Below are 222719 nucleotides of genomic sequence, written 5' to 3' on the forward strand. Positions count from 1 at the left end.
CTGGCGTCCATGAACCCGCGCTGCACCTGGATGGTCAGCGTGGCGCCGGCCGGCAGGGCGTCGACCTGGCAGTCGTAGCGGCGCGTGCCCAGCAGGAAGCCGAGCTTGACCGGCGCGCCGGCCAGCCGGGCCTGGCAGCCGGCCCAGGCGCCGATGGCCTGCGCCATCAGTTCCAGGCCGAGCCACGGCGGCAGCGAACCGTCGGGCAGCGAGTAGGGGCCCGGGCGGATCACGGCGCGCGCCCGCAGGCTGTCGGCGTCGTGGGCCAGCACCTCGTCGATCAGGATCATGTCGCCGGCGTGAGGCAGCAGGCTGGCGATGGGCCAGGTCGTCATGCCGCCGCTCCCAGGACCAGGCAGGTGTTGTTGCCGCCGAAGGCGAATGAGTTGCTCATCGCCAGGCGCCGGCGGCCTGGGGCGTAGCAATGTCCGGTGGTGCTGAAATCCAGCCGCGGCAGCGCCGGGTCGGGCTGGCCGTCCCAGACATGCGGCGGCAGCCGGCCCGCGGCATTGGCGGGCGACAGGGTGATCCAGGCCAGCGCCGCTTCCAGCGCCCCGGCCGCGCCCAGCGCATGGCCCGTCAGCGGTTTGGTGGAGGCGCACGGCACGCCCTGGGGAAACAGCGTGTGCACGGCCAGGCTTTCCATCGCGTCGTTGTGGGCGGTGCCGGTGCCGTGCAGGTTGATCCAGCCGATGTCGGCGGGCGCCACTCCGGCGGCGTCCAGGGCGGCGCGCATGGCGCGCAGCGCGCCGGCGCCGCCGGGCTCCGGCGCCGACATGTGCCAGGCGTCGGAACTGGCGCCGCCGCCCAGCAGGGCCACGGCGTCGTCGGCGGCGGCTTCGCGCTGCATCAGAAACAGCGCGCCGGCCTCGCCAATGTTGATGCCGCGGCGGTTGGCCGAAAACGGCAGGCACAGCGCCTCGTCCACCGCGTCGAGACTGGCGAAGCCGTTGATGGTCAGCCGGCACAGGGTGTCGGCGCCGCCGCAGACCACCGCGTCGCACAGGCCCAGGGCCAGCAGCCGGCGCGCCGACAGCAGCGCGCGGGCGCTGGAGGTGCAGGCGGTGGACAGGGTGTAGGCGGGGCCGGTCGCGCCCAGCCAGTCGGCCAGGAATGCGGCCGGGGACGACAGCGCCTGGCGGCGGTAGTCGTAGTCGCGCGGCCACGCGCCATTGGCCGCCAGGGCCTGGAATGCCGGCGCATTGTCGTTCACGCCCGAAGTGCTGGTGCCCACGATCACCGCCACGCGATGGGCGCCGTGCCGCGCGACCGCGTCGCGCAGGCGCGCCTCGATCTGTAGGGCGGCGGCCAGCAGCAGCTGGTTGTTGCGGCTGTGGTGATGCGCGGGCAGCGTGTCGGCGATGCGTGGCAGCGGCCCGTCCACGCCACCCAGCGTGAGCGCGCGGTCGGCCAGCCAGCCGGCCTGGCGGCGCATGCCGCGGGTGTCGCCGGCGAACGCGGCGCGGGCCACGGCCTCGATGCCTGACCCGAGCGCGCAGACTACCCCAGGCGGACTCAGCCAGGTGGTCGTCATGGCCGCTCTCCGAGCGGCGCCACCCGCCATACGGTGCCGTCACCGGACTCGATCTCGAGCGTGCCGGCCGCGGCGTCTCGCGGCCAGCGGACGCGCCACCGCGGTTCGCCCTGGCGCAGCAGTTCGCGTTGCGGGCTACCGTCGGCGGCGGCCGTGGCGCGCCAGGCGCCGGCGCCATAGGCCGTGTCCAGGTCGTCCAGGGGCGTCCAGGCGAACACCAGCGCGGCGAACAGGTCGCGCGCCTGGCCGTTGGGGCGCAGGAAGCCATCATTGCGCCAGCGGCCGTGTTCCAGTATCTGCCGTGCCTGCGGTATGCCCAGGGGGTCGAACAACGACCAGCGCGTGGCGGCGGCTTCGCGCTGCACCACCAGCAGTGTGTCCTGCGCGGGCTGGCCGGGGCGCGACTGGGCCACGTGCAACTGGCGCGGCAACGCGAACGCGGGCGCCGCTGAGGGCGTCGGCGGCGCCCCGGCGCAGCCGGCCAGCAGGAAGGCCAGCGCCAACGCGGCGCGCGAGATCCCGAAGGCGGGCGGAAGGGAAAGGCGGGCAGGAATCATGGCAGGGTTGGCCGACCATGGGGCGGCGCGCACGCGGCGCCGTGGTCCGGCAAGCGCGGGCGCTGGCAAAGGGGGCGCGGTCGGCGTGCCCAGTGTACCCGCCGCGGACCAGGCTGCGCGGGTCCCGGGGCGCAGGCCGGCAGCCGGTGCGCCGGCTTCACGTCGCGTCCCCGGCGCCGGATCCGCGCCGCGGCTGCACCCAGGGCGCCCACAGCAGCGAGAATCCCACGCCCAACGCCACCGCCAGGCCGAAATTGGCGATCGCCGGCGTCCGGCTCACGGCCAGCAGCCCGAACGACAGCAGGGTAGTGAGGGCGCCCAGCATGATGCCGACCAGGCTGGCGGCCGCGCCGGCGACGCGCTCGAACATGAAAATGGCGTAGTCCACCCCGATCGCCGACACCAGCAGCAGGCCGAACAGGCTGAAGAGCGTCAGCGGCTGGCCCAGATAACCCAGCGCCGCCAGGCTGCAGGCGGTGGCGGCCAGCGGCACCGCCAGGATGCGCCAGGCGGCCGCGCGTCCAAGCGTCAGGCACAGCAGCGCCGCCGCCACCAGGTACGAGAGCAATTTGAGTTCGGCGGCCTCGACGCGGGTGGCGCTGAACATGCGGTTCAATTCGCCGCTGCGGTCCACCAGCGTGACGCCGGGCGCGGCCTGTGCGATGGCCGTGAGCGCGGCGGCATCGCGCAGGCCCAGCAGGGTGATCATGCCAGCCACTTCGCCGTCATGCCGGCCCAGCCAGAGCGTGCGCCAGCGTTCGCCGATCTGGCCTTGCAGCGCGCTTTCGAGCGGGATGGGCGGCAGCGCCGCCAGCGCGCGCAGTTCCTGTCGCAAGGCCGCTTCCGGCACGCCGATATCGGTCAGCGCGCGCCAGGCCTGGGGCCGGTCCGCCAGGTTCCCCAGCGCATCGGCGAAAGCCTGCTGGTCGGCCTGCGGCGCCACCCGCTGGCTCAAGGCGGTGTAGGCCCGCAGCCCGCCGGCGGCGACCAGCGCATCCAGCGCCTGGCTGACCCGCGCCTGCCGCCGCAGCAGTTCGTCGGCGTCCGGCGCGCGCACCAGGAAGAACTGGCTGGTCGGCACGAAGCCGGTGATTTCGCCGATCTGGCGCGCCTGTTGCAGCAGCGGCGCGGGCAGGCTCAGCCATTGGCGCAGGTCGTCGCGGATGTCCAGGCGGCCGATGCCGCCGGCGGTGACCGCGGCCAGCAGCAGTGCGCCGATCCACAGCACGGCGCGGCGCCCGGCCAGGCGGGTCCGCGCGCGCAGCGCGGCCTGCGCGAAACGCAGCAGCGGCGGCCAGGGACGGGGCTCGAAGCGCGCCAGCCACGCGGGCAGCTGGCACACCGTGCAGGCATAGGCGCCGAGCAGGCCGGCGGCGGAGAACACCGAGGTCTGGGTCAGCGCCGGAAACGGCGTGAAGGCCAGCGCGACATAGCCGACCAGGCTGGCCGCCAGGCTGATGGTCAGGCCCGGCAGCACCCGCCGCAAGGCCGGCCAGGCGCGCCAGTCGGGCATGCCGTAGCTCTTGCCCAGCCAGTGCATCGGGAAGTCGACGGCAACGCCGATCAGGCTGGCGCCGATCACCAGCGTCAGCGCGTGGATGGAACCGAACACCGCGACGCAGGCGACCGTGCCGGCCAGCAGGCCGACCGCCACCGGGACCAGCGCCAGCAGGGCCAGCCAGCGGCGCAACGCCAACAGCAATACCAGCACGATGCCGGCCATGGCGATGGCGCCGATCCAGCCACTTTCGGCGGCGGCCTGGGCGCGGCCGGCGGCGGCATAGAGCGGGCCGCCGGCCACCAGCAGGTCGGCGCCGGCCAGGGCCTGGCGATCCTGCGCGATCTGCGCTGCGATGCGGCCGGGATCGGCGCCGTCGAAGGCGTCGTCCCGGGTGCTGGCGCGCACCAGGACCCAGGCGCGGCCGCCGCTTTCGGCCTGCAACGTACCCGTGGCCACATCGTATTGCACCGCGCCGCCGGGACGCAGCGCCTGTTCGGCGCGCCGCGCCAGGCCGAACAGATCCTGGTCGACCGATACCGCGCTGGAGGCGGCGAACGGGTCGACCAGTTCGCGCGCGCGCTGGCGCGCGTAACCGGCCGGGTCGGCCAGCAGTTGTTCGCGTTGCGCCGGCGGCAGCAGCGCCAGGCGATTGGCCAGCAGGCGCGCCCGCAGATCGGGCAGGTCGACGTCGATGTCCACTTGCACGGTCGCGAACAGGCCGCTGCCCTGCCAGCGTTGCGCCAATTGGCGCGCGGCCGCGGCGCTGTCGCCGCCGTCGCGGGCCGCCACCAGCGCGAGCAGTTCACGGCTGAGCGGCTGCTGGACGCGCGCTTCGGCCAGTTCGCGGGTGGCGTCGGACGGGGCCCGCGGCACCAGTTCCATCAGGTTGGCCGATACCGGCCAGCCGTGGCGGCACTGCCAGGCGCCCAGGGCCAGCACCAGCAGCAGCCCCAGCTTGAACAGCCGTGGCAGCCAGCGTTCAATCGGCGAAGGCACGCTGTTCCTCTGGCGTCAGGGCGTCGACGGCGGACGCGTCGACCATCTGCAGCACGCTGCGGTCGCCTTGGACTTCGCGCAGTTCGATGCGGTCGACCAGCTTGCCGCCGTTGATCTGGATGTTCTCGAAGATCTGCCGCAGCAGCGCCGAACGCGGCAGCAGCACCAGTTGCCAGGCGTCGGCGCCGCCCGTCAGCGTCAGGTCGAAGTTCTCGCGCAGGCCGCGGGTGTCGCCGGCCAGCACCGCCAGGAACAGTCGGTTCTCACGGCCGGCGCCGGCATGCTGCGGCAGCGCCTGCCAGGCGCCGTCGGGGCCGCGGCGCGCGATGCCGTCGGCGCTGATGCGCAGGTCCTGGGCGATCGGGCTGCGCAGCAGCCACAGCAGGCCGCGGCCGGCGGCCAGGGTGAAATCGCCGCGGCTGGTCAGGGGTTGCGGCAGCGAGCGCAGGAATTTCTGCTGCACGAAATGGCCGCGCACCACCGGGGTGGCGCGCAATTGCCGTTGCAGGTCGTCGAGATCGAAAGCCCGCGCGCTCCAGGGCAGGACGGCCAGCGCCAGGCAGATAAGCAGGCGTTTCATGCAGGCAACTCCAGCGCGTTGCGGACGGGGTGGTCACGCATCGTCTTTCCAGAAGGGATAGAAATTGAACCATTGCAGCGGCGTCTGGCGGCACTGCGCGCCGAGGCGATCGGCATAGCGCTGGGCCCAGCGGGCGATCTCGGCCTGGCGCGTGGCGCGGGTCCATTCGACGGCGTCTGCCAGGCGCTCCATCGACATGCGGTGGCGCGCGCCATGGCGGGTGCAGAACAGCAGGTTCACGGGGCAACGCAGCAGCCCGGCCAGCAGCCAGGGGCCCTGCGGCAGCAAGGCGGCATCGCCCAGCAGTTCGACCTGGGCGCTGCGATCGCCCTTGAGCGGCACGCGGTCGCCGGCGATTGCCAGCCATTCGCCGCGTTCCAGGCGTTGAGCCAGGTCGAGCATGACGCCGGCATCCAGTTCGCTGACCTGGATCATGCGCAGGCCGCCGCCGGCTTCTTCCAGCAGCCGGCCGAAGTTCACCGCGTGCCGCGTATGCACCAGCACGTTCAAATGGAGCCGGCCGGACTGCTCGGCCAGCGCGCGGCAGACCTCGATGTTGCCCAGGTGCGAACCCACCAGGATCTGGCCGCGGCCGGCGCCCATCTGCGCCTGCAGGCCGTCTGGGTCGTCGATGTCCAGGTCCGCCAGGGTGATTCTGCCTTGCCACACGTCGAGCTTGTCGAGCAGCGCCTGCGCGAAGGCCAGGTACTGGCGGTAGACCGGGAAGGGCGTGGGCAGCGGCGCGGCCAGCGCGCCACCGCGCGCCAGGCGCCGCTGGTAGGCGCCGATGGCGCGCCGGGCGCGCGGTCCGAAGACATAGAAATACAGCACCACCAGCCATATCACCGGCGCCACCGCGCGCCGGCCGATGCGGCGCGCGGCCCACGCGGTCAGGCGCAGCAGGGCGGGGCTGCCCCGTTCGCGTTGACCGGCCCAGTGCGGATCGGCCGCCGTCATGGACGCGGTCCCGCGGTCAGGCGGCGCAGCAGCAACGCCGGCGATCGCGCCAGCATGCCGAAGAACAGGCGCGCGTGCATGCGGCTGATCAGCAGGTTGTCGCGCAGCGCCTTGAAGTGCGAAACGCCGCCAACCGGGTAGACGACTCGCGTGGGCAGCCAGGTCATGGGCACGCCGCGCCAGTGCAGGCGCACCAGGATGGCGATGTCGAAGTCCATGCGGCGTCCCACCTGCGCGCCGTCGATCACCCGCAGCACGGATTCGAGCGGGTAGATGCGAAAGCCGCACATGGCGTCCGGGATGTCGAGCGACAGGGTATTGATCCAGACCCAGACGCGGGTCAGCCAACGGCCGTACAACCGGCTGCGGGGGACGTCGCTGCCATAGCGCGGCGCGCCGCAGATGACGGCCGCGGGCCGCGCCCGCGCCGCCTCGGCGAAGGCAGGCACATCGTCCAGCGCATGCTGGCCGTCGGCGTCGACCTGCAGCGCGTGGGTATAGCCCAGGCGCCGCGCCGCGCGCAGCCCATCCTGCACTGCCGCGCCCTTGCCGCCGTTGCGCGCGCGCCGCAGCAGGTGCGTGCCTGGCAGGGTCGCCAGCGCATCGAGCACGGCGGCGCAGTCGGGGGCCGACCCGTCGTCCACCAGCACGCACGGCAATCCATGCGCCGCCAGTTGCGCGTGCACCGCCGCCACGGTGGCGCCATGGTCGTAGACCGGGATCACCGCGCACAGCCTATGCGGCGCCATGGCGGTCTCCGTGCAGCACGCGGCCCGACGAGCAGGGCTGGTCGCCCAATGTGTAGGTGAAGTACAGCTTTTGCTTGCCGGCGTCCCAGCGCAGGGTGAGTTCGGCCGTGTCGCCGGGCCGCAGCAGGCGCTGGAACTTGAGCGCCTCCATGCCGGCAAAGCGCAAGGCCGGCCGCAGGTCGCGCTGCGCCAGCGCCATGGCCCAGCCGATCTGGACCACGCCCGGCACCACCGGCGCGCCGGGGAAGTGGCCGCTGAAGTGCGCCAGGTCATAAGGAACATCGATACGGTAGCGACATTCGCCGGGCCCGTCGGCCGGCAGCGGCGCGGCCGCCGGTTGGCGCGGGCGCGGGCCGGCCGCGGCCTCGAAATCGGATTGGGTCAGCTTGCCCTGGCTGTTGTACGGCAACTGGCGCAACAGCCGCCAGCCGCGCGGAATGGCCAGCGATTCGAAACCCGTGGCGAGGTGGCGGCGCAGGGCGTCCACCAGCGCGCGCCGGCCCTGGTTGCGCAGGATGTGCAGGCCCGCCGCGCTCAGCGCCACCAGCGCCGTCAGGCGCGGATTGCCCGCGACCTGGCCCACGCGCGCCTCGGTCACCCAGGCATGGCGGGCCAGCGCCTGTTCGAGCATGGGCAGGGCGACGCGCTTTTCCTCGATCTTGACGATGCGGTCCAGCCGGCCCAGCAGCTGGAAACCGCCTTCGACCATCTCCGCGGCGTCGGCGGTCAGGGTGTCGGCGGCGTCGATCCATGGCGACGCCGCGCGCAACGCGCCGCGCGGGTCCAGGCCGACTTCGACGCCGGCCAGGGGCTGCCACGGGTCCGCGCCGCAGCGCCAGGCGATCGATCCGGTTTCGGAACTGCCGTAGATGTCGATGGGGCGCTGGCCCAGTTGGCGGCCGATGTGTTCGGCCACCTCCGGCGGCAGGACCCCGCCCGCGCAGTACAGGCGGACCAGCCGGCCACGCAGGCGCGATCCGTCGAGCCGCTCGCCCAGCCGGCGCAGCAACGCCGGGCTGGCGATCCAGGTGAAAGTGGCATGGCGCAGGCTGGCCTGTTGCAGTTCTTCGGGATAGAGCCTTTGCGGGCGGTCGATGGGGCGGCCGGCGCACAGCGGCCACAGTACGCGATAGGGCAGGCCGTACATGTGCTGCGCCGACACGCTGCCGAGTACCGGGCCGCCGTCGTCGGGCCACTGTTGCCGCAGCGCCTCGACCTCGCGCATGAGCTGGTCCCAGCTCTTGCCGACGGGCTTGGGCGCGCCGCTGGAGCCGGACGTCCACAACACCAGCCGCTGCGCCGGATCGAGGACTGCGGGCGGCAGGGCCGGCGCGTGCTGCAATTGCTCCAGGCGCCATGCCTGGCACGCCGAAGGCAGCGCCGCGGCGTCGCTCAACCAGATGTCGGCATCGAGCGCGGCGCAGGTGTCCGGCCGCACGTCGGCTGGCAGCACGGCGGTGATGCCGGCCCGCCCGCAGGCGAACAGGGCGATGGCGAGCGCGACGGCATCTTCGAACCAGAGCGCGGCGCGCCGCGCGCCGCGCGCCTGCAAGGCGCCGGCCACGGCCAGGCATTGCGCGGCGAATTCCCGCCGCGACAGCGCCGGCTCGTCCGCGACCCGCGCGTCGCCGGCGGGCGCGGCCTGCGGCAGCAGCAGGTGTGTGAGCGCGGTCCAGGCCACGGTTCAGGCCGCCTTGGCCGCGGCGGGGCGCAGCAGCCATTCCGCGCCCATCAACAGGCCCATCAGCACGTAGCTGATGGCGCCGTTGTAGGCGGTCCACCAGCTCCATGGGCCCCAGGCGGCGAGCATCGCCGCGACCGTGCCGTTGATGGCGAAAAAGCCGCACCAGACCCGCGTGACCGCGCGCGTGTAGCGCACCCCGGCGGGGGGCAGGTCGGGGTGGCGCAGGCGCGCCAGGCGTTCGACCACGGGGCGCCCGCGATGCAGGCTGGCGCCAAAGAGGACCAGCAGCATGCCGTTGACCATGACCGGATACCAGCGCAGCCAGTCCGGCGAATTGGTCGCCGCCAGCACCACGCAGAACGCGACCGCGGCCAGCGGCAGCAGGCGCCCGCCCGGTTCGCCGCCGCGTCCGGCCGCCAGGCCTCGCGCCAGCCACAGCAGGGCCAACGGCAGCGCCAGCCAGGCCGCGCTGACCCGCCCCAGCGTCGCATACACGACGAAGGGATAGGCCAGGCCCGCCACGGCCAGCACGCACGCCACCCCGCGTTTCATGCGTCGGCGTCCTGTTGCTGCTTCTGGTACATGGCCTGCACCACGTCGTCAACGGTACGGACGCTGCGAAAATCGTTGGCGTCGAGCTTGCGGCCGGTCTTGCGGCGCACCTGGTCGATCAGGTCGATGGCGTCGATGCTGTCGATCTGGAGGTCGGTGTACAGGTTGGCCTGCGGTGTGATGCGTTCGAGCTCGACCTCGAACAACTCGTTGAGCGTATCGCGCAGCGTGTTGTAGATTTCCTCGCGGGTCTGCATAGTCAATTCCATTGCCTCAGTTGCGGCGCTGCGCCGCGACGAATTCGGCCAGGTTGGCGATGCTGGCGAAGTGCTCGCGCATATTGCGCGTTTCGGGGTCGATGCTGATGCCGTAGCGCTTTTGCAGCGCCAATCCCAGTTCCAGCGCGTCCACCGAGTCCAGGCCCAGTCCGTCGCCGAACAGGTTGGCCTCGCGATCGATGTCGTCGGGGCCGATATCCTCCAGCCCCAGCGATTCGATGACGAGCGTCTTGAGCTCAGTTTCCAGTTGATTCATCCCGTTCGGGCTCCACTTGCGGCGCTTGTTGCGCGTGTTCGTTGTCGGGCCCGGCGGCGGGCCCAGGGGAGCCGGCCGCCGCGGCGGGGCGCGTCAGCTCGGCTTCGAAATAGGCATGTAGATAATCGTTCATCCTGCGTCCTGCGATCGGCAGTGGATGCGCATCGGACCAGGTGGCCGGATCGAGGTCCTCGCCCACCTGGATGGTGTATCGCATGCGGCAGGGCGGGATGCGATACCACGGTTCGCCCTTGGTCAGGCTGCGCGGATTCATGCGGATCACCACCGGCGTCACCACGCGCGCGCCGCGCAGCGCGATGGCGCAGGCGCCGCGATGAAAGCGCGGCAGGCTGTCGGGCGGGGTGCGGGTGCCTTCCGGGAATACGATCAGGGTCTCGCCGGCGCGCAGCACGGCGGCGGCGCGGTCGAACATGTCGAAGCTCTCGTCGTTGGTGATATAGCCGGCGCTGCGGATGGGGCCGCGCATGAACGGATTGCGCGCCAGGCCGTGCTTGACGATGCAATTGGCGTTGCCGACGTGCCCCACCAGGAACACCACGTCCAGCAGGGACGGGTGGTTGGCCAGGATCATCTGGCCGGGACGGCCCAGGCGCTCGGCGCCCTTGAATTCGACCGTCAGGATGCCGACCCGCACCATGAAGCGGATGAAGCAGCGGAAGGTGCCGTTGAGCGCCCGGCGCGCGCGGCGCTGGCGATCGGCGGCGCTGCCGGGAATCAGCCGTTGCGGCGGAAACACCAGCAGCCGCAGCAGCAATCCGCCCACGCCGAACAACGTAAAGGCCATGCCGGTGGCGAACAGGCGCCACAGCCAGAAATCCTGGCGCGCTTGGGGGGGGGCGGGCGTCATGCCGAGCGGGTCCAGAGCCAGTGGCGGCCGCGGTTGGCGTGCAGCCAGCGCGGCGTGCGCAGCGCCAGGTGGCGCAGCAGGTTCAGCGCGTTGGGCCAGCCGGGCGCCGCGCTGTCCGCGGCCGTGCCGTCCGGGCGGGAGGCCGGGTCGGCGCTGTTTTCGAGCCGCCAGTCGCACCCCGCGCGCAGGCGAAAGGCCGCCGCGTAGGAAAAGGGCACGTCATCGATCCATGGCGAATAGGGCGCTGGCGGGCGTTCTTCGGCCAGCACCACCAGCACGTTGTCGTGGCCTTCGGCCAGCAGCAGGCCGGCCTCCAGGAACGCGAGTTCCAGCCCGTCTTCCTCGGCCGACAGCGCGACCGACTCGTCGGTTTCGCGGCGTATGATGGACCACTGTCCGGCGATGGCGTTGTGCACCGACAGGCCGAATGCGGTGGGCGACAACGGCTCGCCGGCCGCCAGCGCCTGCAGCAGGCCGAAACTGCGGGTGGTCTCGCCGTGCCGCGATGCGAATACCAGCGGCATGGGCGGCTGGCCGGCGGCCACCGGCCAGGCGCACTCGAATACCGCGCGCGCCATCGGGCTGAGCCGGCGGCGCTGCATCGGCGGCAGGAATTCGAGGCGCGGCGGGCTGGGTTCACCAACGGGACAATAAGGATGTTCAGCCCAGTGCAGCCAGCTGCCCGCGTCTTGCATACCCGATGTCCAACCCTGCCATTGCGCGATGGAGAAGGTCAACATAGCGCGCGATCTTACACCGATCGCAAACCCTGAAATTATTCAAAAACGTCACTAAAAAACTTAATTTGTCCCTTATTTTTGTTTTTCCTGATCGACGTGCAGCCCGACCGCATTGACGCCAGCCGGCTCTCCCTTTCCTTGTGGTGGGCCGACGAAGGCGCGGCCGGCGCGTATCGGACCCAGGCCCTGTCGCCCGAGGATGCCGCGCGCGCCGCGGCCATACGCTCGCCCAAGGCAACCCGCGACTGGCGGGTCAGCCGCGCATTGCTGCAGTGCGTGCGGGAGGCGATGCCGGCGCCGCATACGCTGTCGCTCAGCCACAGCGGCGGCCGCGCCCTGTGCGCGCGGGCGCCGGCGGACTGGGCCGTGGGGGTCGACCTGGAACGGATGCGGCCGCGCGCCACGGCCGCCCTGGCCGACTGGATCTGCGACGAGCCCGAACGGGCCTGGTTGCGGCAGGCGGATGGCGCCGTCCGGCTCGAGCGCTTCTACCTGATGTGGACCCTCAAGGAAGCCTTTGTGAAAGCGGCCGGCCTGGATTTTCCGGCGGACATGGCAGCTGCCGGCCTGGCGCCGGACGCGTCGGGGCAGGTGGAGCTGCGTCCCCCGCCCGGCCACTGGAACGCGGCGGCCTGGCGTCTTGGCGCAGACTGGATGGCGGCGGCCGTGTGGCGCGCCGACAGCGGCGGGGCGGCGCGCATCGAGTGGCGCGCGGCGCTCTCCTGCGCTTGGCCCGAACGGCGCGAATTGGGCCGCTGGGCGGGGCGCGGCGCTTGAGCGCACGGGCGGATTTTGTGCGCCGCACTTAAACATGTATTATTAATGCATGTTTAAAAAAGGGTGGCTTCGGCGCCATCCGCAGCGCAAGGAGCAGTCGATGTTGAGCCCGCAAATCCGCGTCCTGGTCAAAGCCACGGCCCCGGTCCTGAAAACCCATGGCGTGGCGCTGACCCGCCATTTCTATGCCCGCATGTTCCAGCACAATCCGGAACTCAAGCACGTCTTCAACCAGGGCCACCAGGCGGGCGGCGAGCAGCAGCAGGCGCTGGCCGGCGCGGTCGCGGCCTACGCCGAGCACATCGACGATCCCTCGGTGCTGGCGCCGGTGGTGACGCGCATCGTCCACAAGCATGTCAGCCTGGGCATCCGGCCCGAACACTACCCGATCGTGGGCAAGCACCTGCTGGCGTCGATCCGCGAGGTGCTGGGCGAGGCCGCCACCGATGAGCTGGTCGACGCCTGGGCCGCCGCTTATGGACAGCTGGCCGACATGTTGATCGCCGAAGAGGCGCGCCTGTATGTGGACTCGGCCACCAAGCCGGGTGGCTGGACCGGCTGGCGCGCCTTTCGCGTGGTCGGCAAGCAGCCCGAAAGCGCCGAGATCACCTCGTTCTACCTGGCGCCCGCCGACGGCGGCGAGGTCCCGGCGTATCGCCCCGGCCAATATGTGTCGGTGCGGGTCTACGTGCCCGAACTGGGCCTGATGCAGCCGCGCCAGTACAGCCTGTCGGACGCGCCCGGCCAGGGCCGGCTGCGGATTTCCGTCAAGCGCGAGGCGGGCGGCGCGCAGAACCCGGCCGGGCGCGTGTCCAACGCGCTGCACGACCATCTGCAGGAAGGCGGGGTGCTGGACGTGGCGCCGCCGCAGGGCGATTTCCACCTGCGCGAGGACAGTGACGCGCCCGTGGTGCTGCTCAGCGGCGGAGTGGGGCTGACCCCCATGGTTTCCATCCTGAACCACCTGGTGGCAACCGACGATCCCCGCCAGATCCGCTTCGTGCACGGCTGTCGCAACAACGCGGTGCACGCCATGAAAGACCACGTCAACACCATCGCCGCGAGCCGCGGCAACGTGCGCAAGGCGGTGTTCTACGAGGAGGTCGGCAGCGGCGACCGCAAGGGCCGCGATTACGACCACAGCGGCCGCGTCGACCTGAACGCCATCCGCGACGAGGCCATCGTGCCGGGCGCCGACTACTACCTGTGTGGTCCGTCGGGCTTCATGCGGGCGCAGCGCGAAACGCTGCTGGCGCTGGGCGTGGCGCCCGAGCGGATCCACGCCGAGGCCTTCGGCAGCGGCGGCGCGCCGGCCTGACCGGTGTATCCTGGCGGCCATGCAACTGACCCGATTCACCGACTTCGGCCTGCGGGTACTGATGTACCTGACGCAGTGCCGCGACCGGCCCGCGGCGGTCACCATCCCGGAGATCGCCGCGCGCTTCGACCTGTCGCGCAACCACCTGGTCAAGGTGGTGCACTTCATGTCGCAGCGCGGCTGGGTCAGCACCGCGCGTGGCAAGGGCGGCGGGCTGGCGCTGGCGCGCCCGGCCGGTGATTACCGCCTGGGCGACCTGGTGCGTGAACTGGAGCAGCAGGGGCCGCTGATCGACTGCCGCGAACCGCCCTGTGCGCTGGACGGCGCCTGCCGCCTGTCGGGCGTGCTGGCGCAGACCCTGCAGGCGTTCTACGAGGCGCTCAACGGCTATTCCCTGGCCGACCTGGTGCGCGATCCGACCGCCGCCGCCATCATCAAGCTGCACCGCGCCGCCTGACGGCCGCGCCGACTGCGGCGCCGGCCGGCGTAGCCCGGCCGTGACGCCAGCCTCCGAGGGTCGGGGCCATGACGCCGGACCATGAGGGCGGGTTATGGGTGCTGGGCCTTTGGTGATTTGCGATCATCCGTCCCCCGCCTCAGAATAAGACCGTTGCCATTTTCTTATTTGGATGCAGGGTATGCGCGTTTGCGTAATCGGTGCCGGAGTCGTGGGCGTCACCTCCGCGTACTTCCTGGCGCGCCAGGGCCATGACGTCGTGCTGGTCGACAGCCACGCCCATCCGGCCGAGGTGTCCAGCTACGCCAATGGCGGCCAGCTCAGCTACAGCTATGTCGCGCCGCTGGCCGGGCCGGGCGTGCTGCCCAGCGTGCCAGGCTGGCTGCTGCGCGAGGATTCGCCGCTGCGCTTCCGGCCGCGGCTCGATCCCCACCAATGGCGCTGGTGCCTGAGTTTCGCGCTGGCCTGCCGCGCATCGGTGGCGCGCGAGTCCACCGCGCAATTGCAGGCGCTGTCGTTCCTCAGCCGCGATGCCATGCATGCGTTGCTGGAGCAGGAAAACCTGGAATTCGGCCATCTCAGGAACGGCAAGCTGATCGCCTACCGCAGCCCGGCCTTGCTGGACAAGGCGCGCGCGCTGGTGGCGTACCAGGCCGCCCACGGCGCCGAACAACAGGTGCTGGACGCCGCCCAGACGCTGGCGCGCGAGCCGGCGCTTGCCGGCATGGGCGCCAGCCTGGCCGGCGCCATCTACACCCCCAGCGAAGAGGCGGGTGACTGCCGCCAGTTCACGCAGGCGCTGTTCGAGCGGCTGCGCGGCCTGTCCAACGTGCAGTGCGCCATGTCCAACCCCGTCGCCGGCCTGCAACGTGAAGGCCGCCGCATCGTCGCCGTGCGCACGCAAGAGGGCGATATCGGCGCCGACGCCGTGGTGCTGGCCACCGGCATCGGCACGCGCGCGCTGCTGCGGCCGCTGGGACACGACGTGCCGCTCTATCCGCTCAAGGGCTACAGTCTGACCGTGCCGCTGGCCGATGACGATGCCGTGGCGCCGCGCATCAGCGTCACCGACTACGAACGCCGCATCGTCTACGCGCGGGTTGGCGGCGTGTTGCGCATTGCCGCCATGGTGGACATCGGCAGCGAAGGCGCGCAGATCGATCCGGCCCGCATCGCGCTGCTCAAGCGCCAGGTGCGCGAGGCCTTTCCGGCACTGGACCTGGAGCAGGCCATTCCCTGGGCCGGACTGCGCCCGGCCACGCCCACCGGCAAGCCGCTGATCGGGCCCAGCCCGGCGGCCGACAACCTGTGGCTCAATATCGGCCAGGGCGCGCTGGGATTCACGCTGGCCTGCGGCAGCGCCGCGCTCCTGACCGCGCAGATGGACGGCCTGGAGGCGCCGCTGGACGCGCTGCCCTTCCGGCCCTGATCGCGGGCTGTCCCTTTTGCGATAGTCGCTGCCTGTTCATCGGCAGACGGGCGCTTCACCGCTCAATAGGATATCGGCCATCCGCCCCCGCGCCCCGCGCGCGGGCGGTGGCCGATTCCCATTTCCGCGAGTGACCCCATCATGTCCTACCTGTTTCCATTGTTCGCCATTCTGTTCTGGGCGGGCAATGTCATCGTTTCCAAGATGGCGGCCAGCGCCATCTCGCCCACCGCCATCACGTTCTACCGCCTGATCCTGGCGCTGGCGATCATGGGGCTGTTCACGGCCGTGCCGGTGTGGCGCAACCGCAAGACCATCCTGCGCCACTGGCCCAAGCTGGCGCTGTATGGCGCCCTGTCGTCGGCGGTGTTCCAGGCGCTGTCGTACCGCGCCGCCGAAACCACCACCGCCACCAACATGGCCATCCTGACCGCGCTGATCCCGCTGCTCAGCATGCTGCTGAGCGTGGTCATCCTGCGCGATCCGCTGACCCTGGGCATGGCGGCCGGCGGCGCGCTGTCGTTCCTGGGCCTGCTGTATCTGGTGGGGCAGGGCGACATGCTGAGCGTCTTCCAGCATGGCATCCACGTCGGCGACGGCCTGATGCTGATGGCGGCCTTCTCCTACGCGCTCTATGGCGTGCTGCTGCGCCACTGGAAGGTGCCGGTGCCGGCCTGGCAATCGACCTTCGTGCAGTCGATCTTCGCGCTGCTGTACATGCTGCCGTTGTACCTGCGGGTGCCGGCCGCGCAGGCGGCGCTGGACATGAAGACGATTCCGCTGATCCTGTACGCCGGCATTTTTTCGTCGGTGCTGCTGTCGTTCCTGTGGATCGAGGGCGTGCATCGCCTGGGGCCGAACCGCTGCAGCATCTTCATCAACCTGTTGCCGCTGTTCACCGCGCTGGCCGCGTTCGTGCTGCTGCGCGAGCAGCTGCGTTCGTATCACCTGCTGGGCGGCGCCGTGACACTGGCGGGCGTGCTGTTGGCGCAGACGGTGCAGCGGCCGCTGTTCGGCCATGGCCGCGCGGCCGCGCAGGCCTGCGGCAAGGCGTGACGGGCGCCGGCGCGGTTCACTCCCGTTCAAGACGGGGCGGGGGCGGCGCCGCATAGTGGCTCTCTTTGACCGGAGAGCCCATGAGCCTTTTCCAGAAAACCGCCATTGCGCTGGCGCGCAGTCCGGGCGCGGGCCGCGCCATGCGCGCCCTGGCCACGCGCAGCGCGCTGGCGCGCCGCTTCGTCGGCGGCGCGGATATCGCCGAGGCGGTGCGCACCGCCACCCGGCTGCGCGAGGTCCACGGCATCCGCGCGTCGCTGTTCTACCTGGGCGAGTACGTGGCGGACCCCGAGGCCATCGAGCACAACACGCGGCAGGCGATGCAGGCCTGCGCCGCGCTGGGCGGCGCGGGGCTGGACGTGCATGTCTCGATCGACCCTACCGCCATCGGCTACATGCGCGACGATGCGCTGGGGCGCGAGAATGCCCGGCGCATCGCGGCGGCGGCGCGCCAGGCCGCGGGCGGCGGGCGTGACTGGGTGGTGCTGGACATGGAGGATTCGGGCCTGCGCGAGCGCACCTGCGCGCTGCACGCCGAACTGCTGCGGGCCGGGCTGCCGGCCGGCCTGACGCTGCAGGCGCGCCGCCGCCGCACCCTGGCCGACCTGGCCCAGGTCGTCGGCCAGCGCACCTCGTTGCGGCTGGTCAAGGGGGCGTTCCCGGAACGCGCGCTGGATCACGCGGGCCGGGCCCGTATCGACCAGGCCTACCTGGACGCGGCCACCCTCATGCTGACGCCGCGGGCGCGCGACGCCGGCTTCCTGCCGGTGTTCGGCACCCATGACGACCGCCTGGCCGGTGCCGTGATGGCGCTGGCGCGCGAGCAGGGTTGGGCCCCCGATGAGTTCGAGTTCGAGATGCTTTACGGCGTGCGGCCCGATTGGCAGCTGGCGCTGCGGCGCCTGGGCTACGCGGTCAGGGTGTACCTGCCGTTCGGGGCCGACTGGTGGCCCTACGCAGTCCGCCGCGTGGGCGAAAATCCACGCAATGCCTGGTTGCTGGCGCGCTCGCTGGCCGCGGACGGCGAGTATTTCGGGTAGCCTGTCGCATTGGCCGGGCGTGCCGAGGCGGCACCCCGAGCGTTCCGGACGGGCGGTTTTTCCATGGCGGTTTCCCAACATATCTGGCATTGCGGCGCGGAGCTGCCCGGCGACGTGCTGATCGCCGACCTGCGCGCCTACCGGTACGACGCGCATTTCCACGACGCCTGGTCGATCGGCGCGATCGCGCGCGGGCGCTGCGCCTTCACGGTGCACGGCCGTCCGTTCGAGGCGGGAGAGGGTGATCTGGTGGTGATCGCCCCGGGTCAGGTGCACACCGGCGGCACCTCGGCCGGCCTGCTCGCCTACCGCATGGCATATATCGAGCCGGCCTGGTTCCAGCAGCATGCGCTGGCCCTGCGCGAGGACGGACTGGGCCTGCCAGGGCCGGTCATCGGCGACGCGGCCTTGTGCGCGCAATGGCTGGCGGCGCTGGCCCCCGACGACACCGATGACGCGGTGCGCCGCGCCCAGTTGTCGGCGGCCCTGTTCCGGCTGCTGGCGGCGCATGGCGCGCCGGCGGGCGGGGCGGCCGAAGCAGCCGATGATGCCGGGCCGATGCCGGCCCGCTCGAGCGGCTCCGATCCCGCGGCCCCGCCGGCCCGGGCCGTTGCCGACGTCTGCGAGCTGTTGCTGCAGCGCATGCGCGCCGATCCCGCCTGCGCGCCTGATCTTGAGGCGCTGGCGCGGGCGGATGGCCGCCATCGCAGCACGCTGGTCAAGCAGTTCGCGCGCCGCTATGGCCTGCCGCCGCAGGCGTGGCTGCGCAACTGGCGGGTGGCGCGCGCCCGTGCGCTGCTGCGCGGCGGCCTGCCTCTGGCCGAGGCGGCGCTGGCCGTGGGCTTTGCCGATCAGGCCCACCTGACGCGGGTATTCAAGCAGGTGTATGGCAGCCCGCCCGGCGTGCTGCGCCGGTCCGCGGCCCGCAAGCGGGCGCAATGACATTCCTGTGGATCATGTAATGGGCGATGAATGATCGGTTGAATCGGCCGATATGGCAGGATTTAATCGACTTATGCGGTGGCTGTTCGCGCCATGTTGATTGATCGGGAGGAATGTGAAATGGATTCGCAACGCATCGCGCTGCGCGCTGCGGACGGGGTGGCGCTGGGGGGGTATGCATGGCGGCACGCCGCTCCCGATCCGGCCGGTCCGCGGCCCGTGGTGGTCATCAACGCCGCCACGTCGGTGCGCTGCCGCTACTACGCGCGTTTCGCGGCCTACCTGCACCAGCACGGCTTCGACGTGCTGACCTACGACTACCGTGGCATCGGCGAATCGCGTCCCGCGTCCCTGCGCGGTTTCCAGGCATCGTGGATGGACTGGGGAGAAAAGGACTTCGAGGCGGTGCTGGGTTATGTGCGCAGCCATTTCCCCGGCCAGCCGGTGGACGTGGTGGCGCACAGCATCGGCGGTTTCGTCACCGGCCTGGCGCCCTCGGCGCGCGGGCTGCGCCGCATTTTCACCATGGGCGCCCAATACGCCTACTGGCGCGACTACGCCGCCGGGCAGCGCCTGCGCATGCTGGCCAAATGGCATGTCGTGATGCCGCTGCTGGCGGCGTGCCTGGGTTATTTTCCGGGGCGCCGGCTGGGGTGGCTGGAAGACACGCCGCGCGGCGTGGTGCGCGACTGGAGCTTCATGGGCCCGCGCTTCGAGGGGCGGGGCGGGCCGGATCACCGCGTGGCCGCCATGGCGGCGGTGACGGCGCCGATCCTGGCGCTCAGCGTCACCGATGACGAATTCGGCACCGAGGCCGCCGTCGGCCGGCTGCTGGCGTACTTCACCGGCAGCGCCCGCACCCATCTGCGCCTGGCGCCGGCTGCGCTGGGATTGGACGGGATCGGCCACTTCGCTTTTTTCCACGAGCGTTTTCGCGACACGCTGTGGCCGATCGCGCTGGGCTGGCTCAGTCGCGGCGAGCATCGTCTGGCGGGGGCGACGCCCATACGTTGTGACTGCGTGGCGTCTCTAGCCGATAGTCCGAGTATTTCCGCGTGAAGAACTCGGCGCCCAGCGTCTCGGCCGCCCGCAGCGGGTTGCGCGGATCCGCCGCGATTTCGCCGCGGCTGTTGCCGGCGCCATGGACCACGCCGACGAAATCGGCGTGGGTGTAGCGGGCGAATTCCTGCACCTGGTGCACCACGCCCAGGATCGCGCCGGGATAGGTTTCTTCGGAGGCCACGGCCAGGGCCAGCCGCTTGCCGGCCATGCGGGCCTTGACCGCCTCGGGCTCGGGGCCGCTGCCGGCGTAATGCGTGAACGAGCGATCGAAGAACGCCTTGGTCTGCGCCGACATGCCGTACCAGTAGAGCGGGGTGCAGAACAGCACGCCGTCGGCGGGCAGGAAGTGTTTCAGGAACAGCTCGGCGTAGCGGTCGTCCGGCGCCGAGGCATGGCGCAGGTCCGGCAGGAAGCCTTTGATGTAGTCGTCCAGGAACAGCAGGCTGGCGTTGCTGCCGGCGGCCTGCGCGCCGCGTTGCGCCGCGGCGCCGAGCGCGGCGCTGTTGCCGTCGCGGCGAGGGCTGCCGGCCAGGATCAGCAGGCGCTTGGATTGATGATATGAATTCATGTCTGGATGCCTCGATGGGTGGAACATGTGGAACAAACAAAGGAAAATTTACGCACCAATAGGCATCGGGACAAACGATGATTTCTTGGCTAAGATGAGTTCAATTCATCTGGATGGCCTGCCATGTTCGCCTCCCTGCCGGTTACCGCCTTGCGCGCCTTCGAGGCTGCCGCGCGCTTGCGCAGCTTCAAGGCGGCCGCGGCCGAACTGTCGGTGACGCCGACCGCCGTTTCGCACCAGATCAAGGCACTGGAGCGCCACGCCGGCGTGGCGCTGTTCGATCGCGTGCCGCAGGGCGTGCGCCTGACCGACGCCGGCGCCCGGCTGTTCGCCAGCGCGCACGGCGCCTTGCTCGACATCGCCCAGACGCTGGACGCGTTGCGGCCGGCCAGCGCGGCCGGGGCCCTGACCCTGTCCACCACCCATTCCTTCGCGGCGCTGTGGCTGGTGCCGCGGCTCGGCCGCTTCTACCAGGCGTATCCGCAGTACCAGTTGCGCCTGCAGGCGCAGGCCGAGACGATCGACCTGTTGCAGGACGCCAGCGTCGACGTGGCGATCCGCTACAGCCGCCAGCGCTATCCCCTGCTGCACGCGGCGTGTACGCTGCAGGAGCGGTTCGGGGTCTACGGCGCGCCCGCGGTGGTGGCGCAGGCGCGGCGGGCGCGCCCCGCGCTGGTGACCGTGCGCTGGCGCGATTCGGCGCTGTATGACGAGGGCTGGCTGCAGTGGTGCGAGGCGGCCGGGCTGCCGGCCTGGCGCAAACCGGCGGCGCTGCACGCCTATGCGGAAGAGCACTACGCGTTGCAGGCGGCCATCGCGGGGCAGGGACTGGTGCTGGCCAGTTCGGTCATGGTTTCGGATAGTGTCGCGGCCGGCACGCTGGTGCCGCTGCGTTCCGAGGTCAGCGTGGCCGGCGCGGCCTACACCGCGCTGTGCGCGCCGGGGCGCGAGCGCCATCCGCCGGTCAAGGCGTTCCTGGCGTGGCTGCGGCAGGAATTCAAGGACTAGCGGCGGCGTTGGTCGATGCGTGCCGGTCGACGCGCATTCACGGCCGTGCCGGTCGCGGCAACAGCGGCAAGATTGCCAGCATGGCGCCGCCGGCGGCCAGCCAGGCCAGCGGCCAGGACGCGGCCGCCACCAGCCGCGGCAGCGCCAGCGGCGTCAGGAACAATCCCAGGTAGCCGCAGGTGTTGGCCAGCCCCAGCGCGGTGCCGGCGCGGGCGGCGCCGGCCAGCGTGACCAGTTCGGTGTAGGCCACGCCGTGCCAGGCCGAGGCGCAGATGCCGGCGGCGGCCAGCAGCACCGGCACGGCCAGCAGCGCCGCGCGGTTGCCGGGGACCGCGCCCTGGAGCCAGGCCGCGGCCGCCAGCGCCACGAACAACACACAGCCCAGCCACACGCAGCCGCGCAGGTAGGCGCGGCGATTGCCGTGGCGGTCGGTCCAGCGGCCGCCGGCGATGCGCGCCACCATGGCGCCCAGTTGCACCGCCACCATCACGGCGGTCAGCGTGGCGATGCCGGCGCCGCTGAAGTCATGCAGGAATACGGTGGCGAACGTCAGCACCGCGAATTGCGGGCAGCAGAGCAGGCCGATCGCCACCGCCGCGCGCCATACCCTGGCGTCGCGCAGGGGGCTCGACGCGGCGGCGATCGGCGTGGGGGTGGCGGCTCGCGAGGGCGGGGAGGTTGTCGGGGTGTTGCCGCCGGCGTGGGAGGCTGCGGTGTAGCCGGCCGCCGTGGCGGGGTGCGCCCGATCCGGCTCGCGCAGCCATCCCAGCGTCAGCAGCGCGGCGCCCGCACACAGGCCGGCCAGCAGGCCGAAGACCGCGCCGAAACCGGCCCGCGACGCCAGCCAGGGCAGCACCAGCGCGCCCAGTCCGCCGCCCAGCGGCACGGCGGTCTGGCGGATGCTCATCGCCAGGCCGCGCTCGCCTTCGTCGAACCACGCCATCACCGCGCGACCGCTGGCGCCGTTGACGCTGCCGCCCATCACGCCCACCAGCAGCAGGCCGAGCGCCAGCAGCCACAAGGCGGGCGCGACGCCGTGGGCCGGCGCGGCGAACAGACTCATCCAGGCCAGCGCCGCGGCCGTCGCGCCCAGGCCGCCCAGCAGCACCGGCCGGTCGCCCCAGCGGTCGGCCAGCAGGCCCCAGGGCAGCTCGAACAACGCCACGCCCAGGCCGAGCACGCCGAGCGCCAGGCCCAGGGCGTCGTTGTCCAGTTGATAGTCCGCGCGCAGGAAGACGGCGGTGGCGGGCAGGCCGGCCGCCGCTGCGGAGAAGGCAGCATTGGCGGCCACCCCCACCGCCAGCACCTTCCAGCGGTGGGTGGGGCGCGCGGCAGGGGTTGGGGCGGAAAGCACGGAGGCGGGCAGGGACATGACGGTTCCAGATGGGATTGACGCGGCAAAGTCTGCGCCCGTAACATCATTCTGAAAATCGGGAAATTTTTAACTAAAGATTTTGAAAAACGGGATGATCAGGCCTGTCACCTTTGACCTGGACGTGCTGCGCAGCTTCGTCGCGGGGGTGGAGCTGGGCAGCTTCGGCCGCGCGGCCGACCGCCTCGGGCGCTCGACTTCGGCCGTCAGCGCGCAGTTGAAAAAACTCGAGGAACAGGCCGGCGTGCCGCTGCTGCGCAAGGCCGGTCGCGGCCTGGCGCTGACCGACGCGGGCGAGACCATGCTGGCGTACGCGCGCCGGCTGCTGGATCTGAACGATCAGGCTTCGGTGGCGGTGCGCGGCACGCGCCTGCAGGGGCGGGTGCGCCTGGGTCTGCAGGAGGATTTCGGCGAGATCCTGCTGCCGCGCGTGCTGGGCCAGTTCGCCCGCGCCCATCCGCAGGTGCGGATCGAAGCGCGGGTGGCGCGCAATGCCGAGCTGCTCGAACGCGTGGCGGCGGGCGAACTGGACCTGGCGCTGGCCTGGGACCATGACGCGGCGCGGCCGCATGGCCAGCGGCTGGCTGAACTGCCGCTGTGCTGGATCGGTCCGGCCGCGACGGGCCCGGTGCGCGATGCCGACGGCGCCTGGCCGCTGGTGGCGTTTGAGGCGCCCTGCCTGTTCCGCAGCCGCGCCACCGATGCCCTGGACCGCGCCGGCATCGCCTGGACCTCGGCTTTCATCAGCCCCAGCCTGGCGGGCCTGTGGGCGGCGGTCAGCGCGGGGCTGGGGCTGATGGTGCGCACGCCGCTGGGGCTGCCCGCCGGGTTGCGGGTGATGGCGCCGGGCGAGCAGGGCCTGCCGTCGTTGCCGCCGTTGTCGTTGTCGCTGTATCACGCGCAAGGCCGGCCCGGCCCGGTGGCCGCGGCCCTGGCCGATATCGTGCGGCGCTGCGTGCGCGACAGCGTCGCGGCGCTGCCGGCCGTGCCGGGCCTGCCGGCGCGCGTCCCTTCCGAGGAGGCCGAGCGCCTTGAACCGATTCCATGAAATGACTGTCTTCCTGGCGGTGGCCGAGGCCCAGAGCTTCGCCGCCGCCGCGCGCCGGCTGGCGATGTCGGCGCCGAGCGTGACGCGCAGCGTCGCGGCGCTGGAGCGCCGGCTGGGCACGCTGCTGCTGGTGCGCACCACCCGCAGCCTGCGCCTGACCGAAGCCGGCCAGCGCTACGCGGCCGACTGCCGCGCCATTCTTGAAGCCGTGGAGCAGGCCGACGACGCCGCCGCCGGGGCGATGGCGGCGCCGCGCGGATCGCTGCACATCACCGCGCCGGCGCGCTTCGGTGAACTGCACGTGATGCCGGCGGTGCTGGGCTACCTGCGCCAGCACCGCGAGGTGTCGGTGAACGCCCTGCTGGTGGACCGCGTGGTGAATCTGCTGGACGAGGGCGTGGACGTGGCGGTGCGCATCGGCGCCTTGCCCGACTCGACTCTGACGGCGGTGCCGGTGGGGCAGGTGCGGCGGGTGGTGTGCGCCTCGCCAGAGTTTCTGCAACGCTACGGCACGCCCGACAGCCCCGACGCGCTGGCGCGCTTTTGCACCATCACGGCGGCGATGGAAGGGCGCGGCGCGCAATGGCGTTTCCTGCAGGATGGGCAGCCGCGGCGCCTGCCGCTGGCATCGCAGTTGACGGTGACCTCGTTCCAGGCCGCGGTGGCGGCGGCCTGCGAGGGCTGGGGGCTGACCCAGGTGGTGTCCTACCAGGTGGCGCGCGACCTGGCCAGCGGCGCTTTGCAGGTGGTGCTGCGCGACTACGAAATGGCGCCGCTGCCGGTGCACGTGGTGTATCCGGAAGGGCGCAAGAGTTCGGCCAAGGTGCGCAGCTTCGTCGACTTCTGCGTCGACGCGCTGCGCCGCGACCTGGCGGCCCTGCCGGCTTGATCCTTTCACTGGCGGCAATGGTGTCTTGCGCGCCGTGGCCGTTCCCCGGCGGGCGCGGGCGGTTCAAGATGGAGGCCTGTTTCCTCTATCCGAGATACCCCATGTCCGCCGCTCCCCTGACGTTCTACAGTTTTCCCCTGTCCGGCCATTCGCACCGCGTGGCCCTGATGCTGTCGCTGCTCGATGTGCCGCACCGCAATGTCGAAGTCGATCTGCGCAGCGGCGCGCAGAAGCGGCCCGAGTTCCTGGCGCTGAACGCGTTCGGCCAGGTCCCGGTGATCGACGACAACGGCGTGGTGGTGGCCGATTCCACCGCGATCCTGGTGTACCTCTGCAAGCGCTACAACGGCCAGGCCTGGCTGCCCGAGGACGCGGTGGGCGCGGCGGCGGTGCAGCGCTGGCTGTCGGCCGCCTCCGGCCCGCTGGCGGCCGGCCCGGCCGCGGCGCGGCTGGTGACGGTGTTCGGCGCCCCGTATGACGTGCCGGCCACGCTGGCGCGCGCGCATGCCTTGCTGGCGGTGATGGAGCGGGAGCTTGCGGCCACCGGCTACCTGGCCGGCGCCGCGCCGACGCTGGCCGACGTGGCCTGCTACACCTACGTGGCGCATGCGCCGGAAGGCAACGTGTCGCTGGCGGATTATCCGCGGGTGCGCGACTGGCTGGCGCGGATCGAGGCGCTGCCGCGCTTCGTGCCGATGGTGGCGTCTCCCGTGGGATTGCGGGCGGCGTGAACGCAAGCGCCCGCGCGCAAGGAGCCTGACATGAATACGACCACGACGAGTCCGCTTGGCGCCGCGCCGGCCGGCGGTTCGACGGCTGCCGCGACGGCGACCGGCCAGCCGGCCGCGGCCGCGCCCGCGATGCCCTGGCACGCGGGCGAACTGCGGTTGCAGGCGCATATCGGCATGGCCGAGCGCATGGCGCAGGTGGGCGCGAAAGTGATCCGGCCGTACATGCCGGACCAGCACCGCGCCTTCTTCGCGCAACTGCCGTTCCTGGTGGCCGGCGCGGTCGACGGCCAGGGCGATCCCTGGGCCGGCGTGCTGGAGGGCGAGCCGGGCTTCGCCGTGTCGCCGGACCCGCAGACCCTGCAGGTGGCCGCGCTGCCGGATGCCGATGATCCGCTGCGCGCCGGCCTGGGGCCGGACCAGCCGGTGGGCCTGCTGGGCATCGAACTGCACACGCGCCGCCGCAACCGCATGAACGGCCGCATCACCGCGTGGGACGGCAGGCGTTTCGCGGTCACGGTGGCCGAGTCGTTCGGCAACTGCCCGCAGTACATCCAGGCGCGTGATTTCCATTTCTCGCGCTCGCCGTCCCTGCGTTTTCCGGGGGCGGCGCGCGAGCGGACCGGTCTGGCCGACGCCGACCGGGCGCTGATCGCGCGCGCCGACACGCTGTTCGTGGCGACCTATGCCGATACCGACGAGGCCGGCCGCCGGATCGACGTCTCGCACCGTGGCGGCATGCCGGGGTTCGTGCGCGTCGACGGCGACACGCTGACGATCCCGGATTTCTCCGGCAACCGCTTTTTCAATACGCTGGGCAACATGGTGCTCAATCCGCGCGCCGGGCTGCTGTTCATCGATTTCGAGCGCGGCGACGTGCTGCAGGTGTCGGGGCGCGCCGAGGTGATCCTGGACAGTCCGGAGATCGCCACCTTCGCGGGGGCCGAGCGGTTGTGGCGCGTCCACGTGCGGCGGGTGCGGGCCAGGCGGGGCGCGCTGGCGCTGCGGTGGCGCTTTGGCGGCTATTCGCCGACCGCGCTGGCCACGGGGCAGTGGCCGCAGGCCGCCACGGCCTGAGCGGCCAATGGCAGGGGGCGTGCGGCAGGGTCAGGCGCGGTCGGCGCCGACCTTGCGCACCACGGTGTCGTCCGGCGCCAGCACGCGGCCGTCCTGGGCGCGGATCTCCAGGCGCTGTACCGGCTGGCCGCGCTTGCGGTCGATGAGCGTGGAGTGCGGCTCGGCGGGGCCGTAGTAATGGTCTTGGCCCCATTGGCGCAGGCCGACGATGACGGGAAACAGCGCCTGGCCTTTTTCCGTCAGTACGTATTCCTGGTAGGCGCTGCCGTCGGACGCCGGCACGGCCGCCAGGATGTCGTGCGCGACCAGGGTGCGCAGGCGGTCGCTGAGGATGTTCTTGGCCACGCCGAGGCTTTTCTGGAATTCGCCGAAGCGGCGCACGCCGTCGAAGGCGTCGCGCACGATCAATAGCGACCACCAGTCGCCGATGGCGTCCAGCGCGCGCGCCACCGGGCAGGCGGCGCCTTCGAGACTGGTGCGTTTGACCATGTCGTCCTGACCTTTGCCGCGCATCGCGGCGGGGAGATATGTCGAATGTTTGGTTGCATTATAAAACCTCAGGGTCTAGCATTCTGGTTTTGTAATGAAACCACTTGAGGCCGTCATGCCAGACCAGACCGATCCTGCCCCTGCTGCTCCGCCATCTCCTTCATCTCCTTCATCGCCGGCATCCCCGGCGTCCAACGAACCCACAGCATCCGCTGCATTCGCGGCCTCTGCGGGATCCAGGGCATCCGCGGCATCCACGGCATCTGCCGCATCTGCGCCCGCCACGCCATCCGTCGATCGCCTGCCCGCCGCCCTGGTGCTGCTGCTGGCCGTGGCCTGCGCCTTGAGCGTGGCCAACGTCTACTACGCGCAACCGCTACTGGACGCCATGGGCCGCGAGTTCCGCCTGGACGAGGGCGCGGTGGGCATCGTCGTCACCGCGACGCAACTGGGCTGCGCGCTGGCGCTGGTGCTGGTGGTGCCGCTGGGCGACCTGCTCGACCGGCGCCGCCTGATGCTGGCGCAGTTGGGGCTGCTGGTGCTGGCGCTGGCCGCGGTGGCGCTGGCGTCCGCCGCGCCGTGGCTGCTGGCCGGGATGCTGGCGCTGGGCCTGCTCGGCACCGCCATGACGCAGGGCCTGCTGGCGCTGTCGGCGGCGCTGGCCGCGCCGGGCGAACGCGGGCGGGTGGTGGGCGCGGTGCAGGGGGGCGTGGTGATCGGCCTGCTGCTGGCGCGGACCCTGGCGGGCGCGGTGGCCGACCTGTGGGGATGGCGCGCGGTCTACCTGGTGTCCGCCGGCCTGGCCGCGTTGCTGGCGCTGGCGCTGGCCCGCTGGCTGCCGCGCCGCGCCTTGCCGACCGCGGGACTGGGCTACGGCGCGCTGCTGCGCTCGATGTTCACGCTGCTGGCGCACGAGCGGGTGCTGCGGGTGCGCGGCATGATCGCGCTGTTGATGTTCGCCGTCTTCAGCGCGTTCTGGACGGCGCTGGTGCTGCCGCTGAGCGCGCCGCCGTATTCACTGACGCACACCGCGGTGGGCGCGTTCGGGCTGGTGGGCGTGGCCGGGGTGCTGGTGGCGGCGCGGGCGGGGCGGCTGGCCGATCGCGGCCATGCGCAACTGACCACCGGCGCGGGCCTGGCGCTGCTGTGCCTGGCGTGGGTGCCGATCGCCTTCCTGGACCGCAGCCTGTGGGCGCTGGCGCTGGGCGTGCTGGTGCTGGACATCGCGGCGCAGGCGCTCCACGTGACCAACCAGGCCATTATCTTTTCCATCAGCGCGCAGGCGCACAGCCGGCTGGTCGGCGGCTACATGATGTTTTATGCGGTGGGCAGCGGACTCGGGTCGATCGCCTCGACCTTCGTCTATGCGCGCGCGGGCTGGCTGGGCGTGTGCGCGCTGGGCCTGGGACTGAGCCTGGCGGCAACGCTGTTCTGGGCGCTGACGCTGCCGCGCAAGGCGGCGCCGGCGCCGGACTGCGCGGTTGCGCGGCGGGCGTGAGGCCACGCCGGCGCGTTCCGCTCAGTGATGTTCGAGCGTATGGGCGATGGCCGCCACCTGCCGCGCGAACGCCGGATCGGCGCGGTCGCGCGGCCGCGGCAGGTCGATGTCGTAGTGGCCCGCGATGTTGGCCGGGCGGCCGCCCAGCACCACCACCTTGTCGGCCAGGAACACCGCTTCCTCGATGTCGTGGGTGACGAACAGCACCGCCGCGCCGGAGGCCTGCCACACGCGGATCAGCTCCTGCTGCAGGTTGCGGCGGGTGATGGCGTCGACCGCGCTGAAGGGTTCGTCCATCAGCAGCAGGTCGGGCTTGACGGCCAGGGCGCGGGCGATGCCGACGCGCTGCGCCTGGCCGCCGGACAACTGGTGCGGCCAGCGGCGGCCGTAGTCGCCCAGGCCGGTCAATTGCAGCGCGGCGTCGATGCGCTGCTGCCGTTCCTGCCGATCCAGGCCCAGGCCTTCGAGGCCGTAGCCGACGTTGCCGCCGACCGTGCGCCACGGCATCAGGCGGCTGTCCTGGAACACCACGGCGCGGCTGCGGCGGCCGGGGCGCGCGGGCGCCTGGAAGCGGACCTCGCCGCCGGCGGGATCGGCCAGGCCGGCCGCCGCGCGCAGCAGCGTGGATTTGCCCACGCCCGAACCGCCCACCACGGCCACGAAGCTGCCCGCCTCGATCGCCAGCGACAGGCCCTGGATCACGGGCGCGTCGGCGCCCGGATGCCGGTACGAGAGTTTCGAGAATTCGATCACGGACGCCATTGCAGCACCTTGCTTTCGACCGCCGAGAACGCCAGGTCGCAGAGCGTGTAGACCAGCGAGATGATCAGCATGTAGACCACCACCGCGTCGTAGGCGCCGACGCCGGCGGCGGCGTTCATTTCCTGGCCCATGCCCGGCACGCCCAGCAGTTCGGCCGCGATCAGCGTCATCCAGGCCTGGCCGATGCCGGTGCGCACGCCCGACAGCGCGCCGGGCGCGATGGCCGGCAGCGTCACGCCCAGCGCGCGCGCCACGTAGCCGCCGTGGCCGAAGGCGCGCGCCAGTTCGTAGTAGCGCGGATCGACGTTGCGCACCGCGCTGTAGGTGGCGAAGTAGTTGACCCAGAACACGCCGATGGCGATGACGAAGGCGGCGCCGGCATGGCTGACCTTGAACCAGGCGATGGCGAACACCACCCAGGCCAGCGGCGGGATCGGCCGCAGGATGCGCGCCAGATAGGCTTGCGCCAGGTCGAAGCGCGGCAGCGTGGCGGCCGCCAGGCCGACGGCAAAACCCAGCGCGGTGCCGGCGGCCAGGCCCCAGAAGTAATGCACGAGGCTCGAGCCGATGGCCGGCAGCAGGCGGCCCGATTGCCATTCCTGGACCAGCGTGGCGGGCAGCGCGAATGGGTCGGGCAGGGTGCCCGGGGGCGCCCATTGCCAGATCAACGCGGCCTTCCAGATGGCGATGAAGATGGCCAGCCCGCCGATGCCGTACGCCGCCCGGCGCGCGGCGGCGAACCAGGGCGGCGTGCCCTTGCGCGCGCGCGGCGCGGGGGCGGCCAGGGCCGGGGCGGTCTGGCTCATGGTTTCTTGGCCTTGTCGTAGAAACGGGTGTCGAACAGCTGCCTGACGTCGACCTTGGCGGCCTCGACCGTGCCCAGGCTGGCCTGGAAGGTCTGCAGCTCGGCGGTGGCGTCGACGATGGCGTGCGGGTCGGCCACGAACTGGTCATGCGAATTGCGAATGGCCTTTTCCACCAGCGCGCGGTCCAGACGGCCGCCGCCGACGTATTTCTGCACGTGCGCCGCGGCGCGCGCCGGGTCATCGCGCAGCAGGGCGGTGGCGGCCAGTTGGGCGTCGACCAGTTGCTGCACGGCCTCGGGGTGCTCGGCGATCAGCTTGTCGCGCACCAGCAGCACGGCGCCGGGCTGGTTCGGGAATAGTTGCGAGCCGCGCGCCACCACGCGCGATTCGGGGGCGCGGGTCAGCACGGTGGTGACGGTGGGTTCGAGGATGGCGGCGCCGTCGATGGCGCCGGTCAGCAGCGATTGCTGGATTTGCGCCTCGCCCTGGTAGATCAGGTCCAGGCTGGCCGGGTCCGCCTTCAGGCGGTTGCGTAGCCAGTATTGCAGCGCGGCCTCGGGCACGGCGCCCTTGGGGTAGCTGGCGATGACGGGTTTCCTGCCCTTGTCCTTGGCAAAGCGGGCGAACGCCGTGGCCGGATCGCCCGAGGCGAAATACGGCGCCAGCGCGCCCAGCGCGACCACGTTGACCTGCTCGACGATGTTGGAAGCCACCACCTTGATGCCGGCGCCCTTGGCGCTGGCCACCAGCGCCGGGCCGATGCCGACGTAGGCGATGTCCAGTTGCCCGGCCAGCAGCGCCTGGGTCAGCGCCGGACCGCTCTGGAACGACACCAGCTTGGGGGCCGGCGCGCCCTTGGCCTGCAAGGTGCCTTCTTCCAGCGCCACGAACAATTGCGCGTCCGGCAGGATCGGCAGGTAGCCGATTTCGAGCGCGGGCGGCGCGGCGTGGACGGGGGCGAAGGATGTCGCGGCGGCGACGAGCGCGGCGGTGAACAGCTTGCGGAGCATGAGGGAAATGTCCTGAACGACGGCGCCTTGGTGCGGCTGGCGGCTTGCCCGCGGGGCCGGGTTTCCCGGATCCGCTTAATAATTTTAGATATGTTTATGTCTTTTCATTATTCTTTCTGGTTATATGCTTAACGGGGGCCGTGCTCCATGGAAAAAGACCGCCGTGGCGGTCTTTCAGAAAGGAAGCCGGGGTCGCCGTCGCGGCGACCGGCGCGGCTTCAGGGCTGCACGGCATACTCGATCGAGCCGGCCACCACCGCCGCCAGCCCCGGCGCCTGGGTCAGCCTGTGCAGCGCGTAGGTCTGGGCCGTGGCGATCTTGGCCTGGTGGAAGGCCGGGTCTTCGTCCAGGTGGTCCAGCGACGCGAGCAGCGCGCGCGCCATCTGCCAGCCGGCCAGCACCGTGCCGGCCAGCAGCAGGTAGGGCACGCCCGAGCCGAACACCGCGTTGGGATGCGCGGCGGCGTTGGCCACCACAAAGTCGACCGTGTTGGCCAGCGCCAGGCGGCCCTGGCGCAGCGGCGTCAGCACCAGGCGCGCGGCCGGCTCGCTGCGCGCCTGCAGCGCTTCCTCGGTCTTGCGGATTTCCTCGATCAGCGCCTGCGCCACCGCGCCGCCGTCGCGCAGCGTCTTGCGGCCGACCAGGTCGTTGGCCTGGATCGCGGTGGTGCCTTCGTAGATGGTGAGGATGCGGGCGTCGCGGTAGTACTGGGCGGCGCCGGTTTCCTCGATGAAGCCCATGCCGCCGTGCACCTGCACGCCCAGGCTGGCGACGTCGATGGAGGCTTCGGTGCACCAGCCCTTGACGATCGGCACCAGGAATTCCTGCACCGCCAGGTGGCGGGCGCGCGCCGCCGGATCGGCGCTGGCGTGCGCCAGGTCGGCGTGGCCGGCGGTGTAGTAGGCCAGCGCGCGGCCGGCCTCGGTCAGGGCGCGCATGGTGCCCAGCATGCGGCGCACGTCCGGGTGCTGAATGATGGGCACGGCCTCGCGCGAGGAGCCGTCCACCGGGCGGCTCTGCACGCGTTCGGCGGCGTAGGCCAGCGCGTGCTGGTAGGCGCGGTCGGCCACCGCGATGCCCTGCACGCCGACGGCGAAGCGGGCCGCGTTCATCATGATGAACATCGCGTCCAGGCCGCGGTTTTCCTGGCCCACCAGGTAGCCGATGGCGCCGCCCGCGTCGCCGAACTGCAGCGTGGCGGTGGGGCTGGCCTTGATGCCCAGCTTGTGCTCGATCGACACGCAGGTAACGTCGTTGCGCGCGCCCAGCGAGCCGTCGTCGTTGACCAGGAACTTGGGCACCAGGAACAGCGAGATGCCCTTGACGCCCTCGGGCGCATCGGGCAGGCGCGCCAGCACCAGGTGGATGATGTTCTCGGCCAGGTCGTGCTCGCCGTAGGTGATGAAGATCTTGGTGCCCGAGATGCGGTAGGTGCCGTCGCCGACCGGCTGCGCGCGGCTGCGCAGCAGCGCCAGGTCGGAGCCGGCCTGCGGCTCGGTCAGGTTCATGGTGCCGGTCCACTGGCCCGACAGCATCGGGCCAATGAAGCGTTCGCGCAGTTCGGGCGAACCGGCCGTCAGCAGCGCCTCGACGGCGCCGTTGGTCAGCAGCGGACACAGGGCGAACGACAGGTTGGCGGCGTTGAGCATTTCGGAGCAGGGCGCGCCCAGGAGGCCGGGCAGGCCCTGGCCGCCGTATTCGGCCGGATGCGTCATGCCCTGCCAGCCGGCCTCGGCGTACTGGCGGAAGGCCTGCTTGAAGCCGGGCGAGGTGGTGACGGCGCCATCGCGCCAGGCGCTGGGCTCGCGGTCGGCGGGATGGTTCAACGGCGCCAGCACGTCGGCGGCGAAGGTGGCGGCTTCCTCCAGCACGGCCTGGGCGGTGTCGGGCGTGGCTTCGGCAAACTGCGGCAACGCGGCCACCTGCGGCAGGCCGGCCAGGTGGTTCAGCACGAACAGCATGTCTTTCACGGGGGCTTGGTACGTCATGGCGTCGGAGCTCCGAGGTCTGGATGAGAGGGAATCAGGTGGCGTCGATGGCGCGGGTGGAACCCACCGCGGCGCGCAGTTCGAATTTCTGGATCTTGCCGGTCGAGGTCTTGGGCAGTTCGCCGAAGCGCACCGCGCGCGGCACCTTGAAGCCGGGCAGCAGCAGCTTGCAGTGGGCGATGATCTCTTCGGCGGTGGCGCTGTGGCCGGGCTTGAGTTCGACGAAGGCGCAGGGCGTCTCGCCCCATTTCGGGTCAGGCATGGCCACCACCGCCACGGCGGCCACGGCCGGATGGCGGTAGAGGGCATCCTCGACCTCGATGCTGGAGATGTTCTCGCCGCCCGAGATGATGATGTCCTTGCTGCGGTCCTTGATGCGGATGTAGCCGTCGGGCGTCATCACGCCCAGGTCGCCGGTGTGGAACCAGCCGCCGCCGAAGGCTTCCTCGGTGGCGCGCTCGTTCTTCAGGTAGCCCTTCATGCAGATGTTGCCGCGGAACATGATTTCGCCCACGGTCTGCTCGTCGGCCGGCACTTCTTCCATGGTGTCGGGGTTGCGCACCGAGACGCCGGCCTGCAGGTGGTAGCGCACGCCCTGGCGCGCGGTCAGCAGGGCGCGCTGTTCGTCTTCCAGGTCGTTCCAGGCGTCCTGCGGGGCGCACACGGCGGCCGGGCCGTAGACCTCGGTCAGGCCATAGACGTGGGTCAGCTCGAAGCCGATTTCCTTCATCTTGGCGATCACCGCCGGCGCGGGCGCGGCGCCGGCCACCATGGTGCGCACGGTATGGGTGATGCCGGCGCGCAGCTCGGCCGGGGCGTTGGCCAGCGCGCTCTGCACGATGGGCGCACCGCAGTAGTGGGTGACGCCCTCGGCGCGGATCAGGTCGAACACGGTCTTGGGGTCGAACTTGCGCAGGCAGACGTTGACGCCGGCGCGCGCCGCCACGGTCCAGGCGAAGCACCAGCCGTTGCAGTGGAACAGCGGCAGCGTCCACAGGTAGACCGGGTGCTTGGGCATGTCCCATTCGAGGATGTTGCTGACGGCGTTCAGGTACGCGCCGCGGTAGTGGTAGACCACGCCCTTGGGATCGCCGGTGGTGCCCGAGGTGTAGTTCAGCGCGATCGCGTCCCATTCGTCGGCCGGCGGGCGCCAGTCGAAGGTGGCGGGGGCGGCGGCCAGGAAGGCCTCGTAGTCGGTGGCGCCGGGCAGGGTGGCCGGGACGCCGTCCAGGTCGTGCACCGAGATCACTTTCAGGTGCGGGAATTCGGCGCGGGCGCGTTGCGCGACCTCGGCGTATTCGGTGTCGACGATCAGCGCGCGGGCCTCGCCGTGGCCCAGCATGAACAGCACGCTGGGCGTGTCCAGGCGGGTGTTGAGGGTGTTGAGCACGGCGCCCAGCATCGGCACGCCGAAGTGCGCCTCGACCATGGCGGGGATGTTCGGCAGCATCACCGCCACCGTGTCGCCGCGCTGGATGCCGGCGGCGGCCAGCGCGCCGGCCAGGCGTTGCGCGCGTTCGTAGGTCTGGGCCCAGGTGCGGCGCACGGCGCCGTGCACCACGGCCAGGCGGTTGCCATAGACCTGCGCGGCGCGGGCGATGAAGTCGACCGGGGTCAGGGGCTCGTAGTTGGCGTCACGGCGTGCCAGGCCGTGGTCGAACATGCTGCTCATGCTTGTCTCCTGTGGGGCGCGGGGACGCCCGGATATGCTTTTATGCGGGAAACTTGATCTGGATCGCCGGGGTTGATCTGTAGCCGGAATCCCGCTGCTTGCCAGGGGGCACCAACCTTCACAGGAGCCTCGCATGAGTGCCAAAATGAGCGACTATCAAGGCGCGAAGCGCAGTCGTGGCGGGACCACGGCGAGCATTCGCAACGTAGAGAGGCGCTCATTTTGGCGCTCACCCTACGGGCAGGCAGGTAATCGGCCGCCAGGCGTCGTTGCGCTCACCTTGCGTGGCAAAGCCACGCGGCGGCGACCACGCCTAGCCTGGCGGCCGATTACCTGCCTGTGCGAGGCTCCTGTGAAGGTTGGTGCCCCCTAGCTTATCGGCCGCCGGAAAATGGTGTCTGTCGCCTGCATGACAGACCTTTTTCCAGGCGCCCAACCCGCAGTTTTACACGGTTCTTTCCATGTCCGACGTTTCAAACGATGTTTCCCGGACCGAGCTGGCCGCGCTGTTGCGCGGCTGCGCCTGGTTCACCGCGCTGGACGCGCCGCACCAGGATTTGGTGCTGGCCACGGCGCGCGCCGAACACGTGGCCAGCGGCGCCTGGATCGCGCGCCGCAACGCGCCGTCGGATTACTGGCTGGGGGTGCACAGCGGCCTGCTCAAGCTGGCGATCTACAACGAGTCGGGACGCAGCTGCACGTTCTCGGGAGTGCCGCCGGGCGGCTGGTTCGGCGAGGGCAGCGTCATCAAGCGAGAACTGCGCAAGTACGACGTGGTGGCGATCCAGCCGTCGCTGGTGCTGCTGGTGCCGGCCGCCACCTTTCATGCGCTGCTGGCCGCCAGCCTGCCGTTCTCGCATTTCGTCATCGGCCAGTTGAACGACCGCATGGGCGAGTTCATCGCCTCGATCCAGAACCATCGCCTGCTGGACGCCGATGCGCGCGTGGCGCAGTCGCTGGCGCAGCTGTTCAACCCGCAGCTGTATCCGTCCACCGACCTGACGCTGGCGATTTCACAGGAAGAATTGGGCTACCTGACGGGCCTGTCGCGCCAGCGCGTCAACCAGGCCTTGCAGACGCTGGCGGACCAGGGCGTGCTGGCGCTGTCGTACAACCAGATCAAGGTGCTGGCGCTGGATCGCCTGCGCCAGTACGGACTGGACCAGCTCTGAACGCGCGCGCGCCTCAGGCCGCGGCGCGCGGCGGCGTAGGCGCGTTCAGGGCGCGATCCAGGGCCGCGCGCGCCAGGATGCGGGTGGAGTCCAGCGTCGGCAGCGCGCAGTTGGCGTCGTCCAGCACCAGCGGCAATTCGGTGCAGCCCAGCACCACCGCGTCGCAACCGGCGTCGCGCAGCCGCGCCACCACGCCTTGCAGCAAGGCCACCGATTCGGGCTTGAAGACGCCGTAGACCAGTTCGTCCATGATGACGCGCGCCAGCAGGTCGCGGTCGTCAGGCGCCGGGCGCACGTAGTCCAGCCCGCGCTCCCGCAGCTTCTCGGGATAGACCGCGCTGTCGACCAGCCAGCGCGTCCCGAGGATGCCGATGCGGCGCAGGCCGCGCGCGGCCGCCACGGCGGCGACTTCCTCGGCGATGTGCAGCCAGGGCAGGGGCGACCCCGGCAGCACGTGGTCCAGCGCCTGGTGGATGGTGTTGTCGGGGCAGACCAGGAAATCCGCGCCGGCGCGCGCCAACCGGTTCGCGGAGGTCAGCGTCAGCGCGCCCACGCCGGCCAGGTCATTGCGTTCCAGGCACGCCACGTAGTCCGCCAGCGACAGGCTGTGCAACGACACCTCGGGGTGCGCGTGCGGCCCCAGGCGTTGGGCGCCCTCGGCGCAGATCGTGCGGTAGCAGAGCGCGGCGCCTTCCGCCGAGCAGGCGACGATGCCGATGTGCAGGGGCGGACGGGCGGGCATGCGGACTCCGTGGCGGCCGGGTCAGGCGGCGGGTTTGGACAAGGCCCGCGCATGGCGGGCGATCTGGCGGAATTGTTCGGCCATGGCGTCCTGCTGCGCTTGCGGCAGTTGCGACAGGAACAATTCGTCGATGGCCGGGCCGTAGACCTTCCACATCTTGCGCCGCAGCGCCAGGCCGTCCGGCGTGATGCGGGCATAGGTGGCGCGGCGGTCCTCGTCGGAACGGAAGCGCTCGACCAGTCCGGCGGCCTCGATGCGGTCCATCAGGCGCGTCAGGTTGTAGCGCGCGATGACCATGCGCTCGGCCACCTCGAACATGCGCGCGGTGCCTTGCGGCGCGCGCTCCAGCGCCCACAGCGCGTCATACCACGCCAGCGGCGGTAAGCCGGCGGCGGACAGTCGTTTCTCGATCTCTTCCACCACCAGCGCATGCGCGGTCAGGAAGAGGCTCCACGCGTCGGGCTTGCCCGTGGCCATGCGGTCGCTTCCTTTTGTCTAGAGATTTCGCAGCCCGGATTGTAGAGGCCCGGACCGCCGCTGGCAGGGTGGAAATCACCGCATGCCGGTTCTTTATACCCTGCCAGGTTCGGGTAGAAAGCACCGGCCCTGTTTCAAGTTGCTGATTTTCCTGTTTTTTTCCCTGGCACGAATTTCGCATGGGAGGGCATACCCCACAACGCAACACAGGAGGGTGTTCCCATCATGGGCCCGTATCGAAGGTTATGGTTCACGTTGATCGCCGTGTTGGCGGTCACGTTCGCATTGCTCGGCTTCTATGGCGGTGAAGTCTACCGACAGGCGCCGCCCATTCCAGAGGAGGTCGCCAGCGCCGACGGCACGAGCCTGTTCGGCCGCGACGACATTCTCGATGGCCAGACCGCCTGGCAGTCCATCGGCGGCATGCAGCTGGGCTCGATCTGGGGCCATGGCGCCTACCAGGCGCCCGACTGGACCGCCGATTGGCTGCACCGCGAGCTGATGGCCTGGCTCGATCTGGCGGCGCGCGATGCGCACGGCCGCGACTACGGCCAGCTCGACGCGCCGGCCCAGGCCGCGCTGCGCGAGCAGCTCAAGGCCGAGTACCGCGCCAACCGCGCGGACGCGGCCGGCGGCAAGCTCACGCTCAGCCCGCGCCGGGCGCAGGCCGTGGCGCAGACCGAGGCCTACTACGACCAGTTGTTCTCGGACGCGCCGGCGCTGCATCGCAGCCGCGAAAACTACGCCATGAAGGAGAACACCCTGCCGGACGCCAACCGTCGCCGGCAGATGACGCACTTCTTCTTCTGGACCGCCTGGGCCGCCGCCACCGAGCGCGAGGGCACCTCGGTCACCTACACCAACAACTGGCCGCACGAACCGCTGATCGGCAACCACCCCAGCAGTGAAAACGTGATGTGGTCGATCATCAGCGTGGTGGTGCTGCTGGCCGGCATCGGCCTGCTGATCTGGGCCTGGGCCTTCCTGCGCGGCAAGGAAGAGGACGAGCCGCCGGCCCCCGCGCGCGACCCGCTCACCACCTTCGCGCTCACGCCTTCGCAGCGGGCGCTGGGCAAATACCTGTTTCTGGTGGTGGCGCTGTTCGGCTTTCAGGTGCTGCTGGGCGGCTTCACCGCGCACTACACGGTCGAGGGGCAGAAGTTCTATGGCATCGACCTGTCGCAGTGGTTCCCTTATTCGCTGGTGCGCACCTGGCACATCCAGAGCGCGTTGTTCTGGATCGCCACCGGCTTCCTGGCCGCTGGCCTGTTCCTGGCGCCGCTGATCAATGGCGGGCGCGATCCGAAGTACCAGAAGGCCGGGGTCGACATCCTGTTCTGGGCGCTGGTGCTGGTGGTGGTCGGTTCGTTCGCCGGCAACTACCTGGCGATCGCGCAGATCATGCCGCCGGACCTGAATTTCTGGCTGGGCCACCAGGGTTATGAATACGTCGACCTGGGCCGCCTGTGGCAGATCGGCAAGTTCGCCGGCATCTGCTTCTGGCTGGTGCTGATGCTGCGCGGCATCGTGCCGGCGCTGCGCACGCCGGGCGGCGACAAGAACCTGCTGGCGCTGCTGACCGCGTCGGTCGGCGCCATCGGCCTGTTCTACGGCGCCGGCTTCTTCTACGGCGAGCGCACCCACCTGACCGTGATGGAGTACTGGCGCTGGTGGATCGTGCACCTGTGGGTCGAAGGCTTCTTCGAAGTGTTCGCCACCACCGCGCTGGCCTTCATCTTCTCGACGCTGGGCCTGGTGTCGCGCCGCATGGCCACCACCGCCAGCCTGGCCTCGGCCTCGCTGTTCATGCTGGGCGGCATTCCCGGCACCTTCCACCACCTGTACTTCGCCGGCACCACCACGCCGGTGATGGCGGTGGGCGCCAGCTTCTCGGCGCTGGAAGTGGTGCCGCTGATCGTGCTGGGCCACGAAGCCTGGGAGAACTGGCGCCTGAAGACGCGCGCGCCGTGGATGGAAAACCTGAAGTGGCCGCTGATGTGCTTCGTGGCGGTGGCCTTCTGGAACATGCTGGGCGCGGGCGTGTTCGGCTTCATGATCAACCCGCCGGTGTCGCTGTACTACATCCAGGGCCTGAACACCACGCCGGTGCACGCGCACGCCGCGCTGTTCGGGGTCTACGGCTTCCTGGCGCTGGGCTTCACGCTGCTGGTGCTGCGCTACATCCGGCCGCAGTACGCGCTCAGCCCTGGCCTGATGAAGCTGGCCTTCTGGGGCCTGAACCTGGGCCTGGCGCTGATGATCTTCACCAGCCTGCTGCCGATCGGCCTGATCCAGTTCCATGCCAGCGTCAGCGAAGGCATGTGGTACGCGCGCAGCGAGGCCTTCATGCAGCAGGACATCCTCAAGACCCTGCGCTGGGGCCGCACCTTCGGCGACGTGGTGTTCCTGCTGGGGGCGCTGGCGATGGTGGTGCAGGTCATCCTGGGCCTGCTCAGCGGCAAACCCGCCGCGGCCGAGCCGGTGCTGCGGGCCGAGCCCGCGCGCCGCTAGCTTGCGGGTCCGGCGTGGATGCGCGCGGCAGGCGCATCCACGGGGCGGCGGCCTGCTGTTTGCGCCCGGTCCATTGCGCTCATTGCGCCAGCGCAAAGAGGACCAGGCCGGGCGGCGTTCCAATGACAGCGGATCCCGGGGCATCGTGACCCCGGGCGCAACCGGAGCGCCATCCATGCGCCGCCCGCTGGCCGCTGTCTTCCTGGTCCTGTTGACCGCCTGCGGGCCCGCCGAGCGGGCCCGTTCCCTTTCCCCCGACGTGTCGCGGCTGCCGCCGGGGCAGGTAGCCTACCTGCCGCCGGGCGAGACGCTGCGCAACGGCTATCCGGTGTCGCCGGCGCCGCTGCGCGCGGAGCTGGCGCGCGGCGTCGTCATCATGACGCGCCAGGTCAGCCAGGCCGAGTATGCGGCCTGTGTCCGCGCCGGCGCCTGCAAGCCGCTGGATCCCGGCTTCCGGGACCTGGACGCGCCGGACCTGCCCGCGATCGGCCTGAGCTGGAGCGACGCCTCGGCCTACGCCGCCTGGCTGTCGGACCGCAGCGGGCAGCGCTGGCGCCTGCCGACGTATGCCGAATGGGTCTATGCGGCCGGCGACGCCTACCGCGAGGAAACGCCGCTGCCCGCCTCGGACGCCGATCCGGCGCAGCGCTGGCTGGCCGAGTACGACGCGCAGACCCGGCGCGGCCAGGAAGCCACCGAGGTGCGCCCGTTCGGCGCCTATGGCACCAATGCCACCGGGCTGATGGACATGGCGGGCAGCGTGTGGGAATGGACCGATGACTGCTACACGCGGCGCATCCTGGCGCTCACGCAGGGGGGCGAGGCGGGGACAGCCGGCCCTGACGACGGCGCCGACCGCAACTGCGGCATCCGCGTCGCGGCGGGGCGGCACATCGCCTATCTGCCCGACTTCATCCGCGACCCCAAGGGCGGCGCCTGCTCGGTCGGCGTGCCGCCGGCCAACCTGGGGCTGAGGCTGGTGCGGGAGGACAACCCGACCTGAGGCGGCAGGGCATGAAACATGAAGGAGAATACTGCCGCCGGGCGTGTCGAGACCAGGCGCCGACGGGGCCCTGAGATAGACCTACAACTGGCGAAATCTACCCGAAGCGCGCCACGGTACTTCCAGCGCGGAAGCTTCCACCGCATTGGCTTGGTCGACGATTCTTGGCCACCACAAAATGAACTGGGCCGTTTTTTCCCAATATGGCTTGGACGCCCACGATGGCTGCAGCACAAAGACGGACAGTCCGAACTGGCGAATCGCCCGACGCTCCGCGCCATTCTGCTTGCGAAATGCATCGCAGGAAATGACGCACCAGTTCTTTTCTCGACCCAGCGGTTCAAGCCATGCAAGGTCTTGCGTGTTGGCGGGGAATCGTTCGCGCAGTTGGACAACTTTCTCCAACGCCGTGCTTGTAAATCGACGTCTGCTCGCGGCGCCCATCGTGGCGGCCCAGGCGGGCGGCAGATTGTTGTCAAACAGGAAATTCAATGGGTTCTCTGCTTCAGGCTGGATTCGAACCGGACAGCAGCGCGTACAAATCTATGCGGAACATCGTAGATCGCCGAGGTGGACGCGATGGCGTTTTCGTTTTCGCCTTCCGCAAGATATGAGGCGTAGAGAATGTCAGTGGGCGTGCCCGTGTCTTCGATGATGGGACTGCCGAATTGTCTCGATGGATCAAGGACAATGCGTTCGCGTTTCAACGTTGGATACCACTTTGTCGCCTGGGCGCCGTTGTACTCGATGCCCGCATACAGCGACGGTGTGATGATGTCGCGAAAGACGTTCTGACGGTTCTTCAAATCGACAAGAGAGGTTCCTTCGCTTTCCGCCTGCTTCAACGCTTCGCCAAAAATCGTCTTGCCGTCTGTCTTGAACTGCAGGTTTGTGAATGGGTATGCCACGCCGTAGATGGATCGAGCGCTTTCCAGGCATTTCCGTATGACGATCAGCGGAATTCCGTGCTGGATAAAGGCTCGGACGAATCTGACTTCCAGAAGGTCCTGAAAGCCGATGATCGGTTCCTCGTGTTCGGATACATCCACCTGCGTTTGCCAAAGCGGTGGAGAAAACGCCCGCAGGTCTCCCCCATCGGGGCCTTTCTTGGGGAAATGATACCCAAATAGCCAACGGTTCAAGTCGCGCGGCTTGGCTTGCACCAGTTTGCCGGCTTCCCGCAGAGAATAGATTCCAGTGCCGTTGTACATGGTGATAGTGCGGTAGATCTGGAATTCAGTTTAGCACCCGATGAACGGGCCGCGACGACGCTATTTGCGACGCTAGGCTGGTTTTCTCACCATCGCCAGTTGCCTCGATCGGGCGTCGCGAAATACGGATTGGGGCGGGGAAAAACAGGGGCGATCTGCAGCCACGGCTACTGCCTGTCAGCGATAAAATGCGTCGCCTGGCCCGGGCGGCCCGTCGATACAGGATGTGCAGCCCGCACAGGTCGGCGCCGCCGCGTGCGCGCCCACCCGCGCCAGCGCGGCGGGCGAGCGCAGCACGATGCGCTTGCGGCCGCTGTCGACGATGCCGCGCTGTTTCCAGCCGCTGAGCAGGCGGCTGACGGTGTGCAGGGTGGTGCCGGTCATTTCGGCGATGTCCTGGCGCGTGATGGGAAAGGCGATGCCGATGCCGTCGGCCGTGGGTTCGCCGGCGCTGTCCACCAGCCGCAGGATGGCGCGGGCCACGCGCTGCTCGACCTCGTCGTTGGACAGTTCCTGGATGCGCAGGTGCGCGTCCTGCAGCCGCCGGCCCATGGTCTGCAGGGCCTGCGCGGCCAGCTGCGGGTGGTGATTGGTGAAATGCTCCCAGAGCGCATCGGGCCAGGCCAGGCAGACGCTTTCCTGCACCGCCAGCACGGTGGCGGGATAACGCGGCTGGCGCATGGCGCACGCCAGGCCGAAAAGATCGCCGGGATTGACGTAGCGCACCACCACCTGGCCGCCTTCGGGCGTGACCTGCGCCACTTTCAGGCAGCCGCTGAGCAGCACGAAGAAATGCGCGGCGCTGGCGCCCTGGTGGTAGACCACGGCGCCAACTTCGAGCCGGCAGGGCTGCGCGCCGCGCAGCGCGGATTCCAGCTGCGCATCGGACAAGGGCTTGAAGAGATCCAGATTGCGCAGCAGGGCATGACAAAGGGGCGACGGCATCACGGGCTCCTGGCATGGGGGGATTGCGCTTTCATGGTGGCACCGCCACCCGGCCGAGGCAATGCGCGCGCGGCGCCAGGCTGACGCCGAGTTTGCGCTACAGCAAAGAACGGGAAGGGCATGCGCCATTCAATAGGGTTGCCGACCTACACGGCAGTTGAAAACCCGATAAGGAGCTGGACATGAACGCATTACGGCCCACTTTGCTGGCGGCGGCGCTGGCTTTTACGATGGCCGCCGGGACCGCCTGGGCGCAGGACGCCGACAAGCTGCCCCATACCAAGGTCACGCTGGTCGCTCCGCCCCAGGTGCATCCGCACGAGCAGGCGACCAAGTCGGGCCCCCAGGTCGTCGAATTCACCATGACCATCGAGGAAAAGAAGATGGTGATCGACGACAAGGGCACGACGCTGCAGGCCATGACGTTCAACGGCTCCATGCCCGGCCCCACGCTGGTGGTGCACGAGGGCGACTACGTCCAGCTGACGCTGGTCAACCCGGCCACCAACGCCATGCCGCACAACGTCGACTTCCACGGCGCCACCGGCGCGCTGGGCGGCGCCAAGCTCACCAACGTCAACCCTGGCGAGCAGGCCACGCTGCGCTTCAAGGCCGACCGCAGCGGCACCTTCGTCTACCACTGCGCGCCCGAAGGCATGGTGCCCTGGCACGTGGTGTCGGGCATGAGCGGCACGCTGATGGTGCTGCCGCGCGACGGCCTGAAGGACCCCGAGGGCAAGCCGCTGCGCTATGACCGCGCCTACACCATCGGCGAGTTCGACCTGTACATCCCCAAGGGCCCGGACGGCAAGTACAAGGACTACGCCACGCTGGCCGAAAGCTATGGCGACACGGTGCAGGTGATGCGCACGCTGACGCCGTCGCACATCGTCTTCAATGGCAAGGTCGGCGCGCTGACCGGCGCCAACGCGCTCACCGCCAAGGTCGGCGAGACCGTGCTGCTGATCCACTCGCAGGCCAATCGCGACACCCGCCCGCACCTGATCGGCGGCCATGGCGACTGGGTCTGGGAGACCGGCAAGTTCGCCAACCCGCCGCAGCGCGACCTGGAAACCTGGTTCATCCGCGGCGGGTCGGCCGGCGCCGCGCTCTACACCTTCAAGCAGCCTGGCGTGTATGCCTACCTGAACCACAACCTGATCGAGGCCTTCGAACTGGGCGCGGCCGGCCACATCAAGGTCGAGGGCAAGTGGAACGACGACCTGATGAAGCAGATCAAGGCGCCCGCGCCGATTCCGCGCTGACCAGGAGCCCGCCATGTCCCTCGCAATCAGATTGGCACTGGCGGCCGGCCTGGCCGTGGGCGGGCTCGCCCATGCCGCGGCCGACGCGCCGGCGCAGCTCGACCCGGCCGGTGAAAAGCTGTACCGCTCGGCCTGTGTGGTATGCCACGCCAGCGGCGTGGCCAACGCGCCCAAGCTGGGCGACAAGCAGGCCTGGGCGCCGTTCCTGGCGCAGGGCGCCGACGCGCTGCTGGCCACGGTGCTCAAGGGCAAGGGCGCCATGCCGCCGCGCGGCGGCACCGCCGCCGACGAGGCCACGCTGCGCGCCGCCGTGGCGTACATGATGGACGCCGCGCGCTAGGCGCGGACAGGAGCTCGGCCGGGATGGCCGGGCCGCTTCCTTCCTTCTTCGCCGTTGTCCCGCCCGCAGGTTGGCGCGGCCGCCTCCACGGTTCCCGCCGTCGGTCCTGGTCCCGTGGGCGTCGTCCATGCGTGCAAATAGTTGCACTTGCAATTGTTCAAAAACCTCCATACGATTGCAATTGCACATTATGCAAATGCAATTCACGATGTGAAACGATGGCGCCGACCTTTCGTGTCCGGGCGCCGCTTGCGCACCACAAGGAGGATGCCCATGGAACCCGAGATCGACTGCGTCGACATCGACCCCGAAGAAACCAGCGAGTGGCTGGACGCGATGCAGGCTGTGCTGGCGCACGAAGGCCTGCCGCGCACGCATTACCTGCTGGACCGCCTGATCGACCAGGACCGCGCCCGCAGCGGCGGCTATGCCGCGGCCGGCGTCACGCCCTACGTCAACACGATCGGCCTGCCGGTCCAGGCGCCGTTCCCCGGCGACACCCGCATCGAGGCGCGGCTGGACGCCTATCTGCGCTGGAACGCCATGGCCATGGTGCTGCGCGCCGGCAAGCATTCCGGCGTGGGCGGGCACATCGCCACCTATGCCTCGGCCACCACCCTGTACGAAACCGGCTACCGCCATTTCTTCCGCGCCGCCACGCCGGACTACCTGGGCGACATGCTCTACATCCAGGGCCATTCGGCGCCCGGCATCTACGCCCGCGCCTACCTGGAAGGGCGCCTGTCCGAAGCGGAGCTGGACCGCTTCCGCCGCGAGATCGGCGGCGGCGGGCTGGCGTCGTATCCGCATCCGCGCACCATGCCCGGCTTCTGGCAGTTCCCGACCGTGTCGATGGGCCTGGGCCCGCTGATGGCGGCCTATCAGGCGCGCTACATGCGCTACCTGGAAGACCGCGGCCTGATCGCGGCGCAGGACCGGCGCGTGTGGGGCTTCCTGGGCGACGGCGAGCAGGACCAGCCCGAGACGCTGGCGGCAGTCGCCATGGCCGGCCGCGAAAAGCTCGACAACCTGATCTTCGTGGTCAACTGCAACCTGCAGCGCCTGGACGGCCCGGTGCGCGGCAACGCCAAGATCATCCAGGAACTGGAAAGCGTCTATCGCGGCGCCGGCTGGAACGTCATCAAGGTGATCTGGGGCGGCGGCTGGGACGCGCTGCTGGCGCAGGACCACGACGGCCGCCTGCGGCGCCGCATGATGGAATGCGTGGACGGCGAATACCAGGTGTTCAAGGCGCGCGGCGGCGCCTACGTGCGCGAACATTTCTTCGGCGCCGACCCGGTGCTGCTCGAGCGCGTGGCGCACCTGAGCGACGACGAGATCGGCGCGCTCAACCGCGGCGGCCACGACCCGGTCAAGATGCACGCGGCCTACGCCGCGGCGCTGGCGCATCGCGGCCAGCCCACGGTGATCCTGGCCAAGACCGTCAAGGGCTACGGCATGGGCGCGGCCGGCGAAGCCGCCAACACCAACCACCAGCAGAAGAAGATGGCCGACCCGGCGGTGCGCGCGTACCGCGATCGCTTCGACCTGCCGGTGCCGGACGAGCGCCTGGCGGACATTCCGTACCTCAAGCCGGAACCCGGCAGCCCGGAACAGGCCTACCTGGAAGCCGCCACCCGGCGCGCCGGCGGCCACCTGCCGCTGCGTCCGGCCGGCCCGGGCCCGCAGGCCACGCCCGCGCTGGAAGCCTTCGCCGCGCACCTGAAGGGCAGCGACGGCCGCGAATTCTCCACCACCATGGCGTTCGTGCGCATCCTGGCGCAGTTGCTCAAGGATCCGCAGATCGGCGCGCGCGTGGTGCCCATCGTGCCCGATGAATCGCGCACCTTCGGTATGGACGGCATGTTCCGCCAGGTCGGCATCTACTCGCACGTGGGCCAGCTGTACACGCCGCAGGACGCCGACCAGCTCAGCGTCTACCGCGAGGATCGGCGCGGCCAGATCCTGCAGGAAGGCATCAACGAATCGGGCGCCATGGCTTCATGGATCGCCGCCGCCACCGCCTACAGCACCCATGGCGTGGCCACGATCCCGTTCTACATCTTCTATTCGATGTTCGGTTTCCAGCGCGTGGGCGACCTGGCCTGGGCGGCGGGCGACATCCGCGCGCGCGGCTTCCTGCTGGGCGCGACTTCGGGCCGCACCACGCTGGAAGGCGAGGGCCTGCAGCATGACGACGGCCACAGCCACGTGCTGGCCTCGGTGATCCCGTCGTGCATCGCCTACGACCCGGCCTACGCTTACGAGATCGCGGTGATCGTGCAGGACGGCATGCGCCGCATGTACCAGGAGCAGGAAGACGTCTTCTACTACCTGACGTTGATCAACGAGAAGACCGCCCACCCGCCGATGCCGGAAGGCGCCGAGGCCGGCATCCTGAAGGGCATGTACCGCCTGCGCGAGGGCGCGCCGGGCGAGGTCCGCGCGCAACTGCTGGGCAGCGGCGCCATCCTGGGCGAGACCCTGGCCGCCGCCGACTTGCTGCAACAGGACTTCGGCGTGGCGGCCGACGTCTGGAGCGTCACCAGCTATTCCGAGCTGCGCCGCGACGGCCAGGAGACCGAGCGCTGGAACCGCCTGCATCCGCTGGACGCGGCGCGCCAGGGGTTCGTCGAAACGCGCCTGGCCGACACCTCGGGGCCGGTGATCGCGGCCACCGACTACATGAAGACGGTGGCCGAGCAGATCCGTCCTTTCGTGGGGCGCCGCTACGTGACGCTGGGCACCGATGGCTTCGGCCGTTCGGATACGCGCCAGGCGCTGCGGGCGTTCTTTGAAGTGGACCGGCACCACATCGTGCTGGCCACGCTCAAGGCGCTGGCCGACGACGGCGTGCTGCCGGCGGAGCGGGCGGCCGAGGCGATCCGGCGCTACGGGCTGGATCCGGAGGCGGTGTCGGCGGCCTTGCCGTAGGGCGCGCGGGCGGCCGGGCCGCGACGCCGGCATCCTGTCACCGGGTCCCGTCGGCGCGGTGACGGGCCGCTGGTCCGGATCCGCGCCGGATCTCCGACGCTGTGACCGGGCCGGGGCTGGGGGCATGGCGGCCGACGTGGCCGCACTGGTGCAAAATAGCGCTTCTCCCGACAGTGAAATGCGTCCCGGCAGCGGGACGGCGAAGGAAACACCATGGCATTCGATTTCGACCTGTTTGTGATCGGCGCGGGCTCCGGCGGCGTGCGCGCGGCCCGCTTCGCGGCCGGTTTCGGCGCCCGCGTGGCGGTGGCCGAAAGCCGCTACCTGGGCGGCACCTGCGTCAACGTGGGCTGCGTGCCCAAGAAGCTGCTGGTCTACGGCGCCCACTACAGCGAAGACTTCGAACAGGCCCACGGCTTCGGCTGGAGCGCCGGCCAGCCCAGCTTCGACTGGCCCACGCTGATCGCCAACAAGAATCGCGAGATCGAGCGTCTTAACGGCATTTACCGCAACTTGCTGGTCAATAGCGGCGTGACGCTGCTGGAAGCCCACGCCCGCATCAAGGACCCGCACACCGTCGAGGTCGACGGCAAGTCCTATACCGCCGCCAATATCCTGGTGGCCACCGGCGGCTGGCCGCAGGTGCCGGACATCCCCGGCAAGGAACACGCCATCACCTCGAACGAGGCCTTCTTCCTGAAGACGCTGCCGCGCCGGGTGCTGGTGGTGGGCGGCGGCTACATCGCGGTCGAGTTCGCCTCGATCTTCAACGGCATGGGCGCGCAGACCACCCAGGTCTACCGCGGTCCGCTGTTCCTGCGCGGCTTCGACCAGGCGGTGCGCGAGCACCTGCGCGACGAACTCGCCAAGAAGGGCATCGACCTGAAGTTCAACGCCGAGGTGGCGCGCATCGACAAGCGCGCCGACGGCACCCTGGCCGCCACGCTCAAGGACGGCGGCGTGATCGAGGCCGATTGCGTGTTCTACGCCACCGGCCGCCGCCCGATGCTGGACAACCTCGGCCTGGAGAACACCGGCGTCAAGCTCGACGACAAGGGCTTCATCGCGGTGGACGACGAATACCGCACCAGCGATCCCTCGATCCTGGCCATCGGCGACGTCATTGGCCGCGTGCCGTTGACGCCGGTGGCGCTGGCCGAGGGCATGGCGGTGGCGCGCCGCCTGTTCCGCCCGGAGGAATACCGCAAGGTCGACTACAAGCTGATCCCCACCGCCGTGTTCAGCCTGCCCAACATCGGCACCGTCGGCATGACCACCGAAGAGGCGCGCGCGGCCGGCCATCCGATCAAGCTGTTCGAAAGCCGCTTCCGTCCCATGAAGCTGACGCTGACCGAATCGCAGGAAAAGACCCTGATGAAGCTGATCGTCGACGCCGACACCGACAAGGTGCTGGGCGTGCACATGGTCGGCCCCGACGCCGGCGAAATCGTGCAGGGCATCGCCATCGCGCTCAAGGCAGGCGCCACCAAGCGCGTGTTCGACGACACCATCGGCATCCACCCCACCGCGGCCGAGGAATTCGTGACGCTGCGCACGCCGGTCGCGAATTGACGCCGTTGCCGGTCCCCGGAGCCGGCATTCTTTGACGGCCGGCACGGCCGCGCCGGCTACAGCCGCTCGATCATCGCGCGCGCCGCCGCCGGCGCGCGCTCCTTGGCGCCATTGATGAAGAAGGCGAAGACGTCGCGCGGGCGAGCCGCGCCCGACGGCTTGCGCGTGCCCACCCGTGGCAGGTCGTCCGGATCGGCGCCGCGCGCCCAGGTGCGCAGGCGGTCGGCCCAGGCGTCCAGCACCTTGGGCGCATAGCCGGCCTTGAAGGCGGTGCTGGCGCGCATCAGCCGCGCATAGATGAAATCGCCGGTGGCATCGGCTAGCGAGGGGTAGTCTTCGCTGTCGGTGTAGACCGTGGCCACGGCGTGGCGGCGCGCCAGGGCCAGGTATTCTTCGCAGGCGAAGCTGGCGTGGCGCACGTCCATCACATGGCGCAGCGGCAGCCCGTCGACCGCGTCCGGCAACAGCGCCAGGAAGGCGCCGAAGTCGTCGGCGTTGAACACCTTGGTGGGCGCGAACTGCCACACGATCGGCCCCAGCTTGGGGCCCAGCTCGGCGATGCCGCCGTGCACGAAGCGATGCACCGATTCCCCGGCGCCGGCCAGTTCGCGTCGGTTGGTGGCATAGCGCGAGGCCTTGAGCGAGAACACGAAATCATCTGGCGTCTCGTCGCGCCACTTGGCGAAGGTGGCCGGCTTCTGGCTGCTGTAGTAGGTGCCGTTGACCTCGATGGCGGTGAGCTGGCGGCTGGCGTATTCGAGTTCGCGCGCGTGCGGCAGGTCGTCGGGGTAGAAGGCGCCGCGCCAGGGCGCGTAGGTCCAGCCGCCCACGCCGACGCGGATGGCGCCGGCACGGCCGGCGGCGGGCGTGGCGGGTGATGATCGTGGTGGCATGCGTGGATCCTCCCGGGGCTTGCGGCCTTAGGGCCTGTTCACACTAAAAGGAGCCTCGCACAGGCCGGTAATCGGGCGCCAGGCTAGGCGCGGTCGCCGCCGCGTGGCTGTGCCACGCAAGGTGAGCGCAACGACGCCTGGCGCCCGATTACCGGCCTGCCCGAAGGGTGAGTACCCAAATGAGCGCCTCTCAGCGTTGCGAATGCTCGCCGGGGACCTGCCACGACTGCGCTTCGCGCCTTGATAGTCACTCATTTGGGTACTCATGCGAGGCTCCTTTTAGTGTGAGCAGGCCCTAGCCGATCACTGTATACCTCGCGGCCGCCGCGGCCCATCCGGCGACATTTAATCGCCGCCGGTGTGTTGTTTCCAGGCCGCCACGCCACGCGAAAAAATCCGCTGTTCCGATACAGATTTCAGATAACGTGGCTGTTCATCTTCCCACTACTGACCGGCCCGCGCCGGCGCATCATGCCTGACATCGCCAATCTCCTGACGTTCGCCCTGGTCGCCCTGGGCATGGTGCTCACGCCCGGGCCCAACATGATCTACCTGGTGTCCCGCTCGATTTCGCAGGGGCCCAAGGCGGGGCTGATCTCGTTGTCCGGCGTGGCGGTGGGCTTCATCTTCTACGTACTGTGCGCGGCATTCGGCCTGACGGTGCTGCTGATGTCGGTGCCGTACGCCTACGACGCGCTGCGCTTCGGCGGCGCGCTCTATCTGCTGTACCTGGCCTGGCAGGCGGTGCGCCCGGGCGGGCGTTCGCCGTTCCAGGTGCGCGAGCTGCCGGCCAGCAGCCCGCGCACGCTGTTCACGATGGGGCTTTTGACCAACCTGCTCAATCCCAAGATCGCCGTGCTGTACGTGTCGCTGCTGCCGCAGTTCATCCAGCCCGACCATGGCAGCGTGTTCACCCAGTCGATCGCGCTGGGATTGACGCAGGTTGCCATCAGCCTGTCGGTCAACGCCGTCATCGCGATCATGGCGGGTTCGATCGCCGGCTTCCTGGCCGGCCGGCCGCTGTGGATCGCGGTCCAGCGCTGGCTGATGGGCACGGTGCTGGCCGGCCTGGCGCTGCGCATGGCGCTCGATTCGCGCCGCTGAGATTCAGCGTTTCAGTGGCGCAGCGCCGCCGCCAGCTTGCCCAATTGCCTGACCAGCGCCGGGTAGCGGTCGGCGCTGGTGTTGCCGTAGCCGATCACCAGGCCGTTGTCCTGCGGCTGCGGCGTGATGGCGAAAGTCGACAGCGCGTTCGGATTCATGCCCAGCCGGCGCGCCTGCTCGACGACGGCGCGGTCGGGCACATCGGGCGGCAGCCGCACCGTCAGGTGCAGGCCGCTGTGGCCGCCCAGCACTTCATGGTCGATGCCCAGGTGTTGCGCCAGCGCCTCGCGCAGGGCCGCCTGGCGCTCGCGGTACAGCCGCCGCATGCGGCCCAGGTGACGCGAGAACTGGCCGTTTTCGATGAAGGCGGCCATCGTCAGCTGTTCCAGCCGGTGCCCGCCGCGCAGCATTTCCACGATCGAAGGCATGGCCGGCCCGGCGATCGCCTGCGGCAGCACCAGGAAGCCCAGCCGCAGCGCCGGGAACATGGTCTTGCTGAACGTGCCCACGTACAGCACCGGCGCGTCGGGCAGCAGGCCCTGCATCGCGGCGATCGGCTCGCCCTGGTGGCGGAATTCGCTGTCGTAGTCGTCCTCGATGATCCAGGCGCCGGCGCGGCGCGCCCGTTCCAGCAGGTCGAGCCGGCGCGCCAGCGACAGCACGGCGCCGGTCGGGTACTGGTGCGTGGGCGTGGCCTGGATCAGGCGCGGCGGCCGGGTGCGCCAGTCGTCCTCGCTGATGGCCAGGCCGTCGGCGTCGACCCGCATCGCCACCACGTTCAGGTCGCCCGCGTGGAACGCCGACTTCGCGCCGCGGTAGCCGGGTTCCTCCAGCCAGGCGGTGTCGCCGGGATTGGTCAGCAGTTGCACGCACAGTGCCAGCGCGCCCTGGGCGCCTTCCGTGATGACGATGCGCGAGGCATCGCAATTGACCCCGCGCGACACCCGCAGGTACTGGGCGATGGCTTCGCGCAGCGCGGGTTCGCCTACCGGCGGGCCGTAGCCCAGCGTGGCGGCGGGCGCCGCCTGCAGCGCCCGGTCCTGGGCCCGGCGCCACGCGCTGATGGGAAACTGGGTCAGCGCGGGGGTGCCGGGCGTGAGCGGCAGCGAGCCATCGTTGGGGGCGCGCGTCGCGATGATGCGCGACAGGCGGGCGGCGGTGCGAAAGACGGGCGCCTCGGGCCGGGGCGCCTGTCCCGCGGCCGGCCCGGGGGCCGGTCTGGCCGCCTGCTCGGCGGCGCGCCGGGTGGCCTGTTTCGCCGCGCTGGCGGCGGCGGCCGACAGCGGCGCCACGCGCGTGCCCTGGCGGTCGGCGATGACGTAGCCTTCGGCGGTCAACTGTTCGTAGGCGATCAGCACGGTGTTGCGCGAGATGCGCAGTTCGTCGGCCAGCACGCGCGAGGCCGGCAGCTTGCCGCCCGCCGGCAACTGGCCCGCCAGGATGGCCTGCTTGAGCCGCTGGATCAGCTGGCGCTGGCGCGGCAGGGCGCCCGGGCCGCGCGCCAGCGGGCTGGAGAGCAGGGCGGCAGGTTCTGTCATGGCTCTATTAAATTTACGGACCGTGGTGCTTTTTATCATGCCACGGTTTGGCTATCGTGAGAGCGTGCCAGGGTCCGCCGTGACGGAAATTCCCCTGGCGGGCGTCCGCCATTGGCGGCGGCGTTCCCCCAACCTGGAGAGGCCTCGCAGCATGCAACCGCGCGTCAATGCATATCAACAACCCATCGGCCCCGACCTGTCCGGCTGGACGCCGCGCCCGCGTCCGCCGGTGGCGCCGGCGCAGGGCCGCTACTGCCGCCTGGAGCCACTGTCAGCCGAACGCCACGCGGCGGACCTGTACGCCGCCTTCAGCCAGGCGCCCGATGGCCGCGACTGGACCTACATGAGCGTCGGCCCCTTCGCCGACGCGGCCGCCTACCGCCAGTTCGCCGAGCAGGCGCAGGCCCATGCCGCCAGCGATCCCATGCACCATGCGGTCATCGACCCGGCCAGCGGCCGCGCGATCGGCTCGTTGTCGCTGATGCGCATCGACCCCGCCAACGGCGTCATCGAGGTCGGTTTCGTGGCGTTCTCGCCGCTGCTCAAGCGCACCCGCATCGCCACCGAGGCGCAGTTCCTGCTGATGCGCCGCGCCTTCGACGAGCTGGGCTACCGTCGCTATGAATGGAAGTGCGACAGCCTGAACGCGCCGTCGCGCGCCGCCGCGGCCCGCCTGGGCTTCCAGTTCGAAGGCATCTTCCGCCAGGCCACCGTCTACAAGGGCCGCAGCCGCGACACCGCCTGGTTCTCGATCATCGACAGCGAATGGCCGGCCCTGCGCGCGGCCTACGAGAGCTGGCTGAGCCCCGACAATTTCGACGCCGAGGGCAACCAGCGCCAGGGCCTGGCGGAGCTGATCGCTCGGGAAAAGGCCGCGTGCGCCTGATCCCGGTTGCGTTGGCGCTGTTCTGGGGCCTGAACTGGCCGGCGGTCAAGATCGTGTTGTCGATCTGCCCGCCGTTCACCCTGCGCCTGCTGGGGCTGGGCAGCGGCGCCTTGCTGCTGCTGGCGCTGGCGCGCATGAAAAGGCTGGCGCTCCTGCCGCCGCGCGCCTCGTGGCCGGGCATCGTGGTCGGCGGCATCCTGGCCGTCGCGGTGTTCAACCTGGCGGTGGCCTGGGCCCAGCTCAGCACCAGCACGTCGCGCGCCGCCGTGCTCACGTTCACCATGCCGATGATGTCGGCATTGCTGGCCTGGGCGGTGCTGGGCGAACGGCTGGACCGCCGCCGCGGCCTGGCCTTGCTGCTGGGCGCCGCCGGCGTGGCGGTGCTGGCCTGGCCGGTGCTGCGCGCCATCTTTGCCGATCATGACCTGGCCGCCGCGCGCGGCCTGGTGTTCCCGCTCACCGCCGCCTTCGGGTGGGCCGCCGGCACGGTCTACCTGAAGCGCTGGCCGGTGATGGGGCATCGCATCGTGGTGACGGCCTGGCAGCTGGCGGTGGGCGCGGCCTGCGCGCTGGGCGGCGTGCTGCTGGCGGGCGAAGCCTTTCCGACGCAGGGCTGGAGCCCGCGCGTGGCGGGCGCGCTGGCGTTCCACATCGTGCTGGGCACGGCCGTGGCGTACTGGCTGTGGTTCGTGCTGAGCGAACGGGTCAGCGCGACGGTAGCGGCCTTGACCACGTTGATGGTGCCGGTGGTCGGGGTGCTGGGCGCGATGGCGCTGGTGGGGGACCGCCCCGATGCCGCCGACTGGTGGGGCTTCGCGCTGGTGCTGGCGGGCGCGGCGTTGATCGTGTTGAACCTGGGCGGCGGGCGCCGGGCCTGAGGGCCGGCGCATCGATCCGCGCTTCGGCCCGGGCATGCCCCGGACCACAACCGGCGCACCGGCCGGCGTGCCAGCCCGCGCGCCGATCCGCGCAATTCAGGCGCGCTTGCCGCGCCGCAGCTTCTCGCGCAGCAGACCGGCGCCGCTCACCAGCGAGATGCCGGCCAGCACCATCAGCGCGCCGACGACGAAGGCGCCGTCCAGCGGCTCGTCCAGGATCAGCACGCCGAACGACACCCCGAACAGCGGCGTCATGAACGACAGGATCGACAGGCGCGAGGCCAGGTAGCGCCGCAGCAGCCAGAACCACGCCAGGTAGCTCGACAGCGCCACCACCACCGACTGGAACGCCACGCTCAGCATGGCCGCAGGCGTGTAGCGGATGCCGGCGTTGCCGGTGGCCGCCGCATAGACCAGCAGCACCAGCGCGGCGATCGCCATCTGGTAAAACAGGGTCTTGGAAGGCGCCGCTTCCGACAGCGCGGTGCGGCGGATCGCGACCGTGGTGGCGCCCCACAGCAGCCCGCCCAGCAGCCCGAGCGCGTCGCCCAGCAGCATGTTGCTGGCGGCGTTGGCCGCTTGCGGCTGGCCGTTGCCCAGGAAGGCCACGGCGATGCCGCCAAAGGCCACCGCCACGCCCAGCCATTGCAGCGGCGCCATGCGTTCCTCGGGCACGCGCCAATGCAGGCCCAGCGCCGTGAAGATCGGCGCGGTGTACAGGAACACCGACATGTGCGAGGCGGTGGTGTAGACCAGTCCCTGCGCGATCGCCAGGAACTCGAAGCCGAACAGCAGGCCCACCAGCACGCCGGCGCCCAGCGTGCCGTCGCGCAGCGCGCGCGAACCTTCGGCGCGCCACACCACCGCGCCCAGCACCAGCGCGGCGAAGGCCGAGCGCAGGCCGACCTGCATGATGGGCGAGATGTCGGCCGCCACCAGCTTGATGGCGATCTGCTGGAAACCCCAGCACACGCACAACAGCAGCATCACGCTGGTGGCCAGCGTGTCCAACGCCCGGCGGGACGGGGCCATGGCGGCGGCGACGGCGCTCATGGCAGTTCGGCCGGGTAGCTGTCCAGCGCCAGGCCGATCTGCTGGCGCAGATCCCATTCGGCCAGGCTGGCCTGCACCGGGCCGAAGAAGGCGCCGTCACGGGTCACGAACATGGCCGGCAGGTGGAAGACCTCGTAGCGTTCCACCAGGCCGCCGTTCTCGCCGGCGTCGACCCAGCACACCCGCTGCACCGGCAGGTCCAGCTTGGGCAGTTGTTCGCGCGCGATGCGGCAGGTGCCGCAGGTGCGGCTGTGGAACACCAGCAGCGTGAGGCCGGGCGTGTCCAGCAGGTAGCGGTCGGCGGTGCTGTCGTTCAGTTCTATCTGTTCCATGGCGGCATCAGGGTGGGGTTATCGGGACAGCCGGCGATCCAGTTCCAGCACGGTCTGGTACAGCACGCGGGTGCCGTCCAGCAGCTGCGCTGGCTCGATCCATTCCTCGGGGCAATGGCTGCGCCCGTTCAGGCAGGGGATGAAGATCATGCCGATGGGGCCGGTGGGCGCCATGTAGACGGCGTCGTGGCCGGCGCCGCTGGGCAGCCGCATGCTGGCGTAGCCGAGCTGGTCGGCGGCGGCCTGCACCGCGTCCATCACCAGCGGCGTGCAGTCGGTGGGCTGGGCCCGGCTCAGTTGCACGAAGCCGGCGGTCAGGCGCAGCGCCTTCAGGTCGGCGGCCACGCCGGCCATCAGCGTTTCGGGGAAGGCGTCCAGCACGGCGTTGCTGTCGCTGCGCATTTCCAGCGTCAGCTCGACGCGGCCGGGCACGGCGTTGGCCGCGTTGGGCGTCATGGCGAGCTTGCCGACGGTGGCGACCACGTAATGCGGCTTGCCGCTGGCGGCGCTGGCCTGGCGGCTGGCGGCGTCGATGATGCGGGCCGCGCCCACCAGGGCGTCGCGGCGGATGTCCATGGGCGTGGTGCCGGCGTGATCGGGCTGGCCTTCGACCGTGATCAGCACGCGGCGGATGCCGACGATGTTGGTGACCACGCCGATCGGCAACTGGCGGCTTTCCAGCACCGGGCCTTGCTCGATGTGCAGTTCGACGAAGGCGGCGGTGCCGTCCGGGCCGCGCAGGGGCGCGGCCAGCGCGTTGGGGTCGCCGCCGATGCGGGCGATGCCTTGCGCCAGCGTCTCGCCGTCGGCGTTGCGCGCGGCCAGCATGTCGGCGCTGAGCTGGCCGCTCAGGGCGCGGCTGCCGACGCAGGAGATGCCGTAGTCGCTGGGTTCTTCCGACAGGAAGTCGATGACCTCGAACGGGTGCTCCAGTTCGATGCCGTGTTCCTGCATGGTGTGGGCGACCTCGATGCCGGCCAGCACGCCGATGATGCCGTCGAAGCGGCCGCCGCTCATGACGGTGTCGCAGTGCGAGCCGGTGGCGATGGGCTGGCGGTGCGCGTTGCGGCCGGCGCGGGCGCCGATGAGGTTGCCGCCGGCGTCCAGGCGGGTGGCCAAACCCGCGGCCTCGAATTCACCGCGCAGCCACTCGCGCGCTTCGAGGAACAGCGGCGAAAAGGCGCGCCGGGTCCAAGGCTGGTCGGGCAGGGTATAGCGTGACAGGGTCTCGACGCGCTGCCAGAGGCGCGCGGCGTTCAGAGGGGGAAAAACGGGTGAGGCGGTGGGCATGGAGGTTCCAGGAATTGCATCGGCGATTATGGCATGTGGGACACGCGCCGCCCCACCAATCCCAGCGAGGCGCGCCGGGCCCAGCGCTGCATCATCAGCACCGCCACCACCGCCAGCCCGATGGCCAGTCCACTCCAGATGCCGACCCCGCGCCAGCCGGCCTGGAAGGCCAGCCAGGCGCCGCACGGCAGGCCCACGCCCCAATAGCCGATCGCCGCGTAGATCATCGGCACGCGGGTGTCGTGCAGGCCGCGCAGCATGCCGGCGCCCAGCACCTGCGCGCCATCGACGATCTGGAACACCGCCGCCACCGCCAGGTAGCTGACCGCGAAGGCCAGCACCTTGGCGTTGGCTGGATCGTGCACGTCCATGAACACCGACACCAGCGCGTACGGCACGGTCACCATCAGGGCCGCGGCGATCACCATCGAGCCGATGCCCAGGCCGAATGCGCTCCAGCCGGCGCGCGTCACGCCGACGCCGTCGCCCGCGCCCTGGGCATAGCCGACCCGCACCGTGGCCGCCTGCGCCACGCCGTAGGGGATCATGAAGGTCACGCTGGCGATCTGGATGGCGATGGCGTGCGCCGCCAGCTCGGCCTCGCCCAGCCAGCCGATGAGGAAGGCGGCGGCGTTGAAGATGGTGACTTCGAACGCGGTCGCCACGGCGATCGGCAGGCCTAGCTTCCAGAACGCCCGCAAGCGCTGCCAGTCGGGTTGGAGCAGGCCGCTGAACAGCCGGTAACGGCGAAAGCGCCGGTCGCGCAGCACCACGATCACCATGCCCACGAACAGCGACAGGCTGGCCAGCGCGCTGGCCACGCCGGCGCCGATCAGGCCCAGGGCCGGCGCGCCCAGGTTGCCGAACACCAGCACCCAGTTGCCGAAGACATTAAAGAGGATCGCGCCCACCGCCACGATGAAGGCCCAGCGCGGCTGCTGCAGCGCGGCCACGAATGAGCGCAGCACCAGGAAGCCCAGGAACGGCGGCATCGCCCACAGCAGCGCCCGCAGGTACTGGCCCGCCGGCGCGGCCAGCTCGGGCGGCTGGCGCAACAGCAGCAGGATGTGCTCGCCGAACCACAGCGCCAGGCAGCCCGGCACCGAGATCAGCACCGCGCTCCAGAAGCCCTGGCGCACCGTGCGGCGCACCTCGCGCACCGAATTGCGGCGCGCGCCCTCGGCATGCGCGGCCATGGGCGCGGTGGCGCTGACCAGGCCCAGCGCGAAGAACGCGATCGCCGAATACAGGTTGGCGCCCAGCGCGCTGGCCGCCAGCGGCTGCGAGCCCAGGTGGCCGATGAACATCACGTCCGTCACTGTCATCGCGATCTGCGCCAGGTTGGTCAGCACCAGCGGCAGGCTGAGCAGCAGGGTGGCGGTGATTTCACGTTTCCAGGCGGCGCGGCGAAGGGCGGGCATGCGGCTTCTCTTGTGGACGAAGCCCGCATCTTAAACGTCGTTCGGGGTTAACCCGGATATTTCCCCTGGTCCGCGCGGGACATCGCGTTGACGCGTTCACGCGCGGGGCTCATGCCGCGCTTCAGGGCGCGCGCCAGGCCGGCGGGCGCTTTTCCAGGAAGGCGCTCACGCCTTCGCGCGCTTCCTCGGAGGCGCGCGCCGCGGCGATGCGCTCGACCGAATCGGCCACCAGCGCATCATCCAGCGGCTGGCCGGCGAAATCCCGCACCAGCCGTTTGCTGGCCTGCACCGCCCGCGGGCCGTTGTCGCACAGCGCGCGGCAGACGGCGTCGGCCTCGTCCTGCAACCGCGCCAGCGGCACGACGCCGTGCAGCAGGCCCATGCGGTATGCGGCGGCGGCGTCGAAGCGTTCGGCCGTCAGGAAGTAGCGGTTGGCCGCGCGTTCGCCCATGGCGCGGATCACGTACGGGCTGATGGTGGCCGGCAGCAGGCCCAGGCGGGTTTCCGACAGGCAGAACTGCGCGTGATCGGCGGCGATGGCGACGTCGCAGGCCGCCACCAGGCCCATCCCGCCCGCGTAGGCGTCGCCGTTGACCGCCGCCACCACGGGCTTGGCGCAGGACCAGATGGCGCGCAGCATCCGCGCCAGGCGGCCGGCGTCGGCGCGATTGTCGGCGTCGCTCAGCGTGGCCATCTTGCGCATCCAGTTCAGGTCGCCGCCCGCGCAGAATGCCTTGCCCGCGCCGGTCAGCAGCAGCACCCGCACGGCCGGATCGTCCGCCGCCTCGCGCACGGCCGTGGTCAGCGCCGCGATCAGCGCGTCGTCGAAGGCGTTGCGCATGTCCGGGCGGTTCAGCGTCAGGCGGGCGATGGGGCCGTCGCGGTCCACCAGCAGCGGGGGCGGGGTGCTCATGCGGGTCTCCAGATTATTGATTGGTGCTCAATTAATAACCTGATACTGCGTATTGTTTCCATAGGGTAATACGCGAGTAATGCGTGTTTTTGGGTCAAATATTGAGTTATCCTCAAAAAAAATGACAACGGAGCGAGACATGCACCATCCCCCCGACGGCGCCGCCGCGACGGCGCGCTACGCGTCGGTCTTCCGGCCGGGCCTGTTCGACGGCAAGACCGTCATGGTCACCGGCGGCGGCAGCGGCCTGGGGCGCTGCACCGCGCACGAGCTGGCCTCGCTGGGCGCGCGCCTGGCGCTGGTGGGCCGCAAGCCGGAAAAGCTGGAGGCCGCGCGCGATGAACTGGCGCGCATCTATCCCGAGGCCGCCGACCGCATCACGCTGCACGCCTGCGACATCCGCGGCGAGACCGGCGTGCGCGGCGCGGTGGCCGACGCGCTGGCCGCGCATGGCGCCATCGACGGCCTGTTCAATTGCGCCGGCGGCCAGTTCCCCGCGCCGCTGGAGCAGATCAGCTTCAACGGCTGGAACGCGGTGGTGCAGAACAACCTGCACGGCACCTTCCTGATGGCGCGCGAGGTCTACACCCAGCACATGCGCCAGCACGGCGGCACCATCGTCAACATGCTGGCCGACATCTGGGGCGGCATGCCCGGCATGGGACACTCCGGCGCGGCCCGCGCCGGCGTCTGGAACCTGACCGAAACGGCGGCCTGCGAATGGGCCCATGCCGGCGTGCGCGTGAACGCGGTGGCGCCCGGCTGGATCGCCTCAAGCGGCATGGACAGCTACGACGAGGACTACCGGGCGGTATTGCGCGGGCTGGCCGCCAAGGTGCCGTTGCAGCGCTTCGGCACCGAAGCCGAACTGGCGGCGGCGGTGGTGTTCCTGCTGTCGCCGGCGGCGGCCTTCATCAACGGCAGTGTCATCCGCGTGGATGGCGGCGTGCCCAACGCGCGTCACTCCTGGACCCTGCCGCCGGCCGCGCGCGGCGAGACCTACGACGGCTTTCCTCAGTACGCGCCGCCGTCCTTGTTCTCGGCGGACTGAAGCCGATGCAGGGCGTCTTGCACCTCGCCCCGGAATTGCGCCAGCGCCAGCGCGTCGCGGCGCGGCGGCTGCAACGCCTGCCACAGGAAGTCGACCAACTGGTCGGCGGTGGCCGCCACGTCGACCCGCGTGCCGCGCAGGATGGCGTCCCACAGCACGTGTTCCATCGGGCCATAGATTGCCGATCGCAACAGGCGCAGCGGCATGTCCTGGCGCACGTGGCCGTCTGCCTGGCCCTGCGCCAGGATGCGCATCAACGGCGCGGTGTAGCGCCGCTGCAGGCCGGCGTAGATTTCGCCGAAATCGTCATTGCGGGCGCGGCCCTCGGACAGGATGAAGGCGCACAGCCCGGTGCCCTCGGCCAGCAGGTGGCGCAGGTGCGCATGCACCAGGTAATGCAGCTGGGCCCGCGCGCCCTGCACGTGCGGCAGGTAGTCCTCGACCTTGGCGATGATCTCGTCGTACCAGTCGCTGATGACGCGCACGCACAGCTCGCGCTTGCCGCCGAAGTAGGTGAACACCGTGCCTTCGGACACGCCCAGCCGCTGCGCGATCTCGGTGGTGGTGGCGGCCTGGAAGCCGGCCTCGGAGAACACCTGCCGCGCCACCCGCAGGATGTCCCGTATCCGTTGCTCGGACTTGGCGCTGGCCGGCGGGCGGCGCATCGGGACGGCGGCGGTTTTTTCCATGGGTACGGCGAGGCGATGGGAAGTGGCCAGGGCTTACTATCATACCGACCAAAATAGCGACCAAAACAGCGGCCAGGACCGCGACCAAAAGAACAACGACACGGAGACCGATTCATCATGCTGTCCAGAACCGAAACCTACGTGCAGTTGGCGTCCTCCTTCCAATGGCGGGTGCCGGCGGCCTATAACATCGGCGTGGATGCCTGCGACAAGTGGGCCGACGGCAGCGGCCGCCTGGCGCTGATCCACGAGAAAAGCGACGGCAGCCAGACGCGCTACAGCTTCGACCAGATCAAGGCGCGCGCCAACCAGATGGCCAATGCGCTGCGGCGCCAGGGCGTGCGGCGCGGCGACCGGGTGGCGGTGTACCTGCCGCAGGCGCCCGAGACCGCCGTGACCCACATCGCCGTCTACAAGATGGGCGCGGTGGCGGTGCCGCTGTTCACCTTGTTCGGCGTCGACGCGATCCAGTACCGGCTGGCCGACAGCGGCGCCGCCGCCCTCATCACCGACGCCGAGGGTTGCCGCCGCCTGCAGGAGATCCGCGCGACGCTGCCGGCCCTGAAGACGGTCTATTGCATCGACGGCCCGGGCGAGGGCGGGGCGCTGCCGCTGCACGCCTCGCTGGACGCCGAATCCGAGCAGTTCGAAGCCGCGCCCACCGCGGCCGACGATCCGGCCGTCATCATCTATACGTCGGGCACCACCGGCAAGCCCAAGGGCGCGCTGCACGCCCATCGCGTGCTGCTGGGCCACCTGCCGGGCGTGGAGATGTCGCACGAATTCTTCCCCGAGCGCGCCACGCTGATGTGGACGCCGGCCGACTGGGCCTGGATCGGCGGCCTGCTGGACGTGCTGCTGCCGGCCTGGCACCACGGCGTGCCGGTGCTGGCGCGGCGCTTCGAGAAATTCGACGGCGCCGCGGCCTTCGACCTGATGGCGCGCCATGGCGTCACGCACACCTTCCTGCCGCCCACCGCGCTCAAGATGATGCGCGGCGTGGCCAATCCGCCGGCGCCGAATGCGCTGGCGCTGCGCTCGGTGGCCAGCGGCGGCGAATCGCTCGGCGCCGAACTGATCGACTGGGGCCGCCGCGTGCTGGGCGTGACCATCAACGAGTTCTACGGCCAGACTGAATGCAACATGCTGGTGTCGTCGTGCTCATCCCTGTTCGAGCCGCGCATCGGCAGCATCGGCCGCGCCGCGCCCGGACACCGGGTCGCCATCGTGGACGAGCAGGGCGCCGAAATGGCCGATGGCCAGGAAGGCAATATCGGCGTATTGCGGCCCGATCCGGTGATGTTCCTGGGCTACTGGAACAACCCGCAGGCCACCGCCGAGAAATTCGCCGGCGATTACCTGCTGACCGGCGACATGGGCGTGCGCGACGCCGACGGCTTCATCCGCTTCGTCGGCCGCAACGACGACGTCATCACCAGCGCCGGCTACCGCATCGGCCCCGGCCCCATCGAAGACTGCCTGCTCGGCCACCCCGCGGTGCGCATGGCGGCCGTGGTGGGCGTGCCCGACGCCGAGCGCACCGAGGTGGTGATGGCCTACGTGGTGCTGCACGACGGCGTGGCCGGCGACGAGGCGCTGGTCAAGGCGTTGCAAGCGCACGTGCGCACCCGGCTCGCGGCCCACGAGTACCCGCGCCGCATCCGCTTTGTAACCAGTTTGCCGACCACGGCCACCGGCAAGATCATCCGCCGCTCGCTGCGCGACGGCAGCCACGCATGAGGGCGGCGGACGCGACAAGCGCCAATGAAACAGTGACAAACCCGGTGACAAACTCGTCCGTTTGGTCGGGTTGACGGCCTGCCCGGCGCTGCAAGTATGATGGCGCAAACATGTATACGGCCCCAGTCAAACGGGGCCGTATCGCCATTAGCCTTAGTATGGAGATAACCCTAATGAATAAGCCCTTGGACGGGGGCCTGGCGGCCTTGAACGTACCCGCGTACGTCAAGCACCGCGGCCTGATCGACTGGGTCGCCAGCGTGGTGGCGCTGGCCAAGCCGGATCGCGTCGAGTGGTGCGACGGTTCGCAGGAAGAATACGACCGCCTGTGCGAACAGATGGTCCAGGCCGGCACCATGCGCCGCCTCAACCCGGCCAAGCGGCCCAATTCATTCCTGGCCTGTTCGGACCCGTCCGATGTGGCGCGCGTCGAGGACCGCACCTTCATCTGCTCCGACCGCGCCGAGGACGCCGGCCCGACCAACAACTGGGCCGACCCGGCCGAGATGCGCGCGACCTTGAACGGCCTGTTCGACGGCGCCATGCGCGGCCGCACGCTGTACGTGGTGCCGTTCTCGATGGGCCCGCTGGGTTCGGACATCGCCCACATCGGCGTCGAACTGTCCGACAGCCCCTACGTCGTGGTCAACATGCGCATCATGACGCGCATGGGCAAGCAGGTCTACGACGTGCTCGGCGCCGACGGCGACTTCGTTCCCTGCGTGCATTCGGTCGGCAAGCCCCTGGCCGCCGGCGAGGCCGACGTGGCCTGGCCCTGCAACGCCACCAAGTACATCGTGCATTTTCCCAAGAGCCGCGAGATCTGGAGTTTCGGCTCGGGCTACGGCGGCAACGCGCTGCTGGGCAAGAAGTGCTTCGCGCTGCGCATCGCCTCCACCATGGGCCGTGACCAGGGCTGGCTGGCCGAACACATGCTGATCCTGGGCGTGACCTCGCCCAAGGGCCGCAAGTACCACGTCGCCGCCGCCTTCCCGTCGGCCTGCGGCAAGACCAACTTCGCCATGCTGATCCCGCCGCAGGGCATGGACGGCTGGAAGGTCACCACCATCGGCGACGATATCGCCTGGATCAAGCCGGGCGCCGACGGCCGCCTGCACGCCATCAACCCCGAGGCCGGCTATTTCGGCGTGGCCCCGGGCACCAGCGAGCAGACCAACTTCAACGCCATGGCCACGCTCAAGGCCAATGTCATCTTCACCAACGTCGCCCTGACCGATGACGGCGACGTCTGGTGGGAAGGCATGACCGACACGCCGCCCGCGCACCTGATCGACTGGCAGGGCCAGGACTGGACGCCCGCCATCGCCCGCGAGACTGGCCGCAAGGCCGCCCACCCCAACGCGCGCTTCACCGCTCCGGCGGCGCAGTGTCCGTCGATCGACCCCGAATGGGAAAACCCGCAGGGCGTGGTGATCGACGCCTTCATCTTCGGCGGCCGCCGCTCCACCACCGTGCCGCTGGTGACCGAGGCGCGCAACTGGGTCGAAGGCGTCTACATGGCCGCCACCATGGGCTCGGAAACCACCGCCGCCGCCGTCGGCCAGCAGGGCGTGGTGCGGCGCGATCCGTTCGCCATGCTGCCGTTCTGCGGCTACAACATGAGCGACTACTTCACGCACTGGCTCAAGCTCGGCAAGCAGCTCGAAGCCGCCGGCGCCACGCTGCCGCGCATCTACTGCGTCAACTGGTTCCGCAAGGGCCCGGACGGCAAATTCGTCTGGCCCGGCTTCGGCGAGAACATGCGCGTGCTGCGCTGGATGCTGGGCCGCATCGACGGCCAGGCCGGCGGCGTGGACCAGGTGTTCGGCATCTCGCCCAGCTACCAGGACATCGACTGGACCGGCCTGGAATTCAGCCCCGACAAGTTCGAACAGGTCATGTCGGTCGACGACGGCGCCTGGCGCGACGAACTGGCGTTGCACGACGAACTGTTCGGCCAGCTGGCCCAGGGCCTGCCCGAAGACCTGCCCGCCACCAAGGCCAGGATCGAAGGGCGCCTGGCCGCCTGAGGCCGGGCAGACCAAGCCGGCCGAGCTTCAGTTGGCCGCGCCTAGGCCGGCCGCGCCCGATCCCAAACCCGCGCACGGTGACGTGCGCGGGTTTTTTTACGGCACAATCGTCCCATGAAACTCGACGCCGAAGACCTCGCCAAGATCACCACGCTGACGCTGGCCCACTACGAAGAAAGCGCCCAGTCCTTCGAGGAAGGCACGCGCGATCACGACGTCAGCCAGAACATCGCCGCGCTGCTGCGCCACATCGAGGGCGAGCCGCCCTGCGACATCCTCGACCTGGGCTGCGGCCCCGGCCGCGATCTCAAGACCTTCACCGCCCTCGGCCACCGCGCCGTCGGCCTGGACGGCACCCCCAGCTTCGTCGCCATGGCCCGCGCCGCCAGCGGCTGCGAGGTCTGGCACCAGGACTTCCTGCGCCTGCACCTGCCCGCCGCCCGCTTCGACGGCATCTTCGCCAACGCCGTCCTGTTCCACGTTCCCACGCAGGAACTGCCCCGCGTCCTGCGTGACCTGCGCGCCGCCCTCAAACCCCGCGGCGTCCTGTTCAGCTCCAACCCCCGCGGCGGCAACCAGGAAGGCTGGAACCGCGGCCGCTACGGCGCCTACCACGACCTGGATGGCTGGCGCACCCTGCTGCAAGCGGCAGGCTTCGAAGAACTCGAACACTACTACCGCCCCGACGGCCTGCCGCGGGAACAACAACCATGGCTCGCCAGCGTGTGGAGAAGGGTGGACTGACCGCACGACGCGATACACGCGTCACCTTCCGTGCCCCGCATCTGTGAAATGGTCAACATCTCCATACCTCCCACCCCGTTGCGGAAGATGGATATGCATCGATCACCGGCGCGCAGCGCATTCGTCCCCCTCAAACGCCTGGACGCCAAACTTGGCCGCCCGCGCGGCCAAGTTGGCAGCCCTGAAAGTTCCATTCCCTGCACACGGGTCCAGCAGCGCGACAGACCGAGAGACTCGTAGTCCCTCGGGCAGGCGGCCTCCCGGGCGGGCAACCTCGATGCGCCCGACGGAAACCGAAGGCAGCCGCCGCAGGCGGCAACAAGGTTGAGGATGGGGCAGTCCGGAGCGAAGGCTCCGGACCGCAATCGTGGGCGCCCGCCCGGGAGGCCGCCTGCCCGAGGGGCGACCTACGAAGCACCTCCTCCCAAAGCCACAACTCCCCCGCCCGCATACATACGAAGCACAAACCGGATACCCACCGCAGCCACCGGCCATCCCCCCCTGACGGGCATCAAGCCACCCCACAATACCCGCACTCCCCGGATACCCGCCGCCAAATCCGGCTACCGCCCCGCCAGCGCCCGCCCGCAACATCCGCCTCACGATCTCAGCAACCCAAGAGGCAAACAAAATGAAGGGACTGGCCGATAAAACCGCCATCGTCACCGGCGGCGCCACGCTGATCGGCGCCGGCGTCGTCGCCGCGCTGCGCGCCGGGGGCGTGCGCGTCGCCATCTTCGACATCGACGCCGAAGGCGCCGCCCGCGTCGCCGCCAGCGACCCCGACGGCATCCGCGCCTGGCCGCTCGACATCACCGACGACACCCAGCTGGCCCGCGCCGTCGCCGAGGTCGCCGCCCACTTCGGCCGCATCGACTACCTGGTCAACCTTGCCGCCACCTACCTCGACGACGGCGCCGCCTCCGGCCGCGCCGACTGGCTGCGCGCCCTGGACATCAACGTCGTCAGCGCCGTCATGGCGGCCCGCGCCGTGCATCCGCACCTGGTGGCCGCGGGCGGCGGCGCCATCGTCAACTTCACCAGCATCTCGTCGCGCGTGGCGCAGACCGGCCGCTGGCTCTACCCGGTCTCCAAGGCCGCGCTGCTGCAGGTCACCCGCAGCCTGGCGATGGACTATGCCGGCGACCGCATCCGCGTCAATTCTGTGTCGCCCGGCTGGACCTGGTCGCGCGTCATGGACGAACTGACCCACGGCGACCGCGCCAAGACCGACCGCGTCGCGGCCGACTTCCACCTGCTGGGCCGCGCCGGGGATCCGGCCGAAGTGGCCGAGGTGGTCGCCTTCCTGCTGTCGGACCACGCCAGCTTCGTCACCGGCGCCGACTACGCCGTGGACGGCGGCTATTCCGCCATGGGGCCCGAGCAGGCCCGTCCCGCCATCCCGCGCCTGGCCGAATAAGCCCGGTCTTGCCGCATCCCGGCCCGCCGCGCATCCGGCGGCCGCGCACACCAAACAGGAGAACCATCATGCGTCGAATCGCAATCGTCGGGGGAGGGCAGGCCGGCCTGCCGTTGGCACTGGGCCTGCTGGACAAGGGCTATGAGGTGACCGTGGTCACCAACCGCGAGCCGGACGACATCCGCCGCGGCAAGGTCATGTCCAGCCAATGCATGTTCGATGCCTCGCTGCGGATCGAGCGCGACCTGGGGCTGAACCAGTGGGAGGCCGCGTGTCCGCCGGTCGAGGGCATCGGCCTGGCCGTGCCGCATCCCGAGCGCCCCGGCCACAAGCTGATCGACTGGGCCGCGCGGCTGGACCGCCCGGCGCAGGCGGTGGACCAGCGCATCAAGATGCCGGCCTGGATGGAATTGTTCGCCGCCCGCGGCGGCCGCCTGCTGATCCAGGATGGCGGCGTGGCCGAACTGGAGCTGCTGGCCGCCTCGCACGACCTGGTGCTGCTGGCCGCCGGCAAGGGCGAGGTGGTCAAGCTGTTCGAACGCGACGCGGCGCGCTCGCGCTTCGACAAGCCGCAGCGCGCGCTGGCGCTGACGTATGTGCACGGCATGCGCCCGGCGCCGGTGTTCTCGCGGGTCGCCTTCAACCTGATTCCCGGCGTCGGCGAATACTTCGTGTTCCCCGCGCTGACTCACAGCGGTCCCTGCGAAATCATGGTGTTCGAAGGCGTGCTGGGCGGCCCGATGGACTGCTGGCGCGACATCAGGACGCCGCAGGATCACCTGGCCAGGAGCCTGGACATCCTGCGCACCTTCCTGCCCTGGGAGGCCGAGCGCTGCGCCACCGTGGAGTTGACCGATGCCAACGGCATCCTGGCCGGCAGCTTCGCGCCCACCGTGCGCAAGCCGGTCATGACGCTGCCATCCGGCCGCCTGGTGCTGGGCCTGGGCGACGCCGTGGTCACCAACGACCCCATCACCGGCCAGGGCTCGAACAACGCCACCAAGGCCTGCGCCGTCTACCTGGAGGCGATCCTGGCGCGTGGCGACCAGGCCTTCACCGCCGACTGGATGCGGCAGACCTTCGAGCGCTTCTGGGACTACGCCAGCGCCGTGGTCGACTGGACCAACTCGATGCTGCTGCCGCCGCCGCCGCACCTGCTGCGGCTGCTGCAGGCCGCCGGCGACGCGCCCGCGCTGGCCAGCGCCGTCGCCAATGGCTTCAACCATCCGCCCAACTTCTTCCCGTGGTGGACCGACGCCACGGCCTGCGATGCCTTCATCGCCGACAAATCCACCCGGGCGGCGGCGTGATGGCGGCCCTGGACTGGGGCAGCACCGACCTGCACCCCAAGGTCCTGCGCGGCGTGCTGGGCAGCTATCCGACGGGCGTGGCCATCGTCGCCACGCGCTGTCCGGACGGCCGCAAGGTCGGGCTGACCATCAACTCCTTCGCCTCGCTGTCGCTCGATCCGCCGCTGGTGCTGTGGAGCCTGGTGAACCGCTCGCCCAACCTGGCGGCGTTCCGCGACTGCGACCACTTCACCATCAGCGTGCTGGCCTGTGGACAAGAGGCGCTGGCGCGCCGCTTCGCCGACCCGGCCGTGCCGGACAAGTTCGAGGGCGCCGAACTGCACGAGGTGCCCGAGGGCGTGCCCGCCATCGCCGGCGCGGTGGCCACGCTGGTCTGCGCCAACGACCAGCAGAGCCCGGCCGGCGACCACCTGCTGCTGTTCGGCCGGGTGCTGCGCGTGGCCACCGCGCCGGCGATGGCGGCCACGCCGCTGGTGTTCCACGCGGGGCGCTTCACCGCGCTGACGTAGCGCGCGCCGCCACGTCGGCCCGCGCCGGCATGGGGCGCATGCGCCATCGCTTCATCAACCTTCCCGGTCCGCGTGGCCGGCCGGAGCCTGTGATGCCTGTTTCATCGACGTCCGACGCCCAGATCATCGTGGTGGGCAGCGGCATGAATTCGCTGGTGTGCGCGGCGCTGCTGGGGCAGCGCGGCAAATCGGTGCTGGTGCTGGAGCGCAACGACCGCCTGGGCGGCTGCATCCGCACCGAGGAGCTGTTTCCCGGCTACCGCCACGACGTGCTGTCCAGCTGGTATCCGCTGTTCGTCGGCAGTCCCGCCTACGCCGCCCTCAAGCCGGCGTTGCAGACCGCCGGCCTGGAATTCGCCCAGTGCGACTACAGCACCGGCCTGGTGCTGCCCGACGGCAGCGGCATCGCGCTCAGGCAGGACATCGCGGACAGCGCGCGGCGCCTGGACGCCTGGGCGCCCGGCGACGGCCAGGCCTTCGGCGCCATGGCGCAACGCCTGTTCGGCGAAGACGCCGCGCTGACCTTCGGCCTGCTGGGGCAGAACCCGTACGGCGCCGGCATGCTCAAGCTGCTGTTCGGCGAGTGGCGCCGGCGCGGCCTGGATGGCCTGATGGCGTTCGCCGCCGATTCGCTGGAGAGCTTTCGCCGCTGGTCCGACCGTGAACTGCAGTCCGACGCCGTGCGCGCGTTGGTCGCGCCGTGGGTGCTGCACACCGGCCTGGGACCCGACGACGCCTGTTCGGCGCTGATCGGCAAGCTGACCTTCGCCGCGGTGGTGGCCGGCGGCATGCCGGTGGTCAAAGGCGGCAGCCAGGGCGTGGTGGACGCCCTGGCCAAGGTCATCGAACAGCACGGCGGCCGGTTGCGGACCGGCGCCGCCGTCGAACGCATCCTGACGCATGGCGAAGGCCGCCGCCGGCGCGCCGTCGGCGTCGTGGCCGCCGGCCGCGAGTACCGCGCCCGCGAAGCCGTGGTCTGCAATGTCACGCCCGGCCAGCTGTACGGCCAGCTGCTGCCCGACGCGCCCGAGCCGGTGCGGCGCCGCGCCGCCGGCTACCGCCACGGCCGCGGCGGCATGCAGATCCATTTCGCGCTCGACGCGCCGCCCGACTGGCGCACGCCGGAACTGCGCCAGGTGCCGCTGGTACACCTGACCGAAAGCATGGAGCAGGTCTGCGCCTCGGTCACAGAGGCCAACAACGGCCTGTTGCCGGCGCGGCCGACGCTGGCCATCGGCCAGCCGGTCGCCGTCGATCCGTCGCGCGCGCCGGCCGGCGGCTGGATCCTGTGGGTACAGATGCAGGAGCTGCCGGCGCGCGTCAAGGGCGATGCCGCCGGCCTGATCGACACGCCCGCCGACGGCCGCTGGACCGAGACCTTGCGCGAAGCCGTGGCCGACCGCGTGCAGGCGCGCCTGGAGCCGGTCATGCCCGGGCTGGCGCAACGCATCGTCGGCCGCCGCAGCTACTCGCCGGCCGACCTGGAGGCGTTGAACTGCAACCTGGTGGGCGGCGATCCCTACGCGGGCGTCTGTTCGCCCGACCAGTTCTTCTGGCTGCGCCCCTTCGCCGGCAGCCAGCGCGCGCGCGGCCACCGCACGCCGCTGCGCAACCTTTTCCACATCGGCGCCGCCACCCATCCGGGCCCCGGACTGGGCGGCGGCTCCGGCTATCTCGTCGCGCAACATCTCGCGCCCCGCGGGGGCAGGAGCGGAACATGAAGAGACACCTGACACGCCGGCTGGCTTGCGCCGCGGCATTGGCGCTGGCCGGCGGCGTGGCGCAAGCCACCGAAGGCGGCGGCCTGGGCATCTATCCGGACGGCCTGGAGAACTTCATGTCGGGCGCGCTGCCGCCGCCTGGCGTGCATATGCTGGTCTACGTCGGCGGCGCCCGCTACGACAAGCTGCGCGGCAACGACGGCGAACGCCTGCCGGTGCCGGACTTCAAGGTCGACGTCAACGTGCTGGCCCCGCGCCTGATCTGGGTCACGCCGCAGCAGGTGCTGGGCGGCCAGCTGGCCTTCCATGCCATCGCGCCGCTGCTGGACGTGACCTTCAAGGCCGGCGGCCAGCGCTACCGCAGCACCGGCCTGGGCGACATGACGCTGGGCGTGGCGCTGGGCTATCACCTGTCCGAATCGCTGCACTACGTGGTCGGCCTGGACATGTACGCGCCCACCGGCGAATACGATCGCAAGGACCCATCCAGCCTGGGCAAGAACTACTGGACCGCCCAGCCGGTCTTCGCGCTCAGCCGCATCAGCCCGGACGGCTTCAATGCCGATCTGAAGCTGATGTACGACTTCAACTTCCGCAACTCGGCCACCGACACCCGTTCCGGCCAGGCCATCCACGCCGACTACGCCTTCGGCTGGGGCGTGGGCAAGGGCTGGGTGTTGGGCGTGGGCGGCCACGCCTTCCAGCAGGTCACCGACGACAGCGGCCCCAACAGCGCCGCCGGCCGCGCCCGCGCCATCGGCATCGGTCCCTCGGTGCGCTACATGAACGACCGCGGCTGGCTGTTCACCGCCAAGTGGCAGCAGGAATTCCAGGTCAAGAACCGGCCGGAAGGCGCGCAGCTTTACGTCAAGCTGGCCATTCCGTTCTAGCGGGGGCATGCAGCGCCTGGTCCAAAGGCGGTGGCCTCGCCGGCACGGCAGGAGGAAGGGGGCTGGCAAGGCGGGGCGCAAACCGCCTGTCGCCGCGAATGGGCTAGACTCAAGGCTCCTTTTCGTTTCAAGTTGCCATCCATGATTGTCAAAGCCTTGCGTGCCGGTTTGGGCCAGCTGATTGTGCTGGGCGATGCGCTTACGCGGCCCCGCCCGCAGCAACGCTCGGCGCAAGGCCAGGCCGCCGTCGATAGGGAGGCGGCCGCGCTGTCGCTCTACCAATTCCATGCCTGCCCGTTCTGCGTCAAGACGCGGCGCGCCATCCATCGTTTGAACGTGCCGGTTGCGCTGCGCGATGCCAAGGGGGATCCCCAGGCCCGCGCCGAATTGCAGGTCGGCGGCGGCAAGGTCAAGGTGCCTTGCCTGCGCATCGAGGAAGCGGGAGGCACACGCTGGATGTACGAATCCAGCGACATCATCGCCTACCTTGAACAACGCTACGCGAACGTGGCCTGACGGAGCCGCGCCATTGGCACGCGCCGCCCGCCTTGCCTTGCTGACCGTCTGCGCGGCCGTCGCGCTGGCGGGCTGCGATTCGTCGCCGCCGCCGCCGCCCGCCGGGTCCAGGTTCACGGCCGAAACCCTGGCCACCCAGGAAACGCCACCCGAACTCCAGTTCAGGGGCGAGCTGGCGGGCAAGCCCATCCACCTGCTCATGCATGAATGCAAGGTTTACAAGGTGGACTCGGCAGAGGGCGGCAATGTCGCCTGGACGTTGGTGCTGGAGGGCGATTTCTCCCTGTTGCCCACGCGCTGCGTGCGCCAGGAACTGACCGCGGGCAAGGGCTTCGTGAAGGCGTTCATTGGCCGCCAGGCGTTCGGCGCTGGCGGCTGCTGCACTGGCATCCCGGAATACCGCTCGACCGACGGGCTGACCTGGAAGCCGCGCTGATGCGCGCGGCGCAAGGCAGGGGGGCCGTGTGCGATGGACCATCGCCACGGCAGCCTGAACGGCAGGCCCCGCCCGTCTTGTCGACGTTGCCGCTTCAACCGTGCCGGCGCACGCTCTGGCTGGGGCTTTCGCCGTAGCGCGCCTTGTAGCTGGCGCTGAAGCGCCCCAGGTGGGCAAAACCCCAGCGCAGCGCCACGCCGGCGACGTTCTGGCATTCGCCGGACACCAGCTCGGCGCGCGCCCGCTCCATGCGCAGGTCGCGCAGATAGTGCATGGGGCTGATTCCCAGGAATTCCTTGAAGCCGGCATACAGGCTGCGCACGCTGACTCCCGCGATGCGCGCCAGCTGCTCGGCGCTGACCGGCTCGTGCGCATGCGCCTGCAGGTAATCCTGCACGCAGCGCACGTGGCGCGGCAGCACCGCGCCGCGGCGGCCCGCCGGGGTGGCGCTGTAGTTGTGGGGCAGGGTGGACAACAGCGTCGCCGCCACCAGCTGTTCCATCTGGTGCACGATCAGCTTGTGCTCGGCCAGGTCGGCGTGCTGCGAGGAACAGTCCAGCAAATACGCCATCAGGCAGCGCCAGGCCGGACACTCGCGCCAGCGGAACCCCAGCTGGAAGCGCAACGGCCGCTCCAGGGTACAGCCCAGGTGGCCCACCAGCGTGCGCTCCAGCAGCGAGCGGCCCACGCGCAGCATGAACTGGTCGTTGTCGTCGGCCCAGTGCATCGCCAGGTCGTCGTCCGGGCTGACCACCGAGGCCACGTCCGGCGTCGAATCCACCCGCTGCGGCCCGCTTTCGATCAGGGCGGTGCCCGCCAGCGGCATCTGCACCAGAAAGAAGTCCTCCAGCGGTCCCGGCCGGATCTCGACGTGCGCCCCGTAGCGCAGCCGGTTCAGCGACACCTCGCCCAGCGGCTGGTGGTGCATGCGCGCGTTCAGGCGCTGCGTCGAACCCACCACCCCCAGGTGGTGGGGCCGCATCACCCGGCCCACCATGGCGCGCGCCTCGTCCAGGTCGCCCGAGGCGAACAGCTGGTGCGCGGGCGTCGCCAGGATGGTGTCGGCGCGCCAGCCGGCGGCGCCGGCCATTCCCGCTCCCGCCGAGCGGGGCTCGGCGGGGTGCCATGATGCCTCGGCATCGGACTGCGTCATGTTCAGCATGGCCGGGATTCCTTGCTCTGTCCTGATGTCCGGCGGGCAGCGGCCACCGGTTCCCCTGGCGGCCGCACGGGTGCGGCGCGCCTTTATGATGGTCCTCATAGTAAAGCGCCGGGCCGGTGGCGGGACTGCTGGAAAACCCGTCCCGCCGGCGGCGGAACTATCCATTTTTCGCCGCGCCTGTCCGGGGACTGCGAAAAATCGTCATCGGCGCCGATGGGCGATGCTGCGCTTAGAGAATGGCCCGCGGCTCCTTGTCGGCGATCGGTGATCAGCGTGTCCACCTCGGTCGCAAGATTTCAGCGGACGAGCGAGAAGCGGCTACGTCCCGCATTTTTATTCCAGGTTCGAGATAGATTTCCGTGAGCGGGGTCCATCAGCGCCAGGCATTGCGCTTGCTGCTCCCGCGGGCCAGGCGCATGGGGCGCCTCGCTCGGGAGAATTGCATGAAAGTGAATCTGAAACCGTTACGTGACCAGGTCATCGTGATCACGGGCGCCGGCAGCGGCATCGGCGCCGTGACCGCGCGCATGGCGGCCGCCAAGGGGGCCAGGGTGGTGCTGGCGGGCCGCCAGGAGGCGGCGCTGGAACAGGTGGCGCGGGACATTACGCAGGAAGGCGGCGCCGCCGCCACCGTGGTGGCCGACGTTGGCGTGCAGGAAGATCATGAGCGCATCCTCGCGCTTGCCGTGGAGCGGTTCGGACGCGTGGACACCTGGGTGAACAACGCCGGTGTGTCGATCTACGGCACGCTGGAGCAGGTGCCGATCGAAGACCAACGCAAGTTGTTCGACACCGACTACTGGGGCGTGGTGTATGGCTCGCTGGCCGCCGTGCGGCACATGAAGGCCACCGGCGGCGCGATCATCAATCTGGGCAGCGAAGTGTCCGATCGCGCGGTTCCGCTGCAGGGCGCCTATTCGGCGGCAAAGCATGCGGTCAAGGGCTACACCGACGCCTTGCGCATGGAGCTGCGGCAACTGGGCGCGCCGATTTCGGTCACCCTGATCAAACCGGCCTCGATCGCCACCAAGTTCACCGAACACGCGCGCAACTACATGGACGCCCAGCCGGACCTGCCTCCGCCCATCTATGCGCCCGAGCTGGTGGCCGAGGCCATCCTGCATGCCGCGCAGACGCCGGTGCGTGACCTTTTCGTGGGCGGCGCCGCCAGGGCGATTTCGGCCTTTGGCCAGAACATGCCGGGGCTGGCGGACCGCATGGCGGGTTGGCTGTTTCGCCACCAGCGAGGTCCGCGGACCTACGAGGAAATGGGGCAGGATTCGCTGTACGACGCCGGCGGAGAACATGCGGCGGTGCGGCGCCCCGGACGCAGGTTCAGCGCGTATTCCTGCACCGCGATGCATCCGCAGGCGACGACGCTGGCCGTGCTGGCGCTGGCGGGCGGCGCGCTGGCATGCGTGCTGCGCGGCCGCCGCTGATCCGCTACTTATCCAGCCACGGCGCTTCCTTCCAGAGCGCCTGGAACTCCGCTTCGCCGGCCGCCAGTTCCTTGGCGTACTCCGGGGGCGGCAGATAGCGCAGCGGCGCGAACATGTCCCTGGCCTTGGCCTGGAACTCCGGATCGTCCACCGTGCGCTTCACGGCGGAGACGAGCTTGGCGCGCACATCGTCGGGCAGGCCCTTGGGCGCGGCCAAGCCGCGCAGCGATGCCAGCTCGAAATCGAAGCCCTGTTCCTTGAAGGTGGGCACGTCCGGCAGCGCCGCCGACCGCGTCTTGCCCATCTGGCCCAGCATGCGCAGCGGCGTTCCGCCTTTCTGGTATTGCAGCGCTTCGCCCACGTTGATGGCGCCGATCGTGATCTCGCCGCTCGCCAGCGCGCCGCGTACCTCCCCGGCGCCCTTGTAGGGGATGTGGCTGAGCTTGCCGCCGGACACCCGCTCGAAGCGCAGCATGGCCAGGTGGTCATCGGAGCCCGTGCCCGTGGTGCCTACCGTCACCTTGCCCGGGTTCTTCTTGGCGTAGGCGGACAGGTCGGCCAGCGTCTTGATCGGGTTGTCGTTCAGCACCGAGAATGCGCCGGGATCGTCGATCAGGTTGCCCAGCAGATCGAAGCTGCGCCAGGTGAAACTGGTCTTGCGCTCGATGGGGATCGTCAACAGGTTCGGCGTGTTGATGAAGCCGATGGTGTAGCCGTCGGGCTGGGCCCGGGCCAGCTCCGAGAATCCAATCGCGCCGCCCGCGCCTGGGCGGTTCAGCACGACGATGCGGGCATCGCCGCCCAGGTATTTCTGCAGATAGGGCGCCATCATGCGGGCCACCAGGTCGGTGCCTCCGCCCGGCCCGTACGACACGATCAGGTTGATCGGGTGTTCGGGATAGCCGGCCGCTTGCGCGCCGCCGGTCAACAGGGCGGCGCCCGCCAGCAGGGCCGCAAGGGCGCGCCGCGTCCAGCGTTTGTCTTGTCTTTGCATGAGTTGTCTCCTTGGTATTTTGGCGGGGTCCGGCCTGCGCCACGCCTTGCGGCGCGGGCGGCGGCCCCGCCGCATTGTTATGTCAGGTTTGCGATGCGTTTGGCCGCCAGCGGCCAGGCCTGCGGATTGATGAGTTGTGGTGGGCGTTCGCCACGCAGCATCGCGGCGAGCTGCGTGGCCGATGAACGGGCGACGTTGCGCCGGGCTTCGTGCGTGACGCCGGCGGTATGGAAGGTGGCGACGACGTTGGACAGGCCCAGCAGCGGCGCGCCGCGCTCGGGCGGCTCCTGGTCCCAGACGTCCAGCCCCGCGCCGCGCAGATGCCCCGCGCGCAGCGCGTCGTGCAGCGCCGCTTCGTCATGGATGCCGCCGCGCGCCGTCGTGATGAACACCGCTCCGCCTTTCATGGCCGCGAAGGCCTTTGCGCCGAACAGGCCGCGCGTGGAGGCGTCCAACGGGCAATGCAGCGACACCACGTCGGACCGCGCCAGCAGTTCGTCCAGCGACACCGGTTCCGCGCCGCGGCTGCGGATGACGTCGGCGGACAGCAGCGGATCGTGCGCGATCACGCGCAGGCCGAAGCCGCGCGCGATGCGGGCGACACAGGTGCCGATCTTGCCGATGCCGACCAGGCCGAGGACGCGGCCATGGATTTCGTGGCCCATCAGATCTTCGCGCGTGAAGCCGGCATCGTGGCGCAGGCGATGGTGGGATTCCACCACCCGCCGCTGCACGGCCAGCAGCAACGCGTACGTGTGCTCGGCCACCGACTCCGCGTTGCCTCCCGCCTGGTTGACCACGGCGATGCCCGCCGCGGTGCAGGCCGCCACGTCGATGGTGTCGTAGCCCGCGCCGCCGGACGAAACACATACCAGGTCCGGGCATTGCGCGATCAGTTCGGCATTGACGAACCATTGCCGCGGCAGTTCGTCCTTGGCCGCGGAAACGTGATACGCATGGGCCGACTTCAGGCCGGCCAGCGTGCGGGCATCGTCGCCCCTTGCCGGCAGCACCGACAGCGAGATGCCGGGCGTGCCGCCGATGATCTCGTCGAACACCGGATCGAGCCAGAGGTCCAGGCGGCAGAGCCGGGCGGGTTTGGAATGTGCCGCCACGCTCACAGCACGCCTCGCGCCGTGAGCGTGGCGTCGACCCAGGCGCGGTCCAGCGTTCCGCGCGCGATGTCCTCCAGCACGCGGGCTTCCGCTGCGGCGATCGCGCGCACGCGCGCCGCGATGGCGGGCGCTTCGTCGGCGCGGATTGCCAGCAGTCCGTCGGCATCGCCCACCAGCAGGTCGCCCGGCAGCACCACCATGCCGTCGATCGCTACCGGCACGTTGATGGCGCCCGGGCCGTCCTTGTAGGGTCCGCGATGGGCGACGCCGCGCGCGTAGACGGGAAAGTCGCCGGTGCCGATCGTCTCGCTGTCGCGGATGGCGCCGTCGATCACGAAGCCCGCCAGCCCGCGCCTGGCGGCCCATCCCGCCATGATCTCGCCGATGATGGCGTTGCTCATGTCGCCGCCCGCATCGACCACGATCACATCCCCCGGCTCGGCGGAATCTATCGCCTTGTGAACCATCAGGTTGTCGCCGGGCCGCGTGCGCACGGTGTAGGCGCGGCCCAGGATGCGGCGGGTGCGATGCATCGGGCGCAAGGCCGAGGTTCCGGTCGCGCGGCTCATCGCATCGCTGATGTTGGCGACCGCCAATGCTTCATATGCCGCGAGTGTCTCGCGGCTGGGGCCGGCAGGACATTCCTGCAGCGTGAATCCGAACTCCGACATGGCGTCTTGTCTCCTTGGATGATTGTCCGAGGCGACTCTACGCCGGGCTCACGGCGGTTTAAAGCGAATAATTTGATGTCGAAAACAACGCTTTTTGGAAAGCGTTGCGAAGGGGCGTACGCGCAGGGGGGCTAGATCATCCCGGCGGGCGCGTGGAAATCCAGGCACGCCTGCGCGTGCGAGCGCAGGCTCTCCAGCATGGGCCGCGTATCGTCGCGGCGCCATTGGAAGGTGTAGGCCAGGGGCGGCAATGGCGGAAAGCGCGGCAGCCGCCGCAGGTCGCCGCGCTGGATGAGAACCTGGGCCCAGGCGGCGGGCAGGAAACCCAGCCCCAGTCCCTGCCGCAGCATGGCGGCAATGCCGGGCCAGCTGTTGCAGCATTGATTGCGGCCCGGCGATACGCGCTGCTCGGTCAGCCAGTCGTCGAGAATACGGATTGCCCCCGAGCTTTGCGGCAGGGTGATGAGCGTCAGGCCAGGCAGGTCGGCCACTTCGAGCGAGGCCGCATCGGGCACGGCCCTGGCCGACACCACCCATTCGAAATGGGCGCTGCCGATCACGCGCGAGGCCAGCGAAGATCGGGACGAGGGCCCCGCGATCACCCCGAAGTCGAGCTCGCCTTCCTCCAGCCCGCGCTCGACCAGTTCGCCCACGCCCACGAAGGGCTCGACCAGGAGGTTGGGGTGCGCCTGCTGGATGACTTCGATCAGCCCGGCCATCCACGTCATGGCGGTCAGCTCGCCGGCGCCGAAGCGGCAACGGCCGGAGTAGCTGAGGTTGTTGCTGGCTTGCTGCATGAACTGGTCCGCATTGCGCAGCAGGTCCTTGGCATGGGGCACCAGTTGCTCGCCAAGCGCGGTCAGGGTCGCGCTACGGGCGCTGCGGCTGAACAGCGCGGCGCCGATTGAGGATTCCAGCTCGCCGATCCGCTTGGACAACGACGACACCGAGATATTCAGCCGATTCGCGGCGATGGCAAAGTTCTTGCAGGTGGCGGCCCAGTAAAAGGCCTCGAGTTGCTTGAGCGTCATGGGGGCGGAGGATCGGGCCGGCGGCGAGCCGATTGAGGGCGACGAAAAGTGTAATAAAGGTCTTCAATAAAGTCACTTTATTCAACTCTCGGCCCGGCCTATAGTCTTTCGCCGTCAAGACCCTTGCACGGCGGATCGGCCGCCGAGCGTCGCCAGGAATCCCATCATGTCAGATCCGCTGCGCCGCATGCTCAGCCTGCACGACTTCGAAACCGCTGCCCGGCGGATACTGCCCAAGCCCCTGTATGCCTATGTGTCGGGCGCGGTGGAAGACGGACAGTCCGAACGCGGCAATCGGCAGGCCTACGACGATTACGGGTTCCGGCCCAAGGTGCTGGTGGACGTGTCCCGCCGCAGCACGCGCTGCACGGTGCTGGGCCGCGAGTACGCGGCGCCCGTTGGCGTGGCGCCCATGGGCATTGCCGCGCTGACCAGCTATCGCGGGGACGTCATGCTGGCCCGCGCCGCGGCCGAGGCGGGCGTGCCCTGCATCATGAGCGGATCTTCGCTGATCCGCCTGGAAACCGTAATGGAGGCGGCGCCCGGGACCTGGTTCCAGGCCTACCTTCCCGGCGACGGCGCGCAGATCGCCGCGCTGATCGATCGCGTCGCCGCAGCCGGGGTGGACACGCTGGTGCTGACCGTCGATACGCCGGTCGCCGCCAACCGCGAGAACAACGTGCGGGCGGGCTTTTCCACGCCGCTGCGGCCCAGCGTCGGCCTGGCCTGGCAGGGCGTCACGCACCCCAGCTGGTTGATCGGCACCTTTCTGCGCACGCTGGCCCGCCACGGCATGCCGCACTTCGAAAACAACTATGCGACGCGCGGCGCGCCCATCCTGTCCGGGAATGTGCTGCGAGACTTTTCCGATCGCGGCCATCTGAACTGGCAACACGTGGCCGCCATACGCAAGACCTGGAAGGGCAGGATGGTCCTGAAGGGCATTCTGCACCCGGACGACGCGCGGGCCGCGCGCGCGCACGGCATGGACGCGGTCATCGTGTCCAACCATGGCGGCCGGCAGCTCGATGGCAGCGTTTCTCCCTTGCATGCCTTGCCCGCCATCGTGGACGCCGCGGGCGGCATGGACGTCATGCTCGACAGCGGCGTGCGGCGAGGCACGGACGCGCTGAAAGCGATGGCGCTTGGCGCGCGCTGCGTGTTCGTGGGCCGTCCGTTCAACTACGCGGCGACGGTGGCCGGCCAGCGCGGCGTGGCCCATGCCATCGCGCTGATCGTCGAAGAGATCCGGCGCAACATGGGTCTGCTCGGTATCGTCGACCTGCGAGAGGTGAACCAGAGCCTGTTGCAACGCAGCCGGTAGTCGCGTCCCGTCAGAACCGCTTCTCCAACATCAGGCTGACTTCGGTCCGGTCCCGCGCATACATGGGCAAATTGCTGGCGATCTTGAGGTAACTGAGGTTCAGCTTCGGTTCCAGCCCGGCGATCTTGAAGTCCGGCGACCAGACCGAGGCGTCCACGCGCAATTCGCGATCGCGGCGCCGCTGGTTCAGGAACAGGGCGTAGGGCGACTCATACGCCTGCCGGCCGTAGCGCGCGCTCAGGCGCGCGCCGAGCATCCGGCCGAAGGTCTTGACCACGCCCAATTGCGCCCACGGGAAGCGATAGGTGTACTCGCCCGCCGCCACCGCTTCGCGCTGCAGGCCGACGCTGCCGTAGGCCAGCAGCGCCGGCGAGAGCACGCGGATAGCCGTCAGCGACAGCACGTCCAGGTGGCCGTCGTAGGCGGCATAGGCGCGGTCGTCATAGCCGCGCTTGAGCCATAACCAGGCGCCCATCAATTGCCAGTCGGGCGCTGGCCGCCAACCGTATTCCAGGCTCATGCCGTGGTTGTGGCTGTACCGCCGGCCACCCATCCAGCTTCGGCCCGCCTGCGGCGTCGCGGCGAACCAGCGCGTGGCATCCTGCCACTTGTAGCCGCCGCGCAGGGTCATGGTACGGTCGCTGTAGTCCCGCTGCACGCGGTAGGCGGTGCCGTCGATATCCGCGCCCAGCGTGTAGTAGTGATGCCCGCCGAGATTGCGTTCGACATTGGCGCTGCCGCTGTACTTCAAACCCCAATCCGATTTGGGCAGCGCATCGCGGCTCTTGGCGAACGGCGCCCACACCGGCCCCCGCCGCGTTGCGATCGGCAGGTACAGCATCGGGTCGCGATTGGCCGAATTGACGTTGTTGCTGTAGACGGCGCCCGCGCCCAGGCGGAAATTCCAGCGGCGCTGCTGGGCCAGCGCCTGCCGGTACTGCATCACGCTGCGCTGCGCCGCCGGCTCCAGCGATCCCAGGCGCAGGTCCGCCAGTTCGGCGTCGGACTGCGCGAATTGGCGGTCCTCCATCAGCATGGCGGCCAGTTCCAGCCGCACGTAGCCCAGGTCGGGATGCTGCGCGATCAACTGGCGGTAAAGCGCGATGGCCTCGGCCAGGCGCCCATCGCGGCGCAGCAGCGCGCCATGCACATAGTCGCGCAGGATCGGATCGACGCCGGTCATCCAGGGATAAAAGCGCATCACGCGCCGCAAGGTGTTCCAGTCCTCCTGCAGCATGGCCTGGTTGAGGATGCGTTCGGTCAGCTTGAGGTTGCGGGCCAGGTCCTGGTCCGTCAGTTCGACCGGCGGGTTCGCGGGTTGGGCGGGGTGGCGGTGCGTGATGGCCGGCGTGGGGCGAGGCGGGGGCGGCAGCGGCGGGGTGTCCGGTTCCAGCGGGCGGACGGGGGCGGGCAGGGCGGCGGGGAGCGGCGCGGCCGGTTGGGCCTGGAGCGCGGGCGGCAGGCTCAGGACGAACAGCGCAAGGATGAGCGCGGCGGAACGCTCGGAGCGGCGTGAAGGGCGGGGCGGCACGGGTCTCCCGGATGCGGTAGTGGATAGGCAAAAGGACTGCAAGGGAGAACCCCTTGCAGTCCGTGATGGGCGAGGCCGGTGGTCAGGGATGTCTAATATTCAAATAGAAGTACAAGTGAGATTGATGTCTATTAAATAAAAATCCCTGCCCCGGCTTTGCCACGGCGTTTACTGCTTGGCGCCGATGACGGCTACGCCGCCGATGCGCTCCGGCAGGCCGGTGATGGTGCCGGCGATTTCCGCGCCGTTGGGGCCGAACAGGGTCAGGCTGTATTCCGGCGTAGCTTCCGGTCCCATAATTTCTTTCCATGCGTCGAAGTTGCTGACGTCGTTTGCCGTAATCGTTACGTCTCCAGCGAAGACCAGACCGTTGCTGGTCGTGGCTAACGCCGCTGGATCCAGCTTGCCGTTAGTGATATCGAAGACGATATTCTTGCCGTTCGAGGAAATCCTGGCCGGAATCTTGATTTCGTTCAGCGAGAACGATCCTTCGCCCGTGGCCGCGCTCGGCCCGGTCACCGTGACCTGATAGTCGAACATGCCGCGCGGGAAGTTGGAGAACGTCACCCCGGCGTAGTTGTACGTGCCGTTCACCAGCGTGCCCGGCGCGGTCTGGTCGCCGATGATGTGCTTGACGAAGTGGCGGCCCTCGGTGCCCCGCGCCAGGTTGACCGTCGCCGCCGAATAGTTCTGGCGGTAGATGCGGTAGACCACCGGCGTCTTGACGCCAGCGGCCGAGGAATTGTCGTTCGAGGTCAGGCTCAGGTCGTCGTTGTGGCCCGTGCCGCCGGGGCCGTTCTTGCCGTACAGGGTGAAGGCTTGCAGGGCGTTCAGGTCGAACACGCTGGCGATGGCGGCGCTGGCCTGGGTCGGCGTGGCCACGGCGGTGGACGGGCCATAGGTCTGGCCGTTGTAGTTGAACGAACCCTGGTAGACCACGCTTGCCTGTTCGTCCAGGTTGCTGGGCTGGTTCAGGTCCAGTTGGTTCCATCCGGCGGAGGCGGTGCCGGCAAAGCCGGCCATCAGCAGGGCGGCGGAAAGCTTGGTGAGTCTGTACATGATGGTTTCCTTGAAAAGGAGAGTAGGAAATCCCAGTGATGACCGAGGGGGAACCAGGGTTGGTCCTGGGGGATGTGAATTCACTGGCCGATGGCGTTTCCGGAACATTCAAGGAAATCCGGTCGAGTCAGTGTCCACACTACGAGGACACGCGACGGCCCTCGAAAGTGCAAAGATTGGCCCGAAAAATTTGTATCTGTTGGGTTTGCCTTGCAGGCGGGAAGGAGCGTTTCGATCACTCACAAGCGGTAGCTCAAGGTCAGCAGCGCATTGCGCGGCGCGCCTGAGTTAAGAGACCGTTCATGCTGGTAATAAACCTTGTCGAACACATTGTTGACGTTCAACTGCAGGGCAAATCGTTGGTCGATCTGGTAACGCGCCATCAGGTCCACCAGGTAATAGGCATCCTGCTTCATCATCCAGTCCTGCTTGCGTTGCTGCACGTCCATGGGAATCCACGCGGACTGCGTGCTGCTCTGCCAGCGCACGCCCGCGCCCAGGGTCAGGCGCTTGAGGCGGTAGGTGGTGAACAGCTTGAAGGACTTCTCCGGCGCGCGATAACTGCCGGTCAGGTCGTCCACGGCGGAAAACAGGATTTCGCCGTCGAAGGGCGGCAGGATCTGCTTTTGCTTCACGTAACCCAGGGCGATGTTCCAGTCCTTCGTCAGGGCGCCGGTGACGTTGAACTCCCAGCCATAGACGCGCCAACCCTTGTTGTTGGTGGTCGGCGCGTTCGGATCGTAGCTTTGGTTGGGGAAGTCCTTTTGCGTCATGCGGAAGTACGAGGCCGCGACATTGAGCCGCTCGTCGAAGAACGCGCCCTTGACGCCGCCTTCCTCGGTGATCGAGCGCACCGGGGGCAGGTAGGCCCCGGTCTGGGCGCTGGTGCCGCCATTTTCACCGTTGTATTCGGGGTCGCGCACGTAGGACGTGGCGTAGCTGTAGTAGGCGTTCATCTGCGGCGTCAGTTCGACGATCAGGCCGCCATAGGGCAGGAATTTCGGGCGCAGCACGGGGTTGGTCAGCGGCCGCGCGAAATTCCAGCCCGGGCCGCAATCGTCGACGAGGCAGTCGGTCTCGACATCGTCCGACATGACATCCTTGGCCCAGCGGCCGCCCAGGATCAGGTGCAGGCGCTTCATGGGGCGCAAATGGCTGCTGAAGTAGTATCCGGTCTGCCGATACGTGGTGAGGTATCGCTCACGGGCGTGGTACATATCGTTGTGGCCGTCCCAGTCCCACGTTTCGGGGGGGCGGGAGGTAAAGCTGTCGATCGGAATGGCGCCCAGCGATATCCGCTTTAGTGGGGTGCCTCTTGGGGGGATGCAGAGCCGATTCCGGAAGCCACACGAATTGAAGGCGAGTGCCGGGGATTGCGCCGTCCCGCTACTGGCATAACCGCCATATCTCATGTGATGCGTGTTGTACGCATTGGCGCCCACGACGAATTCCTGTGTCCGGCCCAGCACCTCGATACGGCCTTTCAGGTGGACGTCCACGGCGTTGACGATGTTCTCTTCGTTGTCGCGCTTCGCCACGTAACTGGCGAACCCGCCCGGCGCGTAGTCGGCGAAGCCCGCCTGCGGCATGTAGTACGCGCCGCCCATTTCCCCGTACAGAATATCGTCTTTGTTGCTGGCATGGTTGTAGCTTGCCTTGAAGGACCAATCGTCGTTGAAATCATGATCCCAGGTCAGGAACAGATTGGTGTAGGTGCGATGGGTGCGCGACCAAGGGGTGGCATTGTTGAAGCTGCGCGCAACGCCGGTGGTCGGGAATATGATGCCGCCGCTGCCTCGCGGCTGGTCGCGCAGAAATTCGGGTAGATATTCCGGCGGTCTGTTGATGTACACCTCCGAAAACCGCGTCACGCCATGCGGCGAGGCCCCCTCCAGCTTGAAGTCGAATTGCGTCACCCCCGCGCTGATGCGATTGTTGTCGGTCACGTCCAGATCCCCGATCAGCGAGACCGCCGTGCGGTCGCTCTTGACCCGCTCGACCCAGTGATCGCCCTTCTGCATGGCCGCCGCGATCCGCATGCGGAAGCGGTCGTTGATCGGGGTGGAAAAATCCAGCTCGGCGCGGCGATTGTTCCAGCTGCCGTATTTCAGGTTCGCCGACAGGTGGCGGTCCAGGTAGGGGTGCTTGCGCACGAAGTTCAGGCTGGCCGAGGCGTCGCCTTCGCCGCCGGTCAGGCTGGTGGAGCCGCGCAGGATATCGATGCGCTCGTACAGGAAGGAGTCCTGCAGGCCCATGTTGCCATCCGCCCGGCCCGACAGGATGTAGCTGCTGGCCATGACGCCGTCCATCTGCACCGACGTCACCGGAAACGTGCGCGAAAAGATCGGCTGGTTCCCGGCTCCCGCCACCCCGGCGGTGATCAGCGTGATGCCCGGTGTCTGGTCCAGCACTTCGCCCACCGTCAACAACCCCTGATCCTGGATCTGCTGCGCCGTGAACGTCGTGATGCTCTGCGGCGTCTCCTTCGGCGCCAGGTCGAGCTTGGTGGCGCTGGAGGTGCTGCTGACGGTATAGCCGCGGTTGGGCGCGTCGCCTTCACGGTAGCCGCTGACGGTGACGGCGTTCAGCTGGGTCACGCCCGCCGCGTCCGCGGCGGCCGCCGCTTGCGGCAGGCCGCGCAACATGTAGCGGCCCGGTGCGCTCGCCACTGCTTCGAAGCCGCTGCCTTGCAGGATGCGGCGAAAACCCGTCTCCACGTCAAAGCTGCCGCGCAGCCCGGCGGATTCCTTGCCCGCCAGCAGGGAGGCGTCGAACGACAGGCTGACGTCGGCCGCCTGCGCATATTGGTTCAGCACGGTGCTCAGCGGCCCGGCCGGGATATCCACCCGCAAGGTGCTGGCGGTCAGGGCGGGCGGTGTTTGCGCATGGCTGGCGCGCAGCGGCGTGAATGCGGCCAACAGGGCCAGCAGCGTGACATTCAGCGTGAACTGGCGCGCGCGGGGCGAGGCGTGACGCGGCAGGCGGCGAGGCTGGGCGGAGGGTGATGCGAGGCGGGTAGCGGACATGGCGATGCAGCGATGGAAGGATTGAACACGCGGCGCGTCCAGACGCGGCACCGGTTCGGTTCGCGTTCATGGCGGGCGCCATCGCTACGAAGACACGCGAGACCATGCAAAAGTGCAAACGCGATTGAAAAAAATACTTATGTGATTGAATTCGCGGCTGGAGACCGACCACGCGGGCACGGTCTGCCGCCCGGCGCCGCCCTGGGCGCGGCTACGCCGCGGGGCGCGCCATGACCGTCACCCAGTAGCGCGTATGCCGTCGCGTCTGTACGGGGAAGCTGTCCGAGATTGCCGCCAGCGCTTCGTCGGTGTCCCGCAACGAGAAGACGCCGGAGACCCTCAGGCCGGCGACGGCGGGATCGCATCGCAGGACGCCGGGCCGATAGCGCGCCAGTTCGGCGATGACCTCGCCCAGCGGCCGGTCGACCACCGCGAGCCGGCCATGCACCCACGCCGCGGCGTCGGCGGCCGCGACGCCCACCGGGCCGGCGCCGTTGCCGTCGAATGACACCGCCTGGTTGGCGTGCAGCAGCACGGCGGGCCGATACGCCGCCGGTGACGCAGCCGCGCGGCCCGGCAGGACCGTGGCGGTTTGATCCAGCACCTCGACCCGCGTGGCGAGGTCATGCAGGCGCACGGTGAAGCGGGCCTCCTCGGGCAGGATGTCGCCGTGCGGCGTGCTGACGATGAACGGACGCCGCGTCACCCGCCCGGCCTGGTCCGGATGCGCCTGCACCAGGATTTCGCCGGCGCGCAGCACGACCCGCCGCCACTCGTCGTTGAACTCCAGCGTCACGCGGGTGGCCGTATTGAGATAGAGCTGGGAGCCATCTTCCAGTTGCAGCCGGCGCCGTTGGCCGGTGGCGGTATGCCATGCGTCCGCGTCCCGGGCACGGACCACGCCGTAGGCGCTGCCCGCCAACAGGCCCATGCCGGTCAGCGACAGCAGGCTGCGGCGCAGCAGTTGGCGGCGCGCGGGCCGGGCCAGCACGCAGGCGGCGACGTTGCCGGGCACGCGGCTGAAGGCATGACGCACCGATTGCAGCCGATCCCAGGCCTGGCGATGCGTGGCGCTGGCATCGAGCCAGGCCTGCCAGGCCAGGCGGTCGCGCGCTGTGGCGTCCTCGGCCATCAGGCAGGCGAACCAGCGCGCCGCCTCGTGTACGGCCCGTTGCTCGGCGGACGTCGGGGGGAGGACTTCGGCCATGCCGTCAATCGCGCATCAGAAGGCGGCCAGGCAGCAGTGCGCCATGGCCTGGGCGATGTAGTTCTTGACCGTGCGCAGCGAGACGTCCAGGCGCGCGGCGATCTCGGCGTAGGGCAGCCCCTGGAATTGCGACAGCACGAGGGCCTGTCTTACCTTCGGATTGAGGCCGTCGAGCATGCGGTCGAACTCGAACAGCGCTTCGCGCACCAGCGCCTGCGTTTCGGCGGAGGGAACCTGCTGCGGGGGCAGGGTGGCCAGTACTTCGAGATAGGCGATTTCGAGTGCCTGCCGGCGGTAGAAATTGGCGACCAGCCGTCCGGCCACGGCGGTCAGGTAGGCGCGGGGCTCGCGCAGGGAAGTGGGGCCGGGGTGTAAAGGCGGGGCGGCGCACAGGACGCGGACGAAGGTGTCCTGGAGCAGGTCGTCGGCGTCCTCGGCGCGGCGGACCTTGCCGCGAATCCAGTTGCGCAGCCAGCCACGATGCTCGCGGTATAGGCCACCGACCTGGCAGGCGGTGGTGGCGAGGCACTTTTTCATGGGGAAACGGCGCGATGGGAGTGCGAATGGAAAGCGTTTTGTTTTTATAGTCGATGGGCAAGGAGAGTCCGGCCGGATTGGCGGGGAAGGGCAGGAAATCGGGCTTGTCTGAGGGGGAAGGGGGCGGGATGGAATCCGTCCATGGGGGCGCTGGCCACGCTGTCCGGCCGAGCGCCAAGGGGAAGGTTCGCGCATAAGCCTTGTATGTTTTTTCAAGGCGATGGGGTGGGCATGTCTTACTGCAATGTATGGATTTAATGAGGGTTATGCAGGCTATAAAAGCCGTACAATTCAGTAATGTGTATGGAGCTTGGCGGTAAGATCTTGATTGTCCATGGGACTTGTGGCGCTCGCTTGTCCCACTCCCGCTTGCAGCTGCTGACGTAGCGTTTTGAGGAAATGATGAATTTTTGGGTCCCTGTAATCTTCGGTACGTTCAAGGTCCTCGTGTTGGGCACGGGCATGTTCCTGGCCATCAAGTCCCATCGCGATGGGGAAAAAAAGGACAAGGAGAAGATGGCGAAGGAGAAAGAGAAGGAGATGAAGGCAACGTAGGGGGGGGGGGCTCGTTGCTATTGCGAGGCTTCATATTCCAGTTGTGTGCATGAGCGCTCGCACGCCTCGCGGTTTCGGTTTGGCTGTGTCGGAGCGATGGCCGGCAGTCAGCGCACTGCGGGCGTTGCGGCTGTCGTGCGGCAATGCCAGTGAAGGACCGCTTTGCGCAAGGCGGCTCGGCCAAGGATGGCAATGGGTCGCCGCTGAATCCTATGCCCGTATGACCGAGGTGAGCGTCGACAGCGCTTCGACGTGTCGGACACCCCGCTGCGCGGATCGACCACGCTGGAGGCTTACATTCGGGACCTGGTGGCCCCGCTCTAAATGTCGGCGACATCGCGCAGCCGTACGCCGGAGAAGTTGGCCGCGCGCAATGCATCGAACATGGCGCGGTCGCAGATGGGAGGCGCTCCCATGCGATCCTGGCGGAAGATATGGGCAGCTCCCACAACATCCTGTTTGAACACCAAGCTGGCCCCGCCGACGAGGCTGTAAAGTTTCTCGTTCTCGCCGGTCTGATAATTGTGGTCGAGCTTGATCCTCACGCGAGAAGAGGCTTCATCCAGGGCATCGAGTCTGCGCAGCACATTGCCCAGATAGTACGGAGGGGCGGGGCTGCCGTCGGCAAGGCTGAAGTCGCATGCCACAAATGCAAACGCCTCGGCGTCCAACTGCTCAAACAGTTGCTTCAACGGCTCCGACACAATCCATATGCCAGCGAGCTCTTCCAGATCGCGTGGCATTGCGCCCTTCGCCGGTACATGAACCAGGTGGGGACGCTCCGGATACTTGCCTGGTATTCCATCAGGACGCGAGACGACATTCATCCCCGGATCGATCAGCTTCACTTCGTTGGCGATTTCTATGCCGGGAACCCTGCCGTTTTCCAAGACGCTGGCGTCGATCAGGAAAAATTCGCCCTTATGGGATGCGGCTTCGGCTGAAACTTCAATGGCGCTGGGTTCGGTCACGGTGGCTTCCATCACGGATGCGGGGGCGGAACGGGAATGCAGTTGAGCCGATCCTAGCCGGGCTTTGGCGCGGCCACAAGCTCGGCCGCGCGCGGCGTTTTTGCTCGCATGTTGGCGTGCGCCTCGTGGAACAGATTCCTATGTCGTTGATTGCAAGAAAGGTTTTGTGCCGCTGCCGCGCCGTTCGGTGGTCGAGCGCAGTTTCGGTTGAGCAATCGCTTCAGGCGTTTGACGCTGGACTACGAATGCTTGCCGGAAGCGGACGGCTACCAAGGTTCGCTTCCGGCCAATAGCGGTCCCTGCGGGGTTAGAAGCATACAGCTAACGTTGAAGCTGAGCCGCGAGCGGCAACTTGTCGACGCGCGTCGGCTCGAGCGACTGTTTCGTCGTTTCTGCCCTTGCTTCGGTAGGCTGTTTAGTGGGTTCAAAGCAGCGGGGCGGGGGGGCGACACATTTCTCGGGCGGCCCGGGATGATGAGGTCTAAGGTTGGCATAACTGTCGGCCAGCGCAGGCAAAGTCCGTTGACCATGCGATTGGTGGATCAAAGTCTTGATTAGTACTGACCTCGTATGTTGCGATCTCAGAGACAGGCTCAATCCAGATGCCCCACACTGATAGCACTCTGCTTGAAGTTCCCGCCGCTGCATGCGCTTTCCAGAACTCAGGCAGTTCGACACGAGAGGCGCGCTCCGCCTCCGAGATAACTGCGGGGACCACAGCCCAGATCGAAGGAAATTGCTGACAGGCCGACTCGAGGGCAGTGACTCGTTGTGCCGGGCCGCCAACAGCACCCATACGAGGGTTCGCCCGATTTGATACTCAAGGTAGTTGGAGTACGTCCCGAGTGGCGACCTTGGCGTAGATCGGGCAATGACATAAGGCACCTAACGCAATGAAGACAGGCTTTCTGCTCCCTCCGGAAATCAGTCGGGTACGAGCCACACACCGGCATTCCACTATAGCTGTTATATTCAGATAAAAATAATCACACATTCTAATATTGATGGCGCATTGTGTTGAAGGCACGCAGATGAAGAATATGCAGGGAATGAAGAAAACGACGGCGATGATTGCCCTGGCTGCCCTGGTCTCGGGGTGTGCACCCAGTAGCCCATATCTGCCGAAAGAATATGATCCGACGGCAAGCGCCCGGTTGCGGGTTTACTTTGGGCCTCCGACCAGAATTACCCTGAACCACAACTGCATCGATAGATCGCGCTCATACAGCTTCGAAGCCAACGATCCCTTGGTACGCGGAATCAGCAATACGGTGATAGGCATGCCCATGCCCAATATCGACGAAAAGTACTATTCCGAGTACGTCGTTACGGCCGGGATTCCGATCGCCATACATTCGCGGGGCGGCGGGTGGAGCGCTCCGAATTCGATAGGTATGTCCATGTACAGCACGGAATTCGGCCAGTCGATTACCGCAGTGCTTGAACCTGGAAAGGACTATGAGACGCTCTATCAGCATCCTAATACGGTCTTGCGCGAGCTTGTCGTGGAGGATGGTGTAGTGCGCACGAAGCCCGTGGCCGTCAAGAAGTCCGAGGTGTGCAAAGTCGACAGGACGCCGCTCCCGAAGAGTGGAAACTCCTGACTCTACCGGGAAAGTATGTTGATCTCCGCCTCCCGAGCGCCTGTTTTGTCAATCCGGTATTTGGCGACTGTCGATGTTCATGGAAGTTGGGAACACCCACTTCTTGGAAATCAATGGCTTGGAAACTCTTGGCTCATTGAAATTGGAAGTGTTTGATTCACTCAAAGTTGAGAATTCGCCCCTCGGGAGGAACTTAACTTAATCGCTCGCGCAACCGAAGAAGTCAATGCAAATCGAAATCAAGCGTCCTCTTGAGTTCTTTCTTGAAGTTCTGGAGACAGATGATCATGTGCCTTCTATGCGGGTTCAGATACGTATCGTTGTTGCTCAGTTCTTGCATACGTACCGCTACGAAGGATCTTGTTGGATCGAATGCAAGGAGTGGGACAGCTTTGTGCGGTCTTTGTCGGTGCCAACCATAGAAGGTGCAGTCCTTCATAGTATGAGTGAGGAGTTCAAGTTCTTGATTCACCAAAGCAACGGGCGTTCATCTATCAATTTGGATCTTGCAAAATCAGATGTTGGGACAAATCGGCAGGTGAAACTCTCATTTGAGGCCGCGCTTGACGACGATGCGTTTTCAAATATCAGAGATGAATTTGTCAACTTCCCGATTTGGTGGGATCCCTCCAGGTGAGCACGGAGCGAAATTCTGCTTTGGGTCGGAGGCTGCCTGTCGTCAACGACTGGTTGCGGCCACAATCAGTCATTCCATCACTGTTTAAGAACGACGAGTTTTCTCTCTATCGTTTAAATCTATTTAGGTATCTCGAAGCTCATGTACGACATCAAGCAGTTGGTAGCACTCGAGAACGAATTGCGCCAAACTATTCGCTCCAAGTTCGTAGACTTTTTTGCTGCCCACGACTACACCACAGACAGCAAGTCCGTAATCTCGAGGTCCGTCAGCTCTTTGTCCGACGTGGCGGCTTTGCACTACGGCACTGGTCTGTACGTCATTATGTCTGACTATCAGTCTGAAAAAAATAAGTGCCGCCTCATCGTTGATGGTCTAAAGGCAATCTACCGAGGCCACAGCTACAGAGTAAAGGGGCGCATAAAGAGCCATCTGTTCAATGACCACTACCGCAGCAATCTGCCCGCTGGAGGCGTTCGTTACGACGTTTGCATGAAGCTTGATGATAAGAACGGCATCAATGTTTCTGATCAGCCGTACAGCAACTACCGTTGGTGCGTTGTGGTTTACAAGATGAAGGGAAGTTCAAAGATGATTCGAGAGCAGGCGGAGCACGCCTTCGATGAGGTATTCGGCCGCCCACTCGGATCAAAAGAGGCTGGGCAAGCAGACACCTAACCTTTCCATCGAGAGGATGTTAATAGTCTGGCTACCTGCTTTGGGGCAAGATCTGCCAGACCGCGTAGTCTCCTAGCGGGCTGTCAGCCTTACGCTATTTCATGATATTCACCTATGTTGAACCTAGACTCTAATCGCACAGAATTGCTATTCAATGCGTACATTGATGAATTCCACGTTGTTGACAAGGACACGATGTTCAATGAGTTATCCAAAGGCACGTTTACAGAATTTCATAGAAAAAAAGCGAGTGTGTATTTTCTTGCCAAAACACGTCGGGTGACTTTTTTTCCAAAAACATTCGTTATTGAGGCGGATTTTTGTTTGAGTGGGAAAATAAAAATAGGAAATCGTGTCGAGGAGGTGCGTTTTAATGTTGCAAAGATGCTCTTCGAGGCGAGCGGTGTCAAGACGCACTTTTCTTCTTGGGAACATTGGGCAACGGAAGTAATGTCGGAATGGGAAGTAAAGAACGCTCAAAATATGTCGGCGAGCCAGTTGTATCGAACGTTCAGCGCAATTGACCTTGAACTCTCCAGCGAAGCCTACTTGTACATTGATTGCAAGCTTTTGCAAGGCGTTAAAGGCGGCGATCTGAAGGCCCGCACTGTAGTAAATCCTATTCAGCTTGCTCATATGTTTGATTGGGGTGTGTTCGACGACATCGAGATCCTGTATGTCGGCAAGAGCAAGGATAGCGTTCTCAATCGGACTATGAATCACAACAAATGGGGGGCCATTACAAGCGCGGTAAAACAAGACGAGATGGTGCTCGTATATTTCATGAACATCGCACACAGTCCAATGGCGAAGTTTTCACCTTTCCCGCTATTGAGAGTGGTCGGTGCGATAGAAGATGACGAACTCGACCGAGATGCGGTAAGCGTGATTACAGAGGCCGCGCTGATCAAGCACTTCTTTAAAGAGAAGGGATTCAACGAACAAGTAGTAACTCAGCCGATTGAAGAGGTGGCTAAGATAAAAGAGATGCTGGTTGACCGTGGTTACACTGGAGTGCTCGTGGCGTTACAACTTGAGGGGCCTCTCGGCGTGCTTGGTACAGACGCCACTGGCTATCATAACCACCATGTTGCTAGCTACATGCTGCAGCAACTGTAGTGCTGCCAGCAAAGGTCGAGTCAGGTCAACATAGCGTTCGCCGCGGCACCTATTGGATACTAGAGCGACCTTCTTAATGCGCTGGGCACAGATTAAATCTTGTGGATACGCGTGAGGCTGGTCTTCACGGTTGAGCGGGACACGGCAGGGTAAGTTATTGAAATGATTTCCACGGCATGATTTAAAGTGGTTGACTGTCCATTAGCACTATGAGACGGCCCTTGCTCTCCCGCTCGGCCGGATGACTCTAATGGGTCGTAACGAGCCCCTCGCGCTCCCAGCCGATCAAAGCAAAAAGCCGCGTTTCCCCAACAGGAAACGCGGCTCCATTCAGGACCGGCGCGTCGACGCCGGTCCCATCCTTCAATGCATCTGCCCGTACTTGCCGGCGTTGAAGTCCTGGATCGCCTCGACGATCTCCGCTTGGGAGTTCATCACGAACGGCCCGTACCCCACCACCGGCTCGTCGATCGGCTCGCCGCTCAGCACCAGGAACACGGCGTCGTTGTTGGCTTCGACCGTGATCTCGTCGCCGTCCTGCGAGAACAGCGTCAGCTGCGCGTCGCGCGCCACGGCTTCGCCGTTGACCAGCACCGTGCCGCGCAGCATCACCAGCATGCTGTTGCGGCCCGCCGGGATCGCGAAGGTCGTGGCCTTGCCCGCGGACAGGCGCACGTCCCACACGTCGATCGGCGTGAAGGTGCGCGCCGGGCCGGTCTGGCCGCCATAGCTGCCGGCGATGACGCGCAGCGAGCCGGCATCGTCGGGCAACGACACGACCGGGATATCCGCGTTCAGCAGGCTCTGGTAGCCGGCCGGGGCCTTCTTGTCCTTGGCCGGCAGGTTGACCCACAGCTGCACCATCTCCAGCTCGCCGCCCTTGCGGGTGAACGCGGGGGAGTGGAACTCTTCATGCAGGATGCCCGAGGCGGCCGTCATCCACTGGACGTCGCCGGGCCCGATGACGCCGCCGTTGCCGGTGGAGTCACGGTGCTCGACCTCGCCGCTGTAGACGATGGTCACGGTTTCGAAGCCGCGGTGCGGATGCTGGCCGACGCCGCGCGGTTGCGTGGCCGGCGTGAATTGCGCCGGGCCGGCGTAGTCCAGGAGCAGGAACGGGCTGACGTTCTTGCCCTTGTCGTTGTACGAGAACATCGAGCGCACCGGAAAGCCGTCGCCCACCCAGTGGGGACGGGGACTGGCATGCACACCCAGAATCTTCTTCATGATCGTCATTCCTGTTGCGCGGCCCCTGCGGGGCCGTTCGTCATACCTATCAAGATAAGGGCGGGACGGCGGTTGCGGTAGTCCCCGCCATTGATAAGCACCGTTCCAGCAATAGGACGCTGACGGCCCCAAGGCGGGCCAGCGTTGCCAGTGCAGCGAGGGCGGGGGGGAGGAATTCCGGGCTTGGCGCGGTGCCGGCGGCCGGCGCGACCCGCGACGAAGGGCCTGTAAACCCGGGTATTCTTGCGCCATGCAACGACAAGCCGACACAGCCGTGGCTGACCGATCTCCCCAAGTCCAGGGCTTCGCCCCGGTGGCCGCCGCCGACGCCCGCATCCTGGTGCTGGGCTCCATGCCCGGCGTGGCGTCGCTGCGGCAGGCACGCTACTACGCCCACCCGCGCAACGCCTTCTGGCCCATCGCGGCCCAGGTGCTCGGCTTCGATCCCGCCGCCGATTACGCGCGGCGCCTGCAAGCGCTGCGATCCGCCGGCGTCGCGCTCTGGGACGTGCTGCGGGCCTGCGAACGGCCGGGCAGCCTGGATGCGGACATCCGTGTCGACACCCTGGTGCCCAACGACTTCGCGGCGTTCCTTGGGGCCCATCCACGCCTGGTGCGGGTCTGCTTCAACGGCGCCAAGGCGGCCAGCCTCTACCGCCGCCATGTGCTGCCGCGCCTGCCGCAGCGGCCGTTGCAATATGTCGACCTGCCATCCACCAGCCCGGCCCACGCGGCCGCATCGTTCGAGAAGAAACTGGCCGCCTGGCGCGAGGCGTTGACGATGCCGGCCTGAGCCTGCGCGTTGGGGCGTTGGCGGCGCGGGTGCCGCGACATGCGGCCGGAGGCGAAGCGCGGAAAGCGGAATGTGAAAAGCGGAATACGAGCGGGGCTTGGCCGTGCGCGAGGCGGCCGGTCAGTCCCGCCGGCCGCGACCTTCAGCGCCTACGATCGGGGGGGGCTGGCGGGAAGGCGGCGCCTGCGGCGCCGGACGCCGCAAGACCGGCCGCCCGGCGGGCCTGCGCCAGGCTGGCCTGGAGCTGCTCGTGGACGGGACCGTCGGGGTCGACCAGGGGCAGCAGGCGCTCCCAGTCGTCAATGGCCTGCTGGAAGTCGCCCCGGAAAAATGCGCTGGTGCCGGCCAGGGCCAGGCCTTTCACGTCGTCGGGCGCGAGCGTCAGCAGCAGGGCGATCAGGCGGTCGGGTTCGCCGGAAAAATCGCCGTCCGCCGCCGTGGCCAGGAGGTCGGCCCACTCCGCCAATACGCCGGGATCTTCCGGCGCCCGGTCGCCGATGCGCGCCCAGGTTGCCGCGCCGTCGGCGAAATCTCCCAGCGTTGCGTAGGTGTGGGCCAATGTCGTCCAGGCCGCGGCGTCGTCCGGATGGGCTTGCAGGTGTTGGATCAAGCCGGCCAGCCGGTCGGCCATGGGATCGTTGGCGTCGTGGCTGGCGCTGGCGGGGATCGCCGCGTCCAGGCTGGCGTCCGCCGGCGCCAGGGCCGACGGCGTGCCAAGCACGGCATACAGGCCGACGCTGATCGCGCCCAGTCCCAGGGCCACGGCCAGGGCCCAGCGCGGCGCGGGCCGGGTATCCAGGGGATCCGGCGCTGCGCAGCCTTCGCGCAGGGCGCGCCGCTCGATCTCCGCGAGCGCCTGGGCATACTGGTCCGGGGCGATGCGCCCGCAGGCCTGGTCGGCCTGCAATTGCGCCAGTTGTTCGCGCAATACCGCCAGGGATGCCTGCGCCTGGGGCGGGCCGTCGCGGCGGCCGGTGGCCCCCGGCGCCAGCAGAGGCGGCAGCACGAACAGCAGGGCGACGGCGATCATGCCGGCCGCGAGGAGCCAGAACAGGGTCACGGGGCGCGCTCCCCGCCGGCAGCGGACGGACCGGCGTCTTCCGAGAGGTCGGCCAGCAGGGCCCGGGCCGCTTGCGCTTGCGGCGCAGGCAGAGGTGGCTCCGGCGTGCGGGCATGGCGTCGCAAGCGCCACAGCAGGCCGCCCATGGCGCCGGCAAGCAGCACGCCGGGCCCGATCCAGAGCAGCGCGGTGCGGGTTTTCAGCGGGGGGCGATAGAGCACGTAGTCGCCATACCGCGACACCAGGAACTGGCGCACCTGGGTATCGTCCTGGCCCGCCTGGAACAGGCGGCGCACTTCGTCGCGCAGGTCGCGTGCCAGCGGCGCGCGCGAGTCCGCCAGCGATTCGTTCTGGCACACCAGGCAGCGCAGGTCGCGCGTGAAGGCCTGGACGTGCGCTTCCAGGGCCGGGTCGGGCGCGGCGGCGGGCGCCTCGCCGGCCGTGGCGCGGGCCGCGATGGCCAGCGCCAGCGCGACGCCGCCGCAGGCCGCGCGCAAGCCGGCGGCCAAGGCGGCGCGCCGGGGCGCGGGGCGGGGCGCGCGGAGGATATCAGGGTTCATTCAGCGCCTCCCGCGCCCGGGGGATCAGGATGTTGTCGAGCACGTCCTGCGTGACCGGCCCGACATGCTTGTAGCGGATCACGCCTTGGGCGTCGATGAGAAAGGTCTCGGGCACGCCGTACACGCCATAGTCGATGCCGAGTTTGCCGCCGGGGTCGACCACCGTGGCGGTGTAGGGGTCGCCCAGGCGCGCCAGCCATTCGCGGGCGGCGCTGTCTTCGTCCTTGTAGTCCAGCCCGACGATGGCGATGCGGCTTTCGCGGGCGGCGCGCAGCAGCACGGGGTGTTCGGCGCGGCAGGCGACGCACCAGCTGGCCCAGACGTTGAGCAGCCAGACCTGGCCGCGCATGTCGTCCAGCCCGAACTGGCGTCCGGGCGCGTCCAGCCGCGCCAGCGTGAAAGGCGGCGCGGGCCGACGCAGCAAGGGCGAGGGCAGCTCGCGTGGGTCCAGCCCCAGGCCAATGGCGAGCAGGGCCGTCAGGCCGATGAACAACAGCAGGGGCAGGAGGGATCGGAGTTTCATGGCTGTTCGCTGTGCGGTCGCCGGGTGTGTTGCGGGGGCGCGGCGTCGCGCCGCGACGCCTGCTTGCGATAACGGCGGTCGCCGGCGGCGGCCAGGCCTCCCAGCATCATCAACGCGCAGCCGGCCCAGATCCAGCTGATGAACGGTTTGTGGAACAGGTTCACGATCCAGCTGCCGTCGGGCAGGCCTTCGCCCAGGGCGGTGTAGAGGTCGCGCAAGGGGCCGACGTCAATGGCCGACTGCGTCATCGGCATTGCCTGCGCCACGTAGCGGCGGGTCTCGGGTCGCAGCGTGGCGACGTGCTTGCCGCCGCGCGCGACATCGAGGGTGGCGCGCGCGGCGATCCAGTTGGGACCGGCGACCTGCTCCACGCCGCCGAAGGTGAAGGTGTACCCGGCCAGGCGGGCGGTCTGGCCGGGCAGCATGCGCACGTCCAGTTGCGACTGGAAGCTGTTGACCATGGTGACGCCGATGATGAACACGCCCAGGCCGAGATGGGCCAGCCACATGCCCCACCAGCTTCCGGGAATGCCGCGCAGGCGGGTGGCGATGCCGGCCCGGCCGCCGCGCAGGCGCTCGCCCAGCAATTGCAGGCTGCCCAGCACGATCCAGGCCGCCAGCGACAGGCCCAGGCAGGTGCGCCAGGTGAAGTGTCCGAGCCCGTAGCCCAGCGCCGGGCCCAGCAACACGCTGGCGAGCGTGGCCGGCCGCAGGCGGCGCGCCAGCCGTTGCCAGGTGTCGGCCTTCCAGCGCGCCAGGGCGCCGGGCACCAGCAGGATGAGCACTGGCGTCATCAACGGCACGAAGGTGGTGTCGAAGTAGGGCGGGCCGACCGAAATCTTGCCGAGGCCCAGGGCGTCGAGCAACAACGGATACAGGGTGCCGAGCAGGACCGCCGCGCAGGCCACCGACAGCAGCGCGTTGTTGGCTAGCAAGGCGGCGTCGCGCGACACGAGCTCGAAGCGGCCGCCACCCTGCAGCCGCGGCGCGCGCCAGGCGTACAGCAGCAGCGATGCGCCGACCACCGCCGCCAGCAGGCACAGGATGAACAGGCCGCGCGCCGGGTCGGTGGCGAAGGCATGTACCGAGGTGACGACGCCGGACCGCACCAGGAACGTGCCCAGCAGCGACAGCGAGAAGGTGCCGATCGCCAGCAGCACGGTCCAGCCGCGGAACGCGCCGCGCTTTTCCGTCACGGCCAGCGAATGGATCAGCGCGGTGCCCAGCAGCCACGGCATGAACGAGGCGTTCTCGACCGGATCCCAGAACCACCAGCCGCCCCAGCCCAGCTCGTAATAGGCCCAGCTCGATCCCACCGCGATGCCGGCGGTCAGCAGGACCCACGCGGCCACGGTCCAGGGCCGCGACCAGCGCGCCCAGGCGGCGTCCAGGCGCCCCGCCATCAGGGCCGCGATGGCGAAGGCGAAGGCGATGCTGAAGCCCACGTAGCCCAGGTACAGCAAGGGCGGGTGGATGATCATGCCGGGGTCCTGCAACAGCGGGTTGAGGTCGCGGCCTTCCGGCGCCGCTGGCAACAGGCGGGAAAAGGGGTTGGAGGTCAGCAGCGTGAAGGCGGTGAATCCCGCGCTGACCGCGCCCAGCACGCCCAGGACCCGCGCCGTGAAGGCCTCCGGCAGCCCGCGGCTCCAGCGCGTCACCGCCGCCGTCCAGAGCGACAGCGAGACGATCCACAGCAGCATGGAGCCCTCGTGGTTGCCCCAGACCGCGGTGATGCGGTAGATCAGCGGCGTGCGGGTGTGGCTGTTGTCCGCCACCAGCCGCACGGAGAAATCATTGGCGATGAACAGCAGGTGCAGGCAGGCGTATGACAACAGCACGAACAGCAGTTGCCCGCGCGCGGCAGCGCGGCCGACCGCCATCAGCGCCGCGCGGCCGCGCCAGGCGCCATACAGCGGCACGATGGCCTGCGCCAGCGCCAGCGCGAAGCCGAGCATCAGGGAAAAGTGGCCGACCTCGGCGATCATGGCTGTACCGTCCTGCCGGCATCGTGGGCGCGCTCGATGGCTTCGCGCGCTTCGATCGGCGTGTAGTTCTCGTCATGGCGGGCCAGCACGCTGGTGGCGGTGAACACGCCGTCGGCGTCCAGCGTGCCCTGGGCCACCACGCCCGTGCCTTCGCGGAACAGGTCGGGCAGGGCGCCGCGATACACCACGGGCACCTCGTGGGCGGTGTCGGTGACGATGAAGCGCACGCCCAGGCCGTCGGCCTCGCGTTGCAGCGAGCCGGCCAGCACCATGCCGCCGACGCGGAACAGCCGCTGTCGCGGCGCCTCGCCGCGCGCGATTTCGCTGGGCGTGTGGAAGAACACCAGGTTCTGGCGCATGGCCGTCAGAATCAGGGCGGCCGCCGCGCTCAACAGCGCGACCGCGCAGAGCAGCAGGAGCAGGCGCCGGCGGCGGGGTGTCGTCATGCCGGTTCCGCGTCCCGCCGTTGCCGCCTGGACGCCGGGCGACTGGCGCGATCGAGCGCGGCCAGGCGTCGCAGCGCGCGGCGGCGCCGCCGCGCCAGCGACGCGCATTCGGCCAGCACCAGCAGGGCCAGCGCGCCATAGCTGCCCCAGACGTAGCCGGCGCGCCCGCCCATGTGCCAGAACGCGGCCCAGGATTCCCAGTGCATCATGCCGGCTCCTTGCGCGTTGCGGCCTCGCGGCGCGCCAGGTCGCGCACCCAGCCGGCCGGCCATTCCCGTTCCAGCACCATGACGCGCGCGCGCGCCAGCGCGACGGCGGCGGTGTAGGCCCACGCGGCCAGCGCCATCAACAGCATGGCGGCCAGCATGGTCGCCGCCATGGACGGCGCGCGCGTCAGGCTGACCGAAGCGCCCTGGTGCAGCGTGCTCCACCATGACACCGAGAAATAGATGATGGGGACGTTGATGGCGCCCACCAGCGCCACCAGCGCCCCGGCGCGGTCGCCGCGATGGGGATCGACGGTCAGGGCGGTCAGAGCCAGGTAGCCCAGGTACAGGAACCCCAGGATCAGTTGCGAGGTGAGCCGCGCGTCCCAGACCCACCAGGCGCCCCAGGTGGGCCGGCCCCACAGCGCGCCGCTCCAGAGCGCGACGAAGCAGAACAGCGCGCCGGTGGGAGCCAGCGCGCGCGCCATGATGAACGACAGGCGGGTGCGCAGGACCAGGCCGAGCGCGGACCAGAACGCCATCAGAAGATAGATGAACAGCGACATCCACGCGGCCGCGACGTGGATGAAAATGATGCGGTAGACCTCGCCCTGCGTGGCGTCGGTGGGCGCGACGAAAAAGCCGATCGCCAGGGCGCAGGCGCCAAGCACGATCGCGAGTCCGGCGCACCAGGGAACCAGCCTGCCCGCCAGCGGATAGAAGGCTTGCGGCGCGGCGAACCGCAGCAGGCGGGTGGCGTGGCGGGCGGGGGGAGTGGGCATGGAAGGCATCTTCATTCTTCGACGGCGAAGCGCAGCGCCAGGACACAGGCGGGCGGGGCCAGCGCCAGCGCCGCCAGCAGCGCGCCGCCAAGCAGCAGGAACGCGGTCGTGGGCGGCTGGCCCGTGGCGCAGGCGGACACGGAGCCCGCGCCGAAGATCAGCACCGGCACGAACCAGGGCAGCAGCAACAGGGCCTGCAGCACGCCGCCGCCGCGCATCCCGAGGGCCAGCGCGGCGCCGATCGCGCCGACCAGGGCCAGTACCGGCGTTCCCAGCGCGAAAGATAGCGACAGGGTCAGGCGCGAACACTGACCCAGGTCAAACAGCAGGCCCATGAGGGGCGCCACGGCCACCAAAGGCAGACCGGTTCCGATCCAGTGCGCCGTGATCTTGGCCAGCACCCAGAGCGTGGCGGCGCCCGGCGAAAGCAGCAGTTGTTCGAGCGTGCCGTCGGCGTGGTCCTGCGCGAACAGTCGATGCTGCGACAGCAGCGTGGCGAGCAGCGCGGCGACCCATAGAACGCCGGGTCCGAGCGCGCGCAGCAAGGACGCATCGGCGCCCACGCCCAGCGGGAACAGGCAGGCGACCAACACGAAGAAAAGCAGCGAGACAATGGCGTCGGCCCGGCCGCGGCCAAGCAGCAGCAGGTCGCGCCGCAGGACGGCGAAGAAGAGGCTGTCCTGCCACGTCATGGCGTGTGCGGGCCAAGGTCGAGGGTGCGCACCGGCCGGTCGAAGGCAACCTCCTGGTGCGTGGTCAGCAGGACGCGTCCGCCGTTGTCGCAATGGCTTGCCAGCGTCCGTGTCAGCGCCGCCACCGTGGCCGCGTCGAGCAGGTTGAAGGGTTCGTCCAGGATCCACAGCGGCCGCGCCGGGCGCAGCGACAGCCGCGCCAGCATCACGCGGCGCCGCTGGCCGCGCGACAGCACACGCGCCGGCAGGTCCAGCAGCGCCGCCAGGTCCATCCGGCAGAGGGCGTCGCGACAGGCTGCCGTGCTGACGGCATCGGCCTGGGCCTGGCACAGGAAGCGCAGGTTCTCGAGGGGGGTGAGGGAATCGGCGAGGGCGTCGGCATGGCCCAGGTAGAGCAGGTGCTGGCGGTAGGCCGGCCCCAGGCGGTGGATGTCGGCCCCGCGCCAGCACACCGTGCCGGCGTCGGCGCGCGCCAGGCCGCACAGGATGCGCAGCAGGCTGGTCTTGCCATGGCCGTTGGGCGCGGTCACGCGCAGCAATTGCCCGGCGCGCAGCTGGAACGACACGTCTTCGAACAGCAGACGGGTTCCTTTCGAACAGGTGAGCCCTTCCGCTTCAAGCATGGCCGGCGCCCATCCAGATACTCATGACAACAATCCCCACTGCATCAAGGGCGGCGCGAAGCCGATAACGGGATGGGATATTAATGAATCCAGGCCGCGGTTTTGAGTGGCCGTGGCGCATTTGGATTTATGTCGGACGCGTTTACCGTTGGCTGCATCATGGCGCCGATCGCCACGCGACCGTATGCGTTTTCGACCGCTGGCGGGCCGTGGCTTCAGATCGGTCTGAGTAATGGGCGCGATGGCGCGTGCGACCTGCGGCGCTTGACGGAGATCAACATGCGGGGGGCGGCCGCGCGTCGATCATGAAAAGGCATCGAACCGCCAACGGCCCTCGCGGGGACCGCCGGCCTTGCTTGTGCCGCGGCGCGGTTCGACGTAGTAGCCGTTCATATCCAAATAGTTGTACTCCGTGAAAAGCAAACCCAAGCACAGCAGCAATGGTGGTGGGGCCGAGTGGGCAAAGTTCCTGTCGCTGGCCTTTGTAGCGTGTCCCGTCGTGGCGTTTCTGATGATCTGCGTGTACGGATTCATCGTCTGGTTCGGTCAAATCCTGTTCTGGGGGCCGCCGACATGAATGCGCCGTCCGAGAAAAACGCAGCCTGAGCCACCGACATGAAAAATCCCTTCAAGATCGCCAAATCCATCATCCAATGGATGGGCGCGCTGTTGCTGCGCCCCGCCACCCGCATCGGCCTGGGCGTGCTGGTCATCGGCGGGTTCCTGGGCGGCGTCACGTTCCTGGCGCTGTTCAACACCGGCATGAACGCCACCAACACCGAGGCGTTCTGTATTTCCTGCCACTCGATGCGCGACACCGTGCTGCCGGAACTGCAGCAGAGCGTGCATTGGAAAAACCGTTCGGGCGTGCGCGCCCACTGTCCGGACTGCCACGTGCCGCATGACTTCACCTCGAAGGTCGCGCGCAAGATGCAGGCCTCGCGCGAAGTGCTGGGACACCTGATGGGCACGATCGGCACGCCCGAGAAATTCCAGGAACACCGCATCGTGCTGGCCACGCGCGAGTGGGCCCGCTTCAAGGCCAACAATTCCAAGGAATGCCGCAACTGCCACGATTACGCCAGCATGGATTTCGACAAGATGCGGGTGACCTCGCAGACCACCATGCACGGCGCGGCCGAGCGCAATGCCAGTTGCGTCGACTGCCACAAGGGCATCGCGCACCGATTGCCCGAGGTCAAGTCACAGGGCAACCCGGCGCTGGCGGCGCTCACGGCCGACGCGCGCGGCGCGGCCATCGACGCCGGCCGCGAGTACTACAGCGTCATGCCGCAGCCGATCTACGCGGACGAGGGCCTGGACCGCGAGATCGGCGCCATCGAGATCGCCACCGGCGTGAAGGTGCTGCAGAAGAAAAAGGACGCGGTGCAGGTCGAATTGCAACTCTGGAGGAAGAACAAGGGTTACGCCCGGGTGCTGTACGGCCAGTTCGGCCTGAACATCACCAGCGCCGTGCTGAGCCAGGAGGTGTCGCGCGACGACGGCGTGGTCCATGTCATCGAAAGCCGGATCGACGATGTGACCGGCCTGCAATGGCAGAAGATCGCCGCCACGGTCTGGCTGCGCGGCGGCGGCCTGGTGGCTGACGTCGCGCCGATCTGGACGGCGGCCAGGAAGAGCTATTCGCAGAGCTGCAGCGTCTGCCACCGCCAGCCGAACGAGGCCTCGCACGACGCCAACCAATGGCCCGGGCTGTTCGGCGGCATGGTCGGCTTCACCAACATGGACGACCAGACCGCCAAGCTGGTCCTGAAATACCTGCAACTGCATTCCTCCGATTTTGCTGCAAAGGACAGTGTGGCCGCGGCCCACTGAGAAAGACATGAAACTCTCCCGTCGTCGTTTCCTGGGTGGTGTCGCCGCCTCGCTGGGCTCCATGGTGGTGCCGCCGCTGTTGCGCAATGGCCGCGTGCTGCGCGCCGCCACGCTTGGCGATGAGGATGCCGGCCCGGGCCGCTGGCGGTTCTCCGGCGCGCACTGGGGCGCATTCCGCGCCCGGGTCGTGGCCGGCCGCGTCGTGGAAATCAAGCCTTTCGAGTTCGACAAGCATCCGACGCCGATCCTCGATGGCACGCTGGACGTGCTCTACAGCGCCTCGCGGGTGCGCTATCCGATGGTGCGGCTCGACTGGTATCGCAAGCGCGGCGCCGCGGGCCAGGCGCTGCGCGGCGACAACCGCTTCATCCGGGTCGGCTGGGACGAGGCGCTGGACCTGGTCTACGACGAGCTCGAGCGGGTGCAGCGCGACCATGGCCCCTGGGCGCTGCATGTGGGCAACGTCGGCTGGCGCTCGGTGGGGCTGATGCACAGCTGCGGCAACCACATGCTGCGCGCCATGGGCATGCACGGCTATAGCGTCGGCACCGCGGGCGACTACTCGACCGGGGCCGGCCAGACCATCCTGCCCTACGTGCTGGGTTCGACCGAGGTGTATTCGCAGGGCACGTCGTGGGACATCATCCTCAAGGAAACGCGGGTGCTGGTGTTCTGGGCCAGCGATCCGATCAAGAACCTGCAGGTCGGCTGGAACACCGAAACGCACGAGGCCTATGCCTATTTCGAGCAGCTCAGGCAGAAGGTCGCGAAGCGTGAAATCACGGTGATCTGCGTCGATCCGGTGAAAAGCAAGACGCGCAACTACCTGGACTGCGAGCACCAGTACGTCAATCCGCTGACCGACGTGGCCTTCATGCTGGGCATTGCCCACACCTTGTGGAAAGAGAACCTGTACGATGCCAAGTTCCTCGAGACCTATGCGGTCGGCTTCGACGAGTTCATCGCCTACGTCGAGGGCAAGACCGAGGACAAGATCGAACGCACCCCGGAATGGGCCGCGTCGATCTGCGGCGTGCCGGCGCAGCGCATCCGCGAGCTGGCGCGCCTGATGGCGGCCAATCGCACGCAGCTGATGTTCGGTTGGGCGATCCAGCGCCAGCAGCATGGCGAGCAGCCTTACTGGATGGGCGCGATCCTGGCCGCGATGCTGGGCCAGATCGGCCTGCCCGGGGGCGGCATCAGTTATTCGCACCACTACAGTTCGGTGGGCGTGTCGGCCTCGGGCGCGTCGATGCCGGGCGCGTTTCCGCTGAACCTGGATACCGGCCGCAAACCCCGGCACGAGAACGACGACTACCAGGGGTACAGCGCCGTCGTGCCGGTGTCGCGGGTGATCGACGCCTTGCTGGAACCGGGCAAGGAAATCAACTTCAATGGCCACAAGGTCAAGCTGCCGCCGTACAAGGTGGCGATCTTCTCGGGCTGCAACCAGTGGCACCGGCAACAGGACCGCAATCGCATGAAGCGCGCGTACCAGAAGCTGGAAACGGTGGTGGCCATCGACTACAACTGGACCGCCACCTGCCGCTTCGCCGATATCGTGCTGCCGGCCTGCACCCCCTACGAGCGCAATGACATCGACGCTTACGGTTCCTATTCGAACCGCGGCGTGATCGCCATGCACAAACTGGTCGATCCGCTGTACCACTCGCGCTCGGACTTCGATATCTGGACGGACTTCTGCAAGCGCATGGGACGCGACGTGGAATACACGCGCAACATGAACGAGATGCAGTGGGTCGAGTCGCTGTACGAGGATTGCCGCAAGGAAAATGCCGGCAAGGGCTTCGACATGCCGCCGTTCGCGCAATTCTGGGAGCAGGGCTACGTGCTGTTCCCGGAGGGCAAACCGTGGGTGCGCCACGCCGATTTCCGCGAAGACCCCGAGGTCAACGCGCTGGGCACGCCGTCGGGGTTCATCGAGATCTACAGCCGCAAGATCGCCGGCTTTGGCTACCGCGATTGCAAAGGGCATCCGGTCTGGATGGAAAAGGCCGAACGCTCCCACAACGGTCCGCGATCGGACAAATTCCCGCTCTGGCTGCAGTCGGCGCATCCGGATACCCGCCTGCATTCACAAACCTGCGAATCGCCCTCGCGGCGCGCCACCTACACCATCCAGGGGCGCGAACCGGTCTACCTCAATCCCGACGATGCCCGTCAGCGCGGCATCAAGCATGGCGACCTGGTGCGGGTGTTCAACGACCGTGGGCAATTGCTGGCCGGCGCGTCGCTTTCGGCCAACTTCCCCCCCGGGGTGGTGCGCATCCAGGAGGGCGCCTGGTATGGGCCGACCGGGCCGGAGATCGGCGCGCTGGACACCTATGGCGATCCCAACACGCTGACGCTGGACGTCGGCACCTCCGAGCTGGCGCAGGGGCCAAGCCCCAACACCTGCCTGGTGGAAATCGAACCGTACAAGGGCGTGGCGCCACCGGTGACCGCGTTCGGCGGCCCGACCGAGGTGGATATCGATGGCAAGGCGCTGGCCCGGCATTGAGGCCTCGGCCGGCGCGGAACGCCGGCCGGTGTGGATCCTGTGATTTCATGGAGCATGCGTTGAACCTTGCATTATCCGACCCGGACTGGGGCGCGGCCTGCCAGCTGCGTTCGCAGCTGTATGGGTGGTTTTCCACCGTTTTTGCCAGGGAAATGGAACCCGCCGCCATGGCCTTGTGCCAGGGCGGCGGGGCCGATCATTTGCTGGTGGTGTTCAAGGCGCTTGGGCTTGGCCGGCAGGCCGATGCCGTGGCCGCCGTGTTCAAGGCATGGGCGGGGCACCCCGACGCGCCGTTGGAAAACGCGGCCGACTTCGCCGCGCTGTTCCTGCTGGAGGGGCGGGCGGCGCCCATTCCCTACGCCTCGCATTACCTGGAGGAAGGTGGGCAGCTGTACGGCGAGCCGGCGCGGCTGATGCGCGCGTTCCTGGAGTCCAGCCAGTTGCGGCTGGATGCGCAGTTCAAGGAGCCCGAAGACCACATTGCCGTCATCCTGGCGGCGCTGGCGCGCTGGAGCCGGGAGGGCGGGCGGGCGAATGACGTCGCCGCCTGCGCGGGGGAGCAGGCGGCCTATCTGGACGCCGCGCTGATGCCCTGGGTCGCGCACTGGCAGGCCCTGGTGGACGGCGTGGACACCCTGGCCTTCCGCTTCTATCCGGCGGTCGCGGGGCTGCTGGTCGCGTTTCTTCACCTGGATCGGGAGTATCTGCGGTCTTTCGAGGCAGGTGGGTAAGAAAGGTCTTAAATAAACCCGTCCCCTATTGATCGGCATCAACTCTCTATATAACTAAAAGCGATAAGTTAATGGCACAACGACATAATTCGCGGAGAAGTCTGTGCCTCACCCCCCACCCGAAGTCCCCCTCCCGGGCAAACGCGGTTTCCTGAAGAACCTGCTCGGCCTGAGCGCCGCGGCGACCATCATCCCCATCCGTGCCGAAGCCGGCACCGGCATCAACCAGCAACCTCCCCGTCGTCCCGGCATTCCCGGCAAGCGCTACGGCATGTTGGTCGACCTGCGCAAATGCATCGGCTGCCAGTCCTGTACGGTCAGCTGTTCGCTGGAAAATCTGCCGCCCGTCGGCCAGTTCCGCACCACCGTCCTGCAATACGAAGTCCAGCCCGACAACGGCAGCCCCTGCGCCATGGTGATGCTGCCGCGCCTGTGCAACCACTGCGACAACCCGCCCTGCGTGCCCGTCTGCCCGGTGCAGGCCACCTTCCAGCGCGAGGACGGCATCGTGCTGGTCGACAACGAGCGCTGCGTCGGCTGCGGCTATTGCGTGCAGGCCTGTCCGTACGACGCCCGTTTCATCAATCACGACACCCAGACCGCCGACAAGTGCACCTTCTGCGAGCACCGGCTCGAAGCCGGCCTGCTGCCGGCCTGTGTCGAAAGCTGCGTGGGCGGCGCGCGCATCATCGGCGACCTGAACGACCCCGACAGCGCGATCTCGCGGCTGATGGCCGAGCATCGCGCCGACATCAAGGTGCTCAAGCCCGAGATGAAGACCGATCCCCACGTCTATTACATCGGCCTGCCCGATGCCTTCGTGCACCACATCGACGGCCAGGCCGGCGTGCGCCTGGCCGGCGGCCATTGAGAAGGGGAGCCTCATGCAGATCACCGAATTGTTGACCCCGGTCTACGACGCCGCCTGGCTGCCCTGGGCGGTGCAGTATTTCTTTCTTATCGGCATCGCCGCCACCGCCGCGCTGACGGCCGCCGGCGCCGCCTTTGGCGAGGCGGGATCGCCGGCCCGCCGGTTGCTGCCGGCCGCCGTGACCGTGCTGCTGGTGTGCGCCATTGCCGCGCCGGTCTCGCTGCTGGCCGACCTGCACCAGCCGGGCCGCTTCTGGCACTTCTATACCCGGCTCACGCCGTGGTCGTGGATGTGGCTGGGGGCGCTGCTGCTGCCGGTCTTCACCGGGCTGGCCGTGCTGTTCTGCGCCGCCTGGTGGTGGGGGCGCATGGTCTGGGTGCGCCTGCTGGCGCTGGCGTTGGCGCTGTCGGCCGTGTCGATCCTGGTCTACACCGGGGCCGAGGTCATGGTGCTGCGCGCCCGTCCGCTGTGGCACACGCCGTTCCTGCCGCTGAACTTCGCGCTGACCGCCTGGCTGGGCGCGCTGGGGGCGATGTTCCTGGTGGGGCGCTGGCTGCCCGGTGGCATGGCGGCCTTGCCCGTCGAGCTGCTGCGCCGCCTCGGCGTGACGTCGGTGGTGATGATGGCCATCGGCGCGGGCGCCTGGATCCTGCTGGGACTGCTGGGCGTGGATGCCTCGTTCGACGCGGCGTTGCGGCTGTTCGGCGAGTTCCCCGTGTGGCGCGCCAGCCTGGCCGGCGCCGTGGCCACCGCGTTCTGCATGATCGCGCTGCTGCAGCGCGCGCCGCGCACCCTGGCGGCGCCGTTGCCGTCGGCCGCGCTGGCGCTGACCATGCTGGCGGCTGCGTGGATCTTCCGCTGGGTCGTGTTCATGAGCGTGCAGGGCGTGCCCAAGTACGGCGCCGGCCTGTACCTGTACGACATGCCCTGGGGCAGCGACGGCCTGCTCGGCATGATCGGCGTGCTGGGCCTGTGCGTCGCGCTGGTGGCCGCCGTGACCTATGCGCTGGAACTGTTCCCGGCCCGCACCCGCGGCCTGGCGGCCTGATGCCGCCGGCCCGACAAGAATTCGCATCGAGATGACCATGGACAAGCCTCACCAAGACGATATCCCCGCCCATGCCGACGGGCCCGATCAACCCGACAACGCCGCGCGCCGCAAGCTGATCGCGCGCGGCGGCGTGGTCGCCGGCGGCATGGCCGCCTTCGCGGCCGGCTACGGCGAGACCGTCGCCAAGGCCGTCAAGGGCCTGGCGCAGGGCACCGCCGGCGTGCCCACCGCGCATGCGGTGCGCGGCAATTCGCTGACGCCGGAATTCCGCATCGACCCGGTCACGGGCCTGCTGTCGACCCAGCCGGGCCAGACCGTCAGCCCCTCCAGCTGCCTGGGCTGCTGGACGCAGTGCGGCGTGCGGCTGCGCGTCGATACCAAGGCCAACCGCATCCTGCGGGTGGCCGGCAACCCGTATCACCCGCTGGCCACCACGCGCCCGGCCGCGATGGACGCGCCGGTGCGCGAGACCTACGCGCAACTGGGCGGCGACAACGGCCTGGAAGGCCGCGCCACGTCCTGTGCGCGCGGTTCGGCCATGCTGGAGCAGATGCACAGCCCGTACCGCGTGCTCCAGCCGCTCAAGCGCGTCGGCGGCCGCGGCGAAGGCAAGTGGCAGACGATTTCCTTCGAGCAGTTGGTGCAGGAGGTGTGCGAAGGCGGCGACCTGTTCGGCGAGGGCCACGTCGATGGCCTGCGCGCCATCTTCGACCGCGACACGCCGCTGGATCCGGCCAATCCGGAGTACGGCGCCAAGGTCAACCAGTTCCTGTTCACCGATGCCTCCAACGAAGGCCGCACGCCGCTCATCCAGCGCTTTGCCGGCCAGTCGTTCGGCACCGTCAATTTCAGCAACCACGGTTCCTATTGCGGGCAGAGCTTCCGCGTCGGCGCGGGCGCGGCGCTGGGCGACCTGAAGGGCATGCCGCACGGCAAGCCGGATTGGGACAACGCCCGCTTCGGCCTGTTCATCGGCGCGGCGCCGGCGCAGGCCGGCAACCCGTTCCAGCGCCAGGCGCGCCAGCTGGCCGAGGCCCGCACCCGGCCCGAGGAGGCCGGCTTCACCTATGTGGTGGTGTCGCCGATGCTGCCCGCGTCCTCCAGCCTGTCGGCCGGCTCGGGCAATGAATGGGTTCCGGTCAATCCGGCCAGCGACCTGGCGCTGGCGATGGGCCTGATCCGCTGGATCCTGGACCACGAGCGCTTCGACGCGCGCGCGCTGGCGCAGCCCGGCCCGGCGGCCATGAAGGCGGCGGGCGAGGCGGCATGGACCAACGCCACGCACCTGGTGATCGCCGAGCCCGGCCATCCGCGCCAGGGCAGTTTCCTGCGCGGCGCCGACCTGGGCTGGGCCAAGCCGGCCGATGCCGGTGAAAAGTGGGAGGACGTGTACGTGGTGCGCCTGGAGGACGGCACGCTGGCGCCGCATACCGGCGCCATGCCTGCCACGCTGTTCGTGGACGAGGCGGTGGCGGCGCCGGGCCTGGCGGGCGCGCCGGCCGCGCTGCGCGTGTGCAGCGCGCTGTCGCTGCTGCGCCAGGAGGCGCATCGCAAGTCGCTGGACGAATACGCCGCCCTGTGCGGCGTGCCGGCGGCCAAGATCGCCGAACTGGCCGAGCGCTTCACCAGCCACGGCAAGCGCGCCGTGGCGGATGCGCATGGCGGCACCATGAGCGGGGCGGGCTTCTACACCGCCTACGCCATCGCCATGCTCAACACGCTGGTGGGCAACCTCAACGTCGAGGGTGGCCTGGTGCTGGACGCCGGCCCGTTCCCGCCCTACGGCGCCGGGCCGCGCTACAACATCGCGGGCTTCGTCAACCGCGCCACGCCCAAGGGCGTGGCCCTGTCGCGCAACCGCTTTCCGTACGAGAAGTCGAGCGAGTTCAAGCGCAAGCAGGCCGCCGGCCAGCCGGTCTATCCGGCCGCCGCACCCTGGTATCCGGCCACGGGCGGCCTGAGCTCCGAGATGCTGGCGTCGGCGCTGGCGGGCTATCCGTATCGCGCCAAGGTCTGGTTCAATCACATGAGCAACCCGATCTACGGCATTGCCGGGTTCAGGAACGTGCTGCTGGACAAGCTGAAGGACCCGAAGATCCTGCCGCTGGCGGTGTCGATCAATCCGTTCATCAACGAGACCAACGCGCTGGCCGACTACATCGTTCCCGACACCGTCACCTACGAAAGCTGGGGCGTGTCGGCGCCGTGGGCCGACGTGGTGGCCAAGGCGTCGACGGTGCGCTGGCCGGCGGTCGAACCCCGCGTGGCGCGCACCGCCGACGGCGCCCCGGTGTGCCTGGAGTCGTTCCTGATCGCCTGCGCCAAGCGCATCGGCATGCCGGGCTTCGGCGCCAACGCCATCGCCGATGCGGACGGCAACCGCTATCCGCTGGACACGGCCGAGGATTTCTTCCTGCGCGGCATCGCCAACATCGCCTTCGGCGCCGGGCGGCCGGTGCCCGAGGCCAGCGACGACGATCTTGAGCTGACCGGCGTGGCGCGCTACCGCGATGCGCTGCAAGGCAAGCTCAAGCCCGAGGAGTGGCGCCGCGTGGCCATGGTGATGAGCCGCGGCGGACGTTTCGATCGCGTGCGCGACGCCTGGACCGATGCCGGCCAGACCCGCCAGGCCTGGGCCAAGCCCTTGCAGGTGTGGAGCGAGGAATTGGCCGGGTTCCGCCATGCCATGACGGGCGAGCGCTACAGCGGCTGCCCCACCTGGTATCCGGCGCGGCTGGCCGACGGACGCGACGTGCGCCAGCAGTATCCGCGGGCGGACTGGCCGTTCCTGTTGAGTTCGTTCAAGTCCAACCTGATGAGTTCGATGTCGATCGGCGTGGACCGGCTGCGCCAGGTGCATCCGCACAATCCGGTGTCGATCAATCGGCAGGACGGCGAGCGGCTGGGCCTGCGCAACGGCGATCGGGTGCGCATCGTCACGCCGGGCGGCGCGGTGACCGGCCTGGCGCTGCTGCGCGACGGCATCCAGCCGGGCGCGGTCGGCATCGAGCACGGCTATGGCCACACCGAACTGGGCGCGCGCGCCCACCTGGTCGATGGCAAGCCGATGCCGCACGATCCGGCGCTGGCGGCGGGCGTGAACCTGAACGACCTGGGCTTCGGCGACGCGACGCGCGGCGATCATGCCAACGTCTGGATCGACTGGGTCTCGGGCGCGGCGGTGCGGCAAGGGTTGCCGGCGCGCATCGAGCGGGCCTGAGGCCGCGCGGTGATGCCGGGACGACGCCGCCGCTGGCGGCGGCGAGCGGCCCCGGCGCGCTAGCGCAGCACGGTGTCGGCCACCAGTTCCAGCCCGCCGGCCGGCACGTCGGTTGCCACCGGCGTGCCGCCCAGGTCGCCGGGCTGCGGCATCGCCGTGCCCGAGCGGCTGACGCGGATCTCGACGCGCACGCGGCCGGCGCTGGACAGCAGCGCCTGCGGCGACATGGCATTGCTGTCGTCGAGCGTGAAGGCGCGCGGCAGATCGGCGGCGCGCAGCCGCAACACGGCCAGTGGCATGCGCGACCCCGAGGCGGGGCGCGCCAGGATGAAGACGGTGTCGGTCGCTTGCACCTGGGCCATCAAGGCGGGCGCGATGCGCGCCTGGCCGCTGACGCTGCCCGGGGCGGCGGCCAGGCTCGCGGGCGGCTTGACGGCGGACGTTTGAGGAGGCGAGGACTGCGCGGCTGCCATTGCCGCTGCCTGGGTTTGGGCTGGCATCTGGCCGGGCATCCGGCCTGGCGTCGCAGGCGGCGCGCCGCTTGCCGATGCGACCGCGCGCGCCTGCGCGATATTGGATTCGATCTGGCGCGCGGCTTCGGAGTCCGGCGGCAGCAGCGCCTGCAGGCGTTGCCAGTATTCCAGCGCCTGGGCGGCGTCGCCACGGCGCAGGGCCATCATGCCGGCCAGCGCCAGGGCCTTGGGCTGGTCCGGATTGGCGGCCAGCGCCTGCGCCACCGCCGCGATCGAGGCGGCGTCCGGCGCGCCCTGGTTGGCCGATAGCAGCGCGTCCGCCAGGTCGGCCAGCACCTGCGGCTGCGCCGGGACCAGCCGCAGCACTTCGCGATAGGCGGCGGCCGCGTCGCCGTAGCGGCCCAGCGTTTCGTAGGAGCGCGCCAGCGTGTACCAGCCGTCGGCGTCGTCGGGCGTGGCGCGCAGGCGCTGGGCCAGCGCGTTGATGGCCAGCGCCATGGTGTCGCCGTCGTCGCCGGCATGGGGTTCGGCGGTGACGGCCGTGGCGGCGCTGGCGGCGGCGCGCGGGTTGCCCAGGTGGTTGTAGAGCAGGGCCGCCGCCAGCGGCAGCGCCAGGCTCAGCAGGCAGGCGGCGGCGATGCCGGCGCGTTGGCCGCCGACCGCCGCGCGGCCGGGGTGGCGTTGGGCCAGGTCCTGCAGCAGGTCGCGTTGCAGTTCCTCGTCGGCGCGCATGGCCGCATCGGCGCTCAGGGCGCCGTCGCGCTGGTCGCGCCGCAATTGTTCGCGCTGCGCCAGATAGAAGGCGCGCAGGCCGCTGTCGGCCGCGTCGTCGCGCGTCGGTGGCGGGCGCCGCAACAGCGGCGGCACCAGGCACAGCAGGGTGGCCAGGAGCAAGCCCAGCACGGCAAGCCAGAGCGGCGTCATGATCCGGTATCCAGGTAGCGGGCCGCGCGGGCGCGTTCATCGGCGGTCAGCGGCGCGCGGCTGCGGGGCCGTCGCGCCACGGTGCGCCACAGCACCGCGAAGCCCAGCGCCAGCAGCGCGAACGGGCCCAGCCACAGCAGCCAGGTGATCGGCTTGAAGGGCGGCTCGTAGCGCACGAAATCGCCGTAGCGGTCTTCGAAGAAACGCATGATCTGGGCGTCGCTGCGGCCTTCGGCCAGCTGGCTGCGGATCAGGTTGCGCATGTCGTGCGCCAGCGGCGCGTTGGATTCGGCCAGCGACTGGTTCTGGCACACCAGGCAGCGCAGGCCGTGCGCCAGTCGTTCGGCGCGTTGCTCCAGCGCGGGTGGCAGCGGGGGAAACGGCGGCTGGGCCTGGACCGGCGCGGCCAGCCACGCCGCCAACCACAGCGCCAGCAAGGGCGCGGCCAACCAGCGCAACGGGCGGCGGCCAGGGCGTCCTGCGGCCCGGCCGCCGGTCTTGCCGGGAGATCGAGGCGGGCGCCAGGCGCCAGCGCGAGGGGTTGGCCGCTGCCTCATTGCAGCGCCTCGATCATCGGTTGCAACCGCGTGCGCCAGATCTCCGGCGTGATCAGGCCCAGTTGCCGGTAGCGGATACGGCCGGCGCCATCGATGACGAAGGTCTCGGGCACGCCGTACACACCGTATTCGATGCCGACGCGGCCGTCGACGTCGCTGGCGGAGGCCTGGTACGGATTGCCATGGCGTGCCAGCCAGGCACGCGCGTCTTCCGGCTTGTCCTTGTAGTTCAGGCCGTACAGCGGCACGCCGTGGCGCTGCGCAACTTCCCGCAGCACCGGCAATTCCTCGCGGCACGGCGCGCACCACGAGGCCCACACGTTCAGCAGCCAGACCTTGCCGCGCATCGATTGCACCTCCAGCCGCTCGCCCGGCGCCTGCAGCAGCGGCAGGCCGATGGCGGGAGCGGGCTTGTCGATCATGGCCGAGGGCACGGCGCGCGGATCGCGCGACAGGCCCATGGCCAGGAAGACGGCCATGGCCAGGAAGACGGCGAGCGGCACCAGGTAGCGCAGCATGTCAGTAGCCCTCGCGCGAGGCGGCCGGCATGGCGCCGGCGCGGGGATGGGGCGCGCGCACCGTTTCCTGGCGGTAGCGCCTGTCGCCCGCCGCCAGCAGGCCGCCGAGCGCCATCAGCAGGCAGCCCGACCAGATCCACGCCATGAACGGCTTGACCTGGATGCGCACCGTCCAGGCCGTGGCGCCGGCCGGTTCGCCCAGCGCCACGAACAGGTCGCGGGAGAAACCGCTGTCGATCGCGGCCTGGCTCAGCGGCATGTCCTGCACCGTGTAGTGGCGCTTTTCCGGGTACAGCGTGGTCACGGGCTGGCCGTCGGCGCGGGTGACGCGGAACTCGGCGCGCTGCGCGCTGTAGTTGGGGCCGCTGGCGGGCGCCAGCGCGGTGAAGGTGAAGCGGTAGCCGCCAGCCTCCTGCTCGGCGCCCAGCTCCAGCCGCAGTTCCTGCTTGACCTCGTAGCCGTTGGCCAGGGTGGCGCCGGCGATGAAGACGCCGATGCCGGCGTGGGCCAGCAGCATGCCGTACCAGGCGCGCGGCTGGCGCGCCAGCCGCCGCGGCCAGTGGCCGTCGCCGTCGGTCAGGCGCTGCCAGGCGTGCGCCGCCGCGCTGGCGACCGACCAGGCCGCCAGCCACAGGCCCAGGACCACCAGCGGCGAGCCCAGCCGCGCCGGGCCGGGCATGGCCAGCGGCAGCAGCACCGCCGTGGCCACGCTGACCGCGAACGCGATGCCCAGGCGCCGGCCCAGCTCGGGCACCTTGGCCTGCTTCCAGCGCGCCACCGGGCCGACGCCCATCAGGAAGATGGCCGGCGTCATCAGCGGCACGAACACGGCCTCGAAGTAGGGCGGGCCGATCGAGATCTTGCCCCAGTCCAGCACGTCCAGCACCACTGGATACAGCGTGCCCAGCAGCACCGAGGCGGCCGCCACGGTCAGCACCACGTTGTTGGCCAGCAGCAGCGATTCGCGCGACAGCAGGGCGAAACCGCCGCCCAGGCCGACCTTGGGCGCGCGCCAGGCGTACAGCGCGAGCGAGCCGCCGACCACCAGGGTCATGAAACCCAGGATGTACAGGCCGCGGCCCGGATCGACCGCGAAGGCGTGCACCGAGGTCAGCACGCCGGAGCGCACCAGGAAGGTACCCAGCAGGCTGAGCGAGAACGCGCAGATGGCCAGCAGCACCGTCCAGCTGCGGAAGGCGCCGCGCCGCTCGGTGACGATGAGCGAATGGATCAGCGCGGTGCCCGCCAGCCACGGCATGAAGGAGGCGTTCTCGACCGGGTCCCAGAACCACCAGCCGCCCCAGCCCAGCACGTAGTAGGCCCAGGCGCTGCCGAGCAGGATGCCGATGGTCAGGAAGGTCCAGGCCGCCAGCGTCCACGGCCGCACCCAGCGCGCCCACAGGGCGTCCAGCTCGCCCGACAGCAGCGCCGCGATGGCGAAGGCGAACGCCACCGAGAAGCCGACATAGCCCATGTACAGCATGGGCGGGTGCACGATCATGCCCGGGTCCTGCAGCAGCGGGTTGAGATCACGGCCGGCCATGGCCGGCGGCATCAGGCGTTCGAAGGGATTGGACAGGAACAGCAGGAACAGCAGGAAGCCGGCGCTGATCCAGCCCATCACCGCCAGCACCCGGGCGACGAAGGCCGGCGGCAGGCGCGCGCTGCGCAGCGCCACCGCCAGGGTCCAGGCGCTGAGCAGGTACAGCCACAGCAGCAGCGAGCCTTCGTGGCCGCCCCAGACAGCAGCGAAGCGGTAGGCGGCGGGCAGGTCGGCGTGCGAGTTGGCCGCCACGTACAGCACCGAATAGTCGTTTTGCAGGAACGACCAGGCCAGGCAGCCCATGGCCACGGTGGCCAGGCCGAACTGCGCCACGGCCGCCGGCCTCGCCACCGCCATGCCCGGCCGCCAGGCCGTGGCGGCGCCGACCAGCGGCAGCGTGCCTTGCACCAGCGCCGCCAGCAGCGCCAGGATCAGGCTGAAAAGGCCGATCTCCGGGATCATCGCGCGTCCGCCCGCGCCGTGTTGCTGGTGGCGCCAGCGGCGGCCCGCTTGAGCGCGTCGGCGGCCTCGGGCGGCATGTAGTTCTCGTCGTGCTTGGCCAGCACCTCCGAGGCATAGAACACGCCGTCGGCGTCGAGCTTGCCTGCGGCCACCACGCCCTTGCCCTCGCGGAACAGGTCGGGCAGCAGGCCCTGGTAGGTGACGGGAACCGCGTGCGCGGTGTCGGTGACGATGAAGCGCAGCCGCAGGCCATCGCGTTGAACCGAGCCTTCCTGCACCAGGCCGCCGACGCGGAAACTGCCGCTGGCGGGCGCCTCGCGCGCCGCCACCTGGGTCGGCGTGAAGAAGAACACCAGGTTCGATTGCAGCGCATTGAGCACCAGCGCGACGGCCGCGGCCAGCAGGCCCAGGCCGCCCAGCAGCGCCAGCACGCGGCGCCGGCGCGGGCTCATCGGCCGTCCCCGGCGCGCAGGCGGGCGGCGCGGCGGCGCGCCCGCGCCCGGCGCCACAGTGTGCCGGCTTCCCAGGCGATCAGGGCGAGTGTGACGCCGTAGGCGCCCAGCAGGTAGGGGCCATGGCCCTGCAACGAGAACAGCGCGTCCCAGCTCATCGGCGCTCCCGGGGCGGTTCGGCCGAGGCCGGCTCGCGTTCGGCGATGATGCCGCGCACCCGCGCCAGCGACGCGGCCGCGCTGTACAGCCAGAACGCCGCCACCATCAGCAGCATGGCCGCCAGCATGACGCGGGCCATGCTGGGGGCGGTGGTCAGGTTGATCGAGGCGCCCTGGTGCAGCGTGCTCCACCAGCGCACCGAGAAATAGATGATGGGCACGTTGACCACGCCGGCCAGCAGCAGGATGGCGCCGCCGCGGTCGCCGCGGCGCGGATCGTCGCTGGCCGCCTGCAGCGCCATGAAGCCCAGGTACAGGAACAGCAGGATCAGTTCCGAGGTCAGGCGCGCGTCCCACACCCACCAGGCGCCCCAGGTCGGCTTGCCCCACAGCGCGCCGGTCCACAGCGTCAGGAACGTGAACAGGGCGCCGGTGGGCGCCAGCGCCCGCATCATCATGAACGACAGCCGCGTCTGCAGGATCAGGCCGAGCGCGGCGTACAGCGCCATCACCAGGTACAGGAACATCGACATCCAGGCCGCCGCCACGTGGATGAAGAGGATGCGGTAGACCTCGCCCTGCTGGCTGTCGACCGGGGCCTTGACCAGGCCCACGTAGAGGCCGGCGGCGGCGAACAGCGCCGCGGCCAGCGCCAGCCACGGGATCAGCCTGCCGGCCAGAGGATAGAAGCGCTGCGGCGCGGCGTAGCGCAGCCAGCCGGGACGCGCGGGCGGGGTCGGCAGCAGGGTGAGATGCGGGGGCAAATGCATGATGGCCGGTCCTCAGTCCAACGCCACGCGCAGCGCGGCCGAGGCGCTCCACGGGCACAGCAGCAGCGCCAGGCACAGGCCGGCGCCCAGCAACGACAATTGCGGGCCGGCGCCCAGGCCGGCGTGGACGGCCGCCACCGCGCCGCTGCCGAAGATCAGCACCGGCACGTACAGCGGCAGCACCAGCAGCGGCAGCAGCGCGCCGCCGCGCAGGCCCAGCGTCAGCGCCGCGCCCAGCCCGCCGACCAGCGCCAGCGTCGGCGTGCCCAGCAGCAGCGACAACGCCAGCACGCCGATGGCGCCCGGCGTCAGGCCGAACTGCAGCGCCAGCACCGGGCTGGCCAGGATCAGCGGCAGGCAGCTGCTGAACCAGTGCGCGGCCAGCTTGGTGGCCACCAGCACGGGCAGGGGGTGCGGCGACACCAGCAGCTGCTCCAGCGCGCCGTTGTCGTAGTCCTGGGCGAAGGGGCGTTGCAGCGTCAGCAGGATGCCGAGCAGGGCGCAGACCCACAGCACGCCCGGGCCGATGGCCGCCAGCAGCGCCGGGTCGGGGCCGATGGCCAGCGGGAACAGCGAACCCGCCACCACGAAGAACAGCGTCGCGCCCAGCGTTTCCGCCGGCCGCCTCCAGGCCAGCCGCAGTTCACGGCGCGCCAACTGCCACAGCGTTGCCAGCATCGGCGTAGTCGTCCATGTCCAGGGTTTGCGTGTCGGCCAAGGCCAGGTCCGGGGGGCGGTGCGAGGCCACCACGGCCAGGCCGCCGCCGGCCAGGTGCGCGGCCAGCGCCTGGTCCAGCAGCGCGAGGCTGGCGGCGTCCAGCCCCGCGTCGGGCTCGTCCAGCAGCCACAGCGGCTTGCGCGCCAGCACCGTGGCGGCCAGCGCCAGCCGTCGGCCCTGGCCTTGCGACAGGCGCGCCGCCGGCTGGTCGGCGCAGGCCTGCAGGCGCCAGGCGCGCAGCGCCGGGCCGGCGTCGACCGCGGGCGCGCCGGCGATCGCCAGCGCATAGCGCAGGTTGTCGGCCGCGCTCAGTTCGCCGCACAGCCCGTTGCCGTGCGACAGGAATGCCATCTGCGCATAGTAGGCGGCCGGATCGCGGCGGATGTCGCGGCCGCGCCATTGCACGCCGCCCGCCAGCGGCCGCAGCAGGCCGGCCAGCATGCGCAACAGGCTGGTCTTGCCGCTGCCGTTGGCGCCGCGCACCCGCAGCAGCTGGCCGGGAGCCAGCGCCAGGTCGATGGGGGCCGCCGCGCCGCGCCGGCCGACCAGGCCGAACGCGCGCAGGCCGGCGTCCGCCGCGGCGTTGGCGCTGTCCGTCCCGGCGCCGGCCAGGGCGGCGAAGGGTGGATCAGCGGGCCGCATGCGGGCTTTCCGTTCCGTTCAGGCCGGGCACCGACGACAGTTCGCCGGGCGGAATGTTGGGCAACTTGTGGGCGATGCCCTTGTGGCAGTCGATGCAGGTCTTGCTCTTGTCGGCCAGGTAGGTCGAATGCATGTTCTGGGCGCGCACGCTCTGGCGCGTGAAATCCATGTAGTCGTAGTTGTGGCAGTTGCGGCATTCCAGCGAATCGTTGGCCTTGAAGCGGGCCCATTCGTGCCTGGCCAGCTCCAGCCGCTTGTCGACGAATTTCTCGCGCGTGTCGATGGTGCCGAAGATCTTGCCCCAGACCTCCTTGGACGCTTGCATCTTGCGGGCGATCTTGTCGGTCCAGTTGTGCGGCACGTGGCAGTCGGAACACAGGGCGCGCACGCCCGAGCGGTTGGTGAAGTGGATGGTGCCCTTGAGTTCGGCGTAGACGTTGTCGCGCATCTCGTGGCAGCCGGTGCAGAACTTCTCGGTGTTGGTGAATTCCATGGCGGTGTTGAAGGCGCCCCAGAACAGGATGCCGCCGATGAAGCCGCCCACCGTCAGGAAACCCAGGCTGAAGTGCACGCTGGGCCGGCGGATGATGTTCCAGTAGCGCTTGATGAGTTTGACCATGGCGGTTCCCCGTGCCTTACTTCTTGTCGGACGCCGGGGCGGTCAGGCGCTTGAGGATCACGTCGATGTCCTGGTAGGTGTTGGACACCAGCGGTTTGGCCTCGGCCTGCGGCACGTGGCACTGCACGCAGAAGTAGCGCCGCGGCGACACCTCGGCCAGCACGTTGCTGTCGCGATCCATGTAGTGGGTCACGCTCAGCGGCGGCGCCTGGGTCTCCTCGGTGTTGACGCGGGCGTGGCAGGCCAGGCAGCGGTTGAAGTTCTTGTCGATCTGGTAGCCGTCGATGCTGTGCGGGATGGTGGGCGGTTGCATCGAATAGGTGCGCATCCGCTTGATGTCCTTGTTCTCGATCGGGCTGATCAGCGGCGGGTCGGTCTCGTCGGCGATGGGCGTGGGGCCGCGCATCGGGTCCTGTACCTCGAACGGCGGCGCGGCCCAGGCCGCGATGCTACAGGCTGCGCACAATACGAAAGCGAGGGCGCGTCGATTCATGGCTGTCTCCGGTGCGTCAGACCTTGACGATCTTGACCGCGCACTTCTTGAAGTCGGTCTGGAACGAGATCGGGTCGGTGGCGTCCAGCGTGACCTTGTTGATCAGCTGGCCGGCATCGAACCACGGCACGAACACCAGGCCGCGCGGCGGCTTGTCGCGCCCGCGCGTTTCCAGCCGGGTGCGCATCTTGCCGCGCCGCGAGATGATCTCGACCTCGACCCCGCGCCGCAGGCCCATGGCCTGCGCGTCGTCCGGGTGCATGAAACAGACCGCGTTGGGAAAGGCCCGGTACAGCTCGGGCACCCGCCGCGTCATCGAGCCGGAGTGCCAGTGTTCCAGCACCCGTCCGGTCGACAGCCAGAACGGATATTCCTTGTCCGGCGATTCGGGGGGCGGCTCGTAGGGCAGGGCATAGATGATGGCGCGGCCGTCCGGGTTGCCGTAGAACTCGAAGCCGGCGCCCGGCTTGACGTACGGATCGCTGCCCTCGCGGTAGCGCCACAGCGTTTCCTTGCCCTTGACCACCGGCCAGCGCAATCCGCGCACCTCGTGGTAGGTGTCGAAGGGCGCCAGGTCGTGGCCGTGGCCGCGGCCGAATTCGGCATATTCCTCGAACAGCCCCTTCTGCGCATAGAAGCCGAAGGCATCGGCCTCCTGGTTGGCGTAGTCCTTGTCGCGCTCGGTGTTGGGATAGCGGTTGACCTTGCCGTTGGCGAACAGCACGTCGAACAGGGTCTTGTCGCGGTATTCGGGTTTCTTGGCCAGCAGGTCGGCCGGCCAGACTTCCTCGACCTTGAAGCGCTTGGAAAACTCCATCAGCTGCCACAGGTCGGAACGCGCCTGGCCCGGCGCGTTGACCAACTGGTGCCAGAACTGCGTGCGGCGCTCGGCGTTGCCGTAGGCGCCTTCCTTCTCCACCCACATGGCGGCCGGCAGGATCAGGTCGGCCGAGATGGTGGTGACGGTCGGGTAGGCGTCGGACACGACGATGAAGTTGTCCGGATTGCGGTAGCCCGGCAGCCCCTCGTTCATCAGGTTGGCGGCCGCCTGCATGTTGTTGTTGACCATCACCCAGTAGGCGTTGATCTTGCCGTCTTTCAGCATGCGGTTCTGCAGCACCGCGTGCGCCCCGACCTTCTCCGGGATGGTGCCGGCCGGCAACTGCCAGATTTCCTCGGCGTGGGCGCGGTGCTTGGGATTGGTCACCACCAGGTCGGCCGGCAGCCGATGCGAGAACGTGCCAACCTCGCGCGCCGTGCCACAGGCCGAGGGCTGGCCGGTCAGCGAGAACGGACTGTTGCCCGGCGTCGAGATCTTGCCGGTCAGCAGGTGGATGTTGTAGACCATGTTGTTGGCCCACACCCCGCGCGTGTGCTGGTTAAAGCCCATGGTCCAGAACGACGTCACCCGCAGCTTGGGGTCGGCGTACATTTCGGCCAGGTCCTGCAGCGACTTCTTCGGCACGCCCGTCAGCTTGGCGGTGTAGTCCAGGTCGTAGCGCGACACGAACTTGGCGAACTCGTCGAACGTCATCGGCTTGGAGCCGCCGGCGTCGTTGGCGTTCTTGGCCGCCTTCTGCAGCGGATGGTCGGGCCGCAGCCCGTAGCCGATATCGGTATTGCCCTCGCGGAACACCGTGTGCTTGTCGACGAACTCGCGGTTCACGCGCTTGGTCTGGATGATGTGGTTGGCGATGTAGTTCAGGATCGCCAGGTCGGTCTGCGGCGTGAAGGTCAGTGTCAGGTCGGCCAGCTCGTAGGAGCGGTGCTCGAAGGTCGACAGCACCGCCACCTTGGTCTTGGGCGCCGACAGCCGCCGGTCGGTGACGCGGGTCCACAGGATCGGATGCATCTCCGCCATGTTCGAGCCCCACAGGACGAACACGTCGGCGTTCTCGATATCGTCATAACAGCCCATCGGCTCGTCGGCGCCGAAGGTCCGCATGAACCCCACCGCCGCCGACGCCATGCAGTGGCGCGCGTTCGGGTCCAGGTTGTTGGAGCGGAACCCCGCCTTCATCAGCTTGAGCGCGGCATAGCCTTCCCACACCGTCCACTGGCCCGAGCCGAACATGCCGACGGCCTCCGGCCCCTTGTCCTTGAGCACGCGCTTGAACTGCTCGGCCATCACGTCGAAGGCCTGGTCCCACGACACCGGCGCGAACTCGCCATCCTTGGCGTACTTGCCGTCCTTCATGCGCAGCAGCGGCTGCGTCAGCCGGTCGTTGCCGTACATGATCTTGGACAGGAAATAGCCCTTGACGCAGTTCAGCCCCTTGTTGACCTCGGCATTGAAGTCGCCATGCGTGGCCACCACCTGGTTGTCCTTGACCGCGACGTTCACGCCGCAACCGGTCCCGCAGAACCTACAGGGCGCCTTGGACCACTTGAGCTTGGCCGCCTCCGACTCGGTCACGATGTTCTGCGTGTAGCCCACCACCGGAATCCCCGCCACCGTGGCGGCCGCGGCGGCGGCGGACTGCTTGATGAAATCCCTACGGGCCATTGCCATCGTCGATCTCCTCGTTCATCGCGGCCAGCGTGTCGGCGTGCTGGTACACCAGCGCCGACGCCAGCACGCCATCCAGTCGCTGGATCTGCGAGATCCGCGCCATCATGTCGTCAGTGGAGGGGGCTTCCAGCGTCACCACCAGCTTGCCCGTCTCGGACGCGCCATGGATCTCGGCGCCCGCGATCGCGAGCACCGCAAGGCGCACCTCGTCCAGCCGCCGCGGCGTGGCATGCACGACCAGGCTGGCGATATGCAATTCGGGGGAAGCCGGCGCGGCGGCCGGGGAAGGATGCGCGGACATGGGGTCGGTTCCGTCGGTACGCATCAGCTGCCCGGCGGACCGGCAAACAACTGATAGAACCAAACCATGAAACCGTAGCCCGCGACGATGATCACCGTAAGAACGGGGGCCATGACCGCCGTCAGGAACAGAAAACTTCGCAGTTCCTGCGGCTTCGTGTAGCCATCAGACTCGTTTGACACACACCACCTCACCAGACAGTCGGGGTATTGCGTTTAACGTGCGGATGTCGAAGTTTTTAGCAGATGCGTTTCAGACGCGTCAATGTTGCACCACAGCGCAATAATTCGCGGTGGCATTATGTGCTGATATATATAACGAGAGGAACAGCGCACTCCCCACTCATCCCCACTCAATAAGCGACTGAACGCGAACCCAGCCCCCGGGACCCGCGACCGCGAACGGATCGCGTATGTCCATGCAGGCCGCGCAGGGCGGCCCAAGCAAGATGTCCATGGCCAGCAATCAAATACAGGCCGTATCAATCAACCGCTAACCAATCGCCCCATAGATCCGCCGCGCCTCGGCGGCATCCGCCACCGGCCGCCCCAAAGCAATCGCCCCTTCCACCGCCTGCCGCACCAACTCGCCATTTCCCGAAGCCACCGAACCATCCCGCAGCTTCAGATTATTCTCGAACCCCACTCGCATATGCCCCCCGAACGCCGCTGCCGTCGTCACGCAGGCATTCTCCTGCGCCCCGAACGCGCACACCGCCCACGGCAGCGAATGATCGTAGGCCGCCAGGAACGGCAGCAGGTCATAGGCCGACGACGTCTGTCCCACGCTGTAGCGCCCCAGCACGAACAGCACCGACCACGCGCCCGGCGGCACCAGCCCCCGCGCGCGCAGCGACAGCCAGCGCCGCACATCGCCCTCGTCGTACAGAATGATCTGCGTCATGATGCGCCGCTCTGCCACCCAGGCCAGGAACGCCGCAAGCTCGTCTTCCGGAATCTCCGGCACGGCGATCTCGCGCAGGCCGATCGACACCGCTTCCGGCTGCAGCTCGCGCACCAGCGCCATCTGCTCGGCCGCCTTGTACACGCCGGCCGCCTCGCTCGTCACCTGCACCAGCAGCTCGTCGCCGACCGCGCGGCGCACGGCCGCCAGCGCATCGCGGTAGGCCTGCGCGTCCAGCAGATGGCTGCCGTCCGGCTTGCGCACGTGCATGTGCATCATTGCCGCGCCCGCATCCAGGCAGGCGCGGGCTTCCTGCGCCAGGGCCTCGGCCGTCAGCGGCACCGCCGGATGGTCGGCGGCCTTCTTGTAGGCGCCGTTGGGCGCCACCGTCACGATGACGGGCAACTCGGCCAGGGCGGGGCGGGGGAACTGGACGGCGCTCACGGCTGGATCTCCGGCAGTTCCGGCGCAATCAGGTCCAGGCCCGCGCGCAGCAGCCGGTCATAGCGCGCGCGCTCGGCGGCGATGGTCTCCGGCGTCCAGGCATAGAAGCCTTCGCCCGCCTTCATACCGTGGCGGCCGTCGGCGGCGCGCTCGGTCAGGCAGCGCGCCGGATGGTCGTCATTGCAGAACGTCGGGTACATGGTCGCGCCCGCCGCCGCGTGCACGTCGATGCCGGCGTGGTCGCGCTGCATCACCGGGCCGGCCGCCAGGAAGCGGAAACCGAAACCGAAGCGCACCGCCGCGTCCACGTCCTCGGGCGAGGCGATGCCGCGGTCGATCAGGTTGAAGGCCTCGCGCGACAACGCATGCTGCAGGCGATTGGCGAGAAAACCGGGCAGGTCCTGGCGCACCTTGACCGGCACGCTGCCGCAGCGGCGCATGAAGGCGATCAGCGCGTCGGCGCGGGCCTCGTCGCTGGTCTCGGCCATCACCACCTCGACCAGCGGCACCAGGTGCGCCGGCATGAAGAAGTGCAGGCCCAGCATGCGCTCGCGCGTGGCCAGGCCCTGGCCGATGGCGCTGATCGGGAAACTGGAACTGTTGCTCGCCAGGATGGCGTCGGGCCGCGCCCGGCGCACCAGCTCGGCGAACAGCGCCTGCTTGATGTCCAGCCGCTCCGGCACGCATTCGATCACCAGGTCGACGCTGGCCCAGTCCACCTGGTCCAGGCTGGCCGCCGTGGCCAGTTGCGCCACCTGGGCCTCGCGGCCGATGGTCTTGAGGTTCTCCGCCACCCGCGCCGGCAATGCGGCCGCGCGCGCCGCGTCCGGCTCGATCACCGTCGTGCGGCAGGCGGCGCGCGTCAGCACCACCGCCACGTCGGCGCCCATGGTGCCGCCGCCCACCACCACCGCATGCGCCGCGCCCGGATTGGGCAGGGCCTTCGCGTCCGTCTGCATGGTTTGCTCCTTGTTCTGAACCCGCTGTTGCATCTCTCGTCTGTGCCCGCGCTTGTGTCGGCGCGCATGACTGTATTGGGCGCCGAGTGTAGAGAAGCTTGTTTGATTGATGAATCAGATTTTTTGGATAGAATAATCGATAAATCGGATCAATGAGCCAGGCGCAGGACGGCATGCAGATCAATCTTTCGATGCGCGACATCGACACCACCCTGGTGCTGGGTCGCACCCTCAACTTCCGCCAGGCGGCGGCGCAGTTGCACCTGTCGCAGTCGGCCCTGTCCACGCAGATCCAGCGCATCGAGGAGGCGCTGGGCGTGCGGCTGTTCGACCGCACCACCCGCACCGTGCGGCTGACGGCGGCGGGCGAGGTCTTCATGCAGCAGGCCGCCGCCCTGCAGGTGGCCTTCCGCGACGCCATTGCCGCGGTCAGCGGCATCGCCAGCGCCGAGCACGGCCAGGTGTCGGTGGCGGCGCTGCCGTCGCTGGCCGCGCGCCTGTTGCCGCGGGTGTTGATGGCCTACCGCCAGGCGCATCCGCAGGTGGCGCTGAAGGTGCGCGACACGCTGTCGGGGCCGGCCTTCGACCTGGTGCGCGCCGGCGACGTGGACTTCGCGCTGACCGCCGCCGATCCGCAGCACGCCGACCTGCATTACCAGCCGCTGATGTCCGACAGCTTCCTGCTGCTGATCCCCGAGGCGCATCCGCTGGCGCGATCCAGGGGGCCACTGCGCTGGGCCGACACGGCCGGCGCGGCGCACGTGTCGATGGTGCATCCGAGCAGCGTGCGCCAGTACACCGAATGGGCCTTCCTGCAGAACCGCATCCGCTTCACGCCGGCCTTCGAGGCCGAACACCTGACCACCATCGTGGCGATGGTGGAGTGCGGTTTCGGGGTGGCGGCATTGCCGGAAATCGCGGCCGGCGCGGTGGCGCAGAACGGCATCGTGCAGCGGCCGCTGACCGGCCCCGTGGCCGAACGCTCGATCGGGCTGGTGACGGCGCGCAACCGCAGCCTGCCGCCGGCGGCCGCGGCGCTGGTGGCGATGCTGCGGCAGTATCTGGCTGAAGAGGCGCGTTGAGGTCGCGGCGGGGGCGGCCTCAGGCGCCGCGGCGCGCCTGTTCCGACGCGAGGTAGGCGTCGCGCGAGGGCAGCAGGTGCTCGCGGCACAGCGTCATCAGCGCGGCGCGGTCGCCGTCGCGCAGGGCGTGGATCATGGCCCAGTGTTCCTGGCGGGCGCGTTCGCGGTAATTGGCGGCCGCCAGCGAACCGAAGCGGATCGGATGGGTGCGGCGCGCGTATTCCTCGATGGCCTGGCCCAGCACCGCGTTGTCCAGCAGCCCGAACAACTCGCGGTGAAAGCGCTGGTTGCTGCGGAACACGCGGCGCGCGTCGCCATCGGCCACGGCGGCGTCGTGCTCGCGCTGCACCGCCGTCAACGCCGCCAGCCGCGCGGGCGGCACCGGCAGCGGCATCAGGCTGGCGGCGTGCACCTCCAGCACCTCACGCAGCGCGTACAGCTCCATCACCTCGCGCGCCGAGAAGGCCCGCACCACCGCGCCGACGTTGCGCTTGCGCTCGACCACGCCCAGCAGTTCCAACTCCACCAGCACCTGGCGCACCGCGTGGCGCTTCATGTCGAAGCGCGCCATCAGCTCGTCCTCGGTCAGCCGCTCGCGCGGATGCAGCCGGCCGAAGACGATGTCTTCCTCCAGCGCGGCGACCGCCGCCGCCAGGGCGTCGGGCGCTTGCGGTTCGTGGGCGGCGGGAGTGATGGCGTTCATGGGCAAGGGGGAAAGGCGTTATTGCTTGGGCACGGTGTCGCGCGTGGCGCTGGCGCGCAGGAAGTCGAAGTCCACGCCCTGGTCGGCCTGGGTCACGGTCTGCAGGAACAGCTTGCGGTAGCCGCGCTCGGCGGCGGGGCGCTCGACCGGGCTGGCGGCCATGCGGCGCGCCAGCTCGGCATCGTCGACCAGCAGGGCGATTTCGCGCCGCGCCACCGACAGGCGGATCCGGTCGCCATTTTGCACGTAGGCGAGCGGGCCGCCAATCGCGGCCTCGGGCGTGACGTGCAGCACGATGGTGCCGGCCGCCGTGCCGCTCATGCGGCCGTCGGAAATGCGCACCATGTCCTTGACGCCGGCGCGCGCCAGCTTCTTGGGGATCGGCATGTAGCCGGCCTCGGGCATGCCGGGCGCGCCGGTGGGGCCGATGCGCTTGAGCACCAGCACGTCGTCGGCGGTCACGTCCAGCGCCTCGTCGTCGATGCGGCGGGCCATGTCCTCGGCGTCCTCGAACACCACCGCGCGGCCTTCGTGCTCCATCAGCTTGGGATTGGCGGCCGACTGCTTGATGATGGCGCCGCCGGGCGCCAGGTTGCCGCGCAGCACGGCCAGGCCGCCCACCGGATAGATGGGCGCGGCGACGCTGCGGATCACGTCCTGCTTGAACGGCGCGGGGGCGTCGTCCAGTTCCTCGCCCAGGGTGCGGCCCGAGACGGTCAGCGCGTCCAGGTGCAGCAGCGGGCGCAGTTCGCGCAGCAGCGCCAGCATGCCGCCGGCGTGGTGGAAGTCTTCCATGTAGTGCTGGCCGGAGGGCTTGAGGTCCACCAGCACGGGCGTCTCGCGGCTCATGCGGTCGAGCCCGGCCAGGTCGATATTGATGCCCAGGCGGCCGGCGATGGCGGTCAGGTGCACGATGCCGTTGGTCGAGCCGCCGATGGCCAGCAGCACGCGCAGCGCGTTCTCGATGGACTTGCCGGTGATGATGCGGTCGGGCGTCAGGCGCGTGGCCGCCATGGCGACGGCGGAGGCGCCGGTGCGCTCGGCCACGCGCACGCGGTCGGCGGTGACGGCCGGGGCGGAGGCGCCGCCGGACACCATCATGCCCATCGCCTCGGTCAGGCAGGCCATGGTGCTGGCGGTGCCCATCACCGAACAGGTGCCGACGCTGGCCACCAACTGGTTGTTGACGTCGGCGATCTCGGGCGCGTCGATCTCCTCGGCGCGGTAGCGGCCCCAGTAGCGGCGGCAGTCGGTGCAGGCGCCGACGCGTTCGCCGCGGTGCGAGCCGGTCAGCATCGAGCCGGTCACCAGCTGGATCGCGGGCACGCCGGCGGACGAGGCGCCCATCAACTGCGCCGGCACCGTCTTGTCGCAACCGCCGATCAGCACCACCGCGTCCATCGGCTGGGCGCGGATCATTTCCTCGGTGTCCATCGACATCAGGTTGCGCAGGTACATGCTGGTGGGCTGCGAGAAGCTCTCGTGCACCGAGATGGTGGGGAAGTCCATCGGCAGGCCGCCGGCCAGCATCACGCCGCGCTTGACCGCCTCGATCAGTTGCGGCGCGTTGCCGTGGCAGGGGTTGTAGCTGCTGCCGGTGTTGACGATGCCGATGATGGGACGCGCCAGCGCGTCGTCGGACAGGCCGGCGCCCTTGATGAAGGCCTTGCGCAGGAACAGCGAAAAGCCGGTGTCGCCGTAGTTGGTGAGCCCGCGCGCCACGCCGGTGCTGCGCGCGCCGTCGCTGTCGAAGGGGCCCTGGGCGGGCTTGCCGCCCTTGGTGTCGTCCGTCATTTTGCTTCCCGATAATATTATTGATAATCCAGGGCGAAGATCATATACAGCCTGCGAAACGCCCGGCAAGCGCTTTTGCGATAAATATTTATTGATCTCTAAATAAGATCAGTCGATAGAAAAATTCTGATTCATCAATCAAGATTGGCCTCCTACACTGGCGCGGTTGACGAGCCGGGCGTCCGTTCCATTCCTATACCCATCCCGGCAGGAGACCTACATGTCAGACCTGCGTCTGCGGCCCCGCCGCGCCTTGCTGCTTTCCCTGTTGGCCTTGTGTACCGGCGTGGCGACGCCGGCCCTGGCCGCCGACGCCTATCCCGACAAGCCCATCCGCCTGATCGTGCCGTACCCGCCCGGGGGCGCCACCGACGTGATCGGCCGCGTGCTGGCGCAGGAACTGACCGGCGCGCTGGGCCAGTCGGTGATCGTCGAAAACCGCGCCGGAGCCGCCGGCAACATCGGCGCCGACCAGGTTGCCAAGGCCCAGCCCGACGGCTACACGCTGCTGATGGGCGCGCTCACCAGCCATTCGATCAACGCGGCGCTGTACCGCGGCCGCGTCACCTACGACGTGGAAAAGAGCTTCGCGCCGGTGTCCATCGTCGGCACCGTGCCGCTGGTGTTCGTGGTCAACCCCTCGGTGCAGGCCAATGACCTGAAGCAGTTGATCGCGCTGGCCAAGTCGCGCCCGGGCTACGTCACCATGGCGTCGGCCGGCAACGGTTCGCCGCAGCACCTGGCCGGCGAGATGTTCAAGCGCACCGCGGGCGTGGACATCCTGCACGTGCCGTACAAGGGCAGCGGCCCGGCCATGACCGACCTGATGGGCGGCCAGGTGCTCAGCATGATCGAGACCGTGCCGGCCTCGCAGGCCAGCATCAAGGCCGGCAAGCTGCGCGCGCTGGCGGTGACTTCGGCGCAACGCGTCGAGGCGCTGCCGGACGTGCCGACCGCGGCCGAGGCCGGCCTGCCGGGCTTCGAGGTCAGCTCCATGTTCGGCATCGTCGCGCCGGCCGGCACGCCGGCGCCGGTGATCGACCGCCTGAACGGCGAGCTCAAGAAGATCCTGGCCAAGCCGGCGGTCAAGGCTTCGCTGCTGAACCAGGGCGCCATTGCCGAATGGACCAGCCCGGCCGATGCCGGCGCCCGCGTGTCGGCCGAGTTGGCGCGCTGGACCAAGGTGATCGACGAGGCCGGGGTCAAGCCCGAATAAGGCCTTGCGGGCGGGGGACGCGGCGGCACCGGCGCCTCCCCCGCGTTGCTTCATTTGCGCCACATGCGGGAAATGGTCACAAATTTCCGGCGTTATTGTTTGCATGGCGGATGCCGGGCTGCGCAATGGTCCTGAAGTTGGCTTGCTTCCCGTGAATCGTCCATAGCGCCAAGTGCGATGATGACGCTACAGTTGCCTGGGATGGTGAAATAATCTGCAATACAGCCCAAACGCCGTTCGCACGGGTGGTTGACCCCGAACTGGCTAGGCCGTATGTTTCTCGCAGGCCTTCCTAGGACGGCGGGGACACCAATGACTGAGACTCAGGACGAAAAATCGATCCTGTACCTGCATTTCGGTACACCGAGCCCCTATTGGAGGCTGGCGGCGGATAGCGACGCGATCGAACTATCCGCGGTCAAGGGCGCCACCAACATCGCGATGGCGCTCAAGCCCGAGCAGGCGCAGGCCATCCGCGCCCTGACCGGCATCACCGCCAGCCTGCGCATCGACATCGTCCTGTACGGCGATCCGATACAGCTGCGGCTGGTCGGCCGCAAGATAAATCCCAACGAATGGGCCGGCACGGCCTCGGCGCACAGCGACACCGACTCGGTGGCGCGCGACCTGGTCGAAGGCCTGTCGTTCGCCGAGACGGTGGTGTCCGAGGCCAACTCGGTCATCGTCATCGTCGACCAGCACGGGCGCGTGCAGCGCTTCAACAAGGTCAGCGAGGAATACACCGGCAAGCGCGAGCAGGACATCGTCGGGCGCAGCGTGTTCGACATGTTCATGACGCGCGAGGAGGCCGCCGCCTCGCGCCGCAACATCGCCGAGTTCTACAAGCGCGGGCAGTCCTATGAGGTCGAGCGCCTGATCAACACGGTCAAGGGCCCGCGCCTGTTCCTGTTCCGCAACAAGTTCGTCACCAGCGGCAGCGGCGAAAAGCGCGTCTACCTGATCTGCTCGGGCACCGACATCACCGAGGAGCGCCAGGCGCAGGAACGCCTGCGGGTGCTGGCCAACACCGACGTGCTGACCAACCTGCCCAACCGCCACGCCATCACCACCCGCCTGAAAGCGGCGTTGGCCGAAGGCGAGGGCGCGCGCGGGGGCGTGCTGTTCCTGGACCTGGACAACTTCAAGCGCATCAACGACCACTACGGCCACGGCTTCGGCGACCGCCTGCTCAAGTCGGTGTCGGTGGCCATTTCCAGTTGCCTGTCGCCCGGCCAGACGCTGGCGCGACTGGGCGGCGACGAATTCCTGGTGCTGCAGGAAAACGCCGAGGCGTGGCAGCTGGAGGCCACCGCCGGCCGCATCATCGAACGCCTGCGCGAGCCGTTCCGCCAGGAATTGATCGAGGTCTACACCAGCTGCTCCATCGGCATCGCCATGTATCCCGAGCATGGCGACGACCTGGACAGCGTGGTGCGCAGCGCCGATATCGCCATGTACGTGGCCAAGGAGGCCGGGCGCCACACCTATCGGGTGTTCCAGCCCGAAATGGACCGCCGCAACGCCGACTACGTCTGGCTTGACACCAACCTGCGCAAGGCCCTGGCCGAAGGCCACCTGATGCTGTACTACCAGCCCAAGCTGGCCGGGCGCGGCGGCGAGGTCGACGGGGTCGAGGCGCTGCTGCGCTGGCGCTCGCCCGAACGCGGCATGATCTGTCCCAGCGTCTTCATTCCCTACGCGGAAGAGTCCGGCCTGATCTCGCAGCTGGGCGTGTGGGTGATGCGCGAGGCCGCGCGCCAGGCCGCGGCATGGAAGCGCGACGGGCTGGACCTGCGTGTCGCGATCAACATGTCGGCGCGGCAGCTGGACGACAAGGGCGTGGTCAGCGAATTCATGCGCGCGGTCAACGATGCCGGCCTGGACCCCTGCCTGCTGGACATCGAGCTGACCGAGAGCTGCCTGATCGAGGACGAGGTCGCGGCGATCGAGCTGATGAAGCAGTTCCGCCAGCTGGGCGCGCGCGTCCACCTGGACGACTTCGGCACCGGCTATTCGTCGCTGTCGCAGCTGGCCCGCATTCCGCTGGACGCGATCAAGCTGGACGCCAGCTTCGTGCGCGGCGTCAACGAGAACCCGGTGTCGCAGGCGCTGGCGCGGGCCATCGTGGCGGTGGCCCGCACGCTCGAACTCCAGGTGATCGCCGAGGGCGTCGAGACCCAGGAGGAAACCGCCTTCCTGGACACGCTGGGGGTGGACGCCAAGCAGGGCTACCTGTACGCCAAGCCCATGCCGGCGGCCGAGCTGACCACCTGGCTGGCGCAGCGGCGCCGGCTGCATCTGATCGCCTGACGCGGCCGGCGCGCGCCAGTCTCAATGCATGGTCGCGTCGATCAGGCCATCGGGACCCGCGGGCGAGCGCCGGTTCTGCGCCATCACCAGCCGTTCCATGTAGGCGCGGTCCTTCGGATCGATCGAGAAGGCGGCGTCGACCCAGTCCTCGGTGATATCCATCAGTTCCGAGCGCGTCAGCTGCAGCACCCGCTGGCGCGCCCGCAGCATGGCGCGCATGCCGTTCAGCTTGGGCCGCATCACGTCGATGAAGGTGCGGGTGGCCTTGTAGGCGTCGCCCGGCTCGAACAGCACGTCCACCAGGCCGCGCGCCTGGAACCATTCGGCGGTGTGCGATTCGCCGCTGCCGATCAATTCCTCGGCCAGCTTCATGCCCGAGCGCCGCGCCACCAGCGAATAGCCGCCCATGCCCGGGAACAGGTTGAAGGCCATTTCGGGAAAGCCCATGCGGGCGTTGTTCTGCGCCAGCACGAAGTGGTGCGCCAGCGCCGCCTCGAAGCCGCCGCCCAGCGCCGTGCCTTCGATCATGGCCAGCGACACCGCGCCGGTGTCGAAGCCGCGGGTGGCCGCATGCACGCAATCGACGCAGGCGCGGGCGTAGGCGCGCAGCGCCTCGCGGCGGCCGGTGCGGATGGCTTCGGCGAAGAAGTTGAGGTCGCCGCCGACGTTGTAGATCTGCGGCACCAGCGAGCCCGTGACCCAGAAGTCGATGGGCAGGCCGGAGTCCTTGGCGGCGCGCGCCAGGGTCATGATTTCGTCGATCAGTTCATGGTTAAAGCAGGGGCGCGGCTGGGCGCGCAGCATCATCCACATGACACGTCGTCCTTCCTCATAGAACGCGGAGACTTGCTTCAAATTGCCTGCGGCGGTAAAGGGATGGCAGTCCGGATGAATGAGTTGATTCATTTGCTTTCGTCCAATCGATCAAGGTGAGTCGGAGTACTGCCGGGCCAGCCTAATACAGGTGTCGCCCCGTCCCCCTCATGCAAACCTCGTCCGGCCGGCTAGAGTTTTCCGTAGTGCAAACATCGGAGTGATTGTTTGAAAAACATTGCGTCCGGGGCCGCGATGTCATGCGGCTGGATGACCCGAGACTCGTCGGCATGGATGAGGACCGTCGCAGATTCGCGAGCGTTGCAAGGCGCGCGCACGACGCCGTCGGCTCATGCGAATGGAGGGCGGGGGATGGCGCGGCGCGAACGGCGCGGGGCTGGCGCGCGGGTGTCGTTGCGACACCGCAACAGCCAAAGCAAGGGTTTGTAAATGATAAAATTCTCATTTACAAATAAGTTTCATTATCGATATGATCGCGGCTCGATGAATCTTACAGATAGCTTGCGATGCCCGTTTTTCCTGTACCGCGCCGCCTCACGCTTGGGGCCGCGCTGGCCTTGATGGTCCCTGTTGCCACGCTCCACGCCGAACCCGCGCAGCTTCCCGCCATCAGTGTCGAAGGCGCCAACGCCGACGATCCGCGGGTGCCCGAAGTCACCACCGCCACCCGCACCCAGACCGCCGCGCGCTACGTGCCGCAGGCCATCGACAGCGTCAAGGTCGAGAACCTGCGGAACTACGGCATCAGCACGCTGGGCGAAGCCCTGTCCGGCATCCCCAACGTCAGCAACGCCTCCGACACCCGTTTCGATTCGCTGCGCATCCGCGGCTTCGACGCCAGCAACGATTTCTACCTGGACGGCATCCGCGACGACAGCCAGTACGTGCGCGACCTGCACAACATCGAGCGGATCGAGGTGCTCAAGGGCCCGGCGGCGGTGCTGTATGGCCGCGGCAGCCAGGGCGGCATCGTCAACCGCGTCAGCAAGGCGCCGCAGCCCGGGCGCGAATCGACGCTCGAGGCCGTGGCCGGCAGCTGGGACCTGCGCAGCTTCTACGGCGACCTGAGCGCCGACCCCGGCGAGGATGTCAGCGTGCGCCTGAACATCGGCCAGGAAGACAGCAACAGCTTTCGCCACAAGATCGGCGGCACCCGCCAACTGGTGGCGCCGTCGCTGAACTGGCGCATCACGCCCGACCTGGACTGGCTGGTGCAGTACGAGTACAGCCGCTACGACCGCACCCCGGACCGCGGCATCCCCAGCGTCAACGGCCGGCCGGCCGACGTCGGCCGCTCGACCGTCTACGGCGACCCCGACCGCGACTACATCGACGACCGCGCGCAATCGTTCCGCTCGCGCCTGGCCTACAGCGTGGCGCCGGGCTGGCAACTGCGCTACACGCTGGGCGTGTTCGCGCTGGACAGCAAGTTCGACAATACCTACCTGACCGGCTACAGCGCCGCCACCGGCAAGGTCAGCCGCACCCGCTGGCAACAGGACCTGACCACGCGCAGCATCCACAACAACCTTGAAGCCGAGGGCCTGTTCCACACGGGAAGCGTCGAGCATCGGGTTTTGTTCGGCGTGGAAGTGGCGAACCAGGACCGCACGCCCGATCTCTACACCACGCTGGCGCGGGGACCGGGCGCGCAACCGGTGCCGGCGCTGGACCTGTACGATCCGGACCTGTCGCGGCAGCACGACGGCGCCATGACGCTCAGCAGTTCGGCCCGCCACAAGACCCGCAGCCAGGGCTACTACGTGCAGGACCAGATCAAGCTGGACGACGCCTGGCAGGTGCTGCTGGGCCTGCGCATGGACCGCTTCAGCGTCGATTCGACCAATCGCATGCTCGACCTCTCGGCCCGCCGCGACAGCCGTGGCGTGAGCCCGCGCGCCGGGGTGGTGTGGACGCCGCTGCGCGACCATTCCTTCTACGCCTCGTACAGCAAGACCTTCTCGCCCGTGGGCGGTAGCCTGATCGGCATCACGCCGAACGCGCGCGGCAACACCAACGACGTCGACCCCGAGCACACGCGCCAATATGAAGTGGGCGTCAAGAGCGATTGGCTCGACGGGCAGTTGAGCACCACGCTGGCGCTGTACCAGTTGGAACTCTACAACCGTCGCACCACCGATCCGGTCGATCCGACCCTCGTGCTGCTGACCGGCAAGCAGCGCTCGCGCGGCATCGAGCTGACGGCCGCCGGACGGCTCGCGGGCAACTGGTACCTGCGCGGCGGCATCGGCCTGCAGAACGCCGCCATCGTTCAGGACAACAACGGCCTGGCCGGCAACCGCGTCAGCAACGTGGCGCGGCGCAACGGCAGCGTGTTCCTGACCTACAAGCCGGCCGAGGGCCTGTACGGCGAAACCGGCCTGACCTTCGTCGGCCAACGCTACGCCGACAACGCCAACACTGCGGTATTGCCCGGCTACGCCACCTGGGACGCGCTGGTCGGCTACCGCGCCGGCCAGTGGGACTGGCGCCTGGCGGTGCGCAACATCACCGACAAGACCTACTACGCCTCGGCCACCAGCGCCGGCCAGATCCGCGTGGGCGAGCCGCGCACGGTGGTGGCGACGGCGCAGTATCGGTTCTGACGGGTAGCCAGGATCCTGGCAGGAAGGACGGGCGCTTTGGCGCCCGTCTGCTTTTTTCGGAGCGCGCCGGATGTTTGGCGCGCGTCCGTTTAAGATTCGTTTATTGACGAGGCATGGTTCGGCCGCGGCGGTACGGTCTCGCCAAGCTGGAACCGAATAGCGATTGGGCTGGGACAGGAACCATGAAAAGCAGACTCCATGACGAAGCGATGGCGCAGGTGTACGCCGGCGATCGGGATCTTGCGTTGGCGACGCTCAACGAGATTCTCGCGGATGGCAGCCAGGCCGAATTGTTGATCGTGCTGCGCCAGATGACGCAGGCGTTCGGCGGCATGCAGGCCGTGGCGGAGCAGGCGCGGCTGAATCCGACGCAGCTCTACCGCACGCTGTCGCCCAAGGGCAACCCATCGCTGGCCAGCCTGCTGGCGATTCTCAAGGCGATGGGCTTGCGGCTGGCTGTGATGCCGCTGGCCAACGCGGCGGCCCCGGTCCGGATGGGCTGAGGCCGCGTCCGGCGCGTTTATTGCGGTTCGATCTTCGCGTCGATCGCGCGCTGGGTCCAGATCTGGCGTTGCGATTGCGCGAAGGCGCGGTGTTCGGCCAGCGTGTTGGGCGCGACCTGCATGCCCAGCGTCTCGAACTTGGCGATGCTGTCGGGCTCGCTCAGGATGCGCGTGATTTCGCGGTTCAGGCGCTCGACCACCGGAGCCGGCGTGTCCTTGGGCGCGGCCACGCCCACCCACACCACCAGGTCGAAATTCCGGTAGCCCAGTTCTGCAAGCGTCGGCACGTCGGGGAAGTCCTTGGAACGCGCCTGGCCGGTGAAGGCGATGCCCTTGAGCTTGCCGCTGTGCATGAACGAGGTCACCACCGACAGGTCGGCGAACAGGTAGTCGACGTGGCCGCCCAATAGGTCGGTGACGGCGGGCGGCTGGCTCTTGTAGGGCACGGCGTTGGCGGCGGCGCCGGCGACGCTGTTGAAGGTGGCCCCGGCGATCTGGCTGGTGGGCGAGCCGTAGGCATAGTTCAGCGGCTTGGCGCGGGTGGCCTGCACCAGCTGCGACACCGAGTCGTAGGGGGAATCGGCGCGCACCACCAGCATCATGGGAATGGTGGCGATGCGGATGACGTGGATGAAGTCGCCGGTAGGGTCGTAGGGCAGCTTGCGGAACAGGGCGGGCGTGGCCGAGTGCGTCGAGCTGCTGGTCAGGATCAGGGTGTAGCCGTCGGGCGCGGCGCGCGCGGCGGTGGACGAACCGATGGTGCCGGACGCGCCGGGCTTGTTCTCGATCACGATCGGCACGCCCAGGCGCGGGCCGAGCTTTTCCGTGAGGATGCGGGCGCTGGTGTCGGTGGCGCTGCCGGGCGAGAACGGCACCACGATGGTGATGGGCTTGCCGGGATAGGCGTCGTCGGCCTGGACGGCGCTGGCTGCTGTGCCCAGGGCCAGGGCGCAGCAGGCGGCGAACCGGCGCATGCGGCTGCGTTGCGGGGATCGGGTCATGAAAGTCTCCTGTGTTCTTCTGCGGCCGCGATGGCGTGCAACGGCCGCGATTTCCGTCATGATGCGGCCGCGCGGCTTATCGCAACAAGGGACTAATTTTCATAGACCTATTCCGTATCCGGATAAGTGCCGCGCCGTGCGCATCGGCCCGGCGCCGCCTCACGCCCGGCGCTGCCTCACGCCCGGCGCCGCCTCACGGTTCGGCGGCGTCCTCGTCGTAGCGGGTCGGGTCGGGCGCGGCTTCGCGCGCGCGCAGCGTCTTTTCCAGGTCCGCCAGGAAGGCGTCCGCCGCCAATGACAGGCGCGCGCTGTGGCGCTGGATCAGCCACAGCGCATGGCCGCGCTGGCCGCCGCCGCCGATGGGCGCGGTGACCAGGCCCAGCTGGCGCGCGAAGGCGCAGACGTAGCCGGGCACCACCGTGATGCCCAGGCCGGCCCGCGCCAGGTTCAGCACCGAGGTCAGCATGCCGGCCTCGATGCCGGACTGGAATTGCAGGTCGAGTTCGCCGCTGATGCGGTCGACGGCGCGCCGCACGCTGTAGACGTTGCGCAGCGTGATGTGCTCGTGCGCGGCCAGGTCGGCCCAGCGCAGCTGTTTGCGGCGCGCCAGCGGATGGCCGGGCGCGTAGGCGGCATGCATGGTGTCGCGGTAGATTACGCGCGCGGCCAGCTCGTCGCCGTCGATGTCGGTGGAGACGATGCCGAAGTCGGCGCGCCCGTGGCGCACGTGCTCGATGGTCTCGTCGGTGTTCAGTTCGAAGAGGTCCAGCTTCACGCCCGGATGGCGGCGGTGGTAGCGCGCGATCACCCCGCCCAGCAGGCCGACCATCATCATCGGCGAGCAGGCCACGCCGACCACGCCGCGCTCCAGCGAGCGCAGCCCGGACATGCTGCGTTCGGCGGCGCGCACCGTGCCCAGGATCTCCTGGGCATAGGCATAGAAGTCGGCCGCGCCCTCGCAGGGCGTGACGCTGCGGGTCGAGCGCTCGAACAGCGGCTGGCCGACTTCGGCCTCGAGTTCGGCGCACAGCTTGCTGACGGCCGATTGCGTGACGAAGGCGGCGCGGGCGGCGGCGGTGAAGCTGCGCAACTCGTAGAGCGCGCAGAACACGCGCAACTGCTTCAGGGTGATGTTCATGGTCGCGACGGCAAGGGGGGGCGGGCGCCCCGGGAGGGCCCGGGACGCGCAAGCACGCGCCCGCCGCGTCCCGGGGAATCAATCCGGATCGAGCATATCGCGATCCGCGTCCTGGCGCGGCGCCAGGCGGCGGATCGACCCGGGCGTGCGCGAGAAGCGCACCGGGATCGCGGTGGCCGTGAGCGTGCCTTCGGTGGGATGCTCGACCCGCTGGAAAAAGCCGGTGGCGACCAGGTGCGGGTCGTCGAACAGCGCCTCGGGCGGGTTGACGCGCGAGTGCGGAATGTCGGCGTCGGCCAGCAGCGCCAGCCAGTCTTCGGTGCTGCGCAACGCGACGATGTCCGCCAGGTCGCGGTAGAGCGCGTCGAAGTTGCCGGCACGCGTCCGGGCGCTGGCGTAGCGTGGATCGACGGCTAGGTCGGCGCGTTCGGCCAGGGTGAAGAAGCGCCGCCATTGGGCATCGGTATACGGCAGCAGCGCCAGGAAGCCGTCGCGGGTGCGGTAGGGCCGGCGCTCGGGCGACAGCACGCGGCTGTAGCCCATGCCGCCGCGCGGCGGTTCGAAGGTGCGCCCGCCCAGGTGCTCGATCAACGTGAAGGACACCAGTGTCTCGAACATGGGCACCTCGATCGCCTGGCCCAGGCCGGATTTCTCGCGCTCGTACAGCGCCATCGGGATGGCGTAGGCCAGCGTCAGCCCGGCCACCTTGTCGGCCATGATGGTGTTGATGTAGGCCGGCGCGCCGCTGTTGCGGCCCTGCAGGTCGGCCAGGCCGCTCATGGCCTGGATGATGTCGTCGAAGGCCGGCTGGGCGGCGTAGGGACCGTCCTGGCCGAAGCCCACCGCCGAGCAATAGACCAGGCGCGGGTTGCGCGCGCGCAGGCTGGCGGCGTCCAGGCCGATCCGCGCCAGCGCGCGCGGGCGCACGTTGGAGATGAAGACGTCGGCATCGTCGACCAGCCGCAGCAGGCGGCGCAGGTCGTCCGGGTCCTTGGCGTTCAGGGTGACGCTGCGTTTGTTGCGGTTCAGGTTCAGGTAGACGGCGCCCATGCCGGGCGAGGCGGCCGGCGCCGAGGCGCGGAACACGTCGCCCTCGGGCGCTTCGATCTTGATGATCTCGGCGCCCATGTCGCCCAGGATCTGGGTGGCGTAGGGGCCCATGCCGACCGAGGTCATGTCGATCACGCGCACGCCGGCCAGCGGGCCGGCGGCCGGGACAGCCGCCGTCATTGCGCCTCCCGCGCGCGCTTGCGGGCCAGGAACGGCGCCATGTGCCGGCGCGGCTCGTCGGTGGCGAAGGCCGCGCCGAAGGCGTCGACGCTGCGGTCCAGGCCGGCCTCGACCGTGGACGTTTCCCAATAGCGCAGCAGCGCCTTCTGTGAGCGCACGGCCAGCGGTCCGCTGGCCGCGATGGGCGCGACGGTGCGCTCGACCAGCGCGTCCAGCTCGCCGGCCTCGCACAGGAATTGCAGGAAACCCCAGCGCAGCGCCTGCTCGGCATCGACCGTGGCGCCGGTCAGCAGCAGCCAGTTGGTGGCCCCCGGGCCGATCAGTGACGGCAGCAGCACGGCATGGATCACCGACGGAATGCCGACCTGCACCTCCGGCATGCCGAAGACGCCGTCGCGCGAACCCAGGCGGATGTCGCAGGCCGCCGCCAGTTCCATGCCGGCGCCCAGGCAGAAGCCGGGCAGGCGGGCGATGGTCGGCACCGGCACCGCGCGCACCGCTTCGCACAGGTCGCGCAGGCGGGTGATGAAGGCGCGGCCGCCGTCCGGATCGAGTTCGGCCATCTCATAGATGTTGGCGCCGCCGACGAAGGCCTTGTCGCCGCTGCCGCGCAGCACCAGCGCGCGGGCGTCGGCCTGCGCGGCGATCCAGCGCACGGCTTCGGTCAGGCCCAGCGTGACCGGCGAGGCCAGGATGTTCAGGCTCTTGGCGTCGTCGATCCGCAGCGTGTAGACGCCGCGCGCGTCGCGCTCGATGTGGCTGTGGGGGAAGGCGGGAATCGGGGCGCTCATGGCGGGCTTGTCTCCGTGAAGTCGGGGGATGCCACTCATGCTAGGCCCCGCGGTTGATCACGACAAACAAGTAATTTTCATGGAATGAGTCCCGGTTGGAATAAATCTGCCCATGAACGGGACGGCCCGCGCGAGCGCCACGACGTCGACGCCGGCCACGCGCCTAGCGGTCCGCGACCGTGGTCAAGAGCGGCGAGTCGTACATCGCGGCGGGCGAGATGATGGGCTCGTCCCAGGGAATGTCCTTGCCGTAGCGCTCGCGCATCTTGGCCTGGACGGCGGGCGGGCTCAGGTCGAAGCTCTTCAAGGGTTGCAGCGCGCCGATCCGCACGCCCAGCGCGCGCTGGTAGATCTTCCAGACCAGCTCGGAGCAGTAGATCCGCTCGTCCGACCAGCCGAACACCAGGTCGTAGGGTTTGCCGACATAGTCCGTGCCCACGCGAGCCAGCTGTTCGCGCGCCTCGGGCGTGAGCCGCGCCGTGTCGCGCAGGCGCTTGACGACATAGGCGCCGCGTTCGCCTTGCGCCGCCCAGGCCGCCAGCGGCGTGTAGCTGACCGTGGCGGCGGCTTCCAGCACGTAGGGCGCGCCCTGGCGCATCACGATCATGCCCATGTGGCTGTAGGGCGAGCGGGTGGCCTGCTGGATGGCCAGGCTCTGCGCGGAACGGGATTGCTGGAAGACCAGGTCGCCGGTCTGCACCGGCGGCGTGGCCCAGGCGGCGGGCGAGACCAGCGGGGCCAGGCATAGCGCCGCGGCCGCCACGGCGCTGGCCCGCAGGCCGGCCGCGCCGCGCCGGGCGTTTTCTGGATGAGGAGCGCGGATTGCGCGGGGCGTTGTCGTCGGGTCCATTGCGTCGATTCCTGGCATGGGCGCAACAGTAGCATCCGCGCCGGATCGGCGCGTCAGGCGATGCCGCCGTTGGCGCGCAACACCTGGCCGTTGATCCAGCCGCCGTCGGCGCCGGCCAGGAACGACACAATGCCGGCGATGTCCTCGGGTTCGCCCAGGCGTTCCAGCGGCGGCATCTTGGCGTAGTGCTCGATCAGTTCCGCGCTCTTGCCCTGCTTGAACAGGTCGGTGGCGACCGGGCCCGGCGCCACGGCGTTGACCGTGATGCGGCGGCCGCGCAGTTCCTTGGCGAACACGCGGGTAAAGCCTTCCACGGCCGCCTTGCTGGCGATATAGAGGCCGTAGGTGGGCAGGTTCAGCGCCAGCGTGGTGCTGGAGACGTTGACGATGCTGCCGCCGTCGGCCAGCCGTGTGCCGGCCTCGCGCAGGGTGTTGAAGGTGCCGCGGGTGTTGATGTCGAAGGTCTGGTCGTAGACCTCGTCGGTGGCCTCGGCCAGCGCCTGCAGCTTCAGCACGCCGGCGCTGTTGACCAGCACGTCGATGCGTCCCAGGCCGGCCTCGACCTGGTCGAACATGGCGCGCACCTCGGCGGCTTTGGACACGTCGGCGCGCACCGCCAGCGCCCGGCCGCCCGCGGCGCGGATCTCGCCGGCCAGGGCGTCGGCTTCGGCCGCGCTGGCGGCGTAGTTGATGGCGACGGCGAAACCGTCGGCGGCCAGGCGGCGCGCGATCGCGGCGCCGATGCCGCGCGAGGCGCCGGTGACCAGGGCAACGCGTTGGGAGGCTTGGGAATTCATGGTGACTCCTGGGTGGAATGTAGGACGAATCATGCGGTGGAACGAATCATGGACTATTCCAAACCAAAGATAATCACGCCAGTTTTGCTAACATAATTTCATCTGTATTAATAATAGAGCCCGCGCATGGACCGTTTCCAGGAAATGCAGGTGTTCGTCCGGATCGCCGAGCGGCGCAGTTTCTCCAAGGCGGCCGAGGATCTGCGGATTCCGCGGGCCACCGTCACCAATCTGATCAAGCGCATGGAAAAGCGCCTGGGCGCGCGCCTGCTGGAACGCACCACGCGCCAGGTGCGGCTGACCCATGACGGCGAGGCCTATTACCGGCGCTGCGTGCGCCTGCTGGCCGACCTGGAGGAAGCGGACGGCGCCTTCCTGAACACCGCGCCCAAGGGCCTGTTGCGGGTCAACATGCAGGGCACCCTGGCGCGGGTGTTCGTGATGCCGGCGTTGCCGGGCTTCCTGGAGCGTTATCCCGACCTGGTGCCGCACCTGGGCGAAGACGACCGTCTGGTGGACCTGGTGCGCGAGGGCGTGGACTGCGTGCTGCGCGCCGGCACGCTGCAGGACTCATCGCTGGTGGGGCGCCAGATCGCCCTGATGCCGCAGGTCACCGTCGCCAGTCCGGCCTACCTGGCGCGCTACGGCGAACCGGCCACGCTGGATGATCTGGAAGGGCACCGGGCGGTGGACTATGTGTCCTCGTCCAGCGGCCGCAGCCTGCCGCTGGATTTCACGGTGGACGGGCGCAACGTGCTGGTGCGGCCGGGCTCGGTCATCAGCGTCAGCGGCGCCGAGCTCTACGCCAGCGCGGCGCTGGCCGGGCTGGGGTTGGTCCAGGTGCCTCGCTACCGCGTGGCCGAGGACCTGGCCGCCGGCCGGCTCAAGCTGGTGCTGCCCGGCGCGCCGCCGGCGCCGATGCCGGTGTCGGTGCTGTATCCGCAGAACCGCCAGGTGTCGGCGCGGGTACGGGTGTTCAGCCAGTGGCTGGCCGGCATCTTTGGCCGCGCCTTCGGCCAGGACGATCAGACGATGCCGGTCAGGTAGTACACCGCGATCACCAGGAACACCGACAGCGTCGAGATCAGGGTGATGGCGAAGATGTCGCCGTAGGACTGGCGGTGCGTCAGGCCGGTGACGGCCAGCAGCGTGATGACGGCGCCGTTGTGCGGCAGCGTGTCCATGCCGCCCGAGGCCATGGCGGCGATGCGGTGCAGCACCTCCATGGGGATGCCGGCCGCCTGGGCGCTGTCGATGAAGGTCTGCGCCATGGCCGCCAGGGCGATGCTCATGCCGCCCGAGGCCGAACCGGTGATGCCGGCCAGCGAGGTCACCGCCACCGCCTCGCCCACCAGCGGGTCGGGAATCGCCTTGAGCGCGCTGGCCACCATCAGGAAGCCGGGCAGCGCCGCGATCACGCCGCCAAAGCCATATTCCGCCGCCGTATTCATCGACGCCAGCAGCGCGCCCGAGACCGCGCTCTTGCTGCCTTCGGCGAAATGCGCCTTGATGTGCGAGAACGAGAACAGCAGGATGGTGGCGATGCCGGCTATCAGCGCGCCCATCACCGCCCACAGCGCCACCTGGTCATGCGCGTTGACCGGCAGGGGCTGCGGCAGGCCGGGCAGTTCGACCTGCGAGCCGGCCGGGTACCAGCCGGGAATCCAGCGCGTCAGCAGGAAGTTGGCCACGCCCACCACCACCAGCGGCAGCAGCGCGACCAGCGGGTGATGCTCGCGTCCGCCGGCGGGCGTGTCCGGTTCGTTGCGCAGTTCGGTGCCGTAGCCTTCGCCCGCCAGCGCGGCGCGCTTGCGGCGCCATTCCAGGTAGGCCACCCCGACGGTCAGCGTGAAGGCCGCGCCGATCAGCCCCAGCCAGGGCGCGGCCCAGGTGGTGGTCTCGAAGAAGGTGGTGGGGATGATGTTCTGGATCTGCGGCGTGCCGGGCAGCGCCGTCATGGTGAAGGTGAACGCGCCCAGCGCGATCGCGCCCGGCATCAGCCGCTTGGGAATGCCGCCCTGGCGGAACATCTCGGCCGCGAACGGGTAGACCGCGAATACCACCACGAACAGCGACACGCCGCCGTAGGTCAGCACCGCGCACACCAGCACGATCGCGATGATGGCGCGCTCGGCGCCGATCAGCCGCAGCACCGCCTGCACGATGGCGCGCGAGAAGCCGGACAGCTCGATCAGCTTGCCGAACACCGCGCCCAGCAGGAACACCGGGAAATAGAGCTTGGCGAAGCCCGCCATGCGCTCCATGAAAATGCCCGAGAACACCGGCGCCAGCGCCGACGGGTCGGTCAGCAGCACCGCGCCCATGGCCGCGATGGGCGCGCAAAGGATGACGCTGTAGCCTCGATACGCCGCCAGCATCAGGAATGCCAGCGCCGCCACCACGATAAACAATCCGGTCATTCGTTACTCCAGGAATGAAGGGTCAAGGGGTGTGGGGCTACACCTTAACCGATCGTTCCCGGCGGCTGTTTGACAGGGCGGGATGCCGGCCCGTTGTCGGACCGGACCCCATGCGCGCGTCAGTAAGTGGCGCGCAGCGTCAGCATCACGTTGCGCGGTTCGCCGTAGATGCCGTAGAAGTTGGACGGCACGCGGGCGTAGTAGTGGCAATCGAAGACGTTGTTCAGCGTCAGCGAGGCGTCCAGGTTGCGGTTCACCTTGTAGCCGACCTGCGCGTCGACCACCGCGTAGCCGCCTTGCCACGAAACGTTGTTGCGGCTGGTGCGGCTCTGCGCGCGCACGCCGCCGCCCACGCGCCAGCCCGGCAGCACATCGGGTGTGAAGCGATAGGTAGTCCAGACCTTGAACAGGTGCTTGGGCGTTTCCGGGTTGACGATCTGGCCTTCCTGCGTCGGGTCGGACAGGTAGCGGGTCTGCAGGTAGGTGTAGCCGGCGTACAGGTCCCAGTTGGGCAGCAGGCGGCCGCTGATCTCGGCCTCGACGCCCTGGCTCTGGGCCTCGCCCTGCGCCAGGTAGCGGCCCGGGTTGGCGTCGTCGGCCACCGCGCGGTCCTTGTCGCGGATGCGGAACAGCGCCAGCGAGGCATTGGCCGCGCCGTCCAGGAACTCGCCCTTCAGGCCGATCTCGTACTGCTTGCCGGTGCGCGGCTTGAGCGGCTTGCCGTCGGCCGTCATCTGCCAGGCTTCCGAGAAGGCGTAGATGTCCGAATAGCTGGCGTAGGCCGACAGCCACGAATTCAACTGCGCTACCGCGCCGTAGTAGGGCACGAACTTGCGCACCTCGGGATCGCGCTGGGTGTCGCCCGCCACTGGCAGGATGGCCTGGGTGGCGTTGCGGTACCAGCTCTGGCGTCCGCCCACGATCAGCGTCAGCGGGTCGGCCACGTTCAAGCTCAGCTGGCCGTAGACGCCCATCTGGCTGGACTTGGAGTCGTCGCCCGAGGTGTAGGGCAGGTCCGGATCGGGTACGTCGATGTCGTGGATCGACACGTTGCTGATGTTCATGCCGCCGGAGCGGCTGTCCTGGCGCCGCTCGGCGTAGTTGGCGCCGATCATGGCCTGGTGGGTGCGGCCCAGCAGGCTGAAGGGGCCGGAGGCATGCGTATCGAAGCCGATCCAGCGGATCTGGTCCTTCTGCGTCTGCAGGCGGTAGCCGGCGCGGTCGTTGGCGGGATTGACCGGGCCGTTGACGTAGCCGTAGCGGCTGTCCATGTCGGTCGAGCGGTAGTTCATCGACACCTGGCCGGTCCAGCCATTGGCGAAGCGGTGGCTCAGTTCCGAATAGATTTCCGACAGGGTGGTGTCGCCGCGCGACCAGTCGGTGCCGTAGAAGCCCTTGCGCGGCGAGTCGATGATGTGGCCGTTCGAGTAGATCGACAGGCCGTAGTCGAACGGCGCCTCGCGCTGGCGTTGGTAGGCCGCCGACAGCGTCAGGGTGGTGTTGGCGGTCAGATCGAATTCGAGCGAGCCGTAGGCCAGGCCCTGGCGATTGTGGGCCTTGTCGAAGAAGAAGTCGCGGTCCTGCGCGGCCAGGCCGGCGCGGGCGCGCACCCGGCCGTCGGCCGTGATCGGGCCGGTCGCGTCCAGTTCGGTACGGTAGTTGTTCCACGAGCCGGCCATCACCGCGCCGGTCAGGCTGAAGGCGTCTTGCGGCCGCTTGCGCACCAGGTTGACGGTGCCGGCGGGGCTGCCGAAGCCCTGCAGCAGGCCGGCCGGGCCGCGCAGCACCTCGACGCGGTCGTACAGCGCCAGGTCGAACTGGGGCAGGTACTGCAGCGCGCCGTTGGCAGGCACGCCGTCGAACTGCACGTCGGTCTCGTAGCCGCGCGCGGTGAAGTAGGCGGTGCCGTCGCCGTAGGTCATGGCGCTGACGCCGGTGGTCTGGCGCAGCGCGTCCTCCACCGTGACCATGTTCTGGTCGTCCATGCGCTGGCGCGTCACCACCGACACGGAGTTGGGGATGTCGCGCACGTTGGCGCCGGTCTTGCCGATGGTGACGGTATTGGCGGTGTAGGACTGCGAACCCTCGGTCTGGCCGGGGTCCGACAGCTTTTCGGCGGCACCGGTGACTCGCACGGGACTCAGTTGCGGCACCTCGTCGGCGGCGCGGGCCAGGACGGGCAGGCCGGCCTGGGCCAGCAGGGCGGCGGCGAGGGTCAGGCGGAAGGCGGGGAGGCGGCGTGGGACAAATGCGACAGGGGGAAGTGCGACGGGCGTCATTTTCTTTTGAAAACAATGGGAATCATTTGCATTAATGATAAAAAGCAAGTTCCCTGTTTGCTGGACAGAAAATGTCGAAAAACGGACATAACTGGCTGGATTGCGGGCCGATCAACCCTTGCTATCGAAATCCCGCCAATGCGTGAGTTTCCCGTCGATGCGCCGCCCGTGGTGGCGCGCTCGTTCCACTACGAAGATGGCCAGCGGCAAGAGCCGCATTCGCACGAGCGCATCCAGCTGATGTATTCGCCCACCGGCATCATGCGCGTCATGACCGAGGACGGCGCCTGGCTGCTGGCGCCGATGCGCGCGCTGTGGATTCCGCCCGGCGTGGCGCACGAGGTGCGCATGGTCGGCCAGGTCACGATGCGCTCGGCCTTCATCGCGCCGGACGCCGCGCCCTGGCTGTGGAAAGATACCTGCGCGCTGGACGTGGCGCCGCTGATGCGCGAACTGATCCTGGCGCTGAACCAGCCGGCGGCGCGCCACGGGCCCGTGCAGCGCCTGAGCGCCGAGCTGTTGCTGAACCTGCTGGCCGGCACCGAGCGGCAGCATCGCCAGTTGCCGCTGCCGTTCGACCGGCGCCTGCGCAAGGTCTGCGCCGCCGTGCTGCAATCGCCCGGCAACGACGACACGCTGGAGCAGTGGGGCGAACGGATGGGCGCCAGCGCGCGCACGCTGGCGCGGCGCATGAAGGACGAGACCGGCATGAGCTTTCACAACTGGCGGCTGCAGGTACGCATCGACGAGGGGATCTGCCGGTTGTTGCAGGGGCAGTCGGTGGTGAACGTGGCGCGGACGCTGGGGTATGCCAGCGCGAGCGCCTTCGTCTATATGTTCCGCAATGTGATGGGGGTGTCGCCGACGCGGTATCTGGAGCAGATCGCCGGCGGTTGAGGCGGGGACGCCGGTTCTAGCGGTCCAGTAACGCCAGCGCCTGCCTGGCGATCTCCAGGTCGATCGCCGCATCGTCTCCATCGCCCATGAACCAGGCCGCCGACAGCCCGCACCAGGCCACCACCCATTGCAGCAGCCGGCGGCGCTCCAGTCCGGATTCCTCCAGCACGATGCCGAGGCGGCGCTCGAAGCGGCCCGGCGCGATGGCCACCGGGGGCTCCGGATCGGACAGGTCGGGGTTGCAGAAGATATTGGCGTAATCGAAGGCCCGTTCACCGTACAGGCGCTTGGGGTCGATCACCAGCCAGCCGCGTTCGCCGAAGTCCAGGACATTGTCGTGGTGCGCGTCGCCGTGCAGCACCACCTGGTCGCGCGGGTCGTCCAGCAGCGCGCGGGCGAAGCGGGCGCTGTGCGCCAGGATGCCGCCGCGCGCCCGCGCCATCGGCCACAGCTCGACGAACCATTCTTCCAGCGACCGCAGCGGCGGCAGCGGCCTGGCGCGCGGCGCGTGCAGCTCGCGCAGCACGCCGCACAGGATGCGGGTGGCTTCGTCGTCGCGGCCGTTGCGGGCATAGCCGGCCAGCGAGCGCGTGCCGGTGGCGCGTTCGAGCAGGATGGCGTCGCCGTCGTGCGCCAGGACCCGCGCGGCGCCGTGGCCGTCCCACCAGGTCATCAGCACGCCGCCTTGCCGTTCGTCTTCCTCGACCGCGACCTTCAGCATCGCCGGCACGCCGGCCTGGCGCACCGGCAGCAGGCGCGCGGCATGGGTCGTGATGGGGGCGCCATCGGGCACGAGGTTCCAGCGGGACAGGTAGGTGTCGAACATGGGCGGGCGGGTAGGGCGCCGGGTCGGCGGCGGGCAGGGCTACGGTATCAGAGAATGCCGGCCGCCGCCGCCAGGGCCGCCGCCTTGCGCGCGATGGCCGCCACCCCGAAGCTGGTGGCCAGCGCCTGGCCGTCCAGTTCGGCCAGGGACACCCAGCGGGCGTCCAGCGCATCGTCGCCGGCCACCGGTTCGCCCGACTGCCAGCGGCACAGTACCGCGACCAGGATGTAATGGCGGCGCAGCGCGCCGCTGTCGTCGTGGTCGAACACGTCGACGGCGTCGAACACCTGCAGCGCCTGCGCGCGCACGCCGCATTCTTCGAACAGCTCGCGCGCGGTCGCGTCTTCGAGGCGCTCGCCGGCCTCGATCTTGCCGCCGGGAAAGGCCCAGCGGCCCTGGTCCGGCGGGTTGGCGCGGCGCACCAGCAGCACGTGGCCGTCGCGCAGCACGGCGGCGATGGTGGCGGGGATGGGGCGGGAAGGCTGGGCGGTCATGGCAGGTCGGGCGAGAGGCCGTCGAGCATCATCGCCAATCCATATTCGAAGGTCGCGTCCGGTCCCTGCCGGTCCAGCGCCTTCATGGTGCGTGCCAGGGCGGGCGGGGGCGCGGGCGGCGCGACGCGCTCGGGCGCGGCGGCCTCGCCGGCCTGCTGTTCCATCACCGAGCCGACCACGTAGTGGCTGATGGCCACCAGCGCATTGGCGGCCCGCAGCGGCGTGAAGCCGGCGTCGCACAGCAGCTTGATCTGCGCCTGGACGCGATCGTATTGCGGTTCGGCGGGGCGGGTGCCGGCGTGGATGCGGGCGCCGTCGCGATAGGCCAGCAGCGCGCGGCGGAAGCTGCGCGCGTTGGCGTACAGGAATTCCTTCCAGGGGCCGCCCGGAGACGGCAGGGTATGCATGTGCCCGCGCATCATGGCGTCCGACAGCGCGTCCAGCAGCGCCTGCTTGCTCTTGAAATGCCAGTACAGCGCCGGTTGCTGCACGCCCAGGCGTTCGGCCAGCTTGCGCGTGGTCAGGCCGTCCACGCCCACCTCGTTCAGCAAGTCCAGCGCGGCGGCGATGACGGCGTCGCGTTGCAGTTTGGCCATAGGGACTCCTTGTTGGGCTTGATAATTTATCACTGATCAATTTATGATGCACGAACTTATCACCGATAAATTATTGCCTCGATGCCGGACCGCGCCATTGCCTTGCTGTTGTTCATCGTCACCCTGGATGCCGCGGGCGCCGGGTTGATCATGCCGGTGCTGCCGGGCCTGCTCGACCAGCTTGGCGATGCCGCGGCCACGCCGGCCCATTACGGGGTGCTGCTGTCCCTGTATGCGCTGGCGCAGTGCCTGGCCGCGCCCGTGCTGGGCGCGCTGTCGGATCGCTACGGAAGGCGGCCGGTGCTGCTGGTGTCGCTGGCGGGCGCCGCCGTCGACTATCTGGTGATGGCGGCCGCGCCGGCATTGTGGGTGCTGTACGCGGGACGCATCCTGGCGGGCATTACGGGCGCCACCGGCGCGGTGGCCGGCGCCTGCATCGCCGACGCCGGCGATCCGTCGCGGCGCGCGCGGCGCTTCGGCCAGTTGTCGGCCTGTTTCGGGCTGGGCATGATCCTCGGGCCGGCGCTGGGCGGCCTGGCGGGGCTGGCCGGCGCCCGTATGCCGTTCGTGGCGGCCGCGGCGGCCAATGGCGTGGCCTTCCTGACGGCCCTGGCGTGGCTGCCGGAATCGCGCCGGGGCGCTCGCGCGCCGTGGTCGTGGCGCGCGCTGGATCCGATTGGCGGCCTGCGCCAGGCACTGGGCGGCAAGAACCTGGCCGGCCTGCTGTGGGTGTTCCTGGTGATGCAGATGGCGGGGCAGGTGCCGGGATCCCTATGGGTGCTGTACGGACAGGACCGCTTTCAGTGGGACGCGGCGGCGGTGGGCCTGTCGCTGGCCGGGTTCGGCGCCTTGCACGCCGTGGCGCAGGCGACGCTGCCGGGCCCGTTGAGCGCGCGCTTGGGTGAGCGCGGTGCGCTGGTGGTGGGCATGGCGGCGGACGCGGCAGGTTATGTCCTGCTGGCGTGCGCCACGCAGGGCTGGATGGCGGCGCCGCTGATGCTGCTGCTGGCCGCCGGCGGCGTGGGCGCGCCGGCGTTGCAGGCGCTGCTGTCGGCGCGGGCGGGCGCGGGCAGCCAGGGGCAGTTGCAGGGCGCCATGAACAGCCTGGCCAGTGCCGCCGCGATCGCCGGCCCGCTGGCCTTCACCACGTTGTACGCGGCCAGCGTCGGCGGCTGGACCGGCTGGCCCTGGGTGGCGGGCGCGGCGCTCTACCTGCTGTGCGCGCCGACGCTGGCGCGGCTGGGCGCGCCTGGCGACGCGGCGCCGCGGGCCCGCTAGCAGATCGCCCGTCCGGGCCGCGGCGGCCTAGCGCAAATCCCGGTAGTGGCGGCCCGCCCCTTGGTGCACACTGTCAGGCGCGCCGCCATGAGCGCGTTGGATAACGACAGGGCCTGCGCTCGGGCTCGCGGGGGGGAAGCAGCATGGACACGCCGGACCGGCAATTGCGCTATTTCGTGCGGATCGCGGAATTGAAATCGCTGTCGCGGGCCGCCGAGGACCTGGACCAGACCCAGTCCGGCCTGAGCCGCCAGCTGGCGGCGCTGGAAGCCCACGTGGGCAAGCCGCTGTTCGTGCGCACCGGCCGCGGCGTCGAACTGACCGAGGCGGGCGCGCGGCTGCTCGATGGCATCCTGCCGGCCTATCGCAGCATTGACCAGACGCTGGAGGCGGTGCGCCAGCGCGAAGGCGTGACGCAGGGCTCGGTGCGGTTGGCTACGGTGCATACGCTCAGCTACTACTTCATGGCCGAGGTGGTGGCGCAATTCGTCAGCAGCCGCGAGCACGTCAATCTGTCGGTCATGGGCCGCAGTTCGCCGGAGGTGGTGGCGCTGGTGGAAAGCGGCAAGGCCGACATCGGCTTCGTCTATGACGCCGCGGTGGCCTCTGACGCGCTGGCCTCGACGCCGCTGTTCGACGACGACATGTGCCTGATCGTGCGGCATGGGGTCGCGGTCGAGGATGGCGCCGACCTGGCCGCCATGACGCTGCGGCTGGTGGGTTTTCCGCCGCATTACGCGTTGCGCAAGATGATCCACAGCGCCGGCCTGCAGCCCGAGTTCGTGGCCGAGGCCGAAACCATCGACGCCATGCTCAAGCTGGTTTCCTCGGGGGTGGGCGCCTGTATCCTGCCCTCGCGCATCCCCGACAAGCTGCTGGCCGACTACGGCCTGCGCAAGGTCGTCATCCGCCAGCCGGTGCTGCGCCGGCGGGTGGTGGCCATCACGCTGGCGCAGCGGCCGCCGCTGCCGCTGGTGCGCGAGCTGCTGGACTGCGCCCGCCGCATCGCGCGGGATTGAGTCGGCGTTTACCCGTACCGCTCCGCCGGCGCCCCTGGGGAGCGCCGCGCCGAATAGCTGCTATGAGCGCCGCTGCATGGCTCGCCGGCGGGGCGCTTTCCATACTGTCCGCCAAGGCGCGCCCTCCGTGCGCGCCACCCGACCGCATCAGGAGGCGGCAGCATGGACAACACCCTGCGCGAAAAAGCGTACTTCGACACCCGCGCCACCCAGGAAATGGCGCAGCACCTGCGCGCCGTGCCGCGCACCATCCAGGAGACCATGGCCTATGCCTGCCGCATCCTGGCAATGACCGAGCAGGAAGCCGGCCTGGCCGGCCAGATCAGTGTGCGTTCAGAGCGCCCCGGCGCCTACTGGACGCTGCGCTTCGGCCTGGGTTTCGACGAAGCCACGCCGGCCGACTTCATCGAGGTCGACCGTGACCTGCACACGCTCACGGGCGAGGGCATGGCCAATCCGGCGACGCGTTTCCACCTGTGGGTCTACGAGGCGCGGCCCGACGTGCAATCCATCATCCACACCCATTCGCCCTGGGCCTCGGCGCTGGCGGCGGCGCGCCAGCCGCTGGTGATCGCGCAGATGGACATGACGCCGCTGCACGACGACTGCGCCTTCCTGGGCGAATGGCCCGGGGTGCCGATCGCCGACCAGGAGGGCGTCATCATCTCGGGCGCGCTGGGCGCCAAGCGCGCCATCATCCTGGCGCACCATGGCTACCTGACGGCTGGCGCTTCCTGTGAGGAGGCGACCTACCTGTCGGTCTACCTGGAACGCGCGGCGCGCATGCAGATCCGCGCGCAGGCCTTCGGGCCGCTGACGCCGGTGGACGACGCGCTGGCGCGCGAGGCCCACGACTACCTGCTCAAGCCGTCGATCGTGCGCGCCACCTTCGACTACTGGTGCCGCCAGACGCACGGCGTCGCGCCGCTGCCGCGGCCCGCCCGCTGATTCGACGCCGCTCACATACCTATATCTCCAAGGGGAAGTCACGATGATGACGACCAAGACAGCGCCCGCGCGTTCGCGCCGGGACTACGTAACGGCCGGCCTGGCCAGCATGATGGGCACCACCATCGAGTGGTACGACTTTTTCCTGTACGGCACGGCCGCCGCGCTGATCTTCAACAAGATCTTCTTTCCGTCGTTCGATCCGCTGACCGGCACGCTGGCGGCGTTCGCTACCTATTCGGTGGGCTTTTTCGCGCGGCCGCTGGGCGGCGTGATCTTCGGTCACTACGGCGACAGGATCGGCCGCAAGTCCATGCTGCTGATCACCTTGCTGCTGATGGGGGTGCCCACCATCCTGATCGGCCTGATCCCCGCGTATGAGCAGATCGGCTACTGGGCCGCGGTGCTGCTGGTGCTGATGCGTTTTCTGCAGGGCATCGCGGTGGGCGGCGAGTGGGGCGGGGCCGTGCTGATGGCGGTCGAGCATGCGCCCGAGGGCAAGAAGGGCTTTTTCGGCAGCCTGCCGCAGGCCGGGGTGGCGCCGGGCCTGATCCTGTCGTCGCTGGCGATGGGCGCGGTGGCCGGGCTGCCGGAGCAGGACATGCTGTCGTGGGGCTGGCGCCTGCCGTTCCTGGCCAGCGTGGTGCTGCTGGCGGTGGGCTGGTTCATCCGCGTCAAGGTGGCCGAGTCGCCCGACTTCGAGCAGATGCGCGACAAGGGTGCCAAGGTCGAGGTGCCGGTGGCGGCCGTGCTGCGCCATCACCGGCGCGCGCTGTGGACGGTGGTGGGCGCGCGGCTGGCCGAGGTCACCTGGTTCTACACGGTGGTCACGTTTTCGCTGGCCTACGCCACCGGCACGCTGGGCATTCCCCGTGCGGTGATGCTGGACGCCACCATCTGGGGCGCGGCATTGGCGTTGTTCACCATGCCGCTGTTCGGCATGCTGGGCGACCGCATTGGCCACAAGTGGGTGTTCATGGCCGGCGCGGTCGGTATCCTGGCGTGCGCGCCGCTGTTCTTCCAGTTGCTGGCCACCGGACAGACCGGCTGGATCATCGTCGCGGTATGCCTGGCGGTGGGATTGGTCTACGCTTGCCTGTACGGTCCCGAGGGGACGCTGTTCTCGAGCCAGTTCCCGGCCGAGGTGCGCTACACCGGCATCTCGCTGGCGGTGCAGGTATCCGGCGCGATCGGCGGCGGCCTGGCGCCGATCGTCGCGACCTGGCTGCTGGCGCGCGCCGGCGGCGATCCGAAGTACGTGGTGTGGTACCTGAGCGCGCTGGGCGTGGTGGCGGTGTTCAGCGCCTGGCGCATGCGCGGCGATGCGCCGGCGCGGGAAGCGGTGGGCGTGCCGGCCGGCGCCCGGACCTGAGGACGACATGAAGACCATCGACTATTACTTCTGGCTGAACTCCGACTGGGCCTACCTGGGGGCCGACCGGCTGGAGGCGCTGGCGGCGCGCCAGCAGGCGCGCATCCGCTACCTGCCGGTGGACCTGCCCGAGGTCTATGCGCGCACCGGCGGCGTGCTGCTGGGCCAGCGCGCGCCTGAACGCCGGGCCTACCGGGTGATAGAGCTGGCGCGCTGGTGCCGCAAGCTGGGCATCCACGTCAATCCGACGCCGGCCTACATGTGCCCGGACGCGGGGTTGGCCTCGCGCATCGTGATCGCGGCCGATGCCGCCGGCCTGCCGGTGGCGGCCCTGTACAAGGCCATCCTGGCCGCCGAGTGGTGCGAGGAGCGGGACATCTCGTCGCCGGACACGCTGCGCGCCATCCTGCGGGAACAAGGGTTGGATGCCGGCGCGCTGATGGCCGCCGCCGAACAGCCGGCGGCGCGGCGGGCCTACCGCGACAACACCGACGCGGCGGTGGCGGCCGGGGTGTTCGGCTCGCCGTCGTACGTGTATCGCGGCGAGCTGTTCTGGGGCCAGGACCGGCTGGAGATGCTGGAAGAGGCGGTCGCCGCCTCGCGCTGAACGCAGGCGGGCGCCGCGAGCCCGGGGCGCTTTCGTGGCTCGTGGCGCCATTGTCGTTCGGCCCTGGGCGATGAGGCCGTGGCGGCGCCGTCGCCAGGGCCAGCCAGCGCCGGCGGACCGGCCCGCCGGTCTACTTCGCCGCCGCCTTCACCAGCGGGCAGGTCGACTTGGACAGCGGCATGAAGGCCTCGTCGCCCGGCAGCGTCGCCACCAGCTTGTAGTAGTCCCAGGGCCGCTTGGATTCGGCTGGCGTCTTCACCTCGAACAGGTACATGTCGTGGACCATGCGGCCGTCCTCGCGGATGCGGCCGTTGGTGGCGAAGAAGTCATTGATCGGCATGGCCTTCATCTGCTTCATCACCGCGTCGGGCGCATCGGTGCCTGCGGCCTGCACCGCCTTCAGGTAGTGCATCACCGAGGAATAGGTGCCGGCCTGGCTCATGTTGGGCATTTTCTTGAGCTTGTCGTAGTAGCGCTGCGACCAGGCGCGGGTCTGGTCATTCATGTCCCAGTAGAAGGCCTCGGTCAGCATCAGGCCGGCCGCCGCATCCAGGCCGATGGCGTGGATGTCGTTGATGTACAGCAGCAGGCCGGCCATCTTCTGGCCGCTTTGCGTCAGGCCGAATTCGCGCGCCGCCTTGATGGCGTTGACCGTGTCGCCGCCGGCGTTGGCCAGGCCGACGATCTGGGCGCGGCTGGCCTGCGCCTGCAGCAGGTACGAGGCGAAATCGCTGGTGCCGATGGGATGGCGCGCGGCGCCCAGCACGGTGCCGCCGCGGGCTTTCACCACCTCGGTGGCCGAGGCCTGCAGGGTGTGGCCGAAGGCGTAGTCGGCGGTCAGGAAGTACCAGCTCTTGCCGCCGCGGTCGACGGTGGCGCGGGCGGTGGTGTTGGCCAGCGACCAGGTGTCGTAGGTGTAGTGCACCGAATACGGCGAGCACAGGTCGTTGGTGATGCGCTCGGTGCCCGGGCCGCTGAACACCACGATCTTCTTTTTCTCGCGCGCCACCTCCAGCACCGCCAGGGCGGGCGCCGAGCCGGCCACGTCCAGGATGGCGTCGACCTTCTGCGTGTCGTACCACTCGCGGGCGCGGGCGGCGGCGATGTCGGCCTTGTTCTGGTGGTCGACCACCAGCAGGTCGATTTTCCTGCCCAGCACCTTGCCGCCGAAGTCGTCGATGGCCATCTGGGCGGCCGTGGCGCTGCCCTTGCCGGTCACGTCGGCATAGATGCCGCTCATGTCCAGGATCAGGCCGAGGCGGACGATATCGTCGGAAATGGCGGCGGGGGTGGTCTGCGCCATGCTGGCGGCGCCGACGAACAGGCTGGCGCCGCAGGCCGCGGCCATGGCTGCGGCGCGCGGGAAGCGGCGGGGAGGGGGGCTGCGATGCTGCGAAATCCGGGGCATGGGGGTCATGGTTGTCTCCATTTATGGTTATGCCGGATGCTTGCGGGCACTGCGGGCGCTTTGGCCGGATGGCCGCGCTTTTGTGATGGGTCGGGAACAGCGGGCGAACGCGGGTTGGCGCGTGCGCCGCCGGCCGCGCGTCGGCCGGCGAAGTCTCCTGGGAAGGTCGGTGGCGCTAGCGCTGGCTCAACAGGTCGAACTCCATGCGCACCTTGCGGAACGGAAATTCCAGCCGCGCGAAATACACCACGCGGCCGTCGATGCAGGCGTAGCGGCGCAGTTCGGCCACTGGCGAGGACACCGGGATGCGCAGCGATTCGGCCGACTCCTGGCCGGCCTCGATCACATTGAGCACCTGGCGCGCCTCGCTGATGCGGGCGCCGTAGAACTGGTCCAGCACCGGCGCCACCGTGCTTTTCTGGATGCGGGCGCGATGCTTGCGGAACAGGCTGCTTTCCAGAAATACCTCGCTATAGCAGAACGGCCCGGCCTCGGTGGTGTGCACCCGCCGCAGGTACTGGAAACTGCCGCCGCGCTGCGCCGCGCACGGCATGCCCAGCGTGTCGGGCAGCGGCGAATCGGCGCTCGACTCCACCAGCGACACCGTGCCCAGCTGGTTGCTCAGTTCGACCGTCTCGGCCCAGGTCTTGGGAATCAGCAGCGTCGGCGTCTCCGGCAGGTCGGCGTTGACGAAGGTACCGGACCCGCGCGAACGCCGGATCAGGCCGTCCTGTTCCAGCTGGCCGAGGGCCTGGCGGATGGTGGCGCGCGAGATGCCATAGGTTTCCATCAGCGCTTCCAGCGGCGGGATCTGCTGGCCCGGCCGCCAGGTGCGGTTCTGGATATGGCTGCGAAACAGCGCCGCCGCCTGCAGGTAGAGCGGTTGAGGGCTGTGCGAGAAAAGCGGGCGCGCGGGCATGGTCGGATCGGTCAGGAGGTGGCGGGGGCGGCGAGCAGGGCGTCGGCCATCTCGCGCAGCCGGTGTTTCTGGATTTTGACCGAATTGGCGCTTTCCACGGACGGAAACGCATCCAGCACCGTGAAGCCGGCGGGAACCTTGAAGCCGGCCATGGCCTGCTTGCAGGCCGCCGTCCAGCCGGTCGCGTCGGCGCTGGCGCCTTCCCGCAGCAGCACGAAGGCGTAGGGCACGGTCTTGCCGTCGCGGGTGGCGCCGACCACCTGGCAGGCGCGCACGCCGGGCAGCGTTTCCACCATCTGTTCGATCTCGACCGGATTCACCAGGAAGCCGGACAGGCGCAACGAGTCGCCCATGCGGGTCTGGAACACGAACTGGCGCGGGTTCAGGGTGTAGCCCAGGTCGCCGGTCCGGAAGTAGCCGTCGTCGGTGCAGGCGCGGGCGGTGGCCTCGGGGTTGTCGAGGTAGCCGCGCATGAGGCTGGGCGACAGGATTTCCAGCTCGCCCGATTCGCCGTGCGGCAGGATTGCGCCGCTGGCCGGATCGCGCGCCCGCACCCGCGCCTCGGGATAGATCAGCGTGCCGCCTGGCTGGTGGCGTGCGGCCACGTCGCCCTCGGCGGGGTCGCGCGGCTGGCCGGCCACCAGCGCGATCAGTTCGCTGGACCCATACAGCCCCGTCAGCGGCACGCCGGCCGCGCGCGCCAGGTCCAGCATGTGGTCGAGCGCCGGCGTGAAGCTGGCGAAGCCGAACAGGCGCGCCGAGGCGAATGCGCCGGGCGCGGCCGCGCGCATCATGGCGACCAGCGCCTCGTTGTTGGCGTAGGTGTGGCTGACCCGGTGGCGCTGGATCGCGGCGGCCGATTCGGCCGCGTCGAACACCGGCGCGCACACCACCGGCACGCCCCGCGCCAGCCCGCCCGCCAGCGTGGCGAAGCCGAACGCGCCGCAGAACGGCGCGCTGGCCAGCACGCGGCTGTCGTCGCCGTAGCCGAACGCTTGCGCCACCGCGGCGCCGTGGCGCAGCAGGGTGCCCTGGTCATGCAGCACGAACTTCGGCTGTGAGGTGGTGCCGGACGTGGTGAAGCACAGCACGCCGGCGTCGGGCTGGGGCGGCGGGGGCGTGTCGGCGCAGGCGCGCAGGTCGGCGTAGCGGTGCACCGGCTTGCCGCGCAGCGACGCGGCGGCGGGTTCGTCCGTTTCGGACACGGCGACGATGCCTTGCAGCCGCGCCAGGTGTTCGGGCGCGACGCCGTCCAGGATGCCCTGGAAGTCGATACCCTTGAAGCCGGGCCAGAACACCAGCCAGTCGGCGCCGCCACGGCCGAGGATGTCGGCCAGTTCGAGGGCGCGAAAGCGCGTGTTGACGGCCAGCGCCAGCGCGCCCAGGTGGGCGCAGGCCAGGAAGGTCTCGACCCAGGCGGCGCAATTGGGCAGCCATACGGCCACGCGCTGGCCGGGCCGCACGCCGATGCGCGCCAGGCCGGCGGCCAGGGCGCGGCTGCGCGCGCGCAGTTCGGCGTGGCTGATGGCCCGGTCGCGGTCGATCAGGGCGGGGCGCCCGGGGTGGCGCGCCGCCAGGGCGTCGAGGTGTTGCGAAAAGAGGAGGGAGGATTGCGTCATGGCGTCACACCGTGGCGATCGGCGTCACGGGCGACCCCACCGCGCCCGGCAGGCGCAGCGGCGGCGCGGTCAACAGGAAGCGGTTGCGGCCCTGTGCGTGCAGCCAGTCGGCCAGCGCCTTCAGGTACCACAGCTCGGCCAGCGGCACGCCCAGCTTGAACAGGCAGTGATGATGCAGCGGCAGGATCGAATGGCCGGGGCCGGTGGTGCGCGCCGGATAGGCCTCGACCGCGTAGTTGTCGGCGCAGATCGCCGCGATGCCGCTGCCGGTGATCCAGTCCAGCAGCGCCGGGTCGGCGCCGTCCAGCACCGCGCCGGTCTGCTCCAGCTGGTGCGGATCGGGCTGGCCGGCCATTTCCACCAGCGTTTCGGCGAAACCGGTGCGCAGCACCAGCATGTCGCCCGGCTCGACCACCACGCGCTGCTCGCGCAGCGCCGCCTGCAGCTGGGTATGGCCCACCAGCGTGCGGCCGGGGCCGAAGGCGCGCGCCAGGTCCACCAGCACGCCGCGGCCCTGCATGCCTTTTTCGGCATAGCGGTCGATGCCCAGCCTGCGCGCATACGAGCCGCCCGGCGGGCAGCAGGCGTCGGGGCCGGCGTCCTCGCCGCCGAACACGTCGACGCCGGCGGCATAGCCGTTGTAGTAGACGCGGCGGGCCTGGCCGTCGCCCTGGATGTCGAACTGGGCGCCCACGTGGCACAGGCCGTCCCATTGGGTCGAGTACTGCAGGCTGAGCGTGACCTGGTCGTCCGACAGCACGTCGACGGCGTCGGGCTGCAGGCGCGCCATGGCGAAGTTCAGGTAGGGCGTGCCGTCGCGGAAGGTGGGCTTGAGTTGCGGCGGGTGGCGGCGCGGGTTGAGCACGTTGCCGCCGGGCAGGTCCAGCGGCAGCGACAGGCAGAAGACCTTGCCGGTCCGCACCTCGCGCACCGCCTGCAGCACTTTTTCCTCGGTCAGCAGGTTCAGGCGGCCGATCTCGTCGTCAGCCCCGAAATCGCCCCAGGTCGATCCCTCGGGACGGCGCGTCCAGCGTTTCATGGTTTGTCTCCGGTATGTTTTTCGCGTTCTTGTGAATATAGTACGTATTTACGTACTATAGGAAGTGTCCGCATTCCGCGGGCGCCCATCGACAGCATCCGCCCCGAGGCGGAGCCAGAAGAAATCCGCGCCAAGCGGATTCGCGAGGAGACAGATCCATGACGCATTCCCTGCACAGGCGCGCCGGGCGGCGCGCGCTGGCCACGGCGGCGCTGGCCGTGCTGGCCGCGGCCCCGATCCATGCGGTCCAGGCGGCCGGCTATCCGGAGCATCCCGTCACCGTGGTCGTGCCGTATCCGCCGGGTGGCGGCGCCGACATCTTCGGCCGCGCCATCGCCAACGCGCTGCAGCCGGGCCTGAAGCAGACCGTGCTGGTCGAGAACAAGCCGGGCGCGGGCGGCAACATCGGCATGGCCTACGTGGCGCGCGCCAAGGCCGACGGCTACACGCTGGGCCTGGGCACCATCGGCACGCAGACCATCAACCAGTTCCTGTACAACAACATGGCGTTCGACCCCGAGCGCGACCTGGTGCCGATCGCGCTGGTGTCGACCACGCCCAACGTCATCGCCGTCAGCGCCAAGTCGCCCTACAGGACGGTGGCCGACGTGATCCAGGCGGCGCGCCAGAACAAAGAAAAGAAACTGACCTATGCGTCGCCCGGCATCGGTTCGTCGGTGCACCTGACCGGGGCCTACTTCGAGGCCATGGCCGGCGTGACCATGCTGCACGTGCCGTTCAAGGGCACCTCGGCGTCGCTGCCGGCGGTGGCGGGCGGCCAGGTCGACCTGCTGTTCGACAACCTGCCCGGCGCGCTGGCGCAGATCAAGGACGGCAACCTGGTGCGGGGCGTGGCGGTGACGTCGGCGGCGCGCGATGCCTCGCTGCCCGACCTGCCTACCGTGGCCGAGTCCGGCCTGCCGGGCTTTGACGTGACGGCCTGGTTCGCCCTGTACGCGCCGCGCGGCACGCCGGAGCCGGTGGTGCGCCAACTGATCGAGGCTGCGCGCAGCGGCCTGGGCTCGCAGGCCATTGCCACCAATTTCGCCACCATGGGCGCGCGGCCCGGCACGCTGTTCGGCGCCGACCTGGCCGCGTTCGAAAGGCAGGAACGCGCCAAATGGGGCGGCCTCATCAAGGACAAGGGAATCACGGCGCAATGACAACCCCCATCGCATTGGTCACCGGCGGCAGCCGGGGCATCGGCCGCGCCATCGTCGCGCGCCTGTTGCAGGACGGCTTCGAGGTCGTCAACTTCAGCCGTCGGCCGCCGGACGCGGCGCTGCCGGGCGAAACCTTCCAGTCCGTGGACCTGGGCGATGCCGCCGCCACGGCCGCGGCCGCCGCCGCGCTGGCGGCGGCGCGGCCGGTGCTGCACCTGGTCAACAACGCCGGCGTGATCCAGGTCGCCGACATCGAGGCGGTGACACAGGATGAACTGGCGCGCATGGTGGCGGTGAACCTGACCGCGCCGTTGCTGTTGATGCAGGCGCTGCTGCCCGGCATGCGCCGGGCCGGCTACGGCCGGGTCGTCAACATCGGCAGCCGCGCCGGCCTGGGCAAGCCGGGCCGCACGGTCTACGGCGCCACCAAGTCCGGCCTGGTGGGCATGACGCGCACCTGGGCGCTGGAACTGGGCAAGGCCGGCATCACGGTCAACACCGTGGCGCCCGGGCCGATCGCCACCGAGTTGTTCGACCAGTCCAACCCGCCGGGAGACCCCAGGACGGTGGCGCTGGAGGCCGCCATCCCGGTGGGGCGCATCGGCCGGCCCGAGGACGTGGCGCATGCGGTGTCGTCGTTCCTGGACCGGCGCGCCGGCTTCATGACCGGGCAGGTGCTGTACGTCTGCGGCGGCATGTCGGTCGGTCTGGCCGGGTAGGCGTTCACACGGCGAGGCGCCGCGTGCCGGACCCGGGGCGCCGCCGCGTCAGTCGCGGCGCTCCAGCGGCCAGCGAAGTGGCGGCGTGATCCCCACCTGCAACCCGGCGCCGGCCAGCACGCCGTGCAGCCGGATGGCCTCGAGCGCCAGGACGTTCTCGGCCACCGGCAGGTCCTGCGCGATGAGGTCGCGCGCCCGCTTGACGCCGATGCCCAGCGCCACCGCCAGGCGGGCGACGGCGCTGGCCGTGGGCAGGTCGCCGGCCCGCACCCGCAGCGTGTAGGGCGTGCGGTCCATGATCGGGTGGTTCGGATTGGTGGTCGCCACCATCCAGCCACAGCCGCCGCAGCGCGCGATCAGGCTCAGCCCCTGTTCGGTGACGGTCTGGGGCTGGCCGCATTCGGGGCAGGGGGAGGACGGGGCGGATTCGCTCATGGCGTATGGGAAACGGGCCTGGACGGGATGATAGGGGCAGTCCGCGCGCCGCGGCAACGCCGGCGCAAGGTTTGTCTTGGCGCGACAGGCCCTACGGCCGGCCCGCTGCCCCGAGAGCATGGCGCACGGCCTTGTCCGAGGCCCTGCCGGCCGCGCGCAGGGCGCCTTCGCGCTCGCGCCGCAACTGGCGCAGGACCTCGGCCGGCGTCACGCCGAAATGCGCCGCGAACTTGCGCTGGAAGGTGCGGCGCGACATATGGCAGGCGTCGGCCATGTCGTCCACCGACCAGCGCGCCGACAGGCTGGCCTCGATCTTCTCCACCAGGTCGCGGAACGGCGCCGCCAGGCGGTCCTGCAGGCGCAACGACTGGCTGTACTGGCGCTGGTCGCCGTCGCGCCGCATGAAGACCACCAGGCGGCGCGCCACGTCCTGCGACACCCGCGCGCCCACGTCGCGCTCGATCAGCGCCAGCGCCAGGTCGATGCCGGCGGTCACGCCCGCCGAGGTCCAGACGGCGCCGCTTTCGATGTAGATGCGGTCGTCTTCCACCTTCAGGCCGGGATGCAGCTGGCGCAGGCGGTCGGCCGAGCGCCAGTGGGTGGTGACGCGGCGGCCATCGAGCAGGCCGGCAGCGGCCAGCAGGAAGGCGCCGGTGCACACGCTGCAGGTGCGGCGCGCCTGCGGGCTGCGGCGGCGCAGCCAGGCCAGGGTTTCGCCATGGGCGGCGGCTTGGTCGATGCCGGGGCCGCCCGGCACGAACAGCATGTCGATCGGCGCGTCGTCGTCGGTGGCGAAGGTGGCGTTGACCTGCATGCGCAGGCCCTGGTCCCAGGTGCCGACCACCGGCGTGGCCGCCACGGTGCTCAACTGGTAGCCGGCGCCGCCTTCGTCGTTGGCGCCGCTGAATGCCTGCCAGGGCCCGGCCAGGTCGAGCGGCTGGAAGCCGTCGTACAGCAGGAAGACAATGCGTTTTGGCGCGATCGTGCCGCCATTTGGCGCACGCGCGTCGGCCTGTCGGTCTACGCTGGCGGTTCCATTCTGCGAAGGAGCATCGTCGTGCATGTCAATATTCTCTTGTTCGAAGGGCTGACCCAGCTCGATATGACCGGGCCTTACGAGGTGCTCGCCGCCGCGCCCGGGTTCAGCGTCGATTTTGTCGCAAAATCGCCCGATCCGGTACGCAGCGATCGCGGCCTGTGTTTCGTGCCGACCCAGACGCTGGCGTCGGCGCCGCCCTGCGATCTGCTGGTGGTGCCCGGCGGGCCGGGCACGGATGATGCCATTCTCGACCCGGACTGGGTAGCCTTCACGCGCAGGCAGGCGTTGGGCGCGCGCTACGTCTTCGGCATCTGCACCGGTTCGCTGCTGCTGGGCGCGGCCGGCCTGCTGCGCGGCAAGCGCGCCTCCAGCCATTGGCGCGCGCGCGAACTGCTGGCGCATTTCGGCGCCGTGCCGACCGACGCGCGGCTGTGCGTGGACGGCAACGTCTTCACCGCGGGCGGCGTCACGTCGGGCATCGACATGGCCCTGAAGGTGGTGGCCACGCTGTGCGGCGACGAGGTCGCCAAGCTGATCCAGTTGCAGATCGAATACGACCCCGAGCCGCCGTTTCCCGGCGGCACGCCCAGGACCTCGGAACCGGACATCGTGCGGCAGTACCTGGCGCAGTCGCAGGCGCGCTTCGAGCAGCGCAGCGCCAAGGTGCGCCAGGCCGCGCTCAATGTCCCAGGTGGTCCAGCGGCAGCGGACTCTGCGGCTTGACGGTCTGGATGGCGAAGTTGCTGCGGATGTCCTTCACCCCTGGCAGCTTGAGCAGCGTGGTCAGCAGGAAGCGTTCGTAGGCGCGCAGGTCGGGCAGCACCACCTGCAGCAGGAAGTCCGATTCGCCCGACACCAGGTGCGCCGCCACCACTTCCGGCAGGGCGCAGACTTCCTTGCGGAACTGGTCGGCGTCGCGTTCGTGGTGGCGCTCGACCTTGACGCCGACGAAGACGGTCAGGCCCAGCCCGACTTCGTCCGGCGCCAGCCGGGCTTCGTAGCCCTGGATCACGCCGGCTTCTTCCATCAGCCGCACCCGCCGCAGGCAGGGCGAGGGCGACAGGCCGATCTGCTCGGCCAGCTCGACGTTGGTCAGGCGGCCGTTTTGCTGCAGGGCCTCGAGAATGCGCCGGTCATAGGCGTCCAATTGGCGTTTTGGCATGGAATGAAATTTTGGAGGGATTGATTGGTTCAAGATGCCAATCATGTTATTCCTTTTGGCAGGAATAGCAAGCACATGCCGATGCCTTTTCCCTAGAATGATCGCCATTTCCTGCTGCACGGAGCGTGGCTCATGGCCGATATGGCGTTGTTTCTCGGGGCATTGTTGATTGTCTATGTGGTGCCGGGGCCGGACATGATCCTGCTGCTTGAAACCGGGGCGCTGCGCGGGCGCGGCCAGGCGCTGGCGGTGGCCGTGGGCCTGGCCTTGGCGCGCGCCGCCCACGTGACGCTGGCGGCGCTGGGGCTGGCGGCGCTGTTCAAGACGCATCCGTGGGCCTTCGACGCGGCGCGCGCCGTGGGCGGCGGCTACCTGATCTGGCTGGGCTTGCGGTTGCTGCGCGCCGGGCCCATGTCGTACGGCGTGGCGCACGAGGCGCAGGCGGCCGCGCGCGGCAAAGGGCTTGGCGCGGCGTTGCTCAGCGGGGTGCTGACCAACGTGCTCAACCCCAAGGCGTTGTTGTTCTGCTCGGTGCTGCTGCCGCAGTTCGTGTCGCCCGCGCAGGGGCCGATCGGCCGGCAGTTCGCGTTGCTGGGCGTGATCCTGGTCAGCCTGGGGCTGACCTTCGACGTGCTGTGCGCCCTGGCCGGCGGCGCGCTGGGGCGCTGGATGGCGGCGCATCCGCGGGTGCAGAAATGGCAGGGCGCGGTGTTCGGCGGCGCGCTGATCGCCTTCGGCCTGCGGCTGACGCTGAATCGTTGAGGCGGCCCAGGACGGGAGCCGCGCGGGCGGCGCATGCGGGACGCGCCGGCGGCAAAGAAAAAAAAGGCCTGACTTGCGTCAGGCCTTTTGCCTACTTGCCGAAGGCGAAGGACGCTTCGTCCTGGTCTTGGCCTTGGTCTTCGCCATCGGCGCGCGCCGGCACGGGGCGGGCGCCGTCGGCCAGCATCTCCGCCTGCGTCAGGCCCTTGGTCAGCTCCAGGGCCTGGCGCTCGAACAGGCGCCGGTACAGGCCGCCTTTCAAGCGGATCAACTGGTCGTGGCTGCCTTCCTCGATGATGCGGCCGCGGTCCATCACCAGCAGGCGGTCCAGCGCGCGCACCGTCGACAGGCGGTGCGCCACCACCAGCGTGCTGCGGCCGACCATCAGGCGTTCCATGGCCTGCTGGATCAGCACCTCGCTTTCGCTGTCCAGGCTCGACGTGGCTTCGTCCAGGATCAGGATCGGCGCGTCCGCCAGGAAGGCCCGGGCGATCGCCACCCGCTGGCGTTCGCCGCCCGACAGCTTGACGCCGCGCTCGCCCACCAGCGTCTCGTAGCCCTTGGGCAGGGCCATGATGAAGTCATGCGCGCTGGCCAGCCGCGCCGCCTGCTCGATCTCGGCCTGCGTCGCGCCAGGGCGGGCGTAGGCGATGTTCTCGGCCAGCGTGCGGTGAAACAGCACCGGCTCCTGCTGCACGATGGCGATCTGGCTGCGCAGCGACGCCTGCTTGACCTGGGCGATGTCCTGCCCGTCGATGGTGATGCGGCCGCCGTTGACGTCATACAGGCGCTGGATCAGCTTGATGAACGTGGTCTTGCCCGAACCCGAATGCCCGACCAGGCCGACCCGCTCGCCCGGCGCGATGCGCGCCGAGAAGCGGTCGTACAGCGCCACGTCGTGCCGGCCATAGCGGAAGGTCACGTCCTCGAAGCGGATCTCGCCGGCCGTGACGCGGATCTCGCCCGCGCCGGGACGGTCGTCCACGCCCAGCGGCTGCTTCTCCAGCGCCACCAGTTCCTCCATGTCGTTGACCGAGCGCTGCAGGTTGCGGATGTGCATGCCCACGTCGCGCAGGTGGCCCTGCAGCATGAAGAACATCGTCAGCGCGAAGGTGATGTCGCCGACGCTGGCCTGGTTGCGCGACCACAGCAGCAGCGACGCGCCCAGGATGCCGGCCTGCATCGCCACCAGCATCGCGCCCTGGATGCCGCCGTTGATCGTGGCGCGGATCCAGGTGCGGCGCGTGCGGCGGCGCCACTTGTCGACCACGCGTCCCAGGCGTCCTTCTTCGCGCGTTTCCGCGCCGAAGGCCTTGACCACGGGGTTACAGCTGATGGCGTCAGCCAGCGCGCCGCCCATGCGGGTGTCCCAGGCATTGCCCAGCCGCGCCGCCGGCGCCACATAGCCCAGCGACAGCACCGCCGTCACCGCGATGTACAGCACCGAGCCCAGGCCCACCACCAGGCCCATCACCGGCCAGTGCACGCCCAGCAGCACGGTGGCGCCGACCAGCATCACCACCGACGGCAGCAGCGCCACCAGCAGCGTGTCGTTCAGCACGTCCACCGCCCACATGCCGCGCGTGATCTTGCGCACGGTCGAGCCGGCGAAGCTGTTGGCATGCCAGTCGGTGGAAAAGCGCTGCACGCGGTAGAAGGCGTTGGACACCATGCCGTTCATCATCTTCAGGGTGAAGACGATGATGTTCTGGAACACGCCCTGGCGCAGCAGCGTGCCGCCGATGCCCAGCGCGATCAGCAGCCAGAACGCGGTGACGGCCGCGCCCCAGACCTGCGCGTCGGACGAGGCGCCGGAGGCCACGGCGTCGACCAGCCGGCCCGCGTACAGCGGGGTCAGCACATCGGCCACGGCCGACAACAGGGCCAGCGCGACGATGAGGGTGGTGCGCCAGGGCTGGGCGCGCCAATAGCGGAAGGTAAAGCCGAGGACGTCCTTGAAGGCTTGTCCTCGCAGATCGATTTTTGTTCGATTCATTGCGATCGCCCGGCAACGCGAAGGCGCCGGTTTCCTTTTGGGAAGAAGGTGATACGACCTGCGCCTCATGGCGCGGGCATTGCGTTCAGGGGTTTGGGGCGGGCACGGCGGACCAGTCGCCAGGTAGTCTGGCGATGGGGCCGCGCGGGCGACGACTTAATGGCGTCGCGGAGATACGCGCGGGATGGCGGTATGCGGATTCATCATCTTGCGCCTCCCAGGTGTAGGTGAAGGGAAAAAAGAATGGGCACAGGCCCGAATTGAAGATTCTATAGAAGTGGTGTAGGCGGATCAACCGCGCGAGCGGTGGGGGAATGCTCGCGTGTGGGTTTTTCCCCACGGCGGTAGGTGCGCCGGCGCGCCGCGCCACGTGGGCGCGGCGGCCGGCCAGGCGCCTTACTTCAGGAACCCCGTCGAGATCCACGGCACCGCGGCAATGACCACGATGCCGACCGCCATCGAACCCAGGTAGCCCAGGATGGGGCGGATGCCGGCTTCGGGCGCGACCCGGCCGATGGCGCAGGCGGCGTAGTAGCCCACCCCGAACGGCGGCGCGAACAGGCCCAGGCCCATCGCCAGGATCACCACCATCGCGTAATGGACTTCGTGGATGCCCATCTGGTGCGCGATCGGGAACAGCAGCGGCCCGAACAGCACGATGGCGGGGATGCCCTCCAGCACGCTGCCCAGGATGACGAATGCCACGATCGACACCGCCATGAAGGTGGCCGCGCCGCCGGGCAGGCCCGCCATGGCCTGCGCCAGCTGGGTCGAGAAGCCCGATTGCGTCAGCGCCCAGGCCATGGCGGTGGCGGTGCCGATGATCAGCAGGATCGAGCCCGACAGGCAGGCGGTGTCCACCAGCATGGGCTTGAGCCGCTTGGCGTCGAAGCAGCGGTAGACCAGCAGCCCGATCAGCGTGGCATAGACGATGCCGATGGTGGACACCTCGGTGGCGGTGGCCACGCCCTCGACCACGGCCGCGCGGATCACGAAGGGCAGCGCCAGCGCCGGCAGCGCCACCAGCAGGGCGCGGCCGATCTGGCGGCCGCTGGCCTTGCGCACCGCGCTCAGGTCTTCGCGGCGGTTGCGCCACCAGACCACCAGGCACAGCATCACGCCCAGCACCAGCCCGGGCAGCAGGCCGCCGGTGAACAGCGCCGTGATCGACACGCCGGTGACCGAGCCGATGGTGATCAGCACCAGGCTGGGCGGCACGGTCTCGGTCTGCGCGCCGGTGGCCGACAGCAGCGCCACCAGGTCGCCCTCGTCGGCGCCGCGTTCGCGCATTTCGGGAAACAGCACCGGCGCCACCGCCGCCATGTCGGCCGCCTTGGCGCCCGAGATGCCCGAGACCACGTACATGGCGCCGATCAGCACGTACGACAGGCCGCCGCGCACGTGGCCCAGCAGGCTGGCCAGGAAGGCCACCATGCGCTTGGCCATGCCGGTCATCTCGATCAGCACGCCCAGGAACACGAACAGCGGCACCGCCAGCAGGATCAGGTGCGACATGCCTTCGTCCATGCGCCCGACCACCACCATCATCGGCACGTCGGTGGTCAGCGACAGGTAGCCGAAGGTGGCCAGCCCGAACGAGAAGGCGATCGGCACGCCCGCGAACACCGTGGCCGCCACCACGCCGACGAAGAAGATCAGCAGGTTCAGGTTGCCCAGTCCCGCCAGCACCGGCTGCAGCGCCGTCATGGCGGCCACCACGCCGCCGACCAGCAGCAGCGCCAGGCCGGTGACGCGCCACTGCGCGCGTTCGACCAGCCGCAGCAGCGCGATCAGCAGCATCAGCGCGGTGCCGACCGGCAGGGCCGCGGCGCGCCAGATGTTGGGGATCTCCAGCGCGGCGGTGGTGACGTACCGTTCCTCCGAAGCGTACTCGTAGCCGGGCGCCTGCAGCAGCAGCAGGAACGCCAGCGCCGCCGCCACCGCCACCATGTCCAGCAGCGCGCGGGTGGCGGGCGAGGCGCGGTTGACCAGCGCGCCCATGCGCATGTGCTCGCCGCGGCGGAAGGCGATCACCGCGCCCAGCATGGCCAGCCACAGGAACAGGATCGAGGCCAGCTCGTCGGACCACACCAGCGGCGTGTGCAGCACGTAGCGCGCCACGATGCCCGAGAACAGGATGACGATTTCCGCGACCACCAGGATGGCCGCGGGAATCTCCACCAGGTGGCCCAGGGCATTGTCGGCGGCGATGGCCCAGGGCCGCCGGCTGCCCGGGGCGGCGCCGGCCGTGGGCAGCACTTCCGCCGGATGCGTGAGCGCAGCCCTCATGACAGGCTCCCGGCGGCCTGCTCCAGCAGGCCCCAGGCCTTGTCGCCGTATTTTTCCTTCCAGCTGGCGTAGAAGCCGGCGCGGCGCAGCGCGTCGCGGATGGGCGCGGGGTCGGGGGTGTTGAAGGCCAGGCCCTGCTCGGCCAGCTTGGCCTGCAGCTGATTGTTGAGCGCCAGCACGTCGGCGCGCTCGGCCATGCCGGCGGCGTTGATGTGTTTGGCGACGACCTCGCGGATGTCGGCCGGCAGCTTTTCCCAGGCGCGGCGGTTGCCCAGGAACCAGAAGCCATCCCACATGTGGTTGGTCATCGAGCAGTACTTCTGCACTTCGTACAGCTTGGCGGTCTGGATGATGGCCAGGGGGTTTTCCTGCGCGTCCACCACGCGGGTCTGCAGCGCCGAATAGGTTTCGTTGAAGTTGATGCTGGCCGGCGACGAGCCCAGCGCCTTGAACATCGAGGTCCACAGCGGGCTGACCGGCACGCGGATCTTCAGGTCGCGGAAATCGTCCGGGCCGGTAATGGCGCGCGAGCTGGTGGTGACCTGGCGAAAGCCGTTGTCCCAGATGCGATCCATGACGAACAGGCCCTTGCCATTGATGTCGGCGCGGATGTGGGCGCCCAGGTCGCCGTCCATGGCCTTCCAGACCGAAGCGTAATCGGGGAAGGCGAAGCCCACGCCGCTGATCGACGCGCTGGGCACCAGGGTCGACAGGATCAGGCCCGACAGGGTGAAGAACTCGACGGCGCCGGCGCGCAGCTGGCTCAGGGTGTCGGTGTCGGAGCCCAGCTGGCTGCTGGGGAACACCGCCAGTTCGAAGCGGCCGCCGGTGTCCTTGAGGATGTTCTGCGCGGCCTCGTTGGCGCGCAGGTTCATCGGATGCGAGGGCGGCAGGTTGTTGGCGTACTTGTAACGGAACTGGGGCGCCGCCAGCGTGCGCTGGAACGGGGCCAGGGCAAGCAGCGCGCCGCCTCCCGCGGCGCGCATGAGGTTGCGTCGAGTCGTGTTCATGCTGTCTCCTTGGTTATGAGATCCGGCCGCCGTCGAGGACGGCCGGATAAAGCGCCTTGCCAGGCTTGTTGCTTTATCTTTGCATGAGGTCCATTATATGGACCTACTTACTACCCTTAAATTCATTAAATCATATTGATTCGCTAGCGTAAATCCATAAAACTGGTGCAGAATGAAAAAACAAAATCACATTGATGGTCCACAAAATGGACCTGATGAAAAAACAGGCGGAGACGTGACGGAGACCTCATCCCAGGTCGGTGGCGCCCAGGCGATATCCCGCGCAATGCTGGTGCTGCGCGCGGTGTCGCGCACCCGCGGCGAAGGCGCGGGCCTGCTGGCGTTGACGCGCGACACGGGCATGAGCAAGCCCACCGTGCACCGCATCCTGGCCGCGCTGGCCGCCGAAGGCATGGTCGAGCAGGACCTCGCCAGCCGCCGTTACTTTCTCGGGCCCGAATGCCACGTGCTGGGCAACATCGCCAGCGAGCGCTTCGGCATCAACCGGCTGGCCGCGCCGGTGGTGGCGCGGCTGGCCCACGAATGCGGTGATTCCGCCTTCTTTTCGCTGCGCCGCGACGTGTTCGCGGTCTGCGTGCTGCGCGAGGACGGCGACTACCCGCTCAAGACCCACGTGCTGTTGCCCGGCGATCGCCATCCGCTGGGCATCGGCGCCGGCAGCCTGGCCATCCTGGCGGCGCTGCCCGACGACGAGGTCGACGCCTGCCTGCAGGCCAATGCCGGCCTGATAGAACGGCGCTATCCGCATTACTCCGTGCCGCTGATCCGCACGCTGGTCGATGAGGTGCGAGAACAGGGCTATGCCGTGAACCGCGGCCTGGTGGTGCCGGGTTCGTGGGGCATCGGCATGCCGCTGCGCGACGAGCAGGGCCATGTGCTGGGCGCGCTCAGCATCGCCGCGGTCGAATCGCGCATGGACGAAGAAAGGCAGTTCCAGCTGGCCAAGCTGTTGTCACGCGAGGCCAAACGCCTGCTTGCGCAGGCCAACCCGGCAGGCCGCGAGGCGCGGGCGCGCCCGCCGGCCGCCAAGCCCAAGCCCTGATCCGCCATGCCGGCGGGGCGGGGCTGCCAACAGAGGAGACAGCAATGAGCAAGCGTGCCGTCATCGTGGGGTGGTCGCACATCCCATTCGGCAAACTCGACGACCCCGACACCGAAAGCCTGATGGCGCGGGTATCCGGCGCCGCGCTGGAGCACGCGGGCGTGAGTCCGCAGGCCGTGGACGGCATCTATGCCGGCGTCATGAACAGCGGTTTCCAGAAGCAGGATTTCCAGGCCGCGCTGGTGGCCCTGGCCGATCCGGCATTGGCCCATGTGCCGGCAACCAGGCTGGAGAACGCCTGCGCCACGGGGTCGGCCGCGCTGTACGCGGCCATGGATTTCATCGAGGCCGGGCGCGGCCGCGTGGCGCTGGTGGTGGGCGCCGAGAAAATGACCGCCCGCTCCACCGAGGACACCGGCGATATCCTGCTCAATGCCAGCTACCGCAAGGAAGAAGCCACGCTGCCGGGCGGCTTTGCCGGCGTGTTCAGCCGTATCGCCACGGCCTATTTCGAGCGCCATGGCGACCACGGCGAGGCGCTGGCCCGCATCGCCGCCAAGAACCACGCCAACGCGCTGGACAATCCCTATGCGCAGATCCGCAAGGACCTGGGCTTCGAGTTCTGCAATACCGTTTCCGAAAAAAATCCCTATGTGGCGGCGCCGCTGCGGCGCACCGATTGCTCGCCCATTTCCGACGGCGCGGCGGCGCTGGTGCTGGCCGACGCGGAAACGGCGGCGGACCTGCGCCGCGCCATCGGCTTTCGCGCGCGGCGCCACGTCAATGACTTCCTGCCGCTGAGCCGGCGCGATCCCATCGCCTTCGAGGGCGCGGCGCGGGCCTGGCGCGAGGCCTTGGCCGAGGCCGGCGCGACCCTGGACGATTTGAGCCTGGTGGAGACGCACGACTGCTTCACCATCGCCGAATTGATCGAGTACGAGGCCATGGGCCTGGCGCCGCGCGGCCATGGCGTGCGGGCATTGCGCGAAGGCTGGGTGCAGAAGGGCGGGCGCCTGCCCGTCAACCCGTCGGGCGGACTCAAGGCCAAGGGCCATCCGGTGGGCGCCACCGGCGTGTCGCAGCACGTCATGGCGTGCCTGCAACTGGCCGGCGAGGCGGGCGCCATGCAGGTGCCGGACGCGACGCTGGCCGGCGTCTTCAACATGGGCGGCGCGGCCGTGGCCAACTACGTCAGCATCCTGGAGCGCGTCAAATGAGCGGCCCGTTGCAGCAGGTCGCGGCGCCGCCCGGTGGCGTGGCGCCGGTATCGCGGCGGGTGATGAACCTGGCGCATTTCCTGGTGCAGGCGGCGCGCCGCCATCCGGCGCGCGCCGCGCTGGTCTGCGGCCAGGCGCGCCTGAGCTGGCGCGAGCTGGACGCGCGCACCGCCGCGCTGGCGCGGGCGCTGGCCGAGCACGGGGTGGGCAAGGGCGACCGGGTGCTGGTTCACGCGCGCAACAGCTTCGCGTTCGCCGAAACCCTGTTTGCCGTGTTGCGGCTGGGCGCGGTCTGGGTGCCGACCAACTGCCGCATTTCACCGGACGAGGCCGTCTACCTGGCGCGGGCGGCCGGGGTCAAGGCCTTCCTGTGCGAGGGCCAGTCGCCGGCGCACGCCGCGGCGGTGGCGCAGGCCATGCCGGACCTGGCCCTGCTGGCGCGACTGGGCCCGGGCGAGTTCGGCGCGGCCGACACCGCCTCCCTGATCGATGCACGCCTGCAGGACGCGCCGGCGGCCTGCGTCGACGTGGACTACGACGACCCCTGCTGGTTCTTCTTCACTTCCGGCACCACTGGCCATCCGAAGGCGGCGGTGCTGACGCATGGCCAGATGGCCTTCGTGCTGACCAATCACCTGTGCGACCTGATGCCGGGCACCACCGAACACGACGTCAGCCTGGTGGTGGCGCCCTTGTCGCATGGCGCGGGCATCCATTTCCTGACCCAGGTGGCGCGCGCGGCCGCCACCGTGCTGCCGGAGGGCGAGCGCTTCGACCCGGAAGAGGCCTGGCGCCTGGTGCAGGCGCACCGGGTGACCAACATGTTCACCGTGCCGACCATCGTCAAGCTGCTGGTCGAGCATCCGGCGGTGGACGCCTTCGACCACACCAGCCTGCGCTATGTGATCTACGCCGGCGCGCCGATGTACCGCGAAGACCAGAAGCGCGCGCTGGCCAAGCTGGGCCGTGTGCTGGTGCAGTACTTCGGGCTGGGCGAGGTCACCGGCAACATCACCGTGCTGCCGCCGGCGCAGCACCATGACGGCGACGGCCCCGAGGCGCGCGTGGGGACCTGCGGCTACGAGCGCATCGGCATGCAGGTCAGCATCCAGGACGAGGCCGGCAACCCGCTGCCGGCGGGCCGGACCGGGGAGATCTGCGTCTGCGGGCCGGCGGTGTTCGCCGGCTACTACGACAACCCGGCCGCCAACGCCAAGGCCTTCCGCAACGGCTGGTTCCGCACCGGCGACCTGGGCTATCAGGACGACGCGGGGTATCTCTACATCACTGGCCGCGAATCCGACATGTATATCTCGGGCGGTTCCAACATCTATCCGCGCGAGGTCGAGGAAAAGGTGCTGGCGCATCCGGCGATCGCGGAGGCGGCCGTGCTGGGGGTGCCGGACCCGGTGTGGGGCGAGGTGGGGGTGATGGTGTGCGTGCTGCGACCCGGCGAGACACTGGAAGAGGAGGCCCTGCTGGCCTGGCTCGGATCGCGCATGGCGCGCTACAAGCTGCCGCGCCAGGTGTTCTTCTGGGATGCGCTGCCGCGGTCGGGCTACGGCAAGATCACCAAGAAGCTGGTGCGCGAGGCCCTGCGCGAGCGGGGCTGCCTGGCGCCTGCCTAGGAAACGGGGCCGCCGCGCGGCGGCCGCGCAAGAGGGTGCGGACATCGCGAACACATCGCGAGCACACAACGAGGAGACCGAGTCATGGATGGAGCGCAGGAAGCGGTGCTGGTCACGGGAGGCGCGTCGGGCATTGGCCTGGCCGTCGCGCGTGGCCTGCTGGGCGCGGGACGCCGGGTGCTGGTGGCCGACGTGTCGCAGGAACGACTGGACGAGGTGCGAGGCCTGGCGCCGGCGGATCGGTTGGGCTGCGTGCGGATGGATGTGTCCGACGAGGCGCAGGTGAGCGAGGCGATCGCGAGGCTGGAGTCCGACTTCGGGCCGATCGCCGGGCTGGTCAATTCGGCGGGTATCGGCCGCGACGTGCCGTTCCTGGAGACCGACGCGGCGTTGCTGCGGCGGATCCTGGAAGTGAACCTGGTGGGGTCGTTCGTGGTGGCGCGCGAGGCGGCCCGGCGCATGCGCGATCGCGGCCGCGGGTCGATCGTGAACATCGCGTCCGTGTCGGGCATCCGCGGCAACGCGGGCCGGGCGGCGTACGGGGCTTCCAAGGGAGGCGTGGTGACGCTGACCCGGGTGATGGCGGTGGAGCTGGCCGCCTACGGCATCCGCGTGAACGCGGTCGCGCCCGGGCCGATCGAGACGCCGCTGGTGAGCCAGATGCACACGGATGAGGCGCGCGCGGCCTGGCGTCGGGTGGTGCCGCAGCATCGCTACGCGGCGCCGGAGGAACTGAACGGCACCATCGGCTGGCTGCTGGACGAGTCGCAGTCCAGCTACGTGACCGGGCAGGTGATCTGTGTGGACGGCGGCTTCACCGCGGCGGGCATGCTGCCGGCGGTGCATTGACGCCCGCGTTTTCAGCTTTCATTCCCATCTTGCGCCACAAGCGCACGGAGTGCACATCATGCGAACCACCACCGTGGATCGTTCGTTGCGGGGATCACCGGTATTGCCCCGCCCCAGGACGCTGATACACCCGGGAGCCTTCAACCCGGTCCGGATACACAGCCGCTGCGCGCGGCGCGGCCGCCATGTCCGGCTGGCGCTGCAGCCCGGCGCCAGCCTATTCGAGGCGCTGGTCAATGGCCTGGCGCCGCTGGGCGTGGAGAACGCCTCGATGACGCTGCTGAGCGGCGAATTCAGCCATCTCGACTACTGCACCGCGCCGCCGGACCCGGCGCATCTGCGGGTGGTGGCGTACACCGCGCCGATCGCGGCGGGCGCGGCCACGCTGATCTTCGGCAACGCCACGCTGGGCAAGGGCGACAACGGCGAGCCGCTGGTGCACTGTCACGCGGCGTTTTGCGATCAGGGCGGGGCGCTGCTGGGCGGGCACCTGATTCCGCAGACATCGATCGTGGGCGCGGGGCCGGTGACGGTACTGGTGACGGCGCTGGAAGGGTTCGAACTGCGCGCCACTTATGACGCCGAAACCAATTTGCGGCTACTGCAGCCGCGGGAGATCTGACGATGATGCCGGCCGAGGTCGAAAGCGGAAGCATGGGGCGGGTGGCGTATGCGCGCATCGGGCCCAACGAGGATCTGGTGCAGGGGGTGGAGAAGCTGTGCCTGGCGGAGGGGTTTCGCAACGCCTTCGTGCGCGGCGCGCTTGGGAGCCTGGTGGATGCCTGCCTGTATGCGCGGGGCGGGGAGGTGCGGCAGCTGGAGGGGCCGGCGGTGGAGATCGTGAGCCTGGCGGGAGAGGTGCGCGCGCAGGCGGACGGGTCGGTGGTGGCCTCGCTGTCGGGGGTGGTGGCGGACCCGGCGGGGCGGGTGCACGGCGGGGTGTTCGTCCCGGGGGCGAACCCTGTCTGCATGACGTTCGAGGTGACGCTGGAGGAGTGGCTGCCGGACGGCGGTTGAGGCGCGGGCGGGTGAGGCGCGATGCGGCGGCCGGGACGGATACACTTGGCCACCCATGCGCCAAGGAAAATGACATGAAACGCACCCTGTCGGCCGGCATCAGACTGGCCCTTGCGGCCTGCCTGATCTTCGCCGCGCTGTTTGTCGTCATCGGCGGCTGGACCACGGGCTATTCGTTGGAAAGCGTGATCTGGCTCGCGCTGACCGGCGCCATCTTCGGCGCGATCGGGGCGCCGGTCATCGAGCCGAAAGCGTTCCGCTATCCGGCGCTGTGGCAGGTCGGCTGCGCCGTGGCGGGATGCCTGCTGGTCGCGGCCCTGCTCGGCGCCGGCATCGACGGCTACCTGCTGGCCGTCGCGCTGGGCGTCCTGCTCGGCTATCTCGCGCCGTACTGGATCACGCGCGTCACGGGCCCTTGACCGGCCCTGGCCGCGGCCGCGCCGCCGGCTGCTTCGCGCGAAATCCGGCAAAGCCGCTCCAGCACTGCTGCGTGTAGCTGTAGAGCGCGTCCTGCGCCTTCAGCGGGCTGCGGCCGGCCAGCCGCGCGAGGACGTAGTGGCCCTGGCGCTGGGGATCGGGCGGCAGCGGTACTTCCACGAGCTGGCCGGCCTGCTGTTCCTGGCGGGTGACGCAGATGACGCCCAGCAGCAGGGTGTCGGTGGCGAGGGCCAGGCGGACCAGCGGGTCGAGATTCTCGCAGCGCACGCTGACCATCTGTTCGGGCGCGCCGGCGGCGCCCAGGGTTTCGGCCAGGCGCAGCGCGACCTCGGGACTGAGGGTACTGGAGGCGACCGGGTATTGGCGGATGTGCTCGATGGCGGGGCGGCGGTGGGCCAGGATGGGATGACCCTTGCGGCAGACCATGCCGGCGCGCAGGGGGGCGAGGGGGCGGGTTTCGATGTCGGCGGCGCCATGGAGCATGCGGGCGTCGCAAACCATGGCGTCGATGCGTTCGGCGCGCAGCAGGTCGACCAGGGCGGCCGTGGTGCCCAGTTCGGCGGCCACGCGCACCTGCGGGTAATGGGTGGCCATGTGGGCCAGGAAGGGCGTGAGCAGCAGCGAGGCGGGCGTGGGACTCAGCCCGATCGAAAGCGCGCCGGATTCGCCGCCGGCCAGGGTCTTGAGTTCGCGGCGCAGTTCGGCTTCCTCGTAGCGCATGCGGCGGGCGCGTTCGGCGACGCAGGCGCCGTAGGGCGTCAGGCGCACCTGGCGGGTGCCGCGGTCCAGCAACGGCAGGCCAAGCTCGGCCTCCAGCGCCTGGATGCTGCGGCTGAGCGCGGGCTGCGACAGATTGACCTTGTCGGCGGCGCGCGAAAAGGTGCCGTGTTCGACCACGGCGAGCAGGTGCTTGAGTTTCTGGAAGTCCATGTTCCAACCGCATGAATCGTATGAATTAAATGCATTGGAATTATAGATAGCGGCTCCGTATCATGGTCCGCGGACGGCGCCCGGCAGAGGCGCCGCCATCGCCCGCGGCAGGCTCGCGGCGCGGTCCCATTCGATACGGAGACAGATTCAATGAAGCAGCATGTGTTGTCGGCCGCCCTGGTGGCGGCCTGTTCCTGCCTGCCCGCGATGGCGCAACCCGTGGCGCAAGCCGCGGGCCAGGAGTCCGCGGCCGTCGCGGCCCCGGCGCAAGGCGTCGACGGCAAGGTCACGATCCGGCGCGACGCCCATGGCATGCCGCACGTCTACGCTGACACGGTGTACGGCATTTTCTACGGCTACGGTTACGCGGTGGCGCAGGACCGGCTGTTCCAGATGGAGATGGCGCGGCGCAGCACCCAGGGCCGGGTGGCCGAAGTGCTCGGCGCGTCGATGGTGGCGTTCGACAAATCCATCCGCGGCAATTTTTCGCCCGAACGCATCCAGCGCCAGCTGGCGGCGCTGCCGGCCGCCGACCGCCAGGTGCTGGACGGCTACGCGGCCGGCATGAACGCCTGGCTGGCGCGGATCCGCGCGCAGCCGGGGCAGTTGATGCCCAAGGAATTCAACGACCTGGGCTTCGCGCCGGCCGACTGGACCGCCTACGACGTGGCGATGATCTTCATCGGCACCATGGCGAACCGCTTCTCTGACGCCAACAGCGAGATCGACAACCTGGCGCTGCTGACGGCGCTCAAGGACAGGCACGGCGAGGCCGAGGCCATGCGCATCTTCAACCAGCTGCGCTGGCTGACGGACAGCCGCGCGCCGACCACGGTGCCGCCCCAGGAGGGCAGCTACCAGCCGGCCGTGTTCCAGCCGGAAGGCGCGGACCAGCTGGCCTACGCGCTGCCGCGCTACGACGGCACGCCGCCGATGCTCGAACGCGTGGTGCGCGATCCGGCCACGCGCGGCGTGGTCGATGGCGCGCCCGCCACGCTGCGGGCTCGACTGGCCGAGCAATACGCGCAATCGGGCCAGCCGGGCATCGCAGGCTTCCCGACCACCAGCAACATGTGGATCGTGGGCCGTGACCATGCCAAGGATGCCCGTTCGATCCTGCTGAACGGCCCGCAGTTCGGCTGGTGGAATCCGGCCTACACCTACGGCATCGGCCTGCACGGCGCCGGCTTCGACGTGGTCGGCAACACGCCGTTCGCCTATCCCTCCATCCTGTTCGGCCACAATGCGCACGTGGCCTGGGGCTCGACCGCGGGCTTCGGCGACGATGTCGACATCTACGCCGAGAAGCTCGATCCGGCCGACCGCAACCGTTATTTCCACGACGGCCAATGGAAGACGCTGGAAAAGCGCACTGACCTGATCCTGGTGAAGGACGCGGCGCCGGTGACGCTGGATGTGTACCGCAGCGTGCATGGCCTGATCGTCAAGTTCGACGACGCGCAGCACGTGGCCTATGCCAAGGCGCGCGCCTGGGAGGGCTTTGAACTGCAATCGCTGATGGCCTGGACCCGCAAGACGCAGTCGGCCAACTGGGAACAATGGAAGGCGCAGGCGGCGCGCCACGCGCTGACCATCAATTGGTACTACGCCGACGACCGCGGCAACATCGGCTACGCGCACACGGGCTTCTATCCCAGGCGCCGGCCGGGCCACGATCCGCGCCTGCCGGTGCCGGGCACCGGCGAAATGGACTGGCTGGGCCTGTTGCCGTTCTCGACCAATCCGCAGGTCTACAACCCGGGCCAGGGGTTCATCGCCAACTGGAACAACCAGCCGATGCGCGGCTATCCCTCCACCGACCTGTTCGCCATCGTCTGGGGGCAGGCCGACCGCTATGCCGAGATCGAGACGCGCCTGAAGGCCATGACCGCCAACGGCGGCAAGGTCAGCCCGCAACAGATGTGGGACCTGATCCGCACCACCAGCTATGCCGACGTCAACCGCCGCCATTTCCTGCCGTTCCTGCAACGCGCGGTGCAGGGGCTGCCGGCCGACGATCCGCGCGTGCGGCTGGTGGCGGGGCTGGGGGGCTGGGACGGCATGATGACCAGCGAGCGCGAGCCGGGCTACTACGACAACGCCGGCCCGGCGGTGATGGACGCCTGGCTGCGCGCGATGCTCAAGCGCACCCTGGCCGACGAGATGCCGGCCGACTTCTTCAAGTGGTACAGCGCCACCGGGTATCCGACGCCGCAGGCGCCTGCCACCGGCTCGCTCAACCTGACCACCGGCGTGAAGGTGTTGTTCAACGCCTTGGCGGGTCCGGCTGCCGGGGTGCCGCAGCGGTATGACTTCTTCAATGGCGCGCGCGCCGACGATGTCATCCTGGCGGCGCTGGACGACGCGCTGGCGGCCTTGCGCCAGGCCTATGGCAAGGATTCGGCCGCGTGGAAGATCCCGGCGCCGCCGATGGTGTTCGCGCCCAAGAACTTCCTGGGCGTGCCGCAGGCCGACGCCAAGGCGGTGTTGAGCTATCCGGCCACGCAGAACCGCGGCACCGAGAACAACATGACGGTGTTCGACGGCAAGTCGGTGCGCGCGGTGGACGTGGTGGCGCCGGGGCAGAGCGGCTTCGTCGCCCCGGACGGCACGCCGTCGCCGCACACCCGCGACCAGTTCGACCTGTACAACAGCTTTGGCAGCAAGCGGGTGTGGTTCACGGCGGACGAGGTGCGGCGCAACGCTACGTCGGAAGAGACGTTGCGCTACCGGCGGTAAGGTCGCGCGCGCCCTGGTGGCTGGCAAGCCTGGCGTACGCGCCTTGCTTGCGCAGCAGCTGGTCATGGGTGCCGGCCTCGGCCAGGGCGCCGTTGTCCAGCACCAGGATCAGGTCGGCGTCGCGGATGGTGGCCAGGCGGTGCGCGATCACCAGCGTGGTCCGGTGCCGCATCAGCACATCCAGCGCGCCACGCACCTGCATCTCGGACAGGGTGTCCAGGTGCGAGGTGGCTTCGTCCAGGATCAGCACCGGCGCGTTCTTCAGGAAGGCGCGGGCGATCGAGATGCGCTGGCGCTGGCCGCCGGACAGCTGCATGCCGCGTTCGCCCACGCGCGTGGCCAGGCCCTCGGGCAGGCTGCGCACGAAATCGCCGAGCGCGGCCTGTTCCAACGCCCGCGCCAGTTCCTCGCGGCTGGCGTCGGGACGCGCCAGGCGGATGTTGCCCTCCAGCGTGTCGTTGAACAGATAGGTGTCCTGCGTCACCAGCGCCACGCGTTCGCGCAGGCCGTCCAGCCGCAGCTGGCGCACGTCCACGCCGTCGAGCTTGACCGCCCCCTGGCGCGGATCCCAGAAGCGCAGCAGCAGGCTGGCCACGGTGCTCTTGCCCGCGCCCGAGGCGCCGACCACGGCCACGGTGGCGCCGGCCGGCACGGTGAAGCTCAGGTCGCGCAGCGTGTCCTGGCTCTTGCCGGGATAGGTGAAATACACGTGGTCGAACGCCAGCGACAGACCGTGCGGCGCCACCGGCGGCGGCAGCGGGCCGTCGGTGACCGGCTCGGGCTCGTTGTTGACCACGTGCAGGCGGCGGGTGGCGGCGATGGTGTCGGCCAGCTGGCGGCTGACCTGGGAGATCTCCGACACCGGCAGGAACGTGGCCAGCGCGATCAGCACCAGCAGCGGCAGCATGCTGGCCGACAGGGCGCCGGCGGACACCTGCAGCGCGCCGACCACGGCCACGGCCAGGCCGCCCAGGCCCATGGCGGTCTCGAACCAGGCGGTCTGGCGCGACAGGTCGCGCAGGATATCCAGGCGGCGCACGCGGTACTGATCGGCGACCTTGAGGAATTCCTCGCGGCGGCGGCCGGTGGCCTGGAACGCCGTCAGGTCGGCCAGGCCCTGGATGGTGTCGGTGGTGTGCGCGCTCATCTCGCCCAGCGCCTGGCGGGCGTGGTCGCCCAGCGCGTCGACCTTGCGGCGTCCGCGCACCGGCGACACCAGCGCATAGGCCAGGAACGGCAGCAGCGCCAGCGCCACGGGCCAGCTGTAGAAGGCCAGGAAGCCCAGCACCGACAGCGGCACCAGCACCGAGACGATGGCCGGCGCGATGGTGTGGGCGTAGAAGTACTCGACCATTTCGACGTCCTGCGTCGCCAGCGCCACCAGGTCGCCGGAGCGGCGTTGCAGCAGGTAGGCGGGCGCCAGCCGCTCCAGCTTGTCGTAGAGCTTGACGCGCATGTCGGCCAGCAGTTGGTAGGCCATGGCGTGCGCCAGCCACGATTCGAGCCAGTGGAACAGCGCGGCCAGCGGCGCGGCGATCAGCAGGCCGACGATCAGCGCGGAGGTGTCGCGGCCGTCGCGGATGGCGGCCACCACCAGCGCGCTCAGCACGCCGACGCCGATGAAGGCCGCCACCCGCGCCACGCCAAGAAGGATGGTGGCGATCAGGGTGCCGCGCCAGGGTTGCACCACCGACAGCAGGGTCGCCAGCGTGGCGCGCCAGCCGACCTGTTCGGCATCGGCATCCAGCGAGCGCAGCGCCGGGCCCTGGCCGCCGGCGTCATCGTCATTGCCGTGGGCGGCGGGCGTGGCCGCGCGCGCCATCGCGGCCTGCGCGGGCGCGGCCGGCGCGGCCAGCGCCAGGGCCTGTTCATGCATCAGGCGGTAATACAGGCCGCGCTGGCGCATCAGCGCATCGTGCGGGCCTTGCTCGACCACGCGGCCCTGGTCCAGCACCAGGCAGCGGTCGGCGCCGATCACGCTGGCCAGGCGGTGCGCCAGGATCAGCGTGGTGCGGCCGGCCATCAGGCGGTCCAGGGCCTGCTGGATCAGCGCTTCGTTCTCGGTGTCGACCGACGACAGCGCCTCGTCCAGGATCAGGATGGGCGCGTCGCGCAGCAGGGCGCGGGCGATCGCCACGCGCTGGCGCTGGCCGCCCGACAATTGCAGGCCGCGTTCGCCGATGCGGGTGGCGTAGCCTTGCGGCAGCGCCATGATGAAGTCGTCGATGTTGGCGGCGCGGGCGGCGGCGCGCACCTCGTCATGGCTGGCGTCGGGCCGGCCCAGCCTCAGGTTCTCGTCGATGGTGCCGTGGAACAGCGTGATGTCCTGGCTGACCAGCGCCATCTGGCCCAGCAGCGTCTGCGTGTCGAGCTGGTTGACGTCGTGGCCGCCGACGCGGATGGCGCCGGCCTGCGGCACGCACTCGCGCAGCAGCAGGCGCACGATGGTGGACTTGCCGGCGCCGCTGGGGCCGACGATGCCGACGCGTTCGCCGGCGGCGACGCGGAACGACAGGCCCTGGTGCGCCGGGCGCTGCGGCGAATACGAGAACACCACCGCGTCGAATTCGATAGTGGGGTCGAGCCGCGCGGGGGCGGCGCCCGCCTGCACGGCGGGGGCGGCGGTCAGTGGCTGCGCGTCCATCAGCGCGTGGATGCTGGCGGCGGCCGATTGGCCCAGCATGCCCCGGTGCAGCACCGAGCGCAGGTCGCGCAGCGGGCGGAAGATCTCGGTGCCGGCCATCAGCACGATCAGCAGCGCTTCCACGCTCATGTCGCCGGCGGCCACGCGCCAGGCGCCCACGGTCAGCGCCAGCGCGGCGCCCAGCGCCACGCCCAGGTCGCTGATGCCGCGCGTCAGCAGGCTCACCGACAGCACCCAGAAGGTGTTGTCCGACAGGGCCCGGGCGCGGGCGGCCAGGCGCTCGCCCCAGGCCTTGCCCTGGCCGTACGATTTCAGTGTCGGCAGGCCCTGGACGGCGTCCAGGAATTCCTCGCCGAATTCGTTCAGCGAGCGGGTGCGCGCCAGGCTGGCGCGGCGGTCGAGCATGTGCACGGCCATCGGCCCGAACAACGCGAACAACGCCGCGACCAGGAACACCAGCGCGGTCGGCACGTCCCAGAAGGCGATGACCGCGAAGATCGCGAACGGCGCGGCCGCGGCGATGGCGACCTGCGGCAGGTACTGGCCGAAGAAGGTCTGCAACTGCTCCACGCCGTCCACCACCGTCAGCATCACGCCGCCGGTGCGCTGGTTGGCGAACCAGGCCGGCCCCAGCGCCACGATGCGGTCGTAGAGCCGCGCGCGCAGCGTCTGCTGCACCTGCGCCGAGCAGCGGTTGGCCTGCACCGTGCGCAGGTGGTCGAGCAGGGCGCGCAGCAGCACCATGGCGCCGGCGCACAGGGCCGGCGCGAGCCAGTCCTGCCAGGGCGCGCCGTCGAACACGCGCGCCAGCAGCTGGCCCAGGAAAACGTAGCGGGCGATGCCCGCGGCCAGCGCCAGCAGGCCGAGGAAAATGCCGCCCGCCATGCCGGCGCGCAGCCCCGCGGTCAATTGCCAAAGCCTCGAATCGAAATACATATCAATGCTCCTTGCAGAGCCTGCATGGTCACGCATCCGGCCCTTGCGCGATAGCGATAGTTATTCAATCATGGGTTGAGATAAACTCAACCCATGTCGACCCTGCCCACCCATATGCCGCCGCTGGCGGCGCTGCGCGCCTTCGAGGCCGTCGCCCGCCTGGGCAGCCTCAGCCGCGCCGCGGCCGAGCTCAACGTCACCAAGAGCGCCGTCAGCCATCAACTGCGCGCGCTGGAGGCCGACCTGGGCGTGAGCCTGCTGCGCCGGGGCGGCACGGTGCGCCGCGCGGAAACCACCGAGGCCGGCGCCGCGCTGCTGGTGTCGGTACAACAGGCCTTGACCCTGCTGGAGACCGCCTGCCGCCATGCCCGCAGCAGCGCGCGCGGCAAGCGGCGCTACAACCTGAACGTGTCGGCCAACCCCTCGCTGGCCGCGCTTTGGCTGGCGCCGCGCATCGGCCGCTTCATCGAACTGCACCCGGACATCGATATCCAGGTGTTTCTGCACGCCAGCCAGGACCCGGCCTGGAAAGCGCAGGACATCGACCTGGCCTTCCTGCACGTGCGCGCTCTCGGCCCGCACCTGGCGGCGCCGGGCGATATCCCGCTGATGACGGAAACCGTGGTGCCGGTGTGCAGCCCGGCGCTGGTCGCGCCCGACGAACGCGACGACCCCGCGGTCTTCACGCGCCACCGCTGGCTGGAGGAAAAGCACATCGATAGTCCCGAAACCGACTGGCGCACCTGGCGTCCGCGCCTGGGCCTGCCGGAAAGCGCCGGCCAGGATCCGCTGGTGCTGAGCGGCCTGAGCACGGTGGTGGCGGCGGCCGCCGCCGGCGTCGGCATCGCGCTGGGGCGCGCGCCATTGATCGACGAGGAACTGGCCAGCGGCCGGCTGGTGACGCTGGCGCCGGGGCTGCGCATGCCGGGCTCGTGGGGATACGTGATGCGCATCCACGCCAACCGGCCGATGGACGCCTCGTTGCCGGCGCTGGTGGAGTTCCTGGCCGAGGAGGGGCGCGGCGCGACGATGTCGTGGCGTCAGCTGGGCGCGGCCTAGTGTGCTGTCCCGTGGATTTCGTGCGGGCGTATCCACGGGACAGCACACTGGCCGTAGCGCAGCCGCTGGCGCCAGGGCTGGACGCTGGCGGGCCGGCTGCCATGACGCCGCTTTCCTTCCATCGCTGCCCATCGATCGCTTCTACTCAATATTCGCCGCGCTGATATAGCGGGCGCCGGCCGCGGCCCGCGTCACACTGCCGCCATTGCTTTCTGGAGCGTGGCCATGAAAAGTTATGACGTGATCGTGATCGGCGCCGGCGTGGTCGGCGCCTCGGTCGCCTTCCACCTGGCGGCCCTGGGCGCCCGCAACGTGCTGGTGCTGGACCGCGGCGCCATCGGCGCTGGCACCACCGCGCAATCGTCGGGCATCCTGCGCACCCATTACTCGGTGCGCGAGAACGTCGAACTGGCGCGGCGTTCGTGGGGCGCGTTCACCGACTTCGCCGCCTACGTCGGCGACGACGACGCCGCCAGCGGCCTGGTGCGCTGCGGCTACCTGATAGCCGCGGCCGACGATGACAAGCGCGCGCCGCTGGCCGCGGCGCTGGCGCAGCAGCGCGCGCTGGGCATCCCGGTGCACGAACTGGACGCGGCGCAGGCGCGCGAGCTGCTGCCGATCGCTGATTTCGGCGATGCCGCGCTGATCGGCTTCGAGCCCGAGGCCGGTTTCGCCGACGCCTACCTGGTCGCTACCAGCTTCGCGCGCGCCGCGCGCCGGCGCGGCGTGACGATCCGCGAGAACGTGGCCGTGCACGGCCTGTTGGCGCGAAACGGGCGCGTGACCGGCGTGACCACGTCGGCGGGCGACTACGCCAGCGCGGTGGTGGTCAGCACCCAGAACATCTGGACCGCCGAACTGGCGGCCTGGACCGGCGTGGCGATGCCATTGGCGCCCGAGCGCCACGCGGTGCTGGCGCTGCAATGCGCCGCCGCGCCCTATACCTACACGATGCCCGTCTACAAGGACCTGGCCTCGCCCGGCATGCTCTATTGCCGCAGCTATGGCGGCAACCAGATGCTGGTTAGCGAGGGCACGGAGGGCGAAAGGCTGGCGCCTGGAGAGGTGGAGCAGGGCGATGTGCCGCTGGATTACGTGGCCGAGGTCGGCGAACAGGTGGCCGCGCGCTTTCCGGCGTATGCCGAGGCCGGACTGGCCGCGTCGTGGACGGGCGTGTACGACGTCACGCCCGACTGGAATCCCGTGCTGGGACGTATCGCCGGGGTCGAAGGGCTGGTGGCCGGATTCGGTTTTTCCGGACATGGTTTCAAGCTGTCGCCGGCGGTGGGGCGGGTGCTGGCGCAGGAAGCGCTGGGGCTGGCGACCGACGTCCCCCTGGCGCCGTATGCGCTGGCGCGTTTCACGCGCGGCGCGCTGCTGACGGGCAGCTATGGGCGCGGCGCGGTGTCGTGACGGCGCGGGCCGGGGCGCCCGACGCGCGCGGCCGGCGGCTCAGCGGCGCAGGCTGCGCCACAGCGTGGCAGGCGGCAAGCCCAGCGCCGGCGCCACGTCTTGCCGCATCAGCCGTTCGACCGCCACCAGGATCACGTTGCGGGCCTCGGCCGGGAGCTTGCCGGCCTCCTGCGGCCGCGCCGCCAGATAGAAGCTGCGCGCCAGGTCAGGCGCATCGGCGCGGGTCTTGTCCAGGCAGGGCGCCAGAGGCAACACCCGCAATTGATCGACGAAATGGCGCGATTGCCAGATGCACAGCGGCGTGCTGATGGCGAAGCCCAGGCCGGCCGTGACCAGGCTGAGCAGCGGATCGGTGTTATCGAATTCGAAGGTGCGCTCGATGAAGACGCCGCGCGATTCGAGCAGCCGGTCGATGGCGGCGCCGATGTGCGAACGCGCGCTGTAGCGGATGAACGGGCTGCGGCGCGCCAGTTCGGCCAGCGAGCGCGCTTCCTGCGGCGGCGTGGCGCGCGGCAGCACCAGCAGGTAGGGCTCGCTGAACAGGCCGAGCTTGCGGATCGCGGGCGCATCGGCGGCGGCGCTGGTGCTGATCACCAGGTCCAGCTGGCGTTCTTCCAGTTGTCTGTCCAGCACCGGGGTAATGCCGGACCACAACCGGATCTGGCGCGACGCGCCCGACAGCCCGTGGATCAGCGTCGGCCCCAGGGTGCCGGCGAACGAGTCGACACAACCGAAGCGCACGATGTTGCGCCGCGCGCGGCTCAGGTTGCGCACGCTTTCGGTCATGTCGCCGGCCTGCGCCAGCAGGCGCGACGCGTGCTCGAACAGCAGGTCGCCGGCGGGGGTGGGGCGCGCCGGCCGGGTGCTGCGGTCGAGCAGTTCGGTCGACAGCGCGGCTTCGAGCTGCTTGATCCGTTGCGACACCGCCGCCTGTGACAGTCCCAGCAAACGGGCCGCGCCCGAAACCGACGCGGCCTGCACCACCGCCACCCAGGCCAGCAGCAGGCTCCATTCGGGATACGGATCCGCGTCGCGGTCGGGCAGGCGGTTCATCGGGCGGTCGGGCGGGCGGATCAGCGCTTGCGCGCCAGCGTTTGCGCCAGCGCGGCGCGCACCATGCCCTCGACCACCGGGATGACCTTGGCGGCCGCGTTCGCCTGGTAGCCGTAGGGATAGGACTCGTCCATATACGTGGACTGGCACATCTCCAGTTGCACGGCATGGATGTCTTCGGCCGGCGAGCCGTAGTGGCGGGTGATGTAGCCGCCCTTGAAACGGCCGTTCACGGCGCTGGTGTAGCCGCAGCCGGGCAGGCGTTCGGCGATGGCGTTCAGGATGTCGGGCGCGCAACTGGCGCCGTCGGCCGTGCCCACGTTCAGGTCGGGCAGCTTGCCTTCGAACAGGCGCGGCAGCACGCTGGCAATCGAATGGGCTTCCCACAGCAGCACGGTGCCGTGTTCGGCGCGGATGCGGTCGAGTTCCTCGCGCAGCTTGGCGTGGTACGGCTGCCAGTAGGTCTGCAGACGATGCTCGCGCTCGTCGTCGGTCAGCGCCGCGTTGTGCTGGTACAGCGCCTCGCCGCGGAAGGTGTGGGTCGGGCACAGGCCGGTCTTGGTCTGGCCGGGGTACAGGCTTTCGTCGTTGGGCGGGCGGTTCAGGTCGACCACGTAGCGCGAGTAGCGCGCGCCGAGCACCGAGGCGCCCAGCGCGTCGGCGAACTGGTACAGGGTGTCCAGGTGCCAGTCGGTGTCCCCGGACTGCTGGCCGACGGCCGTCATGCGGGCGCGCTGCGCATCGGGCAACTGGCTGCCCAGGTGGGGAATGGAGATCAGCAGCGGCGCGGTGCCGCGGCTGAAGTGATAGATGTCGCTCAAGAAAAACTCCGGGGGTAAGGCGGGTCAGGCTAGCGCGGCAAGAAGGCCGGCTGGGTGCCGCGCTATGCTAGTGTGAGTCTGCGGGGCGCGGGCGTTTGCATCGTGCAAGGCGATGCTGATCATCATGATAGCTGATTCAAATCGGAGGCGACCCGAACCCGCCCCAGGGCGCGCCGCCGGCCCAGCGCGCCGCGATCTCGTCGATCAGGCGGCGTACCTTGGGCGCCAGGTGGCGCCGGTGCGGGTACACGGCGCAGACCGGCGCGCCGGGTGGCGCGTGGGTTTCCAGCAGCGGCACCAGGCGGCCCTGGCGCAGGTCTTCGCCGACCAGGAAGGCGCCCAGCTGGACGATGCCGGCGCCCTCGAGCGCGGCATCGCGCAGCGCTTCGGTGTCGCCCAGCCGCAGGCGCCCGGCCACGGCGACGCTGCGCTCCTGGCCATGGCTGGCGTAACGCCACGGCACGGGCGCGCCCATGTGGGTAAAGGCCAGCGTCCGGTGGCGCGCCAGCGCGTCGGGCGAGGCCGGGACGCCGTGGCGTTCCAGGTAGGCGGGGGCGGCGCAGGTGATGAGCCGATGCGGCGCCAGCACGCGCCGCACCAGCCGGCTGTCGGCCTCGCCGCCGATGCGGATGGCGAGGTCGATGCCATCGCGCACCAGGTCGGCGTAGTCATCGCTGAAACTCACGTCGGCCTCGACCTCGGGCCATTGCCGCAGGTAGCCCGCCAGCAGCGGCATGATGTGCAGGCGGCCCAGCGCCACCGGCAGGTCGATGCGCAGGCGGCCGCGCGGCGCCTCCTGGCGGCTGGCCATGGCGCCGGTGGCGTTGTCGACTTCGGCCAGGATGCGCTGCGCGTGCTCGTAGAAGAGCCGGCCTTCGTCGCTGAGACTGACGCTGCGGGTACTGCGATGCAACAGCCGCGCGCCCAGGCCCTGTTCGAGCCGCGCGATGCACTTGCCGATGGCCGAGCGCGACAGGCCCAGCCGTTCGGAGGCCAGCGTGAAACTCTGCGCGTCGGCGACGCGCACGAATGCGAGCACGTCGCCGAGGTGGTCGATGCCGGTGGCGGTGAGGGGCGTCATGGGTAGTTCCAACAGGAAAGGGGAGCGAGCGCTCGATTGGCGACAAATCGTCCCTTTTGTTTATTTATGAAGCTACTTTATCAGTGAAATGGAAACAGTAGACTGGCCAGGTAGACGGACCCCACGACCGGCCCGCCATTCACTTTTCCATTGTTCCCCTCAGGTGAGAAACCTCCCATGACCCGCAGCATCGCCATCGAACCCCGGCCCGCCACGGCGGCCACCAGCCCGCCCGCTGCCTGGGCCGGCGTGCTGGCGGCCGGCATGGCGACGTTCTGCGTCGTCACCACGGAGATGCTGCCCGTGGGCTTGCTGCTGCCGATCGCCGCCAGCCTGGACGCGTCGACCGGCCGTGTCGGTTGGCTGATGGTGGTGCCCGGCCTGCTGGCCGCGCTGTGCGCGCCGCTGGTGGTGATGGGCGCGCGTGGCGTCGACCGCCGCCGCATCCTGTGCGGCCTGCTGTTGCTGCTGGCCGCCGCCAACCTGGGCAGCGCCTTGGCGCCGGACATGGCGTGGTTCCTGGCCGCGCGCGTGCTGGTGGGCGTCTGCATCGGCGGCATCTGGGCGGTGGCCGGCGGCCTGGCGGGACGGCTGGTGCCGCCCGCCGCCATCGGCATGGCCACCGCCGTGATCTTCGGCGGCGTGGCGGTGGCGTCGGTGCTGGGGGTGCCGCTGGGCGCATTGATCGGCAACCTGGCGGGCTGGCGCAGCGCGTTTGGCGCCATGGCGGCGCTGAGCGCGGCCGTGCTGCTGTTCGCCGCGCTGGCCTTGCCGCCGCTGCCGGTGGCGCAATCGGTCACGGCGCGCCAGCTGGGCCGGCAGTTGCGCAACCCCGACGTGCGGCGGGGGCTGTTCATCACGCTGTTCCTGGTGGCCGGGCATTTCATGGCCTACACCTTCGTGCGGCCCGTATTGCAGTCGATGGCGGGGTTCGCGCCGGCCTGGATCGGCCCGCTGCTGTTCGCCTACGGCGTGGCCGGCATCGCGGGCAATTTCGCCGCCGGCGGCATGGCGGGACGGCGCCCGCGCGCGACCCTGCTGGCGATTTTGCTGGGCCTGCTGGCGACGCTGGCATTGCTGCCGTGGCTGGGCCAGGCGCGCGGCGCCGTGGTGGCGCTGTTGCTGCTGTGGGGCCTGTCGTACGGCGGCGTTTCGGTCGCGTTGCAGACCTGGGTGATGCAGGCTTCACGCGGGGCCATCGAGGCGGCGACGTCCTGGTTCGTCGGCGTGTTCAATCTGGCGATCGCGCTGGGGGCGCTGGCGGGCGGCATCGGCGTTGACCGCTGGGGGCTGCCGGCCACGTTGCTGGCCGCCGCCGCATGCATGCTGGCGCCACTGGCGGCGATCGCCGGCCGCAGCGCGCGGGACTGAGGGTCGCCGCGGCGCGCCGCTCGGTCGCGGCGGCCGTACGCCCGCCGCGGCCCTGACGTCAGTGCCGGTGACCGGGGCGGAAGCCGTGGCCGCGGGCGCGCCAGGCCGCCAGCAGCGCGATCGCGGCCAGTGCCGCCACCGTCCATGCGAAGGAGCCCGCGCCGGCCCTGTCCAGCAGCACGCCGCCGAGCAGGCCGCCGCTGGCGATGCCCAGATTGAAGATCGTGACCAGCATCGATTGCGCCACCTCCGAATGTTCGCCGGCGGTGTCGGCAAGGGCGGTCTGCAACAGCGTCGGCGCGCCGCCGAAGCTCAGCCCCCACAACGCCACGCCAGCCATCAGGACGACGGGGTGGGCGCCGGCCAGGCCCAGCGCGGTGGCGGTCAGCGCGAACAGGGCCAGCGACAGCAGCGTCAGCCGGCGCAGGCGGCGGTCCACCAGCACGCCCGTCAACAACAGGCCGGCGACCGCGCTGGCGCCGAACACCAGCAGCACCCTGTCCACGGACGCCGGCCGGCCCAGGTGGATCAGGTAGGGCGCGATGTAGGTATAGAGCACGTTGTGCGCCAGGATCCAGGTGAACAGCACGAACAGGATCGGCCGGATGCCGGGCAGCAGCAGGGTCCGCGCGATCGGCAGGCGCTGGCGCGCGGCCTGGCCGGCGAAGTCGGGCACGGCCGCGCGGATCCACACCACCAGCGCCAGCGACACGGCGGCCATCAGCCAGAACACGCCGCGCCAGTCCATCAGGCTGCCCAGCCAGGCGCCGGCCGGCACGCCCAGGCACAACGCCAGCGGCTGGCCCGCGCCCACCACCGCCAGGGCCCGGCCCTGCTGGCGGGTGGCCACCATGCGGCGCGCGTAGCCAGCCAGCAGCCCCCACAGCAGGCCAGCCGCCATGCCGCCGCCAAAGCGCGCCGCCAGCGCCAGCGCGTAGTGCGCCGACAGCGCGGTCACCACGTTGAAAATGCACAGGCCGCCGATGGCCAGCAGCAACAGCGGGCGGCGGTTCCAGCCGCGGGTAGCGACGATGATGGGAATGGCCGCCAGCACCGAGCCGGCCGCGAACAGGGTCACCAGTTGGCCGGCCAGCGCCTCGGACACGCCCAGGCCCAGGCCGATCTGCGGCAGCAGGCCGGCGGGCACGGTCTCGGTCATGATGGCGATGAAGCCCGCCAGCGCCAGGGCCAGCAGCCTGCCCATGGGCAGGCTGTCGGCGCCGTGTTCGGGACAGCCCTCGGCGGGCAGGGGAGAGGTGAAACTCATGCGGAAACTCCGATTGCGATTGAATTGGAACGGTCATTCCAAAAAAGAACGAAAAAAAGCGCGGGCGCCGAGGCGGTCCTGTATGCCAGGGGATGTGCTAGATCGTGCCCAGCGCCACTGAAATCACGTCGCCCAGCCATTGGCGGCGCTCGCGCGCGTTGCTGCCTTTGCTGACCACGCGCAGGCCCTGGACGGTGGTGACGATGAAGCGGGCCAGCGCGCGCGGCGACCTGCCGGCGTCGATCTCGCCGTTGGCCTGCCCTTCGGCCAGGATCTGTTCCAGCGCTTTTTCCAGGCGTTGGAAATTGCGCCGCACCAGTTCGGCCACCATCTCATCCTGCCCCGCCATTTCGAGCGAGGCGTTGGCCACCAGGCAACCGCGCCGGGAGGGCTCGCGCAATTCGTCGTCGGCGATGAAGTCGAGCAGGCGGCCGATGCGCTCGCGCGCATTGCCGGGCCGGGCCAGCAGGTCGAGATTGGCGGCCGTCAGTTCGTGATAGCGCCGCAGCGCGGCCTCGTACAGGCCTTGCTTGCTGCCGAAGGCGTTGTAGAGACTGCCGCGCCCCAGCCCGGTGCCGTCCACCAGATCCTGCACGGAGGTCGCGGCATAGCCGCGCCGCCAGAACACCTGCATGGCGGCGTCGGCGACTTCATCGGGTTCGAAATCCTTGGTGCGCATGGCGTGGTTTATGGAATGATCGTTCAAATAAGAATACGGTTCGTGGCGAGCCAGCGTCAAGCAAGACCGTCCGCGCCGAAGGGGCTTTGCGCAATGGATCGAGCTTGGCGCTTTCCTTGAGTTGCCGTTTTTTCCATGCCAGCAATAAACACTAGCCGCGCCACGAGTTCGCCGGGCAGGGGGACGAGCCAGGCAGCCGACCGATGGCCCGCTCAGCCTTGGCCTGCCGTCAGTCGCGCCGTCAGCGCCGCCATGTCCTCCAGCAGCCAGAACACGCGGCCGCGGTTGGTCTCGTAGGCGAAGTCGCGCAGCGACTTGCTGGCGGCCAGGTGCGCCGAGATATCGCCTACCACCGCGCAATGCAGGCGGTAGTTGACGAACTTCTGGATCAGCTCGCCGGCGATGCGCGTTTCCAGCCGGAAGAAATCGGGATGCACGCGCGCGGCGGGCAGCGCCAGCCACTCGGCCTCGTGTTCCCAGGCGGCGCTGATCAGGTCATTGGTGTCCTGGCCGGTGGCCAGGGCCGGGCCGGTCTCGCCGTATTGCAGGACGCGCTTGCCGCCGATGTCGACGAGCCTGGGGGATGAGGTGCTCATGGCGTGGATGCCTGGTTCAAAGGGCGTTGTCTTGGGGCGATCATGATATCCGGGCCGCGAATCTCTTTGGCGGCAGGGGTTTGCCGCCCGATGCCTTGCCGCGCTCCGCGCGCCGGCACCAGCGGGGCGTGCGCTAGAATGGCCGCCATCCCACCGGAGTATGACGACGTGATCCTCGCTGCCTGAAGCGACCCAATCCGGCGACCCCATCCGGCGACCCCATCCGCTGACGCGCCCGCCTCGCCCGACGAGCGGGCCGCGCCGTCCGTGATGCCGGGTCTGCACGCCGGGCCTGTCGCGCCAACGCGCCCGTCCGCCAGCCGCGCCCCGCGCGGCCCTGTCCGCATCACGACTCCGGAGGCTTCATGCCTGCTCACGATCCGTTCGACCTCATCGCCCACAACCAGGCCGCCTGGGACCAGCTCGCCGCGCAGGACTGCGAGTGGTCGCGCCCCGTCACCCCCGACGTCATCGCCGCCGCCCGCCGCGGCGACTGGGCCGTGCGCCTGACGCCCGGCCCCTTGCCGGCCGGCTGGCTCGACCAGGTGAAGGGCCTGGCCGTCCTGTGCCTGGCGTCCGCCGGCGGCCAGCAGGCGCCGGTGCTGGCCGCGGCCGGCGCCGAGGTCACCGTGTTCGACCTGTCCGAACGCCAGCTGGCGCAGGACCGCGCCGTGGCGTCGCGCGACGGCCTGGCGCTGGCCACCGTGCAGGGCGACATGCGCGACCTGTCGGCCTTCGCCGACCAGTCCTTCGACGTGGTGTTCCACCCGATCTCCAACCTATACGTGCCCGATGTGCGGCCGGTATGGCGCGAGTGCTTTCGCTTGCTGCGCCCGGGCGGCAGCCTGCTGTCGAGCTTCTACAACCCGGTGGTGTTCGTCGGCGACCGCGATCCGCGCTACGCCCGGGACGGGCTGATCCGGCCGGTGCATGCCTTGCCCTACGCCGACACCCGCGCGCTCGACGCGGCGGCGCTGGACGCCAAGCGCGCGCGCGGCGAGGCCCTGGTGTTCGGCCACAGCCTGCGCGACCAGATCGGCGGCCAGCTGGACGCCGGTTTCCTGCTGGCGGGCTTTCACGAAGACCTCCAGCCGCGGCCGCGCTTCCTGATCGACCGCTACTTGCCGACGTTCCTGGCGACGCGGGCGGTCAAGCCGGCGCGGGGGTGAGGAAAGCGGCGATCGTCCGGGCCGATCGGGCCGGGTGGTTGGCCATGCGGCCGGTGGCCGAGCCTGTCGGCGCGGTTCAGCCCGGTATCGGCCGGTCGCTGCTGCCGCGCACCACCAGCGTGGGCGCCAGCCGCACGCTGTCCGGGCGGCCGCCGGCGATTTTCTGCAGCAACAGTTCCAGCCCCAACCGCCCCATCTGGTGCATGGGCGAGTGGATGGTGGTCAGGCCGATGGGCAGGGCGCCCGCCAGCGGCGTGTCGTTGTAGCCCACCACGGCCACGTCGCGGCCGGCCTCCAGGCCGTGCTCGCGCGCCGCGCCCATCACGCCCACCGCCAGGAAGTCGTTGACCGCGAAGATGGCGGTGGGGCGGTCCGGGCCGGCCAGCAAGCGCGCGCCCACGTGGCGGCCGGCGTCGGTGTCGAACGGGCTTTCGATGCGCCATGCGGCCGGGACCTCGACGCCGTGCCTGGCACAGGCCGCGAAAAAGCCCGCCGAGCGGTCGCGGCCCGTGCTGGTGAAGGGTTCGCCCACCATCACCGCGATGCGCCGGTGGCCCATGGCCAGCAGGTGCTCGGCCGCCAGCCGGCCGCCTTCGAGGTCATCGCAGGTGACGGCGCAGTGGTCGTCGGCATGGCGGCTGACCAGCACGAACGGCACGTCGCGCCGCGCCAGTTCGGCCAGCAGCGGATTGGGCGCGGCGCCGTCGTGGCTGTGGGCGTCGCCCAGGATCAGGCCGTCCACGCGCCGCGCCAGCGCCATGTCGATCAGCTTGCGCTGCTTGTCGGGCACGTCCTGGGTGTTGGACACGAAGGTCAGGTAGCCGTGTTCGGCCGCGGCCTCGTCGATACCTTCGTAGATGGTGGCCAGCACCATGTCCGACAGGCGCGGCACCAGCACGCCGATGGTGCGGCTGCGGCGCGTCTTGAGGCTGGCGGCGTGAGGATTGGTCTGGTATTGCAGCTCGGCGGCCAGCGCCCGGATCCGTTTGACGGTGTCGGGTGCGGCGGCGGCGCGGGCGTCGTCCTCGGAACCATTGAGGACGCGGGACACGGTCGACACGTTCAGGCCGAGCTGCCGCGCCAGGCTTTGCAACGTGACAGGGCGGGATTTGTTCATGGAGCTGGAGGATACACGCACGAATACCGTCCCAGGGCCTTAGGCGGCAACCTAGGGTTTACACGGTGTCGATTTTTGCGTTCGGAGCCCTTAGCATTGCGCAACCCAAACGTTTGGGTAAATCGACTGGATTGATCGCAATGACACTTGAATCCCGGAACTCGCGGTTCCGTTACCGAATTTTCACCATGGTCGTGCTGCTGGCACTGATCAACTACATCGACCGCGGCGCCATGTCCTACGCCGCCGCGCACATCACCGGCGAATATGGCCTGGATCGCGGCGACTGGGGCGCCGTGCTGGGGTACTTCGGCTATGGGTACATGGTCGGCGCGCTGTTCGGCGGCATGCTGGCCGACCGCTACGGCCCGCGCAAGGTCTGGATCGTGGCCGGCGTGACCTGGTCGATCTTCGAGATCGCCACCGCCTGGGCCGGCGACTTCGGCCTGGCCTTCCTGGGCGGCTCGGCGCTGGCCGGCTTTGCCACCATCCGCATCCTGTTCGGCGCGGCCGAGGGGCCGGCGTACTCCATCATCAACAAGACCATCGCCAACTGGGCCACGCCGCGCGAACGCGGCTTCGTGGTCGGCTTCGGCCTGCTCAGCACGCCGCTGGGCGCGCTGCTGACCGCGCCCGTGGCGGTGGGCCTCTTGAGCCTGACCGGCAGCTGGCGCGCCATGTTCTACATCCTGGGCGCGGCCGGCCTGCTCGTGCTGGTGCTGTTCATGCGCATCTTCACCGACCGGCCCGACACCAACCCGCGCGTGTCCCCGGCCGAACTGCGCGAGATCCAGGCGGCGCGCGCCGAGCAGGCGGCGGCCGGGCAGGGCGGCGACGCGCCGGCGCTGCCGTGGTGGAGCTTCTTTCGCAGCAAGACGCTGGTGCTGAACACCCTGGGCTATTTCTCGTTCAACTACGTCAACTTCCTGCTGCTGACCTGGACTCCCAAGTACCTGCAGGACACCTTCGGCTACAGCCTGTCCTCGCTCTGGTACATGGGCATGATTCCCTGGACCGGCGCCTGCGTCACGGTGCTGCTGGGCGGCCGCATCTCCGATATGCTGGCCAGGCGCACCGGCAACCTGAAGATCGCCCGCAGCTGGTTCGCCGCCGGCTGCCTGCTGGCCACCACGCTGTGCTTCCTGCTGGTGTCACAGGCGCAGTCGGTGTTCGCCGTGATCGCGCTGATGACGCTGGCCAACGCGCTCAACGCCATGCCCAACTCGGTCTACTGGGCCGTGGTGATCGATACCGCGCCCGCCAGCCGCGTCGGCACTTTCAGCGGCCTGATGCACTTCTTCGCCAACATCGCCTCGATCCTGGCGCCGACCCTGACCGGTTACCTGGCGGCGCGCCACGGCTATTCGGTCATGTTCGTGGCCGCCTCGGTCGCCACGGCGGTCGGCATGATCGCCATGTTGCAGGTGCGTCCGGGCGTCGGCCCGCGCCTGCCCGCCAACTACCAGGGAGCCACGCGATGAATCCGCAATCCAACCCCGTTCCGGCGCTGGCCGTCGAACCCGGCTTTTTCGCCGGCCGCACCGTGGCCGAACTGCAGGACGCCATGCGCCAGGGCGCGCTCGACGCCGAAGCGCTGGTGCGCCACGCGGCGGCGGCCATCGAGCGCCTGAACCCGCAACTGAACGCCTTCGTGCACGTGGACGCCGACGCCGCCCTGGCCGCCGCCCGCGCGCTGGACGCCGAGCGGGCCCGCGGCCAGGTGCGCGGGCCGCTGCACGGCATCCCCGTCGCCATCAAGGACAACGTCGATACCGGCGACATGCCCACCACCATGGGCGCGGCGCACTTCCTTGGGCACCGGCCCGCGGCCGACGCCGACTGCGTGGCGCTGTTGCGCGCGGCGGGCGCCATCGTCATCGGCAAGACCCTCACGCATGAATTCGCCTACGGCCCCACCGGCGACCGCAGCGTCCAGGGCGCGGCGCGCAATCCGTGGCGCACCAGCCAGATCACGGGCGGCTCCAGCGCCGGCAGCGGCGCCGCGGTGGCCGCGGGCATGGTGCCGGTGGCGCTGGGCACCGACACCGGCGGCTCGGTGCGCGTGCCCGCCGCGCTGTGCGGCGTGGTCGGTTTCAAGCCGACCCATGGCCGCGTGTCGGCCCGCGGGGTGTTCCCGCTGGCGCCCAGCATCGAGGATGCCGGCGTGCTGGCCAACAGCGTCGAGGATGCGCAGGTCTTCATGCAGGCGTTGTCCGGCGGCGCGATCGGCGCCTATGCCGAGGCGGCCGATCCCGGGCTGGCCGCGCCGCGCATGATGTGGGTGCCGAACGCGCCGTTCGCCATCGAGGATGCGGCCGTCACGGCGCGCGCCCGCGCGCTCGCCGAAGGCTTCGGCGGCGTGTTGGTGGACGGCGCCGAGGTCACGCGCCACGCTCGCGCTTTGCAGGCGGCGCTGGGCGCCATCCAGCGTTCGGAAGCCTATGAAGTGCACGCCGAGCGGGTCGAGGACGAACCCGGCAAGTTCGATCCCGAAGTGCTGGAGCGCCTGCGCGCCTCACGTCCGGTGCAGGGCTGGGAATACGTCCGCGCGCGCAACACCCGCGAGCGGTTGCGCGGCGTGTTCGCGGGCATCTTCGAGCGGGTCGACGTGCTGGCGTTGCCGGCGGTGGCGATCACCGCGCCGGCGCTGCAGCAGCGCAGCGTGGCCGGCCCCGGCAGCGCCGCCGTGCGCGAGACGCTGCTGGGCCTGACCAATCCGTGGAACCTGCTGGGGCTGCCGGCCATCGCCTTGCCGGCCGGCTTTGTCGACGGCATGCCGGTGGCGTTGCAACTGGTGGCCGCCGAAGGCGCCGACGCGCGCCTGCTGGCGCTGGCGGCGCGGCACTGGCGCCGGCCGGGGGGCTGACCGCGGGCTACGCGCCGTTGTCGCCGACCACGGGGCCGATGCCGGCTTCGACGCCGACGGCGCGGCGCCTGCCGTGCAGGTCGAAGGATTCCTGCCGGTCTCCGGGCGCGGGGTCGCGGATCCAGATCTGCGCCGACAGTCCCGACTTGGCGCTGTAGTCGCCGAACCAGTCCACCACCCGGCCCACGTAGCAGCGCGGGCCGGCCTGCACCGTCACGTCGGCGACGGTCTCGTAGCTGTAGTGGCCCGGCCCGAAGCCGAAGTAGGCGCCGCTTTCGTCCTGGGCGGCGCCGGCCGGCACGGGACACAGCGGCTTGCGGCTTGGCGCGTCGCCCCAGGCGCGGTCGGCGGGCACGGCGGCCACGGCGCGCGTCAATGCCGCGTGCAGCGTCTCGTCCAATGTCCTGACCGTGCCCTTGTCGCTGTTCTTCTGCTGGCGCGGCACCGACAGTTCGTAGCGGTAGCGCACCGTCAGCGTCGGCACCTCGCCCACCCGGCGCAGCGGCCGCAGCAGATGGAGCCGGTCTTCGCCGTAGGCGCCGACGCGGTAGACGGCGTAGACGCGGTCGCGCAGCCGGATCCAGTCGCCCGACTGGTTGGCGCCGCGGCCATTGATCGTATAGAGCGAGGCGCCGGCGTCCGGCGCGCCGCTCAGGTCGGCCGGCAGGAAGCGGTCGCCGTCGCGGCGCAGGGCGCTGACCTCCGAGAACAGCCCGGTGCCGCCGATGTAGCTGTCTAGCACCAGGTCGCGGCGGCCGTCGCCGTCCAGGTCCAGCAGCAGGTAGGAGACGGACCCTTCTTCGGCGTCGGATTCCAGGTCCGACGCCAGCACGGCGGCCCATTCGTCCTCGGTGACACCCGCCGGGCGGGCGGCGGGCAGGCGCGCCGGGCCGTCGCCGTCCGCCGCGCGTTCGTTGTGGATGGCGCTGGCCTCGGCCTTGAGCGAGCGCGCCGCCAGCACGGTTTCCACGGCAAATTCCGGATTCGACTGGCGCGCGGCCTCGATCGCCTGGCGCAGGTCTTCCAGCGCCAGGCGATCGATGTCGTCGGGGCGATAGGCCAGCGCGCGGGACTGCTGCGCCTGCAGTTGCGCCAGGCGGGTGTCGTAGCGCTGGCGCAGGCATTCGGCATCGCTGCCGCAGGCGTCGCGCTGCTTGAGCCAGCCGCGTTGCGCCTGGCGCAGCGCCTCGTTCTGCCCGGGCTGCTGGGCGGCGCGCAACCTGGCATAGGCGGCGCCGAGCTCATCGTCGAGCCGGTACAGCGCGGCATCGGCGCACAGCGTCTTCTCGGTGGGCGTGCGCGCCCGCGCGCAATCCATGCCGGCCACGGCGGGCGCGGCGGGCAGGGCGAACAGCAGGGGCAGGGCGGCAAGCCAGCCGCGCGGGCGAAGGACGGTCACGGCGCAATTCCTCTAGGGATCGTGGCCGGCGGCCACCCGGGCAGCATGGTACCGGAGTGCGCCACCCGGTAAATACGGATGTTTGCCTTTGCTTACATTACACTGTGCGGTGTAGCGCGGTCGATGACGCCGGACGCGCGCGTTGCTCGTCCCTCCCGACCCGCCGTTTTCTCCTTCGCCGCGATGATTGATGATCTGGTTCAATTGGGCAAGCTGGTCAGCCTGGGCTTGGCGCTCATGCTGCCGCTGGCCAATCCCCTGACCTCCATGACCATGCTGCTGTCCCTGGGACAGCACATTCCCTACAAGGAGCGCGAACGCCAGATCCGGCAGGCCGCCTGCTATGTGGTGGGCATCATGCTGGTCACGTACTACGCCGGCGCCTGGATCATGGCCACGTTCGGCATCTCGATCCCGGGCCTGCGCATCGCCGGCGGACTGATCGTGGTCAGCATCGGTTTCACCATGCTGTTTCCGTCGGCGGCCAGCGCCGCCAGTGACGAGCGCGAGGCCGACGTCGCCGCCGATGTCGCGATTCACCGCCAGGTGCCCAACATCGCTTTCGTGCCATTGGCGCTGCCGGGCACGGCGGGGCCGGGCACCATCGCCATGATCATCAGCGCGGCTTCGACCGTCGGCGGCGAGACCGCCAGCCAGTATCCCGCGTGGACCATCGCCGTCACGCCGGTCATCGTCTTTTCGCTGCTGGGCCTCTTGTTCTGGATCTGCCTGCGTTCGGCCGGCCGCATCGTCGCCCTGATCGGCAACGGCGGGGTCGAGGCCATCTCGCGCATCATGGGTTTCCTGCTGGTGTGCATGGGCGTGCAGTTCGTCATCAACGGCGTGCTGGAAATCGTGAGCCAGCATGGCGCCGGTGCCTGACGCCACCCGCGCCGGCTGGGCCAGGCGCGGCCTGCGGCTGCTGGGCCGGGCCGCGCTCAGCCTGCTGATGCTGTTCTCCATCGGGTGGGCCTGCCTGGCGTTCTGGTATCAGGGGCCGGGGGCCGTCTGGGCCAAGGCGGTGCTGATGCTGGCCTGGGTCGCGCTGGGGCTGTATGCCTTGCTACGGCTGTGGCATGGCGTCGGTCGCTTGCGCCGCCGGCCCGCGTTGTGGGCCTACCTGTTGGCCGTGATCGCGCTGGCGGCCTGGTGGCAAGGCATCGCGCCCTCCAATGACCGGGTCTGGGCCGACGACGTGGCCCGCACCCTGCGCGGCAATGTCGCGGGCAGCATCGTCACGCTGGACAATGTGCGTGACTTCAAGTGGCGCTCGGACAGCGATTACACGCAGCGTTGGGAAACCCGGGTCTACGACCTGAACGACCTGCGGTCGGTCGACATGGTGCTGTCGTACTGGGACGGCCCCGCCATCGCCCACACCCTGGTCTCGTTCGGTTTCGCCGATGGCCGTCACGTGGTGTTCTCGGTCGAGATCCGCAAGGAGCGCGGCGAACAATTCTCGGAGCTGGGCGGCTTCTTCAAGAAGTTCGAGTTGAGCGTGGTTGCCGCCGACGAGCGCGACGTGCTCTACGTGCGCGCCGGTCCGCGCGCCGAGAATGTCTACATCTACCCGGTGCAAATGCCGGTCGATGCCATGCGCGAACTGTTCCTGTCGTACGTGCGCACCGCCAACGAGCTGGCGGACACGCCGCGCTTCTACCACACGGTCACCGCCAACTGCACCACGCTGGTCTACCGCATGGTGCGGGCCATCGTGCCCGGCCTGCCGCTGGACTACCGCATCCTGTTGTCGGGCTACCTGCCCGAATACCTTTATGAGCAAGGCGGACTCGATACCCGGCTGCCACTGCAGACGCTGCGCGAGCGCGGCTTCGTCGGCATTCCGCCGATCCTGGGCGAGGATTCGATCGGTTTCTCGCGGTCGATCCGCCGTCACCTGCGCGCCGAACCGGCGGGGGGAGCGCCATGATCTCGCTGCGCGCCGTATGGCTGGCCCTGCTGCTGGGCGTACTGGTGTTCCTGCTGATGCGCACGCCCGGCGTGCGGCTCTATGACGCCATTGCCCGCCGCTTGCGCGGCCGGCGGGCCGGCCAGACGCCACGCGATCCGCGGCCCCAGGGCAAGGGCGCGCAGGCCCGGCGCGCCAGCCAGGCGCGTCAGCCGGGGTAGGGGCGCGCCAGCGCCTGTCCCGCCAGCGACACCAGCGGCGGCAGCGCGAAGGCCCACAGCCCGATCGACACGTGCAGCAGCGCGGCCGCGCCGCAACCGATCGCGAACGCGAGCACCGCCCGTCCCATGCGTCCCATGCGGCGCCTGGCCGCCTCGTCGGCCTGGCCGCGCGCGGCGTCGGCCAGGTCCAGCATGATCTGCGTGGTGGTGCCCGTCATCAGCGTCGAGGGCGGGGCCGCGCCCAGGTGCACCCGATGCACCGCGTTCTGGATCGACATCGCCAGCACCAGCGTCATGCCGTTGGCGAACAGCCCCCAGCTGTCGCCCGGGGTAAACGGCCCCAGCGCCAGGGCCAGCGCCGCGGCCACGCACAGCAGCAGCGTCTTGGCCGTGAGCAGCCGCATGAACGCCGGCTTGCCCGCGTCGCGTCGTGCCTGCCCGTAAAGCCGCGCCAGGAACACGCCCAGGCAGAACATCGGCAGGGCCGCCAGCTTGGTCCAGGCGCCCGAGGCGCCGTTGCCGAGCGCGTAGCCGATGGTGACGAAGTTGCCGGTCACGTGCGCCGAAAACAGGCCGTGCAGCGCGATGAATCCAAGGGTGTCGACATAGCCCGCGTTCAGGCTCAGGAGCAACGGCAGGCGTTCGTCGAGCGGTGTGGCGGGGGCGGGCATGGTTGATCCCTTGATGCGGTTGAAGGCCGGGAGACCCGGCGCGAACGGCGCGGAACGGATTGAATGGCTCCGGCGGCGCCTAACGTTGTATCGCAGTTCGCAGGCACGGCAAACCCTCGACGGGACCGCGATAAGATAGCGGCCACCCATCATTGCGCCTCTGGCAGGCGCGTCGCCCTCCAAGGAAGCCGTCGATATGTCCTTTCCCGCCGCTGATCTCCGTGGCTCGCTTGCGCTGGCCGGGCGCGGCAGCCAGGCTGGCAACGCGCGTGCGATGCTGCTCGCCGTCCTGTTGGCCCTCGTTCCAGCCAGCGCCGCGCGCGCCGAGGCCACCCTGGTCGTCGACCTGCTCGACATGGCCCGCGATGGCGATCAGGCGGCCGCGCTGCTGGGCGTCATCTCCATCGATCTGGACGAATCGCAGGCGGCCGACGGCATGGTGCAGTCCGGCGCCTGCCCCGGGCCGGTGCCGCAGGACATCAATACCGAGGAGCCTTGCTACGCGGCTGTCCTGCGCGACAGCCATCTGCAGATATCCGACCTGCGTTCCCAGGTGCTGGTCCAACTGGGCAATACCGACTATCTGCTGTTGCGCTGGCGCACCACGCCGGTAGGCAATACGCCGGCGCAGCCAGGCGGCCATTTCTTCCAGGTCACTGTCGGCTACAACGGCTTCTACAACGGCAACCAGGGCGAGTTTTTCGACCTCAGCCGGCTCCCGGGCGAACTGGATCCCGACCAGCCTTACTCCTTTCTCCGGCAGTACTACGACGATCGCCTGAACCAGCTTTATCGGCGCACGCTGGCCTCGCCGGCCCTGCGCGCCGAAGACGCCGACGCCTTGCGCCGGGCGCAGCGGGAATGGTTGAAGAAAACCGAGTCCCAGTGTGGCACGGCGCGGGACCAGGGCTCGGCCGATGAGCAGGCACAGGCCCGCTGCGTGGCCGAGCGCAGCGCACAGCGCGTCTGGGAAATCAAGAAATTGCGCTTGCAGTGGGGACTGGCACGGGACCTGACGTAGATCCCGGCGGGCGAGGCGTGCTGCGACCAACGCGCGTCTGGCTGACCTGTTCAACAGTCAGAGTCGGGGGGGAGCTCTTGCTAAGGAAGTCAAGCGTGTTGACGGGGAAAACGGCCATTTCCGCACCTCGGGCGTAAAGGGCAGTCGTCTTGGAGGACGACGCCAATACGCGAGTTGCGGTGAGGCTCTGTAAGGCGTTGGAGGAAACAGCACTTCCTGGCAACGCCCGCAAGACTGGGCCTGATTTCGGGAGCCTAAGGGTGGTCTGTCGCGTCACCGACAGGGTTCAGTAGAGTCACTCGCTTGCCCCTACACCCTGAAGCTCTTTGCCGGACGCTACCCCGGCGCTGTGTCGCATGTTCACTTTTGCCGTTCCCCTATCTCACCTTTGGGGTGGCTCAACTGCCGCGTTAGCGTCCAGTGATCCCTGAGCGGTTGAATACGCGGCAGATTTGCTTTCTTGGGACACCCACTATAAATGCTCTAGACAGCAGGGCGAAAAATTCGCCTGTCCGGAAAGCGCCAGGACGCACACCATCCTGGCCTCCCACGCATTCTGGATCACATTCGAGGCTGACAACCTCGAAGATATCGAGCCGAAGCTCAATGTCCCGGATCGTAAGTCACTCTACCGTTAATAGCCAAGTATCATGAGGGTTGCGCAGAATGAGCAGCAGGACACTACATGGAATCAGGCACGAGGCCCGGTAATGCACGGGTCCAGCGCTTTCATTTGAATGCGACGGGTCGCGACTTTGCGGTGGGTGATATCCATGGCCATTTCGGTCGGCTCGATGCCGCACTGGCCGCCGCCAAGTTTTCACCCGACCATGATCGATTGTTCGCCGTCGGGGACCTTGTTGATCGCGGGCCAGAGTCCGCCGATGTATTAGCGTGGTTGGAGCGCCCGTGGTTTCATGCCATTTGTGGGAATCACGATCTCATGACTTGGCGGCGGGCGATGAACAACCCGGTTCCCCAGGTCGATCATCGCCTCCATGGTGGTGAGTGGTTGGATGCATGCGATAGCGATACCCAAGCACGTATCGGTGCGTGCTTGAACGCCTTGCCGTTGGCAATTGAGGTCGAAACGCCGGGCGGTGTTGTCGGTCTGGTACATGCCGACTTTCCTTATGACGACTGGCAAGCTATCCACGGCGCTACCTTCAGTCCAGAGGACGAGGATGCATGCCTGTGGTCCATAGACCGATATCGACTGCAATATGCCCAGCCTGTTCGCAATGTTCGGGCGGTTGTCCATGGCCATATGACGCTGCGCAAACCAGCACAGCTCGGCAATGTCTACTACATCGATACTGGTGGATGGCAAGATGGTGGAAGGTTCACGTTGCTGGATCTACATACCCTCAAACCTTGGCTGCGTCGTTCCTGAGTGTGTTCAGAACACGCTAATCAGAATTTGGAGTTGCAGTAGTGATCTCATGTGCAATTATTGAACAGTCAGACTTGACGACAAATAAAAGGTATTTGGCTAGTAAGGCAGTCCCACCTAATTGGATTGTGTACCAAGCCACGTATGCTAATAGTGATGAATTCCGTCGTGTCCTATCGTGCGCAATTGAGAATTTGCACCGTCTCGACGATCAGGACCCGAAAATACTAATCATTAGCGGCCACGGCATACCTCGAACGGGTACCGATATTGAGTCAGGTGACGGCGCTCAAATCATGTTCTGGGACTACAAAGACTACTTTCGTGTTTTGCCTCCTAATCTTGTTATTTATCTCAGTGCTTGTTTTGGGATGTACCCATCTTCCTCGGTTCTCCAATCAGATGACTGGAACCGCCCCTATGTGTTGGGTCCTCTGGTAGACATAAAATTCGAGCATGCAAATGAATTTCAGCAAGAACTCCTAAAAATTGTAGAGGCTAGCACCGGAGCCCAGCTGAATGAAGGACTGCGAAGTTTGGTCCAGCGTTTTAATGACAAGAAGAGCGTGAGAGATATGCAGTACGGCGGCCGAGAATGGTTGTTCGGTATGTTTGATGAGGATGGGAATTTTTTCCCTTCTGAGTTCCAGGGAGCGCAGTTGGCCGCGCCGGTGGAAGGTAAGCAGTTCGTTGTCGTCCGGGAGCTTATCCAACGCGAGGCCGGAGCTACTCCTGTTGCGTGCATTGTGGAGAATGATCTTGGTGACCTTCAACATGCATCTCTTACAGAACTGGCAGGCTTAGTAGGACGCCTCGAAGATTTGGTGGGAACGCGGTTTGAAGTTGTCTACCAGAAAATTTCGTCGGATCAGTTTGTGGATGAGAGCAGACGTATGGACTATATCAACATTGTCAGGGCCAAGAAGCGAGACCTGAACGGTTGACTCTCGAATCGTATTGAAGTTTCGGCAGGCGGGGCAGCTACATAGTCTGATGTCCCAAAGGCTAACTTCGTGTGCTGAGCCGGGTAAGGCTTGTCCCAAATCTGTCCCACTCGCGAGCCAATTTTTTCCGTACTTGGGTGCATACGCTGATTTCCCATTAGCTACCGAAAATCACCGGGCGGACTTGTGCCGCGGCGGCGGCATTAGCCGCGAAGCCAATAAATCAAGCCTGTAGAAACAAAAAAGCCTTGGAACACATTGTGTTTCCAAGGCTTTTTCATCTGGAATTTTGGTGGAGCGGAGGAGGATCGAACTCCCGACCTTCGCATTGCGAACGCGACGCTCTCCCAGCTGAGCTACCGCCCCAAATCAAGCAAGAGCGCAACTATACAGGAATTTCCGCGCGCCGTGCAAGCCGGTGCGCAAGATTTTTGGCTCAATCGAACGTCAGCGTGGCCACCACCGGCGCGTGGTCGGAAGGCTGCTCGTTGCGGCGCGGTTCCTTGTCGATGACGCAGGCGGTGCAGCGCTTGACCAGCGGCGGCGACAGCAGGATGTGGTCGATGCGCAGGCCGGCGTTGCGGCGGAACGCGAACTGCCGGTAATCCCACCACGAAAACGACTTCTCGGGCTGCTCGAACAGGCGGAACGAGTCGGCCAGGCCCAGATCGATCAGGTCGCGCAGCGCCTGGCGCTCGGGCTCGGAGACCAACACCTGGCCTTCCCATTTCTCGGGGTTGTGCACGTCCTCGTCGGCCGGGGCGACGTTGTAGTCGCCCAGCACCGCCAGGCGGGGGTACTGCTTGATCTCGTCGGCCAGCCAGGCGCGCATGGCGGCAAACCATTCGAGCTTGTAGGCGTACTTGTCCGAGCCGACCGATTGGCCATTGGGGCAATAGGCGCAGACCACGCGCACGTCGCCGTCCGCGCTGGGGAAGGTCAGCGCCAGCACGCGCTGCTGCGGGTCTTCGTAGGTGGGCAGGTTGCGCACCATGGACGTGCCCGGCACGCGCGACACGATGGCAACGCCGTTGTAGGTCTTCTGGCCGGCCCAGACCGCGTGGTAGCCGGCCTCCTTGAAGGCGGCCTCGGGGAACTTGTCGTCGGTCAGCTTCAGTTCCTGGATGCAGAGCACGTCGACGGGATTGGCGGCCAGCCAGTCCAGCACCTGGGGCAGGCGCACGTTGAGGGAGTTGACGTTCCAGGTGGCGAGTTTCATGTGGAAAATGCAGCTTATTGTTTTAGAGGGTTGGGAGGGATTCTCTAGGAAATCCTGGCTTCCGGCTACTGGTCCGGCCACGTTCGTCATACGTGCCTAGGCCAGATGCTCGGCCTGGACGACGAGACGCACGCCCAGTGCCTTGCATACCTTGGCGATGGTGTCAAAGCGCGGGCTGGCGCCTGCGCGCAGGGCCTTGTACAGGGATTCCCGGCCAATACCAGTAGTTTCGGCAATTTGCGTCATGCCACGAGCGCGCGCGGCAACTCCCAGCGCCTGGGCAAGCTCACCGAAGTCTCCGTCCTCGATCACCTGCGTCAAGTAGGCGGCGATGTCCTTGTCGTCGCGCAGGTAACGCGCGGGGTCGAAGGTGGGCAGTTCGGAAATCTTGATCGCTTTCTTGCTCATGATTGGTCTTCTTCGTCGTTTCTCAGGGCCCGCGCCAATTCCTTGGCGTGTTTGACGTCACGGCTTTGGGTGCCCTTCGTACCGCCGCCCAGCATGACGATCAGCACGTTGCCCCGTTCGGCGTAATACATGCGCCAACCAGGGCCAAAGAACTCGCGCATTTCGCTCACGCCCTCTCCGACCGGTTTCACATCGCCCAGCAAACCCCGCGCCGCCTTTTCAAGCCTGCGGATCAGGCGGGCTCGCGTAGCCGGGTCTGTCAGGGTGTCGAACCAAGCGTCGAACTCTGGCAGCGGCTTTATGTGGTACATGATTAGTGTATTCGATCGGATACTTTTTTGACAAGCGGATCGGCGAAGTGATGCCGGCGCTTGACGTGCGCGACATGCCTGCGGGTAGTGCCCGGATGCGTCGCGCGTGACTCGAGGCGTGGCGAATGAGCGAGCCGAGGCGCTGAACCTTCAGGCATTAAGGTCGTGTCAGCAGTCTAGCAAGGGGAGCAGGAGGCTTGGCGAGTCGGCACCTTCTGTACGTCCGAAACCATGGGAAGCATCGATGGGCAGCGCTTCACGCATGGTTCACTCTTTTCTGCAATCTGTGTGAACGAAAAAGTGTGCCCGGCCGAACCGGAAGCCACCGCATTCGTACAAATTGTTATCAATTTGTATAATTTTTCAAACGCCAATATCCGACCCTGATCGGAAGTTCCGCAGTCCTGAAAGAGAACACAACAATGGCAAAGCAACAGCAGGGCCGGCAGCCTGCAATATCTCAAGCACCGCGAATATTAGGATTTTGGCGCGCCGTCGAGGCGTGCGTCCCGCAAAAGGCAGAGAAAGCCAACCCCGCCCACCTCACCGAGCCTGTCTACCGATTACGCGCGGACGAGTCCTTGCCCTGGTTCGATCCGAAACACCAGGCCAAACGCATTGCGCCGCGCCTTGCGTGGCGCTACACGCTGCAGGCGGGGCTCTACGATATCGAGCGGTTTGCGGCATTGCTGGAAGTCAAGCTTGGTTCGCCGAGGATGTGTTCGACGAGCGCCGTCCCAGTGGCCAAGCCCGTCTCTTTGACCTGGCTTTCGACGAGGACGGCTATCCTCTGCCGCAGAATTTCGTGCTGTCCCTGGCGTGTTGGGCGGCAGGGCAGATCCTGCATTACCCTGACGGCATCGCGGTGCTGGAAGACGGCGGCAGGATCGTCACGACCGGCTTGCCTGAGGCCAATCCGGAGATCCCGAGTCCGAACAGCGGCTATGCGGGCTTCGACATGCTGGTCCGCCGACTTATCCAGTGGCTCGTTGACGCCACGGCCGCGGCCCGAGAGGAAAAAGCGCCGCCCACCCGTGCCTGGCTCGATGCGTTGAGCGGGCGCATTGCCGCCCTGTGTCTACTGCCCGAGGGGATGATCTCGGCGACCCACGTCGCCAAATGCGTCCAGGTCAAGAGAGCCGAAGCGACGGGCGATCAGGGCGCGTCCGATCCCCAGCCGGGCGATGATCTGCTGAATAGTTTCTTTGTTGGCGATCTCAACGCGCTCAGCCATGCCTGGACCAATGGCAATGTCGGGAAAGGGCTGGCCGAGTATATCCAGGCGGTGGCAAGGGTGGATCCCGCGCGCGTGGATCTGCGCGAGGCACATGGGGTGGCGACTGCCTTCGCGGCGTTGAATCCCGCGGCTTTTCCTGCGGGCAGTTGGCCTTCGGATCATCCGCTTGCGTTCAGCCAGCAACTGGCCGTCAACGAACTGTGGCGCCAGCTCGAAGCCAGGCCTGGAATTTTTGCGATCAATGGACCGCCGGGCACGGGCAAGACCACCTTGCTACGCGATGTGGTGGCGGCGGTTGTCACTGCGCGCGCGGCGCACCTGGCGCGGTTGGGAGGGCAGGCCTTTGCCGGGCGGACGAAAAAGAAGCTGGGTGAATTCTGGTGCAACTATCGACCGTTGCACGCTGACCTGAGCGGGTTCGCCATCGTTGTGGCCTCCGCCAACAACGGCGCGGTGGAGAACATTTCGCTGGAACTGCCTGGCATCAAGGCCGTACCCGCCGATGCGGTCGGGCGCAGTGCGCATCCGGATGTTATTACAAGTGCCTGGCCGGCAACGTCCTGGGCAATGCCGCCTGGGGCCTCCTGGCCGCGCGCATGGGATCGAAGGCCAACCGCGGCGCGTTCATGAACAGCTTCTGGTGGAAGAATCCATCAGGCGTCCATTCCAGGAAGAATCAGCCGGACGCGCAAGACGATCCCACGCAAGCGGCGCTTCTGGCTCGGTGCGACGCCAATCCCTTTGCTGAGGGTGGGGAAGGGCTACGCTATCACCTGAGCCGGATCATCGAGGGCGGGCGCAAGCCAGCGATCGGTTGGACACAGGCCGTGGCCCGGTTCGAACAGGCGCAGGAGGCCGAGCGTCAATGCCGAAGCGTCCTGGAGGCGAGCGCGAGACTTCCGGAGGCTGCCCTCAAGGCGCGCGCCCAGGCCGAGGAACTGGAGCGTGGCGCGCAAACTATCCAGGCCGAACTCGCGGCGCGACAAGCCGCGCTGCCGACGCTACAGGAGCGCGTCGACAACCTGCAAGCGCGGATGGCCGGCGTGCTCAAGCAGTGTGCTGCGGCGCAAGCTGAATTGGCCAGCCACGATCGGGCCAGGCCAGGATTGCTGATCTGGCTTTCGACCTGGGGACGCTCACACCGCGAATGGTGGAACAGGCGCAACCAGATCGATGCCCAAGTCAGGCAATCCAGGGCCGATCACGATGCCCTGGCCGCAGAGTGCAAGAAGGCCAAGGCCACTCATCAGGAGGCGGCCGGTGGGGATGAGAGGCTGAGGTCGGCCTTGCGGCAAAAGCAGGTCGCTCATCAGGAAGCACTGGGCCGGCTTGAAGCGGCCAGACACGCATGTCGGCAGGCGATGCAACGCTTGGGGACGCACTGGCCGCAATCGAGCGCCGATGACGCCGTCCGCGAATTGTCTTCGCCCTGGTCGACGCCGGCTTGGCGCCGCGCGCGGCAAGATCTGTTTCTGGCCGGACTGGATGTGCATCGTGCTTTCATCGAGTCCCATCCCCAGGAGATCATCGACAACCTTGGCCTGGCTTCGAACTGGCTCCAGGGTAAGGGCATGCCCGAAGACATGGCGCGCGTGGCGCTCGGTAGCCTCGCACTCGTGGTGCCGGTGATTTCCACGACCTTCGCCTCGATTCCTCGCATGTTCCATTCGCTTGGGCGGGAGTCGATCGGCTGGCTTTTGATCGACGAAGCCGGCCAGGCATTGCCCCAACAGGCCGCCGGCGCCATCTGGCGCGCGGCGGGCACTGTCGTGGTGGGCGATCCCAACCAGCTTGAACCCGTACTGGGCATGCCGGCGGCGGTCGAGGGCGCATTGGCTCGGCACTATGACGTATCTCGGGATTGGTGGCCCAGTTTCACATCGGCGCAGCGCCTGTCGGATCAGAGCATGTCGATGGGGACCTGGCTGCCGGGCAAGGAGAACGGGAAAGTCTGGGTCGGATCGCCTTTGCGTGTACACCGCCGTTGCGATGATCCGATGTTTTCCATCAGCAACGACATTGCTTATGACGGGCTGATGGTTCAAGGGAAATCGCCGTCCGCCCATTCGTGGCCGCGTTGCCATTGGATCGACGTGCGCGCGCAAACCAGTGCGGGCAATTGGGTGCCTGAGGAAGGGGAGGCTGCCAGGAAGCTGTTGCGGTCGTTGCAGGCTGAGCACCAGGTCGCGCCCAAGGACATTTTCCTGATCTCGCCGTTCAAGGATGCGGCAACGCAACTGCGCGCGATGGCCAGGATGCTGGGACTCGATCCAGCCAAGACCGGGACGGTGCACACGACCCAGGGCAAGGAGGCCGAAGTCGTTATCCTGGTGCTGGGCGGCAATCCCCAGCGCCCGGGCGCCAAGGATTGGGCCGCGCAAAGCCCCAACCTGCTCAATGTGGCGGTCAGCCGGGCCAAGGCCCGCCTGTATGTCATCGGCGATCGTGCCGCCTGGCGCCAACACCCTTATTTCCGCGTCCTGGACCAGCGTCTTGGTGTCGACAGCGAGGCGCCCTCGCATTGACCACATTCGTCGACGCGACGCGGCCGCCTCACCCCTTCACCAGCCCCCCATCCACTATCAAATTCTGCCCCGTCACCGCGCGCGACCACGGGCTGGCGAAGAACAGCACCGCGTCGGCGAACTGTTCCGGCGTGGTCACTTCGCGCAGCGGCGTGCCGGCGGCGATCAGGTCGAACACCTCGGCGGGCGTGGCGGCCGAGGCGTCAGTGGTGCGCAGCAGGCCGCCGGACACCATGTTGACGGTGATGCCGTCGGCGCCCAGTTCGTGCGACAGCGTGCGCGTGAAGGCCAGCAGGGCAGCCTTGGCGGCGGTGTAGTCGTGGTACGGCACCACCGGATTCTGGACCAGGTTGGTGCCGACGTTGATGATGCGGCCGCCGCCGGCCGCGCGCATCGACGGCAGCGCGGCCTGGGTGGTGTTGAGGGCGGCGCGCACGCTGCCTTCGAACTGCGCGTTCATGCGGGCCCAGTCGAGCGTGTCGGCATGCGGGCGGGCGTCACCGTCGAAGCGGAAGGCGGGCAGGGCGTTGTTGACCACCGTGGCGACCGGCAGGCCGAAGTGCTCGCTGGCGCCCGCCACCATGGCGGCGACCGCGTCGGCGTCGCGCACGTCGGCCCGCATGGCCAGAGCGCGGTCCGGGGCGGTGGCCGCCAGTTCGCGTGCCGCGGCTTCGCTGTTCAGGTAGTTGACGACGACCCGCGCGCCTTCACGCAGGAAGGCGCGCGCGATGGCCGCGCCCAGGCCGCGGCTGGCGCCGGTGACGATGACGAGTTGCTGGTCCAGGGGGAGGGCGGTGCTGGGCATGGCGGTGATCAGGCAGGAAAACGGGCGATGAATCGGATGGACAGGGTGAAGCGGAAAGGGCCAGCGCCGGGCGGCTATCCCGGCGCGACGTCGCAAGAAGGGTGGTTCACTGTTCCGAGCCGCTGTTGAGCATGCGGCTGCGGGCCTTCTCGATGTGGGCGCGCATGATGTTGCGGGCGCCCTCGGCGTCCTGTTCGCGGATCAGCCGATAGATCTGGCGGTGCTCGTCGATGGCGGCGCGGGTGCGCTTCCAGGGTTCGCTGTGCACCAGGTGGCGCATCACGTTGACGGCATGGCTGACGTCGTACTCCAGCGATTTGAGCACCTGCACGAAACGCTGGTTGCCGGTGGCCGCCGCGATGGCGCGGTGAAAACCGTAGTCGTGGTGGTGGGCGATGGCGCCGGCCGCATCGGCGGCCTCGTAGCCGGCCAGCATGCGGTCCATTTCGGCCAGGTCGTCGTCGGTGCGGCGCAGGGCGGCCAGATAGGCGCATTCCGGTTCGATCACCATGCGCAGTTCCAGGCCTTCCAGGATGTGGCCGACGCGGCGCGCCGGGTCGACTGCGGGCATGCCGCCCATCAGGTCGGGCTTGGCCCGCACGTAGCTGCCCGAACCGCGCATCGACTCGACCAACTGGTCTTCGCGCAAGCGGTCCAGCGCCTGGCGCACCACCGGCCGCGATACTTCGAACAGCGCGGCCAGTTCCAGTTCGGTCGGCAGCTTGGCTCCGGGCGCGATCTTGCCGGTGGCGATGGCGTAGAACAGGCTTTCGTAGACCCGCTCGGCGAAGCGTTCGGCGCGCACGTAGCCCAGGCCCGAGGCCACTTCGGCCAGGACGTCCAGCTCGGGCCGCGGCCGGCTGGCCGCGGTGAGCAGCTTGTCCAGTTGCGGATCGCGCACCTTGCTCATTGCCTTGCTCCCATGGCGCGAACGCCGGGTTTGTTAATGGTCATGACAAATCGGAAAACGGCTGTCGGCGTTGGAGCGCATGGCGGCATGGCGTGGGACCCTAGGGATAACCCGAGTCGGCATCAAAATATCCTGAAGCTTGGGATAAAAGCTGTCAATTCAATTGACAAGTTGCGAGGCGCTCCCTTACCTTGGACGCATCCTTATAACCACACCGCGCGCCATCGACGCCCGGGTGGCGCGATCCGGCTGCACCGGGCGCGCCAGGAGACCCCCGCATCCGCGCGTTCCGCAACCGGCCAACCGGCCGTTACTTTACTCCGCACACCGTGACTCAGAAGAACTTTATCGCCAATCAATGGGTGCCCGCCGCCAGCGGCGAAACCATCCCCGTGCTGAACCCGTCCGATGGCAAGGTGTTCGAGGCCATCGCGCGCTCGGGCGAGGCGGACGTGGACCGCGCCGTGGTCGCCGCGCGCCAGGCCTTCGAGGGCGAGTGGGGGCAGATGGCCCCGGCCGCCCGCAGCCGCCTGCTGATGCGCATCGCCTTCGCGCTGCTCGACCGCCAGGAAGAACTGGCGCAGCTGGAGTCCGCCGATACTGGCAAGCCGATCAAGCAGGCCCGCGCCGACGCCGCCGCCGTGGCGCGCTATTTCGAGTTCTATGCCGGCGCGGTCGACAAGCTGCACGGCGAGACCATTCCCTACACCCCGGGCTTCACCGTGCTGACCGTGCGCGAGGCGCATGGCGTGACCGGCCACATCGTGCCCTGGAACTACCCGCTGCAGATCTTCGGCCGCAGCGTCGGCGCGGCGCTGGCCGCGGGCAACGCCTGCGTGGTCAAGCCGGCCGAGGACGCCTGCCTGTCGCTGCTCAAGCTGGCCGAGATCGCCGCCGAGGTGAGCCTGCCCGCCGGCGCGCTGAACATCTGCACGGGCTATGGCCACGAGGCCGGCGCGGCGCTGTCGGCGCATCCCGGCATCGACCACATCTCGTTCACCGGCTCGCCGCAGACCGGCAAGATGGTGGCGCACGCCGCCGCCGAGAACCACGTGCCGGTGACGCTGGAGCTGGGCGGCAAGTCGCCGCAGATCGTGTTCGACGACGCCGACCTGGACGCCGCCATGCCGGTGCTGCTGGCCGCCATCATCCAGAACGCGGGCCAGACCTGCTCGGCCGGCAGCCGCGTGCTGATCCAGCGCGGCGTCTACGAGAAAGTGCTGGCGCGCCTGGGCGAGGCGTTTTCGGCCACCGTCACCGGCCCCGCCGCGCAGGACCTGGACGTCGGCCCGCTGATCAGCGCCCGCCAGCACGACCGCGTGCGCGGCTTCCTGGCCGAGGCCGAAGCCGAGGGCCTGAAGGTCGCCGCGCGCGGCAAGCTCAAGGACGGCGCGCCCGACAGCGGCTTCTACCAGCCGCCGGTGCTGTTCCGCGACGTGCCGCCCAAGAGCCGGCTGGCGCAGGAAGAGGTGTTCGGTCCGGTGCTGGCCGCCATGGTGTTCGACACCGAGGAAGAGGCGCTGGAGATCGCCAATGGCACGCTCTACGGCCTGGTGGCCGGCGTCTGGACCCGCGACGGCGGCCGCCAGCTGCGCCTGGCGCGCAAGCTGCGCGCCGGCCAGGTGTTCGTCAACAACTACGGCGCCGGCGGCGGCGTGGAACTGCCGTTCGGCGGCTCGCGCCAGTCGGGCTACGGCCGTGAAAAGGGCTTCGAGGCGCTGTACGGCTTCACCACCCTGAAGACCATCGCCATCCGCCACTGATCCGGCGGCGGCCGGGCGTGCCGCCCCCGGCAGGGGCGGGCGCCCGGTGGCAAAATATCGGTTACCTTTGATGTTTTGCCAGGGGCGCCACGCCCCGTATCCAGGATCAGCATGTTCACCGGTATTGTTCAAGGCACCGCGAAGATCGCGAACATCGCGGACCGCGAAGGCCTGCGCACGTTTACGCTGGCGTTTCCCGACGGCTTCTGCAAGGATCTGGCGGTCGGCGCCAGCGTCTCCACCGACGGCGTCTGCCTGACGGTCACCGAAATTCTCGACGCCAACCACGCCACCTTCGACGTCATGCTGCAAAGCCTGGCGATTACCACGCTGGGCAGCTACCAGGAAGGCGACCGCGCCAACGTCGAGCGCGCCGCCAGGGATGGCGCCGAGATCGGCGGCCATCCGCTGTCCGGCCACGTCGATTTCACCTCGGAAGTGGTGATGGTGAAGTCGTCGGACACCAATCGCCTGATGCGCTTCAGCATCCCCGAGGCCTTCCGCAAGTACGTGTTCGCCAAGGGCTACATCGCCATCAACGGCGCCAGCCTGACCGTGTCCGAGGTGAACCGCGCCGAGGGCTGGTTCGAAGTCTGGCTGATCCCCGAGACCCGCCGCATGACGGTGTTCGAGGACAAGCAGGTGGGCGACCAGGTCAACATCGAGATCGAGCGCAGCACCCAGGTGGTGGTGGACACCGTGCGCGAGACGGTCCAGGAAAGCCTGGGCAAGCTGCAGCCGCTGCTGGAAGCCATCCTCAAGGAAAAAGGGCTGACGCTGGAAGATTTCGTCAGCCCGCAGGGCAAGCTCAAGTAGGACGCGGCCGTCCGCCTTCCATCCGCGTTCCGTTCAAGACCAGGCCGCGAATTCAAGCCGCGAACGCCGGCCCCAGCGGCTTGATGCGGATCCCCGGTTGCAGCCGGGTCCAGGGCAGGTCGGCGGGATCGGCCTGCATCGGGCCCGGGGCCTTGGCCACCAGCACCTCATGCGCGATGGGCTGGAAGTCGGCGCGGAAGTGCACCGAGCTTTTCACCACCAGGATTGCCATCTCCTCGGGCTGCACGCCGCCGACGCGGAACAGGTTGCGGTCCAGCATCTGCGACTTGGTGGCGCTGACCACCACGCGCACGCCGCCCAGGCGCAGCCCGGCCACCGCCTCCAGGTCCACGTCCATGCCGTTCATCATCGGGCCGTCGAAGCGCAGCTTGCCCGGCGACAGGGTCTCGACCACGAACTCGCCCTCGAAAGGCGTATCGCCGGCCACGCCGGACTGGCCGCCCAGGCGCAACTTCACCGTGTTGCCGATGCCGGCGGCGGTCGCCTCGCGCACGGCCTCGGGATCGTAGAACAGGCCCAGCGCGGCGTTCTGCGCGTCGGCCTCGACCAGCGCGCGCAGCATGCCGGTGGTGTTGGCGTCGCCGCCCGCGCCCGGGTTGTCCTGGGTGTCGGCGATGACCACGGGGCGCGAGGCGCCGGCCGCCAGCGCCTGGGCGCGCTTGACGGCGTCGGCCGGCGCCAGGAAGTCGGGCGACCATTGCGGTTCCAGTTCCAGCACGCGCTGGTAAAGCGCTTCGGTCACGCGTTCGACCGCGTCGGCGTCGGTGCCGTAGGCCCAAACCACCGGGCCGCATTCGGGAAAGTCCGCCGCCGGAAAACCCGGCGCGAACGAGATCGAGGCCACGCCCGGCGTCCGCTCCAGGCGCTCCAGTTCTTCATACACCCCTTGCGACGGCTGCAGCATCGTGCACATGCCGTTGATGGGGATCAGGAACGGCAGGCGGCGTTCGGCGCGCACCCACTTGTCGCCGGCCGCGACGCGCGCGGCCAGCAGGCGCGCGGCGTGCTCGCCGGTCACCGCCATGTCCACGTGCGGGTAGGTGCGGAAGGCGGCAAGGCCGTCGGCCTCGCGCAGCATCCGCGCGGTGACGTTGGCGTGCAGGTCGAGGCTGCCGACCACCGGCACGCCGGGGCCGACCAGCGCGCGCACCCGCGCCAGCAGCTCGCCTTCGCCGTCGTCCAGGTGCTCGGCCACCATGGCGCCGTGCAAGTCCAGGTAGATGGCATCGAAGCCGCCGGCGCGCGCCGCGTCGACGATCTCGCCGGCGATGCGTTCGTAGGCGTCGCGGGTGACGTGGGCCGACGGGCTGGCGCCGGCCCAGATCACCGTGCGCACGGTGTGGCCCTGCGCCAGCGCGGCGTTGATGAAGCCGCCGGCGGGGATGTTGACCTCGCGCAGCGCCAGCATGTCCTCGCCGCGCACCATGGCGGGAAAGCCCTCGCCGCGCACGAAGTTCTCGTAGGCCGCCTTGGACGGCGCGAAGGTATTGGTCTCGTGCTGGAAGCCAGCCACCAGAATATGCATGATCGATTCCTTTGAGCGTCAGGCGCGCGCGGGCGCGGATTGGGCAGGACGGTTCACCAGCAGCAGCAGGGCGCCGGCCACCAGCAGGGCGGAGATCGCGTACAGGCCGCCGGCCAGGCTGCCGGTGGATTCCTTGACCCAGCCGATGATGGACGGGCTGAGAAAGCCGCCCAGCAAGCCGATGCTGTTGATCAGCGCGATGCCGCCCGCCGCGGCTTCCCCTTGCAGGTACTGCGACGGAATCGCCCAGAATACCGTGTAGGCGGCCCACATGAAGCCGGTGGCCAGCGTGATGGCCGTCAGGGATAGCGCGAATTGCGTCGGCGCCGCGGTGGCGATGCACAACGCCACGCCGGCCAGCAGGGCGGGCACCAGCGTGTGCCAGCGGCGTTCGCGCATGCGGTCGGAGCTGCGCGCGAACCACAGCATGAAGACCGCCGCGGCCACGTAGGGGATCGCCGAGTACAGGCCGATCTGCATGGTGTCCTGCACCCCGGCCAGCTTGAGCAGCGTCGGCAGCCAGAAGCTGACGGCATAGATGCCGCAGATCAGGCAGAAGTAGGTCAGCGCCATGCCGTAGATGGCCGGATCGCGCAGCACCTGGGCGAAGGCGTGCTTCTTGTGCGCGCCGCGGCTGTCCAGGTCGGCGGCCAGCAGCGCCTTTTCCTCGGCGCTGAGCCAGCGCGCCTCGGCCGGCTTGTCGTCCAGGTAGCGGAAGGCGATGACGCCCAGCAGCACACAGGGCAGGCCTTCCAGCAGGAACATCCATTGCCAGCCGTCCAGGCCATGCGCGCCGGAGAAGGCCGTCATGATCCAGGCGGAGACCGGGCCGCCGACGATGCCGCCGATCGGGCCGGCCAGCATCACCACCGCCATGACGCCGGCCATGCGCGACTGCGAATACCAGTAGGTCAGGTAGAAGATCATGCCGGGGGCGAAGCCGGCCTCGAACACGCCCAGCATGAAGCGCAGGACGTAGAAGCTCCATTCGCCCTGCACGAACAGCATCGAGGCCGAGGTCAGGCCCCATAGCACCATGATGCGGCTGATGGTGCGGCGTGCGCCAATGCGCGTCAGCAGCAGATTGCTGGGCACCTCGAACATCACGTAGCCGAGAAAGAAGATGCCGGCGCCCAGGCCGTAGACGGCGTCCGAGATGCCGATGTCCTGTTGCATCTGCAGCTTGGCGAAGCCGATGTTGATGCGGTCCAGGTAGGCGAACACATAACAGAGCAGCAGGAACGGCAGCAGCCGCCAGGTGATCTTGCGGTATAGCGGAGCCAGGCGCGGATCGGCGCCTGGCGTGGCCTGATGGGGCATTGCGTGTCTCCTCGCGGGCGGGTCTGCGCCCGCCGCGGTGGTTGGGATGGCGGCGGTTCCCGGGGCGGGTCCGCGCGGCGTCCATATTGCGAGCACGCAGTGTTCGAAACAATGACCTGGGTGATAAATTATCGTTGCCTTCAGGGCAACGGAAAAACGATGCCGCGGCCATGCTGCCCGGCGTCTGGGCGTTCATGACAAAACATACAGGGGGAGCGATGGCCGAAATCAGCCAGACGCGGCTGAAATACTTCAACGAGGTCGTGGCCTGTGGCTCGATCCGCGGCGCCGCCGACAAGCTCGGCACCGCGCCCTCGGTCATCAGCCGCCAGATCCAGTTGCTGGAAAAGGAACTGGGCGTGGCGCTGTTCGAACGGCGCGCGCGCGGCCTGACGCCGACCGAGGCCGCCGACATGCTGCTGGAATACCACCGCGCCTGCCGCGCGCAGCAGGAACACCTGAACACGCGCCTGCAGGAACTGCGCGGCATGCGGCGCGGCAGCGTCCATCTAATGATCAGCGAAGGCTTCATCGACAGCCTGATGGAGCATGTGGTGGGGCCGTTCTGCATCGAACACCCGCGCATAAACGTCAGCGTCAACGTCGGCTCGGTCAACGAGGTGGTCGAGGCCGTGGCCAGCGACGCCGCGCACATCGGCCTGGCCTACAACCCGCCCGTGGACCCGCGGCTGCGCTGCCGCGCCAGCCGCAAGCATCCGGTCTGCCTGCTGGCGGCGCGCGGCCACGCGCTGGCGCGCCATCGCGCCCCGCTCACCATTGCCGACATCCTGCCGTATCCGTTCGCGCTGATGTCCGCGCCTTACGGGTTGCGCCAGGCGGTCGACCTGCTGGAGTTCACCGAACGCATCCACCTGACGCCGAGCCTGACCACCAATTCGCTGCGGGTGCTCAAGCAGTACGCCATCAGCGGCGCCGGGGTGACGCTGATGCCGAACCTGGGCGTGCACCACGAACTGGCCAGCGGCGAACTGGTGGCGCTGCCGATCGCACATCCGATCCTGAGCGCGCCCGAGTGCCAGATGCTGCTGCGCCTGGGGCGGCCGCTGTCGTCGGCCGCCAACGAGGTGGTGCGGCGCATCGAGCAGCGCCTGCCGGCGTTCGCGGCGCCGTGACGGCGCCGGCCACGCCCGGGGCGGGGCAACCTCGGCGCGGGGCGATGCGCGGGCGCATTTCGTTACCGGGGATGGGGCCTGGTTTTGAAAGGTTCAAGCATCCATGCGCTTTTTCAGGCATTTTTCTGCTGTAGGTCAATGAACAAGCCATCCTTGCCGTGAGAGTGCCATGTAAAGGGCGTTTCAGGGCAGCGTAAGCTACAATGGCGGCACTTTCGGAGGTTTCTATGTCGGTAATATCCGATATCAAAATACGCCCCCTGGAGCGCGGCGACCTGCACTTCGTGCACAAGATCAACAATAACGACGTCATCATGCGTTATTGGTTCGAAGAGCCCTACGAGGCCTACGACGAACTGGTCGCCCTCTATGACCGCCACTTGCACGACCAGAACGAGCGGCGCTTCATCATCGAGCACGACACCGGCCAGCCGGCCGGCCTGGTGGAACTGGTGGAAATCGACTACATCCACCGCCGCGCCGAATTCCAGATCATCATCGCGCCCAGCTACCAGGGCCGCGGCTACGCCAAGGCCGCCACCCGCATCGCGGTGGGCTACGCCTTCCGCGTGCTGAACCTGCACAAGGTCTACCTGGTGGTGGACAAGGACAACAGCGCCGCCGTGCACATCTACGAGCGCTGCGGCTTCCAGATCGAAGGGCTGCTCAAGGAAGAGTTCTTTTCCAACGGCGCCTACCGCGACGCCTACCGCATGGCGCTGCTGCAGCACGATCACCTGCGCGAAGTCGGACCGGGCGCGCCGGACGCGCCGGTGCTGCGCGACTGGCCGCAGGAAGAACAGACCGGCTGACGCGCGGCGCATTCGGCGTTGCATCCCCGCATGATCAGGGCGGCCGAGGCCGCCTTTCCGCGCAGCGCGCCTTGAACGATCGGACGGCGCGAAAGCGCGACGCCGCGCCGATGTGGAAAAACGCCCCGGCAGGAGATTCCCGCCGGGGCGTTTTGCATCAGGGCGGCGCTTCAGTTCGCCGCCGGGGCGGCCCGCAGCAGCCGCAAGCCGTTGGCCACCACCAGCAGGCTGGCGCCGACGTCGGCGAACACCGCCATCCACAGCGTGGCGTTGCCGGTCATCGCCAGCGCCAGGAACACCACCTTGATGCCGAGCGCCAGCGCGATGTTCTGCACCAGCACGCGGTGGGTGGCGCGCGACAGGCGCAGGAAGGTGCCGATCTTGCGCAGGTCGTCGTCCATCAGCGCCACGTCGGCCGTTTCGATGGCGGTGCCGGTGCCGGCCGCGCCCATGGCGAAGCCGATATCGGCGCGGGCCAGGGCCGGGGCGTCGTTGATGCCGTCGCCGACCATGCCGACCTTGCCCGACGGCGCCAGCTTGCTTTCGATGGCGGCCAGCTTGTCCTCCGGCAGCTGGTCGCCGCGCGCTTCGTCGATGCCGACCTGGCGCGCGATGGCTTGCGCGGTGGGCGTGTTGTCGCCCGTCAGCATCAGGGTGCGCACGCCCAGCGCGTGCAGGTCGGCGATGGCGGCCGCGCTGGTGGGCTTGACCGTGTCGGCCACCGCCGCCAGCGCCAGCACGCGCTGGCCATCGCTGAGCGCGATAGCGCTCTTGCCCTGCTGTTCCAGTTCGTCGAAGCGGGCTTCCAGCTTTTCGTCCGACACGCCCAGCTCGCGCATCAGGCGGCGGTTGCCCAACTGGAACAGCACGCCGTCCACCTTGCCGCTGACGCCGCGGCCGGGCAGGGCGGTGAAGTCGTCCACTTCCAGCAGGGCCTGGCCGGCGTCGCGCGCGGCGTTGGCCACGGCCAGCGAGACCGGGTGGTCGGAGCGGGCCGCCAGGCTGGCGGCGACCTGCGCCGCGGGCTGGCGCGCCAGGTCGGAGACGTCCCAGTCCTGCAGGTCGGTCTGCACCGGCTTGCCGTGGGTCAGCGTACCGGTCTTGTCCAGCGCCAGCCACTTCAGGTTGCGGCCTTCCTCCAGGTACACGCCGCCCTTGACCAGGATGCCGCGGCGCGAGGCCGCCGTCAGGCCACTGACGATGCTGACCGGCGTGGAGATCACCAGGGCGCAGGGGCAGGCGATGATCAGCAGCGCCAGGGCGCGATAGATCGCGTCGAACCAGGGCTGCGCCCACAGCAGCGGCGGCAGCACTGCCACCAGCAGCGCCACGCCGACCACGGCGGGCGTGTAGATGCGCGAGAAACGGTCGATGAAGCGCTGGGTTGGCGCGCGCGCGCCCTGGGCCTGTTCGACCGCGTGGATGATGCGCGCCAGCGTGGTGTTGCCCGCCGCCGCGGTGACCCGGTAGTCGAACGAGCCGGCCGCGTTGACGGTGGCCGCGTAGACCTGGTCGCCCTCGGCCTTTTCCACCGGCAGGCTTTCGCCGGTGATGGGGGACTGGTCCACCGCCGAACGGCCGCTGACGATGATGCCGTCGGCGGCGATGCGTTCGCCCGGTCGCACCCGCACCACGTCGTCGATCTGCAGTTGCGCCGCCGGCACCGATTGCCAGCCGCCGTCGGCCTGGCGCACGGTGGCGGTTTCGGGCGCCAGGTCGAGCAGGCCGCGGATGGCGTTGCGGGCGCGGTCCAGAGAACGGGCCTCGATCAGTTCGGCCACATTGAACAGGAACATCACCATGGCCGCTTCCGGCCACTGGCCGATCAGCACCGCGCCGGTGACGGCAATGCTCATCAGCGCGTTGATGTTCAGGTTGCCGTTGCGCACGGCGATCCAGCCCTTGCGGTAGGTGCTGATGCCGCAGGCCAGGATGGCGGCCACCGCCAGCGCGGCGGTGACGCCCCAGTGCATGCCGGCGAAGTGCGACGCTTCGGACAGCGCGGCCAGCACGCCGGCGCCGCCGATGGCCCACCAGTTCACGGGCGCGGCGGCCGGGGCCGGCGTGCGCGGCGCGTCGTCGGCCAAAGGCTCGGGTGTCATGCCCAGCGACTTGATGGCCGCCGTGATGCGGTCCAGCGCGCCTTCGGCGTGCACCACGGTCAGGATGCGTTGCATCAGGTTGAAGTCCAGCGCGTGCACGCCGGCGACGCCGTCGAGCTTCTTGCGGATCA

The 222719-nt window shown here is 69.0% G+C and carries 206 protein-coding genes and 1 tRNA gene (2 of these 207 only partly in view); 92 read left to right on the forward strand and 115 right to left on the reverse strand.

All coding sequences use genetic code 11. The features are described 5' to 3' along the window. The 13 genes from ACUTAG_RS26280 to ACUTAG_RS26340 all read right to left on the reverse strand — a co-directional run. Positions 1-335 carry the 5' portion of an ApeP family dehydratase gene (locus ACUTAG_RS26280; protein WP_148316635.1) on the reverse strand. The gene continues 121 nt to the left of window position 1, outside the view, so 335 of the gene's 456 nt are visible here — the first part of the coding sequence; it begins with the start codon at positions 333-335; the stop codon falls past the left edge of the window. Next, the gene (locus ACUTAG_RS26285; protein WP_109433575.1) at positions 332-1534 is read right to left on the reverse strand and encodes a beta-ketoacyl-ACP synthase; all 1203 of its coding nucleotides are present in this window, start codon (positions 1532-1534) and stop codon (positions 332-334) included. The genes ACUTAG_RS26280 and ACUTAG_RS26285 overlap by 4 nt, the downstream gene beginning before the upstream one ends. Further along, on the reverse strand, positions 1531-2091 hold the full coding sequence (locus ACUTAG_RS26290; RefSeq protein WP_054485945.1) for a hypothetical protein: 561 nt from the start codon (positions 2089-2091) through the stop codon (positions 1531-1533). Before ACUTAG_RS26290 ends, ACUTAG_RS26285 begins: the two co-directional genes overlap by 4 nt. Positions 2092-2248: 157 nt before the next feature. After that, positions 2249-4588, reverse strand: a complete 2340-nt coding sequence (locus tag ACUTAG_RS26295) for an MMPL family transporter (protein ID WP_054485946.1) — start codon at positions 4586-4588, stop codon at positions 2249-2251. Continuing rightward, positions 4572-5168 (reverse strand): LolA family protein, encoded by a 597-nt coding sequence (locus tag ACUTAG_RS26300; RefSeq protein ID WP_054447161.1) that lies wholly within the window; start codon positions 5166-5168, stop codon positions 4572-4574. The genes ACUTAG_RS26295 and ACUTAG_RS26300 overlap by 17 nt, the downstream gene beginning before the upstream one ends. A gap of 33 nt (positions 5169-5201) precedes the next feature. Beyond that, positions 5202-6125, reverse strand: a complete 924-nt coding sequence (locus tag ACUTAG_RS26305; RefSeq protein ID WP_026383847.1) for an LpxL/LpxP family acyltransferase — start codon at positions 6123-6125, stop codon at positions 5202-5204. Then, positions 6122-6874: a glycosyltransferase family 2 protein gene (locus ACUTAG_RS26310; protein WP_026383846.1), complete on the reverse strand. Its 753-nt coding sequence runs from the start codon at positions 6872-6874 to the stop codon at positions 6122-6124. The genes ACUTAG_RS26305 and ACUTAG_RS26310 overlap by 4 nt, the downstream gene beginning before the upstream one ends. Further along, a complete protein-coding gene (locus ACUTAG_RS26315) occupies positions 6861-8555 on the reverse strand; it encodes an AMP-binding protein (RefSeq protein ID WP_187378258.1) in 1695 nt (564 codons plus the stop codon). Before ACUTAG_RS26315 ends, ACUTAG_RS26310 begins: the two co-directional genes overlap by 14 nt. A gap of 3 nt (positions 8556-8558) precedes the next feature. Continuing rightward, on the reverse strand, positions 8559-9110 hold the full coding sequence (locus ACUTAG_RS26320; RefSeq protein ID WP_024068450.1) for a COG4648 family protein: 552 nt from the start codon (positions 9108-9110) through the stop codon (positions 8559-8561). Beyond that, entirely contained in the window at positions 9107-9367 is a 261-nt protein-coding gene (locus ACUTAG_RS26325) for an acyl carrier protein (RefSeq protein ID WP_006384537.1), read from the reverse strand. Before ACUTAG_RS26325 ends, ACUTAG_RS26320 begins: the two co-directional genes overlap by 4 nt. Before the next feature lie 16 nt (positions 9368-9383). Then, on the reverse strand, positions 9384-9644 hold the full coding sequence (locus ACUTAG_RS26330; protein WP_006384538.1) for a phosphopantetheine-binding protein: 261 nt from the start codon (positions 9642-9644) through the stop codon (positions 9384-9386). Next, entirely contained in the window at positions 9625-10512 is an 888-nt protein-coding gene (locus tag ACUTAG_RS26335; RefSeq protein WP_148316637.1) for a lysophospholipid acyltransferase family protein, read from the reverse strand. Before ACUTAG_RS26335 ends, ACUTAG_RS26330 begins: the two co-directional genes overlap by 20 nt. After that, a complete protein-coding gene (locus ACUTAG_RS26340; RefSeq protein ID WP_227739908.1) occupies positions 10509-11207 on the reverse strand; it encodes a beta-ketoacyl synthase chain length factor in 699 nt (232 codons plus the stop codon). Before ACUTAG_RS26340 ends, ACUTAG_RS26335 begins: the two co-directional genes overlap by 4 nt. A gap of 141 nt (positions 11208-11348) precedes the next feature. Between ACUTAG_RS26340 and ACUTAG_RS26345 the strand changes: the two genes are divergently transcribed. The 8 genes from ACUTAG_RS26345 to ACUTAG_RS26380 all read left to right on the forward strand — a co-directional run bounded on the left by ACUTAG_RS26345 (position 11349) and on the right by ACUTAG_RS26380 (position 19330). Further along, positions 11349-12029 carry a 4'-phosphopantetheinyl transferase family protein gene (locus ACUTAG_RS26345; protein WP_262352213.1) on the forward strand — a complete coding sequence of 227 codons (681 nt, stop codon included), beginning with the start codon at positions 11349-11351 and terminating at the stop codon, positions 12027-12029. Between the two features lie 100 nt (positions 12030-12129). Next, complete coding sequence (gene hmpA, locus ACUTAG_RS26350; RefSeq protein ID WP_148316639.1) at positions 12130-13347, forward strand: NO-inducible flavohemoprotein; 1218 nt, start codon at positions 12130-12132, stop codon at positions 13345-13347. 19 nt (positions 13348-13366) lie between these two features. Continuing rightward, the gene (locus ACUTAG_RS26355; RefSeq protein ID WP_020927101.1) at positions 13367-13804 is read left to right on the forward strand and encodes an Rrf2 family transcriptional regulator; all 438 of its coding nucleotides are present in this window, start codon (positions 13367-13369) and stop codon (positions 13802-13804) included. A gap of 181 nt (positions 13805-13985) precedes the next feature. Next, on the forward strand, positions 13986-15233 hold the full coding sequence (locus ACUTAG_RS26360) for a D-amino acid dehydrogenase (RefSeq protein ID WP_026383841.1): 1248 nt from the start codon (positions 13986-13988) through the stop codon (positions 15231-15233). A gap of 141 nt (positions 15234-15374) precedes the next feature. Next, the gene (locus ACUTAG_RS26365; RefSeq protein ID WP_020927103.1) at positions 15375-16289 is read left to right on the forward strand and encodes a DMT family transporter; all 915 of its coding nucleotides are present in this window, start codon (positions 15375-15377) and stop codon (positions 16287-16289) included. An 80-nt stretch (positions 16290-16369) separates the two neighbouring features. Then, complete coding sequence (locus ACUTAG_RS26370) at positions 16370-17329, forward strand: proline dehydrogenase family protein (RefSeq protein ID WP_020927104.1); 960 nt, start codon at positions 16370-16372, stop codon at positions 17327-17329. 63 nt (positions 17330-17392) lie between these two features. Then, positions 17393-18271: an AraC family transcriptional regulator gene (locus tag ACUTAG_RS26375; protein WP_026383839.1), complete on the forward strand. Its 879-nt coding sequence runs from the start codon at positions 17393-17395 to the stop codon at positions 18269-18271. A 120-nt stretch (positions 18272-18391) separates the two neighbouring features. Beyond that, the gene (locus ACUTAG_RS26380; RefSeq protein ID WP_024068457.1) at positions 18392-19330 is read left to right on the forward strand and encodes an alpha/beta hydrolase family protein; all 939 of its coding nucleotides are present in this window, start codon (positions 18392-18394) and stop codon (positions 19328-19330) included. On the opposite strand, the gene ACUTAG_RS26385 is transcribed toward ACUTAG_RS26380, so the two are convergent. After that, a complete protein-coding gene (locus ACUTAG_RS26385) occupies positions 19239-19901 on the reverse strand; it encodes a flavodoxin family protein (protein ID WP_148316641.1) in 663 nt (220 codons plus the stop codon). The two genes, ACUTAG_RS26380 and ACUTAG_RS26385, sit on opposite strands and share 92 nt — an antisense overlap. 123 nt (positions 19902-20024) lie before the next feature. On the opposite strand from ACUTAG_RS26385, the gene ACUTAG_RS26390 reads away from it, so the two are divergent. Next, positions 20025-20909, forward strand: a complete 885-nt coding sequence (locus tag ACUTAG_RS26390; RefSeq protein WP_054447170.1) for a LysR substrate-binding domain-containing protein — start codon at positions 20025-20027, stop codon at positions 20907-20909. 37 nt (positions 20910-20946) lie between these two features. On the opposite strand, the gene ACUTAG_RS26395 is transcribed toward ACUTAG_RS26390, so the two are convergent. Next, on the reverse strand, positions 20947-22281 hold the full coding sequence (locus ACUTAG_RS26395; RefSeq protein WP_446650381.1) for an MFS transporter: 1335 nt from the start codon (positions 22279-22281) through the stop codon (positions 20947-20949). A gap of 97 nt (positions 22282-22378) precedes the next feature. On the opposite strand from ACUTAG_RS26395, the gene ACUTAG_RS26400 reads away from it, so the two are divergent. The 4 genes from ACUTAG_RS26400 to ACUTAG_RS26415 all read left to right on the forward strand — a co-directional run bounded on the left by ACUTAG_RS26400 (position 22379) and on the right by ACUTAG_RS26415 (position 26023). After that, positions 22379-23329 (forward strand): LysR substrate-binding domain-containing protein, encoded by a 951-nt coding sequence (locus ACUTAG_RS26400; RefSeq protein WP_148316906.1) that lies wholly within the window; start codon positions 22379-22381, stop codon positions 23327-23329. A 1-nt stretch (position 23330) separates the two neighbouring features. Continuing rightward, positions 23331-24218 (forward strand): LysR family transcriptional regulator, encoded by an 888-nt coding sequence (locus ACUTAG_RS26405; RefSeq protein ID WP_148316908.1) that lies wholly within the window; start codon positions 23331-23333, stop codon positions 24216-24218. A 101-nt stretch (positions 24219-24319) separates the two neighbouring features. After that, complete coding sequence (locus tag ACUTAG_RS26410) at positions 24320-24949, forward strand: glutathione S-transferase family protein (RefSeq protein ID WP_020927112.1); 630 nt, start codon at positions 24320-24322, stop codon at positions 24947-24949. 30 nt (positions 24950-24979) lie between these two features. Next, positions 24980-26023, forward strand: a complete 1044-nt coding sequence (locus ACUTAG_RS26415; RefSeq protein ID WP_392388239.1) for a pyridoxamine 5'-phosphate oxidase family protein — start codon at positions 24980-24982, stop codon at positions 26021-26023. A 30-nt stretch (positions 26024-26053) separates the two neighbouring features. Here the strand turns inward: ACUTAG_RS26415 and ACUTAG_RS26420 are convergent, their stop codons facing one another. Continuing rightward, positions 26054-26512 (reverse strand): winged helix-turn-helix transcriptional regulator, encoded by a 459-nt coding sequence (locus ACUTAG_RS26420; protein ID WP_026383833.1) that lies wholly within the window; start codon positions 26510-26512, stop codon positions 26054-26056. Positions 26513-26813: 301 nt separating this feature from the next. Here ACUTAG_RS26420 and ACUTAG_RS26425 point away from each other — a divergent pair, with 301 nt between their 5' ends. Beyond that, positions 26814-28010 (forward strand): MFS transporter, encoded by a 1197-nt coding sequence (locus ACUTAG_RS26425; RefSeq protein ID WP_148316912.1) that lies wholly within the window; start codon positions 26814-26816, stop codon positions 28008-28010. A gap of 21 nt (positions 28011-28031) precedes the next feature. Here the strand turns inward: ACUTAG_RS26425 and ACUTAG_RS26430 are convergent, their stop codons facing one another. From ACUTAG_RS26430 to ACUTAG_RS26450, 5 genes are all read right to left on the reverse strand, one after another. After that, positions 28032-28772, reverse strand: coding sequence for an ABC transporter ATP-binding protein (locus tag ACUTAG_RS26430; RefSeq protein WP_026383831.1), 741 nt, complete (start codon positions 28770-28772; stop codon positions 28032-28034). Then, positions 28760-29578, reverse strand: coding sequence for an ABC transporter permease (locus ACUTAG_RS26435; RefSeq protein ID WP_238866616.1), 819 nt, complete (start codon positions 29576-29578; stop codon positions 28760-28762). The genes ACUTAG_RS26430 and ACUTAG_RS26435 overlap by 13 nt, the downstream gene beginning before the upstream one ends. After that, positions 29575-30588, reverse strand: coding sequence for an ABC transporter substrate-binding protein (locus ACUTAG_RS26440; protein WP_148316645.1), 1014 nt, complete (start codon positions 30586-30588; stop codon positions 29575-29577). Before ACUTAG_RS26440 ends, ACUTAG_RS26435 begins: the two co-directional genes overlap by 4 nt. Before the next feature lie 218 nt (positions 30589-30806). Then, positions 30807-32576 carry an acyl-CoA dehydrogenase gene (locus ACUTAG_RS26445; RefSeq protein WP_148316647.1) on the reverse strand — a complete coding sequence of 590 codons (1770 nt, stop codon included), beginning with the start codon at positions 32574-32576 and terminating at the stop codon, positions 30807-30809. Positions 32577-32610: 34 nt separating this feature from the next. Further along, positions 32611-34248 carry an acyl-CoA synthetase gene (locus tag ACUTAG_RS26450; protein ID WP_446650382.1) on the reverse strand — a complete coding sequence of 546 codons (1638 nt, stop codon included), beginning with the start codon at positions 34246-34248 and terminating at the stop codon, positions 32611-32613. A 461-nt stretch (positions 34249-34709) separates the two neighbouring features. On the opposite strand from ACUTAG_RS26450, the gene ACUTAG_RS26455 reads away from it, so the two are divergent. Then, on the forward strand, positions 34710-35420 hold the full coding sequence (locus ACUTAG_RS26455; RefSeq protein ID WP_006384277.1) for a Crp/Fnr family transcriptional regulator: 711 nt from the start codon (positions 34710-34712) through the stop codon (positions 35418-35420). A gap of 13 nt (positions 35421-35433) precedes the next feature. Here the strand turns inward: ACUTAG_RS26455 and ACUTAG_RS26460 are convergent, their stop codons facing one another. Together ACUTAG_RS26460 and ACUTAG_RS26465 are read right to left on the reverse strand one after the other, a co-directional pair. Further along, positions 35434-36162, reverse strand: coding sequence for an aspartate/glutamate racemase family protein (locus tag ACUTAG_RS26460; protein ID WP_148316648.1), 729 nt, complete (start codon positions 36160-36162; stop codon positions 35434-35436). Between the two features lie 21 nt (positions 36163-36183). Next, positions 36184-36639, reverse strand: coding sequence for a MarR family winged helix-turn-helix transcriptional regulator (locus ACUTAG_RS26465; protein WP_006384279.1), 456 nt, complete (start codon positions 36637-36639; stop codon positions 36184-36186). Between the two features lie 225 nt (positions 36640-36864). On the opposite strand from ACUTAG_RS26465, the gene ACUTAG_RS26470 reads away from it, so the two are divergent. Next, complete coding sequence (locus ACUTAG_RS26470) at positions 36865-39150, forward strand: nitric-oxide reductase large subunit (protein WP_148316650.1); 2286 nt, start codon at positions 36865-36867, stop codon at positions 39148-39150. A 175-nt stretch (positions 39151-39325) separates the two neighbouring features. Then, positions 39326-40153 (forward strand): formylglycine-generating enzyme family protein, encoded by an 828-nt coding sequence (locus ACUTAG_RS26475; protein WP_251201404.1) that lies wholly within the window; start codon positions 39326-39328, stop codon positions 40151-40153. An 81-nt stretch (positions 40154-40234) separates the two neighbouring features. Here ACUTAG_RS26475 and ACUTAG_RS26480 read toward each other — a convergent pair whose 3' ends face one another. The 3 genes from ACUTAG_RS26480 to ACUTAG_RS26490 form a co-directional block, all read right to left on the reverse strand. Continuing rightward, on the reverse strand, positions 40235-40645 hold the full coding sequence (locus ACUTAG_RS26480; RefSeq protein WP_127481422.1) for a PIN-like domain-containing protein: 411 nt from the start codon (positions 40643-40645) through the stop codon (positions 40235-40237). Next, positions 40642-41364: a DUF433 domain-containing protein gene (locus tag ACUTAG_RS26485; RefSeq protein ID WP_148316654.1), complete on the reverse strand. Its 723-nt coding sequence runs from the start codon at positions 41362-41364 to the stop codon at positions 40642-40644. The genes ACUTAG_RS26480 and ACUTAG_RS26485 overlap by 4 nt, the downstream gene beginning before the upstream one ends. A 177-nt stretch (positions 41365-41541) precedes the next feature. After that, the gene (locus ACUTAG_RS26490) at positions 41542-42309 is read right to left on the reverse strand and encodes a Crp/Fnr family transcriptional regulator (RefSeq protein ID WP_148316656.1); all 768 of its coding nucleotides are present in this window, start codon (positions 42307-42309) and stop codon (positions 41542-41544) included. 182 nt (positions 42310-42491) lie between these two features. Here ACUTAG_RS26490 and nirK point away from each other — a divergent pair, with 182 nt between their 5' ends. The 4 genes from nirK to gorA all read left to right on the forward strand — a co-directional run bounded on the left by nirK (position 42492) and on the right by gorA (position 48420). After that, positions 42492-43574 carry a copper-containing nitrite reductase gene (gene nirK / locus ACUTAG_RS26495; RefSeq protein WP_047992901.1) on the forward strand — a complete coding sequence of 361 codons (1083 nt, stop codon included), beginning with the start codon at positions 42492-42494 and terminating at the stop codon, positions 43572-43574. A 13-nt stretch (positions 43575-43587) separates the two neighbouring features. Then, positions 43588-43914 (forward strand): c-type cytochrome, encoded by a 327-nt coding sequence (locus ACUTAG_RS26500; protein WP_006384284.1) that lies wholly within the window; start codon positions 43588-43590, stop codon positions 43912-43914. A 273-nt stretch (positions 43915-44187) separates the two neighbouring features. Continuing rightward, complete coding sequence (gene aceE, locus ACUTAG_RS26505; protein ID WP_054515844.1) at positions 44188-46848, forward strand: pyruvate dehydrogenase (acetyl-transferring), homodimeric type; 2661 nt, start codon at positions 44188-44190, stop codon at positions 46846-46848. Between the two features lie 213 nt (positions 46849-47061). Beyond that, positions 47062-48420 carry a glutathione-disulfide reductase gene (gorA, locus tag ACUTAG_RS26510; RefSeq protein ID WP_148316658.1) on the forward strand — a complete coding sequence of 453 codons (1359 nt, stop codon included), beginning with the start codon at positions 47062-47064 and terminating at the stop codon, positions 48418-48420. A gap of 56 nt (positions 48421-48476) precedes the next feature. Here gorA and ACUTAG_RS26515 read toward each other — a convergent pair whose 3' ends face one another. After that, positions 48477-49313: a DUF72 domain-containing protein gene (locus ACUTAG_RS26515; RefSeq protein WP_020927130.1), complete on the reverse strand. Its 837-nt coding sequence runs from the start codon at positions 49311-49313 to the stop codon at positions 48477-48479. A gap of 471 nt (positions 49314-49784) precedes the next feature. Here ACUTAG_RS26515 and ACUTAG_RS26520 point away from each other — a divergent pair, with 471 nt between their 5' ends. Next, positions 49785-50417, forward strand: coding sequence for a LysE family translocator (locus ACUTAG_RS26520; RefSeq protein WP_020927131.1), 633 nt, complete (start codon positions 49785-49787; stop codon positions 50415-50417). Positions 50418-50428: 11 nt separating this feature from the next. On the opposite strand, the gene pdxR is transcribed toward ACUTAG_RS26520, so the two are convergent. Continuing rightward, positions 50429-51994, reverse strand: coding sequence for a MocR-like pyridoxine biosynthesis transcription factor PdxR (gene pdxR / locus ACUTAG_RS26525; protein ID WP_173361448.1), 1566 nt, complete (start codon positions 51992-51994; stop codon positions 50429-50431). A 112-nt stretch (positions 51995-52106) separates the two neighbouring features. On the opposite strand from pdxR, the gene ACUTAG_RS26530 reads away from it, so the two are divergent. After that, a complete protein-coding gene (locus tag ACUTAG_RS26530) occupies positions 52107-52841 on the forward strand; it encodes a GNAT family N-acetyltransferase (RefSeq protein WP_020927133.1) in 735 nt (244 codons plus the stop codon). Continuing rightward, on the forward strand, positions 52832-53719 hold the full coding sequence (locus ACUTAG_RS26535) for a DMT family transporter (RefSeq protein WP_006384501.1): 888 nt from the start codon (positions 52832-52834) through the stop codon (positions 53717-53719). Before ACUTAG_RS26530 ends, ACUTAG_RS26535 begins: the two co-directional genes overlap by 10 nt. 96 nt (positions 53720-53815) lie before the next feature. On the opposite strand, the gene ACUTAG_RS26540 is transcribed toward ACUTAG_RS26535, so the two are convergent. From ACUTAG_RS26540 to ACUTAG_RS26560, 5 genes are all read right to left on the reverse strand, one after another. Beyond that, positions 53816-54772 carry a DMT family transporter gene (locus tag ACUTAG_RS26540; protein WP_006384500.1) on the reverse strand — a complete coding sequence of 319 codons (957 nt, stop codon included), beginning with the start codon at positions 54770-54772 and terminating at the stop codon, positions 53816-53818. Beyond that, positions 54769-55104: a thioredoxin family protein gene (locus ACUTAG_RS26545; RefSeq protein WP_020927134.1), complete on the reverse strand. Its 336-nt coding sequence runs from the start codon at positions 55102-55104 to the stop codon at positions 54769-54771. The genes ACUTAG_RS26540 and ACUTAG_RS26545 overlap by 4 nt, the downstream gene beginning before the upstream one ends. A gap of 18 nt (positions 55105-55122) precedes the next feature. After that, positions 55123-56394, reverse strand: coding sequence for a Zn-dependent hydrolase (locus tag ACUTAG_RS26550; protein ID WP_148316660.1), 1272 nt, complete (start codon positions 56392-56394; stop codon positions 55123-55125). A gap of 26 nt (positions 56395-56420) precedes the next feature. Next, complete coding sequence (locus ACUTAG_RS26555; protein ID WP_020927136.1) at positions 56421-57815, reverse strand: MATE family efflux transporter; 1395 nt, start codon at positions 57813-57815, stop codon at positions 56421-56423. A gap of 121 nt (positions 57816-57936) precedes the next feature. Further along, the gene (locus ACUTAG_RS26560; RefSeq protein ID WP_148316661.1) at positions 57937-58728 is read right to left on the reverse strand and encodes an enoyl-CoA hydratase/isomerase family protein; all 792 of its coding nucleotides are present in this window, start codon (positions 58726-58728) and stop codon (positions 57937-57939) included. Between the two features lie 139 nt (positions 58729-58867). On the opposite strand from ACUTAG_RS26560, the gene ACUTAG_RS26565 reads away from it, so the two are divergent. Further along, positions 58868-59779 carry an SDR family oxidoreductase gene (locus ACUTAG_RS26565; RefSeq protein ID WP_148316664.1) on the forward strand — a complete coding sequence of 304 codons (912 nt, stop codon included), beginning with the start codon at positions 58868-58870 and terminating at the stop codon, positions 59777-59779. Here the strand turns inward: ACUTAG_RS26565 and ACUTAG_RS26570 are convergent. Beyond that, complete coding sequence (locus ACUTAG_RS26570) at positions 59743-60468, reverse strand: TetR/AcrR family transcriptional regulator (protein ID WP_026384662.1); 726 nt, start codon at positions 60466-60468, stop codon at positions 59743-59745. The two genes, ACUTAG_RS26565 and ACUTAG_RS26570, sit on opposite strands and share 37 nt — an antisense overlap. A 117-nt stretch (positions 60469-60585) precedes the next feature. On the opposite strand from ACUTAG_RS26570, the gene ACUTAG_RS26575 reads away from it, so the two are divergent. The 10 genes from ACUTAG_RS26575 (at position 60586) to ACUTAG_RS26620 (ending at position 71784) form a co-directional block, all read left to right on the forward strand. Then, positions 60586-62208 (forward strand): acyl-CoA synthetase, encoded by a 1623-nt coding sequence (locus ACUTAG_RS26575; protein WP_148316666.1) that lies wholly within the window; start codon positions 60586-60588, stop codon positions 62206-62208. Positions 62209-62381: 173 nt separating this feature from the next. Then, a complete protein-coding gene (locus ACUTAG_RS26580) occupies positions 62382-64238 on the forward strand; it encodes a phosphoenolpyruvate carboxykinase (GTP) (RefSeq protein WP_006384907.1) in 1857 nt (618 codons plus the stop codon). A 114-nt stretch (positions 64239-64352) separates the two neighbouring features. Next, positions 64353-64982, forward strand: a complete 630-nt coding sequence (locus ACUTAG_RS26585) for a class I SAM-dependent DNA methyltransferase (protein WP_047992891.1) — start codon at positions 64353-64355, stop codon at positions 64980-64982. 631 nt (positions 64983-65613) lie between these two features. After that, positions 65614-66402, forward strand: coding sequence for an SDR family oxidoreductase (locus ACUTAG_RS26590; RefSeq protein WP_020927143.1), 789 nt, complete (start codon positions 65614-65616; stop codon positions 66400-66402). Between the two features lie 68 nt (positions 66403-66470). Then, entirely contained in the window at positions 66471-67712 is a 1242-nt protein-coding gene (locus ACUTAG_RS26595) for a styrene monooxygenase/indole monooxygenase family protein (RefSeq protein WP_148316668.1), read from the forward strand. After that, complete coding sequence (locus ACUTAG_RS26600) at positions 67712-68221, forward strand: flavin reductase family protein (protein ID WP_038503236.1); 510 nt, start codon at positions 67712-67714, stop codon at positions 68219-68221. Before ACUTAG_RS26595 ends, ACUTAG_RS26600 begins: the two co-directional genes overlap by 1 nt. A gap of 92 nt (positions 68222-68313) precedes the next feature. Continuing rightward, the gene (locus tag ACUTAG_RS26605; protein WP_148316671.1) at positions 68314-69942 is read left to right on the forward strand and encodes a phytoene desaturase family protein; all 1629 of its coding nucleotides are present in this window, start codon (positions 68314-68316) and stop codon (positions 69940-69942) included. After that, positions 69939-70832 (forward strand): SphA family protein, encoded by an 894-nt coding sequence (locus ACUTAG_RS26610; RefSeq protein WP_148316672.1) that lies wholly within the window; start codon positions 69939-69941, stop codon positions 70830-70832. The genes ACUTAG_RS26605 and ACUTAG_RS26610 overlap by 4 nt, the downstream gene beginning before the upstream one ends. Positions 70833-70973: 141 nt before the next feature. Further along, positions 70974-71348, forward strand: a complete 375-nt coding sequence (locus tag ACUTAG_RS26615; protein WP_148316674.1) for a glutaredoxin family protein — start codon at positions 70974-70976, stop codon at positions 71346-71348. A gap of 13 nt (positions 71349-71361) precedes the next feature. After that, the gene (locus ACUTAG_RS26620; RefSeq protein ID WP_026384670.1) at positions 71362-71784 is read left to right on the forward strand and encodes a hypothetical protein; all 423 of its coding nucleotides are present in this window, start codon (positions 71362-71364) and stop codon (positions 71782-71784) included. A 94-nt stretch (positions 71785-71878) separates the two neighbouring features. Here the strand turns inward: ACUTAG_RS26620 and ACUTAG_RS26625 are convergent, their stop codons facing one another. After that, positions 71879-72946 carry an AraC family transcriptional regulator gene (locus ACUTAG_RS26625; RefSeq protein WP_006384093.1) on the reverse strand — a complete coding sequence of 356 codons (1068 nt, stop codon included), beginning with the start codon at positions 72944-72946 and terminating at the stop codon, positions 71879-71881. A 443-nt stretch (positions 72947-73389) separates the two neighbouring features. Between ACUTAG_RS26625 and ACUTAG_RS26630 the strand changes: the two genes are divergently transcribed. Further along, positions 73390-74385: an SDR family oxidoreductase gene (locus ACUTAG_RS26630; protein WP_054446784.1), complete on the forward strand. Its 996-nt coding sequence runs from the start codon at positions 73390-73392 to the stop codon at positions 74383-74385. A 4-nt stretch (positions 74386-74389) separates the two neighbouring features. On the opposite strand, the gene ACUTAG_RS26635 is transcribed toward ACUTAG_RS26630, so the two are convergent. From ACUTAG_RS26635 to ACUTAG_RS26650, 4 genes are all read right to left on the reverse strand, one after another. Further along, on the reverse strand, positions 74390-75379 hold the full coding sequence (locus ACUTAG_RS26635; protein ID WP_446650383.1) for a tripartite tricarboxylate transporter substrate binding protein: 990 nt from the start codon (positions 75377-75379) through the stop codon (positions 74390-74392). Positions 75380-75456: 77 nt separating this feature from the next. Beyond that, positions 75457-76500, reverse strand: coding sequence for a hydroxyacid dehydrogenase (locus tag ACUTAG_RS26640; RefSeq protein WP_054446786.1), 1044 nt, complete (start codon positions 76498-76500; stop codon positions 75457-75459). After that, on the reverse strand, positions 76497-77165 hold the full coding sequence (locus ACUTAG_RS26645; protein ID WP_238920363.1) for an RraA family protein: 669 nt from the start codon (positions 77163-77165) through the stop codon (positions 76497-76499). Before ACUTAG_RS26645 ends, ACUTAG_RS26640 begins: the two co-directional genes overlap by 4 nt. 131 nt (positions 77166-77296) lie before the next feature. Next, on the reverse strand, positions 77297-78196 hold the full coding sequence (locus ACUTAG_RS26650) for a LysR family transcriptional regulator (RefSeq protein WP_155872700.1): 900 nt from the start codon (positions 78194-78196) through the stop codon (positions 77297-77299). Between the two features lie 166 nt (positions 78197-78362). Here ACUTAG_RS26650 and ACUTAG_RS26655 point away from each other — a divergent pair, with 166 nt between their 5' ends. Continuing rightward, positions 78363-79520, forward strand: coding sequence for an alpha-hydroxy acid oxidase (locus tag ACUTAG_RS26655; RefSeq protein ID WP_446650384.1), 1158 nt, complete (start codon positions 78363-78365; stop codon positions 79518-79520). A 10-nt stretch (positions 79521-79530) separates the two neighbouring features. Here ACUTAG_RS26655 and ACUTAG_RS26660 read toward each other — a convergent pair whose 3' ends face one another. The 5 genes from ACUTAG_RS26660 to ACUTAG_RS26680 all read right to left on the reverse strand — a co-directional run bounded on the left by ACUTAG_RS26660 (position 79531) and on the right by ACUTAG_RS26680 (position 86880). Then, entirely contained in the window at positions 79531-81051 is a 1521-nt protein-coding gene (locus ACUTAG_RS26660) for a surface lipoprotein assembly modifier (protein WP_446650385.1), read from the reverse strand. Positions 81052-81219: 168 nt separating this feature from the next. After that, a complete protein-coding gene (locus tag ACUTAG_RS26665; RefSeq protein ID WP_054446789.1) occupies positions 81220-82110 on the reverse strand; it encodes a hypothetical protein in 891 nt (296 codons plus the stop codon). 239 nt (positions 82111-82349) lie between these two features. Continuing rightward, complete coding sequence (locus tag ACUTAG_RS26670) at positions 82350-85136, reverse strand: TonB-dependent siderophore receptor (protein WP_446650386.1); 2787 nt, start codon at positions 85134-85136, stop codon at positions 82350-82352. 211 nt (positions 85137-85347) lie between these two features. Beyond that, positions 85348-86343, reverse strand: coding sequence for a FecR domain-containing protein (locus ACUTAG_RS26675; RefSeq protein ID WP_446650387.1), 996 nt, complete (start codon positions 86341-86343; stop codon positions 85348-85350). Positions 86344-86358: 15 nt separating this feature from the next. Then, positions 86359-86880: a sigma-70 family RNA polymerase sigma factor gene (locus ACUTAG_RS26680; protein WP_006384106.1), complete on the reverse strand. Its 522-nt coding sequence runs from the start codon at positions 86878-86880 to the stop codon at positions 86359-86361. A 402-nt stretch (positions 86881-87282) separates the two neighbouring features. On the opposite strand from ACUTAG_RS26680, the gene ACUTAG_RS26685 reads away from it, so the two are divergent. Then, on the forward strand, positions 87283-87435 hold the full coding sequence (locus ACUTAG_RS26685; protein WP_207384858.1) for a hypothetical protein: 153 nt from the start codon (positions 87283-87285) through the stop codon (positions 87433-87435). Positions 87436-87755: 320 nt separating this feature from the next. On the opposite strand, the gene ACUTAG_RS26690 is transcribed toward ACUTAG_RS26685, so the two are convergent. Continuing rightward, positions 87756-88418, reverse strand: coding sequence for an imm11 family protein (locus tag ACUTAG_RS26690; RefSeq protein WP_446650388.1), 663 nt, complete (start codon positions 88416-88418; stop codon positions 87756-87758). 1019 nt (positions 88419-89437) lie between these two features. On the opposite strand from ACUTAG_RS26690, the gene ACUTAG_RS26695 reads away from it, so the two are divergent. The 4 genes from ACUTAG_RS26695 (at position 89438) to ACUTAG_RS26710 (ending at position 92444) form a co-directional block, all read left to right on the forward strand. Then, positions 89438-90010, forward strand: coding sequence for a hypothetical protein (locus ACUTAG_RS26695; RefSeq protein WP_127481426.1), 573 nt, complete (start codon positions 89438-89440; stop codon positions 90008-90010). Between the two features lie 226 nt (positions 90011-90236). Beyond that, positions 90237-90647 (forward strand): hypothetical protein, encoded by a 411-nt coding sequence (locus tag ACUTAG_RS26700; RefSeq protein ID WP_127481428.1) that lies wholly within the window; start codon positions 90237-90239, stop codon positions 90645-90647. 141 nt (positions 90648-90788) lie between these two features. Next, on the forward strand, positions 90789-91325 hold the full coding sequence (locus tag ACUTAG_RS26705; protein WP_006384110.1) for a hypothetical protein: 537 nt from the start codon (positions 90789-90791) through the stop codon (positions 91323-91325). Between the two features lie 114 nt (positions 91326-91439). Beyond that, positions 91440-92444 (forward strand): hypothetical protein, encoded by a 1005-nt coding sequence (locus tag ACUTAG_RS26710; RefSeq protein ID WP_131727922.1) that lies wholly within the window; start codon positions 91440-91442, stop codon positions 92442-92444. Positions 92445-92807: 363 nt separating this feature from the next. Here the strand turns inward: ACUTAG_RS26710 and ACUTAG_RS26715 are convergent, their stop codons facing one another. Next, on the reverse strand, positions 92808-93671 hold the full coding sequence (locus tag ACUTAG_RS26715) for a pirin family protein (protein ID WP_006384111.1): 864 nt from the start codon (positions 93669-93671) through the stop codon (positions 92808-92810). A gap of 250 nt (positions 93672-93921) precedes the next feature. Here ACUTAG_RS26715 and ACUTAG_RS26720 point away from each other — a divergent pair, with 250 nt between their 5' ends. Then, positions 93922-94464 carry a DNA-deoxyinosine glycosylase gene (locus ACUTAG_RS26720; protein WP_150100231.1) on the forward strand — a complete coding sequence of 181 codons (543 nt, stop codon included), beginning with the start codon at positions 93922-93924 and terminating at the stop codon, positions 94462-94464. Between the two features lie 142 nt (positions 94465-94606). Here ACUTAG_RS26720 and ccmI (ACUTAG_RS26725) read toward each other — a convergent pair whose 3' ends face one another. The 9 genes from ccmI (ACUTAG_RS26725) to ccmA (ACUTAG_RS26765) are packed head-to-tail and all read right to left on the reverse strand — an operon-like array spanning position 94607 to position 101341. Beyond that, complete coding sequence (gene ccmI, locus ACUTAG_RS26725; RefSeq protein ID WP_179840858.1) at positions 94607-95524, reverse strand: c-type cytochrome biogenesis protein CcmI; 918 nt, start codon at positions 95522-95524, stop codon at positions 94607-94609. Further along, positions 95521-96084: a cytochrome c-type biogenesis protein gene (locus ACUTAG_RS26730; protein WP_081322336.1), complete on the reverse strand. Its 564-nt coding sequence runs from the start codon at positions 96082-96084 to the stop codon at positions 95521-95523. Before ACUTAG_RS26730 ends, ccmI (ACUTAG_RS26725) begins: the two co-directional genes overlap by 4 nt. Next, positions 96074-96607 (reverse strand): DsbE family thiol:disulfide interchange protein, encoded by a 534-nt coding sequence (locus ACUTAG_RS26735; protein ID WP_179840860.1) that lies wholly within the window; start codon positions 96605-96607, stop codon positions 96074-96076. The genes ACUTAG_RS26730 and ACUTAG_RS26735 overlap by 11 nt, the downstream gene beginning before the upstream one ends. Further along, positions 96604-98592, reverse strand: coding sequence for a heme lyase CcmF/NrfE family subunit (locus ACUTAG_RS26740; RefSeq protein WP_179840861.1), 1989 nt, complete (start codon positions 98590-98592; stop codon positions 96604-96606). Before ACUTAG_RS26740 ends, ACUTAG_RS26735 begins: the two co-directional genes overlap by 4 nt. Then, positions 98589-99038 (reverse strand): cytochrome c maturation protein CcmE, encoded by a 450-nt coding sequence (gene ccmE / locus ACUTAG_RS26745; RefSeq protein ID WP_049055551.1) that lies wholly within the window; start codon positions 99036-99038, stop codon positions 98589-98591. Before ccmE (ACUTAG_RS26745) ends, ACUTAG_RS26740 begins: the two co-directional genes overlap by 4 nt. Beyond that, entirely contained in the window at positions 99035-99247 is a 213-nt protein-coding gene (gene ccmD / locus ACUTAG_RS26750; protein ID WP_082401475.1) for a heme exporter protein CcmD, read from the reverse strand. Before ccmD (ACUTAG_RS26750) ends, ccmE (ACUTAG_RS26745) begins: the two co-directional genes overlap by 4 nt. Continuing rightward, the gene (gene ccmC / locus ACUTAG_RS26755; RefSeq protein ID WP_006384804.1) at positions 99244-100026 is read right to left on the reverse strand and encodes a heme ABC transporter permease CcmC; all 783 of its coding nucleotides are present in this window, start codon (positions 100024-100026) and stop codon (positions 99244-99246) included. Before ccmC (ACUTAG_RS26755) ends, ccmD (ACUTAG_RS26750) begins: the two co-directional genes overlap by 4 nt. Before the next feature lie 11 nt (positions 100027-100037). Beyond that, complete coding sequence (gene ccmB / locus ACUTAG_RS26760) at positions 100038-100718, reverse strand: heme exporter protein CcmB (RefSeq protein WP_054482491.1); 681 nt, start codon at positions 100716-100718, stop codon at positions 100038-100040. Next, positions 100715-101341, reverse strand: a complete 627-nt coding sequence (ccmA, locus tag ACUTAG_RS26765; protein ID WP_006384802.1) for a cytochrome c biogenesis heme-transporting ATPase CcmA — start codon at positions 101339-101341, stop codon at positions 100715-100717. The genes ccmB (ACUTAG_RS26760) and ccmA (ACUTAG_RS26765) overlap by 4 nt, the downstream gene beginning before the upstream one ends. A gap of 412 nt (positions 101342-101753) precedes the next feature. Between ccmA (ACUTAG_RS26765) and ACUTAG_RS26770 the strand changes: the two genes are divergently transcribed. From ACUTAG_RS26770 to ACUTAG_RS26800, 7 genes are all read left to right on the forward strand, one after another. Then, complete coding sequence (locus tag ACUTAG_RS26770; RefSeq protein ID WP_006384801.1) at positions 101754-101918, forward strand: periplasmic nitrate reductase, NapE protein; 165 nt, start codon at positions 101754-101756, stop codon at positions 101916-101918. Between the two features lie 38 nt (positions 101919-101956). After that, entirely contained in the window at positions 101957-103177 is a 1221-nt protein-coding gene (torC, locus tag ACUTAG_RS26775) for a pentaheme c-type cytochrome TorC (RefSeq protein WP_006384800.1), read from the forward strand. A 7-nt stretch (positions 103178-103184) separates the two neighbouring features. Continuing rightward, a complete protein-coding gene (gene torA / locus ACUTAG_RS26780) occupies positions 103185-105698 on the forward strand; it encodes a trimethylamine-N-oxide reductase TorA (RefSeq protein ID WP_020927174.1) in 2514 nt (837 codons plus the stop codon). A 59-nt stretch (positions 105699-105757) separates the two neighbouring features. Then, complete coding sequence (gene torD, locus ACUTAG_RS26785) at positions 105758-106429, forward strand: molecular chaperone TorD (protein ID WP_446650389.1); 672 nt, start codon at positions 105758-105760, stop codon at positions 106427-106429. 103 nt (positions 106430-106532) lie between these two features. Then, on the forward strand, positions 106533-107300 hold the full coding sequence (gene dsrO, locus ACUTAG_RS26790; RefSeq protein WP_006384797.1) for a sulfate reduction electron transfer complex DsrMKJOP subunit DsrO: 768 nt from the start codon (positions 106533-106535) through the stop codon (positions 107298-107300). Between the two features lie 13 nt (positions 107301-107313). Further along, on the forward strand, positions 107314-108348 hold the full coding sequence (gene nrfD / locus ACUTAG_RS26795) for an NrfD/PsrC family molybdoenzyme membrane anchor subunit (protein ID WP_024068518.1): 1035 nt from the start codon (positions 107314-107316) through the stop codon (positions 108346-108348). 37 nt (positions 108349-108385) lie between these two features. After that, on the forward strand, positions 108386-111571 hold the full coding sequence (locus tag ACUTAG_RS26800; RefSeq protein ID WP_422109220.1) for a tetrathionate reductase subunit A: 3186 nt from the start codon (positions 108386-108388) through the stop codon (positions 111569-111571). A 59-nt stretch (positions 111572-111630) separates the two neighbouring features. Here ACUTAG_RS26800 and ccmI (ACUTAG_RS26805) read toward each other — a convergent pair whose 3' ends face one another. From ccmI (ACUTAG_RS26805) to ACUTAG_RS26880, 16 genes are all read right to left on the reverse strand, one after another. After that, a complete protein-coding gene (gene ccmI / locus ACUTAG_RS26805) occupies positions 111631-112968 on the reverse strand; it encodes a c-type cytochrome biogenesis protein CcmI (RefSeq protein ID WP_054444562.1) in 1338 nt (445 codons plus the stop codon). Further along, positions 112965-113426 (reverse strand): cytochrome c-type biogenesis protein, encoded by a 462-nt coding sequence (locus ACUTAG_RS26810; protein ID WP_108913956.1) that lies wholly within the window; start codon positions 113424-113426, stop codon positions 112965-112967. The genes ccmI (ACUTAG_RS26805) and ACUTAG_RS26810 overlap by 4 nt, the downstream gene beginning before the upstream one ends. 95 nt (positions 113427-113521) lie before the next feature. Next, complete coding sequence (locus ACUTAG_RS26815) at positions 113522-114043, reverse strand: DsbE family thiol:disulfide interchange protein (protein ID WP_024068522.1); 522 nt, start codon at positions 114041-114043, stop codon at positions 113522-113524. A gap of 1 nt (position 114044) precedes the next feature. After that, complete coding sequence (locus ACUTAG_RS26820; RefSeq protein WP_024068523.1) at positions 114045-116048, reverse strand: heme lyase CcmF/NrfE family subunit; 2004 nt, start codon at positions 116046-116048, stop codon at positions 114045-114047. Continuing rightward, entirely contained in the window at positions 116045-116500 is a 456-nt protein-coding gene (gene ccmE, locus ACUTAG_RS26825) for a cytochrome c maturation protein CcmE (protein ID WP_107316515.1), read from the reverse strand. Before ccmE (ACUTAG_RS26825) ends, ACUTAG_RS26820 begins: the two co-directional genes overlap by 4 nt. Further along, on the reverse strand, positions 116497-116658 hold the full coding sequence (gene ccmD / locus ACUTAG_RS26830) for a heme exporter protein CcmD (RefSeq protein ID WP_020927183.1): 162 nt from the start codon (positions 116656-116658) through the stop codon (positions 116497-116499). The genes ccmE (ACUTAG_RS26825) and ccmD (ACUTAG_RS26830) overlap by 4 nt, the downstream gene beginning before the upstream one ends. Continuing rightward, positions 116655-117428 (reverse strand): heme ABC transporter permease CcmC, encoded by a 774-nt coding sequence (gene ccmC, locus ACUTAG_RS26835; RefSeq protein WP_054448706.1) that lies wholly within the window; start codon positions 117426-117428, stop codon positions 116655-116657. The genes ccmD (ACUTAG_RS26830) and ccmC (ACUTAG_RS26835) overlap by 4 nt, the downstream gene beginning before the upstream one ends. A 12-nt stretch (positions 117429-117440) precedes the next feature. Further along, complete coding sequence (gene ccmB, locus ACUTAG_RS26840) at positions 117441-118106, reverse strand: heme exporter protein CcmB (RefSeq protein WP_006394227.1); 666 nt, start codon at positions 118104-118106, stop codon at positions 117441-117443. Beyond that, entirely contained in the window at positions 118072-118788 is a 717-nt protein-coding gene (gene ccmA / locus ACUTAG_RS26845) for a heme ABC exporter ATP-binding protein CcmA (protein ID WP_020927184.1), read from the reverse strand. The genes ccmB (ACUTAG_RS26840) and ccmA (ACUTAG_RS26845) overlap by 35 nt, the downstream gene beginning before the upstream one ends. Then, positions 118775-119407 carry a cytochrome c3 family protein gene (locus ACUTAG_RS26850; RefSeq protein WP_006384989.1) on the reverse strand — a complete coding sequence of 211 codons (633 nt, stop codon included), beginning with the start codon at positions 119405-119407 and terminating at the stop codon, positions 118775-118777. Before ACUTAG_RS26850 ends, ccmA (ACUTAG_RS26845) begins: the two co-directional genes overlap by 14 nt. Before the next feature lie 16 nt (positions 119408-119423). Then, positions 119424-119900 (reverse strand): nitrate reductase cytochrome c-type subunit, encoded by a 477-nt coding sequence (locus ACUTAG_RS26855; protein ID WP_006384990.1) that lies wholly within the window; start codon positions 119898-119900, stop codon positions 119424-119426. Between the two features lie 16 nt (positions 119901-119916). Continuing rightward, positions 119917-122412 carry a periplasmic nitrate reductase subunit alpha gene (gene napA / locus ACUTAG_RS26860; RefSeq protein ID WP_006384991.1) on the reverse strand — a complete coding sequence of 832 codons (2496 nt, stop codon included), beginning with the start codon at positions 122410-122412 and terminating at the stop codon, positions 119917-119919. Continuing rightward, the gene (locus ACUTAG_RS26865; protein ID WP_006384992.1) at positions 122396-122713 is read right to left on the reverse strand and encodes a chaperone NapD; all 318 of its coding nucleotides are present in this window, start codon (positions 122711-122713) and stop codon (positions 122396-122398) included. Before ACUTAG_RS26865 ends, napA begins: the two co-directional genes overlap by 17 nt. A 23-nt stretch (positions 122714-122736) precedes the next feature. After that, the gene (napE, locus tag ACUTAG_RS26870; protein ID WP_006384993.1) at positions 122737-122895 is read right to left on the reverse strand and encodes a periplasmic nitrate reductase, NapE protein; all 159 of its coding nucleotides are present in this window, start codon (positions 122893-122895) and stop codon (positions 122737-122739) included. Positions 122896-123205: 310 nt separating this feature from the next. Beyond that, the gene (locus ACUTAG_RS26875) at positions 123206-124060 is read right to left on the reverse strand and encodes a 3-keto-5-aminohexanoate cleavage protein (protein ID WP_148316701.1); all 855 of its coding nucleotides are present in this window, start codon (positions 124058-124060) and stop codon (positions 123206-123208) included. Then, a complete protein-coding gene (locus tag ACUTAG_RS26880) occupies positions 124057-125019 on the reverse strand; it encodes a 3-hydroxyacyl-CoA dehydrogenase family protein (protein WP_020927187.1) in 963 nt (320 codons plus the stop codon). The genes ACUTAG_RS26875 and ACUTAG_RS26880 overlap by 4 nt, the downstream gene beginning before the upstream one ends. 173 nt (positions 125020-125192) lie before the next feature. Between ACUTAG_RS26880 and ACUTAG_RS26885 the strand changes: the two genes are divergently transcribed. Beyond that, positions 125193-126101, forward strand: a complete 909-nt coding sequence (locus ACUTAG_RS26885; protein WP_035181706.1) for a LysR family transcriptional regulator — start codon at positions 125193-125195, stop codon at positions 126099-126101. Positions 126102-126120: 19 nt separating this feature from the next. On the opposite strand, the gene ACUTAG_RS26890 is transcribed toward ACUTAG_RS26885, so the two are convergent. Together ACUTAG_RS26890 and ACUTAG_RS26895 are read right to left on the reverse strand one after the other, a co-directional pair. Further along, entirely contained in the window at positions 126121-126804 is a 684-nt protein-coding gene (locus ACUTAG_RS26890; RefSeq protein WP_047992859.1) for a GntR family transcriptional regulator, read from the reverse strand. Positions 126805-126822: 18 nt separating this feature from the next. Further along, positions 126823-128598 carry an IlvD/Edd family dehydratase gene (locus tag ACUTAG_RS26895; protein ID WP_187378261.1) on the reverse strand — a complete coding sequence of 592 codons (1776 nt, stop codon included), beginning with the start codon at positions 128596-128598 and terminating at the stop codon, positions 126823-126825. Positions 128599-128818: 220 nt separating this feature from the next. On the opposite strand from ACUTAG_RS26895, the gene ACUTAG_RS26900 reads away from it, so the two are divergent. Then, on the forward strand, positions 128819-129814 hold the full coding sequence (locus tag ACUTAG_RS26900; protein WP_148316703.1) for a Bug family tripartite tricarboxylate transporter substrate binding protein: 996 nt from the start codon (positions 128819-128821) through the stop codon (positions 129812-129814). A gap of 312 nt (positions 129815-130126) precedes the next feature. Continuing rightward, positions 130127-132124, forward strand: a complete 1998-nt coding sequence (gene pdeR, locus ACUTAG_RS26905) for a cyclic di-GMP phosphodiesterase (protein ID WP_446650390.1) — start codon at positions 130127-130129, stop codon at positions 132122-132124. Positions 132125-132145: 21 nt separating this feature from the next. Here the strand turns inward: pdeR and ACUTAG_RS26910 are convergent, their stop codons facing one another. Then, positions 132146-133030 carry a crotonase/enoyl-CoA hydratase family protein gene (locus ACUTAG_RS26910; RefSeq protein WP_006384377.1) on the reverse strand — a complete coding sequence of 295 codons (885 nt, stop codon included), beginning with the start codon at positions 133028-133030 and terminating at the stop codon, positions 132146-132148. Between the two features lie 434 nt (positions 133031-133464). On the opposite strand from ACUTAG_RS26910, the gene ACUTAG_RS26915 reads away from it, so the two are divergent. Next, a complete protein-coding gene (locus ACUTAG_RS26915; protein WP_409197011.1) occupies positions 133465-135564 on the forward strand; it encodes a TonB-dependent receptor in 2100 nt (699 codons plus the stop codon). 182 nt (positions 135565-135746) lie between these two features. Next, entirely contained in the window at positions 135747-136067 is a 321-nt protein-coding gene (locus tag ACUTAG_RS26920) for a helix-turn-helix domain-containing transcriptional regulator (RefSeq protein WP_054416068.1), read from the forward strand. Positions 136068-136084: 17 nt separating this feature from the next. Here the strand turns inward: ACUTAG_RS26920 and ACUTAG_RS26925 are convergent, their stop codons facing one another. The 6 genes from ACUTAG_RS26925 to ACUTAG_RS26950 all read right to left on the reverse strand — a co-directional run bounded on the left by ACUTAG_RS26925 (position 136085) and on the right by ACUTAG_RS26950 (position 141874). Further along, positions 136085-137068: a Bug family tripartite tricarboxylate transporter substrate binding protein gene (locus tag ACUTAG_RS26925; protein WP_446650391.1), complete on the reverse strand. Its 984-nt coding sequence runs from the start codon at positions 137066-137068 to the stop codon at positions 136085-136087. Between the two features lie 193 nt (positions 137069-137261). Further along, entirely contained in the window at positions 137262-138206 is a 945-nt protein-coding gene (locus ACUTAG_RS26930) for a LysR family transcriptional regulator (RefSeq protein WP_006384372.1), read from the reverse strand. 78 nt (positions 138207-138284) lie between these two features. Further along, the gene (locus tag ACUTAG_RS26935) at positions 138285-139436 is read right to left on the reverse strand and encodes a CaiB/BaiF CoA transferase family protein (RefSeq protein ID WP_202731141.1); all 1152 of its coding nucleotides are present in this window, start codon (positions 139434-139436) and stop codon (positions 138285-138287) included. Beyond that, entirely contained in the window at positions 139433-140227 is a 795-nt protein-coding gene (locus ACUTAG_RS26940) for an enoyl-CoA hydratase (RefSeq protein ID WP_024068539.1), read from the reverse strand. Before ACUTAG_RS26940 ends, ACUTAG_RS26935 begins: the two co-directional genes overlap by 4 nt. 163 nt (positions 140228-140390) lie before the next feature. Then, positions 140391-141077: a YiiX family permuted papain-like enzyme gene (locus ACUTAG_RS26945; RefSeq protein ID WP_082388570.1), complete on the reverse strand. Its 687-nt coding sequence runs from the start codon at positions 141075-141077 to the stop codon at positions 140391-140393. A gap of 53 nt (positions 141078-141130) precedes the next feature. Next, entirely contained in the window at positions 141131-141874 is a 744-nt protein-coding gene (locus ACUTAG_RS26950) for an SDR family oxidoreductase (RefSeq protein WP_038503275.1), read from the reverse strand. 126 nt (positions 141875-142000) lie between these two features. On the opposite strand from ACUTAG_RS26950, the gene ACUTAG_RS26955 reads away from it, so the two are divergent. Further along, positions 142001-142921 carry a LysR family transcriptional regulator gene (locus ACUTAG_RS26955; RefSeq protein WP_148316709.1) on the forward strand — a complete coding sequence of 307 codons (921 nt, stop codon included), beginning with the start codon at positions 142001-142003 and terminating at the stop codon, positions 142919-142921. Here ACUTAG_RS26955 and ACUTAG_RS26960 read toward each other — a convergent pair. Further along, complete coding sequence (locus tag ACUTAG_RS26960) at positions 142900-144294, reverse strand: GntP family permease (RefSeq protein ID WP_006387010.1); 1395 nt, start codon at positions 144292-144294, stop codon at positions 142900-142902. The two genes, ACUTAG_RS26955 and ACUTAG_RS26960, sit on opposite strands and share 22 nt — an antisense overlap. 119 nt (positions 144295-144413) lie before the next feature. Next, the gene (locus ACUTAG_RS26965) at positions 144414-146573 is read right to left on the reverse strand and encodes a TonB-dependent siderophore receptor (RefSeq protein WP_446650392.1); all 2160 of its coding nucleotides are present in this window, start codon (positions 146571-146573) and stop codon (positions 144414-144416) included. 138 nt (positions 146574-146711) lie between these two features. Here ACUTAG_RS26965 and ACUTAG_RS26970 point away from each other — a divergent pair, with 138 nt between their 5' ends. Further along, positions 146712-147470 (forward strand): AraC family transcriptional regulator, encoded by a 759-nt coding sequence (locus tag ACUTAG_RS26970; protein ID WP_054472528.1) that lies wholly within the window; start codon positions 146712-146714, stop codon positions 147468-147470. 16 nt (positions 147471-147486) lie between these two features. Here the strand turns inward: ACUTAG_RS26970 and ACUTAG_RS26975 are convergent, their stop codons facing one another. From ACUTAG_RS26975 to tetR, 3 genes are read right to left on the reverse strand one after another with little or no spacing between them, the layout of a single operon-like run. Beyond that, positions 147487-148296 carry an aminoglycoside phosphotransferase family protein gene (locus tag ACUTAG_RS26975; RefSeq protein ID WP_020927205.1) on the reverse strand — a complete coding sequence of 270 codons (810 nt, stop codon included), beginning with the start codon at positions 148294-148296 and terminating at the stop codon, positions 147487-147489. A gap of 47 nt (positions 148297-148343) precedes the next feature. Continuing rightward, positions 148344-148790, reverse strand: a complete 447-nt coding sequence (locus tag ACUTAG_RS26980) for an NUDIX hydrolase (protein ID WP_020927206.1) — start codon at positions 148788-148790, stop codon at positions 148344-148346. Beyond that, positions 148787-149386 (reverse strand): tetracycline resistance transcriptional repressor TetR, encoded by a 600-nt coding sequence (gene tetR / locus ACUTAG_RS26985; protein ID WP_006387015.1) that lies wholly within the window; start codon positions 149384-149386, stop codon positions 148787-148789. Before tetR ends, ACUTAG_RS26980 begins: the two co-directional genes overlap by 4 nt. An 81-nt stretch (positions 149387-149467) precedes the next feature. On the opposite strand from tetR, the gene tet reads away from it, so the two are divergent. The 5 genes from tet (at position 149468) to ACUTAG_RS27010 (ending at position 154610) form a co-directional block, all read left to right on the forward strand. Further along, positions 149468-150664, forward strand: a complete 1197-nt coding sequence (gene tet / locus ACUTAG_RS26990) for a Tet(A)/Tet(B)/Tet(C) family tetracycline efflux MFS transporter (protein WP_020927208.1) — start codon at positions 149468-149470, stop codon at positions 150662-150664. 143 nt (positions 150665-150807) lie between these two features. After that, positions 150808-151683: a LysR family transcriptional regulator gene (locus ACUTAG_RS26995; RefSeq protein WP_006387017.1), complete on the forward strand. Its 876-nt coding sequence runs from the start codon at positions 150808-150810 to the stop codon at positions 151681-151683. A gap of 162 nt (positions 151684-151845) precedes the next feature. Next, complete coding sequence (locus ACUTAG_RS27000) at positions 151846-152631, forward strand: aldolase (RefSeq protein ID WP_020927209.1); 786 nt, start codon at positions 151846-151848, stop codon at positions 152629-152631. A 43-nt stretch (positions 152632-152674) separates the two neighbouring features. Continuing rightward, positions 152675-154003, forward strand: a complete 1329-nt coding sequence (locus ACUTAG_RS27005; protein WP_054446867.1) for an MFS transporter — start codon at positions 152675-152677, stop codon at positions 154001-154003. 7 nt (positions 154004-154010) lie between these two features. After that, positions 154011-154610 (forward strand): DsbA family protein, encoded by a 600-nt coding sequence (locus ACUTAG_RS27010; RefSeq protein WP_446650393.1) that lies wholly within the window; start codon positions 154011-154013, stop codon positions 154608-154610. A 130-nt stretch (positions 154611-154740) separates the two neighbouring features. Here the strand turns inward: ACUTAG_RS27010 and ACUTAG_RS27015 are convergent, their stop codons facing one another. The 4 genes from ACUTAG_RS27015 to ACUTAG_RS27030 form a co-directional block, all read right to left on the reverse strand. After that, positions 154741-155958, reverse strand: coding sequence for an ABC transporter substrate-binding protein (locus ACUTAG_RS27015; RefSeq protein ID WP_110134847.1), 1218 nt, complete (start codon positions 155956-155958; stop codon positions 154741-154743). Between the two features lie 235 nt (positions 155959-156193). Next, a complete protein-coding gene (locus tag ACUTAG_RS27020; protein WP_020927213.1) occupies positions 156194-156937 on the reverse strand; it encodes a GntR family transcriptional regulator in 744 nt (247 codons plus the stop codon). Between the two features lie 11 nt (positions 156938-156948). Further along, positions 156949-158556 (reverse strand): AMP-binding protein, encoded by a 1608-nt coding sequence (locus ACUTAG_RS27025; protein ID WP_070542769.1) that lies wholly within the window; start codon positions 158554-158556, stop codon positions 156949-156951. Between the two features lie 4 nt (positions 158557-158560). Beyond that, on the reverse strand, positions 158561-159595 hold the full coding sequence (locus ACUTAG_RS27030) for a cyclase family protein (RefSeq protein ID WP_446650394.1): 1035 nt from the start codon (positions 159593-159595) through the stop codon (positions 158561-158563). 158 nt (positions 159596-159753) lie between these two features. Between ACUTAG_RS27030 and ACUTAG_RS27035 the strand changes: the two genes are divergently transcribed. Then, positions 159754-160758, forward strand: a complete 1005-nt coding sequence (locus ACUTAG_RS27035; RefSeq protein ID WP_006387025.1) for a Bug family tripartite tricarboxylate transporter substrate binding protein — start codon at positions 159754-159756, stop codon at positions 160756-160758. Then, complete coding sequence (locus tag ACUTAG_RS27040; RefSeq protein ID WP_006387026.1) at positions 160755-161477, forward strand: SDR family NAD(P)-dependent oxidoreductase; 723 nt, start codon at positions 160755-160757, stop codon at positions 161475-161477. The genes ACUTAG_RS27035 and ACUTAG_RS27040 overlap by 4 nt, the downstream gene beginning before the upstream one ends. Before the next feature lie 48 nt (positions 161478-161525). On the opposite strand, the gene ACUTAG_RS27045 is transcribed toward ACUTAG_RS27040, so the two are convergent. After that, a complete protein-coding gene (locus ACUTAG_RS27045) occupies positions 161526-161912 on the reverse strand; it encodes a hypothetical protein (RefSeq protein WP_020927219.1) in 387 nt (128 codons plus the stop codon). A gap of 91 nt (positions 161913-162003) precedes the next feature. Next, complete coding sequence (locus tag ACUTAG_RS27050; RefSeq protein ID WP_104414211.1) at positions 162004-162975, reverse strand: GlxA family transcriptional regulator; 972 nt, start codon at positions 162973-162975, stop codon at positions 162004-162006. Between ACUTAG_RS27050 and ACUTAG_RS27055 the strand changes: the two genes are divergently transcribed. Further along, entirely contained in the window at positions 162970-163674 is a 705-nt protein-coding gene (locus tag ACUTAG_RS27055; protein WP_006387029.1) for a DJ-1/PfpI family protein, read from the forward strand. The two genes, ACUTAG_RS27050 and ACUTAG_RS27055, sit on opposite strands and share 6 nt — an antisense overlap. Here ACUTAG_RS27055 and ACUTAG_RS27060 read toward each other — a convergent pair. Then, positions 163631-164113, reverse strand: coding sequence for an Lrp/AsnC family transcriptional regulator (locus tag ACUTAG_RS27060; RefSeq protein ID WP_006394279.1), 483 nt, complete (start codon positions 164111-164113; stop codon positions 163631-163633). The two genes, ACUTAG_RS27055 and ACUTAG_RS27060, sit on opposite strands and share 44 nt — an antisense overlap. A 132-nt stretch (positions 164114-164245) precedes the next feature. Between ACUTAG_RS27060 and ACUTAG_RS27065 the strand changes: the two genes are divergently transcribed. Further along, positions 164246-164875 (forward strand): LysE family translocator, encoded by a 630-nt coding sequence (locus ACUTAG_RS27065; protein WP_054448690.1) that lies wholly within the window; start codon positions 164246-164248, stop codon positions 164873-164875. A gap of 91 nt (positions 164876-164966) precedes the next feature. Here the strand turns inward: ACUTAG_RS27065 and ACUTAG_RS27070 are convergent, their stop codons facing one another. From ACUTAG_RS27070 to ACUTAG_RS27080, 3 genes are all read right to left on the reverse strand, one after another. Continuing rightward, the gene (locus tag ACUTAG_RS27070; RefSeq protein WP_320565353.1) at positions 164967-166871 is read right to left on the reverse strand and encodes an ABC transporter ATP-binding protein; all 1905 of its coding nucleotides are present in this window, start codon (positions 166869-166871) and stop codon (positions 164967-164969) included. 396 nt (positions 166872-167267) lie between these two features. Further along, complete coding sequence (locus ACUTAG_RS27075; protein WP_006387033.1) at positions 167268-169160, reverse strand: TRAP transporter large permease; 1893 nt, start codon at positions 169158-169160, stop codon at positions 167268-167270. After that, a complete protein-coding gene (locus tag ACUTAG_RS27080) occupies positions 169157-170170 on the reverse strand; it encodes a TRAP transporter substrate-binding protein (protein ID WP_006387034.1) in 1014 nt (337 codons plus the stop codon). The genes ACUTAG_RS27075 and ACUTAG_RS27080 overlap by 4 nt, the downstream gene beginning before the upstream one ends. A gap of 235 nt (positions 170171-170405) precedes the next feature. Here ACUTAG_RS27080 and ACUTAG_RS27085 point away from each other — a divergent pair, with 235 nt between their 5' ends. From ACUTAG_RS27085 to ACUTAG_RS27115, 7 genes are all read left to right on the forward strand, one after another. Then, complete coding sequence (locus ACUTAG_RS27085; RefSeq protein ID WP_035200224.1) at positions 170406-171233, forward strand: IclR family transcriptional regulator; 828 nt, start codon at positions 170406-170408, stop codon at positions 171231-171233. A 44-nt stretch (positions 171234-171277) separates the two neighbouring features. After that, positions 171278-172450: an acetyl-CoA acetyltransferase gene (locus ACUTAG_RS27090; protein ID WP_020927227.1), complete on the forward strand. Its 1173-nt coding sequence runs from the start codon at positions 171278-171280 to the stop codon at positions 172448-172450. Continuing rightward, on the forward strand, positions 172447-174078 hold the full coding sequence (locus ACUTAG_RS27095) for an acyl-CoA synthetase (RefSeq protein WP_024068558.1): 1632 nt from the start codon (positions 172447-172449) through the stop codon (positions 174076-174078). Before ACUTAG_RS27090 ends, ACUTAG_RS27095 begins: the two co-directional genes overlap by 4 nt. Positions 174079-174162: 84 nt before the next feature. Continuing rightward, on the forward strand, positions 174163-174927 hold the full coding sequence (locus ACUTAG_RS27100; RefSeq protein WP_006387038.1) for an SDR family NAD(P)-dependent oxidoreductase: 765 nt from the start codon (positions 174163-174165) through the stop codon (positions 174925-174927). Between the two features lie 58 nt (positions 174928-174985). Further along, positions 174986-175549 (forward strand): PCC domain-containing protein, encoded by a 564-nt coding sequence (locus ACUTAG_RS27105; protein ID WP_049054485.1) that lies wholly within the window; start codon positions 174986-174988, stop codon positions 175547-175549. A 2-nt stretch (positions 175550-175551) separates the two neighbouring features. Beyond that, positions 175552-175944, forward strand: coding sequence for a PPC domain-containing DNA-binding protein (locus ACUTAG_RS27110; RefSeq protein ID WP_006387040.1), 393 nt, complete (start codon positions 175552-175554; stop codon positions 175942-175944). 74 nt (positions 175945-176018) lie between these two features. Further along, positions 176019-176363 (forward strand): hypothetical protein, encoded by a 345-nt coding sequence (locus tag ACUTAG_RS27115; protein WP_053498039.1) that lies wholly within the window; start codon positions 176019-176021, stop codon positions 176361-176363. Here the strand turns inward: ACUTAG_RS27115 and ACUTAG_RS27120 are convergent. After that, entirely contained in the window at positions 176350-177312 is a 963-nt protein-coding gene (locus ACUTAG_RS27120; protein WP_024068561.1) for a LysR family transcriptional regulator, read from the reverse strand. The two genes, ACUTAG_RS27115 and ACUTAG_RS27120, sit on opposite strands and share 14 nt — an antisense overlap. A 150-nt stretch (positions 177313-177462) precedes the next feature. On the opposite strand from ACUTAG_RS27120, the gene ACUTAG_RS27125 reads away from it, so the two are divergent. Beyond that, positions 177463-180051 carry a penicillin G acylase gene (locus ACUTAG_RS27125; protein WP_446650395.1) on the forward strand — a complete coding sequence of 863 codons (2589 nt, stop codon included), beginning with the start codon at positions 177463-177465 and terminating at the stop codon, positions 180049-180051. Here ACUTAG_RS27125 and cydC read toward each other — a convergent pair. Beyond that, positions 180017-183631, reverse strand: coding sequence for a thiol reductant ABC exporter subunit CydC (gene cydC, locus ACUTAG_RS27130; protein WP_446650396.1), 3615 nt, complete (start codon positions 183629-183631; stop codon positions 180017-180019). The genes ACUTAG_RS27125 and cydC overlap by 35 nt on opposite strands. A 93-nt stretch (positions 183632-183724) precedes the next feature. Here cydC and ACUTAG_RS27135 point away from each other — a divergent pair, with 93 nt between their 5' ends. Continuing rightward, positions 183725-184690, forward strand: coding sequence for a LysR substrate-binding domain-containing protein (locus tag ACUTAG_RS27135; protein WP_446650397.1), 966 nt, complete (start codon positions 183725-183727; stop codon positions 184688-184690). Between the two features lie 225 nt (positions 184691-184915). Further along, positions 184916-186103, forward strand: a complete 1188-nt coding sequence (locus ACUTAG_RS27140; protein WP_054471060.1) for an NAD(P)/FAD-dependent oxidoreductase — start codon at positions 184916-184918, stop codon at positions 186101-186103. Between the two features lie 39 nt (positions 186104-186142). Here ACUTAG_RS27140 and ACUTAG_RS27145 read toward each other — a convergent pair whose 3' ends face one another. The 3 genes from ACUTAG_RS27145 to ACUTAG_RS27155 form a co-directional block, all read right to left on the reverse strand. Next, the gene (locus ACUTAG_RS27145) at positions 186143-187156 is read right to left on the reverse strand and encodes a LysR family transcriptional regulator (RefSeq protein WP_024068566.1); all 1014 of its coding nucleotides are present in this window, start codon (positions 187154-187156) and stop codon (positions 186143-186145) included. A 20-nt stretch (positions 187157-187176) separates the two neighbouring features. Continuing rightward, positions 187177-187977: an N-formylglutamate deformylase gene (gene hutG, locus ACUTAG_RS27150; protein WP_446650398.1), complete on the reverse strand. Its 801-nt coding sequence runs from the start codon at positions 187975-187977 to the stop codon at positions 187177-187179. A gap of 136 nt (positions 187978-188113) precedes the next feature. Further along, positions 188114-189058, reverse strand: coding sequence for a LysR family transcriptional regulator (locus tag ACUTAG_RS27155; protein WP_006387049.1), 945 nt, complete (start codon positions 189056-189058; stop codon positions 188114-188116). Positions 189059-189235: 177 nt separating this feature from the next. Between ACUTAG_RS27155 and ACUTAG_RS27160 the strand changes: the two genes are divergently transcribed. Continuing rightward, positions 189236-190429, forward strand: a complete 1194-nt coding sequence (locus ACUTAG_RS27160; RefSeq protein WP_241145420.1) for an MFS transporter — start codon at positions 189236-189238, stop codon at positions 190427-190429. A gap of 58 nt (positions 190430-190487) precedes the next feature. Here the strand turns inward: ACUTAG_RS27160 and ACUTAG_RS27165 are convergent, their stop codons facing one another. From ACUTAG_RS27165 to ACUTAG_RS27175, 3 genes are all read right to left on the reverse strand, one after another. Then, positions 190488-191696: an MFS transporter gene (locus tag ACUTAG_RS27165; RefSeq protein WP_038503306.1), complete on the reverse strand. Its 1209-nt coding sequence runs from the start codon at positions 191694-191696 to the stop codon at positions 190488-190490. Positions 191697-191793: 97 nt separating this feature from the next. Further along, positions 191794-192375 (reverse strand): TetR/AcrR family transcriptional regulator, encoded by a 582-nt coding sequence (locus tag ACUTAG_RS27170; protein WP_006386421.1) that lies wholly within the window; start codon positions 192373-192375, stop codon positions 191794-191796. 212 nt (positions 192376-192587) lie between these two features. Continuing rightward, positions 192588-192971 carry a DUF4180 domain-containing protein gene (locus ACUTAG_RS27175; protein ID WP_006386420.1) on the reverse strand — a complete coding sequence of 128 codons (384 nt, stop codon included), beginning with the start codon at positions 192969-192971 and terminating at the stop codon, positions 192588-192590. A gap of 365 nt (positions 192972-193336) precedes the next feature. On the opposite strand from ACUTAG_RS27175, the gene ACUTAG_RS27180 reads away from it, so the two are divergent. After that, a complete protein-coding gene (locus tag ACUTAG_RS27180; protein ID WP_446650399.1) occupies positions 193337-194140 on the forward strand; it encodes a class I SAM-dependent methyltransferase in 804 nt (267 codons plus the stop codon). 76 nt (positions 194141-194216) lie between these two features. On the opposite strand, the gene ACUTAG_RS27185 is transcribed toward ACUTAG_RS27180, so the two are convergent. Beyond that, positions 194217-195257, reverse strand: coding sequence for a LacI family DNA-binding transcriptional regulator (locus ACUTAG_RS27185; protein ID WP_006386418.1), 1041 nt, complete (start codon positions 195255-195257; stop codon positions 194217-194219). Between the two features lie 140 nt (positions 195258-195397). On the opposite strand from ACUTAG_RS27185, the gene ACUTAG_RS27190 reads away from it, so the two are divergent. Together ACUTAG_RS27190 and ACUTAG_RS27195 are read left to right on the forward strand one after the other, a co-directional pair. Continuing rightward, complete coding sequence (locus tag ACUTAG_RS27190; RefSeq protein WP_006386417.1) at positions 195398-196738, forward strand: MFS transporter; 1341 nt, start codon at positions 195398-195400, stop codon at positions 196736-196738. Next, the gene (locus ACUTAG_RS27195) at positions 196735-198123 is read left to right on the forward strand and encodes an amidase (RefSeq protein WP_024068572.1); all 1389 of its coding nucleotides are present in this window, start codon (positions 196735-196737) and stop codon (positions 198121-198123) included. The genes ACUTAG_RS27190 and ACUTAG_RS27195 overlap by 4 nt, the downstream gene beginning before the upstream one ends. A 7-nt stretch (positions 198124-198130) precedes the next feature. Here the strand turns inward: ACUTAG_RS27195 and ACUTAG_RS27200 are convergent, their stop codons facing one another. After that, entirely contained in the window at positions 198131-199522 is a 1392-nt protein-coding gene (locus ACUTAG_RS27200; protein ID WP_053523545.1) for a lysozyme inhibitor LprI family protein, read from the reverse strand. 183 nt (positions 199523-199705) lie between these two features. Between ACUTAG_RS27200 and ACUTAG_RS27205 the strand changes: the two genes are divergently transcribed. Genes ACUTAG_RS27205 through ACUTAG_RS27215 form a run of 3 tightly spaced genes read left to right on the forward strand, consistent with a single transcriptional unit; the run spans position 199706 to position 201652 of the window. Beyond that, the gene (locus ACUTAG_RS27205; protein ID WP_006386414.1) at positions 199706-200404 is read left to right on the forward strand and encodes a MarC family NAAT transporter; all 699 of its coding nucleotides are present in this window, start codon (positions 199706-199708) and stop codon (positions 200402-200404) included. Beyond that, positions 200388-201452, forward strand: a complete 1065-nt coding sequence (locus ACUTAG_RS27210) for an Lnb N-terminal periplasmic domain-containing protein (protein WP_006386413.1) — start codon at positions 200388-200390, stop codon at positions 201450-201452. Before ACUTAG_RS27205 ends, ACUTAG_RS27210 begins: the two co-directional genes overlap by 17 nt. Continuing rightward, positions 201449-201652 (forward strand): hypothetical protein, encoded by a 204-nt coding sequence (locus tag ACUTAG_RS27215; protein ID WP_054438901.1) that lies wholly within the window; start codon positions 201449-201451, stop codon positions 201650-201652. Before ACUTAG_RS27210 ends, ACUTAG_RS27215 begins: the two co-directional genes overlap by 4 nt. Here ACUTAG_RS27215 and ACUTAG_RS27220 read toward each other — a convergent pair. Beyond that, entirely contained in the window at positions 201640-202323 is a 684-nt protein-coding gene (locus ACUTAG_RS27220) for a YoaK family protein (RefSeq protein WP_446650400.1), read from the reverse strand. The two genes, ACUTAG_RS27215 and ACUTAG_RS27220, sit on opposite strands and share 13 nt — an antisense overlap. A 196-nt stretch (positions 202324-202519) precedes the next feature. Here ACUTAG_RS27220 and ACUTAG_RS27225 point away from each other — a divergent pair, with 196 nt between their 5' ends. From ACUTAG_RS27225 to ACUTAG_RS27235, 3 genes are all read left to right on the forward strand, one after another. Continuing rightward, positions 202520-203344 (forward strand): lysozyme inhibitor LprI family protein, encoded by an 825-nt coding sequence (locus ACUTAG_RS27225; protein WP_024068576.1) that lies wholly within the window; start codon positions 202520-202522, stop codon positions 203342-203344. 685 nt (positions 203345-204029) lie between these two features. Then, positions 204030-204737: a metallophosphoesterase gene (locus ACUTAG_RS27230; RefSeq protein ID WP_081004684.1), complete on the forward strand. Its 708-nt coding sequence runs from the start codon at positions 204030-204032 to the stop codon at positions 204735-204737. A gap of 296 nt (positions 204738-205033) precedes the next feature. Further along, entirely contained in the window at positions 205034-205681 is a 648-nt protein-coding gene (locus ACUTAG_RS27235) for a hypothetical protein (RefSeq protein WP_131727811.1), read from the forward strand. A 290-nt stretch (positions 205682-205971) separates the two neighbouring features. On the opposite strand, the gene ACUTAG_RS27240 is transcribed toward ACUTAG_RS27235, so the two are convergent. From ACUTAG_RS27240 to ACUTAG_RS27255, 4 genes are all read right to left on the reverse strand, one after another. After that, positions 205972-206047: transfer RNA gene (locus ACUTAG_RS27240), tRNA-Ala, on the reverse strand. Between the two features lie 70 nt (positions 206048-206117). Continuing rightward, complete coding sequence (gene xth / locus ACUTAG_RS27245; protein ID WP_006386403.1) at positions 206118-206900, reverse strand: exodeoxyribonuclease III; 783 nt, start codon at positions 206898-206900, stop codon at positions 206118-206120. A gap of 96 nt (positions 206901-206996) precedes the next feature. Beyond that, positions 206997-207308, reverse strand: a complete 312-nt coding sequence (locus tag ACUTAG_RS27250; protein WP_054514136.1) for an addiction module antidote protein — start codon at positions 207306-207308, stop codon at positions 206997-206999. After that, positions 207305-207619 (reverse strand): type II toxin-antitoxin system RelE/ParE family toxin, encoded by a 315-nt coding sequence (locus ACUTAG_RS27255; RefSeq protein WP_054505594.1) that lies wholly within the window; start codon positions 207617-207619, stop codon positions 207305-207307. The genes ACUTAG_RS27250 and ACUTAG_RS27255 overlap by 4 nt, the downstream gene beginning before the upstream one ends. A gap of 718 nt (positions 207620-208337) precedes the next feature. On the opposite strand from ACUTAG_RS27255, the gene ACUTAG_RS27260 reads away from it, so the two are divergent. Next, positions 208338-209486, forward strand: coding sequence for a hypothetical protein (locus tag ACUTAG_RS27260; RefSeq protein ID WP_446650401.1), 1149 nt, complete (start codon positions 208338-208340; stop codon positions 209484-209486). Beyond that, on the forward strand, positions 209483-211381 hold the full coding sequence (locus ACUTAG_RS27265; RefSeq protein ID WP_187378267.1) for a DEAD/DEAH box helicase: 1899 nt from the start codon (positions 209483-209485) through the stop codon (positions 211379-211381). Before ACUTAG_RS27260 ends, ACUTAG_RS27265 begins: the two co-directional genes overlap by 4 nt. A 28-nt stretch (positions 211382-211409) precedes the next feature. On the opposite strand, the gene ACUTAG_RS27270 is transcribed toward ACUTAG_RS27265, so the two are convergent. Together ACUTAG_RS27270 and ACUTAG_RS27275 are read right to left on the reverse strand one after the other, a co-directional pair. Continuing rightward, positions 211410-212186, reverse strand: a complete 777-nt coding sequence (locus ACUTAG_RS27270; protein ID WP_026382706.1) for a 3-oxoacyl-ACP reductase — start codon at positions 212184-212186, stop codon at positions 211410-211412. 106 nt (positions 212187-212292) lie between these two features. Continuing rightward, complete coding sequence (locus ACUTAG_RS27275) at positions 212293-213096, reverse strand: FadR/GntR family transcriptional regulator (RefSeq protein WP_020927258.1); 804 nt, start codon at positions 213094-213096, stop codon at positions 212293-212295. A 329-nt stretch (positions 213097-213425) separates the two neighbouring features. Between ACUTAG_RS27275 and ACUTAG_RS27280 the strand changes: the two genes are divergently transcribed. Together ACUTAG_RS27280 and ACUTAG_RS27285 are read left to right on the forward strand one after the other, a co-directional pair. Continuing rightward, a complete protein-coding gene (locus tag ACUTAG_RS27280; protein WP_446650402.1) occupies positions 213426-214859 on the forward strand; it encodes an aldehyde dehydrogenase family protein in 1434 nt (477 codons plus the stop codon). A 111-nt stretch (positions 214860-214970) separates the two neighbouring features. Further along, the gene (locus tag ACUTAG_RS27285) at positions 214971-215675 is read left to right on the forward strand and encodes a riboflavin synthase subunit alpha (protein WP_148316856.1); all 705 of its coding nucleotides are present in this window, start codon (positions 214971-214973) and stop codon (positions 215673-215675) included. A gap of 52 nt (positions 215676-215727) precedes the next feature. Here ACUTAG_RS27285 and ACUTAG_RS27290 read toward each other — a convergent pair whose 3' ends face one another. Further along, positions 215728-217221, reverse strand: a complete 1494-nt coding sequence (locus ACUTAG_RS27290) for a M81 family metallopeptidase (protein WP_026382703.1) — start codon at positions 217219-217221, stop codon at positions 215728-215730. 18 nt (positions 217222-217239) lie between these two features. Then, the gene (locus tag ACUTAG_RS27295; protein ID WP_020927262.1) at positions 217240-218541 is read right to left on the reverse strand and encodes an MFS transporter; all 1302 of its coding nucleotides are present in this window, start codon (positions 218539-218541) and stop codon (positions 217240-217242) included. 218 nt (positions 218542-218759) lie between these two features. Between ACUTAG_RS27295 and ACUTAG_RS27300 the strand changes: the two genes are divergently transcribed. Both ACUTAG_RS27300 and speG read left to right on the forward strand, forming a co-directional pair. Next, positions 218760-219674, forward strand: coding sequence for a LysR family transcriptional regulator (locus ACUTAG_RS27300; protein ID WP_148316932.1), 915 nt, complete (start codon positions 218760-218762; stop codon positions 219672-219674). Positions 219675-219901: 227 nt separating this feature from the next. Then, positions 219902-220486, forward strand: coding sequence for a spermidine N1-acetyltransferase (speG, locus tag ACUTAG_RS27305; protein WP_006386394.1), 585 nt, complete (start codon positions 219902-219904; stop codon positions 220484-220486). Between the two features lie 170 nt (positions 220487-220656). Here the strand turns inward: speG and ACUTAG_RS27310 are convergent, their stop codons facing one another. After that, positions 220657-222719: the 3' portion of a heavy metal translocating P-type ATPase gene (locus ACUTAG_RS27310; RefSeq protein ID WP_262352217.1), read on the reverse strand. 325 nt of this gene lie beyond the right edge of the window; 2063 of the gene's 2388 nt are visible here — the last part of the coding sequence; its start codon lies off the right edge, out of view; it ends in the stop codon at positions 220657-220659.

This window comes from Achromobacter sp. CSND-B12 (genome assembly GCF_052906545.1).

Bases quoted from the DNA above. Each gene is read 5' to 3' on its own strand.
- ACUTAG_RS26410 (WP_020927112.1), top strand. From the start codon at position 24,320: ATGTCCGCCGCTCCCCTGACGTTCTACAGTTTTCCCCTGTCCGGCCAT.
- ACUTAG_RS27045 (WP_020927219.1), bottom strand. From the start codon at position 161,912: ATGAGCGAATCCGCCCCGTCCTCCCCCTGCCCCGAATGCGGCCAGCCC.
- ACUTAG_RS27175 (WP_006386420.1), bottom strand. From the start codon at position 192,971: ATGAGCACCTCATCCCCCAGGCTCGTCGACATCGGCGGCAAGCGCGTC.
- ccmI (WP_054444562.1), bottom strand. From the start codon at position 112,968: ATGACGCCGCTCTGGCTTGCCGTGCTGGGCTTGCTCCTGGCCACCCTG.
- ACUTAG_RS26360 (WP_026383841.1), top strand. From the start codon at position 13,986: ATGCGCGTTTGCGTAATCGGTGCCGGAGTCGTGGGCGTCACCTCCGCG.
- xth (WP_006386403.1), bottom strand. From the start codon at position 206,900: ATGAAACTCGCCACCTGGAACGTCAACTCCCTCAACGTGCGCCTGCCC.
- ACUTAG_RS26615 (WP_148316674.1), top strand. From the start codon at position 70,974: ATGATTGTCAAAGCCTTGCGTGCCGGTTTGGGCCAGCTGATTGTGCTG.
- ACUTAG_RS26720 (WP_150100231.1), top strand. From the start codon at position 93,922: ATGCAACGACAAGCCGACACAGCCGTGGCTGACCGATCTCCCCAAGTC.
- ACUTAG_RS27155 (WP_006387049.1), bottom strand. From the start codon at position 189,058: ATGACGCCCCTCACCGCCACCGGCATCGACCACCTCGGCGACGTGCTC.
- ACUTAG_RS26980 (WP_020927206.1), bottom strand. From the start codon at position 148,790: ATGACCGCCCAGCCTTCCCGCCCCATCCCCGCCACCATCGCCGCCGTG.
- ACUTAG_RS26330 (WP_006384538.1), bottom strand. From the start codon at position 9,644: ATGAATCAACTGGAAACTGAGCTCAAGACGCTCGTCATCGAATCGCTG.
- ACUTAG_RS27030 (WP_446650394.1), bottom strand. From the start codon at position 159,595: ATGAAACGCTGGACGCGCCGTCCCGAGGGATCGACCTGGGGCGATTTC.
- ACUTAG_RS26815 (WP_024068522.1), bottom strand. From the start codon at position 114,043: ATGCTGCGCTACCTGGTGCCGCTCGCCGTCTTCCTGGCCATGGCCGTC.
- ACUTAG_RS26475 (WP_251201404.1), top strand. From the start codon at position 39,326: ATGCGCCGCCCGCTGGCCGCTGTCTTCCTGGTCCTGTTGACCGCCTGC.
- ACUTAG_RS27255 (WP_054505594.1), bottom strand. From the start codon at position 207,619: ATGTACCACATAAAGCCGCTGCCAGAGTTCGACGCTTGGTTCGACACC.
- ACUTAG_RS26890 (WP_047992859.1), bottom strand. From the start codon at position 126,804: ATGAACGCCATCACTCCCGCCGCCCACGAACCGCAAGCGCCCGACGCC.
- ACUTAG_RS26820 (WP_024068523.1), bottom strand. From the start codon at position 116,048: ATGATCCCGGAGATCGGCCTTTTCAGCCTGATCCTGGCGCTGCTGGCG.
- ACUTAG_RS26575 (WP_148316666.1), top strand. From the start codon at position 60,586: ATGCTGTCCAGAACCGAAACCTACGTGCAGTTGGCGTCCTCCTTCCAA.
- ACUTAG_RS27120 (WP_024068561.1), bottom strand. From the start codon at position 177,312: ATGGACTTCCAGAAACTCAAGCACCTGCTCGCCGTGGTCGAACACGGC.
- ACUTAG_RS27110 (WP_006387040.1), top strand. From the start codon at position 175,552: ATGATGCCGGCCGAGGTCGAAAGCGGAAGCATGGGGCGGGTGGCGTAT.
- ccmC (WP_006384804.1), bottom strand. From the start codon at position 100,026: ATGCCCACTCCCCCCGCCCGCCACGCCACCCGCCTGCTGCGGTTCGCC.
- ACUTAG_RS26955 (WP_148316709.1), top strand. From the start codon at position 142,001: ATGGACCGTTTCCAGGAAATGCAGGTGTTCGTCCGGATCGCCGAGCGG.
- ACUTAG_RS26595 (WP_148316668.1), top strand. From the start codon at position 66,471: ATGCGTCGAATCGCAATCGTCGGGGGAGGGCAGGCCGGCCTGCCGTTG.
- ACUTAG_RS27270 (WP_026382706.1), bottom strand. From the start codon at position 212,186: ATGCCCAGCACCGCCCTCCCCCTGGACCAGCAACTCGTCATCGTCACC.
- ACUTAG_RS26570 (WP_026384662.1), bottom strand. From the start codon at position 60,468: ATGGAAAAAACCGCCGCCGTCCCGATGCGCCGCCCGCCGGCCAGCGCC.
- ACUTAG_RS27210 (WP_006386413.1), top strand. From the start codon at position 200,388: ATGGCGCCGGTGCCTGACGCCACCCGCGCCGGCTGGGCCAGGCGCGGC.
- ACUTAG_RS26970 (WP_054472528.1), top strand. From the start codon at position 146,712: ATGCGTGAGTTTCCCGTCGATGCGCCGCCCGTGGTGGCGCGCTCGTTC.
- ACUTAG_RS26555 (WP_020927136.1), bottom strand. From the start codon at position 57,815: ATGCCCGCCCTTCGCCGCGCCGCCTGGAAACGTGAAATCACCGCCACC.
- ACUTAG_RS26910 (WP_006384377.1), bottom strand. From the start codon at position 133,030: ATGAATCAACTCATTCATCCGGACTGCCATCCCTTTACCGCCGCAGGC.
- ccmD (WP_020927183.1), bottom strand. From the start codon at position 116,658: ATGAGCTGGGACGCGCTGTTCTCGTTGCAGGGCCATGGCCCCTACCTG.
- ACUTAG_RS26650 (WP_155872700.1), bottom strand. From the start codon at position 78,196: ATGACGCTCAAGCAACTCGAGGCCTTTTACTGGGCCGCCACCTGCAAG.
- ACUTAG_RS26545 (WP_020927134.1), bottom strand. From the start codon at position 55,104: ATGGAACAGATAGAACTGAACGACAGCACCGCCGACCGCTACCTGCTG.
- ACUTAG_RS27000 (WP_020927209.1), top strand. From the start codon at position 151,846: ATGGACAACACCCTGCGCGAAAAAGCGTACTTCGACACCCGCGCCACC.
- ACUTAG_RS26610 (WP_148316672.1), top strand. From the start codon at position 69,939: ATGAAGAGACACCTGACACGCCGGCTGGCTTGCGCCGCGGCATTGGCG.
- ACUTAG_RS27285 (WP_148316856.1), top strand. From the start codon at position 214,971: ATGTTCACCGGTATTGTTCAAGGCACCGCGAAGATCGCGAACATCGCG.
- ACUTAG_RS26880 (WP_020927187.1), bottom strand. From the start codon at position 125,019: ATGCAGACGGACGCGAAGGCCCTGCCCAATCCGGGCGCGGCGCATGCG.
- ACUTAG_RS26380 (WP_024068457.1), top strand. From the start codon at position 18,392: ATGGATTCGCAACGCATCGCGCTGCGCGCTGCGGACGGGGTGGCGCTG.
- ACUTAG_RS26455 (WP_006384277.1), top strand. From the start codon at position 34,710: ATGTCCGACGTTTCAAACGATGTTTCCCGGACCGAGCTGGCCGCGCTG.
- ACUTAG_RS26645 (WP_238920363.1), bottom strand. From the start codon at position 77,165: ATGTCGGAGTTCGGATTCACGCTGCAGGAATGTCCTGCCGGCCCCAGC.
- ACUTAG_RS26465 (WP_006384279.1), bottom strand. From the start codon at position 36,639: ATGGCCACGGGCAAGCCCGACGCGTGGAGCCTCTTCCTGACCGCGCAT.
- ACUTAG_RS26445 (WP_148316647.1), bottom strand. From the start codon at position 32,576: ATGACGTACCAAGCCCCCGTGAAAGACATGCTGTTCGTGCTGAACCAC.
- ACUTAG_RS26680 (WP_006384106.1), bottom strand. From the start codon at position 86,880: ATGAAAAAGTGCCTCGCCACCACCGCCTGCCAGGTCGGTGGCCTATAC.
- ACUTAG_RS27010 (WP_446650393.1), top strand. From the start codon at position 154,011: ATGAAGACCATCGACTATTACTTCTGGCTGAACTCCGACTGGGCCTAC.
- ACUTAG_RS26310 (WP_026383846.1), bottom strand. From the start codon at position 6,874: ATGGCGCCGCATAGGCTGTGCGCGGTGATCCCGGTCTACGACCATGGC.
- ACUTAG_RS26900 (WP_148316703.1), top strand. From the start codon at position 128,819: ATGTCAGACCTGCGTCTGCGGCCCCGCCGCGCCTTGCTGCTTTCCCTG.
- ACUTAG_RS26735 (WP_179840860.1), bottom strand. From the start codon at position 96,607: ATGAAACTCCGATCCCTCCTGCCCCTGCTGTTGTTCATCGGCCTGACG.
- ACUTAG_RS26565 (WP_148316664.1), top strand. From the start codon at position 58,868: ATGCACCATCCCCCCGACGGCGCCGCCGCGACGGCGCGCTACGCGTCG.
- ACUTAG_RS27080 (WP_006387034.1), bottom strand. From the start codon at position 170,170: ATGAACACGACTCGACGCAACCTCATGCGCGCCGCGGGAGGCGGCGCG.
- gorA (WP_148316658.1), top strand. From the start codon at position 47,062: ATGGCATTCGATTTCGACCTGTTTGTGATCGGCGCGGGCTCCGGCGGC.
- cydC (WP_446650396.1), bottom strand. From the start codon at position 183,631: ATGTATTTCGATTCGAGGCTTTGGCAATTGACCGCGGGGCTGCGCGCC.
- torA (WP_020927174.1), top strand. From the start codon at position 103,185: ATGAAACTCTCCCGTCGTCGTTTCCTGGGTGGTGTCGCCGCCTCGCTG.
- ACUTAG_RS26950 (WP_038503275.1), bottom strand. From the start codon at position 141,874: ATGAATTCCCAAGCCTCCCAACGCGTTGCCCTGGTCACCGGCGCCTCG.
- ACUTAG_RS27180 (WP_446650399.1), top strand. From the start codon at position 193,337: ATGCCTGCTCACGATCCGTTCGACCTCATCGCCCACAACCAGGCCGCC.
- ACUTAG_RS27145 (WP_024068566.1), bottom strand. From the start codon at position 187,156: ATGAACCGCCTGCCCGACCGCGACGCGGATCCGTATCCCGAATGGAGC.
- ccmB (WP_054482491.1), bottom strand. From the start codon at position 100,718: ATGACGTGGCAGGACAGCCTCTTCTTCGCCGTCCTGCGGCGCGACCTG.
- tet (WP_020927208.1), top strand. From the start codon at position 149,468: ATGCCGGACCGCGCCATTGCCTTGCTGTTGTTCATCGTCACCCTGGAT.
- ACUTAG_RS26740 (WP_179840861.1), bottom strand. From the start codon at position 98,592: ATGATCGCCGAGGTCGGCCACTTTTCCCTGATGCTCGGCTTCGCGCTG.
- ACUTAG_RS26915 (WP_409197011.1), top strand. From the start codon at position 133,465: ATGCCCGTTTTTCCTGTACCGCGCCGCCTCACGCTTGGGGCCGCGCTG.
- ACUTAG_RS27075 (WP_006387033.1), bottom strand. From the start codon at position 169,160: ATGAGGGCTGCGCTCACGCATCCGGCGGAAGTGCTGCCCACGGCCGGC.
- ACUTAG_RS26700 (WP_127481428.1), top strand. From the start codon at position 90,237: ATGCAAATCGAAATCAAGCGTCCTCTTGAGTTCTTTCTTGAAGTTCTG.
- ACUTAG_RS26965 (WP_446650392.1), bottom strand. From the start codon at position 146,573: ATGACGCCCGTCGCACTTCCCCCTGTCGCATTTGTCCCACGCCGCCTC.
- ACUTAG_RS26945 (WP_082388570.1), bottom strand. From the start codon at position 141,077: ATGGACCCGACGACAACGCCCCGCGCAATCCGCGCTCCTCATCCAGAA.
- ACUTAG_RS27040 (WP_006387026.1), top strand. From the start codon at position 160,755: ATGACAACCCCCATCGCATTGGTCACCGGCGGCAGCCGGGGCATCGGC.
- ACUTAG_RS27060 (WP_006394279.1), bottom strand. From the start codon at position 164,113: ATGCCAAAACGCCAATTGGACGCCTATGACCGGCGCATTCTCGAGGCC.
- ACUTAG_RS26920 (WP_054416068.1), top strand. From the start codon at position 135,747: ATGAAAAGCAGACTCCATGACGAAGCGATGGCGCAGGTGTACGCCGGC.
- ACUTAG_RS27115 (WP_053498039.1), top strand. From the start codon at position 176,019: ATGAAACGCACCCTGTCGGCCGGCATCAGACTGGCCCTTGCGGCCTGC.
- pdeR (WP_446650390.1), top strand. From the start codon at position 130,127: ATGACTGAGACTCAGGACGAAAAATCGATCCTGTACCTGCATTTCGGT.
- ACUTAG_RS27035 (WP_006387025.1), top strand. From the start codon at position 159,754: ATGACGCATTCCCTGCACAGGCGCGCCGGGCGGCGCGCGCTGGCCACG.
- ACUTAG_RS27275 (WP_020927258.1), bottom strand. From the start codon at position 213,096: ATGAGCAAGGTGCGCGATCCGCAACTGGACAAGCTGCTCACCGCGGCC.
- ccmB (WP_006394227.1), bottom strand. From the start codon at position 118,106: ATGCTGGCAACGCTGTGGCAGTTGGCGCGCCGTGAACTGCGGCTGGCC.
- ACUTAG_RS27220 (WP_446650400.1), bottom strand. From the start codon at position 202,323: ATGCCCGCCCCCGCCACACCGCTCGACGAACGCCTGCCGTTGCTCCTG.
- ACUTAG_RS26675 (WP_446650387.1), bottom strand. From the start codon at position 86,343: ATGGCCGAAGTCCTCCCCCCGACGTCCGCCGAGCAACGGGCCGTACAC.
- ACUTAG_RS26885 (WP_035181706.1), top strand. From the start codon at position 125,193: ATGCAGATCAATCTTTCGATGCGCGACATCGACACCACCCTGGTGCTG.
- nirK (WP_047992901.1), top strand. From the start codon at position 42,492: ATGAACGCATTACGGCCCACTTTGCTGGCGGCGGCGCTGGCTTTTACG.
- ACUTAG_RS26850 (WP_006384989.1), bottom strand. From the start codon at position 119,407: ATGGTCAAACTCATCAAGCGCTACTGGAACATCATCCGCCGGCCCAGC.
- ACUTAG_RS26670 (WP_446650386.1), bottom strand. From the start codon at position 85,136: ATGTCCGCTACCCGCCTCGCATCACCCTCCGCCCAGCCTCGCCGCCTG.
- ACUTAG_RS27185 (WP_006386418.1), bottom strand. From the start codon at position 195,257: ATGAACAAATCCCGCCCTGTCACGTTGCAAAGCCTGGCGCGGCAGCTC.
- ACUTAG_RS26855 (WP_006384990.1), bottom strand. From the start codon at position 119,900: ATGAATCGACGCGCCCTCGCTTTCGTATTGTGCGCAGCCTGTAGCATC.
- ccmC (WP_054448706.1), bottom strand. From the start codon at position 117,428: ATGCATTTGCCCCCGCATCTCACCCTGCTGCCGACCCCGCCCGCGCGT.
- ACUTAG_RS26430 (WP_026383831.1), bottom strand. From the start codon at position 28,772: ATGGCGTCCGTGATCGAATTCTCGAAACTCTCGTACCGGCATCCGGGC.
- pdxR (WP_173361448.1), bottom strand. From the start codon at position 51,994: ATGATAAAAAGCACCACGGTCCGTAAATTTAATAGAGCCATGACAGAA.
- ACUTAG_RS26635 (WP_446650383.1), bottom strand. From the start codon at position 75,379: ATGCAAAGACAAGACAAACGCTGGACGCGGCGCGCCCTTGCGGCCCTG.
- ACUTAG_RS26690 (WP_446650388.1), bottom strand. From the start codon at position 88,418: ATGGAAGCCACCGTGACCGAACCCAGCGCCATTGAAGTTTCAGCCGAA.
- ACUTAG_RS26285 (WP_109433575.1), bottom strand. From the start codon at position 1,534: ATGACGACCACCTGGCTGAGTCCGCCTGGGGTAGTCTGCGCGCTCGGG.
- ACUTAG_RS26320 (WP_024068450.1), bottom strand. From the start codon at position 9,110: ATGAAACGCGGGGTGGCGTGCGTGCTGGCCGTGGCGGGCCTGGCCTAT.
- speG (WP_006386394.1), top strand. From the start codon at position 219,902: ATGTCGGTAATATCCGATATCAAAATACGCCCCCTGGAGCGCGGCGAC.
- ACUTAG_RS26935 (WP_202731141.1), bottom strand. From the start codon at position 139,436: ATGACGGCGGCTGTCCCGGCCGCCGGCCCGCTGGCCGGCGTGCGCGTG.
- ACUTAG_RS26580 (WP_006384907.1), top strand. From the start codon at position 62,382: ATGAATAAGCCCTTGGACGGGGGCCTGGCGGCCTTGAACGTACCCGCG.
- ACUTAG_RS27095 (WP_024068558.1), top strand. From the start codon at position 172,447: ATGAGCGGCCCGTTGCAGCAGGTCGCGGCGCCGCCCGGTGGCGTGGCG.
- ACUTAG_RS26520 (WP_020927131.1), top strand. From the start codon at position 49,785: ATGCCTGACATCGCCAATCTCCTGACGTTCGCCCTGGTCGCCCTGGGC.
- ACUTAG_RS26975 (WP_020927205.1), bottom strand. From the start codon at position 148,296: ATGTTCGACACCTACCTGTCCCGCTGGAACCTCGTGCCCGATGGCGCC.
- ACUTAG_RS26730 (WP_081322336.1), bottom strand. From the start codon at position 96,084: ATGAACCCTGATATCCTCCGCGCGCCCCGCCCCGCGCCCCGGCGCGCC.
- ACUTAG_RS26530 (WP_020927133.1), top strand. From the start codon at position 52,107: ATGCAACCGCGCGTCAATGCATATCAACAACCCATCGGCCCCGACCTG.
- ACUTAG_RS26420 (WP_026383833.1), bottom strand. From the start codon at position 26,512: ATGGTCAAACGCACCAGTCTCGAAGGCGCCGCCTGCCCGGTGGCGCGC.
- ACUTAG_RS27265 (WP_187378267.1), top strand. From the start codon at position 209,483: ATGAACAGCTTCTGGTGGAAGAATCCATCAGGCGTCCATTCCAGGAAG.
- ACUTAG_RS27205 (WP_006386414.1), top strand. From the start codon at position 199,706: ATGATTGATGATCTGGTTCAATTGGGCAAGCTGGTCAGCCTGGGCTTG.
- ACUTAG_RS27070 (WP_320565353.1), bottom strand. From the start codon at position 166,871: ATGAATCGAACAAAAATCGATCTGCGAGGACAAGCCTTCAAGGACGTC.
- ACUTAG_RS26600 (WP_038503236.1), top strand. From the start codon at position 67,712: ATGGCGGCCCTGGACTGGGGCAGCACCGACCTGCACCCCAAGGTCCTG.
- ACUTAG_RS27135 (WP_446650397.1), top strand. From the start codon at position 183,725: ATGTCGACCCTGCCCACCCATATGCCGCCGCTGGCGGCGCTGCGCGCC.
- ACUTAG_RS26995 (WP_006387017.1), top strand. From the start codon at position 150,808: ATGGACACGCCGGACCGGCAATTGCGCTATTTCGTGCGGATCGCGGAA.
- ACUTAG_RS26515 (WP_020927130.1), bottom strand. From the start codon at position 49,313: ATGCCACCACGATCATCACCCGCCACGCCCGCCGCCGGCCGTGCCGGC.
- ACUTAG_RS26460 (WP_148316648.1), bottom strand. From the start codon at position 36,162: ATGCCCGCCCGTCCGCCCCTGCACATCGGCATCGTCGCCTGCTCGGCG.
- ACUTAG_RS26490 (WP_148316656.1), bottom strand. From the start codon at position 42,309: ATGCCGTCGCCCCTTTGTCATGCCCTGCTGCGCAATCTGGATCTCTTC.
- ACUTAG_RS26405 (WP_148316908.1), top strand. From the start codon at position 23,331: ATGACTGTCTTCCTGGCGGTGGCCGAGGCCCAGAGCTTCGCCGCCGCC.
- ACUTAG_RS27015 (WP_110134847.1), bottom strand. From the start codon at position 155,958: ATGGCCGCGGCCTGCGGCGCCAGCCTGTTCGTCGGCGCCGCCAGCATG.
- ACUTAG_RS27020 (WP_020927213.1), bottom strand. From the start codon at position 156,937: ATGCCCGCGCGCCCGCTTTTCTCGCACAGCCCTCAACCGCTCTACCTG.
- ACUTAG_RS27090 (WP_020927227.1), top strand. From the start codon at position 171,278: ATGAGCAAGCGTGCCGTCATCGTGGGGTGGTCGCACATCCCATTCGGC.
- ACUTAG_RS26340 (WP_227739908.1), bottom strand. From the start codon at position 11,207: ATGCAAGACGCGGGCAGCTGGCTGCACTGGGCTGAACATCCTTATTGT.
- ACUTAG_RS26365 (WP_020927103.1), top strand. From the start codon at position 15,375: ATGTCCTACCTGTTTCCATTGTTCGCCATTCTGTTCTGGGCGGGCAAT.
- ACUTAG_RS27230 (WP_081004684.1), top strand. From the start codon at position 204,030: ATGGAATCAGGCACGAGGCCCGGTAATGCACGGGTCCAGCGCTTTCAT.
- ACUTAG_RS27190 (WP_006386417.1), top strand. From the start codon at position 195,398: ATGACACTTGAATCCCGGAACTCGCGGTTCCGTTACCGAATTTTCACC.
- ccmA (WP_020927184.1), bottom strand. From the start codon at position 118,788: ATGCGGCCCGCTGATCCACCCTTCGCCGCCCTGGCCGGCGCCGGGACG.
- ACUTAG_RS26655 (WP_446650384.1), top strand. From the start codon at position 78,363: ATGTCAGATCCGCTGCGCCGCATGCTCAGCCTGCACGACTTCGAAACC.
- ACUTAG_RS26370 (WP_020927104.1), top strand. From the start codon at position 16,370: ATGAGCCTTTTCCAGAAAACCGCCATTGCGCTGGCGCGCAGTCCGGGC.
- ccmE (WP_049055551.1), bottom strand. From the start codon at position 99,038: ATGACGACACCCCGCCGCCGGCGCCTGCTCCTGCTGCTCTGCGCGGTC.
- ACUTAG_RS26715 (WP_006384111.1), bottom strand. From the start codon at position 93,671: ATGAAGAAGATTCTGGGTGTGCATGCCAGTCCCCGTCCCCACTGGGTG.
- tetR (WP_006387015.1), bottom strand. From the start codon at position 149,386: ATGGCCAAACTGCAACGCGACGCCGTCATCGCCGCCGCGCTGGACTTG.
- ACUTAG_RS27215 (WP_054438901.1), top strand. From the start codon at position 201,449: ATGATCTCGCTGCGCGCCGTATGGCTGGCCCTGCTGCTGGGCGTACTG.
- ACUTAG_RS26630 (WP_054446784.1), top strand. From the start codon at position 73,390: ATGAAAGTGAATCTGAAACCGTTACGTGACCAGGTCATCGTGATCACG.
- ACUTAG_RS26560 (WP_148316661.1), bottom strand. From the start codon at position 58,728: ATGAGCACCCCGCCCCCGCTGCTGGTGGACCGCGACGGCCCCATCGCC.
- ACUTAG_RS26685 (WP_207384858.1), top strand. From the start codon at position 87,283: ATGAATTTTTGGGTCCCTGTAATCTTCGGTACGTTCAAGGTCCTCGTG.
- ACUTAG_RS26925 (WP_446650391.1), bottom strand. From the start codon at position 137,068: ATGACCCGATCCCCGCAACGCAGCCGCATGCGCCGGTTCGCCGCCTGC.
- ACUTAG_RS27225 (WP_024068576.1), top strand. From the start codon at position 202,520: ATGTCCTTTCCCGCCGCTGATCTCCGTGGCTCGCTTGCGCTGGCCGGG.
- ACUTAG_RS26585 (WP_047992891.1), top strand. From the start codon at position 64,353: ATGAAACTCGACGCCGAAGACCTCGCCAAGATCACCACGCTGACGCTG.
- ACUTAG_RS26930 (WP_006384372.1), bottom strand. From the start codon at position 138,206: ATGAACATCACCCTGAAGCAGTTGCGCGTGTTCTGCGCGCTCTACGAG.
- ACUTAG_RS27250 (WP_054514136.1), bottom strand. From the start codon at position 207,308: ATGAGCAAGAAAGCGATCAAGATTTCCGAACTGCCCACCTTCGACCCC.
- ACUTAG_RS26550 (WP_148316660.1), bottom strand. From the start codon at position 56,394: ATGCCCACCGCCTCACCCGTTTTTCCCCCTCTGAACGCCGCGCGCCTC.
- ACUTAG_RS27300 (WP_148316932.1), top strand. From the start codon at position 218,760: ATGGCCGAAATCAGCCAGACGCGGCTGAAATACTTCAACGAGGTCGTG.
- ACUTAG_RS26305 (WP_026383847.1), bottom strand. From the start codon at position 6,125: ATGACGGCGGCCGATCCGCACTGGGCCGGTCAACGCGAACGGGGCAGC.
- nrfD (WP_024068518.1), top strand. From the start codon at position 107,314: ATGCAGATCACCGAATTGTTGACCCCGGTCTACGACGCCGCCTGGCTG.
- ACUTAG_RS26355 (WP_020927101.1), top strand. From the start codon at position 13,367: ATGCAACTGACCCGATTCACCGACTTCGGCCTGCGGGTACTGATGTAC.
- ACUTAG_RS27100 (WP_006387038.1), top strand. From the start codon at position 174,163: ATGGATGGAGCGCAGGAAGCGGTGCTGGTCACGGGAGGCGCGTCGGGC.
- ACUTAG_RS26895 (WP_187378261.1), bottom strand. From the start codon at position 128,598: ATGACGGACGACACCAAGGGCGGCAAGCCCGCCCAGGGCCCCTTCGAC.
- ACUTAG_RS26625 (WP_006384093.1), bottom strand. From the start codon at position 72,946: ATGCTGAACATGACGCAGTCCGATGCCGAGGCATCATGGCACCCCGCC.
- ACUTAG_RS26665 (WP_054446789.1), bottom strand. From the start codon at position 82,110: ATGTACAGACTCACCAAGCTTTCCGCCGCCCTGCTGATGGCCGGCTTT.
- ACUTAG_RS26865 (WP_006384992.1), bottom strand. From the start codon at position 122,713: ATGTCCGCGCATCCTTCCCCGGCCGCCGCGCCGGCTTCCCCCGAATTG.
- ACUTAG_RS26440 (WP_148316645.1), bottom strand. From the start codon at position 30,588: ATGCTCCGCAAGCTGTTCACCGCCGCGCTCGTCGCCGCCGCGACATCC.
- ACUTAG_RS27005 (WP_054446867.1), top strand. From the start codon at position 152,675: ATGATGACGACCAAGACAGCGCCCGCGCGTTCGCGCCGGGACTACGTA.
- ACUTAG_RS27235 (WP_131727811.1), top strand. From the start codon at position 205,034: ATGTTCTGGGACTACAAAGACTACTTTCGTGTTTTGCCTCCTAATCTT.
- ACUTAG_RS27105 (WP_049054485.1), top strand. From the start codon at position 174,986: ATGCGAACCACCACCGTGGATCGTTCGTTGCGGGGATCACCGGTATTG.
- ccmE (WP_107316515.1), bottom strand. From the start codon at position 116,500: ATGAGCCCGCGCCGGCGCCGCGTGCTGGCGCTGCTGGGCGGCCTGGGC.
- ACUTAG_RS27295 (WP_020927262.1), bottom strand. From the start codon at position 218,541: ATGCCCCATCAGGCCACGCCAGGCGCCGATCCGCGCCTGGCTCCGCTA.
- ACUTAG_RS27025 (WP_070542769.1), bottom strand. From the start codon at position 158,556: ATGACGCAATCCTCCCTCCTCTTTTCGCAACACCTCGACGCCCTGGCG.
- ACUTAG_RS27195 (WP_024068572.1), top strand. From the start codon at position 196,735: ATGAATCCGCAATCCAACCCCGTTCCGGCGCTGGCCGTCGAACCCGGC.
- ACUTAG_RS26590 (WP_020927143.1), top strand. From the start codon at position 65,614: ATGAAGGGACTGGCCGATAAAACCGCCATCGTCACCGGCGGCGCCACG.
- ACUTAG_RS26290 (WP_054485945.1), bottom strand. From the start codon at position 2,091: ATGATTCCTGCCCGCCTTTCCCTTCCGCCCGCCTTCGGGATCTCGCGC.
- ACUTAG_RS26325 (WP_006384537.1), bottom strand. From the start codon at position 9,367: ATGCAGACCCGCGAGGAAATCTACAACACGCTGCGCGATACGCTCAAC.
- torC (WP_006384800.1), top strand. From the start codon at position 101,957: ATGAAAAATCCCTTCAAGATCGCCAAATCCATCATCCAATGGATGGGC.
- ACUTAG_RS27125 (WP_446650395.1), top strand. From the start codon at position 177,463: ATGAAGCAGCATGTGTTGTCGGCCGCCCTGGTGGCGGCCTGTTCCTGC.
- ACUTAG_RS26800 (WP_422109220.1), top strand. From the start codon at position 108,386: ATGGACAAGCCTCACCAAGACGATATCCCCGCCCATGCCGACGGGCCC.
- ACUTAG_RS26470 (WP_148316650.1), top strand. From the start codon at position 36,865: ATGGGCCCGTATCGAAGGTTATGGTTCACGTTGATCGCCGTGTTGGCG.
- ACUTAG_RS26605 (WP_148316671.1), top strand. From the start codon at position 68,314: ATGCCTGTTTCATCGACGTCCGACGCCCAGATCATCGTGGTGGGCAGC.
- ACUTAG_RS26415 (WP_392388239.1), top strand. From the start codon at position 24,980: ATGAATACGACCACGACGAGTCCGCTTGGCGCCGCGCCGGCCGGCGGT.
- ACUTAG_RS26335 (WP_148316637.1), bottom strand. From the start codon at position 10,512: ATGACGCCCGCCCCCCCCCAAGCGCGCCAGGATTTCTGGCTGTGGCGC.
- ACUTAG_RS26450 (WP_446650382.1), bottom strand. From the start codon at position 34,248: ATGAGCAGCATGTTCGACCACGGCCTGGCACGCCGTGACGCCAACTAC.
- ACUTAG_RS27290 (WP_026382703.1), bottom strand. From the start codon at position 217,221: ATGCATATTCTGGTGGCTGGCTTCCAGCACGAGACCAATACCTTCGCG.
- ACUTAG_RS26390 (WP_054447170.1), top strand. From the start codon at position 20,025: ATGTTCGCCTCCCTGCCGGTTACCGCCTTGCGCGCCTTCGAGGCTGCC.
- ACUTAG_RS26940 (WP_024068539.1), bottom strand. From the start codon at position 140,227: ATGAGCGCCCCGATTCCCGCCTTCCCCCACAGCCACATCGAGCGCGAC.
- ACUTAG_RS26375 (WP_026383839.1), top strand. From the start codon at position 17,393: ATGGCGGTTTCCCAACATATCTGGCATTGCGGCGCGGAGCTGCCCGGC.
- ACUTAG_RS26710 (WP_131727922.1), top strand. From the start codon at position 91,440: ATGTTGAACCTAGACTCTAATCGCACAGAATTGCTATTCAATGCGTAC.
- aceE (WP_054515844.1), top strand. From the start codon at position 44,188: ATGGAACCCGAGATCGACTGCGTCGACATCGACCCCGAAGAAACCAGC.
- ACUTAG_RS26960 (WP_006387010.1), bottom strand. From the start codon at position 144,294: ATGACCGGATTGTTTATCGTGGTGGCGGCGCTGGCATTCCTGATGCTG.
- ACUTAG_RS27140 (WP_054471060.1), top strand. From the start codon at position 184,916: ATGAAAAGTTATGACGTGATCGTGATCGGCGCCGGCGTGGTCGGCGCC.
- ACUTAG_RS27170 (WP_006386421.1), bottom strand. From the start codon at position 192,375: ATGCGCACCAAGGATTTCGAACCCGATGAAGTCGCCGACGCCGCCATG.
- napA (WP_006384991.1), bottom strand. From the start codon at position 122,412: ATGGCAATGGCCCGTAGGGATTTCATCAAGCAGTCCGCCGCCGCCGCG.
- ACUTAG_RS26485 (WP_148316654.1), bottom strand. From the start codon at position 41,364: ATGTACAACGGCACTGGAATCTATTCTCTGCGGGAAGCCGGCAAACTG.
- ACUTAG_RS27165 (WP_038503306.1), bottom strand. From the start codon at position 191,696: ATGAGTTTCACCTCTCCCCTGCCCGCCGAGGGCTGTCCCGAACACGGC.
- ccmA (WP_006384802.1), bottom strand. From the start codon at position 101,341: ATGCTTGAAGCGGAAGGGCTCACCTGTTCGAAAGGAACCCGTCTGCTG.
- ACUTAG_RS26300 (WP_054447161.1), bottom strand. From the start codon at position 5,168: ATGAAACGCCTGCTTATCTGCCTGGCGCTGGCCGTCCTGCCCTGGAGC.
- ACUTAG_RS26385 (WP_148316641.1), bottom strand. From the start codon at position 19,901: ATGAATTCATATCATCAATCCAAGCGCCTGCTGATCCTGGCCGGCAGC.
- ccmD (WP_082401475.1), bottom strand. From the start codon at position 99,247: ATGATGCACTGGGAATCCTGGGCCGCGTTCTGGCACATGGGCGGGCGC.
- ACUTAG_RS27050 (WP_104414211.1), bottom strand. From the start codon at position 162,975: ATGCACGACGATGCTCCTTCGCAGAATGGAACCGCCAGCGTAGACCGA.
- ACUTAG_RS27160 (WP_241145420.1), top strand. From the start codon at position 189,236: ATGACCCGCAGCATCGCCATCGAACCCCGGCCCGCCACGGCGGCCACC.
- ACUTAG_RS26435 (WP_238866616.1), bottom strand. From the start codon at position 29,578: ATGAGCCAGACCGCCCCGGCCCTGGCCGCCCCCGCGCCGCGCGCGCGC.
- ACUTAG_RS26500 (WP_006384284.1), top strand. From the start codon at position 43,588: ATGTCCCTCGCAATCAGATTGGCACTGGCGGCCGGCCTGGCCGTGGGC.
- ACUTAG_RS26705 (WP_006384110.1), top strand. From the start codon at position 90,789: ATGTACGACATCAAGCAGTTGGTAGCACTCGAGAACGAATTGCGCCAA.
- hmpA (WP_148316639.1), top strand. From the start codon at position 12,130: ATGTTGAGCCCGCAAATCCGCGTCCTGGTCAAAGCCACGGCCCCGGTC.
- ACUTAG_RS26540 (WP_006384500.1), bottom strand. From the start codon at position 54,772: ATGAGCGCCGTCGCCGCCGCCATGGCCCCGTCCCGCCGGGCGTTGGAC.
- ACUTAG_RS26695 (WP_127481426.1), top strand. From the start codon at position 89,438: ATGAAGAATATGCAGGGAATGAAGAAAACGACGGCGATGATTGCCCTG.
- ACUTAG_RS26395 (WP_446650381.1), bottom strand. From the start codon at position 22,281: ATGTCCCTGCCCGCCTCCGTGCTTTCCGCCCCAACCCCTGCCGCGCGC.
- ACUTAG_RS27065 (WP_054448690.1), top strand. From the start codon at position 164,246: ATGGCCGATATGGCGTTGTTTCTCGGGGCATTGTTGATTGTCTATGTG.